This is a genomic window from Roseateles toxinivorans (genome assembly GCF_004362525.1).
GTDB classification, from domain to species: domain Bacteria; phylum Pseudomonadota; class Gammaproteobacteria; order Burkholderiales; family Burkholderiaceae_C; genus Paucibacter; species Paucibacter toxinivorans.
Window position 1 is genome coordinate 675,315 of record NZ_SNXS01000002.1, and the last position, 225,949, is coordinate 901,263.

Annotated in this window: 204 protein-coding genes, 1 pseudogene and 1 riboswitch (2 of these 206 only partly in view); of the genes and pseudogenes, 123 read left to right on the forward strand and 82 right to left on the reverse strand. The window is 66.3% G+C overall.

From position 1 onward, the window contains the following. From DES47_RS08885 to DES47_RS08915, 7 genes are all read left to right on the forward strand, one after another. Window positions 1-9: the final stretch of an ExbD/TolR family protein gene (locus tag DES47_RS08885; RefSeq protein ID WP_133700315.1), read on the forward strand. 411 nt of this gene lie to the left of the window's left edge; the window shows 9 of its 420 coding nt (coding positions 412-420); the start codon falls outside the window, past its left edge; its stop codon occupies window positions 7-9. A gap of 82 nt (window positions 10-91) precedes the next feature. Next, window positions 92-2,725, forward strand: coding sequence for a leucine--tRNA ligase (gene leuS, locus DES47_RS08890; protein WP_133700316.1), 2,634 nt, complete (start codon window positions 92-94; stop codon window positions 2,723-2,725). Next, window positions 2,725-3,225, forward strand: a complete 501-nt coding sequence (locus DES47_RS08895; RefSeq protein WP_133700317.1) for an LPS-assembly lipoprotein LptE — start codon at window positions 2,725-2,727, stop codon at window positions 3,223-3,225. The genes leuS and DES47_RS08895 overlap by 1 nt, the downstream gene beginning before the upstream one ends. A gap of 4 nt (window positions 3,226-3,229) precedes the next feature. Next, window positions 3,230-4,315, forward strand: coding sequence for a DNA polymerase III subunit delta (gene holA, locus DES47_RS08900; RefSeq protein ID WP_133700318.1), 1,086 nt, complete (start codon window positions 3,230-3,232; stop codon window positions 4,313-4,315). A 157-nt stretch (window positions 4,316-4,472) separates the two neighbouring features. Then, window positions 4,473-4,928: a group I truncated hemoglobin gene (locus DES47_RS08905; protein ID WP_166651918.1), complete on the forward strand. Its 456-nt coding sequence runs from the start codon at window positions 4,473-4,475 to the stop codon at window positions 4,926-4,928. An 11-nt stretch (window positions 4,929-4,939) separates the two neighbouring features. Beyond that, window positions 4,940-5,563 carry a methylamine utilization protein gene (locus tag DES47_RS08910; RefSeq protein WP_243748226.1) on the forward strand — a complete coding sequence of 208 codons (624 nt, stop codon included), beginning with the start codon at window positions 4,940-4,942 and terminating at the stop codon, window positions 5,561-5,563. An 8-nt stretch (window positions 5,564-5,571) separates the two neighbouring features. Continuing rightward, a complete protein-coding gene (locus DES47_RS08915; RefSeq protein ID WP_208114941.1) occupies window positions 5,572-8,037 on the forward strand; it encodes a bifunctional diguanylate cyclase/phosphodiesterase in 2,466 nt (821 codons plus the stop codon). Between the two features lie 76 nt (window positions 8,038-8,113). Here the strand turns inward: DES47_RS08915 and DES47_RS08920 are convergent, their stop codons facing one another. Genes DES47_RS08920 through thiL form a run of 4 tightly spaced genes read right to left on the reverse strand, consistent with a single transcriptional unit; the run spans window position 8,114 to window position 11,047 of the window. Next, on the reverse strand, window positions 8,114-9,067 hold the full coding sequence (locus tag DES47_RS08920) for a 2-hydroxyacid dehydrogenase (protein WP_166651919.1): 954 nt from the start codon (window positions 9,065-9,067) through the stop codon (window positions 8,114-8,116). Further along, window positions 9,064-9,552: a CinA family protein gene (locus DES47_RS08925; protein WP_133700320.1), complete on the reverse strand. Its 489-nt coding sequence runs from the start codon at window positions 9,550-9,552 to the stop codon at window positions 9,064-9,066. The genes DES47_RS08920 and DES47_RS08925 overlap by 4 nt, the downstream gene beginning before the upstream one ends. Continuing rightward, window positions 9,552-10,100, reverse strand: a complete 549-nt coding sequence (locus DES47_RS08930) for a phosphatidylglycerophosphatase A family protein (RefSeq protein ID WP_133700321.1) — start codon at window positions 10,098-10,100, stop codon at window positions 9,552-9,554. The genes DES47_RS08925 and DES47_RS08930 overlap by 1 nt, the downstream gene beginning before the upstream one ends. Then, window positions 10,097-11,047, reverse strand: a complete 951-nt coding sequence (thiL, locus tag DES47_RS08935) for a thiamine-phosphate kinase (protein WP_133700322.1) — start codon at window positions 11,045-11,047, stop codon at window positions 10,097-10,099. The genes DES47_RS08930 and thiL overlap by 4 nt, the downstream gene beginning before the upstream one ends. Before the next feature lie 129 nt (window positions 11,048-11,176). Between thiL and katG the strand changes: the two genes are divergently transcribed. Continuing rightward, window positions 11,177-13,378: a catalase/peroxidase HPI gene (katG, locus tag DES47_RS08940; protein ID WP_133700323.1), complete on the forward strand. Its 2,202-nt coding sequence runs from the start codon at window positions 11,177-11,179 to the stop codon at window positions 13,376-13,378. Window positions 13,379-13,487: 109 nt separating this feature from the next. After that, window positions 13,488-15,038, forward strand: coding sequence for a methyl-accepting chemotaxis protein (locus DES47_RS08945; RefSeq protein WP_133700324.1), 1,551 nt, complete (start codon window positions 13,488-13,490; stop codon window positions 15,036-15,038). A gap of 6 nt (window positions 15,039-15,044) precedes the next feature. On the opposite strand, the gene DES47_RS08950 is transcribed toward DES47_RS08945, so the two are convergent. Further along, window positions 15,045-15,788 (reverse strand): transporter substrate-binding domain-containing protein, encoded by a 744-nt coding sequence (locus tag DES47_RS08950; protein ID WP_133700799.1) that lies wholly within the window; start codon window positions 15,786-15,788, stop codon window positions 15,045-15,047. A gap of 190 nt (window positions 15,789-15,978) precedes the next feature. Here DES47_RS08950 and DES47_RS08955 point away from each other — a divergent pair, with 190 nt between their 5' ends. Together DES47_RS08955 and DES47_RS08960 are read left to right on the forward strand one after the other, a co-directional pair. Then, window positions 15,979-16,278 carry a hypothetical protein gene (locus DES47_RS08955; protein WP_133700325.1) on the forward strand — a complete coding sequence of 100 codons (300 nt, stop codon included), beginning with the start codon at window positions 15,979-15,981 and terminating at the stop codon, window positions 16,276-16,278. A gap of 64 nt (window positions 16,279-16,342) precedes the next feature. Continuing rightward, entirely contained in the window at window positions 16,343-17,623 is a 1,281-nt protein-coding gene (locus DES47_RS08960; protein ID WP_243748227.1) for a M16 family metallopeptidase, read from the forward strand. 6 nt (window positions 17,624-17,629) lie between these two features. Here DES47_RS08960 and DES47_RS08965 read toward each other — a convergent pair whose 3' ends face one another. Together DES47_RS08965 and DES47_RS08970 are read right to left on the reverse strand one after the other, a co-directional pair. Then, a complete protein-coding gene (locus DES47_RS08965) occupies window positions 17,630-18,289 on the reverse strand; it encodes a response regulator transcription factor (RefSeq protein WP_243748228.1) in 660 nt (219 codons plus the stop codon). Beyond that, complete coding sequence (locus tag DES47_RS08970) at window positions 18,286-20,370, reverse strand: ATP-binding protein (RefSeq protein ID WP_133700326.1); 2,085 nt, start codon at window positions 20,368-20,370, stop codon at window positions 18,286-18,288. Before DES47_RS08970 ends, DES47_RS08965 begins: the two co-directional genes overlap by 4 nt. A 130-nt stretch (window positions 20,371-20,500) precedes the next feature. On the opposite strand from DES47_RS08970, the gene DES47_RS08975 reads away from it, so the two are divergent. The 3 genes from DES47_RS08975 to DES47_RS08985 all read left to right on the forward strand — a co-directional run bounded on the left by DES47_RS08975 (window position 20,501) and on the right by DES47_RS08985 (window position 23,927). Further along, on the forward strand, window positions 20,501-22,819 hold the full coding sequence (locus tag DES47_RS08975; RefSeq protein WP_133700327.1) for an NADP-dependent malic enzyme: 2,319 nt from the start codon (window positions 20,501-20,503) through the stop codon (window positions 22,817-22,819). 337 nt (window positions 22,820-23,156) lie between these two features. After that, window positions 23,157-23,474 carry a guanyl-specific ribonuclease gene (locus DES47_RS08980; protein WP_243748262.1) on the forward strand — a complete coding sequence of 106 codons (318 nt, stop codon included), beginning with the start codon at window positions 23,157-23,159 and terminating at the stop codon, window positions 23,472-23,474. A 57-nt stretch (window positions 23,475-23,531) separates the two neighbouring features. Continuing rightward, complete coding sequence (locus tag DES47_RS08985) at window positions 23,532-23,927, forward strand: barstar family protein (RefSeq protein WP_133700328.1); 396 nt, start codon at window positions 23,532-23,534, stop codon at window positions 23,925-23,927. 7 nt (window positions 23,928-23,934) lie between these two features. Here DES47_RS08985 and DES47_RS08990 read toward each other — a convergent pair whose 3' ends face one another. Genes DES47_RS08990 through DES47_RS09005 form a run of 4 tightly spaced genes read right to left on the reverse strand, consistent with a single transcriptional unit; the run spans window position 23,935 to window position 28,646 of the window. Further along, window positions 23,935-24,117 (reverse strand): hypothetical protein, encoded by a 183-nt coding sequence (locus DES47_RS08990; protein ID WP_133700329.1) that lies wholly within the window; start codon window positions 24,115-24,117, stop codon window positions 23,935-23,937. Window positions 24,118-24,168: 51 nt separating this feature from the next. After that, on the reverse strand, window positions 24,169-24,930 hold the full coding sequence (gene rsmA / locus DES47_RS08995; RefSeq protein ID WP_133700330.1) for a 16S rRNA (adenine(1518)-N(6)/adenine(1519)-N(6))-dimethyltransferase RsmA: 762 nt from the start codon (window positions 24,928-24,930) through the stop codon (window positions 24,169-24,171). Between the two features lie 7 nt (window positions 24,931-24,937). Beyond that, the gene (locus DES47_RS09000; protein WP_133700331.1) at window positions 24,938-26,269 is read right to left on the reverse strand and encodes a peptidylprolyl isomerase; all 1,332 of its coding nucleotides are present in this window, start codon (window positions 26,267-26,269) and stop codon (window positions 24,938-24,940) included. After that, entirely contained in the window at window positions 26,262-28,646 is a 2,385-nt protein-coding gene (locus DES47_RS09005; RefSeq protein WP_243748229.1) for an LPS-assembly protein LptD, read from the reverse strand. The genes DES47_RS09000 and DES47_RS09005 overlap by 8 nt, the downstream gene beginning before the upstream one ends. 202 nt (window positions 28,647-28,848) lie before the next feature. Here DES47_RS09005 and DES47_RS09010 point away from each other — a divergent pair, with 202 nt between their 5' ends. Then, entirely contained in the window at window positions 28,849-29,883 is a 1,035-nt protein-coding gene (locus DES47_RS09010) for an aminoglycoside phosphotransferase family protein (RefSeq protein ID WP_133700332.1), read from the forward strand. On the opposite strand, the gene DES47_RS09015 is transcribed toward DES47_RS09010, so the two are convergent. The 3 genes from DES47_RS09015 to DES47_RS09025 all read right to left on the reverse strand — a co-directional run bounded on the left by DES47_RS09015 (window position 29,880) and on the right by DES47_RS09025 (window position 33,354). After that, complete coding sequence (locus DES47_RS09015; protein ID WP_133700333.1) at window positions 29,880-30,896, reverse strand: LysR family transcriptional regulator; 1,017 nt, start codon at window positions 30,894-30,896, stop codon at window positions 29,880-29,882. The genes DES47_RS09010 and DES47_RS09015 overlap by 4 nt on opposite strands. 7 nt (window positions 30,897-30,903) lie before the next feature. Beyond that, window positions 30,904-32,379, reverse strand: a complete 1,476-nt coding sequence (locus DES47_RS09020; RefSeq protein WP_133700334.1) for a M20 family metallopeptidase — start codon at window positions 32,377-32,379, stop codon at window positions 30,904-30,906. 114 nt (window positions 32,380-32,493) lie between these two features. After that, the gene (locus tag DES47_RS09025; RefSeq protein WP_243748230.1) at window positions 32,494-33,354 is read right to left on the reverse strand and encodes an alpha/beta hydrolase; all 861 of its coding nucleotides are present in this window, start codon (window positions 33,352-33,354) and stop codon (window positions 32,494-32,496) included. A gap of 148 nt (window positions 33,355-33,502) precedes the next feature. Here DES47_RS09025 and DES47_RS09030 point away from each other — a divergent pair, with 148 nt between their 5' ends. The 3 genes from DES47_RS09030 (at window position 33,503) to DES47_RS09040 (ending at window position 36,279) form a co-directional block, all read left to right on the forward strand. Then, complete coding sequence (locus DES47_RS09030) at window positions 33,503-34,333, forward strand: enoyl-CoA hydratase-related protein (RefSeq protein WP_133700336.1); 831 nt, start codon at window positions 33,503-33,505, stop codon at window positions 34,331-34,333. A gap of 121 nt (window positions 34,334-34,454) precedes the next feature. Beyond that, window positions 34,455-35,336 carry an N-formylglutamate amidohydrolase gene (locus DES47_RS09035; RefSeq protein WP_133700337.1) on the forward strand — a complete coding sequence of 294 codons (882 nt, stop codon included), beginning with the start codon at window positions 34,455-34,457 and terminating at the stop codon, window positions 35,334-35,336. Next, a complete protein-coding gene (locus DES47_RS09040) occupies window positions 35,329-36,279 on the forward strand; it encodes a M14 family metallopeptidase (RefSeq protein ID WP_133700338.1) in 951 nt (316 codons plus the stop codon). The genes DES47_RS09035 and DES47_RS09040 overlap by 8 nt, the downstream gene beginning before the upstream one ends. Window position 36,280: 1 nt before the next feature. On the opposite strand, the gene DES47_RS09045 is transcribed toward DES47_RS09040, so the two are convergent. The 5 genes from DES47_RS09045 to DES47_RS09065 all read right to left on the reverse strand — a co-directional run bounded on the left by DES47_RS09045 (window position 36,281) and on the right by DES47_RS09065 (window position 39,244). Continuing rightward, window positions 36,281-36,649, reverse strand: coding sequence for a VOC family protein (locus DES47_RS09045; protein ID WP_133700339.1), 369 nt, complete (start codon window positions 36,647-36,649; stop codon window positions 36,281-36,283). A 26-nt stretch (window positions 36,650-36,675) separates the two neighbouring features. Continuing rightward, on the reverse strand, window positions 36,676-36,918 hold the full coding sequence (locus tag DES47_RS09050) for a hypothetical protein (RefSeq protein WP_133700340.1): 243 nt from the start codon (window positions 36,916-36,918) through the stop codon (window positions 36,676-36,678). 56 nt (window positions 36,919-36,974) lie between these two features. Then, window positions 36,975-37,559: a methionine biosynthesis protein MetW gene (metW, locus tag DES47_RS09055; RefSeq protein WP_133700341.1), complete on the reverse strand. Its 585-nt coding sequence runs from the start codon at window positions 37,557-37,559 to the stop codon at window positions 36,975-36,977. After that, window positions 37,556-38,686, reverse strand: coding sequence for a homoserine O-succinyltransferase MetX (gene metX / locus DES47_RS09060; RefSeq protein ID WP_133700342.1), 1,131 nt, complete (start codon window positions 38,684-38,686; stop codon window positions 37,556-37,558). The genes metW and metX overlap by 4 nt, the downstream gene beginning before the upstream one ends. A gap of 54 nt (window positions 38,687-38,740) precedes the next feature. After that, window positions 38,741-38,816, reverse strand: a riboswitch (SAM riboswitch). Between the two features lie 8 nt (window positions 38,817-38,824). After that, window positions 38,825-39,244, reverse strand: coding sequence for a hypothetical protein (locus DES47_RS09065; protein ID WP_133700343.1), 420 nt, complete (start codon window positions 39,242-39,244; stop codon window positions 38,825-38,827). Between the two features lie 72 nt (window positions 39,245-39,316). On the opposite strand from DES47_RS09065, the gene DES47_RS09070 reads away from it, so the two are divergent. Genes DES47_RS09070 through DES47_RS09085 form a run of 4 tightly spaced genes read left to right on the forward strand, consistent with a single transcriptional unit; the run spans window position 39,317 to window position 42,987 of the window. After that, complete coding sequence (locus DES47_RS09070) at window positions 39,317-39,979, forward strand: TetR/AcrR family transcriptional regulator (protein WP_166651921.1); 663 nt, start codon at window positions 39,317-39,319, stop codon at window positions 39,977-39,979. After that, a complete protein-coding gene (locus tag DES47_RS09075; RefSeq protein ID WP_133700345.1) occupies window positions 39,972-40,922 on the forward strand; it encodes an HlyD family secretion protein in 951 nt (316 codons plus the stop codon). The genes DES47_RS09070 and DES47_RS09075 overlap by 8 nt, the downstream gene beginning before the upstream one ends. Further along, on the forward strand, window positions 40,919-41,854 hold the full coding sequence (locus DES47_RS09080; RefSeq protein ID WP_133700346.1) for an ABC transporter ATP-binding protein: 936 nt from the start codon (window positions 40,919-40,921) through the stop codon (window positions 41,852-41,854). Before DES47_RS09075 ends, DES47_RS09080 begins: the two co-directional genes overlap by 4 nt. Beyond that, entirely contained in the window at window positions 41,851-42,987 is a 1,137-nt protein-coding gene (locus DES47_RS09085) for an ABC transporter permease (RefSeq protein WP_133700347.1), read from the forward strand. Before DES47_RS09080 ends, DES47_RS09085 begins: the two co-directional genes overlap by 4 nt. 61 nt (window positions 42,988-43,048) lie before the next feature. Here the strand turns inward: DES47_RS09085 and speD are convergent, their stop codons facing one another. Next, the gene (speD, locus tag DES47_RS09090) at window positions 43,049-43,423 is read right to left on the reverse strand and encodes an adenosylmethionine decarboxylase (protein WP_133700348.1); all 375 of its coding nucleotides are present in this window, start codon (window positions 43,421-43,423) and stop codon (window positions 43,049-43,051) included. A 93-nt stretch (window positions 43,424-43,516) separates the two neighbouring features. On the opposite strand from speD, the gene DES47_RS09095 reads away from it, so the two are divergent. Further along, window positions 43,517-44,497: a potassium channel beta subunit family protein gene (locus tag DES47_RS09095; RefSeq protein WP_133700349.1), complete on the forward strand. Its 981-nt coding sequence runs from the start codon at window positions 43,517-43,519 to the stop codon at window positions 44,495-44,497. Here the strand turns inward: DES47_RS09095 and DES47_RS09100 are convergent. Both DES47_RS09100 and murU read right to left on the reverse strand, forming a co-directional pair. Continuing rightward, window positions 44,494-45,291, reverse strand: a complete 798-nt coding sequence (locus DES47_RS09100; protein ID WP_133700350.1) for a nitroreductase family protein — start codon at window positions 45,289-45,291, stop codon at window positions 44,494-44,496. The two genes, DES47_RS09095 and DES47_RS09100, sit on opposite strands and share 4 nt — an antisense overlap. Before the next feature lie 15 nt (window positions 45,292-45,306). After that, on the reverse strand, window positions 45,307-45,996 hold the full coding sequence (murU, locus tag DES47_RS09105) for an N-acetylmuramate alpha-1-phosphate uridylyltransferase MurU (RefSeq protein ID WP_133700351.1): 690 nt from the start codon (window positions 45,994-45,996) through the stop codon (window positions 45,307-45,309). 107 nt (window positions 45,997-46,103) lie between these two features. Between murU and tkt the strand changes: the two genes are divergently transcribed. From tkt to DES47_RS09135, 6 genes are all read left to right on the forward strand, one after another. Further along, window positions 46,104-48,134: a transketolase gene (gene tkt / locus DES47_RS09110; protein ID WP_133700352.1), complete on the forward strand. Its 2,031-nt coding sequence runs from the start codon at window positions 46,104-46,106 to the stop codon at window positions 48,132-48,134. A gap of 66 nt (window positions 48,135-48,200) precedes the next feature. Further along, window positions 48,201-49,199: a type I glyceraldehyde-3-phosphate dehydrogenase gene (gap, locus tag DES47_RS09115; RefSeq protein ID WP_133700353.1), complete on the forward strand. Its 999-nt coding sequence runs from the start codon at window positions 48,201-48,203 to the stop codon at window positions 49,197-49,199. Between the two features lie 107 nt (window positions 49,200-49,306). Continuing rightward, window positions 49,307-49,750, forward strand: coding sequence for a YeeE/YedE family protein (locus tag DES47_RS09120; protein ID WP_133700354.1), 444 nt, complete (start codon window positions 49,307-49,309; stop codon window positions 49,748-49,750). 9 nt (window positions 49,751-49,759) lie between these two features. Beyond that, complete coding sequence (locus tag DES47_RS09125) at window positions 49,760-50,173, forward strand: YeeE/YedE family protein (protein ID WP_133700355.1); 414 nt, start codon at window positions 49,760-49,762, stop codon at window positions 50,171-50,173. A 14-nt stretch (window positions 50,174-50,187) separates the two neighbouring features. Beyond that, the gene (locus DES47_RS09130; RefSeq protein WP_133700804.1) at window positions 50,188-51,285 is read left to right on the forward strand and encodes an MBL fold metallo-hydrolase; all 1,098 of its coding nucleotides are present in this window, start codon (window positions 50,188-50,190) and stop codon (window positions 51,283-51,285) included. Window positions 51,286-51,460: 175 nt separating this feature from the next. Next, entirely contained in the window at window positions 51,461-53,488 is a 2,028-nt protein-coding gene (locus DES47_RS09135; protein WP_133700356.1) for a S8 family peptidase, read from the forward strand. 66 nt (window positions 53,489-53,554) lie between these two features. Here the strand turns inward: DES47_RS09135 and DES47_RS09140 are convergent, their stop codons facing one another. From DES47_RS09140 to DES47_RS09150, 3 genes are read right to left on the reverse strand one after another with little or no spacing between them, the layout of a single operon-like run. Beyond that, entirely contained in the window at window positions 53,555-54,235 is a 681-nt protein-coding gene (locus DES47_RS09140; protein ID WP_133700357.1) for a hypothetical protein, read from the reverse strand. Further along, window positions 54,232-55,107: a biotin--[acetyl-CoA-carboxylase] ligase gene (locus tag DES47_RS09145; protein WP_133700358.1), complete on the reverse strand. Its 876-nt coding sequence runs from the start codon at window positions 55,105-55,107 to the stop codon at window positions 54,232-54,234. The genes DES47_RS09140 and DES47_RS09145 overlap by 4 nt, the downstream gene beginning before the upstream one ends. Window positions 55,108-55,126: 19 nt before the next feature. Beyond that, window positions 55,127-55,633: an SET domain-containing protein gene (locus tag DES47_RS09150; RefSeq protein WP_133700359.1), complete on the reverse strand. Its 507-nt coding sequence runs from the start codon at window positions 55,631-55,633 to the stop codon at window positions 55,127-55,129. Window positions 55,634-55,748: 115 nt separating this feature from the next. On the opposite strand from DES47_RS09150, the gene DES47_RS09155 reads away from it, so the two are divergent. Then, window positions 55,749-58,496, forward strand: a complete 2,748-nt coding sequence (locus tag DES47_RS09155) for a DNA topoisomerase III (RefSeq protein WP_133700360.1) — start codon at window positions 55,749-55,751, stop codon at window positions 58,494-58,496. Here DES47_RS09155 and DES47_RS09160 read toward each other — a convergent pair. Continuing rightward, a complete protein-coding gene (locus DES47_RS09160) occupies window positions 58,483-59,442 on the reverse strand; it encodes a LysR family transcriptional regulator (protein WP_133700361.1) in 960 nt (319 codons plus the stop codon). The two genes, DES47_RS09155 and DES47_RS09160, sit on opposite strands and share 14 nt — an antisense overlap. Before the next feature lie 105 nt (window positions 59,443-59,547). On the opposite strand from DES47_RS09160, the gene DES47_RS09165 reads away from it, so the two are divergent. The 3 genes from DES47_RS09165 (at window position 59,548) to argG (ending at window position 62,578) form a co-directional block, all read left to right on the forward strand. Continuing rightward, a complete protein-coding gene (locus DES47_RS09165) occupies window positions 59,548-60,159 on the forward strand; it encodes a glutathione S-transferase family protein (protein WP_133700362.1) in 612 nt (203 codons plus the stop codon). After that, window positions 60,156-61,130: a pyridoxamine 5'-phosphate oxidase family protein gene (locus DES47_RS09170; RefSeq protein WP_133700363.1), complete on the forward strand. Its 975-nt coding sequence runs from the start codon at window positions 60,156-60,158 to the stop codon at window positions 61,128-61,130. The genes DES47_RS09165 and DES47_RS09170 overlap by 4 nt, the downstream gene beginning before the upstream one ends. Window positions 61,131-61,249: 119 nt before the next feature. Continuing rightward, window positions 61,250-62,578 carry an argininosuccinate synthase gene (gene argG, locus DES47_RS09175; protein ID WP_133700364.1) on the forward strand — a complete coding sequence of 443 codons (1,329 nt, stop codon included), beginning with the start codon at window positions 61,250-61,252 and terminating at the stop codon, window positions 62,576-62,578. Between the two features lie 89 nt (window positions 62,579-62,667). Here the strand turns inward: argG and DES47_RS09180 are convergent, their stop codons facing one another. Both DES47_RS09180 and DES47_RS09185 read right to left on the reverse strand, forming a co-directional pair. Then, a complete protein-coding gene (locus DES47_RS09180; RefSeq protein ID WP_133700365.1) occupies window positions 62,668-63,159 on the reverse strand; it encodes a PEP-CTERM sorting domain-containing protein in 492 nt (163 codons plus the stop codon). 43 nt (window positions 63,160-63,202) lie between these two features. Further along, on the reverse strand, window positions 63,203-66,268 hold the full coding sequence (locus DES47_RS09185; RefSeq protein WP_133700366.1) for an ExeM/NucH family extracellular endonuclease: 3,066 nt from the start codon (window positions 66,266-66,268) through the stop codon (window positions 63,203-63,205). Between the two features lie 866 nt (window positions 66,269-67,134). Between DES47_RS09185 and DES47_RS29710 the strand changes: the two are divergent. Continuing rightward, window positions 67,135-67,380: pseudogene (locus DES47_RS29710) on the forward strand (ATP-binding protein); the annotation flags it as partial. A 96-nt stretch (window positions 67,381-67,476) separates the two neighbouring features. On the opposite strand, the gene DES47_RS09195 reads toward DES47_RS29710, so the two are convergent. Then, window positions 67,477-68,700 (reverse strand): FAD-dependent monooxygenase, encoded by a 1,224-nt coding sequence (locus DES47_RS09195; protein ID WP_133700367.1) that lies wholly within the window; start codon window positions 68,698-68,700, stop codon window positions 67,477-67,479. Window positions 68,701-68,775: 75 nt separating this feature from the next. Between DES47_RS09195 and DES47_RS09200 the strand changes: the two genes are divergently transcribed. Genes DES47_RS09200 through DES47_RS09220 form a run of 5 tightly spaced genes read left to right on the forward strand, consistent with a single transcriptional unit; the run spans window position 68,776 to window position 74,804 of the window. Then, window positions 68,776-69,804: an SPFH domain-containing protein gene (locus DES47_RS09200; RefSeq protein WP_133700368.1), complete on the forward strand. Its 1,029-nt coding sequence runs from the start codon at window positions 68,776-68,778 to the stop codon at window positions 69,802-69,804. A 10-nt stretch (window positions 69,805-69,814) separates the two neighbouring features. Further along, window positions 69,815-71,407, forward strand: a complete 1,593-nt coding sequence (locus DES47_RS09205) for a DUF4178 domain-containing protein (RefSeq protein WP_133700369.1) — start codon at window positions 69,815-69,817, stop codon at window positions 71,405-71,407. 34 nt (window positions 71,408-71,441) lie between these two features. Further along, entirely contained in the window at window positions 71,442-71,666 is a 225-nt protein-coding gene (locus DES47_RS09210) for a DUF350 domain-containing protein (RefSeq protein ID WP_133700370.1), read from the forward strand. Next, the gene (locus tag DES47_RS09215) at window positions 71,659-73,248 is read left to right on the forward strand and encodes a polyamine aminopropyltransferase (protein ID WP_133700371.1); all 1,590 of its coding nucleotides are present in this window, start codon (window positions 71,659-71,661) and stop codon (window positions 73,246-73,248) included. Before DES47_RS09210 ends, DES47_RS09215 begins: the two co-directional genes overlap by 8 nt. Then, window positions 73,245-74,804 carry an FAD-dependent oxidoreductase gene (locus tag DES47_RS09220; RefSeq protein ID WP_243748231.1) on the forward strand — a complete coding sequence of 520 codons (1,560 nt, stop codon included), beginning with the start codon at window positions 73,245-73,247 and terminating at the stop codon, window positions 74,802-74,804. Before DES47_RS09215 ends, DES47_RS09220 begins: the two co-directional genes overlap by 4 nt. Here the strand turns inward: DES47_RS09220 and DES47_RS09225 are convergent. The 10 genes from DES47_RS09225 to DES47_RS09265 all read right to left on the reverse strand — a co-directional run bounded on the left by DES47_RS09225 (window position 74,801) and on the right by DES47_RS09265 (window position 86,936). After that, the gene (locus DES47_RS09225; RefSeq protein WP_133700373.1) at window positions 74,801-76,855 is read right to left on the reverse strand and encodes a GGDEF domain-containing protein; all 2,055 of its coding nucleotides are present in this window, start codon (window positions 76,853-76,855) and stop codon (window positions 74,801-74,803) included. The two genes, DES47_RS09220 and DES47_RS09225, sit on opposite strands and share 4 nt — an antisense overlap. Further along, window positions 76,852-78,897, reverse strand: a complete 2,046-nt coding sequence (locus DES47_RS09230; RefSeq protein ID WP_166651922.1) for a diguanylate cyclase — start codon at window positions 78,895-78,897, stop codon at window positions 76,852-76,854. Before DES47_RS09230 ends, DES47_RS09225 begins: the two co-directional genes overlap by 4 nt. Window positions 78,898-79,042: 145 nt before the next feature. Continuing rightward, a complete protein-coding gene (locus tag DES47_RS09235; RefSeq protein ID WP_133700375.1) occupies window positions 79,043-79,939 on the reverse strand; it encodes an alpha/beta fold hydrolase in 897 nt (298 codons plus the stop codon). Between the two features lie 2 nt (window positions 79,940-79,941). Next, on the reverse strand, window positions 79,942-80,067 hold the full coding sequence (locus DES47_RS29555; RefSeq protein WP_279537326.1) for a hypothetical protein: 126 nt from the start codon (window positions 80,065-80,067) through the stop codon (window positions 79,942-79,944). Between the two features lie 146 nt (window positions 80,068-80,213). Next, window positions 80,214-80,816: a TetR/AcrR family transcriptional regulator gene (locus tag DES47_RS09240; RefSeq protein ID WP_133700376.1), complete on the reverse strand. Its 603-nt coding sequence runs from the start codon at window positions 80,814-80,816 to the stop codon at window positions 80,214-80,216. Between the two features lie 90 nt (window positions 80,817-80,906). After that, entirely contained in the window at window positions 80,907-82,466 is a 1,560-nt protein-coding gene (locus tag DES47_RS09245) for a methyl-accepting chemotaxis protein (protein ID WP_166651923.1), read from the reverse strand. Window positions 82,467-82,479: 13 nt separating this feature from the next. Next, complete coding sequence (locus tag DES47_RS09250; RefSeq protein ID WP_133700378.1) at window positions 82,480-82,944, reverse strand: cache domain-containing protein; 465 nt, start codon at window positions 82,942-82,944, stop codon at window positions 82,480-82,482. A 183-nt stretch (window positions 82,945-83,127) separates the two neighbouring features. Then, window positions 83,128-84,870, reverse strand: coding sequence for an ABC transporter ATP-binding protein (locus DES47_RS09255; RefSeq protein ID WP_133700379.1), 1,743 nt, complete (start codon window positions 84,868-84,870; stop codon window positions 83,128-83,130). A 72-nt stretch (window positions 84,871-84,942) separates the two neighbouring features. Further along, a complete protein-coding gene (locus DES47_RS09260) occupies window positions 84,943-86,001 on the reverse strand; it encodes an ABC transporter permease (protein ID WP_133700380.1) in 1,059 nt (352 codons plus the stop codon). Then, entirely contained in the window at window positions 85,998-86,936 is a 939-nt protein-coding gene (locus DES47_RS09265) for an ABC transporter permease (RefSeq protein ID WP_133700381.1), read from the reverse strand. Before DES47_RS09265 ends, DES47_RS09260 begins: the two co-directional genes overlap by 4 nt. 336 nt (window positions 86,937-87,272) lie before the next feature. On the opposite strand from DES47_RS09265, the gene DES47_RS09270 reads away from it, so the two are divergent. From DES47_RS09270 to DES47_RS09285, 4 genes are read left to right on the forward strand one after another with little or no spacing between them, the layout of a single operon-like run. Beyond that, on the forward strand, window positions 87,273-89,102 hold the full coding sequence (locus tag DES47_RS09270) for an ABC transporter substrate-binding protein (RefSeq protein ID WP_133700382.1): 1,830 nt from the start codon (window positions 87,273-87,275) through the stop codon (window positions 89,100-89,102). 21 nt (window positions 89,103-89,123) lie between these two features. Further along, window positions 89,124-90,938: an ABC transporter substrate-binding protein gene (locus DES47_RS09275; RefSeq protein WP_243748232.1), complete on the forward strand. Its 1,815-nt coding sequence runs from the start codon at window positions 89,124-89,126 to the stop codon at window positions 90,936-90,938. 30 nt (window positions 90,939-90,968) lie between these two features. Then, window positions 90,969-92,786, forward strand: coding sequence for an ABC transporter substrate-binding protein (locus DES47_RS09280; protein WP_133700383.1), 1,818 nt, complete (start codon window positions 90,969-90,971; stop codon window positions 92,784-92,786). A 7-nt stretch (window positions 92,787-92,793) separates the two neighbouring features. Further along, on the forward strand, window positions 92,794-94,575 hold the full coding sequence (locus DES47_RS09285; RefSeq protein ID WP_133700384.1) for an ABC transporter substrate-binding protein: 1,782 nt from the start codon (window positions 92,794-92,796) through the stop codon (window positions 94,573-94,575). On the opposite strand, the gene DES47_RS09290 is transcribed toward DES47_RS09285, so the two are convergent. Beyond that, window positions 94,557-95,393, reverse strand: coding sequence for a PEP-CTERM sorting domain-containing protein (locus DES47_RS09290; RefSeq protein WP_133700385.1), 837 nt, complete (start codon window positions 95,391-95,393; stop codon window positions 94,557-94,559). The genes DES47_RS09285 and DES47_RS09290 overlap by 19 nt on opposite strands. 172 nt (window positions 95,394-95,565) lie before the next feature. Between DES47_RS09290 and DES47_RS09295 the strand changes: the two genes are divergently transcribed. The 7 genes from DES47_RS09295 (at window position 95,566) to DES47_RS09315 (ending at window position 101,643) form a co-directional block, all read left to right on the forward strand. Continuing rightward, a complete protein-coding gene (locus tag DES47_RS09295; protein ID WP_133700386.1) occupies window positions 95,566-97,614 on the forward strand; it encodes an acetoacetate--CoA ligase in 2,049 nt (682 codons plus the stop codon). 100 nt (window positions 97,615-97,714) lie between these two features. Next, window positions 97,715-98,788, forward strand: coding sequence for a PEP-CTERM sorting domain-containing protein (locus DES47_RS09300; protein ID WP_133700387.1), 1,074 nt, complete (start codon window positions 97,715-97,717; stop codon window positions 98,786-98,788). 43 nt (window positions 98,789-98,831) lie between these two features. Then, a complete protein-coding gene (locus tag DES47_RS09305) occupies window positions 98,832-99,479 on the forward strand; it encodes a response regulator transcription factor (RefSeq protein WP_133700388.1) in 648 nt (215 codons plus the stop codon). Beyond that, window positions 99,469-100,761 (forward strand): sensor histidine kinase, encoded by a 1,293-nt coding sequence (locus DES47_RS09310; RefSeq protein WP_166651924.1) that lies wholly within the window; start codon window positions 99,469-99,471, stop codon window positions 100,759-100,761. Before DES47_RS09305 ends, DES47_RS09310 begins: the two co-directional genes overlap by 11 nt. 88 nt (window positions 100,762-100,849) lie before the next feature. Then, a complete protein-coding gene (locus DES47_RS28680) occupies window positions 100,850-101,011 on the forward strand; it encodes a hypothetical protein (protein WP_166651925.1) in 162 nt (53 codons plus the stop codon). A gap of 96 nt (window positions 101,012-101,107) precedes the next feature. Beyond that, window positions 101,108-101,266, forward strand: coding sequence for a hypothetical protein (locus tag DES47_RS28685; protein ID WP_166651926.1), 159 nt, complete (start codon window positions 101,108-101,110; stop codon window positions 101,264-101,266). A gap of 164 nt (window positions 101,267-101,430) precedes the next feature. Next, the gene (locus DES47_RS09315) at window positions 101,431-101,643 is read left to right on the forward strand and encodes a hypothetical protein (protein ID WP_133700390.1); all 213 of its coding nucleotides are present in this window, start codon (window positions 101,431-101,433) and stop codon (window positions 101,641-101,643) included. A gap of 56 nt (window positions 101,644-101,699) precedes the next feature. Here DES47_RS09315 and DES47_RS09320 read toward each other — a convergent pair whose 3' ends face one another. The 5 genes from DES47_RS09320 to DES47_RS09340 all read right to left on the reverse strand — a co-directional run bounded on the left by DES47_RS09320 (window position 101,700) and on the right by DES47_RS09340 (window position 105,909). Beyond that, window positions 101,700-102,053 carry a cytochrome c peroxidase gene (locus DES47_RS09320; protein WP_133700391.1) on the reverse strand — a complete coding sequence of 118 codons (354 nt, stop codon included), beginning with the start codon at window positions 102,051-102,053 and terminating at the stop codon, window positions 101,700-101,702. Window positions 102,054-102,381: 328 nt separating this feature from the next. Then, window positions 102,382-102,738, reverse strand: coding sequence for a DUF3703 domain-containing protein (locus DES47_RS09325; RefSeq protein WP_133700392.1), 357 nt, complete (start codon window positions 102,736-102,738; stop codon window positions 102,382-102,384). A 102-nt stretch (window positions 102,739-102,840) separates the two neighbouring features. Continuing rightward, window positions 102,841-103,824, reverse strand: coding sequence for a GlxA family transcriptional regulator (locus DES47_RS09330; protein ID WP_133700393.1), 984 nt, complete (start codon window positions 103,822-103,824; stop codon window positions 102,841-102,843). A gap of 10 nt (window positions 103,825-103,834) precedes the next feature. Beyond that, the gene (locus DES47_RS09335; protein WP_133700394.1) at window positions 103,835-104,800 is read right to left on the reverse strand and encodes a tripartite tricarboxylate transporter substrate binding protein; all 966 of its coding nucleotides are present in this window, start codon (window positions 104,798-104,800) and stop codon (window positions 103,835-103,837) included. Window positions 104,801-104,832: 32 nt separating this feature from the next. Next, on the reverse strand, window positions 104,833-105,909 hold the full coding sequence (locus DES47_RS09340; RefSeq protein WP_243748233.1) for a pyridoxal-phosphate dependent enzyme: 1,077 nt from the start codon (window positions 105,907-105,909) through the stop codon (window positions 104,833-104,835). A gap of 193 nt (window positions 105,910-106,102) precedes the next feature. Between DES47_RS09340 and DES47_RS09345 the strand changes: the two genes are divergently transcribed. Further along, a complete protein-coding gene (locus DES47_RS09345; RefSeq protein ID WP_243748234.1) occupies window positions 106,103-107,023 on the forward strand; it encodes a LysR family transcriptional regulator in 921 nt (306 codons plus the stop codon). On the opposite strand, the gene mdeB is transcribed toward DES47_RS09345, so the two are convergent. Further along, entirely contained in the window at window positions 107,020-109,653 is a 2,634-nt protein-coding gene (gene mdeB, locus DES47_RS09350) for an alpha-ketoglutarate dehydrogenase (protein WP_133700396.1), read from the reverse strand. The two genes, DES47_RS09345 and mdeB, sit on opposite strands and share 4 nt — an antisense overlap. An 896-nt stretch (window positions 109,654-110,549) precedes the next feature. On the opposite strand from mdeB, the gene DES47_RS09355 reads away from it, so the two are divergent. Then, a complete protein-coding gene (locus tag DES47_RS09355; protein ID WP_133700397.1) occupies window positions 110,550-110,786 on the forward strand; it encodes a hypothetical protein in 237 nt (78 codons plus the stop codon). A 784-nt stretch (window positions 110,787-111,570) separates the two neighbouring features. Here the strand turns inward: DES47_RS09355 and DES47_RS09360 are convergent. Together DES47_RS09360 and DES47_RS28690 are read right to left on the reverse strand one after the other, a co-directional pair. Next, the gene (locus tag DES47_RS09360) at window positions 111,571-114,087 is read right to left on the reverse strand and encodes a lipase family alpha/beta hydrolase (protein WP_166651928.1); all 2,517 of its coding nucleotides are present in this window, start codon (window positions 114,085-114,087) and stop codon (window positions 111,571-111,573) included. Between the two features lie 1,147 nt (window positions 114,088-115,234). Further along, window positions 115,235-115,483, reverse strand: a complete 249-nt coding sequence (locus tag DES47_RS28690; RefSeq protein ID WP_166651929.1) for a hypothetical protein — start codon at window positions 115,481-115,483, stop codon at window positions 115,235-115,237. A 511-nt stretch (window positions 115,484-115,994) separates the two neighbouring features. Here DES47_RS28690 and DES47_RS09365 point away from each other — a divergent pair. The 6 genes from DES47_RS09365 (at window position 115,995) to DES47_RS09390 (ending at window position 121,837) form a co-directional block, all read left to right on the forward strand. Then, entirely contained in the window at window positions 115,995-116,243 is a 249-nt protein-coding gene (locus DES47_RS09365) for a DNA-binding protein (RefSeq protein WP_133700399.1), read from the forward strand. Window positions 116,244-116,386: 143 nt separating this feature from the next. Then, entirely contained in the window at window positions 116,387-117,064 is a 678-nt protein-coding gene (locus tag DES47_RS09370) for a TnsA endonuclease N-terminal domain-containing protein (RefSeq protein ID WP_133700400.1), read from the forward strand. Further along, on the forward strand, window positions 117,000-119,015 hold the full coding sequence (locus tag DES47_RS09375) for an integrase catalytic domain-containing protein (protein WP_133700401.1): 2,016 nt from the start codon (window positions 117,000-117,002) through the stop codon (window positions 119,013-119,015). Before DES47_RS09370 ends, DES47_RS09375 begins: the two co-directional genes overlap by 65 nt. After that, window positions 119,008-119,952 carry an AAA family ATPase gene (locus DES47_RS09380; RefSeq protein ID WP_166651930.1) on the forward strand — a complete coding sequence of 315 codons (945 nt, stop codon included), beginning with the start codon at window positions 119,008-119,010 and terminating at the stop codon, window positions 119,950-119,952. Before DES47_RS09375 ends, DES47_RS09380 begins: the two co-directional genes overlap by 8 nt. 15 nt (window positions 119,953-119,967) lie before the next feature. Next, window positions 119,968-120,915, forward strand: coding sequence for a TniQ family protein (locus tag DES47_RS09385; RefSeq protein WP_279537330.1), 948 nt, complete (start codon window positions 119,968-119,970; stop codon window positions 120,913-120,915). A gap of 85 nt (window positions 120,916-121,000) precedes the next feature. Continuing rightward, the gene (locus DES47_RS09390) at window positions 121,001-121,837 is read left to right on the forward strand and encodes a TniQ family protein (protein WP_208114942.1); all 837 of its coding nucleotides are present in this window, start codon (window positions 121,001-121,003) and stop codon (window positions 121,835-121,837) included. A 311-nt stretch (window positions 121,838-122,148) separates the two neighbouring features. On the opposite strand, the gene DES47_RS09395 is transcribed toward DES47_RS09390, so the two are convergent. Continuing rightward, complete coding sequence (locus tag DES47_RS09395) at window positions 122,149-122,679, reverse strand: 3'-5' exonuclease family protein (protein WP_133700405.1); 531 nt, start codon at window positions 122,677-122,679, stop codon at window positions 122,149-122,151. Between the two features lie 119 nt (window positions 122,680-122,798). Between DES47_RS09395 and DES47_RS09400 the strand changes: the two genes are divergently transcribed. The 3 genes from DES47_RS09400 to DES47_RS09410 all read left to right on the forward strand — a co-directional run bounded on the left by DES47_RS09400 (window position 122,799) and on the right by DES47_RS09410 (window position 126,484). After that, entirely contained in the window at window positions 122,799-124,472 is a 1,674-nt protein-coding gene (locus DES47_RS09400) for an anti-phage dCTP deaminase (RefSeq protein ID WP_133700406.1), read from the forward strand. A 549-nt stretch (window positions 124,473-125,021) separates the two neighbouring features. Continuing rightward, complete coding sequence (locus tag DES47_RS09405) at window positions 125,022-125,447, forward strand: hypothetical protein (protein WP_208114943.1); 426 nt, start codon at window positions 125,022-125,024, stop codon at window positions 125,445-125,447. Window positions 125,448-125,452: 5 nt separating this feature from the next. Beyond that, window positions 125,453-126,484: a serine/threonine-protein kinase gene (locus tag DES47_RS09410; protein ID WP_133700408.1), complete on the forward strand. Its 1,032-nt coding sequence runs from the start codon at window positions 125,453-125,455 to the stop codon at window positions 126,482-126,484. Window positions 126,485-126,894: 410 nt separating this feature from the next. Here DES47_RS09410 and DES47_RS09415 read toward each other — a convergent pair whose 3' ends face one another. Further along, window positions 126,895-127,533, reverse strand: coding sequence for an ImmA/IrrE family metallo-endopeptidase (locus DES47_RS09415; protein WP_133700409.1), 639 nt, complete (start codon window positions 127,531-127,533; stop codon window positions 126,895-126,897). Then, the gene (locus DES47_RS09420) at window positions 127,530-127,892 is read right to left on the reverse strand and encodes a helix-turn-helix domain-containing protein (RefSeq protein WP_166651932.1); all 363 of its coding nucleotides are present in this window, start codon (window positions 127,890-127,892) and stop codon (window positions 127,530-127,532) included. The genes DES47_RS09415 and DES47_RS09420 overlap by 4 nt, the downstream gene beginning before the upstream one ends. Before the next feature lie 460 nt (window positions 127,893-128,352). Between DES47_RS09420 and DES47_RS09425 the strand changes: the two genes are divergently transcribed. The 7 genes from DES47_RS09425 (at window position 128,353) to DES47_RS09455 (ending at window position 134,527) form a co-directional block, all read left to right on the forward strand. Further along, entirely contained in the window at window positions 128,353-129,060 is a 708-nt protein-coding gene (locus DES47_RS09425; RefSeq protein ID WP_133700411.1) for a hypothetical protein, read from the forward strand. Continuing rightward, on the forward strand, window positions 129,057-129,539 hold the full coding sequence (locus tag DES47_RS09430) for a hypothetical protein (protein ID WP_133700412.1): 483 nt from the start codon (window positions 129,057-129,059) through the stop codon (window positions 129,537-129,539). Before DES47_RS09425 ends, DES47_RS09430 begins: the two co-directional genes overlap by 4 nt. After that, a complete protein-coding gene (locus tag DES47_RS09435) occupies window positions 129,536-130,015 on the forward strand; it encodes a hypothetical protein (RefSeq protein WP_133700413.1) in 480 nt (159 codons plus the stop codon). The genes DES47_RS09430 and DES47_RS09435 overlap by 4 nt, the downstream gene beginning before the upstream one ends. Further along, entirely contained in the window at window positions 130,012-131,469 is a 1,458-nt protein-coding gene (locus DES47_RS09440) for a ubiquitin-activating E1 family protein (RefSeq protein WP_133700414.1), read from the forward strand. The genes DES47_RS09435 and DES47_RS09440 overlap by 4 nt, the downstream gene beginning before the upstream one ends. A gap of 306 nt (window positions 131,470-131,775) precedes the next feature. Next, window positions 131,776-132,177, forward strand: coding sequence for a GntR family transcriptional regulator (locus DES47_RS09445; RefSeq protein ID WP_208114944.1), 402 nt, complete (start codon window positions 131,776-131,778; stop codon window positions 132,175-132,177). After that, complete coding sequence (locus DES47_RS09450) at window positions 132,174-133,082, forward strand: ABC transporter ATP-binding protein (RefSeq protein ID WP_133700415.1); 909 nt, start codon at window positions 132,174-132,176, stop codon at window positions 133,080-133,082. The genes DES47_RS09445 and DES47_RS09450 overlap by 4 nt, the downstream gene beginning before the upstream one ends. Next, window positions 133,082-134,527 carry a hypothetical protein gene (locus DES47_RS09455; RefSeq protein ID WP_133700416.1) on the forward strand — a complete coding sequence of 482 codons (1,446 nt, stop codon included), beginning with the start codon at window positions 133,082-133,084 and terminating at the stop codon, window positions 134,525-134,527. The genes DES47_RS09450 and DES47_RS09455 overlap by 1 nt, the downstream gene beginning before the upstream one ends. A gap of 8 nt (window positions 134,528-134,535) precedes the next feature. Here the strand turns inward: DES47_RS09455 and trxC are convergent, their stop codons facing one another. Both trxC and DES47_RS09465 read right to left on the reverse strand, forming a co-directional pair. Next, window positions 134,536-134,952, reverse strand: coding sequence for a thioredoxin TrxC (trxC, locus tag DES47_RS09460; protein WP_133700417.1), 417 nt, complete (start codon window positions 134,950-134,952; stop codon window positions 134,536-134,538). A 49-nt stretch (window positions 134,953-135,001) separates the two neighbouring features. Then, window positions 135,002-135,916, reverse strand: a complete 915-nt coding sequence (locus DES47_RS09465) for a LysR family transcriptional regulator (RefSeq protein ID WP_166651933.1) — start codon at window positions 135,914-135,916, stop codon at window positions 135,002-135,004. A 98-nt stretch (window positions 135,917-136,014) separates the two neighbouring features. Between DES47_RS09465 and DES47_RS29560 the strand changes: the two genes are divergently transcribed. The 5 genes from DES47_RS29560 (at window position 136,015) to DES47_RS09485 (ending at window position 141,529) form a co-directional block, all read left to right on the forward strand. After that, window positions 136,015-136,140, forward strand: a complete 126-nt coding sequence (locus tag DES47_RS29560; RefSeq protein ID WP_279537327.1) for a hypothetical protein — start codon at window positions 136,015-136,017, stop codon at window positions 136,138-136,140. A 27-nt stretch (window positions 136,141-136,167) separates the two neighbouring features. Then, complete coding sequence (locus tag DES47_RS09470; protein WP_133700419.1) at window positions 136,168-136,587, forward strand: tautomerase family protein; 420 nt, start codon at window positions 136,168-136,170, stop codon at window positions 136,585-136,587. Window positions 136,588-136,705: 118 nt separating this feature from the next. After that, on the forward strand, window positions 136,706-137,680 hold the full coding sequence (locus DES47_RS09475) for an ABC transporter substrate binding protein (protein WP_133700420.1): 975 nt from the start codon (window positions 136,706-136,708) through the stop codon (window positions 137,678-137,680). Further along, complete coding sequence (locus DES47_RS09480) at window positions 137,677-139,401, forward strand: sensor histidine kinase (protein WP_133700421.1); 1,725 nt, start codon at window positions 137,677-137,679, stop codon at window positions 139,399-139,401. The genes DES47_RS09475 and DES47_RS09480 overlap by 4 nt, the downstream gene beginning before the upstream one ends. 43 nt (window positions 139,402-139,444) lie before the next feature. After that, the gene (locus DES47_RS09485; protein WP_166651935.1) at window positions 139,445-141,529 is read left to right on the forward strand and encodes a TonB-dependent receptor plug domain-containing protein; all 2,085 of its coding nucleotides are present in this window, start codon (window positions 139,445-139,447) and stop codon (window positions 141,527-141,529) included. Here the strand turns inward: DES47_RS09485 and DES47_RS09490 are convergent, their stop codons facing one another. After that, window positions 141,530-142,057, reverse strand: a complete 528-nt coding sequence (locus DES47_RS09490; protein ID WP_133700808.1) for a flavin reductase family protein — start codon at window positions 142,055-142,057, stop codon at window positions 141,530-141,532. It abuts the gene before it with no gap. A 61-nt stretch (window positions 142,058-142,118) separates the two neighbouring features. On the opposite strand from DES47_RS09490, the gene DES47_RS09495 reads away from it, so the two are divergent. Further along, entirely contained in the window at window positions 142,119-143,717 is a 1,599-nt protein-coding gene (locus DES47_RS09495; RefSeq protein ID WP_133700423.1) for an AmpG family muropeptide MFS transporter, read from the forward strand. 52 nt (window positions 143,718-143,769) lie between these two features. Continuing rightward, window positions 143,770-144,678, forward strand: coding sequence for a M48 family metallopeptidase (locus tag DES47_RS09500; RefSeq protein ID WP_133700424.1), 909 nt, complete (start codon window positions 143,770-143,772; stop codon window positions 144,676-144,678). 80 nt (window positions 144,679-144,758) lie between these two features. Here the strand turns inward: DES47_RS09500 and DES47_RS09505 are convergent, their stop codons facing one another. The 3 genes from DES47_RS09505 to DES47_RS09515 form a co-directional block, all read right to left on the reverse strand. Next, window positions 144,759-145,460, reverse strand: a complete 702-nt coding sequence (locus DES47_RS09505) for a helix-turn-helix transcriptional regulator (RefSeq protein WP_133700425.1) — start codon at window positions 145,458-145,460, stop codon at window positions 144,759-144,761. Between the two features lie 142 nt (window positions 145,461-145,602). After that, complete coding sequence (locus DES47_RS09510) at window positions 145,603-146,244, reverse strand: MBL fold metallo-hydrolase (RefSeq protein WP_133700426.1); 642 nt, start codon at window positions 146,242-146,244, stop codon at window positions 145,603-145,605. Continuing rightward, window positions 146,241-147,197 carry a LysR family transcriptional regulator gene (locus DES47_RS09515; RefSeq protein ID WP_133700427.1) on the reverse strand — a complete coding sequence of 319 codons (957 nt, stop codon included), beginning with the start codon at window positions 147,195-147,197 and terminating at the stop codon, window positions 146,241-146,243. The genes DES47_RS09510 and DES47_RS09515 overlap by 4 nt, the downstream gene beginning before the upstream one ends. 146 nt (window positions 147,198-147,343) lie before the next feature. On the opposite strand from DES47_RS09515, the gene DES47_RS29660 reads away from it, so the two are divergent. From DES47_RS29660 to DES47_RS09525, 3 genes are read left to right on the forward strand one after another with little or no spacing between them, the layout of a single operon-like run. Then, on the forward strand, window positions 147,344-147,649 hold the full coding sequence (locus DES47_RS29660) for an MFS transporter (protein WP_341800591.1): 306 nt from the start codon (window positions 147,344-147,346) through the stop codon (window positions 147,647-147,649). 3 nt (window positions 147,650-147,652) lie between these two features. Next, window positions 147,653-148,231, forward strand: coding sequence for an MFS transporter (locus tag DES47_RS09520; protein ID WP_341800592.1), 579 nt, complete (start codon window positions 147,653-147,655; stop codon window positions 148,229-148,231). 38 nt (window positions 148,232-148,269) lie between these two features. Next, on the forward strand, window positions 148,270-149,670 hold the full coding sequence (locus DES47_RS09525) for an NAD(P)-binding protein (protein ID WP_133700428.1): 1,401 nt from the start codon (window positions 148,270-148,272) through the stop codon (window positions 149,668-149,670). 2 nt (window positions 149,671-149,672) lie between these two features. Here the strand turns inward: DES47_RS09525 and DES47_RS09530 are convergent, their stop codons facing one another. The 7 genes from DES47_RS09530 to DES47_RS09560 are packed head-to-tail and all read right to left on the reverse strand — an operon-like array spanning window position 149,673 to window position 157,202. Then, window positions 149,673-150,797 carry a DUF2855 family protein gene (locus DES47_RS09530; protein WP_133700429.1) on the reverse strand — a complete coding sequence of 375 codons (1,125 nt, stop codon included), beginning with the start codon at window positions 150,795-150,797 and terminating at the stop codon, window positions 149,673-149,675. Between the two features lie 9 nt (window positions 150,798-150,806). Continuing rightward, window positions 150,807-151,418, reverse strand: a complete 612-nt coding sequence (locus tag DES47_RS09535) for an NADPH-dependent FMN reductase (protein WP_133700430.1) — start codon at window positions 151,416-151,418, stop codon at window positions 150,807-150,809. 26 nt (window positions 151,419-151,444) lie between these two features. Continuing rightward, window positions 151,445-152,185, reverse strand: coding sequence for a proteasome-type protease (locus DES47_RS09540; RefSeq protein WP_133700431.1), 741 nt, complete (start codon window positions 152,183-152,185; stop codon window positions 151,445-151,447). A gap of 49 nt (window positions 152,186-152,234) precedes the next feature. Continuing rightward, complete coding sequence (locus DES47_RS09545) at window positions 152,235-154,457, reverse strand: heavy metal translocating P-type ATPase (protein WP_133700432.1); 2,223 nt, start codon at window positions 154,455-154,457, stop codon at window positions 152,235-152,237. Window positions 154,458-154,499: 42 nt separating this feature from the next. Then, entirely contained in the window at window positions 154,500-155,636 is a 1,137-nt protein-coding gene (locus DES47_RS09550) for an NAD(P)/FAD-dependent oxidoreductase (protein ID WP_133700433.1), read from the reverse strand. A gap of 25 nt (window positions 155,637-155,661) precedes the next feature. After that, entirely contained in the window at window positions 155,662-156,630 is a 969-nt protein-coding gene (locus DES47_RS09555) for a FecR family protein (protein ID WP_133700434.1), read from the reverse strand. Further along, complete coding sequence (locus DES47_RS09560) at window positions 156,627-157,202, reverse strand: RNA polymerase sigma factor (protein WP_243748235.1); 576 nt, start codon at window positions 157,200-157,202, stop codon at window positions 156,627-156,629. Before DES47_RS09560 ends, DES47_RS09555 begins: the two co-directional genes overlap by 4 nt. Before the next feature lie 232 nt (window positions 157,203-157,434). Here DES47_RS09560 and DES47_RS09565 point away from each other — a divergent pair, with 232 nt between their 5' ends. From DES47_RS09565 to DES47_RS09605, 11 genes are all read left to right on the forward strand, one after another. Further along, window positions 157,435-159,096: a serine hydrolase domain-containing protein gene (locus DES47_RS09565; RefSeq protein WP_133700435.1), complete on the forward strand. Its 1,662-nt coding sequence runs from the start codon at window positions 157,435-157,437 to the stop codon at window positions 159,094-159,096. A 115-nt stretch (window positions 159,097-159,211) separates the two neighbouring features. Beyond that, entirely contained in the window at window positions 159,212-160,579 is a 1,368-nt protein-coding gene (locus tag DES47_RS09570) for an MFS transporter (RefSeq protein ID WP_166651936.1), read from the forward strand. Continuing rightward, window positions 160,579-162,234 carry a serine hydrolase domain-containing protein gene (locus tag DES47_RS09575; RefSeq protein ID WP_133700437.1) on the forward strand — a complete coding sequence of 552 codons (1,656 nt, stop codon included), beginning with the start codon at window positions 160,579-160,581 and terminating at the stop codon, window positions 162,232-162,234. The genes DES47_RS09570 and DES47_RS09575 overlap by 1 nt, the downstream gene beginning before the upstream one ends. Before the next feature lie 12 nt (window positions 162,235-162,246). Beyond that, the gene (locus DES47_RS09580) at window positions 162,247-163,734 is read left to right on the forward strand and encodes a M81 family metallopeptidase (RefSeq protein WP_133700438.1); all 1,488 of its coding nucleotides are present in this window, start codon (window positions 162,247-162,249) and stop codon (window positions 163,732-163,734) included. Beyond that, window positions 163,731-164,717 (forward strand): N-acetyl-D-Glu racemase DgcA, encoded by a 987-nt coding sequence (gene dgcA / locus DES47_RS09585; protein ID WP_133700439.1) that lies wholly within the window; start codon window positions 163,731-163,733, stop codon window positions 164,715-164,717. The genes DES47_RS09580 and dgcA overlap by 4 nt, the downstream gene beginning before the upstream one ends. A 97-nt stretch (window positions 164,718-164,814) precedes the next feature. After that, complete coding sequence (locus DES47_RS09590) at window positions 164,815-167,292, forward strand: TonB-dependent receptor (RefSeq protein ID WP_243748236.1); 2,478 nt, start codon at window positions 164,815-164,817, stop codon at window positions 167,290-167,292. A 76-nt stretch (window positions 167,293-167,368) separates the two neighbouring features. Further along, window positions 167,369-167,881: a serine hydrolase gene (locus tag DES47_RS09595; protein ID WP_133700440.1), complete on the forward strand. Its 513-nt coding sequence runs from the start codon at window positions 167,369-167,371 to the stop codon at window positions 167,879-167,881. Window positions 167,882-167,911: 30 nt separating this feature from the next. Continuing rightward, on the forward strand, window positions 167,912-168,073 hold the full coding sequence (locus tag DES47_RS28695) for a M81 family metallopeptidase (RefSeq protein ID WP_166651937.1): 162 nt from the start codon (window positions 167,912-167,914) through the stop codon (window positions 168,071-168,073). After that, entirely contained in the window at window positions 168,070-168,192 is a 123-nt protein-coding gene (locus DES47_RS29220) for a M81 family metallopeptidase (RefSeq protein WP_243748237.1), read from the forward strand. The genes DES47_RS28695 and DES47_RS29220 overlap by 4 nt, the downstream gene beginning before the upstream one ends. 80 nt (window positions 168,193-168,272) lie before the next feature. Then, a complete protein-coding gene (locus tag DES47_RS29225; protein ID WP_243748238.1) occupies window positions 168,273-168,458 on the forward strand; it encodes an MlrC C-terminal domain-containing protein in 186 nt (61 codons plus the stop codon). A 76-nt stretch (window positions 168,459-168,534) separates the two neighbouring features. Next, on the forward strand, window positions 168,535-170,424 hold the full coding sequence (locus DES47_RS09605; protein ID WP_133700441.1) for a cyclic nucleotide-binding and patatin-like phospholipase domain-containing protein: 1,890 nt from the start codon (window positions 168,535-168,537) through the stop codon (window positions 170,422-170,424). A 150-nt stretch (window positions 170,425-170,574) separates the two neighbouring features. Here the strand turns inward: DES47_RS09605 and DES47_RS09610 are convergent, their stop codons facing one another. From DES47_RS09610 to DES47_RS09620, 3 genes are read right to left on the reverse strand one after another with little or no spacing between them, the layout of a single operon-like run. Continuing rightward, the gene (locus DES47_RS09610; RefSeq protein ID WP_133700442.1) at window positions 170,575-171,402 is read right to left on the reverse strand and encodes an ABC transporter permease; all 828 of its coding nucleotides are present in this window, start codon (window positions 171,400-171,402) and stop codon (window positions 170,575-170,577) included. Window positions 171,403-171,413: 11 nt separating this feature from the next. Continuing rightward, on the reverse strand, window positions 171,414-172,217 hold the full coding sequence (locus tag DES47_RS09615; protein WP_133700443.1) for an ABC transporter ATP-binding protein: 804 nt from the start codon (window positions 172,215-172,217) through the stop codon (window positions 171,414-171,416). 4 nt (window positions 172,218-172,221) lie between these two features. Further along, window positions 172,222-173,247, reverse strand: a complete 1,026-nt coding sequence (locus DES47_RS09620; protein WP_133700444.1) for an ABC transporter substrate-binding protein — start codon at window positions 173,245-173,247, stop codon at window positions 172,222-172,224. Window positions 173,248-173,364: 117 nt separating this feature from the next. On the opposite strand from DES47_RS09620, the gene cadR reads away from it, so the two are divergent. Continuing rightward, the gene (gene cadR, locus DES47_RS09625) at window positions 173,365-173,808 is read left to right on the forward strand and encodes a Cd(II)/Pb(II)-responsive transcriptional regulator (RefSeq protein ID WP_133700445.1); all 444 of its coding nucleotides are present in this window, start codon (window positions 173,365-173,367) and stop codon (window positions 173,806-173,808) included. On the opposite strand, the gene DES47_RS09630 is transcribed toward cadR, so the two are convergent. Next, window positions 173,805-174,503 (reverse strand): hypothetical protein, encoded by a 699-nt coding sequence (locus DES47_RS09630; protein ID WP_133700446.1) that lies wholly within the window; start codon window positions 174,501-174,503, stop codon window positions 173,805-173,807. The genes cadR and DES47_RS09630 overlap by 4 nt on opposite strands. A 53-nt stretch (window positions 174,504-174,556) precedes the next feature. On the opposite strand from DES47_RS09630, the gene DES47_RS09635 reads away from it, so the two are divergent. Further along, on the forward strand, window positions 174,557-174,772 hold the full coding sequence (locus DES47_RS09635) for a hypothetical protein (protein ID WP_166651869.1): 216 nt from the start codon (window positions 174,557-174,559) through the stop codon (window positions 174,770-174,772). Between the two features lie 286 nt (window positions 174,773-175,058). Here the strand turns inward: DES47_RS09635 and DES47_RS09640 are convergent, their stop codons facing one another. Further along, window positions 175,059-175,880: a hypothetical protein gene (locus DES47_RS09640; protein ID WP_133700447.1), complete on the reverse strand. Its 822-nt coding sequence runs from the start codon at window positions 175,878-175,880 to the stop codon at window positions 175,059-175,061. 100 nt (window positions 175,881-175,980) lie between these two features. Between DES47_RS09640 and DES47_RS09645 the strand changes: the two genes are divergently transcribed. Together DES47_RS09645 and DES47_RS09650 are read left to right on the forward strand one after the other, a co-directional pair. Then, complete coding sequence (locus DES47_RS09645) at window positions 175,981-176,646, forward strand: TetR/AcrR family transcriptional regulator (RefSeq protein WP_133700448.1); 666 nt, start codon at window positions 175,981-175,983, stop codon at window positions 176,644-176,646. 39 nt (window positions 176,647-176,685) lie between these two features. Beyond that, window positions 176,686-178,254, forward strand: a complete 1,569-nt coding sequence (locus tag DES47_RS09650; RefSeq protein WP_133700449.1) for a hypothetical protein — start codon at window positions 176,686-176,688, stop codon at window positions 178,252-178,254. Between the two features lie 15 nt (window positions 178,255-178,269). On the opposite strand, the gene DES47_RS09655 is transcribed toward DES47_RS09650, so the two are convergent. The 4 genes from DES47_RS09655 to DES47_RS09670 all read right to left on the reverse strand — a co-directional run bounded on the left by DES47_RS09655 (window position 178,270) and on the right by DES47_RS09670 (window position 183,063). Next, window positions 178,270-180,249 (reverse strand): alkyl/aryl-sulfatase, encoded by a 1,980-nt coding sequence (locus DES47_RS09655; RefSeq protein ID WP_133700450.1) that lies wholly within the window; start codon window positions 180,247-180,249, stop codon window positions 178,270-178,272. A gap of 72 nt (window positions 180,250-180,321) precedes the next feature. Continuing rightward, window positions 180,322-181,122 (reverse strand): LytR/AlgR family response regulator transcription factor, encoded by an 801-nt coding sequence (locus DES47_RS09660; RefSeq protein WP_133700451.1) that lies wholly within the window; start codon window positions 181,120-181,122, stop codon window positions 180,322-180,324. After that, entirely contained in the window at window positions 181,119-182,207 is a 1,089-nt protein-coding gene (locus DES47_RS09665) for a sensor histidine kinase (RefSeq protein WP_133700452.1), read from the reverse strand. The genes DES47_RS09660 and DES47_RS09665 overlap by 4 nt, the downstream gene beginning before the upstream one ends. A 19-nt stretch (window positions 182,208-182,226) precedes the next feature. Beyond that, window positions 182,227-183,063, reverse strand: coding sequence for a DUF2306 domain-containing protein (locus DES47_RS09670; RefSeq protein ID WP_133700453.1), 837 nt, complete (start codon window positions 183,061-183,063; stop codon window positions 182,227-182,229). A 191-nt stretch (window positions 183,064-183,254) separates the two neighbouring features. On the opposite strand from DES47_RS09670, the gene DES47_RS09675 reads away from it, so the two are divergent. Further along, window positions 183,255-184,778 carry a hypothetical protein gene (locus DES47_RS09675; protein WP_133700454.1) on the forward strand — a complete coding sequence of 508 codons (1,524 nt, stop codon included), beginning with the start codon at window positions 183,255-183,257 and terminating at the stop codon, window positions 184,776-184,778. Window positions 184,779-184,821: 43 nt separating this feature from the next. Here DES47_RS09675 and DES47_RS09680 read toward each other — a convergent pair whose 3' ends face one another. Then, window positions 184,822-186,687, reverse strand: a complete 1,866-nt coding sequence (locus tag DES47_RS09680) for a methyl-accepting chemotaxis protein (protein ID WP_341800593.1) — start codon at window positions 186,685-186,687, stop codon at window positions 184,822-184,824. A gap of 87 nt (window positions 186,688-186,774) precedes the next feature. Then, window positions 186,775-187,584, reverse strand: coding sequence for an exodeoxyribonuclease III (locus DES47_RS09685; RefSeq protein WP_279537331.1), 810 nt, complete (start codon window positions 187,582-187,584; stop codon window positions 186,775-186,777). 337 nt (window positions 187,585-187,921) lie between these two features. On the opposite strand from DES47_RS09685, the gene DES47_RS09690 reads away from it, so the two are divergent. From DES47_RS09690 to DES47_RS09700, 3 genes are all read left to right on the forward strand, one after another. Further along, complete coding sequence (locus tag DES47_RS09690) at window positions 187,922-190,249, forward strand: TonB-dependent receptor (RefSeq protein ID WP_133700456.1); 2,328 nt, start codon at window positions 187,922-187,924, stop codon at window positions 190,247-190,249. 120 nt (window positions 190,250-190,369) lie between these two features. Then, a complete protein-coding gene (pyrE, locus tag DES47_RS09695) occupies window positions 190,370-191,038 on the forward strand; it encodes an orotate phosphoribosyltransferase (RefSeq protein ID WP_133700457.1) in 669 nt (222 codons plus the stop codon). Between the two features lie 23 nt (window positions 191,039-191,061). After that, window positions 191,062-191,715 (forward strand): hypothetical protein, encoded by a 654-nt coding sequence (locus DES47_RS09700; RefSeq protein ID WP_243748240.1) that lies wholly within the window; start codon window positions 191,062-191,064, stop codon window positions 191,713-191,715. Window positions 191,716-191,769: 54 nt separating this feature from the next. Here DES47_RS09700 and gatB read toward each other — a convergent pair whose 3' ends face one another. Genes gatB through gatC form a run of 3 tightly spaced genes read right to left on the reverse strand, consistent with a single transcriptional unit; the run spans window position 191,770 to window position 195,010 of the window. Continuing rightward, complete coding sequence (gene gatB, locus DES47_RS09705; RefSeq protein WP_133700459.1) at window positions 191,770-193,221, reverse strand: Asp-tRNA(Asn)/Glu-tRNA(Gln) amidotransferase subunit GatB; 1,452 nt, start codon at window positions 193,219-193,221, stop codon at window positions 191,770-191,772. 2 nt (window positions 193,222-193,223) lie between these two features. After that, the gene (gatA, locus tag DES47_RS09710; protein WP_133700460.1) at window positions 193,224-194,714 is read right to left on the reverse strand and encodes an Asp-tRNA(Asn)/Glu-tRNA(Gln) amidotransferase subunit GatA; all 1,491 of its coding nucleotides are present in this window, start codon (window positions 194,712-194,714) and stop codon (window positions 193,224-193,226) included. Beyond that, a complete protein-coding gene (gene gatC / locus DES47_RS09715; RefSeq protein WP_133700812.1) occupies window positions 194,711-195,010 on the reverse strand; it encodes an Asp-tRNA(Asn)/Glu-tRNA(Gln) amidotransferase subunit GatC in 300 nt (99 codons plus the stop codon). Before gatC ends, gatA begins: the two co-directional genes overlap by 4 nt. Window positions 195,011-195,251: 241 nt before the next feature. On the opposite strand from gatC, the gene DES47_RS09720 reads away from it, so the two are divergent. The 6 genes from DES47_RS09720 (at window position 195,252) to DES47_RS09745 (ending at window position 201,996) form a co-directional block, all read left to right on the forward strand. After that, window positions 195,252-196,295, forward strand: coding sequence for a rod shape-determining protein (locus DES47_RS09720; protein WP_133700461.1), 1,044 nt, complete (start codon window positions 195,252-195,254; stop codon window positions 196,293-196,295). A gap of 100 nt (window positions 196,296-196,395) precedes the next feature. After that, window positions 196,396-197,322, forward strand: a complete 927-nt coding sequence (gene mreC, locus DES47_RS09725) for a rod shape-determining protein MreC (RefSeq protein ID WP_133700462.1) — start codon at window positions 196,396-196,398, stop codon at window positions 197,320-197,322. Window positions 197,323-197,324: 2 nt separating this feature from the next. Next, window positions 197,325-197,840: a rod shape-determining protein MreD gene (gene mreD, locus DES47_RS09730; RefSeq protein ID WP_425057420.1), complete on the forward strand. Its 516-nt coding sequence runs from the start codon at window positions 197,325-197,327 to the stop codon at window positions 197,838-197,840. Between the two features lie 40 nt (window positions 197,841-197,880). Then, a complete protein-coding gene (gene mrdA, locus DES47_RS09735; RefSeq protein ID WP_133700463.1) occupies window positions 197,881-199,914 on the forward strand; it encodes a penicillin-binding protein 2 in 2,034 nt (677 codons plus the stop codon). Between the two features lie 61 nt (window positions 199,915-199,975). After that, entirely contained in the window at window positions 199,976-201,130 is a 1,155-nt protein-coding gene (rodA, locus tag DES47_RS09740; RefSeq protein ID WP_133700464.1) for a rod shape-determining protein RodA, read from the forward strand. Further along, the gene (locus DES47_RS09745) at window positions 201,127-201,996 is read left to right on the forward strand and encodes an NAD(P)-dependent oxidoreductase (RefSeq protein WP_133700465.1); all 870 of its coding nucleotides are present in this window, start codon (window positions 201,127-201,129) and stop codon (window positions 201,994-201,996) included. Before rodA ends, DES47_RS09745 begins: the two co-directional genes overlap by 4 nt. On the opposite strand, the gene DES47_RS09750 is transcribed toward DES47_RS09745, so the two are convergent. Together DES47_RS09750 and DES47_RS09755 are read right to left on the reverse strand one after the other, a co-directional pair. Beyond that, window positions 201,993-203,498, reverse strand: coding sequence for a sensor histidine kinase (locus tag DES47_RS09750; protein ID WP_133700466.1), 1,506 nt, complete (start codon window positions 203,496-203,498; stop codon window positions 201,993-201,995). The two genes, DES47_RS09745 and DES47_RS09750, sit on opposite strands and share 4 nt — an antisense overlap. An 18-nt stretch (window positions 203,499-203,516) precedes the next feature. Next, on the reverse strand, window positions 203,517-204,188 hold the full coding sequence (locus DES47_RS09755) for a response regulator (protein ID WP_133700467.1): 672 nt from the start codon (window positions 204,186-204,188) through the stop codon (window positions 203,517-203,519). A gap of 139 nt (window positions 204,189-204,327) precedes the next feature. On the opposite strand from DES47_RS09755, the gene recA reads away from it, so the two are divergent. The 13 genes from recA to DES47_RS09820 all read left to right on the forward strand — a co-directional run bounded on the left by recA (window position 204,328) and on the right by DES47_RS09820 (window position 217,903). Then, window positions 204,328-205,362, forward strand: coding sequence for a recombinase RecA (recA, locus tag DES47_RS09760; RefSeq protein ID WP_133700468.1), 1,035 nt, complete (start codon window positions 204,328-204,330; stop codon window positions 205,360-205,362). Between the two features lie 27 nt (window positions 205,363-205,389). Continuing rightward, window positions 205,390-205,917, forward strand: a complete 528-nt coding sequence (locus DES47_RS09765; RefSeq protein ID WP_166651938.1) for a regulatory protein RecX — start codon at window positions 205,390-205,392, stop codon at window positions 205,915-205,917. A 187-nt stretch (window positions 205,918-206,104) separates the two neighbouring features. After that, a complete protein-coding gene (locus DES47_RS09770) occupies window positions 206,105-206,668 on the forward strand; it encodes a DUF2889 domain-containing protein (RefSeq protein ID WP_243748241.1) in 564 nt (187 codons plus the stop codon). 22 nt (window positions 206,669-206,690) lie between these two features. Then, window positions 206,691-207,851: an ADP-forming succinate--CoA ligase subunit beta gene (gene sucC, locus DES47_RS09775; RefSeq protein ID WP_133700470.1), complete on the forward strand. Its 1,161-nt coding sequence runs from the start codon at window positions 206,691-206,693 to the stop codon at window positions 207,849-207,851. Window positions 207,852-207,921: 70 nt separating this feature from the next. Beyond that, window positions 207,922-208,815, forward strand: a complete 894-nt coding sequence (sucD, locus tag DES47_RS09780) for a succinate--CoA ligase subunit alpha (protein WP_133700471.1) — start codon at window positions 207,922-207,924, stop codon at window positions 208,813-208,815. A gap of 161 nt (window positions 208,816-208,976) precedes the next feature. Continuing rightward, entirely contained in the window at window positions 208,977-209,705 is a 729-nt protein-coding gene (locus tag DES47_RS09785) for a TerC family protein (protein ID WP_133700472.1), read from the forward strand. An 18-nt stretch (window positions 209,706-209,723) separates the two neighbouring features. Next, the gene (locus DES47_RS09790) at window positions 209,724-210,821 is read left to right on the forward strand and encodes a serine/threonine-protein kinase (RefSeq protein ID WP_133700473.1); all 1,098 of its coding nucleotides are present in this window, start codon (window positions 209,724-209,726) and stop codon (window positions 210,819-210,821) included. A 31-nt stretch (window positions 210,822-210,852) separates the two neighbouring features. Next, window positions 210,853-211,641, forward strand: coding sequence for a Stp1/IreP family PP2C-type Ser/Thr phosphatase (locus DES47_RS09795; protein ID WP_133700474.1), 789 nt, complete (start codon window positions 210,853-210,855; stop codon window positions 211,639-211,641). Between the two features lie 129 nt (window positions 211,642-211,770). Further along, entirely contained in the window at window positions 211,771-212,439 is a 669-nt protein-coding gene (locus tag DES47_RS09800) for an FHA domain-containing protein (RefSeq protein ID WP_133700475.1), read from the forward strand. 252 nt (window positions 212,440-212,691) lie between these two features. Continuing rightward, window positions 212,692-213,528 carry an MBL fold metallo-hydrolase gene (locus DES47_RS09805; protein ID WP_133700476.1) on the forward strand — a complete coding sequence of 279 codons (837 nt, stop codon included), beginning with the start codon at window positions 212,692-212,694 and terminating at the stop codon, window positions 213,526-213,528. 191 nt (window positions 213,529-213,719) lie between these two features. Further along, a complete protein-coding gene (locus DES47_RS29565; protein WP_208114946.1) occupies window positions 213,720-214,154 on the forward strand; it encodes a pilin in 435 nt (144 codons plus the stop codon). A 154-nt stretch (window positions 214,155-214,308) separates the two neighbouring features. Further along, a complete protein-coding gene (locus tag DES47_RS09815; protein WP_133700477.1) occupies window positions 214,309-216,096 on the forward strand; it encodes a PglL family O-oligosaccharyltransferase in 1,788 nt (595 codons plus the stop codon). A gap of 67 nt (window positions 216,097-216,163) precedes the next feature. Next, window positions 216,164-217,903: a PglL family O-oligosaccharyltransferase gene (locus DES47_RS09820; protein ID WP_133700478.1), complete on the forward strand. Its 1,740-nt coding sequence runs from the start codon at window positions 216,164-216,166 to the stop codon at window positions 217,901-217,903. Between the two features lie 81 nt (window positions 217,904-217,984). On the opposite strand, the gene moaC is transcribed toward DES47_RS09820, so the two are convergent. Continuing rightward, a complete protein-coding gene (gene moaC, locus DES47_RS09825; RefSeq protein WP_133700479.1) occupies window positions 217,985-218,485 on the reverse strand; it encodes a cyclic pyranopterin monophosphate synthase MoaC in 501 nt (166 codons plus the stop codon). A gap of 110 nt (window positions 218,486-218,595) precedes the next feature. Between moaC and DES47_RS09830 the strand changes: the two genes are divergently transcribed. Next, window positions 218,596-220,221, forward strand: coding sequence for a M48 family metalloprotease (locus DES47_RS09830; RefSeq protein WP_243748242.1), 1,626 nt, complete (start codon window positions 218,596-218,598; stop codon window positions 220,219-220,221). 20 nt (window positions 220,222-220,241) lie between these two features. Here the strand turns inward: DES47_RS09830 and DES47_RS09835 are convergent, their stop codons facing one another. Next, on the reverse strand, window positions 220,242-220,598 hold the full coding sequence (locus DES47_RS09835) for a phage holin family protein (protein ID WP_133700480.1): 357 nt from the start codon (window positions 220,596-220,598) through the stop codon (window positions 220,242-220,244). Between the two features lie 222 nt (window positions 220,599-220,820). Here DES47_RS09835 and DES47_RS28700 point away from each other — a divergent pair, with 222 nt between their 5' ends. The 6 genes from DES47_RS28700 to DES47_RS09870 form a co-directional block, all read left to right on the forward strand. After that, on the forward strand, window positions 220,821-221,549 hold the full coding sequence (locus DES47_RS28700) for an energy transducer TonB (RefSeq protein WP_166651939.1): 729 nt from the start codon (window positions 220,821-220,823) through the stop codon (window positions 221,547-221,549). A 31-nt stretch (window positions 221,550-221,580) separates the two neighbouring features. Beyond that, window positions 221,581-222,339 carry a MotA/TolQ/ExbB proton channel family protein gene (locus DES47_RS09850; protein WP_243748243.1) on the forward strand — a complete coding sequence of 253 codons (759 nt, stop codon included), beginning with the start codon at window positions 221,581-221,583 and terminating at the stop codon, window positions 222,337-222,339. A gap of 13 nt (window positions 222,340-222,352) precedes the next feature. Beyond that, window positions 222,353-222,772 carry an ExbD/TolR family protein gene (locus tag DES47_RS09855; protein WP_133700483.1) on the forward strand — a complete coding sequence of 140 codons (420 nt, stop codon included), beginning with the start codon at window positions 222,353-222,355 and terminating at the stop codon, window positions 222,770-222,772. Between the two features lie 102 nt (window positions 222,773-222,874). Then, window positions 222,875-225,136: a TonB-dependent receptor gene (locus DES47_RS09860; protein WP_243748244.1), complete on the forward strand. Its 2,262-nt coding sequence runs from the start codon at window positions 222,875-222,877 to the stop codon at window positions 225,134-225,136. 23 nt (window positions 225,137-225,159) lie between these two features. After that, window positions 225,160-225,843 carry a Fe2+-dependent dioxygenase gene (locus tag DES47_RS09865; RefSeq protein WP_133700484.1) on the forward strand — a complete coding sequence of 228 codons (684 nt, stop codon included), beginning with the start codon at window positions 225,160-225,162 and terminating at the stop codon, window positions 225,841-225,843. After that, a protein-coding gene (locus DES47_RS09870) for an alpha-hydroxy acid oxidase (protein ID WP_133700485.1) crosses the window boundary here: on the forward strand, window positions 225,840-225,949 show its 5' end (the start). Its footprint extends 985 nt past the window's final position; the window shows 110 of its 1,095 coding nt (coding positions 1-110); its start codon is at window positions 225,840-225,842; the stop codon falls past the right edge of the window. The genes DES47_RS09865 and DES47_RS09870 overlap by 4 nt, the downstream gene beginning before the upstream one ends.

Below are 225,949 nucleotides of genomic sequence, written 5' to 3' on the forward strand. Positions count from 1 at the left end.
GAGCGCTGAAGCCCGGCATCGGGTGGCCTGCAAACGCCTCCTACAATCGGAGGCACAGATTGCCGCAAGTCCTTGCGGCCGGCAGCCCACCATGAACGACAAGTACAGCCCCTCCGAGATCGAATCCGCCGCCCGCGCCCATTGGCAGCAGCTGGACGCCTACCGCGTCAGCGAAGACCAGAGCAAGCCCAAGTACTACGCCTGCTCGATGCTGCCCTACCCCAGCGGCAAGCTGCATATGGGCCATGTGCGCAACTACACGATCAACGACATGCTGGCGCGCCAGCTGCGCATGAAGGGCTACAACGTCTTGATGCCCATGGGCTGGGACGCCTTCGGCCTGCCGGCCGAGAACGCGGCGATCAAGAACAAGGTGCCGCCCGCGAAGTGGACCTACGACAACATCGCCCATATGAAGGGCCAGATGCAGGCCATGGGCCTGGCGATCGACTGGTCGCGCGAGGTCGCCACCTGCCAGCCCAGCTACTACAAATGGAACCAGTGGCTGTTCCTGAGGATGCTGGAGGCCGGCGTGGCCGAGCGCCGCACCCAGGTCGTCAACTGGGACCCTATCGACCAGACCGTGCTGGCTAATGAGCAGGTCATCGACGGCCGCGGCTGGCGCTCGGGCGCCCTGGTCGAGAAGCGCGAGATCCCCGGCTATTACCTGAACATCACGAAGTACGCCGACGAGCTGCTGTCGGCCGTGGCCAATCCGGAAGACCCGAACTACCTCAGCGGCTGGCCCGAGCGCGTGCGCCTGATGCAGGAGAACTGGATAGGCAAGAGCGAGGGCGTGCGCTTCGCCTTCCCGCACCAGATCACGCAGGCCGACGGCAAGCTGATACAGGACGGCAAGCTCTACGTGTTCACGACCCGTGCCGACACCATCATGGGGGTCACGTTTTGCGCCGTGGCGCCCGAGCATCCGCTGGCCACCCATGCGGCCGCCGGCAATGCGCAGCTGGCTGCCTTCATCGAGGAATGCAAAACCGGTGGCAACACCGAAGCCGAACTGGCCACGCAGGAAAAGAAGGGCATGGCCACCGGCCTGTTCGTGACCCACCCGCTGACCGGTGCGCAGGTCGAGGTCTGGGTCGGCAACTATGTGTTGATCAGCTATGGCGACGGCGCCGTGATGGGCGTGCCGGCGCACGACGAGCGCGACTTCGAGTTCGCCAAGAAATACGGTCTGAAGATCCAGCAGGTGGTGGCCGTCGAAGGTCAGAGCTACAGCCTGGAGGCCTGGGCCGAGTGGTATGGCGACAAACAGCGCGGCGTCTGCGTCGAGTCCGGCGTCTTGAACGGCCTGGCCTACAAGCCGGCCGTGGACAAGGTCGCCGAGCTGCTCGGCGCCCAGGGCCTGGGCGAGAAGAAGACCACCTGGCGCCTGCGCGACTGGGGTGTCAGCCGCCAGCGTTACTGGGGCACGCCGATCCCCATCATCCACTGCGATGCCTGTGGCGCCGTGCCGGTGCCCGAGAAGGATCTGCCGGTCGTGCTGCCCGAGGACGTGGTTCCCGATGGCAGCGGCAATCCGCTGAACAAGCATGCCGCCTTCCTGAACGTGGCCTGCCCCAGCTGCGGCAAGCCAGCCCAGCGCGAAACCGACACGATGGACACCTTTGTGGACTCGTCCTGGTACTTCATGCGCTATTGCGATGCCGGCAACGAGCAGGCGATGGTCGGCGCGGGCACGAAGTACTGGATGCCGATGGACCAGTACATCGGCGGTATCGAGCACGCCATCCTGCACCTGCTCTACGCCCGCTTCTGGACCAAGGTGATGCGCGACCTGAAGCTGGTCGACATCCACGAGCCGTTCACCAAGCTGCTGACCCAGGGCATGGTGCTCAAGGGCGCCTTCTCGCACAAGCCCGAAGGCGGCGGCAAGCACTACTACTGGGAGCATGAGGTCGAGGTCCAGACCAACGAGCATGGCCAGATCGTGGGCGGCAAGCTCAAGTCCGACGGCACGCCGCTGGACTATGAGATGACGACCATGTCCAAGTCCAAGAACAATGGCGTGGACCCGCAGCAGCTGATCGATCAGTACGGCGCCGACACGGCCCGGCTGTTCGTGATGTTCGCCTCGCCGCCCGAGCAGACGCTGGAGTGGAACGATGCCGGTGTCGAGGGCGCGCACCGCTTCCTGAAGCGGGTCTGGGGCTATGGCGCCAAGCAGGCCGAGGCGATACAGGCCGCCGGCCGTGACTTCGCCGCGCTGAACGACGAGGGCAAGGCCCTGCGCCGCGAGGTCCATCTGGTGCTCAAGCAGGTCAGCTACGACTACGAGCGCCTGCAGTACAACACCGTCGTCTCCGGCACGATGAAGCTGCTGAATGCGCTGGAGGGCTTCAAGGCCCAGGGCCAGGGCGCCGCCGTCCGTGAAGGCTATTCGGTGCTGCTGCGCGTGCTCTACCCCGCCTGCCCGCACCTGACCCATGCCTTGTGGCAGCAGCTGGGCTATGCCAACGAGCTGGGCGATCTGCTCGACGCTCCCTGGCCGCAGGTCGATGAGGCTGCCCTGGTGCAGGACGAGATCGAGCTGATGCTGCAGGTCAATGGCAAGCTGCGCGGTGCCGTCAAGGTCGCGGCCGCAGCGGACAAGGCAACGATCGAGGCGGCCGCGCTGGCGCATCCGGAGTTCATCCGCTTCGGCGAGGGCAAGCCTGCCAAGAAGGTCATCATCGTGCCGGGCCGGCTGGTCAACGTCGTCGTCTGATGGCCATCACTTCGCGCCGCACCGTCATCGCCACGCTGGGCGCGGGCCTGCTCGCGGCCTGCGGCTTCGAGCTGAAGCGCCCGCCGGTGCTGCCCTTCGACCGGCTGGCGCTGCTGGGCTTCCGCGCCGACTCGCCGCTGGGCCTGGAGCTGCGTCGCCAGCTGGCCCTGAGCGCCAACACCCGCGTGGTGGACAGTCCGGCCCAGGCCGAGGCGATATTCGAGGCGCACCGTGACCTGCGCGAGAAGGTGGTGGCTGCGTCCACCGCCGCCGGCCAGGTGCGCGAGTTGCAGCTGCGCGTGCGGCTGGAGTTCAGCCTGCGCAGTGCCGCCGGCAAGGAACTGATTCCGCGCACCGAGCTGCTGCTCAAGCGCGACATGAATTACAACGAGCGCGATGCGCTGGCCAAGGAGCAGGAAGAGGCGCTGCTGTTCCGCGCCATGCAGGCCGACGTGGTGTCGCAGGTGATGAGCCGTCTCGCGGCAGCGCGCCCATCCTGACACCATGCAACTGAGAGCCGACCAGCTTGCCGCCAGCCTCTCCAAGGGCCTGCGCAAGATCTACACCATCCATGGCGACGAGGCCCTGCTGGCCCAGGAGGCCGGCGACACGGTGCGCGCCGCCGCCCGCGCCGATGGCTATAGCGAGCGCAAGGTCTTCACCGTGGCCGGCGCCTATTTCGACTGGGGGCCGGTGCTGGCCGCAGCGCAGGCGATGAGCCTGTTCTCCGAGCGCCAGCTGATCGAGATCCGCATCCCCTCGGGCAAGCCCGGCAAGGACGGTTCCGAGGCCTTGCAGCGCTACTGCGAGCACCTGCCCGACGATGTGGTGACCCTGATCACCCTGCCCAAGCTGGACCGCCAGCAGCAAAGCAGCGCCTGGTTCACCGCGCTGGACGGTGCCGGCGTGGTGCTGCGCGTCGATGCCGTCGACCGCCAGGCCCTGCCGCAATGGATTGCCCAGCGCCTGGCCCGGCAGGAGCAGCGCGTGCCCGCCGGCGAGGCCGGCCAGCGCTGCCTGGCCTTCTTCGCCGACTGCGTCGAGGGCAATCTGCTGGCCGCCCACCAGGAGCTGCAGAAGCTGGCCCTGCTCTACCCCAAGGGCGAGCTGACATTCGAGCAGATCGAGGCGGCGGTGATGAACGTCGCCCGCTACGACGTGTTCAAGCTCAGCGAGGCCGTGCTCGCGGGCCAGGTGCCCCGCGTGATGCGCATGCTCGACGGCCTGCAGGCCGAGGGCGAGGCCGCCGTGCTGGTGCACTGGACGCTGGCCGAGGACATACGCGCCTTGAAGCGGGTGAGAGACGCGATCGACCAGGGCAAGCCCATGCCCATGGCGTTGCGCGAGGCCCGGGTCTGGGGCGTCAAGGAGCGCTTGTTCGAGCGCGCCGTGCCGCTGCTCAGCCCGCTGAGCCTGGCCCCGCTGGTCGAGGCGGCGCAGATCTGCGATGGCATCGTCAAGGGTTTGAAGCATCCCGAGTGGCCCCATGATCCCTGGGCCGCGCTGCAGCGCCTGGCGCTGATGCTGGTGCGCTGCACCCAGCACCCGAACAAGCAGGCGGGGGCGCCGCGCCAAGTCGGAGCGCACTAGAAGACATTGCGCTTCATCGCGACAGAAAGCCGCGGCTTTCGCCCACAACTCAACGGAAACCGCCGCGATCCCGACAGCCGCGGTTCAAGACGGGCATAAGATGGGCCGATACCGAGCGGTAGGCCCGGTCTTGCGCCCCGTCAGCCTGCTCCCTGCGATGAACGTTCTGTCCACCTTGCCCCGTCGTCTGACCCCCGTTTTTCTGGTGCTTGGCCTCAGCGGCCTGCTGCTGGCCTGCGCCTCGAACGAAGCGCCCAGCCTGTATGCCCGGCTCGGCGGCGAGAAGGGGCTGACGACCCTGGTCGATCGCAGCATAGCCCGCGCGGTGCAAGACCCGCGCACCCGGCGCGGCCTGGCCGGCGTCACCCTGCCGCCGTTCAAGCAGCATCTGCGCGTCCAGCTGTGCTCGCTGGCAGGTGGCGGCTGCAACGCCCAGGACCAGACGCTTAGCGGCACGCTCAAGGGACTGTCGTTCACGGCCTCGGAGTTTGATGCGCTGGTGGACATCCTGCGGGAGGAGCTGGATCAGGCCGGGGCCGGCGCCGCGGCAAAGAGCCAGCTGCTCAGAATGCTGGCACCGATGAAGCACGATTTCGCCACGCCAAACGCCTGAAAGTGAAGACCATGCGAGCTCCTGCCCATCACCCGGTACACTGGGTCGCGCTGTTCGTCAGTGCCGCAGGGCTGGCGATGGCCGGCACACCGCTGCTTGCTGCCCCGCTGACCGTGCAGGTGCGCAACAGCCAGGGTCAGCCGCTGGCCGATGCGGTGGTGGCCGTCGAGGTCCGGGGCGCGCGCCGCACCGCTGCCGCCAGCACGGTTGCACAGATGTCGCAAAAAGACCGGGAGTTCCAGCCCATGCTGTTGGTGATACAAACCGGCAGTGCGGTGAACTTCCCAAATTTCGATACCGTGCGCCATCATGTCTACTCGTTCTCGCCCATCAAGACCTTCGAGATCAAGCTCTATGCCGGCACGCCGACCGCGCCGGTGGTGTTTGACAAGCCCGGCGTGGCGGCCCTGGGCTGCAATATCCATGACCGCATGAGCGCCTACATCGTCGTCGTCGATACGCCGCTGTTCGGCCGCAGCGATGCCAAGGGCCAGGTGCAGCTCGATGTACCGGCAGGCGAGCATCAGCTCAAGGCCTGGCATGGCGGCATGGGCCCCGACGCGGCGATGCTCAGCCAGACCGTCACGGTGGCGGCCGCAGGCGGCCAGGCGACCGTGAGCCTGCCCGTCAAGTGATCCCTGCGATGCGCTGGCCGGGCTTTCTGAATCTGCGACGCCTCGAGGGGCGCATCGTCGCCTTGTTCCTGTCGCTGCTGCTGGTCGTGCAGCTGCTCAGTTTCGGCCTGATACGCAACAGCATCGAGGGCAATGCCCAGGCCTCGATCGCGGCCGAGTTGCGCAACGGAGAGAAGCTGTTGCACCGGCTGCTGGCGCAGCAGGCCGAGACGCGCACCGATGCCGCGCGCCTGCTGGCCGCGGACTATGGTTTTCTGACCACCATCGCCACCCGCTCTTCGGCGCAGGACATCGAGACCATCAAGGATGCGCTGCTCAACTACGGCGAACGCATAGGCGTGTCGGTGGCGGCCTATACCGATCCGCAGTTCCAGTTGATCGCGGCCACCCACGACAACGCCGGCCCCTTCATCCAGGAGGCGCAGCGCATCATTGCCGCCGAGAAGGCGCTGAAGGCCAAGCCGGCCGCCGGCGCCTCCGCCCCGACCGCGCAGCCTGGCCCGGACCGGGCTCAACTGGTGCTGATCGCTGGCGAGCCCTACCAGGTGGTGGCCGTGCCGGTCAGGGCGCCGCAGCTGGTGGGCTGGGTGCTGATGGGCTTTCGCCTCGGCGCCGAGCCGCTGCAGGATCTGGCCGAGCTGTCATCGCTGCACAGTCTGGTGCTGACCCGAGCGGGCAGGGGCGACTGGCGCGTCGCCCTGCGCGCGCTGGTGCAGACCGATGCCGACCCCGACCTGAGCCGCATCAGCACCACCGAGCCGAGCTTCTCCATGATGCTGGGCGGCGAGAAGCAGCGCGCCCGCTATGTGCCGCTGATGCAGCCCCGAGACGGGCAAGACATGGCCCTCGGTGCCGTGCTGCTGCGGTCCTTCGACGAGGCCGTGGCGCCCTACCGTCAGCTGCAGCTGACCCTGCTGGCGCTGACGGCCATAGGCGTGGCCGTGTTCGCGCTGGGCAGCGTGCTGTTTGCGCGGCGCATCACCGGGCCGATCACGGCGCTGTCACGCTCGGCCGAGCGCCTGGGCCAGGGCGACTACGCCACGCCTGTACGCATCGAAGCCAGGGACGAGGTCGGTGACCTGGCCCAGGCCTTCGAGACCATGCGCCAGGGCATACGCCACCGCGAAGAGCAGGTCGAGCGCCTGGCCTACTGGGACACGCTGACCGGCCTGCCCAACCGCGAGCAGTTCGCCCAGAGGCTGCAGCGCAGCCTGGACAGTGAACGCGACACCGGCCGCGCCTGTGCCGTGTTGATGCTGGACCTGGACCGTTTCAAGCATGTCAACGATGTGCTGGGCCATCATTTCGGCGACCGCCTGCTGTGCGGCGTGGCCTCCCGGCTGCAGCGTCCGGCGGTCTGCAAGGAGGGGTTCATCGCCCGTCTGGGCGGCGACGAATTTGCCGTGCTGCTCGATGGTGCCGACCTGGAGCAGGCGGTCGAGGTGGCCCAGCGCATCCTCACCGCCTTCGAGGAGCCGCTGACGATTGACGACAACACGGTGGATCTGGGCGCCGGCATCGGCGTCGTCGGCTGCCCACAGCATGGCCACGAGGTGCAACTGCTGCTGAGCCGCGCCGAGCTGGCGATGTACACCGCCAAGCAAAAGCAGAGCGGCACCATGGTCTACCACCCGGGGCTGGATGCGCACAGCCAGGAGTCGCTGTCCCTGCTCAGCGAGCTGCGCCGTGCGGTCGAGCACAACGAGCTGCGCCTGTATCTGCAGCCCAAGGTCGATCTGCACACCGGCCGCATTCTCGGCGCCGAGTCGCTGGTGCGCTGGCAGCATCCGCAGCGCGGCCTGGTGCCGCCGATGCTGTTCATCCCGTTTGCCGAACAGACCGGCTTCATCCGCACCCTGACGACCTGGATCATCGAGCAGTCGGCCCGGGCCTGGCGCGAGATGTACGCGCATGGCCTTGACCTGCGGCTGAGCATCAATCTCTCGACCCGCGATCTGCTGGACCAAGACCTGCCGGCCAAGCTGGAGCAGCTGATCAAGACCCATGACATGAACGCCCAGGTGCTGTGCCTGGAGATCACCGAGAGCGCCATCATGGACGACCCGCAGCGTGCCCAGCAGACGCTGGAGCGCCTGCACGAGCTGGGCTTCAAGCTGTCGATCGACGACTTCGGCACCGGCTACTCGTCGCTGGCCTACCTGAAGCGCCTGCCGGTGCACGAGCTGAAGATAGACAAGAGTTTCGTGATGGCCATGGAGCGCGATCTGGACGACGCCAAGATCGTGCGCTCCACCGTCGACCTGGCCCACAACCTGGGCCTGCGCGTGGTGGCCGAGGGCATAGAAACGGCCAAGGCCTGGAAGCTGCTCGACGCGCTGCACTGCGACGAGGGCCAGGGCTATTTCATTGCCAAGCCCATGCCCGAGCAGGAGTTCGTCGCCTGGGTGCAGGCCTGGCAGGCGCCGGTGCTGGACGACGAAACGCTGGAGAGTGCGTTCGCGAAGCTGGCTTGAGCTTGGGGTCCCAGATTCCATCCGGGCTACCTGACGTTCGTAGCCCGTATGCAGGCCGCAGGCCGGAATGCGGGGTTCAGTAGCCCTTGCTGCGCGCCACCAGATGAGCCAAGGGCCTGCCCTCGCGCAGTGCCGCCAGATTGGCCTTCACGACCTCGGCCGCACTGCGCGGATCGGTCTGTGCCGCGGTGTGCGGGAGCACCGTGATCTTCGGGTGAGCCCAGAACGGGTGCGCCGCCGGCAGCGGCTCGACGCTGAACACATCGAGCACCGCGCGGCTCAGCTGGCCGCTGTCCAGCGCAACCAGCAGATCGGCCTCGATCACATGGGCACCGCGCGCCAGATTGACCAGCGTGCTGCCCCGCTTCATTGCAGCAAAGCGGGCGGCAGCGAAGAAGCCGCGGGTCTGATCGGTCAACGGCAGCAGATTGATCACCGTGTCGGCCTCGGCCAGTAGCTGTGCCAGTTCAGCCTCACCGCTGCCCGTGCGGACGCCGGCTATCGTTGCCGGGCGCGTGCTCCAGCCACAGACGTCATAGCCCAAGTGCGCCAAGGTGCCGGCCACGCGGCCGCCCAGCTCGCCCAGGCCCAGCACCAGCACCCGCCACTCGTGGGCACGGCATTGCGCCGGCGCCTGCCACAGCGCCTGCTGCTGCTGGTGCTGCACGTCGTAAAAGCCGCGGTGCAATGCCAGCACCGCCCAGAGTGCCGTCTGCACCATGGCCTCATTCATGGCAGGGTCCACCATGCGGGCCAGCGGCACCTCGGCCGGCAGGCTGGTATCGGTCAGGAGCCTGTCCACCCCGGCCCACAGCGACTGGATCAGCCGCAGCCCGGGCAGGTCCTGCAGACTGCCCTGCGGCGGGTTGGCGACCACGGCCACCTCGATCTGCGCCTCCTGCCCGGGGGTGACCTGCTCGACCCAGTCTTCGCCGGGCATGGCCAACTGCAGGACCTGCAGCCATTGAGTGCGTTCGGCCTCGTCCTTGGCATTGCCGCGCTGCCAGCCGCCGATGAACAGGATACTCATGGGCGCAGCTCTGCCTGGGCCTGATCGAGCAGCGCCTGCAGCGCGCTGATCACCGTGGCCTCGCGCACCTGGGTGCGGTCGCCGCCAAACTGCTCGCGCCAGGCGCGCAGCACGCCGCTCCTGCCGGCCAGCGCCAGCCAGACGGTGCCGACCGGCTTGTCGGCCGAGCCGCCATCGGGCCCTGCAATGCCGGTGACGGCGACGGTGAAATTAACCGGAGCTCGCGCAAGCAGGCCGCTGGCCATCGCCAGTGCAACCGGCTCGCTGACCGCGCCATGGGCCTTGATCAGGTCCGTAGGCACGCCCAGCAGCTCGATCTTGGCCTCATTGCTGTAGCTGACCACGCCGCGCTCGAACCACAGGCTGGAGCCGGCCAAGGAGGTGCAGGCTGTGGCAATCATGCCGCCGGTGCAGGACTCGGCCGTGGCCATGGTCTTGCCCCCGGCGCGCAGGGTGGTGGCCAGGGCAGACAACAGATCATTCATCAGATGGCTCTCCACAGCGCGATCACCAGCAGCGTGCACAGCGCCGCCACCAGGTCGTCAAAAATGATGCCGAAGCCCTGGGACCAGCCGGGCGGCACACCGGGCCGGCCCTTGAACAGCCGGTCGGCCCAGCCCACCGGGCCAGGCTTGGCTGCGTCGAAGAAGCGGAACAGGCTGAAGGCAACGGCCTGGCCCCAGAAGCCCATGGGCATGGCCAGCCAGAGTATCAGCCAGAAGGCCAGCACCTCGTCCCAGACAATGGAGCCGGGGTCCGGTGTGCGCAGATTCCGTGCCGTCACCGTGCAGGCCCACCAGCCGATCAGCGTGCCGATGGCCAGCACCCAGGCCCATTGCACATCGTCCAGCCAGCGGTTGAGCACCAGGAAGGACACCCAGGCCCACAGCGTGCCCACGGTGCCCGGCGCCTTCGGCGACAGGCCGCTGCCGAAGCCCAGCGCGATCCAGTGCGCCGGGTGGCCCAGCATGAAGCGGCCGGTGGCGCGGCGCGGCGCGCCGGTGAGAACAGCGTCTTCGACCGGGCTGATCATGACTTGAAGTGGTCGAAGGAGCCGTAGCGGGCAGGCAAGACCTGGCCCTGCGCGTCCGTCAGCCGCAGGCCCGGCTCGGCATCGATACGGCCGACGCGGGTCACCGCCACACCGACTCCGGCTGCCGCGGCCTCGACGGCGGCACGTGTTGACTCAGGCGCGGTGAACACCAGCTCGTAGTCGTCGCCGCCAGCCAGGCCGAACTGGCGCTGCAGCTCGATGGGCAGGGTCTGCAGCAGGGCGCTGCGCGGCAGGCTGTCGGCCTGCACGGTTGCACCCACCCCAGAGCGCTGCAGGATGTGGCCCAGGTCGCCCAGCATGCCGTCCGACACATCGACGGCGCTGCTGGCCAGCCCGCGCAGCGCCTGGCCCAGCGCGACGCGCGGCTGCGGCAACTCCATCGCCCGGCGAACGCTGTCGAATCCGTCGCCGAGCAGGCTCAGCGTGCCACGAAACACCTCGAGCGCCAGTCGCGCATCGCCCAGAGTGCCGCTGACAAAAACGTCGTCACCGGTCTGCGCGCCACTGCGCAGCAGGGCCTGGCCGGGCGGCACCTCGCCGAACACGGTGATGCAGATGTTCAAGGGCCCGGCCGTCGTGTCGCCACCGACCAGCTCGATGCCATGGGCATCGGCCAGCGCGAACAGGCCGCGGGCAAAGCCGTCCAGAAAGGCCTCGTCGATGCGCGGCAGGGCCAGCGCCAAGGTGAAGGCGCGGGGCGTGGCGCCGCAGGCCGCGAGGTCGCTGAGGTTGACCGCCAGCGCCTTGTGGCCCAGGCGCTCCGGCGCCACCGTGCTGAGGAAGTGCCGGCCCTCGACCAGCATGTCGCTGGAGACGGCCCACTGCATGCCGGCTGTCGGCGCCAACAGCGCGCAATCGTCGCCGACGCCCAGCACCTGGGTGCTGGGTCGCGTGAAGAAGCGCTTGATCAGATCGAATTCACCCATGGGGGGATTGTCTCAGCCTGCGGCGGGGGCGTGGGCTATGGCGACCATAGAGAAATTTCGCCCATGACGCGGCGCCCGAACTCTAGACTGGAGCGGTCAGCCCATCGCCAATTCTTAATGGAGTTTTTCATGTCAGCGGAATCCAAATGCCCGTTCGCGAGCGACGCCCGTCCCCACACGATCGCGGGAGCCCGGTCCAACGCGAACTGGTGGCCCAATCAGCTCAAGCTGAACATCCTGCATCAGCACTCATCGCTGTCCGACCCCATGGGCGAGGCGTTCGATTACGCCGCCGAGTTCAAGAGCCTTGACCTCGACGCCGTGATCAAGGACCTCCATGCGCTGATGACCGATTCGCAGGACTGGTGGCCCGCCGACTATGGCCATTACGGGCCCTTCTTCATCCGCATGGCCTGGCACAGCGCGGGCACCTACCGGGTCGCCGATGGCCGTGGCGGCGCGGGTTCCGGTGCGCAGCGATTTGCGCCGCTGAACAGCTGGCCGGACAACGCGAGCCTGGACAAGGCGCGGCGCCTGCTCTGGCCGGTCAAGCAGAAGTACGGTCGCAAGATCTCCTGGGCCGACCTGATCGTGCTCGCCGGCAATGTGGCGCTGGACTCTATGGGCTTCAAGACCTTTGGTTTCGCCGGCGGGCGTCCGGACATCTGGGAGCCGGAGGAGGACATCTATTGGGGCAGCGAGGGCCAGTGGCTGGGGGACCAGCGCTACAGCGGCGACCGCGAGCTTGAGAACCCGCTCGCCGCTGTTCAGATGGGCCTGATCTATGTGAATCCGGAAGGGCCCAACGGCAAGCCGGACCCGATCGCCTCGGCGCGTGACATCCGCGAGACCTTCGCCCGCATGGCCATGGATGACGAGGAGACCGTGGCACTGGTTGCCGGCGGCCATACGTTTGGCAAGTGCCATGGCGCCGCCGACCCGGGCCAGTATGTCGGGCCCGAGCCGGAGGGGGCCGGTATCGAGGAACAGGGCCTGGGCTGGAACAACCGATTTGGTACCGGCAAGGGTGTGCACACCATCACCAGCGGCATCGAGGGGGCCTGGACCACCAACCCGATCAGGTGGGACAACGACTACCTTGAAATCCTGTTCAAGTACGAGTGGGTGCTGACCAGGAGCCCGGCCGGGGCCCATCAGTGGACGCCCAAGGAGGCCGCGGCCGCGGGCACGGTGCCCGATGCCCATGACCCGGCCCGGCGCCATGTGCCGATGATGACCACGGCGGACCTCGCGCTTCGCATGGACCCGGCCTACGAGAAGATCTCGCGGCACTTCATGCAGAACCCGCAGGCCTTTGCCGATGCCTTTGCCCGCGCCTGGTTCAAGCTGACGCACCGTGACATGGGCCCGCGCGCCCGCTACCTCGGGCCGCTGGTGCCGGCAGAGGTCTTGATCTGGCAGGATCCGATCCCCGCCGTCGACCATGTCTTGATCGACGCGGACGATGTGGCCGCCCTGAAGGCCCGTATCCTTGCCTCGGGCCTGTCCATTTCGCAGCTGGTGGCGACGGCCTGGGCCTCGGCCTCAACCTTCCGCGGCAGCGACAAGCGCGGCGGCGCGAATGGCGCGCGCATCCGCCTGGCCCCGCAGAAGGACTGGGAGGTCAACCAGCCGGCCGAGCTGACACGGGCGCTGCAGGTGCTGCAGGCGATCCAGCAGGACTTCAACGGCGCCCAGACGGGGGGCAAGAAGGTGTCGCTGGCCGATCTGATCGTGCTGGGCGGTGCCGCTGCCGTCGAGGCCGCGGCGAAGCGGGCCGGTACCGAGGTGCAGGTCCCCTTCTCGCCGGGGCGCATGGATGCCTCTCAGGAGCAGACCGACGTGGAATCCTTCGCCGTGCTGGAGCCCATCGCTGACGGCTTCCGCAGCTACGCCCGCAAGGGGGCCGAGGGCGCGGCAGCCGAACTGCTGGTGGACCGGGCACAGCTGCTGCGCCTGACCGCTCCCGAGATGACGGTGCTCATCGGCGGCCTGCGTGCGCTGAATGCGAACGTCGGTCAGTCCAGCCATGGCGTGTTCACCGAACGGCCCGAGACCTTGAGCAATGACTTCTTCGTGAATCTGCTCGACATGCGAACGAAGTGGCAGAAGTCCACCACCGCAGGCGTGCTGGAAGGGCACGACCGGGCAACGGGCGCGCTCAAGTGGACGGGCACCGTCGTGGACCTGGTCTTCGGCTCCAACGCCCAGCTCCGCGCCCTCGCCGAGGTCTATGCCTGCAGCGATGCGCAGCCGGCATTCGTGCGTGACTTCGTGGCGGCCTGGAGCAAGGTGATGGACCTGGACCGCTTCGACCTGGCCGGGCGGTGACCGGGCTTTGCGTGACCGCCCCGACCGGGGCGGTTGCGCAAATCGAAGAAATTAATCAAAGTCGCCTTATCGAGCACGATCTGTGACCGTTTCGACAAGGACCTCGCCCATGAAGTCGCTACAGAACATCAAGCTCGGCCCGCGCCTGGCCCTGGCATTCGGCATGGTGCTGCTGCTGATGCTGGTGATCGCGGTGGTGGGCCTGCGAGGCATAGGCTCGGTCAGCGACGCGCTGCGCAATGTCTACATCGACCGCACCATTCCGCTGCAGCAGCTCGGCGACGTGAACCGCATCATCAACCGCAACCGGGTGCTGGTGATGGACATCATGGCCAGGCCGACGAAGGAGAATATCGAGCGCCGGAGCGCGGAGCTGAGCAGCAATGTCCAGGCGGCCAACGAGCTTTGGAAGGCCTATATGGCCTCCGCGATGACGCCGGAAGAGGCGAGCCTGGCCGCGGAGTTTGCCAAGGCCCGTGAAGCCTATGTCAAGCAGGGCCTGCTTGCCGTGCGCGATGCCATCGTGGCGGGCCAGGATGAAGAGGCCGTGAAGATCTACACCGAGTCGGTGTCCAAGCTCGGTCCGCCGGCCGAGAAGGCTATCAATGAGCTGGTCAAGCTGCAGGTCGCGCAGGCGGCCAAGGAGTACGAGGCCGCTCAAAGCACCCGCGCCACGGCCACCGCCGTCGCCATCGGCGTTGCGCTGATCGCGCTGTTCAGCGGCGCCTTCCTGGCCTGGGTCATCGTCAAGTCCATCACCCGGCCGATTGGCGAGGCCGTGGCCCTGGCCAAGGCGATCTCGGCCGGCGACCTCACCTCGCAGGTGCATGCGCAGGGCAGGGACGAGGTGGCCGAACTGCTGCGCGAACTGGCCGAGATGAACGCCAGTCTGGTGCGCATCGTCGGTCAGGTGCGCAACAGCTCGGACTCGATTGCCACCGGTTCGGCCCAGATTGCCTCCGGCAATGCCGACCTCAGCCAGCGCACCGAAGAGCAGGCCAGCAATCTGCAGCAGACGGCGGCCTCGATGGAGCAGCTCACCGCCACCGTCAAGCAGAACGCCGACACCGCACGCCAGGCCACCCAGCTGGCTGGCGGCGCCTCCAGCGCGGCCAGCCAGGGCGGCCGGGTGGTCGAACAGGTGGTCGTGACCATGGGCGAGATCACCGAAAGCAGCCGCAGGATTGCCGACATCATCGGCACCATTGACGGCATTGCCTTCCAGACCAATATCCTGGCACTGAACGCGGCGGTGGAGGCCGCCCGTGCCGGCGAGCAGGGCCGGGGCTTTGCCGTGGTGGCCTCCGAGGTGCGCAGCCTGGCCCAGCGCTCGGCCCAGGCGGCAAAGGAGATCAAGACCCTGATTGGCGCCAGCGTCGAGAAGGTGGAGAACGGTTCGCGCCTGGTCCACGAGGCCGGCCAGTCGATGGGCGAGATCGTGTCACAGGTCAGGCGGGTCAATGACCTGATCAACGAGATCAGCGCCGCCAGCGTCGAGCAGAGTTCAGGCATCAGCCAGGTCGGTGATGCGGTCAACCAGCTTGATCAGGTGACCCAGCAGAATGCTGCCCTGGTTGAGGAAAGCGCTGCCGCGGCCGAGAGTCTCAAGCACCAGGCGGCCAATCTGGCCAAGATCGTGGCGGTGTTCAAGCTGTCCTAGTTTGTATCAGCGGGAGGCCGGTGCGACGATGGCCCCACTGATGCTGTGCCGCGCCAGCGACTGCGCGACAAAACCGCTGGCCTTGGCTTCCTCGACGAAGCTGGCCAGCATCGCCCTGGCCGCGGCGCCACGGCTCAGGGGCAGCCCCATCGCCTGCTCGATGACCATGAAGCGGCCGGGCAGCAGGCGCAGCCCGCCCAGGCGCGCGGCATCGGCCTCCAGCTGCTGCCGAACGCCGGCGGCGACGTCCGCGTTCTCCGCCAGAAAGCGCTCGACGACGGTGGGCGAGGTCGGCGTGCGCATCAGCTGCGCGGTTTTCAGCTCCCGCGACAGATAGAGGTCGTAGGCGCTGCCGCGCCCGACCATGATGCGTGTGCCGGCGCGATCGACCTGGGCATTGTCGGTGAGGTCCGAACCCTGCCGGACCAGATAGGCGCCTTCGATCAACACATAGGGTGCGGTGAAGCCGATGCCGTCGCTGCGCCGCGGGTCGATCGCGAAGAAGCCGATGTCGGCCTGGTCGGCCTTCACCGTGTCCACCGACTTCAGTGCCGCCTCGACCACCACCAGCTCCAGCGGTACCGCCAGGCGTTCGGCCAGCAGGGTCGCCAGGTCCACCGACACCCCGCTGACGACGCCCGCACCGCTGCGATTGGCCAGAATCGGATTGCCGAGGTTGATGCAGGCGCGCAGCCGGCCGCTGGGCGCCAATGCCGCCCGGGCTCCGGCGGGCAGCGAGGCCGTGCTCATGCAGGCCGTCAGACCGGCGATGGGCGCCAGGCCGGCGGACAGGACCAGGCGACGACGCGACAGCAACTGGGGCATGGCGGAATCCTCGGATCGTTGGGGCGCTCCCAGTATGGCGCCGCCGGCCGCGCCGCGCCTGCGGGCACGGGGCGGATAATCCCGCATTCGCACAGCCATCCGCAGGCCCCCGACCATGGACTACCTGAGCTTCGACCTCAGCGAAGACACCGAAGGCGTCACCACGCTGGAAGCGCTGGCCTCCACCTCAAAGGAGCAGCACGGGGCGGTGATGGCCGAGGTGCAGCAGGTGCTGGACTGGGCCTGGCGCAGCTTCCCGCACACCCATGGGCCGGTCGATGAGGGCATGGACTGGGACCATGACCTGCAGGTCAGCGTGGAGCCAGGCGGCTGGCATGCCGTCACCCTGACGCTGACCGGATCGCAGCGCTTTGTCGAGGAGTTCTTCGCCCGGTTTGGTGGCCCGCAAGACTGACAAAAGCCCGGGCATTCGATAGCGGCGACACTAGCCGGTCCGTTTTCCCCCGCAATCGCCCACCTTGAATTCCACCGCCCCCCGCCTCGCCACCCTTTCCAACGGCCTGCGCGCCGTCGCCATTGAGATGCCCTGGCGCGCCACCGTGTCGCTGAGCGTGTTCATCCGCACCGGCAGCCTGCACGAGAGCGCGCGGCTGAATGGCATCAGCCATGTGGTCGAGCACATGGCCTTCAAGGGCACGGCCACGCGGGACTGCCAGCGCATCAATCTCGATGCCGAGCGGCTGGGCGCCGAGGTCAATGCGCACACCGACAAGGACCACACGGCCTTCCACCTCGAGGGCCTGCCGGGCGACCTGGACGCCTTCGTTGCGATGCTGGCCGACATTGTGTTGAACAGCAGCTTTCCGGCCGATGAGCTGGAGCGCGAGCGCCGCGTCATTGCCCAGGAGTTCAGCGAGTTCGACGACGACCCGACCACGGTCGCCTTCCAGCTGTTCGATCGTGCCTGCTACGGGGCTTCGCATCCGGCCGGGCGGCCCATCATCGGCACGCAGGCGAACATCCTGCGTTTCAGCCGCAAGGACCTGCTGGACTATGCAAAGACCCAGTACACCGCCAGCAATGTGGTGGTCGCGGTCGCCGGCCCGGTGAAGTTCGAGCCCTTTGTGCGTGCCGTTGAGGCCGCGTTTGGCGCGATGCCGGCCGGCATACCGAACGAGGTGGCGGCGCCGGCCTGGCTGGGCGGCCTGAAGACGCGCCGCATGGCCGGCAGCGGCCAATGCCAGGCAGTGCTGGGCTTCGAGGCGCCCGCGCTGGACGATGGCGACCAGCATGTGCCCTTTGTGCTGGCCGCCGCCCTGCTGGGTGAGGGCATGAGCTCGCCCTTGCTGGACGAGATCCGCGAGCGCCGCGGCCTGGCCTATCACGCGGCCTGCACGGCCGACATCGGCCCGCTGGCCGGGCAGTTCGTGATCGAGGGCTCGACGGCGCCGGCCCATGCCGAAGAGTTTCTGACCGCCGTGGCCGGTCTGCTGCGCCAGCATGCCGACGGCAATATCGATGCGGTGGGCCTGGAGCGGGCCCGCAAGCAGCTGACGGTGCGGGCACTGCGTGCGCTGGAGCAGCCGTCGCGCCAGCTGGAGACGGCCGCGCAAGACCTGTTCACCTTCGGCCGCCTGCGCGACCCGCAGCGATGGCTGGCGCATCTGCAGGCCGTGACGGCGCAGGATGTGCATGCGGTGTTCGTCCGCCTGCTGGATCCGCAGCGCCCGGTGGCGATTGCGCTGACCGGCAGCGTGCCGGCGCGGGCGCGCGAGCGGGCTGAGGCACTGTTTGCCTGAGGGCGGTCAGGCTTCCCTCAGCAGATTCGACAGCTCGACCGCCGACTTCACATCCATCTTCTCGAACACCCGGGCCCGGTGCACCTCGACCGTGCGCACGCTGATGTTCAGGTTGTCGGCGATCAGCTTGTTGGGCAGGCCCTGGACGACCAGGGCCATCACCTCCCGCTCGCGCTCGGTCAGCTCGGCCATGCGCTGGCTCATCGCGCGCATCGCCTGGCGCCGCGCGATCGCCTGGCCGCTGGCGGCCAGCGCCTGCTCGACGCGGTCCACCAGCGCGTTGTCGGAGAACGGCTTCTCGACAAAATCGAAGGCGCCGCTCTTCACCGCCGCCACCGCGGTCGGCACATCGCCATGGCCGGTCAGGAAGATCACCGGCAGCACCGGCGTCAGGCCGCGCTCGACCAGGCGCTCGAACAGCACCAGGCCGCTGATGCCCGGCATGCGCATGTCCAGCACCAGGCAGGACGGGGCCTGGGGCCAGTCGCCGCCGGCGCGGGTGTCGGGGCGGCCGTCCAGCATCGCCTCGAAGGCCTCGCCGCTGGCAAAGCCCTCTGACAGCAGGCGGCGCGAGCGCAGCAGCCAGGCCAAGGCATCGCGCACCACGTCCTCGTCGTCGACCAGGTAGACCATGGGCAGGCCCATGGCAGGGTGGCTGGTGCTCATGCTTCGCTCCTCATTGTCTCTGTCTCGGCGGCAACGGTCGGCGCATCCGTCGGCATATCTGCCGGCAGGGTGAAATGGAACTCGGTGCCGGTGGGTCTGTGCTCGGTGGCGACGGTGCGGCTTTCGAAGTCCAGCGCGCCGCCATGCTGCTCGACCACCGTGCGGCACAGGCTCAGGCCCAGGCCCATGCCCTCGCTGCGGGTGGTGAAGAACGGCGTGAACAGGCGCTTGGCCACATCGGGGGCGATGCCGGGGCCGCGGTCGGTGACGAAGAAGCTGACCCAGCGCCCCTGCTGACGCACGCGCAGCGTCAGCACGCGTTCGGCCAGCGGCGTGGCCTCGCCATCCATCGCCTGGATGCCGTTGCGCGTGAGGTTCAAGAGCACCTGCTCCAGCATCGTGCGGTCGCAGCGCATGCGCGGCACCGGCGTGGGCAGGTCCAGCTCGACCCGGGCGCCACTCTTGCGCGCCTGCAGGCGCACCAGCGGCATCACTGCCTCGACCAGCTGGTCGGCCCCCACCGGCTCGCGGGCCTGCTCGCGTCGGCGCACGAAGTCGTGCACGCTCTTGATGATGCGGCCCGCCCGCTCGGCCTGCTCGGCAATGCGGCCCAGCGCCTGGTGCAGCATCTGCGGGGTCTGCGCATCGTGGGCCTCGCGCTCGATCAGGTTCAGCGAGCCGGTGGCATAGCTGGCAATCGCCGCCAGCGGCTGGTTCAGCTCGTGGCTCAGCAGCGAGGCCATCTCACCCATCGTGGCCAGGCGGGCCGTGGCCTGCAGCCGCTCCTGCTGCTGGCGCGAGATCTCCTCGACGCGGCGCTGCGCGCTGACGTCGAGCACCGCGCTCATCCAGCCGCGATGCCGGCCCTGGGGGTCGAGCAGCGGGGCCTCGAACAGCAGCACCGGAAAGCGCTCCTGGTTCTTGCGCATGAACACGGTCTCGAAGCCGGCGCGCGGATCCTGCTGGGCTTCCAGGCGCCGGGCCAGGCTCTTGTAGCGCTCCTGGTAGGACTCGCGGAACTCGGGTGGCCAGTAGGGTGGCACTGTGCTGCCCAGCATCTCCTCGGCGCTGAAGCCGACCATGGTGCAGAAGGCCGGGTTGACGTAGGTGATGTTGCCGTCCAGATCGCGGGCGCGCAGGCCGGTGATCAGCGAATCCTCCATCGCCTTTCGGAAGGCCAGCGCCTCGGCCAGTGCGGCCTCGACCTGGGCTCGGCGGCGCACATCGCGGGCCAGCAGCAGCACCACGGCGAACAGCGCCAGCGACAGGCCCATGACCAGCGCCGTGGCCAGATTCGGGATCAGCCTCGGCGCGCCGGCGCCGCTGTCCACGCGCAGCTGCAGGGTCAGACCGGGCAGATCGACCAGGCGCTCCATCAGATAGACGCCGGCGCCGCGGGTCAGGCCGGCGCGTGCCAGCCGCGTGCCGTCGCCCTCGACAAAGCTGAACTCGTGGCCCCGCGCATGGTCGGTGGCGACCGACTCCTCCAGCAGCATGCGCAGGCTGATCGTCGCCACCAGATAGCCGGCGATCTGGCCGGCGCGCATCTGCGGCAGGCACAGGTCCACCACCTCCAGCCCCTCGCCGCCGGCCATGGGCACGAAATAGCTGCGCGAATACAGCTGGGTGCCCTGGCGGCGCGCCGCCACGCAGGCAAGCTCCGGCTCCAGGCCTATGGCCTCGCGCGGCAACAGGGTGAACAGTGGCTGAGCGAAGGGGCTGTCCACCGCCTCGTCCACGCCCAGATTGAGGTTGCGCTGCTCGATGCGCAGCAGCGGCCGGTGCTCGCGCAGCAGCTCGGCCGCATGGCTGCGCCACAGCACCGGGCCCGGCTCGCGCAGCCACATCAGCGCCTGCAGGCCCTGCAGATAGCGCGAGGCGCTCTGCTTGACCCGCCCGGCCACCTCACCGGCCACCTGCTCGACCTGCTCCTGCGAGCGCGTGGCCTCATAGCTGAGCGTCAAGGCCACCAGCAGCGACTGCGCAATCAGCAGCAGGCCCACCAGCGCTGCCCACAGCAGCGGCCGGCGCCAACGCCGGGCGCGGCCAAGCAGGGGTTCGGAAGGGCGGGGGCTGGGCATGCGCTTGAATGTAGGCGTAAGCAGTCAGTATCGGCGGACGCGCGCGGTGCGGCATGCGCAGTTCCGCGTACCCGCGCGCGTCTTGACACTCCTACAATCCAGCTCCCTGCTGTCAAGCGAGCCACGCCCCATGATCAACTCAGAAGAAAAGAGCGCCCAACTTCGTCAAGCGGCGCTGGAGTATCACGAGTTCCCGACGCCGGGCAAGATCGCCATCGCCGCGACCAAGCAGCTGGTCAACCAGCGTGACCTGGCCCTGGCCTATTCGCCGGGCGTGGCCTATGCCTGCGAGGAGATCGTCGCCGACCCGGCCAATGCCTTCCGCTACACCTCGCGCGGTAATCTGGTCGCCGTGGTCACCAACGGCACGGCCGTGCTCGGTCTGGGGAACATCGGCCCGCTGGCGTCCAAGCCGGTGATGGAGGGCAAGGGCGTGCTGTTCAAGAAGTTCGCCGGCATCGATGTGTTCGACCTGGAAATCCAGGAGAACGACCTCGACAAGCTGGTGGACGTGATCGCAGCACTTGAGCCGACGTTTGGCGGCATCAACCTTGAGGACATCAAGGCGCCGGACTGTTTCTACGTCGAGCGCAAGCTGCGCGAGCGCATGAAGATCCCCGTCTTCCACGATGACCAGCATGGCACGGCCATCGTCGTCGGCGCGGCGCTGCTGAACGGCCTGAAGGTGCTGAACAAGGACATCACCCAGGTCAAGCTGGTGACCTCGGGCGCCGGCGCCGCGGCGCTGGCCTGCCTGGGCCTGCTGATGAAGCTGGGGCTGCCGCGCGAGAACATCTGGGTCACCGACCTGGCCGGCGTGGTCTACGAGGGCCGGGTCGAGCTGATGGACCCGGACAAGGAGCAGTTCGCCCAGAAGACCGATCAGCGCAGCCTGCGCGATGTGATCAAGGGTGCGGACGTGTTCCTCGGCCTGTCGGCCGGCGGCGTGCTGAAGGCCGACATGGTGGCGACGATGGCCGAGCGGCCGATGATCTTCGCCCTGGCCAATCCGAACCCCGAGATCCTGCCGGAAGACGTGCACGCCGTGCGCAGCGACGCCATCATGGCCACCGGGCGTACCGACTATCCGAACCAGGTCAACAACGTCCTGTGCTTCCCCTACATCTTCCGCGGCGCGCTCGATTCGGGTGCGACGACGATCAATGACGAGATGGAAATTGCCGCCGTGCGCGCCATCGCCGAGCTGGCCCAGGCCGAGCAGAGCGAGGTCGTCGCCGCCGCCTATGCCGGTGCCAATCTGAGCTTCGGCCCCGAGTACCTGATTCCCAAGCCCTTCGACCCGCGGCTGATGATGAAGATCGCTCCGGCCGTGGCCCAGGCCGCCATGGACTCCGGTGTGGCCGCGCGTCCGATCACCGATATGGAGGCCTACCGCGAGAAGCTGCAGAGCTTTGTCTATGCCTCAGGCACGACGATGAAGCCCATCTTCACTGAGGCCAAACGCGCCAAGAACAAGCGCGTGGCCTACGCCGAAGGCGAAGAGGAACGCGTGTTGCGTGCGGTGCAGGTGGTGGTGGACGAGAATCTGGCTCGCCCTACCTTGATCGGCCGCCCGGCCGTCATCGCCGAGCGCTGCGAGCGTTTCGGCCTGCGGCTCAAACAGGGCCAGGACTACGATGTGGTCAATGTCGAGCACGACCATCGCTACCGCGACTTCTGGCAGACCTACCACCGCATGACCGAGCGCAAGGGTGTGACGATACAGGTGGCCAAGATCGAGATGCGCCGCCGCCTCACCCTGATCGGCGCCATGATGCTGCACAAGGGTGAAGTCGACGGCATGCTGTGCGGTACCTGGGGCACCACGGCCAGCCATCTGCACTACATTGATCAGGTCATAGGTAAGCGCGCCGGTGGTTGCCCGCAGACGCCGCAGGATGTGCCGATCTATGCCTGCATGAACGGCCTGATGTTGCCCGGCCGCCAGGTGTTCCTGGTGGATACGCATGTCAACTACGACCCGACCGCCGAGCAGTTGGCCGAGATTACCGCCATGGCCGCCGAAGAGCTGATGCGCTTCGGCCTGCATCCCAAGGCCGCTCTGCTGTCGCACTCGAACTTTGGGACGAGCGAGCACCCCAGCGCGCAGAAGATGCGCCAGACCCTGGCCCTGCTGCGCGAGCAGGCCCCCTGGCTGGAGGTGGACGGCGAGATGCACGGCGACACCGCGCTGGACGCCAAGTACCGCGCCGAGCTGATGCCCCGCAGCACCCTGACGGGCGAGGCCAATCTGCTGGTGCTGCCGAATATCGACGCGGCCAACATCAGCTACAACCTGCTGAAGACTGCTGCAGGCGGCGGCATCGCGATCGGCCCGGTGCTGCTCGGCGCAGCCAAACCGGTCCATGTGCTGACCCCGTCGGCGACCGTGCGACGCATCGTCAACATGACGGCGCTGACCGTGGCGGACGCCAACGCTGCCCGCTGAACCACTGAAGTGGCGCGAGACAACGCCCCAATCTGGGGCGTTTTTTCATTGATGGGCGCTTTGAGCAAAATTTGTTTGCGAACGCTTACCCGAAGGTGACGGCTCCATGAAGTGATTGAAGTCACTCGCTTTCAGGAACTGTGTGCGCCTACTCACAAGCGCCGTATTTCCGGGTTTGGCGCAGGACAGCCTTGAGCTTTTCGCCCTCATTCTGTACCATGTTGCTTTCAGGATTCAGGGTAAACCCGTGTCTTTGCTCCACAGACCCACGCCGTGGTCGGCCTTTCGCAAGCTCAGCGTTGCCACCGCCTTGGTGCTCGCCAGCAGCTTAGGCGGCTTGGCCCAGGCCAAGGGACTGGCAGCAGACGAGACGGTGGCCCTGGCAGCACTTCCGGTCGAGGCGCAAGCCACTCACCGTCTGGTTTTGGCCGGGGGACCCTTCCCCTACAGCAAGGACGGCACGACCTTCGGCAATCGTGAACGTCTGCTGCCCACCAAAGTCAGAGGGTACTACCGCGAATATACCGTGCCGACGAAAGGCGCCCGTAACCGGGGCGCTCGTCGTCTGGTGTGCGGCGGCCAGCCACCCACGAAACCTGAGGCGTGTTTTTACACCGACGACCACTACGCAAGCTTCAAGCGCGTGCGGCCGTGAGTCGGCGGGGTGTCGAGTTCGTGAACAAGTTTTCGTGACTAAAGGAGGATCGTGACCATGCTGTTGCAGACCGTCCGTCCAAACATCGTGCAGTCCATACGGGCTTATCGAGTGGAGGATTTGATGCAGGCGGCCCAGGAGGCCGGCCAACATTTCCTCTATGCCAATCTGACTTCAGCGCAGTCAAAACAGGACGTACTGGAGGGCATAGCCCAGGCCTTTTTGTTCCCGGCGCACTTTGGCAAGAATCTGGATGCCTTGTACGACTGCATGACCGACCTGGTCCACAAATCGGGCGCCCAGCCCGGCTTTGTGGTGGTGCTGGAGCAGATTCCCGACAGCGTCAAGTTTGACCGCGAGGCCAGGGAACAACTGCTGGATGTGTTCCGAGACGCCGCCGACTACTGGGCGGATCGAAAGATTCAGTTCAGGTGTTTCTATTCTTTTCAGTAGCCCGCTCTCAAGAAAATGGGTCATGGGAGCGGGCTACTGAGGTGGCCCCCAGCGTCAGCGACAAGCCGGCGCCGAAAAACACGTCAAAGGCAGCAGCAAATGCCATGTTCGGCATGAATATGCCGATGATGAGCAGCGCGTTCGACACCGCAATGTGGTTGAACGCGGCCTGACCTTCCGTCAGAGCCAAAAAAAAGCGACCTCCGGGTCGCTTTTTTGTTGGCCAGGCCGGGCGGCAGTATCAGGAAACGGCCAGCGCCAGGGCCAGATACTCGGCCACCGGCACCTCCTCGGCGCGCCGCTGCAGATCGAACTGCCCGCCAAAACCGCGCTGCTCCAGCCAGGCGCCGAGGGTGTTTCGCAGAATCTTGCGGCGCTGCGAGAAGGCCACGGCGACCAGTTCGCCAAGCAGCTTCTGATCGACGGCCGCCGGCACGGGCAGAGGGAGCATGCGCACGATGGCCGAGTCCACCCGCGGCGGTGGGTCGAAGGCGCTGGGCAACACGTCCAGCACCGACTCGATCTGGTAGCGCCACTGCAGCATCACCGTCAGCCGGCCATAGTCCTTGCAGCAGGGCTCGGCGGCCATGCGGTCAACGACCTCTTTTTGCAGCATGAAGTGCTGGTCCTGCACCTGGTCGACGAAGTCCAGCAGGTGAAACAGGATCGGCGAGGAGATGTTGTAGGGCAGGTTGCCGACCACGCGCAGCTTCTTGCCGTGTTCTGCGGCCAGCGCCGCAAAGTCCACCTTCAGCACGTCGGACTCGATCACCTTCAGGCCGGGCCGCTGACGCAGCCGCTCGGCCAGGTCGCGGTCCAGCTCGATCACGGTCAGCGGATTGACATAGGCCAGCAGCGGCATCGTCATCGCACCCAGGCCCGGGCCGATCTCGACCATGGCGTCGCCGGCCTGCGGTTTGATCGCCTGGACGATGTCCTCTATGACGATGCGGTCGGTCAGGAAGTGCTGACCGAAGCGCTTGCGCGCGACATGGTGCGTCACAGGGTACTCACTGCGAAGCGTCGCCGCGCATTTCGATGAAGGCGCGCCCGCGCAGATCCTTCACCCAATCGGTGAAGGCCGCCGCGTACTTCTGCTCGCGCAGGGCCGCCTGGGCCTGGGCCCGCACCTGCTTGGGGTCAGGAATGGTGCTGCGGCGCTCCAGCACCTGTATCAGATGCACACCGAAACGCGAGACCACCGGCGCCGAGATGCCGCCGAGATTCAGCGCGTTCATCGCCTCCTCGAACTCGGGCACAAAGCCCCCCGGCGATGACCAGCCCAGATCGCCGCCGTTCGGTGCGCTGCCGTCTTCGGAGTTCTCTCGGGCCACGGCCTCGAAGGTGGTCTTGCCGGTCTCGATGCTGCGCTTGAACTCGGCCAGGCGGCGGGCGGCCAGTTCGGCCGTCAGCTGCGGGGACACGCGCAGCAGCACGTGGCGGGCGCGGGTCTGCACCACCGAACCGTCGGAGCCGTCCTGCTTCTCGATCAGCTTCAGTACGTGGAAGCCGGCGCCGGAGCGCATCAACTCGGGAGCCACCTCGCCCGACTTCAGGTCCTTGACATGTGCCAGAAAGGCGTCCGGCAGCTTGGCGGCGGGGCGCAGGCCCAGCTCGCCGCCCTTGTCCTTGTAGGCATCCTCGGAGATCTGCTTGGCGACCACGTCGAAGGCCTCGCCGGCCTTGATGCGGGCCAGCGCGGCCTCGGCCCTGGCGCGCTTCTCGGCCAGCACGGCGGCGTTGGCGCCCTCGGGCACGATCACCAGCACCTGCGCAATGTTGTACTGGGCATTGGCCTTGCCGGCCTCGCGCTTCTTGGCCAGAAACTCCTCGACATCAGCTTCGCTGACGCGGATGCGGCCCTGCACTTCGCGCTCGCGCACCCGCTCGACCATCATCTGGTCGCGCAGGTTCTCGCGGAAGCGCCGGTACTCAATGCCCTCGGCCTTCAGGCGGTCACGCAGCTCGGGCAGGCTGAGGCTGTTCTGCGCGGCCACATTGGCGACCACCCGGTCCAGCTCGACCTCGTCGATCTTGGCGCCGGCCTCGCGGGCATAGGTCAGCACGACCCGCTCGTCGATCAGGCTGTCCAGCGCCGTCTTGCGCAGCTCGGTCGCGGACAGCGCGCTTTCGCCGCGCTGCTTGGCCTCCTCGCGGACTCTTTCGGCACGCTGGCGGACCTCGATCTCGGTCACCAGGTCCTGGTTGACGATGGCGGCGATCGAGTCGGCCGGGCGAGTGGCTGCCCTGGCGGACTGCGCCTGGGCCAGCGGCGCCAGCAGCAGGGCGGCCAGGGTGGCGGCAAGAAGAGCAGGCTTGAGTGAGGTCGGCAGGTCAGTCATAGGAGGCATCTGTGAGCGCCGCGCGATCCTCGCGCAGCAAGCGGTAACCAGGGATATTGTCCCTCAAGACATTCAGGGGGTTGTTCCCTAGCCGGCCCAGGCCCACCAGCTCGAGCTGGAACATCCAGCGCGTGTTGGCTTCGGCCCGTCCGGTGGAGCGGCGCTCTACCACCACGCGGCCTATCCAGCAGCCGGCATCGTATTCGAAGCCGACCAGAGAATCGGTGATGCGGCGGTCCTGCATGCTGTAGAGCACGCGGCCGACGCTGTACCAGCTGCCCGAGCAGGAACTGCCGCCGGTCGCCTTGCGCACCGCGCTCTCGGCGTTGTTGCCCGCGGCCGGGCCCGACAGCGGCCATTGCCAACCCAGCTCGGCCTGCTCGCTCTGGCCGCGGGCCAGCCGGTAGGTGGCATTGATGGTGCGGAAGGGCCCGGGCGAGTAGCGCAGGCTCATCACCGAGCGCACGGTGCGGTTCAGATCCGAGTTGTACTGGATCGCGCCATCGGCCCACCACTGCGGGCTCAGGTGCGCCGAGCCGAGCAGCAGCAGATCCGACAGCTTCTGCGTATTGGGCGTGCCCTCGGGCGTGATGCGCTGGTCGCGGAACAGCACGCGCTGCACCACCCCCAGGCGCAGCAGCTCGCTGCCGTCGCGCAGCGAGGTCAGGCGCGAGCTGACGCCCAGCGTCAGCTGGTGCGCGTCCGAGACCCGATCAACGCCAGAGAAGGAGTTGTCGGTGTAGATCGAATCAAAATTGAAGTCCTTGGCCGCCGCGTCGAAGTTGGGCAGGCCCAGCTGATCACGGAAGGGCGTGCGCACATAGAACAGGCGCGGCTCCAGCGTCTGCAGCAGCGCGCGGCCGAAGTACTCGGTCTTGCGCTCAAACAGCCAGCCCTGGTCGATGCTGAAGGTCGGCACGACCCGCGACGCGGAACGGCGGCCATCGGCCATCGACTGATCCAACTGGTAGCTGGCCGCGTTGAAGGACATGCGGGGCTTCAGCCACCAGCCGGTGTCACCCAGGGTCCAGCCCAGGTGGCCCAGTGCGTGCACCCGCGTGCCCGTGGGCAGGGGCAGTGGTGCGGCATTGCGCGGCAGATCGAAGCGGTTGTACTCCAGGCTCAGCCCGGCATCGAAGCCGCGCGGCAGCCGCTCGGCACTCCAGCGGGCGCCCAGCTGGGGCGAGCGCTGGTAGGGGGTGTCGATGCGCGCGGCCGGGTCCAGGTCCTGCAGCACCTGCCACTGCTGGAGGCGGCCATACAGGCGCAGCTCGCCGACGGCCGGCGTCCAGGTGCGCGAGGCGCCCAGGTCGGTGGCCAGCAGGCGCGGCGTCAGGCTGGTGATGCCGTGCGGAAAGTCTTTCCAGTAGATGTCGTCCGACACCCGCTCGGCATTGATCTGATAGCGCCAGTCCATCGCCGCCGTGCCGCTCTGGCTCAGCCCCCAGGCCCAGCGCGTGTGTCCGGTGATGCGGTCATTGGGCAGCACATCCAGCGACACCTGGCCCTGGTAGCCGGGCTCCAGGTAGCGGAACTCGCTGTCCAGGCCCAGGCCGCGGCGGGTGATGATCTTGGGCGTCAAGGTGGCATCGCGTTGCGGCGCGATATTCCAGTAATAGGGCACACCGAACTCGACGCCACTGCGGCTGTCCAGATTGAACTTGGGCGGCAGCCAACCGGACTTGCGGCCGTCGCCCAGCGGAAAGCTCAGCCGTGGCGCGGCCAGTATCGGCACGCCGTAGAAACGCACCACGGCGCCGTCGGCCACGCCCTCATTGGTCTCGAAGTCGAGCCGTATGCTGCGCGTGCTCAGCTCCCAGGCCGGGGCGCGGTCCGGGTCATCGGCGCGGCAGCTGCTGTAGGTGCCGGCCAGGGCGCTGCTGCGGTACTCGTCGATGAAGTCGACCTGCTGGGCCTTGCCGCCGGCGCCATTGCTGGCAAAGAAGTAGCTGGGATTGAGGAACTGGCCCTCGAAGCGCTGGACGAAGAGGCGCAGCTCGGGGCCAGTGAAGCGGTTGCCATCGCGCTCGATGCTGACCGCCCCCTTGGCCGTGGCCAGGTCGGTGGCCTGGTGGTAGCTCAGGCTGTCGGCCTTCAGGGTCAGGTCTCCACGGCGCAATACCGCACCGCCCTCGGCGCGGGTCTCCTGATCCAGTCGGCTGCTCAGGCTGGCGGCGTCGAGCAGCACCGGCTGATTCCTGTCGGCCTCGGTGCGCGACAGGGTCTTGGCGGCCGGCCGCGCGATCTGCCGCACCTCGGTGCCCACCTGTGACTGGCCCTGCGCCCAGGCGCTGCCCGGCCCGGCCAGCGCCAGGCAGGCGGCCAGGGCCAGCGGCGTCAGTCCAGGCGGTGGCGATGAGTTTGTATGGGTCTTCAACAAGAGGCGCAGCACTTCAGCAGCAGCGTCGGTCCGGTTTCGGCGCCACGAGCGGGTCGGCCGGGTCAAGGGGATGGTTCGCCGGGCCGTCAGGCCTTTGGGCAAACCGGAGGTTTGTAGAATTGATTATCCATGAGGCCTGCGGTTTTGTTCGCAGGCCTCGTCTGTACCTTCACGGTATCCCTCTGAGCCACTCCCCTTCATGACCGCAATTGCCTGGCCCGATGACACCCGCCGCCAAGACTTCGAGGCCTGGCTGGCACCGCTGGCGCAAGCCCGCGGCCTGCTGCCGCAAAGTCTGCGCCCGGCCTCGGCCGATGCCAGCTTCCGCCGCTATTTGCGCATAGATGCCGGCGACGGCCGGTCCTACATCATCATGGATGCCCCGCCCGCGCTGGAGGACTCGCGCCCATTCGTTGACGTGGCGGCCCTGATCACCGATGCCGGCCTGCACGCCCCGGCGGTGCTGGCCCAGGACCTGGAGCGCGGCTTTCTGCTGCTGGCCGATCTCGGCGAGCGCCTGTATCTGCAGGAGCTGCAGCAGGCCACGCCGGGCCAGGCCCACAGGCTGATGTGTGATGCCATCGACGCGCTGGTGCAGTGGCAGACGCAACTGGACGGCAGCAGCCTGCCCGCCTTCGACGAGGCGCTGTTGATGCGCGAGCTGGCCCTGTTCCCCGACTGGTGCGTGGCCCATGAGTTCGGCGTCACCTGGGACGCCGCCCAGCGCGAGCAATGGGACAAGATCTGCCGCCTGCTGATCGACAGCGCCCTCGCCCAGCCCCAGGTGCCGGTGCACCGCGACTACATGCCGCGCAATCTGATGGTGACCGAGCCGAACCCCGGCATCCTGGACTTCCAGGACGCGGTGCGCGGCCCCATCAGCTACGACATCGCCTGCCTGCTGCGCGACGCCTTCCTGTCCTGGGACGAGGAGCGCGAGCTCGACTGGGCGATCCGCTACTGGGAGCAGGCGCGCAGGGCCGGTCTGCCGATCGATGCCGACTTCGGCGAGTTCTGGCGCGCGCTGGAGTGGATGGGCCTGCAGCGCCATCTGAAGGTGATGGGCATCTTCTGCCGCCTCAAGCACCGCGACGGCAAGCCGCGTTACAGCACCGATCTGCCCCGCTTCTTCGCCTATGCCACCAAGGTGGCCCTGCGCTACCAGCCGCTGAAACCACTGCTGGCGCTGATCGAACCGTTGTCGGGCGATGCGCTGGAGACGGCTTACTTCTAGGCGGCCTGCTCGGCGGTGACCATCGCCTGGGCCCTGGCCATCGCCGTCGGGCAGCCCGCCGCAATCAGCCAGGGGTCCTGGGCCAGGCCGCCAAAGGTCTCGACCAGGAAGTCGAGGAAGGCGCGGGTGCGCTGCGGCAGGTAGCGTCGCGACGGCAGCGCCGCATAGACGCTGTAGGTGACCAGGCTCCACTCGTGCAGCACCCGCACCAGCTTGCCGGTACGCACCGCGTCCTCGATGACGAAGCTGGGCAGGGCGACGATGCCCAGGCCGGCGATGGCCGAGGCCATCAGCGTGTCCGGGTGGCTGGAGGTCAGCACCGCCTGCATCATCGGCACCTCCTGCATATCGCCATCGTCCAGATGGGCGGCGCCTATGGCGTGGCTGGCGCAGTTGCGGCGCAGCTTCCATTGCTTGGGCACATCGGGCAGGTCCACCACCAGGCCGTCGTGGTCGCCCAGATCCTCGGCCACCTGCGGCGCGCCGCGGCGCTTCAGATAGCTGGGGGAGGCACACAGCACCACTTCGGACTGGGCCAGCAGCCGCGCGACAAAATCGCCCGACAGCGGGCGAAAGCCCTCCAGCAGAATCGTCAGGTCATGGTCCTCGTCGGGCACATCGGGGTTGCGTACGGCCGTGATGTCCAGCGTGACCTGCGGATAGCGCTCGCGAAAGCGCGGCAGGTGCTTGGCCAGCTGGTTGACGACAAAGGAGGGCGAAACGGCGATGTGCAGCCGGCCGGCCGGCGTGCTGGTGGCGTCGCCCGCCACCTGCTCGGCCTCCTCGATGCGCTCCAGCACATCCTGCACACGCACCAGATAGAGCTCGCCGGTCTGTGTCAGTGCCAGGCGGCGCGTGGTGCGATTCAGCAGCCGCGCGCCCAGGTGCTCCTCCAGATCGGCGACCAGGCGGGTGACCACGGCCGGCGACAGGTCCAGCGCCCGTGCCGCGCCGGAGAAACTGCGCAGCTCCGCCACCTTGGCGAAAACGCGCATCGACTGCAGGCGGTCCATGGCTCGCTTACGGGTGGGCGGCCATCACCTGGGCCACCGCGGCGGTCAGGCGCTTGCCATAGGGCACATGGAGGAACTCGTTGGGGCCATGGGCATTGCTCTTGGGGCCCAGGACGCCGCAGACCATCATCTGCGCCTTCGGGAAGCCCTTTTGCAGCATGCTCATCAGCGGAATCGTGCCACCCTGGCCGATATAGCCCAGGGGCGCACCGAAGTGGGCATTCGAGGCCTCGTTCAGCGCCTGGTCCAGCCAGGGCGACAGCTCGGGCGTGTTCCATCCGGTGGCGCCCAGGGCGCCGGCGCGGCCGTCGGGCACGAAGGTGACCTTGGCGTTATAGGGGGCGTTGTCTTCCAGCAGGGTCTTGAGCTTCAGCGAGGCCTCGTTGCCGTCGATCAGCGGTGGCAGGCGCAGCGAGAGCTTGAAGGCGGTGTAGGGCCGCAGCACATTGCCGGCATTGCCCAGGTCGGGGAAGCCCTCGACGCCGGTGACGCTGAGCGTTGGCCGCCAGGTGCGGTTCAACAGGCCCTCGACTGGATCGGTGGTCGTCGGCAGGGTGAAGGCCCCGTCGGCACCGCAGGACCAGGGGTAGCGCTTCCAGACCTCGTCCTGCAGGATGGCGGCGGTGGCACGGGCCTGGGCCACGCGCGCGGCCGGCACCTCGCAGTGGAAGCTGTCGGGCAGCAGGCGGCCGGTCTTGCTGTCTTCCAGCCGGTCCAGCACCTGGCGCAGGATGCGGAAGCTCGACGGCACCAGGCCCGAGGCATCGCCGGAGTGGATGCCCTCGGTCAGCACCTCGACCTTGAGCACGCCGCTGACCATGCCGCGCAGCGAGGTGGTCAGCCACAGCTGGTCGTAGTTGCCGGCGCCGCTGTCCAGGCAGACGACCAGGCTGACATTGCCCAGACGCTCGCGCAGCATGTCGATATAGATCGGCAGGTCGCTGGAGCCGCTTTCCTCGCAGCTTTCGATGATGCCCACGCATCGCGGGCGGGGGATGCCCTGCTTGTCCAGCGCCAGAATGGCGGTGATGGCGGCATAGACGGCATAGCCGTCATCGGCGCCGCCGCGGCCGTAGAGCAGGCCGTTCTCATACTTGGGCGTCCAGGGGCCCAGATCGCTGCGCCAGCCGCTGAACTCGGGTTGCTTGTCGAGGTGGCCGTAGAGGCAGATGGTGTCGGTGCTGCCTGATTTGGTGGCCGGCACCTCGAAGAAGATCACCGGGGTGCGGCCCTCGACGCGAATCACCTCCAGCTTCAGGCCGGCCACCTTCTTGCTCTCGACCCAGGCCGCAGCATCGCGGGTCACCCGGTCGATATAGCCGTGCTTGGCCCAGTCGGCATCGAACATCGGGCTCTTGGCCGGAATGGCGATGTAGTCGGTCAGTGCGGGAACGATTTCTTCATCCCAGGCACTGGCGGCAAAGTCGGCCAGGCCGCTCAGTTCATCGGCTTGCAGGGGCAGGGAAGGGTCACGGGCATTCATGGGGGCGTCTCCGTCGATCAACGGTCATGGAGCGCGAAGTTTATGCCTCCCGGCAAAGCCTTGCACCTCAGGAGCCTGTCGGCCTTGAGGTCGGGCCCCAAGGCCGACAGGCTTCTAGGGCCAGCGGGCCCCCAGCCATTCGCCCAAAAGCGCCATCACCTGGGCCTGTTCGGGCTCATTGAATATCTCGTGGTACAGCCCGTCGAAGCAGCGCGCCTGCAGCAGCGTCTGCGGCAGGGCGGCGGCAAAGGCGGCACTGCCACGCGGCGCCACGCAGCGGTCGGCGCCGGCCCACATCAGCAGCGTCGGCACGCGCCAGGTCGGGCACAGCTCCAGCACCTCCTCGCCTTGGTCGGCGATCATGCGCACCAGGATCGGCGTGACGCGGTCGTGCACCAGCGGGTCGGCCTGGTAGGCGGCGACGACGGCCGGATCCCGCGAGATCCATGCCGGCTTCAGGCCATTGCCCACGGCCAGGTGCGGGGCAATGGGCCCCAGCAGCGCCAGCGCCAGCTTTTGCAGCGGGTTCATGCCGGGGTCCAGTGCCGGCGAGCTGAGCACCAGGCCATCGACGGCCTGGAACCAGGCGGGCATCGTCTGTCCGACATTGGCGCCCACGCCCTCGGCCACATAGCGGGCCGCGACCAGGCCGCCCATGCTGTGGCCCAGCAGCACCAGCGGCCGCGCGGCCAGCTGCGCATCGCTGCGCACCAGCTGTATCACTCGGCCCAGGTCCTCGACCAGCTGCAGGCCATGCGGCACATCGCCACGGGCACCCCCCGAGGCCCCATGGCCGCGCTGGTCATAGGCCAGCACCAGCCAGCCCTGTTGGTTCAGGAACCGCGCCACATGGTCGTAACGCCCGACGTGCTCTCCCAGGCCATGCACCAACAGCACGCAACCCTTGGTTGCCGAGACAGGCGCCCATTGGCGCAGATGCAATTGAAGCCCGTCCTCGGTGCTCAATGTTTTCATGCGCTGCAGTGTAGGCAGGGCCGTCGTCATCATCCCCCGGTGCTTGCCCGGGGTTGTGGTGTTCAGCCGATGTCGCCTACATGATTGACATGCGTATTGACACAGAGAAAGATGGGTCATCTCAATGAATTAGGGATGGACAAGCAGCATGAATGACTTCTTCAGTCTCGATCAAGCGGAGTCGGGTCTTGCCCACCTGCAACTGAATCGCCCGGAGCGCATGAACACCATGAGCCCGGCCTTCTTTCCGGCGCTGCGCGACGTGGTGCGTGCCCTGCATGACCAGGGCAGCACCCGGGCGCTGGTGATCTCCAGCACCGGCAAGCACTTCTCCGCCGGCATGGCGCTGGACACCTTTGCCGGTGACGACGCGATGCTGGCCACCGACAGCGCACGGGCCCGCTTGAGCTTCCAGGATTCGTTGCGCCGGCTGATGGATTGCTTCACCGCCATCGACGAAGCCCGCTTCCCGGTGTTGTGTGCCATTCAGGGTGGCTGCATCGGCGGCGCACTTGATCTTGCGGCCGCGTGCGATTTGCGTTATGCATCGGCCGATGCGTTCTTTTGTGTGCAGGAGATCAATATCGGCATGGCCGCCGACCTCGGCGTGCTGCAGCGCCTGCCCAGGCTGATACCGCCCGGTGTGGCCCGCGAGCTGGCCTACACCGGCGAGCGACTGGGCGCCGAGCGGGCGCTGAGTCTGGGCCTGGTCAATGCCCTGCTGCCCGATGCCGACGCACTGCTGGCCCATGTGCTTGGCGTGGCGCGCAAGATCGCTGCCAAATCGCCGCTGGCCATCGCCGGCTCCAAGCTGGCGATGAACCATGCCCGCGACCATGGCACGGCGGCCAGCCTGCACCATATGAGCGTGCTGCAAAGCGCGATCTTCGACACCGCCGAGATGGCGCTGGCGATAGCGGCCTGGCAGCGCAAGCAGGCCGCGGAGTTTGCGCCGTTGGCCGAGGTGGGCCACCCCTGACACCATGGGGCGGCCTCCGCCCCACCCGCACAGTCCCCTATGGGCGCGGGCCGAACACCTTCCTATACTGGTCCGAGAGGCCGGCGCACTGACCCGGCACATTCGTCGTTTTGGGCTCCAGATGAACAACTCCGCCGTCTATTCCCTCCTCGGCCCCGCCGAGCCCGCCGTGCCCGTGGTGCTTGACTCTCCGCACTCGGGCCACCATTTTCCGGCCGACTTCGGCGCCCAGGTCGGCGAGTACGATCTGCGCGAGAGCGAAGACACCTATGTCGACGAGCTCTATTTGCCGGCCACCACCCAGGGCGTGGCTCTGCTGACGGCCAACTTCCCGCGCACCTTCATCGACGTCAACCGCCACGAGGGCGATATCGACCTGGCCCTGCTCGACGGCACCTGGCCCCATGAGCTGCGGCCCAGCGGCAAGGCCGAGATCGGCAAGGCGCTGATCTGGCGCACGCTGTCAGACGGCCGCGACATCTATGCCGCGCGGTTGCGGCCCGAGCAGGTGCTGCAGCGCATCGCGCAGTACCACCGGCCCTACCACGAGGCCTTGCAGCGGCTGCTCAATGCCAGCATGGCGCGCCATGGCCAGGTCTTCCACATCAACTGCCACTCGATGGCCTCCAGCGCCGGGGTGATGGGCGTAGGCCAGGTCGGCGAGCCCCGAGCCGACTTTGTGCTCGGTGACCGCGACGGCAGCAGCTGCGGCGCCGCATTCACCGAGCTGGTCTATTCGCAGCTGCGCGCCAAGGGCTATGACGTGGCCATCAACAAGCCCTACAAGGGCGTGGAGCTGGTGCGGGCCTACTCGAACCCGGCGCAGCGCCGCCACAGCCTGCAGATCGAGGTCAACAAGCGCCTGTACATGGACGAGACGACGCGCGCCAAGACGGCCGGCTTCGCCCAGGTGCAGAAGGATTTGATGGAGATGATCCAGGTGCTGATCGCCTTCACCGGCCAGGGCAGGCAGCCTCGGCTCAAGGAATTGCAGCATGGCTGAGTACAAGGTCGAACTGACGCCGCCCGACATCAGCCCCTATCGTGCCGGCAACACCGGTGTGGACTGGGTGCACTGCCTGGACTCCGGCAAGCCGGGACCGACGGTGATGATCCAGGCCCTGACCCATGGCAACGAGCTCTGCGGCGCGATCGCACTGGACTGGCTGTTCAAGCAGAACATCACCCCGCTGCAGGGCAGGCTGGTGCTGGCCTTCGCCAATGTCGAGGCCTATGCCCGCTTCGATGCCGGCAAGCCCTCGGCCTCGCGCTTCTGCGATGAAGATCTGAACCGCGTCTGGGCCGACGATGTGCTGAACGGCCGCGGCGATTCGATCGAGTTGCGGCGTGCCCGCGCGCTGGCGCCCTTTGTCGATGCCGCCGACTACCTGCTGGACATCCACTCGATGCAGGAGGCCTGCCGCCCGCTGATGGTCTGCGGCATGCAGGACAAGGGCGCGGCCTTCGCCAAGCGGCTGGGCATGCCCGGCGACCTGCTGATAGACACCGGTCACCCCTCGGGCCTGCGCATGCGCGACCGCGGTGGCTTCGGCGACCCGCTGAGCCCGCGCAACGCGCTGCTGATCGAATGCGGCCAGCACTGGGAGCAGAGCGCGGCCGATGTGGCCCTGGACAGCGTGGTGCGCTTCCTGGCGCTGACGGGCATGGTCGAGCAGAGCTGGGCCGATGCGCACCAGCGCCTGCCCTTGCCGGCCAGGCAGCATGTGATTCGCGTCACCGAGCCAGTTGTGGCCCGCACGGCCTTCTTCCGCTTCCTGAGTGCCTTCCAGGGCCTGGAGGTGATACCGAAGGCCGGCACGCCGTTCGCCCAGGATGGCGAACAGGTCTGGGTCACGCCCTATGACAACACGGTGATGGTGATGCCCTCGCTGAACAATGCCAAGCCCGGCACAACCCGGGTGAGGCTCGGCCGGTTCGAAAGCTGAGTCAGCCTACACAGAAAGCATTCAGCTTGTTGCCATCGAGATCGCGGAAGTAGGCGGCGTAGAAACCCTCGCCGCGCGGACCCGGTGCGCCCTCGTCCTTGCCCCCCAGGGCCAGGGCCTTGGCGTGCAGCGCCTTGACCTTGTCCTGGCTGTCCACCGCCAGGGCCACCATCACGCCGTTGCCCACGGTGGCCGCCTGGCCGTCGAACGGAATCATCACGCCAAAGCCGGGCTTGTCCATGCCCGCACCCCAGGCGTAGCCGCGGCCGAAATCCATCATCCGCTTGATGCCGATGACGGCAAACAGCTCGTCGTAAAAGGCCGCAGCGCGCGGCAGATCATTGGTTCCGAGAGTTGTGTAGCCGATCATCAGAGTCTCCTGTGAAACGATGTGCTTCAAACCGGCAGCGTGTAGACCTGGGCCTCGCGGCACTCGGCCTCGCTATGGCCCTTCAGTGCCGAGCCCCAGAGTTCGGGGTCTGCGCCAGGCGCCGGCCTGAGTCCGGCCAACATGCCAGGTATCTCTTCGGTGGCCGAATCCAGATCGGCCACATGGCGGCGTTGCGCGTCGAACAGCCGTGCCTGCATGGCACCGGCTGCCTCGATCAGGATCAGGTACTTGACGGGTGGGCTGTGCATGATGCGCCGCCTTCTGAAGTTGCTGTCAGCATAGCATCGGTGCCGGCCGGCGAGCCTCAGCCCCGCTCGAACTTGAAGACTGCCATGCTGGACAGCAGATTGGGCATGCGGCGCACGCTGCGGCCATTCTGGATGCCAAAGCTGTCGAGTATGCGCAGGCGGTTCTTGTGGGCCAGGATCTCGAAGTCGGCATAGGTGCCGACGCGGATATTGGGCGTGTCGTACCACTCATAGGGCAGCACACGGGTCACCGGCATGCGGCCCAGCATCACCTGCAGGCGATTCGGCCAGTGGGCGAAGTTCGGGAAGCTGACGATGCCCAGCCGCCCGACCCGCGCCGTCTCGCGCAGCATTGCCTCGGTATTGCGCAGATGCTGTAATGTCTCCAATTGCAGCACGACGTCGAAGCTCTGATCCTCGAAGATGGACAGGCCATCCTCCAGGTTCAGCTGGATGACGTTGACGCCCCGCTGCACACAGGCCAGCAGATTGGCGTCATCCAGCTCCACGCCATAGCCGCTGCAGCCGCGGTGCCTTTGCAAATGGGCCAGCAGCTCGCCGGTGCCGCAGCCCAGGTCGAGCACGCGCGAGCCCTCGGGCACCAGGGCGGCTATCGTCTCCATCACCTGCAGATCACTCATGTCAGCTCCCCCGCGATGCGTTTGAAATAGGCGCGCAGCACGCCGTGGTAGCGCGGGTCTTCGAGCAGGAAGGCGTCGTGCCCATGAGGCGCGTCGATCTCGGCATAGGACACATCGAGCTTGTTGTCGAGCAGGGCCTTGACGATCTCGCGCGAGCGTGCCGGGGCAAAGCGCCAGTCCGTCGTGAAGCTGGCCAGCAGGTATTTGCAGCGCGCGCTGGCAAAGGTGCGGCTGAGGTCGCCGCCATGCTCCAGCGCCGGGTCGAAGTAGTCAAGCGCGCGGGTGATCAAGAGATAGGTGTTGGCATCGAAGTAGTCGCTGAACTTGTCGCCCTGGTAACGCAGATAACTCTCGATCTGGAACTCGATGTCCTGGGTGCTGTAACCCAGCTCGGTGGCGCGCAGCTCGCGGCCGAATTTCTGCTCCATCACGTCGTCCGACAGATAGGTGATGTGGCCTATCATCCGCGCCACGCGCAGGCCGCGCTTGGGCACCACGCCATGCTCGTAGAAGTGCCCGCCATGGAAATCTGGGTCGGTGATGATGGCGCGGCGCGCCACCTCGTTGAAGGCGATGTTCTGCGCCGACAGATTCGGCGCCGTGGCAATCGCGATGCAGTGGCGCAGCCGATCGGCATAGCGCAACGACCAGTCCAGCGCCTGCATGCCGCCCAATGAGCCGCCCAGCACGGCCGCCAGCTGACCGATGCCGAGATGGTCGAGCAGGCGGGCCTGGGCATCGACCCAGTCCTGCACGGTGACGACCGGGAAATCTGCGCCGTAGATGCGGCCCGTCACGGGATTGCTGTGCATGGGCCCGGTCGAGCCGAAGCACGAGCCCAGGTTGTTGACGCCAATGACGAAGAACTTGTCGGTGTCCAGCGGTTTGCCCGGGCCGATCAGGTTGTCCCACCAGCCCTCGCTCTTGTCCTGACCCTCGTAGGTGCCGGCCAGATGATGGCTGGCATTCAGCGCGTGGCAGACCAGCACGGCGTTGGACTTGTCGGCATTCAGCCGGCCGTAGGTCTCATAGACCAATTCATAGCTTGGCAGCTGCGCACCGCTCTTCAGCGGCAGCGGCTGTTCGAAGCGCAGCGACTGCGGCTTCACATGACCCAGGCTTTCCATGGGATGCCTCCAGAAAAACAAAACCGGCTCCGCTGCTGAGGTGCGGACGCCGGTGTGAAGTCTTGGCATCCCTCTTTAGCGGCATTTTTAAAGCGCCCGCAATTCGGAACAAATCGGCGCTGTGGGAGCGAAGTATAGCTAAGGGCCGTATTGATACAGCAGGCTCAGCGCCAACAGCAGCACATACGGAAACGCCACCGTCGGTCTGGCGGCGTTGCTCAGGTACTCGCGAATCAGGCCCACCGTGCCGGGCCGGGTTGCCAGCCAATCGCTGTGCAACTGGAACGCCCGCGCAGTCGCCGTCGTGCCCTGCGCCAGCGCCTGCTCCACGCGCAGCAGCCGCGCGCTCAGCCGCGACTGGAAGGCCCGGTAGATGCCCTCCTGCAGCCACAGCATCAGCAGCACCGGCGCCAGCCACAGCGCATCGAAGCCCAGGGCCATGCAGGCCAGGCACAGCACAACGGCCAGCAGCTTGATCAGCAGGCCGCTGCGTTCGTACTGCTCGTGGTCGTGTTGCAGTTGGGCCCATTCCTGGCCCAGCGCTTGATGCAGATCCATGCCGCTCCTCGAATTTTGACTACCGCGCGATCTTGCCTTGCAATTACTGGTCAAGTGACCAATAATCGCGCCATGGCACGCCCTTCACAAGCCCAGGACCAGGCTCTGCTCCAAAGCGGTCGCGAGCTGTTTGCCGACGCCGGCTGTGCCGGCCTGTCGGTGCGCAAGCTGGCCGAACACGCGGGCGTCAACCCTGCAATGTTCCATTACCACTTCAAGAGCAAGGAGCTGTTCCTGCGCACCCTGCTGCAGCAGATCTACGAGCAGATGTTCGAGTCGCTGCAACTTGAGGCCACGCATGACGGCTCTGCCCTGCAGCGGCTGGAACAAAGTCTGCTGGCCATCGGCCGCTTTCTGGGCGCGAACCGGCCTGTGATCGCCCGCGTCTGGGCCGATGCCCAGGGCGGCGAGGCGGTGGCGCTGGACTTCATGCGTGCCAACGCACCGCGCCATCTGTTCCTGCTGATGGGCCTGCTGGACGAGGCAGAGCGCGACGGCGCGATCGCCGCCATGCCTGGCCTGCAGCGTTTCGTGTTCCTGATGAGTTCGGTGCTGGCGCCGATCCTGATCGCTGGCGGGGTGGCGAATCTGGGCGTGGCGCCCGTCGCCGTGGCCGGAATGCTGGAGCCGCAAGTGCTCTCCGACGACGCACTGCGGGCCCGCATCGCCCTGGCCCTGAAGGCGCTGGCGCCCGCCGGACCCGGACCCCGTTCCAAAGGCAAATCCCATGCGTAGATTGATTCTCCTGAGCGCCCTGATTGCGCTGACCGGCTGCGGCGAGCCCGCGGCGCCCGCCTGGTCCGGCTATGCCGAGGGCGAGTACGTCTATCTGTCATCGCCGGTAGCCGGCAGCCTGCAGGCGCTGAATGTGCAGCGCGGCCAGCAGGTGGCCCAGGGCGCGGCGCTGTTCACCTTGGATGCCGAGCTTGAGCGCGGCGCCAGCGCCGAGGCCAAGGCCAGGCTGGATGCCGCCCAGGCCCAGGCCGCCAACACGGCCAAGGGCCGGCGCAGCGACGAGATCCAGGTCGTGCAGGCGCAGCTGGCCCAGGCGCGCACGCAGGCCGGCCTGGCCCAGCGCGAGCTGGAGCGCCAGCAGCAGCTGGTGGCCCAGGGCTTTGTCTCGGCCGCGCGTATCGACGAGGCCAAGGCCGCGGTCACCGCCACCCAGGCCCGTGTGGCCGAGCTGAGCGCCAGCCTGCAGGTCGCGCAGCTGCCGGCCCGCGTGGACGAGCAGCGCGCCGCCCAGGCCCAGGGCGAGGCCGCCCGCCAGGGTCTGCAGCAGACGCTGTGGCGCGAGCAGCAGAAGCAGCGCAGCGCGCCGAGCAGCGGACTGATCGCCGACACCTTCTTCCGGGTCGGCGAATGGGTGCCGGCCGGCCAGCCGGTGCTGGCCCTGCTGCCGGCAGGCCACGTCAAGCTGCGCTTCTTCGTGCCCGCGGCCGAGCTGGCCGGCATCGCGCCGGGGCAGATGGTGAACGTCGGCTGCGATGGCTGCGGCGCCGCCATCAAGGCGCGTATCAGCTTCATCGCCACCCAGGCCGAGTACACGCCGCCGGTGATCTACTCCAACGCCCAGCGCAGCAAGCTGGTGTTCATGGTCGAGGCATTGCCCGAGGGCGCGGATGCCAGCAAGCTCAAGCCCGGGCTGCCGGTCGATGTACGCAGGGTCGCGCCATGAGCGATCTCGCCATCGACGTGCGCGGCCTGAGCAAGATCTACGGCGGCCGCGCCGTCGTCGACAAGGTCGATCTGCAGGTCAGGCGCGGCCGCATCTGCGGCTTTCTGGGGCCCAACGGCAGCGGCAAGACGACGACCATACGGATGCTCTGCGGCCTGCTGACGCCGGACGCTGGCGAGGGGCAATGCCTGGGCCTGGACATTCAGCGCGAGGCCGCTCAGATCAAGCGCCAGGTCGGCTATATGACGCAGAAGTTCGGCTACTACGAAGACCTGTCGATACGCGAGAACCTGGATTTCGTCGGCCGGCTGTTCGAGTTGCCGGAGCGCCGCCAGCGCGTTGACGAGGCCTTGCAGCGCCTGGGCCTGGTCGAGCGCCAGCAGCAGCTGGCCGGTTCGCTGTCCGGCGGCTGGAAGCAGCGCCTGGCCCTGGCCGCCTGCCTGCTGCACAAGCCTCAGCTGCTGCTGCTCGACGAGCCCACCGCCGGCGTCGACCCGAAGGCGCGCCGCGACTTCTGGGACGAGATCCACCGCCTGGCCGATCAGGGCATCACCGTGCTCGTTTCGACCCACTATATGGACGAGGCCGAGCGCTGCCACGAGCTGGTCTATATCGCCTACGGCAAGGTGCTGGCCCGCGGCACCGAGGCGCAGATCATCGAGCAGGCCGGCCTGCACGTCTGGTCTATCCAAGGCCCGCTCAACGGCCAGATCGACGCATTGAAGGCCGCACCCGGTGTGCTCAGCGTGGCGGCCTTCGGCAACTCGGTGCATGTGGCCGGCCAGGATGCGGCGCTGCTGGAGCGGGCGCTGGCGCCGCTGCGCCCGCAGCCCGGCCTGACCATCACTGCCACCGACGCGAACCTGGAGGACGTGTTCATCAGCCTGATCGCTCAGGCACCGGACAACTTCGCGGCGAAGGCAACGATATGAGCGCCCGCTTCTCCTGGCCACGCACGTGGGCCGTCTTCATCAAGGAGTTCCAGCAGATGATGCGCGACCGCCTGACCTTCGCGATGGCGGTCGGCGTGCCCATACTGCAGCTGGTGCTGTTCGGCTATGCGATCAACACCGACCCCAAGGGCCTGCCGACGGTGCTGGTGGCCCAGGACAACGCGCCGATGGCACGCAGCCTGGTGGCCGCCTTGCAGAACACCGGCTACTTCCAGATCACGGCCGTCAGCGGCAGCGAGCGCGAGGCCGAGCAAATGGTCGATGACGGCCAGGTGCAGTTCATGATCGTCATACCGCCGGACTTCTCGCAGCGCCTGGTGCGCGGCGAAAAGCCGGTGCTGCTGGTCTCGGTCGATGCCACCGACCCGTCCGCCTCGGGCAATGCGATCGCGGCGCTGAACCAGCTCAGTCAGCAGGCGCTGCGCCATGACTTGAAAGGACCGCTGGCGCAGTTGCAGCAGCCGCCGCCCCCGTTCGAGCTGCGCATCCACCGCCGCTACAACCCCGAGGGCCTGTCGCGCTACAACATTGTGCCCGGGCTGATTGGCACCATCCTGACGATGACCATGGTCATGCTGACCTCGCTGGCCATGACCCGCGAGCGCGAGCGTGGCACGATGGAAAATCTGCTGGCCACGCCTGTGCGCCCCGCCGAGGTGATGGTGGGCAAGATCCTGCCCTATGTCGTGGTCGGCTATGTGCAGCTGGGCGTGATTCTCGGCGCCGCCTGGCTGCTGTTCGAGGTGCCGATGGAGGGCAGCTTCGCACTGCTGATGGCGATGATTGGTGTCTTCATGCTGGCCAATCTGGCCGTGGGCTTCACCTTCTCGACGCTGGCCCGCAACCAGCTGCAGGCGATGCAGATGACGTTCTTCTTCTTCCTGCCTTCGATGCTGCTGTCGGGCTTCATGTTCCCGTTCCGCGGCATGCCGCCATGGGCCCAGTACCTCGGCGAGGCGCTGCCGCTGACGCACTTCCTGCGCATCGTGCGCGGCATCCTGCTCAAGGGCAACGAGGCGTGGCAATTGCTGCCGGAGCTGTGGCCGATGCTGCTGTTTCTGCTTGTCGCCGGTGCGGTCGCGTTGAAGCGCTATCGGCAGACGCTGGATTGACGGTGGCTCCCGGATTGCATCCGGGCTACCGAAGCCCTGTAGCCCGGATGCAATCCGGGGCTCAATCCCCCCGCAATATTTGCTTGCGCGTGACCCGCCCCGGCGCGAACGAGGCCTCCAGCCTCGCCATCAGCCGCTGCGCCTTGGTCGAGTTGTCGCCGCCGAAGTTGCAGACATAGACATCGAGCGTGACGGCCGCCCTCTCGGGCCAGGTGTGAACGGCCAGATGCGATTCGGCCAGCAGCACGACGCCGGTGATGCCGACGAGCTGGCCCTCCGCGGCGGGCTGAAAACGGTGGAACAGCTCGCCGACGGCCAGCAGGCCCGCCTCGGCGACGGCCGCCAGGCACAGCATTCGCAGCGCAGTGATATCGGTCAGCGGCGCCAGGCCGGCCGGGCAGCCGTGCAGATCGGCGGTCAGGTGCAGGCCTTGCATATGGCGTCAACCAGTTAGGGACTTGTGCGGCATGCGGCACTATAGCCTCGCGTCTTCGGTTAGGCTGCGCCCACAAATCTCCGGAGAACCACCGTGCAATACCGACGTCTGGGCCGCAGCGGCCTGCAAGTGAGCGAGCTCTCGCTGGGCTCCTGGGTCACCTATCACAATCAAGTTGATACCAAGTCCGCCACCGAGATGCTGGCCGCCGCCTTCGACGCCGGCGTCAACTTCTTCGATAACGCCGAGGTCTATGCCAAGGGTCAGAGCGAGGTGGTGATGGGCGAGGCCTTCAAGGCGCTGAAGTGGCCGCGCCTGAACTACATCGTCTCGACCAAGTTCTTCTGGGGCCTGGACCGCGACGGCCATGCCACCAACCGCCGCGACACGCTGAACCGCAAATACCTGATGCAGGCCATCGATGGCTCCCTGCAGCGCATGCAGCTGGACTTCATCGACCTGATCTACTGCCACCGCCCCGATCCGCACACGCCGATTGAGGAGACGGTGCGCGCGATGAGCGACATCATCAGCCAGGGCAAGGCGCTGTACTGGGGCACCAGCGAGTGGAGCGCCGCCGACATCCGCGCCGCCTGGGAGATCGCCGAGCGCCACCACCTGCACAAGCCGGTGATGGAGCAGCCGCAATACCACCTGTTCCACCGCACCCGCGTCGAGCAGGAGTATGCGCGGCTGTATGACGAAATCGGCCTGGGCCTGACGACCTGGAGCCCGCTGGCCTCGGGCCTCTTGACCGGCAAATACCTCAAGGGCGTGCCCGAAGGCAGCCGCGGCGCGATGGAGAGCATGAGCTTTCTGCGCGACGGCCTGACCGACCCGGCCAAGAACGCCGCCGTGGCCCGGCTGGCCGAGATCGCCACCGAGCTGGGCGGCAACGTCGCTCAGCTGGCGATTGCCTGGCTGAACAAGAATCCCCGCGTCAGCACGGTGATCCTGGGCGCCAGCAAGCTCAGCCAGCTGCAGGACAACCTCGGCGCGCTGGACCTGACGCCGAAGCTGACGCCCGAGGTGCTGGCGCGCATCGACGCGATCGCCAAGCCGCTGGCGGTCTAGCTCTTGCGATCGAAGCCCTGCTCTTGCAGCAGGGCCTGCAACTGCTCGGAGATCTTGCCCATCGCAATCGGGCTGTACTTCAACTCGCTGGTGTAGAACTGCGCCAGTGACTTGATGTCATGCTCGGCGAAGCGGGCCGCCATATCGGGGCCCATGCCCAGGTAGCGGTTCCAGCCGCTGACCTCGCGGGCCTCGTAAAGCGCATCGATCTCCGCCTCGCTGTGCGGCCGATAGATCTCGTCGTGCACATAGGCGCGCAGCGGCAGGCGGTCGCGGGCCTTGGGCGCCTCGTCGGGGTAGCCGACCACCAGGCTGGTGACCGGGAACACCGTCTCGGGCAGCTGCAGGAATTCGGCGATCGCCGAGGCCTGGTTCAGGGTCGTGCCCATATAGCAAATGCCCAGGCCGCGCGCCTCGAAGGCCAGGGCCACCGTCTGCGACAGGATGACGGCGTCGAAGGCCGCGACCATGAAGCCGTGGAAGTTGTTGAAGTTGTCGCGCGCCTCGCGCATCTTCAGCCACTGCCGCGTGCGCGCCGTGTCGGCGTTGAAGGTGATGACCAGCGGCGCCTGCAGCACCATGTCCTGCTCCAGGTGCAGCTGGAACAGGCGCCGGCGACGCTCGGCATCGCGTGTCAGCACCATGCTGAAGGTGTTCAGATTGCCCGAGCTGGAACTGCCGGCTATTGATTCGCTCAGCACCTCGTCGATCAGCGCCGGCGCGATCGGCGTGCTCTTGTACTTGCGGATCGAGCGGTGGGCGCGCAGCAGCGGTGAGAGGTCGATGGTGGTCATGGGTCAGTGCCAGGGTCAGGAGTTGAGGGCGTTCAGGCGTTCGACGGTGCCGACATCGGTCCAGGGGCCCGGGTACAGCTCGGCGGCTATGCGACCGGCCGCGATGCCGGCGTCCAGCAGCGGTCGCAGCGCCATGCGCGTGCCAGCGGCGATGCTGCCGAACATTGCCGGACGAAACAATCCGACGCTGCCCCAGGTGTGGCGCTGTTCGCCCTGCAGTGCGGCCCGGCCGGCCGGCGAGATCGCGAAATCGCCCTGCGGGTGGTGCGGGGCATTGGGTACCAGCCACAGATGCGCGTCGTCCTGACCGGCGGCAAAGCGCTGTGCACGGCCCGCCTCGAAGCGGAACTCGGGCAGGAACACATCACCGGAGACCACCCAGAAGGCCTCGTCGCCATCGGCCCGAAGCAGCGGCAGCGCGGTGGCAATGCCACCGGCCGTCTCCAGCGCGCCGCCGTAAGCCGCCTGCTCGTCGGAGTAGTGCAGGCGCACGCCCAGGCGGCTGCCGTCGCCCAGCCGGGCCGGGAACTGCTCGCCCAGCCAGGCGGTGTTGATGACGATGTCGCGCACGCCGCCGGCGCGCAGCGCCTCGATATGCCATTCGATCAGCGGCTTGCCGCGCACGGCCAGCAGCGGCTTGGGGGTGTGGTCGGTCAGCGGGCGCAGCCGTTCACCGCGACCGGCCGCCAAAATTAGAGCTCTCATGTGCCCAGTCTATCGGCGCCGGTCGGCCGCTTGACCCCTGACAAGCGGCCGGCGGTGCGCCCCCGGCTAAAATCAGTGGTTTTCCCCAACCCCAACACGGATCTCCCATGGGCCAAACCGCTGACAGTTCCACTTCCTTGATGGCCAACGCCATCCGCGCCTTGGCCATGGATGCCGTGCAACAGGCCAATTCCGGCCATCCCGGCGCGCCCATGGGCATGGCCGAGATCGCCGTCGCGCTTTGGCGCCGCCACCTGAAGCACAACCCGGCCAATCCGCAGTGGCATGACCGCGACCGCTTCGTGCTGTCCAACGGCCACGGCTCCATGCTGATCTATGCGCTGCTGCACCTGACCGGCTATGACCTGCCCGTCGAGGAACTGCGCAACTTCCGTGTGCTGCACAGCAAGACCCCGGGCCACCCGGAGCTGGGCATCACCCCGGGCGTGGAAACGACCACCGGCCCGCTGGGCCAGGGCATCACCAACGCGGTGGGCATGGCGCTGGCCGAGAAGCTGCTGGCCAAGGAATTCAATCGTGAAGGTCATGCCGTCGTCAACCATCACACCTACGCCTTCCTGGGCGATGGCTGCCTGATGGAGGGCATCAGCCACGAGGCCTGCGCGCTGGCCGGCGCCTGGAAGCTGAACAAGCTGATCGCGCTGTACGACGACAACGGCATCTCGATCGACGGCAAGGTCGCCCCCTGGTTCATCGACGACACGCCCAAGCGCTTCGAGGCCTATGGCTGGAACGTCATCGCCGATGTCGATGGTCATGATGTCGACGCCGTTGACGCGGCAATCGCCAAGGCCAAGGCCAGCAGCGACAAACCCACGCTGATCTGCTGCAAGACCGCCATCGGCAAGGGCTCGCCGAACCGCGCCGGCACGGCCAAGGCCCACGGCGAGGCGCTGGGCGCCGAAGAGATCAAGCTGACCCGCGAGGCGCTGGGCTGGACGCACGAGCCCTTCGTCATCCCCGAAGAGGCCTACGAGGCCTGGGACTGCCGCCACACAGGCCTGGCCGCCGAGAGCGCCTGGGTCGATGCCTTCGAAGCCTATGGCAAGGCCTACCCCGAGCTGGCGCTGGAACTGAACCGCCGCATGAATGGCGAGCTGCCGAAGAACTTCGCGCAGGTCGCTGTGGACGCGGCCGTCGCCGCCCACACCAAGGGCGAGACCGTGGCCAGCCGCAAGGCCAGCCAGATCGCGCTGGAAGCCTTCACCGGCGCCCTGCCCGAGCTGCTGGGCGGTAGCGCCGACCTGACCGGCTCCAACCTGACCAACACCAGCCACACGCCGGCGCTGCGCTTCGAGGCCGACGGCTCGTCCAACGGCGGCCGCCACATCAACTACGGCGTGCGTGAGTTCGGCATGGCCGCGATCATGAACGGCGTGGCCCTGCATGGCGGCTACATCCCTTACGGCGGCACCTTCCTGACCTTCAGCGACTACAGCCGCAATGCGATCCGCATGGCAGCACTGATGAAGCTGCGCGTCGTCCACGTGTTCACCCATGACTCCATCGGTCTTGGCGAAGACGGTCCGACGCACCAGAGCATCGAGCATGCCGCCTCGCTGCGCCTGATCCCCGGCCTGGACGTCTGGCGCCCGGCCGACACGGCCGAAACCACCGTCGCCTGGACCATGGCCATCGGCAACAGCACCCGCCCCAGCGCGCTGCTGCTGAGCCGCCAGAACCTGCCCTACGCGCCCAAGCGCGGCCTGGACGAAATCGCCAAGGGCGCCTACGTGCTGGCCGAGCCCAGCGAAGTCGGCATGAAGAAGGCCAAGGCGGTGATCATCGCTACCGGCTCCGAAGTGCAGCTGGCGATGCGCGCCCAGGAGCTGCTGGCGCTGGACGGCATCGCCGTGCGCGTGGTCTCGATGCCCAGCACCTCGGTGTTCGACCGCCAGGATGCGGCCTACAAGAAGAGCGTGCTGCCCGCCGGCCTGCCGCGCATCGCCGTCGAGGCGGGCGTGACCGACTACTGGTGGAAGTACGGCTGCGCCGCAGTCGTCGGCATCGACACCTACGGCGAATCGGCCCCGGCCCCGGCCCTGTTCAAGCATTTCGGCTTCACCGCCGAGAATGTGGCGGCCACGGTCAAGGTGGCGCTGGGCAAGAAGCGTTGATTTCGAAGGGGTGCATGGCGCCCCTTTTTTCTTAGGTTTCTATTTTTTGTTCTTCAGGAGACTCAGATGACGATCAAGATCGGTATCAACGGCTTCGGCCGCATCGGCCGCATGGTGTTCCGCGCCGCCATTGCCAACTTCAAGGAAATCGAAGTGGTCGGCATCAACGACCTGCTCGAGCCCGACTACCTGGCCTACATGCTCAAGTACGACTCGGTGCACGGCAAGTTCGACGGTGAAGTCTCGGTCGACGGCAATACGCTGGTCGTCAACGGCAAGAAGATCCGCCTGACCCAGGAGCGTGATCCCGCCAACCTGAAGTGGAACGAGGTCGGCGCCGACATCGTCATCGAAGCCACCGGCCTGTTCCTGGACAAGGCGGGCGGCGAGAAGCATCTGGCCGCCGGCGCCAAGAAGGTCGTGATGTCGGCCCCGAGCAAGGACGACACGCCGATGTTCGTGTTCGGCGTCAACGACAAGACCTATGCCGGCCAGGCCATCATCTCCAACGCCTCGTGCACGACCAACTGCCTGGCCCCGCTGGCCAAGGTGCTGAACGACAAGTGGGGCATCAAGCGCGGCCTGATGACCACGGTGCACGCCGCCACGGCGACGCAGAAGACCGTTGACGGCCCGAGCAACAAGGACTGGCGCGGCGGCCGCGGCATCCTGGAAAACATCATTCCCTCGAGCACCGGCGCTGCCAAGGCCGTGGGCGTGGTGATCCCGGAGCTGAACAAGAAGCTGACCGGCATGTCGTTCCGCGTGCCGACCTCGGACGTGTCGGTGGTCGACCTGACCGTCGAACTGCTGAAGGAAGCCAGCTACAAGGAAATCTGCGCCGAGTTCAAGGCTCAGAGCGAAGGCGCGCTGAAGGGCGTGCTGGGTTACACCGAAGACAAGGTGGTCGCCACCGACTTCCGCGGCGACGCCCGCACCTCGATCTTCGACGCCGATGCCGGCATTGCACTGGACTCGACCTTCGTCAAGCTGGTGGCCTGGTACGACAACGAGTGGGGCTACTCGAACAAGGTGCTGGAGATGGTGCGCGTGATCTCCAAGTGAACAAGCGTGCCTGCCAAGGCATCCCCGGAGGCCCCTCACGGGGCCTTTTTTTATGGAGGCGGGGCTAAGATGCCCACTTCACCCATCCCGCACGCCAACCCACGCCCATGACCATTGCCTGGAATCTCTTCACCCCGGGAGCTGCCCTCGTCGGCGGCCTGCTGATCGGACTGGCGGCGGCGCTGTATCTCCTGGGGGTCGGGCGGATCGCGGGGATTTCCGGCATCGTTGCCACGCCCTTGCGTGCGCTGCTGGGGCAGTCCAAGCTGCTTGCGCAGCGGATGGAGCTGCTGTTCCTCGCCGGCCTGCTGCTGGCGCCCTGGTTGTGGCAGCTGGCGGCGCCGTTGCCGACAGCCACGGTCGATGTTGGCCCGCTGGCGCTGGTGATTGCGGGCCTGTTCGTTGGCGTCGGGGTGCGCATGGGCCAGGGTTGCACCAGCGGCCATGGCGTGTGCGGGCTGAGCCGTTTCTCACTGCGCTCGCTGGCCAATGTGCTGGCCTTCATGGGGGCGGGCTTCGTCACCGTGTTCCTGCTGCGCCATGCGCTCTGAGGCTGAGACATGACCCGCTATCTGATTGCACTCGTCAGCGGCCTGGTCTTCGGCCTGGGCCTGATCGCCAGCGGCATGACCAACCCGGCCAAGGTGAAGGGTTTTCTGGACCTGTTAGGCGCCTGGGACCCCAGCCTGGCCCTGGTGATGGGGGGCGCCATCGCGGTGGGCGTGATTGCCTTCGCACTGGCCAGGCGCCGCAGCCGCTCGTGGACCGGTGAACCGTTCGAGATCCCGCCCGCCACCTTGATCGACCGGCGCCTGATCGCCGGCGGTCTGCTGTTCGGCGTCGGCTGGGGGATTGCCGGCTTCTGCCCGGGCCCTGCCCTGTTGGCGCTGAGCAGCGGCCTGCCGGCCGCGTGGATCTTTGTACCGACCATGCTGCTGGGCATGCTGGCTCACGATTACTTTGCCAAGCGCTGAGGAGCACCGCCATGCTGATCTTCCGCCAACTGTTCGACCCGACCTCGTCGACCTACACCTATCTGCTAGGCGACTCGGCCTCCGGCGAGGCGGTCATCATCGACCCGGTGTTCGAGCATGAGCGCCGCGACGTGGCTCTGCTGCGGGAGCTGGGACTGCGCCTGGTGGCCACGCTTGATACGCACGTCCATGCCGACCATGTGACCGGCGCCTGGCTGTTGAAACAGCGCTGCGGCAGTCAGATCCTGCTGTCCGAGGCCGCTGCGGCCGAGCATGCCGACCGCGGGCTGGTCCATGGCGATCATGTCAAGTTCGGCACCCGCCATCTGGAGGTGCGGGCCACGCCGGGCCACACCAGCGGCTGCCTGACCTATGTGCTGGACGATCAGCGCATGGCCTTCACCGGCGACAGCCTGCTGATACGCGGCTGCGGCCGCACCGACTTCCAGCAGGGCAGCCCCGGCCGGCTCTACCACTCGGTGCATGAGCAGATCCTGTCGCTGCCGGCGGCCTGTCTGCTCTATCCGGGCCATGACTACCGCGGCCTCACCGTCACCAGCGTGGCCGAGGAGCGGCGCTTCAACCCGCGCCTGGGCGGTGACGTCAACGAGGCAGACTTCACCGGCTACATGAACCACCTGGGCCTGCCCCACCCCAAGCTGATGGACATCGCCGTGCCGGCCAATCTGCGCTGCGGCCGGCCCGAGGCCGAGGGCCAGGGGGGTCAAATCGGTGAAAAGAACGCCGACTGGGCTGCGCTGACCTGCACCTTCAGCGGCATCTGGGAGATCCAGCCCACGGCGCTGGCCGAGCACATCGCCGGTGTCGGTGCCGGCGAGATCCAGGTCATCGACGTGCGCGAGCCGCAGGAGTTCACCGATGTGCTGGGCCATATCCCGCAGGCGCGGCTGCTGCCGCTGTCGGAGCTGGCTTCGCGGGTCGGCGAGCTTGATGCCCAGCGCCCCGTCGTTGCCGTCTGCCGCTCCGGCGCGCGTTCGGCCCAGGCCACGGTGCTGCTGCAGAAGTCCGGCCTGAAGCGAGTGGCCAATCTGGCCGGCGGCATGCTGCGCTGGCGGGCCGAAGCCTTGCCGGTTGAAGGCGGCGCGGAGTAGGCCAGCGCCTGCCCGGCCATGTACAAGCCTGTAGCCATTGTGTGAACAGAGGTAAAGCGACTCTTATTTGGCGCTTTTTGGCTTCCAAAGCGGCGCCGACTCGGGTCTGATGGGAGGATGATCGTGGCCTGCCTGTCGGCAGCCACCCCACCCGTCATTGGAAGGGCCCTCCGCCATGAAGCTTCTGCGCTCACTCTTGCTCGGCACCGCGGTCACCGCGATGCTGCCTCTGCCCATTGGTTCAGCCCTGGCTTTCACCCCCGTGGTCGCCAGCAGCGAGCAGAACGCGCGGCTGATCGTGCGCTTCAAGGCCACGGCCGCCAGCGTGCGCGCCAAGGCGCTGTCGGCCAATGCCAGCGCCAGCGACGCGGCCAGCACCACCCAGCGCCGGGCGCTGAGCCTGGGGCAGCGCATGGGCGTCACCCTGGCCGGGGGCCGCGCGGTGGACGAACGCACCCAGGTCGTGACCGCCAGCGGCGTTGATGCGGTCGCCCTGGTGAAGCGCCTGAGTCAGGACGCCGAGGTCGAATGGGTGGCCGTGGATCAGCGGCGCAAGCACTATGCCGTGCCCAACGACCCCCTGTTCGAGACGGTGCCGGCGGGCAATGGCGGACCAGTCAGCGGCCAGTGGTATCTGAAGGCACCGGATGCGGGCGGCGCGACGCGCGAAGGCGGAAATATTGCCTCCAGCATCAATGCCCTGGGTGCCTGGGAGCGCACCACCGGCAGCGCCAGCATCGTCGTGGCCGTGCTCGACAGCGGTGTGCGTTACGACCATCCGGACCTGGCGGGCAAGCTGCTGCCGGGCTATGACATGATCGAGCAGACCCTGGTCTCGAATGACGGCGATGGTCGCGACAGCGATGCCAATGATGCCGGCGACTGGCTCACCAGCACGGAGAAAGCCGCCAACGACTTCTACAAGGACTGCGAAGTCGAGAACAGCTCCTGGCATGGCACCCAGGTGGCCGGCCTGATCGGCGCGGCCACCAACAACAATGTGGGCATGGCTGGCGTGAGCTGGGGCTCCAAGATCCTGCCGGTGCGGGTGCTGGGCAAGTGCGGCGGCTATGACTCCGACATCGTCGCCGGCATGCAATGGGCCGCCGGCATTGCCGTGCCCGGCGTGCCAGCGAATCCGAACCCGGCCCGGGTGTTGAACATGAGCCTGGGCGGTGTCGGTACCTGCCAGGGTAGCGGCACGCCTGCGCTCTACCGGGAAGCCATCACCGCCATCACCGCCAAGGGCGCCGTGGTCGTCGTCGCCGCCGGCAACAGCACCGGCCATGCGATCAATCTGCCGGCCAACTGCCCGGGTGTGGTCGGCGTGGTGGCCCTGCGCCATATCGGCACCAAGGTCGGTTTCTCGGACATCGGGCCCGAGGTCACGATCGCCGCCCCGGGCGGCAACTGCGTCAATATCGGCCCGGGTGATGCCTGCATGTACCCGATGCTGAGCACCTTCAACGCCGGCACCACCGCGCCGGGCGCCTCGAACTACACCGACAGCTTCCGCGCCGCGGTGGGCACCAGCTTCTCGGCACCGCTGGTCAGCGGCACGATCGCGCTGATGCTGTCGCAGAAGCCCTCGCTGGCCCCGGCCGAGGTCATCAGCCTGCTGAAGAGCACGGCGCGGGCCTTCCCGAGCTCGGGCGCGGCGAACAATGCCGACGGCGAACCGATCAAGCAATGTGTGGCCCCCAACGGCATCGACCAGCTCGAGTGCTACTGCACCACCACCACCTGCGGCGCCGGCATGCTGGATGCCTCGGCGGCGGTGGCTGCCGTCACCACGGCCGCCCAGGCACGCATTACCTCGACCCCCGCGGCGCCTCAGGCCGGTGACGCGATCCAGCTCAGCGCCAGCACCAGCGCGGCCGCCACCGGCCGCACCATCGCCGGCTATGCCTGGACGCTGGTCAGCGGCGGCGGCATCGTCAGCGGCTTCAGCAGCGCCACCAATGCCAGCACCGCCGCCCTGGCCGCCGCCACCGGCGCCGGTACGGTCACCGTGCGCCTGCAGATCACCGACGACCGGGGCGCCGCCACCGCCAGCGAGGCCACCATCACGGTGGCCGCTGCGCCGGTCGTGGTGCCGCCGCCGGTCACTTCCTCGGGCGGCGGTGGCGCAATGAGCTGGGCTTGGTTGCTGGGCCTGGCGCTGGCTGTTCTGGGCTTGGCCCGTCAGCGAAGGATTTCGTAGTTGCCAGCCCCGGATTTCATCCGGGCTACGTATGCATTTGTAGCCCGGATGCAATCCGGGAAAAGTTCAGCGACTGGCCGCTGCCGAAGCAGCCGCCACCGCAGGTGCCGCCTCACAGCGAGCAAAACCTGCCCCCTGCAGCTTGGGCAACCAGGCGGGGTCGGCCTGCGCCAGGCGCAACTGATGCTGGGTCGCGGCAGGGCTCAGCTGCATCACCCGCAGGCCCTTGATCAGGCGCTGGCTCAAGGCCTCCATGGCCTTCTCCGCCGCCGCCTCCGAGTCATGTTTGCTGATCAGCAGGCTGGGATCTTCGGCCGGCAGTCCCTTCAGCGGTTCGAAGGGCACGCGCATGCGCTTCAGCGTTTCTTCCTTGCGGGTCTGGAAGTCGCGGTTGGGCATCTTGATCGTCAGCACGGCCCAGACCCCCGGGCGCTCGGTGCGCTGGTCGGCGATGGCCCCGGCGGGCACACCGGCACGCTCGAGTGCCGCGCTGGCGCTGCGCAGCGCTTCATCGCCGCTGAGCAGGGCGGTTTCCAGGCAGATGGGCTGGGCAGCCACCGGCGGCGCCGGCAGTGCCGGGGCCACCTTGATAGTGTCCGGCGCCAGCTGACGCTTGAGCCGTTCGGGTTCACGCCCGCCGTGAGCGGGCTGGCCGCTGATCTGCTCGATCCAGCCCGAGCTCCAGGCCAGGAAGCCCAGGTTCAGCACCAGCAGCAGCAGCACCAGGGCCCGGAGCATCTGGGTCACAGTGTGGTCTGGGTCAGGCGCACGCTGACCTCGCCACCGCTGAGGGCCTGCAGCCCCTGTGCGGTCTGCAGCAGCAGCTCGCCCTGGGGCGAGACGCCCCGGGCCACGCCCTCCAGCGCACCGGCGGTGATGGCACGGCCGTTCAGCGCGTCGCGGCGCTGGTAGCGCTCCAGCCAGGGCGCGAAGCCCTGGGCCTGGAAGTCGAGCAGGGCCTGCACCAGCGGCTTGGCGATCAGGGCCAGGACTTGCGGGGCGCTGGCATCCAGGTCCAGCTCCTGCATGCAGGCAAAGCCGCTGCTCAGCGCATTGAGGCTGTCGGTGTCGCGCCAGGCCGGGGCGATGTTCAGGCCCACACCGATCACAGCCATGCGGTGGCCGCCGGCAGGCACGGTCTCGATCAGCACACCGCCGAGCTTGCGGCCGTCGAGCCACAGGTCATTGGGCCACTTCAGGCTCAGGCGCGGGGCTTCATCGCCTCCCGCCTGCCAGGGCTCCAGCGCATCGGCCAGGGCCACACCTACGACCAGTGACAGGCCCGACCAGTCGCGGAGCTCCAGCGGCACGGCCAGCGAGAAGGTCAGCGAGGCGCCGCTGCTGGAATGCCAGGCCCGGCCCATGCGGCCGCGGCCGTGGGTCTGGTGCTCGGCCACCAGCAGGCAGGGCTGCAGATCATGTTGGCGGCGGCCGAAAGGCTGGGCCTCGCCGGGGTTGCGACCCTCGGCACGCACACGCTCGATCAAGGTCGAGTTGGTGGACTCGGTGCGGGCCACGACCTCGACGCTGAGGCCCGGCAACAGCGGTTCCAGCTGTTGCCAGAGGGCCTCGCCTCCCCAGTGCTGGTGCGGTGGCGGCAGATACTGGGACTCGGTCATGCTGGGCGGGCGCGTGTCGTCATGATTTGGGTGCCAACATGGTGCCACGACACTTCTTTGCTCCGCAACGGCATTCGAACTGTTTTTTCAACTTAGGGGTGTAGCGCTCGTCTATGACCAGGCCGTAGTCGTAGAACAGCTCCTCGCCCGGCTTGATCGCCCGCAGCGCCTTGATGAAGATGCGGCCATCGGCCTCGTCGGCCTCGCAATTGGGCTGGCAGGCATGGTTGATCCAGCGCGCCGCATTGCCGCCCACATTGGCGTCGATGACGCGCTCGTCATCGATGTGGAAGTAGAAGGTGTGGTTGGGCTGGCTGGGGTCGTGCGGGTGGCGGCGCAGCGCCTCGGGCCAGTCTATGACCTCGCCCTTGTACTCGATGATGACCTCGTCGCGCTGCAGCGCGGCCAGGGCGAACACGCCCTTACCATGCACGCCGGAACGCCTCACCTGGATGCGGCGCCCTCCGGTAGATGCGGCAACCGGAGATTGGAGGACCAGGCTTTTTCGTGAGGCTGCTTGCGTCATCGACTTGTTTGGGTACATTGAAATCATGGGTGCGCGCGTGCGTGTGCGTGCGCGTGAGAGCCCGGATTGTAGGCAGGTGTTGGAAAGACACCGGTTTGATCACATAGAAAGAAACATGAGCAAGTCACTCATCATTGCGGAAAAGCCCTCGGTGGCGCAGGACATCGTGCGCGCACTCACGACCACATCGGGCAAGTTCGACAAGCACGACGAGTACTTCGAGAATGATCGATACGTCGTCAGCTCGGCCGTCGGCCATCTGGTGGAGATCAAGGCGCCGGAAGAATTCGACGTCAAGCGCGGCAAGTGGAGCTTCGCCAATCTGCCGGTGATACCTCCGCGTTTCGACCTGAACCCGATCGACAAGAGCAAGGGCCGCCTGAACGCACTGGTCAAGCTGATACGCCGCAAGGACGTGACCGACCTGATCAATGCCTGCGACGCGGGGCGCGAGGGTGAGCTGATCTTCCGGCTGATCGTGCAGTACGCCGAGCCGGCCAAGGGCCCGCTGAACAAGCCGGTGCAGCGCTTGTGGTTGCAGTCGATGACGCCGGCCGCGATCCGCGACGGCTTCGACAAGCTGCGCAGCGATGCGCAGATGCTGCCGTTGGCCGATGCCGCGCGCTGCCGCTCCGAGGCCGACTGGCTGGTGGGCATCAACGGCACGCGGGCGATGACGGCCTTCAATTCGCGCGACGGCGGCTTCTTTCTGACCACCGTCGGCCGGGTGCAGACGCCGACCTTGTCCATCGTCGTCGAGCGCGAGGAGAAGATACGCAAGCACGTCTTCCGCGACTACTGGGAGGTGCGCGGCAATTTCGATGCGCAGGCCGGCCAGTACATCGGCAAGTGGTTCGATGCCAAGTGGAAGAAGAATCCGGACGATGCCGAACAGCGTGCCGACCGCGTCTGGAGCCAGCCCGAGGCCGAGGCAATAGCCGCCGCCGCGCTGGGCCAGCCCGCCACCGTCACCGAGGAAAGCAAGCCCAGCACCCAGGCCAGCCCGGGCCTCTACGACCTGACCACCCTGCAGCGCGAGGCCAACTCGCGTTTCGGCTTCTCGGCCAAGACCACCCTGAGCATCGCCCAGGCGCTGTACGAGAAGCACAAGGTGCTGACCTACCCGCGTACCGACTCGCGCTATCTGCCCGAGGACTATCTGGCCGTGGCCAAGCAGACCGCCGAGATGATTGCCAGCGAGGACCTGCCTGGCCCGCTGCGCGAGTTGGCAGTGCATGCCAAGAAGGCGCTGAAGGAAGGCTATATCAAGCCGACCAAGAAGGTGTTCGACAACGCCAAGGTCTCGGACCACTTCGCCATCATCCCGACCTTGCAGGCGCCGCGCAGCCTCAGCGAGATCGAGGCCAAGCTCTATGACCTGGTGGTCAAGCGCTTCCTGGCGGTGTTCTTCCCGGCGGCCGAGTTCCAGGTCACGACCCGGATTTCCACGGTGAAGACCGATGGCCAGGAATACAACTTCCAGACCAATGGCAAGGTGCTGGTCAAGCCGGGCTGGCTGGCCATCTACGGCAAGGAGTCGCAGACCGAAGACGCCGCCGATGGCAGCGGCGCCAACCTCGTGCCGGTGCAGCCGGGCGAGGTGGTGCGCACCGAGAGCGTGGACGTGAAGGCCTTGCAGACCAAGCCGCCGGCGCGCTACACCGAAGCGACGCTGCTGTCGGCGATGGAGGGCGCGGGCAAGCTGATCGACGACGACGAGTTCCGCGAGGCCATGGCCGAGAAGGGCCTGGGCACGCCAGCCACGCGGGCGGCCACCATCGAAGGCCTGCTGACCGAGAAGTACATGCTGCGCGAGGGCCGTGAGCTGATCCCCACCGCCAAGGCCTTCCAGCTGATGACCTTGCTGCGCGGCCTGGGCGTCGAGGACCTGACCAAGCCTGAGCTGACCGGCAACTGGGAGCACCAGCTGGCCGAGATGGAGAAGGGCAAGCTGAACCGCGCGGTCTTCATGGCCGAGATCGCGGCCATCGCCGAGCGTGTGGTGCAGAAGGCCAAGGAGTACGACCGCGACACCATTCCCGGCGACTATGCGACCCTGAAGGCCCCCTGCCCGAACTGCGGCGGCGTGGTCAAGGAGAACTACCGCCGCTTCACCTGCGTCGGCAAAACCGCTGACCTGTCAAGCGACGCTGATGGCGTCGCGGCCGAGGGCTGCGGCTTCTCGGTCGGCAAGATTCCCGGCGGGCGCAGTTTCGAACTGCACGAGATCGAGCAGTTCCTGACCAACAAGAAGATAGGCCCGCTGGAGGGCTTCCGCTCCAAGGCCGGTTGGCCCTTCACCGCCGAGCTGGCCCTGGTGTTCGACGACGAGATCAAGAACTGGAAGCTCGAGTTCGACTTCGGAGAAGACGCCCGCAAGGCCGAGGGCGACGGCGAGCCGGTGGACTTCAGCGCGCAGGAGAGCCTGGGCGCCTGCCCCAAATGCCAGGGCCGTGTGTTCGAGCACGGCAGCAACTATGTCTGCGAGCACAGCGTCGGCGCGCACGTGACCTGCGACTTCAAGACCGGCAAGGTGATTTTGACCCAGCCGATCGAGCATGCCCAGGTGCACAAGCTCTTGACCACCGGCAAGACCGATCTGCTGGAGAACTTCGTCTCCAACAAGACCCGCCGCAAGTTCAAGGCCTTCCTGGCCTATGACAAGAAGGAGGGCAAGGTCAGCTTCGAGTTCGAGCCGCGCGCGGCCAAGCCGGGTGCGAAGACCACGGCCAAACCTGCCGCCAAGGCAGCCGCTGCAGCAGAGGAGAAGGCGCCGGCCAAGGCGGCGGCGAAGAAGGCACCGGCCAAGAAGGTGGCCGCGAAAAAGGTGGCCGCCAAGAAAGTGGTGGTCAAGAAGGCCTGAGCCCGCCCTGAGGCGCCGGGCCGGACGCAGGCTCCAGCCCGCCCCCCTGCAGAATCGGCTCGCGCCGCAGCCGCTCGGCCGCAAAATCCACAAAGGCCCGTACCTTGGCCGGGGCCCGCCGCCCGGCCGGGTAGACGATGTGCACCGGCACCGGCGGCGGCTCGAACTCGGCCAGTACGATGGTCAGCGCGCCGCTGCGCAGGTACTCGGCCGCCTGGTAGGCCAGGCAGCGGGTCAGGCCCTGACCGGCCAGGGCGGCGCCGATGGCCACGTCGCTGAGGTTGCAGACCCAGTCTATGGTCGGCGTGACGGTCTGCTGCCCCCGCCCCGAGCCGAACTGCCATGGCTGGGCGACCACGCCATCGAAGGAGAAGCCTATCGCCCGGTGCTGGGTCAGGTCTTGCGGCTGCTGCGGCCGGCCATGGCGCGCCAGATAGTCCGGCGAGGCGACGACGACGCGGCGCAACGAGCCCAGCTGCAACGCGGTCAGTCCCGAGTCGGGCAGATGGGCAATGCGCAGGGCCACGTCCATGCCCTCGTCTAGCAGATTGACCAGACGGTCGGCGAACAGGGTGCGCAGCTGCACGCGGGGATGCTGGTGCAGAAAGTCCTGCGCGATGGCAGCCACATGCAGGCGGCCGAACATCTGCGGGGCGGTGATGGCCAGCATGCCGCGGGCCTCGGTCTGCACGCCTGAGGCCGCACCTTCGGCCTCGTCCAGATCGGCCAGGATGCGGCGACAGTCGTGCACAAAGCGCTCGCCGGTGTCGGTCAGGCGCACGCTGCGGGTGCTGCGCTGCAGCAGCAACACGCCCAGGCGCTGCTCCAGCGCCGCGATGGCGCGTGTCATGGCCGGGGCCGAGACGCCCAGCCGCCGCGCCGCCGCCGAAAAGCCCTGGGCCTCGGCCACGGCAACAAAGCTACGCAGGCTGTCCAGATGGTCCATTGATGCAAATCCGGTAATTCTGAATGGTTGACTATGAGGATTCCAATCAAGACATGCAATACCTAAGCTTGGCTTTGTCATGTCAACACCTTGGAGCCTCGCCTGATGAACACCCCACTGCGCCTGCACCGCCTCGCCATCTCCGGCCACTGCCATCGCGTTGAGCTGATGCTGTCGCTGCTGGGCCTGCCCTACGAGAATGTGGAGGTCGATCTGTTCAAGAAGGAGCACAAGTCCCCCCGCTTCCTGGCCCTGAACCCGCTGGGCCAGGTGCCGGTGCTGGAGGATGGGGATCTGGTGCTCAGCGACAGCAATGCCATCCTGGTCTACCTGGCCCAGCGCTATGCGCCGGATGCCGGCTGGCTGCACTGCGATCCGGCCGCAGCCGCCCGGCAGCAGCGCTGGTTCAGCCTCGCCGCCAGCCTGCTGGACGAGGGGCCGGCAACGGCACGCTTCGGTGCGCTGATCGGGCGCGAGGTCACGCCGCAAAGTCAGGCCACGGGCCACAGGCTGTTCGCCATGATGGAGGCTGAACTCACCCAGCATCCCTTCCTCGTCGGTGCGGCCCGCAGCCTGGCCGACATCTCGCTGTACAGCTATACCTCGCAGGCACCGATAGGCGGCATCTCGCTGGCCGACTATCCGCACATCCGCGCCTGGGTGGCCCGCGTCGAGGCCCTGCCGGGCTTCATCCCACTGTCGAGTGCCTTGTCATGAGCGCCTTCCATGCCGGCGAGCAGGCGCTGCAGGAGCGGGTGGGCGTGCGTGAACGCCTGGAGCGCGGCGCCGCCAGCTTCATGCGAGAGCACATGCCCGAGCAGCACCGCGAGCTGTTCAACAAACTGCCGACCCTGCTGCTGGGCGCGCTCGATGCGCAGGGCCAGCCCTGGGCGACGATGCTGGGCGGCGCGCCGGGCTTCGTCAGCACACCGGATGCCAGGCAGATGCGGATCGAGCTGGTCCGCCGCAGCGATGACCCGGTGCTGCAACAACTGCAATCCGGCGCGGCCATCGGCGTGCTCGGCCTGGAGCCGCACACGCGGCGGCGCAACCGGATGAACGGCCGGGTCGGGTTCATCGATGAAGGCGGCCTCGGCATCGAGGTACGGCAGAGCTTCGGCAACTGCCCCAAATACATCCAGGCGCGCGAGCCGCGGGCCTTTCAGGTGCCGACGGTTCAGGTGACCGCGCAGGCGCTGGGGCCAGGTCTTGATGACAAGGCCCTGGCGCTGATTCTCCGCGGCGACACGCTGTTCATTGCCAGCGCATCGGCGCCACGACCTGGCAACGAAGGCGGCGAGGGCGTCGATGTCTCGCACCGCGGCGGCGAGCCGGGTTTTGTGCAGGTCGAGCAGACGCATGGCGAGACCGTGCTGACCCTGCCCGACTACCCCGGCAACCAGTTCTTCAACACGCTGGGCAATCTGAATGCCCATCCGCTGGCCGGCCTGCTCTTCGTCGACTATGCCAGCGGCGATCTGCTGCACCTGGCGGCGCGGGCCGAGATCCTCTGGCCGCAGGATGCGCCGTTCGCCTTCCATCGCTGGCCCGGTGCGCAGCGCCTGCTGCGCCTGCGCGTGTCGGCTGGCCTGTGGCGTCCGGCGGCGCTGCCCTGGCGCTGGAGCGAAGCGCAGCCGGCGCCGCAGTTTCAGCTGCTGCGCGCCGGCCCACCTTCACCGGGGCCCTGACTGCCATGCCGCTGCGCGGATTTCGCTCGATGAGCATGCCGGATCGGTGCGAATCGCGATTTGACAGAAAATAGGGGGCAGAACCCGAACCGCCTCCCCAACTTCGTCATCTCCTGCCCATGTCAACCATTCTTCAAAACCTTCCCGCCGGCCAGAAGGTCGGTATCGCCTTCTCCGGCGGCCTGGACACCAGTGCGGCCCTGCACTGGATGCGCAACAAGGGCGCGATCCCCTACGCCTACACCGCCAATCTGGGCCAGCCCGACGAGCCGGACTACGACGAGATCCCGCGCAAGGCGATGCAGTACGGTGCCGAGAAGGCGGTGCTGGTGGATTGCCGCTCGCAGCTGGTGGCCGAGGGCATTGCCGCGCTGCAGGCGGGCGCCTTCCACATCACCACCGCCGGTGCGACCTACTTCAACACCACGCCGATCGGCCGCGCCGTCACCGGCACGATGCTGGTGCAGGCGATGAAGGAGGACGAGGTCAATATCTGGGGCGATGGCAGCACCTACAAGGGCAATGACATCGAGCGCTTCTACCGCTACGGCCTGTTGGCCAACCCGGCGCTGAAGATCTACAAGCCCTGGCTGGACCAGCTGTTCATCGACGAGCTGGGCGGCCGTGCCGAGATGTCGGCCTTCATGACGGCGGCCGGCTTCGGCTACAAGATGTCGGCCGAGAAGGCCTATTCGACCGACTCGAACATGCTGGGCGCCACCCACGAGGCCAAGGACCTGGAGCACCTGAGCAGCGGCATGAAGATCGTCAACCCCATCATGGGCGTGGCCTTCTGGCGCGAGGACGTGGCGATCAAGCATGAGGAGGTTACCGTGCGCTTCGAAGAGGGCATGCCGGTGGCGCTGAACGGCCAGACCTTCGCCAGCACGGTGGACCTGCTGATGGAAGCCAATCGCATCGGCGGCCGCCACGGCCTCGGGATGAGCGACCAGATCGAGAACCGCATCATCGAGGCCAAGAGCCGCGGCATCTACGAGGCCCCGGGCCTGGCCCTGCTGTTCATCGCCTACGAGCGCCTGGTCACCGGCATCCACAACGAAGACACGATAGAGCAGTACCGGGACAACGGCCGCAAGCTGGGGCGCCTGCTGTATCAGGGCCGCTGGTTCGACCCCCAGGCCATCATGCTGCGTGAAGCCGCCCAGCGCTGGGTGGCACGTGCCGTCACCGGCGAGGTGACGATTGAGCTGCGTCGCGGCAATGACTATTCGCTGCTCGACACCCGCTCGGCCAATCTGACCTACCACCCCGAGCGGCTGACGATGGAAAGCGGCGCGTCAAGCTTCACGCCGCAGGACCGCATCGGCCAGCTGACGATGCGCAACCTCGACATCGTCGACACGCGCGAGAAGCTGATGACCTATTCGCAGGTCGGCTTGCTGACGCCCGGCACGGCTAACTCCTTGCCGGCGCTGAAGAACGGCTGAGCTTGAGTCGCAAATGAAACGGGGGCAGCGCGTGATGCGCTGCCCCCGTTTTGCTTTCTGCCCCGGCTGCGACCGGGGCTTGCTTGCGGTCAGGCCTTCTTGCGACGGACCATGAAACCCATGGCCGCCAGACCGGCCAGCATCAGCGCATAGCTTTCTGGCTCGGGCACGGCGGTGGTCAGGGTGTAGCTGCCGAAGCCGCCACCGGCCGCTGTTGAGTAGCTGAGATAGGCATCAGAGAAGGCGCTTGGGCCAGATGCCATGCCGACCGTGTGCTGGCCGCCTGCGTAGTCAAAGCTCAAGCCGAGGAATTGGCCGTCGTAGAAGTCCGCAAAGGCCTGCTGCGCGACGGTGTCGCTCTTGGTGATGCTTAGGCCGAAGATGTTCAGCTGCAGCTGGCCCAGTTCCAGGTTCTGGAAGCCGCTGGCGGCAATCAGGGACTCGTCGTAGCTGAAGCTGCCGCTAAAGCTCTGGCCGTTCAGAGGGCCGCTTTCGGTGGCACCGGTGAAGTTGAAGCTCGCGGCCTGGGCGGCGCCCAGTGCCAGGGTTGCGGCCAGGGCCAGCAAGGTATTGCGAATCATGGTGATCTCCTAAAAAGCTAGTGAACTTGCTTGCCGGAATGCTTCAGAACTTGAAGCTGCTGGCATTGATGGCGGCGCAGCTGACACCCTTGAGGGTGACCATGGCGCGGCTCTTCAAGGCGCCGGCACTGCCGTCGGTGTCGACGCCGATGACGGCGCCCAGCGGTCCGGCGCTGCAAGTGACGAAGCCCTGGCCCAACGGGTCGGCGCTGACGATGCCCACGTTCTGCAGCAGCTTGGTCAGCACCAGCAGGTCGGTTCCCGGCTTGAAGTCGGTGATGGTGTCGCCGCCATCGACTGCACTGCTGTAGACGAACTGATTGCGGCCGCCCTTGCCGGTCAGCGTGTCAGCACCTGCGCCGCCTTCGATCACGTCGTCGCCATCGGTGCCGACGATCACGTCGCGGCCACCCGTACCCGTCACCGATTTGACCAGATTCAGCCCGAGGATGACCGGATCATGATCCGATGAGCGATAGGCGGTGGGCGTGTAGTAGTCCGGGCCGCAGGTTGCGCAGACGGGCTGCTTGAACTCCTGGTTGTAGTCGATGATGGTCGGCTCGTCGGCATTGATGTGCCAGTTGTTGGCGCCGACGATCTTCGGTGTGATCGACGGTGTGGCCAGCGCATGGTCCAGACGCCCGGCCATGCCGTCGAAGACATAGGAGTAGGCGTTGGGGTTGAAGCGGCCGAGCTGGTCGATGACGAAGCCGTCTTGCGTCAGCGTGTGGATCGGGTCTTCCTGGGCCAGTGCGTTGAAGTCGCCGAGCAGTATCACGTCCGGGGTGCCTGCGGCGGCCTGCACCTGGCCGACGAAGTTGCGCAACTGCTGGGCCTGTTCGACGCGGGTGGCGTTGAAGCAGCCCTGCAGGTCGCCCTGGTCGGCGTCCGGGTCGCCGGCGCCGGGGCAGCTGCCCTTGGACTTCAGGTGGTTGACGACCACGGCGAAGCGCTCGCCGTTCGGCGCCACGAAGCCCTGCGCAAAGGTCGGGCGGTTGTTGACCGGATGCGGGTCGGACAGCGTCGAGCCGCTGATCAGGCCCAGTGTGGCGGGCTTGTAGATCAGGGACACGCGGATCGCGTCGGTGCCGGTGTCGGCCGGCAGCGGGGCGGCCGCATAGACGGTGGCGCCGACGGCCGTGTTCAGTGCCTCGACCAGGGTCTGGGTGGCGGCGTTGCCGTTGTTCTGGATCTCCATCAGGCCGATCACGTCGGCATTGAGTGCGCGCAGATTGGCCACGATCTTGTCGCGCTGGCGCACGTACTCGGCGAGGTTGTTGGCGCCGCGGCAGTTGCTGGCCGAGTTGCTGGCACCCAGCGTGCAGCCCTGGCCGCTCTGGCCCAACACGTTCTGGCCGTTGGTGAAGGTGGTGAAGTAGTTCAGCACATTGGCGCCGGCCACGCGCACATTGCCGCCGGATGATGCCGGTGCTGCGGTGCGCGGATTGCTGCGGGCAAACACCGGCGTGGCGACCGGCTGGATTCGGTACATCGTGGCACCCGCATTGCTGGACGTTGCCAAGCCATAGTCCACCACGCCGACGATGGCGTCGGTGGTGTCACCGGCGCGCACCGTGTTGTCGGCGCCGATGTAGGGCGTCGGGTTGACGTTCTGCGCCGAGCTGCCGTCGTCAAGAATCACCGTGCGGCGCAGGTTCTGCGTCAGCAGGGCCTGGGCGTCCACGCCGGGGCGCAGCACATTGGTGGGCGACATCAGGCGCTCGCCGCCCGAGACGGTCAACTGGCCGTAGCGGCCCAGGAAGAAGTTCTGCTGCACCATCAAGGGGCCGGTCAGCTTGACCAGCATGCCCTCGTAGGGCTCCAGGCCATCGGCGCCGAGCTGGGTCAGGTCGACCTCAACCGGGGTGATTGCGTTGCCCGAGCTTTGCACCGAGATGCCGCTGACCGTGGTCAGCTGGGTGACCGGATTGGCGGCGGATTGCGCGCTGGCCCCGGTGTTGAACTCCGCGACCTTGGCGGTGAGCGCGATCTTCTGGCCGACCGCCACGGTGGGCGCCGTGCTGGTGAAAACGAAGATGCCGTCCGAGGTGGCCGGATCGCCGTCGCCATCGCTGTCCTGCATGTAAAAGCCATTGCCCATCAGCTTGGTTACCACGCCGCCGGTGCTGACGGTCTGGTCCTTCAGCGGGCTCTGGCTGCCGCTGCCCTGAATCGTGTAGATGGGGGTTGCGCCGCTCACCGCGACCTTGATGCTGCACGTGGCGTTCTGCGCCTCGTTGTTGGACCACAGCAGGTCCATCGTGTAGCTTCCAATCGCGACATCGCCAGCGACCGAGATCTTGGCCGTGGCCGAGCCGCCGTCGGCGGCAGCCGGGGTGACCTCGTCCAGGCTGAAACCAGTGGGCCAGGTGCCGACCTTGGTGGCGCCGGTGACGATGCTGTCGGCATCCTTGGCCGTGACGGTCACCAGGCCGGGCTTGCCGGCGGCCGCAGAGCCGTCCGGGCACTCGGGAACGATGGGCGCATCGACGACAACACCGCCGCAAACGTTTGCCGGTGCTGAAGAATTGCGCGGCGTGGGGGCGGCAATGGCGAAGTCGGTGCTGTTGACATCAGTGTCGGTGCAGCCGGCGGCTTTGCGGATGGCGGCCGTGGTGTTGCTGATGGCCGCGGTGGGTGCGGTTTCGAAGCCGGTGGCGCTGGGGCCGGCGCCGACCAGATCAACAAGTGCGCCACCGCTGGGGTTGGCACCGCTCAGGGCCGTGGTGTTCGAGACCAGGGCCACCTTGCCTCCGGTGCCGCCCATCGCGGTCGTGCCGGTCGCATCGGGTGTGGGCAGATCGGTCGTGCCGCCCGCCCCGGCAGCCTGCTGCACCAGCAGATAGCGGCCGGGTTGCACGGTAACGGCGGGCAGGTTCGTGACTTGCCAGGTGGTACCGCCAGCGCCCGCATATTGCACAGACCAGCCGGCGACGCTGACAGGCGCAGACCCGCCATTGAAGACCTCGATGAAGTCGTTCCTGTAGGTGGCGCCGCTGTTGCCGCCGCCGCCATAGACCTGGCTGATGACCAGGCCATTGGCCGAGGCCAAGGCCGCGGGCGCTGCGAAAGCTGCCGCGAGTAGTGAGACAAGGGGTTTGAGTTTCATGGACCTGACCGGTTGTTGAGTGGCTTGGGGAGACCAGTGCGGCAAGCGCTGGTCGGCGGATGGCTTCGGGTGCTGGGACAGCTTGCGAATCGTGCGTATCGTTTGTGCAAAATGGCACGAATCTGGTCGTTATAGCGGTTCGCGCCTCCGCGCTTTACCGAGTAAACCATGAGGTCCGTGACGCGCCTGTGACGAACGGCGTATAGGGTAAACGCCAGGTTTTTGCGCTTTTAAGGGTCTGCGGCGCGGTCCTTGCCCTCGGGCAAATGAGGGAAATTGAAAAAAAATGACAGAAATAGGGTGGGGTTTAAACTGCTTTGATGGTTTTTTGGCGCGCGGCTTGCGAGGCGCGCATCTGCCGGCAAGGGCCTCAGGCATGGGTGGGCAGGCCCCTGTGTCGGCGCACCCGATTCGGGGGGGGGCTGGCTTGGCTCGGTCCTGAATCCGCAACCAGAACAAAGGCATGAACGAAGCAGTTGAGATGTTTGTGCCCGACGATGTTGTGGTCACCCTTTCGGCGGCCCTGACGAGCCTGGGCGGACGCGAACGCATCAGCGGCATGGTCTGTCTGGCCTGGTGCGCGCCGAGTCGGCCTGGCTGGGCGCGCGGCTGGATCAGGCTCGCGATCTGGCCTGGGCGGCCCAGCAGGGCTTTGCCGCGGCACAGGAGTCGGCCGGTTGTGCCGACGCCTGCGGGTCTTTGTCTGTGCCGACGCTGGTGATGTGCGCAGCCGTGACGGCCTGCTGCAGACCTGCCGGGACGTGGCCAAGTCACTGGCCAGCCGGATCCGGCAGGACGGGCACAGCCTGACCGTGGACATCCCACCCGATCTGGAGCTGGACAGCTACCCCGGCCCCTTGTGCCAGGTGCTGAACAATCTGATCGACAACAGCCTGCTGCATGGCTTTGCCGAAGACGTGCCCGGCCAGATGCGACTGACGGCCCAGGCCCATGTGCCCGGCCGTGTGCGCCTGTGCTTTGCCGACGACGGCCGCGGCATTGCCGCCGAGCATCTGAAGCGGGTGTTCGAGCCCTTCTTGACCACCCGGCTGGGCCAGGGCGGCAGCGGCCTGGGCCTGAGCATCGGCTACAACATCGTCAACTCGCTGCTGCAGGGGCAGATCAGCGTGGAGAGTGGCCCGGGCGCGGTGCTTGTGCTGGATCTGCCTTTGAGTGTGGGGTCCCCGGATGAAATCCGGGACCACCAGCTACCGCCGTCCGAACATCATCTGCCGTGCCAGCGCCGACTTGAGCCCCGGCAAGGCCTGCACTGCAGCCAGCCCCAGGCCCCGCGCCGCCGGCAGGCCCGGCCAACGCCAGGTGAAGCTGCGCGCCAGGAAATCGGTGGCCAGCAGGGTGCTCCAGCGGTCGGGGGCTCGCTGCCACTCGACGCTTCTGAGCGCGGCATCGACGTCCGAGCGGTTCAGCGCATGGACCAGCGCAAACGCATCGCGCAGGCCCAGATTCATGCCCTGACCGGCGACCGGATGCAGGGTCTGCGCCGCATTGCCTATGCGCACCGTGCGGCCCTGCACCAGGCTGCGCTCGGCGTTCAGGCCCAACGGGAATGACTTCAACGGGCCGATGCCGGTGACGCGACCGGTGCTCGCGTGCAGCAGGTGGTTCAGCACCGTGACGCGCTGGGCGTCGCTGAGGTCGGCCACATCGTCATCGCGTGCATCCACACACCAGACCAGGGCCGCGCGCGGCTGGCCGTCCAGCGGCTTCAGCGGCAGCAGGGCCAGCGGACCCTGGCGGGTGAAGCGCTCGTAGGCCACGCCCTCGGGGCTGCCGGGGGCCAGGGTGACGGTGCCGACCCAGGCGGTCTGCTGATAGTCATGGGCGATGGCCTTGCGCGCCTGTTCGGCAAACACCCCACCCTCGGCCACCACGGCCAGATCGAATGCTTCGGCGATGCCGGCATCGACCTCGACGCCGAAGCCATGGGGCTTGAGCCCCTGCACCGCTTCGCCAAAACGATTGACGAGGCGCTGCGGCTGCTGCGCCTGCAGCGCCTGCCAGGCCCGCTGAAGCGGCGCCAGCACCTGCCCATAGCTGAGCACGGCGCCCAGCTGCGGCACGGCCTGCTCCAGGGCGGTGATGCGCACCTCGGGTTCACCGAGCTCCAGCCCCAGCAGGCGGCGCGGCGTTGGCGGCGCCTGCGAAACCTGTACCTCGCGTATGGCCTGGGCCTGGGCGGCCGGCCAGGCGCCCAGGCGTTGCAGCAGCTGCACGCTGCCCAGCGACAGGGCCAGCGTGCGCGGATCGCCGGAGACGTCCTTGCTCAGCGGCCGGGCGTCGAACAGGCTGATCTGGGCCTCGGGCAATTGGGTCGCCGCATGCAGGGCCAGGGCCAGGCCCACGGGGCCGGCACCTATGACGGCAATGCGCGGCGGCCGGGGCACGGGCAGGGAATCAGGCGAGGTGTTCATGCGACATCTTGATGCATTCCGGGGCGCGTATTATTCGTCGCACCCGAATATCCGGGGCGGTTCAGGGAGTGGATCATGGGACTGATGGATTTCATCAAGAAACAGTTCATCGACATCATCGAATGGACGGAGGCTGGCGACGGTGTGCTGGCCTGGCGCTTCCCCATCGCCGACCGCGAAATCCAGTATGGCGCATCGCTGACGGTGCGCGAGTCCCAGCTGGCGGTGTTCGTCAACGAGGGCAAGGTCGCCGATGTGTTCGGCCCCGGCATGCACAAGCTGACGACGCAGACCCTGCCGGTGCTGACCTATCTGAAGAACTGGGACAAGCTGTTCGAGTCCCCGTTCAAGAGCGACGTCTATTTCGTCAGCACCCGCCAACAGATCGACCAGCGCTGGGGCACCACCCAGCCGGTGACGATACGCGACAAGGACTTCGGCGCCGTGCGCCTGCGCGCCTTTGGCAACTATGCCTACAGCGTTGTCGATGCCAAGCTGTTCCATACCCAGATCTCGGGCACCCGCGACACCTACACGGTGGCCGACCTCGAAGGCCAGCTGCGCGGCCTGATGCTGCAGCACATAAGCGATGCGGTGGCGGGAAGCGGCATCCCCTTCCTGGACCTGGCCGCCAACCAGATCGAGTTTGCCAAGCAGCTGCAGGAGGCGAACCAACCCGAGTTCGCCAAGCTGGGCCTGCGCCTGGACGCGGTGACGGTGCAGAGCGTATCGCTGCCCGAGGAGCTGCAGAAAATCCTCGACCAGAAGATAGGCATGGGCATGGTCGGCAACGACATGGGCAAGTTCATGCAGTACCAGACCGCGCAATCGCTGCCCAAGTTCGCCGAGGGCGCGGGCCAGGGCGGCGTGGTCGGCGACGCGATGGGCCTGGGGGCAGGTGTTGCCCTGGGCCAGGTGATGGCCCAGCAGCTGAATCAGGGTCTGCAGGGCGCGCCTGCCGCTGCGGCCGCGGCGCCGGCCAGCCTGCGGCCCGACGAGGTGATGGCCACGCTGGAGAAACTGGCCGATCTGAAGAGCAAGGGCATCCTGACCGAGGAAGAGTTTTCGGCCAAGAAGGCGGAGCTACTCAAGAAGCTGGTCTGAGGCCTGATCGTTGGCCTCCGAACCGTCCCCGCAACGCAGCTATCGTGCCGCCTGCCCCAATTGCGGGGCACCGGTGGACTTTCGCTCGGCCGCCTCGGCCAGCGCCGTCTGCAGCTTTTGCCGCAGCACGCTGCTGCGCGAGGGCGATGCGCTGCGCCGCATCGGCCTGAGCGCCGAGCTGTTCGACGACCACTCGCCGCTGCAGTTGGGGGCGTCGGGCCGCTACCAGGGCGCGGCGTTCATGCTGGTCGGGCGGCTGCAGTACGGCTATGCCGAGGGCACCTGGAACGAATGGCATGCGCTGTTCGACAGCGGTGGTGCGCAGAAATCGGGCTGGCTGTCCGAGGACAACGGCGCCTATGTGCTCAGCTTCGAGGCGCCGCTCAGCGGCGAGGTGCCCACTGCTGATGAGCTGAGCGCCGGCGAGCGCCGGCTCGTCGCCGGTGTTGCCTGGGATGTGGCCTCGGTCACCCGCGCCAAGTTGCTGGCGGCGCAGGGCGAGCTGCCGCATGCGCCTAACCTGAGCGGCGAGTTCGTCGTTGCGGATCTGCGCAACGAGCGCGCCGAGGTCGGCACGCTGGACTATGCCGATCCGGCGCAGCCGACTTGGAGCGTGGGCCGGGCGGTCGCGCTGTCCGAGCTGGCGATGACCGGCCTGGCCGAGGGCACCGAGAAGACGCTGAAGGGCCGCTCGGCCGAATGCCCCAGCTGCGGCACCTCCTTGCAGATCACGCTGGACAGCACCCAGTCCATCGTCTGCCAGCAATGCCATGCGGTGGTCGATCTGTCGCAGGGTATCGGCGCCGATCTGAAGCACTATGCCCAGGCCGCCAACACGCTGGAGCCACTGCTGCCGCTGGGCAGCAGCGGCGTGCTGACTTTCGGCAAGCTGGGCCCGCTGCCTTGGGCAGTCGTCGGCTATATGGAGCGCTGCGACGTCCCCGATGGCGACGACGAGCAGACCTTCTGGCGCGAGTACCTGCTCTATAACCAGCGTGCCGGCTTTGCCTTTCTGGTGGACACCGAGGACGGCTGGTCCTGGGTGCGGCCGCTGACCGGCACACCCACCGGCCGTGGCGACCGACTGCAGTTCGAGGGCGACAGCTACCAGAAGCGCTACAGCTACCCGGCCAAGGTGACCTATGTGCTGGGCGAGTTCTACTGGCGCGTCACACGCGACCAGCGCAGCCTCAACACCGACTACCAGGGCACGGGCAGCGCCGCGCGCAAGCAGCTCAACCGCGAGGAGACCGGCAACGAGGTCACCTGGTCGGCCGGCGAGAAGCTGGACGCCAGCGCAGTCGCTCGCGCCTTCAAGCTGCCCGACGATCGCCTGGCCGCGCTGCAGCGCGATGCCGCACCCACCGGCCTGGGCGATCTGATGGGCTCTGCAGGCGGCCTGCTCAAGCCGTTCCTGATCTTCGGCCTGCTGGTGATCGTCATCATCGCCGTCACCCGCTGCGGCAGCGACGACTGTGACGCCTACCGCAACACCTATGGCGTCGACAGCGCCGAATACAAGCAATGCCAGCGAGGCGGCGGCACGCGCACCAGCGGCGGCTCCTACGGCGGCTTCAGCAGCAGTGGCGGCGGCCACAAATAGTTTTCAACCCAAGCATCTTTCCAAGGAGAAGGCTATGGAAGGCTTTGAATGGCTCAAACCCGGCATCGTGCTGGGCTCCATCCTCTACGCCCTGATCGGCGTGCTGGTGTTCTGGATCAGCTTCATCATCATCGACAAGCTGACCCCCTACAAGCTGTGGGACGAGATCGTGCACCACAAGAACGTCGCCCTGGCCATAGTCGTCGGCGCGATGTGCATCTCGATCGGGCAGATCGTCGCCGCGGCGATACATGGCTGAGGAGGGACCGGTGCCACCGGTGGAGGCTGAGGCACCCGCCAACCCCGGGCGTGCCTCCCTGCCCGAGGTGCTGCTGCTCGCCAGCGTCTTCGTCATTGCCGCTTGCGGCCTGATCTACGAGCTGGCTGCCGGTGCGCTGGCCAGCTATCTGCTAGGCGATTCGGTGCTGCAGTTCTCCACCGTCATCGGCACCTATCTGTTCGCGATGGGTATCGGCTCGTGGCTGTCGCGCTTTGTCGAGCGGCAGCTGGTGGCGCAGTTCCTGCGCATCGAGCTGCTGGTGGGCGTGATCGGCGGGCTGATGCCGGCGGCGCTGTTTGCCGCGCACAGTCTCCTGCCCAGCGCAGCGACGGGCGCCTTCCGGGCGCTGCTGTACGGGCTTGTGCTGCTCGTTGGTGCGCTGGTGGGGCTGGAGATTCCGCTGGTGATGCGCATCCTGAAGCGCCATTTCCGCGAGCGCTATGCCTTGAAGCATCTGGTCTCGCAGGTGCTGACCTTCGACTATCTGGGCGCGCTGGTGGTGGCGCTGGCCTTCCCGCTGCTGCTGGTGCCGCAGCTGGGGCTGATACGCACCGGCCTGCTGTTCGGCCTGCTCAATGTGGGCGTGGCGGTGTGGGCGCTGTGGCTGTTCCGCGGTGAACTGCGGCGCTTGAGCAGCCATGTGCTGGCCTGTGCCGCATCGGCGGCGGTGCTGGGTGTGGGCCTGGTCTGGGCCGACCGGCTGACCACCTGGGCCGAGGACCGCTTCTACGGCGAGAACATCATCCTGCGCCAGAGCAGCGACTACCAGCGCATCGTCGTCACCAGCGGGCCGGCCGGGGTGCGCCTGTTCCTGAACGGCAATCTGCAGTTCCACTCGCGCGACGAGTACCGCTACCACGAGGCCCTGGTGCACCCGGCCATGGCCGCCCACGGTGCGCCGCGCCAGGTGCTGGTGCTGGGCGGCGGCGACGGTCTGGCGGTGCGCGAGATCCTCAAGTACAGGAGCGTCGAGCAGGTCACCCTGGTCGAGCTGGACCCGCGCATGACGCGGCTGTTCTCCGAGCAGCCGCTGCTGCGTACGCTGAACCAGGACGCCCTGCGCTCGCCCAAGGTCAGGATCGTCAATGACGATGCCTTCACCTGGCTGGAGCAGCACCAGAAGAGCTTTGACGTGATCGTCATCGACTTCCCCGACCCGACCAATTTCTCGCTGGGCAAGCTCTACACCACCAGCTTCTACCAGCTGATCGACCAGCACCTGTCGGCCGATGGCTATGCGGTGGTTCAGACCACCTCGCCCCTGGTCGCGCGGCGCAGTTTCTGGACCGTGGCCACGACGATAGAGACGGTGGGCCTGAGCGCCACGCCGTACCACGCCCATGTGCCCAGCTTCGGCGAATGGGGCTTCATCATGGCCAGCCACCGGCCCTGGCACCGGCCAGCGGCCCTGCCCGAGGGGCTGCGCTTTGTCACCCTGTCCGGCCTGCCGGCGCTGTTCGACTTCCCGCCCGATATGGAGCGGGTGCCGGCTGAGGCGAATCGCCTGTCCAGCCAGGTGCTGGTCCACACCTTCGAGGAAGAGTGGGGGAAGGTGCATTGAGCTTCAGTCGGCGGGGCCTGCTGCTCGGCACGGTGGCAGGTCTGCTGGGCTGCCGCCCGGACGCCGTGGCGCTGCAGGGTGAGTGGGTCGGTGCCTCGCATGCCCGTGGCCACCGGCTGCGCGAGCTGAAGTCCGGTGCGCTGCCTGCGCCGCAGGTCCGGCACCGCGCCCAGGTGCTGATACTCGGTGCCGGGGTGTCAGGTCTTGCTGCCGCGCGCGGTTTCACGCGGGCCGGCGTCGGCGATGTGCATCTGCTGGAACTGGAAGACCAGGCCGGCGGCAACTCGCGCGGCCACCAAATGGGCGGCCTGCGCTGCCCGCTGGGCGCGCACTACCTGCCCTTGCCTGGTGAGCAGGCACCCGAGGTGGTCGAGCTGCTGGAGGAGCTGGGGCTGTCCAGGGTGGAGTCCGGCCGCCGCGTCTATGACGAGCGCCATCTGTGCCACAGCCCTCAGGAGCGGCTGTTCTACCAGGGTGCCTGGGTCGAGGGTCTGCTTCCGCCGGCCGAGGGCGATGCCGCCACCCTCGATCAGTACCGGCGCTTTGCGCGCCTGGTCGAGCAGGTGCGCAGCGAGCTGAGCTTTGCCATGCCCAGCCTGCGCGCCCGCGGCTCGGCCGGGCTGGCGCGGCTGGATGCGATGACGTTTGCCCATTGGCTGCAGCGCGAAGGCCTGAGCGACGCCAAGCTGCGCTGGTACCTGGACTATTGCTGCCGCGACGACTACGGGGCGGGCCCCGAGACGGTCTCGGCCTGGGCCGGCCTGCACTACTTCGCCAGCCGCCATGGCTTCCATCCCCCGAGCGAGGAGACCGAACCCGAGCCGGTGCTGACTTGGGCCCAAGGCAATGCCTGGCTGACCGAGCGCCTGGCCATGCCGCAGCGCGAGCGCCTGCATACCGGCATGACGGTGCTGCAGGTGGAGGAGCAGCGCCATCAGGTCGAGGTGCTGGCCTGGAACGAAGGGATGCAGCGCGTCGAACAATGGACGGCGCGGACGGTGGTGTTCGCGCTGCCGCTGTTCATCGCCAAGCGCCTGCTGCGCACAACGCTGCCGGCACTCCAATCAGCCGCCGAGAAAATGCGTTATGCACCCTGGTTGGTGGCCAATCTTCGCTTGCGCGAGCCGCTGCTGCAGCGCATCGGTGCACCGCCGGCCTGGGACAATGTGGCCTATGGCGGCGGCGCCACCGCGCTGGGCTACGTCGATGCCTCGCACCAGGGCCTGCGGCCACAGGCCGGGCCGACGGTGCTGACCGCCTATCACGCGCTGCCTGCGTCGCAGCGCGGTGCGCTGCTGAGCGAGCCCTGGTCCGTCTGGGCCGAGCGGGTGCTGGGCGATCTGCTTGCTGTGCACCCGGATCTGTCGGCCAAGACCGAGCGCATCGATCTGATGCGCTATGGCCATGCGATGAGCATGCCGGTGCCGGGCCTGCATACCGATGCGGCGCTGCAATCGCTGTCTGCGCTGAAGGGCCGGCTGCGCTTTGCCCATGCCGACCTGGCCGGCTATTCGGTGTTCGAGGAAGCGTTCTGCCGGGGTATGGCGGCAGCCTAGACTGCCCAACCGGTACTGAGCGTGCTGCGCACCGGCCCGACGATCTGCTGCAGCTCGACCAGACCGTTCTGGCGCGCCTGCTCGAAGTCTGACTCGATGGCCTGCAGCTTGCCGGCCTCGTGCACATGGACGCTGCTGATGCCGATGGCGCGGTTGCGGCCCTGGCTCTTGGCGGTGTAGAGCGCCATGTCCACCAGATTGACCGCCTGTTCCCAGCGCAGCGGCACCTGGTGCGGGGGCAGCGGGAAGCGGGCGAAACCGATAGACACGGTGATATCCAGCGGCCCGGTGTCCAGCGTCGCCGGCGTGTCGCAGATCTTGAACAGCACGCGCTCGGCCAGCAGCTCCAGCTGGTCGGCGGGCACGTCCGGGGCGAAGATCAGGAATTCCTCGCCGCCCCAGCGCACCACCAGGTCCTCGGTGCGCACCGCCTCGTTGAGGCGCCTGGCCACCTCGCAGATCACCACGTCGCCGGCCGCATGGCCGTGACGGTCATTGACATGCTTGAAGTGGTCGATGTCCACCATCAGCAGTGCTCCCTCGAAGTGCGCGGCGGCCTGTTGCTCCATCACCGCCATGAAGTGACGGCGGTTGGCCAGGTCGGTGAGCGGGTCACGCTCGCTTTGCGCGCGCAGCAGTGCATGGCTGGCAGCCAGGCGGCGATTGGCCTCGCGTACGCGCTTGACCATGATCACGGCCAGCACCACCGACAGCGCCATCAGCAGGGCCACCGCCATCCAGGCCTGGCGGGCCAGCTGGTGGTTGGCCAGTGCCTCGGCCTGCAGCATACGGTCACGCTGCAGCAGGTCGAGATCGGCGGCCAGGCGCAGGCTGTCGTACTTGATGCCCAGTTCCTGCATGGCGCTCGCGCGCAGGGCTTCATGCGCCTTGGCGCTGAGGGCGCGCTCCTCGTGGTACAGCGCCAAGGCCTGCCTGTGCTGGCCCGCCCGCGCCATCGCTTCGCCCAGTTCACGCAACTCCAGCGCCTGCCTGCCCACCGCCTTGCCAGGGTCACCCAGCGAGCGCCCTTTGTTCATCTCGGTCAGGGCCGAAGCGATCTGGCCCATGGCCGTGTAGGACATGGCCATGTTCAGGCGCAAGGTGCGTTCTATGCGTTGGTCCTGGAACTCCAGCACCACCGGCAGCGCCCGCCGGGCTTCAATGAGGGCTTCCGCCGGTCGGTGCAGCTTGAGGTAGTTGTCGCTGGCGTTGACTCGTTGCATCGCCGCCAGCCGCACGGCGCCGGCCTTTTCTGCCAGGCTCACGGCCTCCAGTCGGGCGCGCAGGCTGGCCTCGATCTGTCCCTTGATGTCGCTCATCAGCGCCTGCGCCATCTTCACCAGGGCCAGCGCGTGGGGATCCTCGCCGGCCAGCGCCTGGGCGCGCACCATCAGGTTTTCGGCAGCAGCATTCTCATGCTGGCGCAGCAGAGCAACGGCCTGCGCGCCCAGCGACTGGATCAGTCGGAAGTCATCCCCGGCCCGCTCGGCCAGGGTGAGCGAGCGCCCCAGCAGCGCGTCGGACTGGGCGCGTGCGCCGGTGCTGGCACGGAAGCGTTCCGACATGCGCAGCGCGCGCCAGACCGAGCGGTAGTCGCAGGCCTCCGGCAGCGCGCCCGTGCCGCCGCAGTCGGGCTCAAGCACCGCCAGCGCCCGCTCGGACAGCCCGCCGGTGGTATCGATCTGCCCTGCGGTCTCAGCCACCATCGCGCCGACGAGATCGGCCCAGGCGGCCAGCGCCGGCAGCTTGGCTTCCGAGGACTGGGCCCGCAACCGGTCGGCCAGCGCGCGGGCCTTGGCCGCGCCGCTGCCGCGCGAGGCCTCGATCTGCGCCTGGGCGTACCAGGCCAGGCGCTGGGTGTGTGGCGTGCGTTCGAGTTCCGGGCGCAGGGCCTGCAGCTGGGCCAGCGCGGCCTCCGGCTGTTCATTGCCCTGGAGTACCAGGCGATCGAGCCTTGCCTCGAGATTCGCTTCGGCATGGGCCATCTGCAGTGGCAGCAGGCCCAGCCAAGCCGCCTGCATCAGTGCGCCTTGCCAGCCGAGGCGCATCATGTCAGCGCCTCGGTTTGCGGGCCCTGCAGCGCACGCAGGCCGACCCGGCCCTCGCGCCACGCCGCATCCATGCCCTGGGCCAGTTCATCGAGCGCCGACTCGTCCTGCACGTCGAGCTGGTCGATGCCGTAGGCGCGGTTGCGGCCATGGGCCTTGGCCATATACATCACGGTGTCCACCAGATTGATGGCTCGCTCCCAGTTGACCGCCAGGTCATGGGGCGCAATGGGAAAGCTGGCGAAGCCTATCGACGCCGTGACGGTGATCGCCTGGCCGGCGTAGCTGACCGGCGGCTTGCCAATCATGTCCAGCAGGCGCTGGGCCAGGGCCTGCACCGTCTCGGCGCTGCGTGACTCGACGACGATCAGGAACTCCTCGCCGCCCCAGCGCACCACCAGGTCGTCGGCGCGCACCGCCTCACGCAGGCGGTGCGACACGTCGACCAGCACCGCATCGCCGGCGGCATGGCCGAAGCGGTCGTTGATGCGCTTGAAGTGGTCGATGTCGATCAGGAACACGGTGCCGCGCAGTTTGCCGTCGTCGGCCAGACGCTTGATGGCGAGCTGGAAGTGCCGCCGGTTGGCCAGGCCGGTGAGCGGGTCGATCTCGCTCTGTATCTTCAGCTGCTCGTTGCTGGTAGCCAGCGCCGCATTGGTCTTGCGCACGCGCTGGTAGAGCAGGGCCAGCAGGATGCCGGAGACGACGAAACAGCCGGCCAGCAGGGCCCACAGGCGCATCTGCAGATTGCCGCGGCGCAGCTGTTCGGCGGCGATGCCGTTGTCGCGATTGAGCAGCTCGATCTCCTTGGCGCGGCGTTCGCTGTCGAAGCGCTCCTGGGCTTCCAGAATCGCCTTGCGGTCCTCCTGCTGCAGGTCCTCGTCGGAGATCTGGCGATAGGCGTGATAGGCCTCTATCGCCCCGGCGGCATCTCCGGCGCGCTCGAGGTAGATGCCCAGCTCGTTCAGGGTGTCGCCGACCGAGCTGACACCGCCGCCCTGCTTGTCCATGACCATCGCCTGCTCGACGAAGCGCTTGCCCTCGGCGATCTGGCCCAGCGAGATCTTGGCCAGGCCGATATTGGTCAGTGCCACCAGCTCGCCGGTGCGATCCTTGGCCTGGCGGGCCAGCGGCAAGGCTTCTTCCGACAGCGTCAGCGCGTGCGCAAAGTCGGCCTTGCGCAGATAGTTGTCGGCCAGATTGGCCAGGCTCAGCGCCAGATCACGGGGCGAGTTGGCCTCGCGGGCGTAGCGGATGGCGGCCTCGGCCGAACGCAGCGATTCCTCGGGCTTTTCGAGCTGCGCATAGACGATGCCGCGCTGGGTGTAGACGCGCAGCAGGGTGATCGCGTCACGGTCCTGCTCCGCCAGCCGCGTCGCCTCATCCACCATGGACAGTGCGCGGTCGGGTTGCTGGGCATGCAGATAGGCCTGGGCCAGTTCGCCGCGGCACAGCGCCTGCAGCCAGCGTTGACCGCTTTGCTCGGCCAGCGCCAGCGCCTGCAACTGCAGCGAGATCGCGTCCTCGATGCGCCCCGAGCCGTCCTTGAGGCGACCCAGCGCGCGCAGAAAGCGCATGCGCAGCGGCGGCGGGGCATTGCTCAGTTGCTGCTTGTCGATGCCATCCATCATCAACTCTGCTTCGCGCAGATTGTTGGCCGCCCAGAGTTGGCGGGCGCGCAAGAAGCTGACCGTCGCCCGGGCGGTCTCGGTCAGCTGTGGATTGGGCCAGTTCTCCAGCCGGGTGACGACGTCGGCGAGGGCCGCATCATCGCGCGCCTCGGCCAGCAGAGCGCCTTGCACACTGAGGATGTCCAGGGCGCTGAAGCTGCCCTGCGGCGCATTTTCGTACAGCGCCTTGGCCTTCTCGGCGGCGGCGGCCGGGGCGGCTGTGCCGGTACGCTCCAGCTGCTCCAGCTCGGGCGAGCCGGAGGCAAACTGGCCGGCGGCCGGGGTGTCGGGCGCCGGGCTGCAGGCCACCAGGCATGCGGAGCACAGAATGACGATGTGGCGCAGATGGCGTTGTATGCACAGCGACTCGCTCAAGCCCGAACCCTTTGTCCACCCCAAAGCACGCACCCAGACCCTTAGCATCAGTTTTTATCGACGCCCCTGCGGCGTGACTTGAGCCAGTGACGCGGATCGATTTGTGCAGATTGTCTCAGGAGCGAGCGCTTGTTCGCCTATGCGCTTACCCGAGGTAGGGGGCGACTTGCAGGTGGGTCAGCACGGCGGTGGCCACCTGCGGATCGGCCAGCAAGCGGCGGTGTCCCAGGCCCCGGGTGATTTGCAAACGGGCCTGCGGCAGGCTGCGGGCGATCAGCCTCGAGTTGGCCAGCGGCGCCGCGCGGTCCTGCTCGTCATGCAGTATCAAGGTCGGCTGACTCAGGCGCCGAGCCAGCCAGGCGGGCTCGAACTGCTGCAGAGGCACGCCCTCGCGGGCCTCGATCTTCTGCACCATATGCTGCAAGGTGGCCGGCCTCAAGCCGAAGGCCTGGGCAAACCACGTCAACACCTGGCTCGGGGCGGAAGAGGGGGCCAGCAGCACCAGGCGCTGCACCGGCCAGCCCTGGGCGGCCGCGTGCATGGCCGCTACCGCGCCCAGCGAATGTGCGACCACCCCATGCAACGGGCCCAGCCGGGACGTGGCGGCATGCAGGGCGCGGCCGAACTGCGGCAGGGTGCTGCTCCAGCCCCGGCTGCGGCCATGGGCGGGCAGGTCCAGCATCACCGGATTGAGGCCGGCGCCCCAGAGCGCGTCGGCCAGCGGGCGCATTTGTTGTGCGTCGCCGGCCCAGCCATGCACCAACAACACGGTAGGACGCCCCTCGATGGACCCGGCCTCGCGCTGCCAGGCGGTCAGCGACACGCCCTCGAACAGCCATTGGCTGGCGCGCCAGTCGGCGGGCACCGGGCGCCGCCGTGCCGCCCACTTGCTCGGCAGCGGCGTGAAGAACAGCTTCAGCGCCGCAGCGCTGGCGGCGTTGGTGCCGAGCGCCTGGCTGGCACGCAACAGGCCCGCCAGGGCCCGCGCCAACGGGTTGGCGCCATAGAACAGGGTGCTCGGATTCGCAGGGGTGGCAGGCATGGTCAATCCAGTACAAAGTCGTCGTTGCTATCGGGCACGCCGGTCATCAGACGGTTGAGGCGGCTGAGGGCCACCACCGGCAGCGCCAGCGCGGAAAAACCCAGGAAGATGAAGAACAGTGGGGCCATGGTGGTGCTCCTTGAGCGTGAGGGGGTATCCAGTCCATTCAAGAGTCGTGCCAGCTTTTGTGCAGCGCAGCAAAATGAGTATTAATTTGCGCACGATCGTGCGAAATTGCGGCGAGGCAGGGCGGCATCTGGTCATTCCTCGGGGTTCAGTCGGGGGATTTGCCGATCAGGCGGCGGTAGGCCCGCAGCGAGCGCAGCAGCGCCTGGGGATTGCGCATGAAGCGTGCCTCGCGCATCAGGGCCACGAACAGGCCATCCAGCTCATAGGCCAGCTGTTCGGCGTCGGTGTCGGCGGGCAGATGACCTTCGCCAATGGCCTGCTGCACGGTGCGCAGCAAGGCCTGGCGCCAGCGCAGCAGATTGCCCAGCAGCAGCTCGCGCAGCGGGCCCTCGACATCGTCCAGCTCGAAGGCGCCCGAGCAGTACAGGCAGGTGCCATAGGTCTCGTCATCGACGGCGCGGCGGAACAGGCGCTGCACCATCATGTCCAGCCGGGGCAGGCCGCGCGGCTGCTGCAGCGCCGGCGTCATCACATCCGCCACAAAGCGCCGGTTGAATTCGTCGAGCACCGCGCATTGCAGGGTCTCGCGCGAGCCTATGCGCGAGAACACGCCGCTCTTGGACAGATTGAGACGTTTGGCCAGCTCGCCTATGCTGAGGCTCTCCAGACCCTCGTTGCAGGCCATCACCAGCGCGGCATCGACGATGGCCTGCTGGGTGAGTTCGCTGCGCTGGGTCTTGGCTTCCATGGGGTGTAATTTAGCACGATCGTGCGAAACGGCAGGTTCTGCATGAAAAAAAGGGGCCGCAGCCCCTTTTCACAGGAGGGCCAGCGTCGCCTAGCGGGTTTGAAACCGCGTCAGCATCTGCACCAGATTGGCCGCCTGCATCTTCATCGAATCGGTGGCCGCGGCCGCCTCCTCGACCATGGCGGCGTTCTGCTGCGTCGAGCGGTCCATCTCGGCCACCGCCTCGTTGACCTGGGCAATGCCATGGGCCTGCTCTTCGGTGGCGCGGGCGATGTCGTCCACCGTCTGCGTCACGCGCGAGATCGCCTGCTCGATGCGACCCATGGTCTGGCCGGCCTGCTGAACCTTGCCGACGCCGGAGTCGATCTGCTCGACCGAGGAACTGATCAGGGTGCGTATCTCCTTGGCCGCCCCGGCGCTGCGCTGGGCCAGTGTGCGCACCTCCTGGGCCACCACGCTGAAGCCGCGGCCATGCTCACCGGCGCGGGCCGCTTCCACGGCTGCATTCAGCGCCAGGATATTGGTCTGGAAGGCGATGCCGTCGATGGTGCCTATGATCTCGCCGATCTTCTTGGCCTGGGCGTTGATCGCGCCCATGGTGGTGACGACATCGGCCACGACCGTGCCTCCTTCGGCGGCCACGCTGGACGCATCGCGCGCCAGCCGGTTGGCCTCGCGGGCGTTCTCGGCGCTCTGCTTGATCGTGGCCGACAGCTGCTCGATCGACGCCGCCGTTTCCTCCAGCGCCGAGGCGGTGCTCTCGGTGCGCGATGACAGATCGGAGTTGGCGCTGGCGATCTCGTTGGAGGCGGTGCTGATCTGGTCGGCCGTGGTGCGCACATTGGTGACGATGCCGCTCAGGCCGCTGGCCACATCCTGCAAGGCGGTGAGCACGCGGCCGGTGGCATCGGTCGAGGCATCGACTTGCTGCGGCCGCAGATCACCCTGGGCGACGCCGGCGGCGATGCGCGAAGCCTCACTCAAGGGTGCATTGATGGCCCGCGCACAGAACAGGGTCAGGCCAGCGGCCAGGACCACGGCCAGCACGAAGGAGCCGAGCATGATGGCGGTCTGGCGCGAGGCCATGGTGCTGGCCTCGTCAACCGTGGCTTCGGTGCGCTTGCGCTCGCCGGCCACGAAACTGCGCACCGCGTTCATGCAGTCCTTGTAGGCCTCATCCATCGTGGTGACGAAGCTGGCGGCGGTGGCCACACCGGCGCTCTTGATGTCCAGCGTGTCCTTGGCGGCCTTCACATAGACGGCATAGGACTTGGCGAAGCGTTTCAGGATGTCGCGCTGCGCGGCCTCCACGGCACTGTCATCGGCGCTGGCGTTGACCGACTTGGCGAAGGCGTCAAGCTCCTTCATCAGGCTGTCGTCCAGGGCCTTGATCTTGGCCGGGTTTTGACCGATGGCCTCCCACGTCAGGCTGGTCATCAGCTGGATCTGCAGGCCCTGCAACTGTTCGCTCATGGCCTGGGCGTTGAGGAGGCGTTCCACACCTTCGCCGCCCACCGCCTTCAGCTCCTGAGTCAGACTGCGGTTGCCCATATAGGACAGCAGCGCCACCAGGGCCAGGCAGACGATGGCGAACAGCGGTGCCAAGGACACCTTCACGCCCACCGGGGCGTTGCGAAACAGATTGCTCATGGCGTGCCGAGTGTCAGCGGTAGATGCCCACGCCGACGAAGCCGTCCGGGCTGGCGATCTTGCGCACATAGGACGACTTCGGCTCGATCTTCTTGCTGACCGGGTGGGCCCAGTCATAGTCGACCCAGCCGTCCTTGCCGGCGCTGGTGAGCTTGATCATCTCGACGATGATGGGCTTGCCGTTCGAGTCCTTGACCTGGCCCATGTCCTTGCCGACCAGTTTCTCGTTCGCGCCGTGAGCCAGGCACAGGCCCTTCATGTCATAGGCGAACACGTACAAGTCCTTCTTCGACCATTTGGCCTTGTCGGTGGTGAAGTCCTTCATGGCCTGCGCGCCGCCGACCTTCTTCACATGCTCAACCGCGGCATCGACCATGGCCTTTGCCTCGTCCTTGCTGCCATGCTCCTGGGCCAGGGCGGTGGTGGTCAGGCTCAGGGCGGCAATGCTCGCCAACATCCAGTGCATCAAGATCTTCATGATGTTTCGTCCGATCAAATGGAGGGTAGGTAAGGGCGCACCGGGCCAGGCCCCAGCGCGGGTCAGTTGTTATCGACGTTCAAAGTCGATTCTTGACCGGTGGGCCGATGACGAAGTGATGAATAGAACGCAAAAAAGGCGGCCAAGGCCGCCTCTTCTCGCAAAGCGTGACTTTGTGCCCGCTCAGGCCGCGGCGGCTTCCTGGTAGCCACGCGGAATCGCGCCCAGCAGCCGGCGGGTGTACTCCTGCTTCGGGTGGGCCAGGATCTCCTGCGCGCTGGCCTGCTCGACCACTTCGCCGTCCTTCATCACCAGCACCTCGTCGGCCATGAAGCGCACTACGGCCAGGTCGTGGCTGATGAAGATATAGGCCAGACCCAGCTCGTCCTGCAGGTCCTTCAGCAGGTTCAGCACCTGGGCCTGCACCGACACGTCCAGCGCCGACACCGCCTCGTCCAGCACCAGCACCTCGGGGTCCAAGGTCAGGCAGCGCGCGATGGCCACGCGCTGGCGCTGGCCGCCGGAGAACTCGTGCGGATACTTGTGCATCGCCGAGGCATCGAGCCCGACCTTGACCAGCAGCGCGCGGGCGCGCTGCTCGCGCTCGGCGTCATTTGCGCCGATGTTGTGGATCTGCATCGGCTCGATCAGGGTCTGGCCGACGGTGAAGCGGGGGTTCAGCGAGGCATAGGGGTTCTGGAACACGATCTGGATGCGCCGGCGCATCGGCAGCCAGTCGGCCTTGCTGAGCTTCATCAGGTCGTGCGAACCGTCGGCGCCGTGGAACACCACCTGCCCCCCGGCCGCGCCGCCATTGGGTTCGTGCAGGCGCAGCAGGGCCAGGCCCATCGTCGTCTTGCCCGAGCCGGACTCGCCGACCACCCCAAGCGTGTGGCCGCGCCGCAGCTGGAAGCTGACACCCCGGCCCTCGCGGCCGACGGCCTTGAATTCCTTGCGGCCGAACACGCCGCTCTTCAGCCAGAAGCTCTTGGTCAGCGCTGTGGCCTCGACCAGCACCGGCGCATTCGCATCCTTGGCCTTGCCCTGCACGGCAGCGGCCGTGGCGCCGCCCTGCTGCACGGCGATGTGGTCGTCGATGACCATCAGCCGCGCGGCCTTGTTGTCCAGGGTCGGGCGGCAGGCCAGCAGCGCGCGGGTGTAGCTGTCCTGCGGGTTGTTGAAGATGTCCCTGACCGCGCCCTGCTCGCGCACGGTGCCGCTGCGCATCACCACCACATGGTCGGCAATCTCGCCCACCACGCCCAGGTCATGGCTGATGAACAGCATGCTCATGCGGTGCTTGTCTTTCAGCTTGGCGAGCAGCTCCATGATCTGGCGCTGTATGGTCACGTCCAGCGCCGTGGTCGGCTCGTCGGCGATCAGCAGCTTGGGCTCGCAGGCCAGGGCCATGGCAATCATCACGCGCTGCTGCTGGCCGCCGGACAGCTCATGCGGATAGGCCTTCAGCCGGCGCTTGGGCTCGGGCAGGCCGACCTCGGCGAACAGGCTCTCGGCCTTGGCCAGCGCCTCGCGGCGGTTCATGCCCAGATGGCGCACCAGGGTCTCGACGATCTGGTCGCCGACGGTGAACACTGGATTCAGCGAGGTCATCGGGTCCTGGAACACGCAGGCGATCTCCTTGCCGCGCAGCGCCTGCAACTCGGCCAGCGAGGTCTTCAGCAGGTCACGACCCTGGAAGTTGATAGCCCCAAGTCGTTCGGCATTGGTCGGCAGCAGGTTCAGTATGGACATGGCGGTGACGCTCTTGCCCGAACCCGACTCGCCGACCAGCGCGACGGTGCCGTTCTCGGGGATGTCGAAGCTCACGCCCACATCACCCCGACCCACCGCCTGTGCATAGGTCTGCACGCCATCGTTCTTGCCCATGCGGAACTGCACGCGCAGGTCTTTGATACTCAACAACATAGTCGTCCCAATCGGTAGTCGTAGCCCGGATGAAATCCGGGATCCCCGGATTGCATCCGGGCTACGGAAAGATCATTCCAATCCACGCAACTTCGGATCCAGCGCATCGCGCAGCGCGTCGGTGAACAGCGAGAAGGCCGTCACGAACACCGCCATGAAGGCGGTCACGGCGACCAGCTGCCACCAGTGGCCCAGGATCAGCTCGGACTGCGCCTCGGCCAGCATCGTGCCCCAGGAGACCTGGTCCACGCCGACGCCCAGGCCCAGATAGGACAGGATCACTTCCGACTTGATGAAGCCCACCACATGCAGCGACAGCTGCACCAGGGCCACATGGGACACATTGGGCAGGATGTGCTTGAACATGCGCGACATCTGGCTGGCGCCGATGGCCTCGGCCGAGCGCACATAGTCACGCACCGAGTGCTTCAGGAACTCGGCTCGAATCAGGCGGTAGATGCCGGTCCAGCCGGCCAGGCCCAGGATCAGCGCCACCGACATCACGCCGCGGCCGAAGATCACCGCGAAGGCGAAGATCAGCAGAATGCCGGGGATGGCGGTGAAGACGTTGTAGATCCACTCCAGCAGATCGCCGATCTTGCCGCCGAAGAAGCCGCTGATGGCACCCAGCACGGTGCCGATCAAGGTCGCCAGCAGGGCGGCGAGCAGGCCCACCAGGATGGAGACCTCGGCACCCTTGACGGCCTTGGCCAGCACGTCGCGGCCCAGACGGTCAGCGCCGAAGGGCAGGGTGTCGGCCTTGACGCTGTCGGACGTCTTGAACTTCGCGGCGCGCTCGGCCCATTCCTTGTAGCGGGGGGCCAGCGGGTCAATGTCGGTCAGGTCGACATTCGGGCCCGTGGGCACGGCAATGGTGCCGGTGGCGTCCTTGGGCGTCGGGCCCATGAAGGTCGGCTGCGCATTGGGCACGGCCACTTCCTTGGTCCAGTCTGCCGCCACCAGACCGGTGCCGGCCAGCAGCATCAAGAGGATGAAGGCGCCGACGATGGCCATGCTGAACATGCCCACCTTGTCGGCGCGCAGGCGGCGCCAGGCGGCGTGCCACACGCCCTCCGAGCGTTGAGAGCCATTGCTCGGCACCGGGGTGTTGGTAGAAAGAACTGCGCTCATTTCAGCACCACCCGCGGGTCAACAAGCTTGTACATCACGTCGGTCAAGAGATTGATCACCATCGTGATCACGGCGATATAGATGGCGAAGGCCTGGATGACCGGATAGTCGCTGCGGTTCACCGCCAGCAGGATCTCGCGGCCCAGGCCCGGGATCGAGAAGAACACCTCGAGCAGGAAGCTGCCTACGAACACGCCGGGCAGGGCCACGGCGACGTTGGTGAGGATGGGGATCATCGCGTTGCGCAGCACATGGCGCAGCAGGATGGTCTTCTCGGTCAGGCCCTTGGCACGGGCGGTGCGCACATAGTCCTGGCCGATCTCGTCCAGGAAGAAGGTGCGGTACAGGCGCGTGTAGGGTGACAGCGCCACGAACACCGCCACCAGCACCGGCAGCGGCGCGTAGGTCGTCAAATTGGTCCAGAAGCTGTCGGTCCAGCCCTGCACCGGGAACCAACCCAGGCGGAAGGCAAATACATACTGGCCGACGATCACATAGACCAGCAGCGAGATTGACACGGCCACGGTGGTCAGAATCATCACCACGCGGTCGCTCAGCGAGCCGCGCACATAGGCCACGCCCAGGGCCAGCGGAATCGCCACCAGCACCTCGAGGATCAGGATCGGCATCATCACCGTCAAGGTCGCCGGCAGGCGGCTGGAGAACAGGCTGGCGACCGACTCATTGGTGGCCCAGCTCTTGCCCCAGTCGAAGGTGACGATCTGCTGGATGAAGATCCACAGCTGCTCCCAGACCGGCTTGTTCAGGCCCAGCTGCTCGCGGATCGACTGGATCTGCTCGGGCGAGGCGTTCAGGCCACCGAGGATTTCGGCAGGATCGCCGCCGAAATATTTGAAGAGAAAGAACACCAGCAGCACGACGCCGAGCAAGGTCGGGATCATTTGCCACAGGCGCCGTATGAGGTATGCCGCCATTGCTGTCGGGTCTCCAAAGGGACGTCGTGGTTTCGACAAGACTGCGAGCCCGGCGGCTTGTGGCATCCGGGCAGGCAAGATTTAAGCAGGCGCGAGTCTAGACCAGTTGCCCGCGGCAGCCACTCACGTTTGCCCGCAATGGCTACGGGTTACACCCTAGATGAGGGACGTTGGGCTCGAAATAATGCCCCTCGGCCATGGCCTAAGGGCTTGCACGGCGTAGGCGGCGGGCCGCGGGGGCACTAGACTCCGCGCCTTGGACGGTCGGCGGCCTCAACTGCCGCGATCGGATGAAAGCGCCCACAAGGCGCGGCCCAGGACAAGGATGAAGAAGTAATGCGAGCTCGTGTCAACAAAGCGCTCAGCGCCCTGATAGTCGGCCTGATGCTGGCCAGCGGCCTGCCGGCAGCGGCCCAAGGCGACGCCGCCCCGGCGACCAAGACCCTGCGCTATGCCTTTCTGATTGCCGAGACCGGTTTCGACCCGGCCCAGATCACAGATCTGTACTCGCGCACCGTGGCCTCGGGCATCTTCGAGGCGCCGCTGCAGTTCGAGTATCTGGCGCGGCCCTTCCGCATGAAGCCGGCCACCGCGGCAGAGATGCCCGAGATCTCTCCCGACTTCAAGACCTTCACCTTCAAGATCAAGCCGGGCATCTATTTCTCGGACGATCCGGCCTTCAAGGGCCGGAAGCGTGAGCTGGTGGCGGCCGACTATATCTACTCGCTGAAGCGCCACTACGACCCGCAGTGGAAGAGCGGCAATCTCTACATCCTGGAGAGCGCCAAGATCCTCGGCCTGTCCGAGCTGCGCAAGGAGCTGATGGCGGCCAAGAAGCCCTTCGACTACGACCGCGAGGTCGAGGGTCTGAAGCTGATCGACCGCTACACCTTCCAGATCAAGCTGGGTGAGCCCACGCCGCGCTTCCTCTACAACTTTGCCGACGGCTCCTTCACCGGCGCCGTGGCGCGCGAGGTGGTCGAGATGTATGGCGACAAGATCATGGCCCACCCGGTGGGCACCGGCGCCTGGCGCCTGGCGGACTGGCGCCGCAGCTCGCGCATCGTGCTCGAGAAGAACCCAAACTACCGCGACGAGTTCTACGACGAGCAGGTGCCCGATGACGCGCCGGCCGCGATCAAGGCCCAGGTCGCCCAGCTCAAGGGCCGCAAGCTGCCGATGCTGGACCGGGTGGAGATCTCCATCATCGAAGAGGCCCAGCCGCGTTGGCTGAGCTTTCTGAACAAGCAGGGCGACATGCTGGATCAGCTGCCCGCCGAGTTCGCCACCATCGCCATACCGAACAACAAGCTGGCGCCGAATCTGGCCAAGCAGGGCATACAGATGGTGCGTTACCCTCGCGCCGATGTGTCGGTGTCCTACTTCGGCATGGAGAACCCGGTGGTTGGCGGCTACACGCCCGACAAGGTGGCGCTGCGCCGCGCGATCTCGCTGGCCATCGACCTGGACAAGGAGATCCGCATCCTGCGCCGCGGCCAGGCCATACCCGGCCAGTCGGTGATCAGCCCCGGCGCCTGGGGCTACGAGTCGGGCTTCAAGTCGGAGATGAGCGACTACGACCTGGAGCGCGCCCGTGCCCTGCTCGACACCTTCGGCTATGTGGACAAGGACGGCGATGGCTGGCGCGACCTGCCCGATGGCTCGCCGCTGCTCTTGACCTATCACACCCAGCCCGATCAGGTCTCGCGCCAGTCCAACGAGCTGTGGCGCAAGAACATGGACGCGATCAAGATCAAGATCGAATTCAAGACCGCCAAATGGCCCGAGAACCTGAAGTCCTCGCGCGCCGGCAAGCTGATGATGTGGGGCGTGGGCTGGAGCGCCGGCGCGCCCGACGGCGACACCTTCCTGGCCCTGGGCTATGGCCCGAACAAGGGGCAGGCCAACCATGCCCGCTTCGACCTGCCGGCCTTCAACGGCCTGTATGAAAAGCAGCGCGCCCTGCCCGATGGCCCCGAACGTCTGCAGGCGATGACCGAGGCGAAGAAGCTGATGGTCGCCTATATGCCCTACAAGGTCCATGCCCACCGCACCTTCACCGACATGGCCCATCCCTGGGTGAAGGGCTATCAGCGCAATATCTTCATGCGCGATTTCTGGCGCTTCGTTGACATCGACACGGCGGCCCAGCCCAAGCAGCAGTAAGAAGAAGACAGGAAGTCGTCCTTGTTCGCCGTCAACTCAATCCGCCTGCGCCAGGCCCTGGCGGCCCTGTTGCTGGCCGCCACCTCGCTGGGTGGCCATGCCGCCGAACCCAAGGTGCTGCGCTATGCCTTCCCTGTGGCCGAGATCGGTTTCGATCCGACCCAGCTGTCCGACATCTACTCGCGCACCGTCACCGCCCACATTTTCGAGGCGCTGTATGCCTATGACCATCTGGCCCGGCCGATCAAGTTCAAGCCGCTGATCGCGGCCGCGCTGCCCGAGATCTCGCCCGACTTCAAGACCTTCGTCGTGCGTCTGCGGCCCGGCATCTACTTCGCCGACGACGCGGCCTTCAAGGGGAAAAGACGCGAGGTGGTGGCGCAGGATTTCGTCTACAGCTTCAAGCGTTTTGCCGATCCGGCCTTGAAGGCGCAGGGCTGGAGCACCTTTGAAGAGGCCGACTTCGTGGGCCTGACGGCGCTGCGCAAGCAGGCCATCGCCGACAAGACGCCGTTCGACTACGAGCGGGAGATCGACGGCATCAAGGCGCTGGACCGCTACACGCTGCAGTTCAAGGTCGTGAATCCGCGCCCGCGCCTGCTGCAGTCCGTACTGGCCGGCAATGACCTGCGCGGCGCCGTCGCGCGCGAGGTGGTTGAGTTCTACGGCGACAAGATCATGGGGCATCCGGTCGGCACCGGCCCGTTCCAGTTGAAGAGCTGGACGCGTTCGTCGCGCATGGTGCTGGAGCGCAACCCGGACTACCGCGAGCGCTTCTACGACGCCGAGCCAGCCGCCAATGACGCGGAGGGGCAGGCCTTGTTGGCCCGCTTCAAGGGGCGCCGCCTGCCCATGGTCGACCGGGTGGAGATTGCCATCGTCGAGGAAGTGCAGCCGCGCTGGTTGTCGTTCCTGAACGATGAGAGCGACTTCGCGGAGCGCGTGCCCAACGAGTTCATCACGCTTGCGATGCCGGGCGGCAGGCTGGCACCGAACCTGGCCAAACGCGGCATGCACAGCGTGCGCACGGTTGGGGCCGAGCAGGTGCTGACGGTCTTCAACCTCGACGATCCGGTCGTCGGCGGCTACTCGGCGGACAAGGTGGCGCTGCGCCGCGCGATCGGCCTGGGCATCGACGTCGAGCGCGAGATCCGGCTGGCGCGCCGCGGTCAGGCGATCCAGGCCCAGTCGCAGATCGTGCCGCACACGACCGGTTACTCCGAGACCTTCAAGTCCGAGATGGGCGACTTCGATACCGCACGCGCCAAGGCCTTGCTGGACATGTTCGGCTATGTCGACAAGGACGGCGACGGCTGGCGCGACCAGCCCTCCGGAGCGCCGATGCTGCTGGTGCGCAACACCCAGCCCGACAACGCGTCGCGCCAGCTCGACGAGTTGTGGCAGAAGAACCTGGCGGCGATAGGCATCAAGATCGAGTTCAAGACCGCCAAGTGGCCCGAGAATCTGAAGAGCGCACGCAGCGGCAAGTTCATGATCTGGGGCGTGGGTTCGTCGGCCGACCGGCCCGACGGCCAAAGCGCGCTGCAGCGTCTGTACGGCCCGTCGACCGGCACTCAGAACCTGGCGCGCTTCAAGCATGCCGAGTTCGATGCGCTGTACGACCGCATGCAGGGCATGCCCGATGGCCCGGAGCGCGATGCGCTGTTCCTGCAAGCCAAGCGCATCGGTGTTGCCTTCATGCCTTACAAGGTGCATCTGCACCGCATCCATACCGATATGTCGCAACGGTGGATGAGCGGTTTCCGCCGCCCGCTGTTCTGGCAGGACTGGTGGCAGTACGTGGACATCGACGCCGACCACCGGCAGTCGCACTGACATCAGCGCCACAACACCCGAGGAAGCCGCATGCGTCGCACGTCGTTGTTGAAACTGGCCGCCGGTGTGGCCTTCGGATTCATTCTTGGCCTGACGCCGTGTGCCCGCGCCGCCGAACTCAAGGTACTGCGCTATGCCTTCCCGATCGCCGAGACCGGTTTCGATCCGGCGCAGATCTCCGATCTGTACTCGGCCACCGTGGTCTCGAACATCTTCGAGTCGCCGCTGACCTACGACTATCTGAGCCGGCCGATACGGCTCAAGCCGCAGACCCTGCAGGCCATGCCGGAGGTCAGCGCCGACTTCAGGACCTTCACACTGCGCGTCAAGCCGGGCATCTACTTCTCCGACGATGCGGCCTTCAAGGGCCAGAAGCGGGAGTTGGTGGCGGCCGACTATGCCTACTCGCTGAAGCGCCACTACGACCCGCGCTGGAAGAGCCCGCGCTATGCGGCGCTGCAGGGCGAGAAGATCAGCGGCATGGACGAGTTGCGCCAGCGTGCCACCAAGTCCAACCAGCCGTTCGAGTACGACACGCCGGTCGCCGGCCTGCAGGTGCTTGACCGTTACACGCTGCGCATCCAGCTCGACCGGCCGAGCCCGCGCTTCGAGCACAACCTGGCGCACAGCGGCATCTCGGGTGCGGTGGCCCGCGAGGTGGTCGAGGCCTATGCCGACACCATCATGGCCCACCCGGTGGGCACAGGCCCCTTCTATCTGGCCAAATGGCGGCGCTCGTCGCAGATGGTGCTGGAGCGCAACCCCAACTTCCGCGAGGTCTATTACGACGAGCAGCCGGCCGCCGGTGACGCCGAGGCCCAGGCGATCGCACTCAAGCTGAAAGGCAAGCGCCTGCCGCTGCTGGACCGAGTCGAGATATCCATCATCGGTGAGTCGCAGCCGCTGTGGCTGGCCTTCCAGGCCGGCGACTTCGACCTTGTTGCCGTGCCCTACGACTATGCCAATCTGGCCGCGCCGGGGGGCAAGCTGGCGCCCAATCTGGCCAAGCGCGGCATGCGCCTGCACAAGGCACTGCGCGCCGATCTGGTGTTCACCATCTTCAATATGGAGGACCCTGTGGTTGGTGGCTACAGCCCCGAGAAGGTGGCGTTGCGCCGAGCCATCTCGCTGGCCTATGACACCGACGAGGAGATACGCCGCCTGCGCAAACAGCTGGCCGTGCCCGCCCAGGGCCTGGCGCCGCCGGAGACCTTCGGCTACGCGGCCGACTTCAAGTCCGAAATGAGCGAGTACAGCCCGGCCAAGGCCAAGGCCCTGCTCGATATGTATGGCTACGTCGACAAGGACGGCGACGGCTGGCGTGACCTGCCCGATGGCTCGCCGCTGGTGCTGCAGCAATACACCCAGCCCGACAGCAGCTCGCGCCAGTTCAGCGAGCAGTGGAAGAAGCATATGGATGCGGTGGGTCTGCGCATCCACTTCAACATCAGCCAGTGGCCCGAGCAGCTCAAGCAGGCGCGCGCCGGCCAGCTGATGATGTGGAATCTGGGCAATACCTCGACCCGGCCTGATGCCGAGGAGTCCCTGGTGATGGCCTATGGCCCGGCCAAGGGCGAGGACAATCTGGTGCGCTTCGCCCTGCCCGACTACGACCGCCTGATCGAGAGGATGCGGGCACTGCCCGACGGCTCCGAGCGTGCCGCCTTGATCAAGGAGGCCAACCGCCTGCTGGTGGCCTATATGCCGATCAAGGCACATGTGCACCGCATCGGGCTGAGCCTGACCCAGCCCTGGCTGACCGGGCTCAAGCCCCATCCCTTCATGAACGGTTTCTGGCGCTTCATCGACGTGCAGGCCCCGGCCGGCCGCGACAAGCCGCAGGGCTGATCGGGCGATGCGGCGCCGCACCCTGCTGGCCCAGGCCGGCGCCCTGAGCTTGGCCCCGAGGCTGACCGCCGCGGCCGCTGAGCCGGGCCTGAAGACCCTGCGCGTGGCCTTCAACACCGGCGAGGTCGGCTTCGATCCGCCGCTGGTGTCTGACCAGGCCTCGGTAGTCATCAACGCACACATCTTCGAGTCGCTGCTGACCTATGACTGCCTGGCCCGGCCGGCCCTGCTGCGACCGTTGACGGCGGCGGCCATGCCCGAAGTTTCGGCCGACTTCAAGCGGCTGGTGTTCACCGTGCGGCCGGGCATCTTCTTTGCCGACGATCCGGCCTTCAAGGGCAGGCCGCGTGAGCTGGTGGCGGCCGACTATGTGTACAGCATCAAGCGCTACTACGACCCCCAGGTGCGCACAGAACATCTGTACCAGTTCGAGAACGCCAAGTTGCTCGGCCTGTCCGAGCTGCGCCGACGCGCGCAGAAGAGCAAGCAGCCCTTTCCGTACGACGAGCCGGTGGCCGGCCTGCGTCTGCTCGACCGCTACCGCTTCGAGGTCAATCTGGCAGAGCCCGACCCGCGCTTCGTTCATGTGTTCGCCGCGCCGGGTTATAGCGGCGCGGTGGCACGTGAGGTGGTCGAGGCCTATGGCGATGAGTTGATGGCCCATCCGGTCGGCACCGGGCCGTTCCGGCTGAAGACATGGCGGCGCGGCTCCAGCGTGGTGCTGGAGCGCAACCCTGGCTTTCGCGAGCAGATCTTCGACAGTCTGGCGCCGCCCGGCGATGCCCAGGCCGAGGCGATGGCCGTCCACCTGCGCGGACGCCGGCTGCCGCTGGTCGATCGCGTCGAGGTCAGCATCATCATCGAGAGTCAGCCGCGCTGGCTGGCCTTTCTGGGCGGCGAACTCGACCAGCTGCTGCTGCCCTCCGAGTTCGCCACGCTGGCCATGCCTGGCGGCAAGCTGGCGCCCTATCTGGCCCAGCGCGGTGTGCAGGCGCGCAGCCAGGTGGGTGCCGAGATCAAGCACAGCTATTTCAACTTCGATGACCCGCAGGTCGGCGGCTACACGCCGGAGAAGGTGGCGCTGCGCCGTGCCATGGCCCTGGCCTACGACGCTCCGACCGAGGCGCAGCGGGTCTACCAGGGCCGGGCGGTGGCCGCGCAGTCGCTGCTGGTGCCGCACACCTATGGCTATGACCCGGTGTTGAAGACCGAGCTGAGCGGCAGCGACCGGGCCCGGGCCAATGCGCTGCTGGACCTCTACGGCTATGCCGACCAGGACGGCGACGGCTACCGCGAGAACCCCGACGGCAGCCCGTTGACGCTGCGTATGGCCGCCACCAGCAGCCAGCGCCAACGCCAGATCAACGAGCTGTGGAAGAAGAGCATGGACTCGGTGGGTCTGCGCATCCAGTTCGAGGATGGCACCTTCGGCGAGCTGATCAAGCGGGCGCTGGCCGGCAAGCTGATGATGTGGGGCTTCACCTGGACGGCCGGCACGCCCGACGGCGACTTCTTCCTGGGCATGGGTTACGGGCCCAATGCCGAGCAGTCCAACGACGCCCGCTTCCGCCTGTCCGCCTTCGACAAGCTCTACGAACGCCAGCGCCGTCTGCCCGACGGCCCCGAGCGTCTGGCCCTGATGCAGCAGGCCAACAAGCTGCTGCTGGCCTATATGCCCTATATCCCGCACCTGCACACGATCAACACCGATCTGTGCCAGCCGCGCGTGCGCGGCTTCATGCGGCACCCGTTTGCGCGGGACTACTGGCGCTACGTGGACCTGGTCTGACGCCTCCGGGCCAGCCCGCCGAGCAAAGCCAATCCGGCAACGGCGAGCAGCGCGCTCGCCGGTTCCGGCACGGCCGCCAGCGGTTCGGCGTAGAGGAAGTCGTCCATCACGACCACATCGTCGTTCGGATTGCCGAGCACACCGTTGGCGACGATGGTGTTCAGGCCCGAGGTGATGCGCACCCGGCTGATGGCGCCGCCGCTGACCGTGGCGCCGAGAAAGCTCAGACCCTGGTTGCCGGCCACCATCGCGTCACGCGAGTAGATCAGCGCATTGTTGGCGTCGAAGAACTCCAGCTTGCTCAGGCCGCCGACCTCGACGTCGACGAAGACCAGGCCGAAGGCCGTGGTGGTGGCCGCCTGCGCGGTACCGGCCACGAAGAAGTTCACATCGGTGACATTGCTGTTGACGGCGGTGAACAGCTTTTGCGCACTGAAGGCCTGGAAGTCGTTGGGGAAGCCGAACAGCACGGGCGCGGCCCCGCCGGCATTGGCGCTGACCAGGAAGCCGGTGCCCGGTGTGCTGAAGACTGCACCGCGCGGCGAGTTGACGTTGAAGAAGTTGGCCGCCAAGGGATTCGGGTCACTGCTGCCTGCGGGCACGCCGTCCCAGTTGATCTCGCGCCGCAGCCCGCCGAACGAGCCGTTGGCCCCGGCGACGGCGCCGCCGCCGACGGCGACGCGGAAGGCGTCGCGCGTGGCCGTGATGGCCGCGGCGTTGGCGCCTGCGGCTTCGAAGGTGGTGATCACCGGCACGGCCGAGGCCGTGGTGCCCAGCAGAGATCCGGCCAGCGCGGTAAGTCCAATCAGTCGCTTCATGTCATCTCCCGGCAAACAAGTGGCAAGTCCAGCGGCGGAGCGTACGACCGCAGTCGCGAAAAGGCCAGTTCGCCGGCCCCCTAGGTTCGCAGGGGGTCGGGGCTGTACGGTGAGAGCACAACCGGCATCTTTCCCGCTTGACCCGCGCGGCGGCGGGGGCGAAGCTGAGCGCATGACGCTGCCCATCCCCCACATCACCCGCTACCAGGACTGGCTGGCCCGCACGCGCGGCCTGCACTTCGATGGCTATGACGCGCTATGGCAGTGGTCCGTCACCGAGCTGGACGCCTTCTGGCTCAGTATCTGGGACTATTTCGAGCTGCAGTCGGCCACGCCCTTCGAGCGGGCCCTGTGCGAAGAGAGGATGCCCGGCGCGCGCTGGTTCGAGGGTGCGAGCCTGAACTACGCGGCCCAGGTGCTGCGCCATGCCGACGCGGCCCATGCGGCCGGCCACCCGGCCATCGTCTGGGCCAACGAGGCGATGCTGGCGCAGGGCCCGTCCTGTGCCTTGGGCGAGCTGAGCTGGCCCGAGCTGCGCCGCCAGGTCGGCACCTTGGCCGCCTCGCTGCGGCGCCTGGGCGTGCAGCGGGGCGACCGCGTCGTCGCCTTCCTGCCCAATATCCCGCAGACCGCGGTGGCCTTTCTGGCCGTGGCCAGCCTGGGTGCGATCTGGTCGGTCTGTTCGCCTGACATGGGGCCGGTGGCGGTGCTGGACCGCTTCAGCCAGATCGAGCCCAAGGCCCTGATCACCGTCGACGGCTATGTCTATGGTGGTCAGGGCTTCGACCGCATGCCGCTGCTGCGGCAGCTGCTGGCGGCCCTGCCCAGCGTGCGCGATGTCGTGCTGCTGCCCTGTCTGGACGCCCAGGCCGAGGCGCAGTTGCTGGCCGGGCCGGCGCGGGCGGCGCACGCCTTTGCCGACCTGGTGGCACCGGGCCTGCCGCAGCTGGCGCCGGAGCCCATGCCCTTCGATCACCCGCTGTGGATCGTCTACTCCAGCGGCACCACCGGCCTGCCCAAGCCCATCGTCCACGGCCACGGCGGCGTGGTGCTGGAGGCGCTGAAGATGGGCAGGCTGCACAACAATGTCGGCGCCAGCGCGCAGGACGGCGACCGCTTCCACTGGTACAGCTCGACCGGCTGGATCATGTGGAACTGCCAGATCGCCGGGCTGCTGAGTGGCACGACGATCTGCCTGTTCGACGGCAACCCGGGCGGTACGCGCGAGCATCCGGACTGGAGCACGCTGTGGCGCTTCGCCGCGCAGGCCGGCGTGACCTTCTTCGGTGCCGGCGCGGCCTTCTATGCCAACTGCCTGAAGGCCGGCGTGCGGCCGCAGCAGGGCACCGATCTGTCGCGGCTGCGTGCCGTCGGCTCGACCGGCTCGCCGCTGGCCGACGAGTGCTATGACTGGATCTGGAGCAGCCTGCCCCAGGTCGAGGGCAGGCCGATCTGGATCAGCTGCATCAGCGGCGGCACCGACTTTGCCGGCGCCTTCCTGGCGGGCGTGCCCACCCTGCCGGTGCACCGCGGCCAGATGCAATGCCGCTGCCTGGGTGCTTCCGTGCAGGCCTTCGGTGAGCCTGATGCGCAGGGCAGGGGCCAGGTCTTGATCAACGAGGTCGGTGAGCTGGTGTGCACCCGGCCGATGCCGTCGATGCCACTGATGTTCTGGAATGATCCCGGCAACGCACGCTACCTGGAGAGCTACTTCGACATGTACCGCGGCGCGCAGGGCGAGGGCATCTGGCGCCATGGCGACTGGCTGAAGATCACACCCGAGGGCGGGGCCATCATCTACGGCCGGTCGGATGCGACCATCAACCGCCATGGCATTCGCATGGGCACGGCCGAGCTGTACCGTGCCGTTGAGGCCCTGCCCGAGGTGCTGGACAGCCTGGTCGTCGATCTGGAGTATCTCGGCCGCGACAGCTATATGCCGCTGTTCGTCGTGCTGCGCGAGGGCCTGGTGCTTGACGAGACACTGACCCGCCGCCTGCGCGAGGCCATCAGGCAGGCGCTGTCGGCCCGCCATGTGCCCAACGAGATCTTCCAGGTGGCGGCGATTCCGCGCACCCTGTCGGGCAAGAAGATGGAGCTGCCGGTGAAGAAGCTGCTGCAGGGCGCCAGCGCCGACGCGGTGCTCAAGCGCGACGCGATGGCCAACGCCGAATGCGTGGACTGGTTCGTGGCGTTTGCGGCGCAGCGCGCCGGGCTTTGACCCTGATCAAACCCGGGCCACGGGCCGCCCGCCCGTTCAGCTTCGGTTCACCTCTGCTGCGCATGCTGGGCGCCCACCCTGCACCGCCATCGGAGGCCCTATGCCCAGACTCACCCCACTCGCATCGCTGACGGCGATGTCCCTGCTGCTGCCGCTGATGGCCCAGGCCTCGGTGTTCGGCACCTTGGGCAACTTCGACGTCGTCAATGACACCGGGCACACGGCCCACGGCTTCGAGATCGAGCTCGAGGGCCTGCATCTGTCCGACATCACCGACACCTTCGGCGGCGCCGGCCGCGGCTTCCCGACCACCGTGGAGCGCTACGGCTCACCCGAGGTCAGCGAGTACAGCCTCGGTGGCGTGTCCGGCGTGCACGTCACCTACAGGGCCACGTTCGCCGGCGGCGTGTGGAATGTGGGCACGCCCAGCGGCGTGTTCAACACGCCCGGCGAGAGTTGCTGGACCGGCGGCGGCATCGGTTACGGGCCCGACACGCCCTGCGACCATTTCGGTGTCGGCACCGTGGGCAATGCCAGCAAGGTCGGCTACAGCTGGCTGGTCGAGGCCGCGCCCGGCTCGGGCCTGCTGACGCCGGTGGCCGCCGCGCTGCCGGCGCCGCTGTGGGTGGTCACGCCCTCGCCGCTGCCGGCCCAGCCGCCGATCGTGGTGGCGCGCATACAGGCGCCCAAGGTCGAACCCGGCGAGCCGCAGTTCGGCCTGCCGATCTGGGTCAAGGTCTACACCACCGAGACCGAGGGCCCGGTGGGCCTCGAAGAGCTGGTCGGCAATGGCGAGAAGATCGAGATCGCCAAGAGCCATACCGAGATCGAGTGGCAGCTGCTGCAGACCGACCCCGGCAACCCCGACTCGGGCGTGCTGGAGAACGGCGGCCTGGCGCCCATCGGCGAGCATGCCGAGGCGGTGGTGCGGCGCTACGAGTTCTTCCACTACACCGGTGCGCTCAAGGCCGAGGACAACGAGGCCCTGCCGATCTTCGGCGACTCCCATCCCGACCCCAGCGAGATCGGCGACTATATGGGCGCGCAGAACGCGGCCATCAATCTCAATGGCAATATCCCCGCCGTGCCGGAGCCGGCCACGGGCCTGCTGCTGGCGCTGGGCCTGGGCAGCCTGGGACTGCTGCGGCGGCGCGGACAGGCCGAGCGCCCTTGACGCCGATGAAGCAGCCCTGCCGCCGCGGTGCGATGATCGCGGCATGCAGATCCTGCTGCTTGAGGACGATATCGATCTGGGCCAGGCGGTGGTCGAGCACCTGGAGGCGGCCGGCCATGGCGTGCACTGGTGCAAGCTGCTGGCCCAGGCGCCTGGCGCCGCCAGTCCGCCCGATCTGGCCCTGCTCGACCTGAACCTGCCCGATGGCGACGGCCTGGACCTGCTGCGCGCCTGGCGCAGCGCCGGCCTGAGCCTGCCGGTGCTGGTGCTGACCGCGCGGGACCAGATATCCGACCGGGTGCGCGGCCTGCGTGCCGGCGCCGACGACTATCTGGTCAAGCCCTTTGATCTGGACGAGATGCTGGCCCGCGTCGAGGCTCTGTGGCGCCGTGGCCGCCCCTTGCCGCTGCTGCAGCTGGGCGATCTGACCCTGGACCTGGGCCAGCATGTGGCCCGACGCGAGGGCCTGCCGGTGGAGTTGACCGCGATGGAGTGGGCCCTGCTGGCCGTGCTGGCCGCCCCGCCCGGACGCATCTGTCCGCGCGGTCAGCTGGACGAGGCGCTGGCGCCGCACCAGCTGGCCCAGTCCGGCGGCAGCTCCCTCGAAGTGATGATCAGCCGCCTGCGCAAGAAGCTGGGCGCGCGGCGCATCAGCACCCACCGTGGGCTGGGGTATCGCTTTGAGCGCTGACAGTCCCGGTGCCTGGCGTCTGGAACGCCGCCTGCGCGGCCGTCTGGCGGCCCTGCTGCTCGCGGCCTGGACCCTGGGCACCGGCCTGGCGCTGTTCAGCGTGCAGGAGGAAACCGACGAGGTACTGGACAGCGCCCTGATCGAAACGGCACAAGTCCTGCTCAGCTTGCCCGATGCCGCCTTCGACAGCGGCCCCGACGGGCGGGTGCCGGCCGGTTTCGGCCCTCACCGCGAGTACCTGGTCTACCAGGTGTTCGACGGCCAGGGCCGTATGCGCCTGCGTTCGCATCAGGCGCCGCTGCAGCCCTTGGCGCCGCTGCCGGCCACGGGTTTGAGCGAGCAGGGCGTCTGGCGGGTAGCGGCGCTGCAGGTCGGTCCGCGCCGTGTGCTGGTGGCCGAGCCGCTGGCGCACCGCCGTGAGGTCATCTGGGAGACCTGTCTGTGGCTGCTGCTGCCCTTGCTGCTGGTGTTGCCGCTGGGCGCGGTGGCCCTGCACCGGGTGCTGCGCAGTGTGTTCGGGGCCCTGCGTCCGGCCCGGCAGGCGCTGGAGCGGCGTGAGGAGCTGCCCCTGCGGGGAATGCCCGAGGAGTTGCTGCCGCTGCTTGGCGCCGTCAACGAGATGCGCCGGCGCCTGCAGGAGCAGGTCGAGACGGAACGCGCTTTCGCCGCGCAGATGGCGCATGAGCTGCGCACGCCGCTGGCCGCGGCGCGGGCCCATGCCCAGCGCCTGCTGGGCGAAACCGACGCCCGGCAGGCGCGTCAGCGTGCGCAGGTGCTGCTGCGCCAGATCGACCGCGTCACCGCGCTGGCCAGCCGGCTGCTGCAGATGGCGCGGGTCGACGCCGGTCTGGCGCTGCGCCGCGAGGCCGTCGATCTGCGGCTGCTGGCTCGAATGGTGCTCGACGAGTTTGCCGCCGACCAGCAGGCCGCGCGCTTGCGCCTGCACGCCGGCGAGCAGGACTGCGTGGTGCAGGCCGATCTCGATGCGCTGGGCATCGCCCTGCGCAATCTGGTCGACAACGCGCTGCACCATGGCGGGCCTGCGGCCCATGTCGATGTGTTCGTCGAGCCGACGGGGCTGCGGGTCTGCGACGACGGGCCAGGCATGGACGCGCAGTCGCTGCAACAGCTGAATGCGGGGCTGGCGCCGGCCCGGGGGCGCTCCGGGCTGGGCCTGCCCCTGGTGCGCAAGATTGCCCAGCAGTCCGGCGCCCGGTTGAGCCTGCGTTCGCCGCTGCAGCAGGGCGCGGGCTTCGAGGCGGCGCTGCGCTTCGACCCCTAGCCAGACGTCCTTGACCTGACTCAATACGCGACCTAGTGTGAACTTTCGAGGTTTGTCATCGTTCAATTCCCAGTTGCCGGAGGGCGGCATGAAGGCATTCACTTTCACAGAGGGTCTGCGTCTGGCCACCGCCGCGGCCGCACTGTTCACTTTGCAGGCCGGCGCCATGGCTGAAAATGGTTATGTGACCACCAAGGAAGCCAAGCTGGACACGATCTTCTGGCAGGCCGGCTTTGCCGCCGCCGACTGAACCAAGCCTACTGGCCTGGCCGGCAATCTGGCCGGCCATGAGCTGGGTCACCACCTCAGCCTTCCCCACCTTGCGCCGGACGACGCGACCTATCTGATGAACGACACCCGCTCGACCAGATCCAAGCTGAAGGCCGGCCAGATCACCGCCAGCCTCGCCGGTGCCGTGGTACGGAGCGACGGCGCGGGCAAGTTCATCACCATCCAGCCGTTTGCGGTGCTGGGCGCCGCGCCCGTTCCAGAGCCAGCCGAATAGGCCCTGCTGCTGCGGGTGCCGGCCGGGCTGACGCAGCAGGCCGGTGGCATTGATTCAAGTGCCGGCTGGCTGCTCGGCGATGCGCTGCGGATCGACTATGACCTGGGCATCCATGCCGCCCCCTGATTCCGCGCGAAGGCACCAGCGACCGAGAAGAGCGCGCCGTGGTCGTCGATGGCCGACCGGCGCGCCCGGTCAGCCGGCGGGTCGAGCGGCCGGTGCCCGCCCGCCACTTCATCGGTCTGCACCTGCCCCAGGTCGGAGACTCGGTGATGGGCCCGATCCGGTTGACGCTGCTGGCCCAGACGCCGGACCCCGCCCGGCTGGCCGAGGCCCAGGCCATGCTGCTGAGCCTGCGGCTGGCACCGCGGCATTGATATCCCGCTGCAGCTGCCGATCTCCTACGGGGCGCCTCGACCCGCCCCGGGCTCCTCTATCGGGCTTGCCATGCTGCGCAGGAAGGCAGCCATCTGGCGTGCCTCCTCGTCCGACAGGCGGATCGGCTGGCGATTGGCCACGGACGCGCCGTCGCGTGCGAGCTCGGTCCGCCCGGTCGCGGCGGCCGGCGAGCGCCGGCATCGGCCGCGAGTTTGGCCAGCATAGGGATCGGCCCGAACACCATCTCGTAGTCCGCCCGGTGGTGGGCCTGCAGCTGCTGCACCAGGCGCGCTCGGTTGCTGCCGTGCTCCAGACCGTCCTCCAGGGGCCCGAGCGCCGGTGACCAGAGGCTGTCCTTGCGGCCATCCCAGAAGAACCAGGGGCCGTGGGCGGTGGCCGGCGCGGGCATGGTCCGGCGCAGGACACCTTGCCGTCACGAGACAGGCGTGTATAGACGACCAGCTGTCGATGCGGGAGGTGACGCCATCCTGGCTCCAGCCGAAACCGAGGAGGGCGGGCAGCATCATGGCCAGGGCCAGCATTGCCAACCGGGCCGCCTGTGTCACTCGTTGCTTGATGCCTTCTCCTGCGCACGACGAAGCATGGTGATGACTCCTGTGACGGATGGATAGCGCGATAAAAGTGCGCATCACCGTGCGGCCGCCAGCGGCGGCTGCTGCGTCGAATCACCAGCCAGGCGGAGCCCGGCCATGGAAGAAATGCGATACGCGAGTCGATCAGCCGGCAGCGTCGATCAGGTGCTGCAGATCCGGAGGGATGGGCATTGGCTTGAGCGCGCTGACGTTGGCGCCGCCGGTATTGCCCCGCGGGACCGCGCCCCAAACCGTCTTGGTGGCGGCGCCGAGAATCCGCAGCAGCTGACCAAAGGCCTCCCGTCCAACGCCTTGACGAACCGCCCAGCCGAGCATCGCCATGTGCACGCGGACGTGCTCGCGGGTGCTCGCCTGGCCGAGCACGTGGGCGCGCTCGAGCCGGCCAAAGGCCGACGCGAACTCGCCGCGAGACTCGAGGGTACGAGCCGCATCGAGTTCGACTTGGACGAAGGGGCGGATGCGCTGTGAGAAGGTATTCATCGGAGGGTCCCTATGCAGTGCTTGCTGAGCGTGATTCTTCGCAAAACCCGGCTGGGCGGCTTGAACAAAGGGGCTGACCTTGCATATGGCTGCTGCCGCAACTCAGGTGCTGGTGCCGACCTGCTCGCGATAGCTGCCGGGCGTTGACCCGACTTGCCGCATGAAGGCACGATGCAGTGCGTCGGAGCTGCCGAAGCCAGCGCGCTGGGCCACTCTCGCCAGGGGCCAGGCGGCCGACTCCAGATAGGCCTTGGCGCGCTCCACACGCACGGCTTCGACAAACCGGGCCGGGGTGCAGCCGGTGGCCTTTCTGAAGCTGCGCGAGAAGGTTCGCTCAGACATGCCGACCCGGTCGGCCAGGACGGGGCCGCGCAGGTCGGCCGCCGGCTGGTCAACGATCTCGGACAGCAGCGTCAACAGGCGGGGGGCCGCGTTCGCCTGGGCCTGCAGTCCGACGCTGATTTGCGACTGGCCGCCAGGCCTTCGCATGAACAGCACCAGGTCTTTTGCGACGGCCGATGCGACGTTGCGGCCCCGGTCCTGCTCGACGAACTGAAGACACAAGTCGGTCGCCGCCGTCATGCCTGCACAGGTATAGAACGGCGGCTCCGCGATGAATATCGGGTCCGCATCGACCGTGATGGCGGGATGCCCCGTCTGAAGCAAGGGGCACAGACTCCAGTGCGAGGTCGCTCGTCTGCCGCCCAGCAACCCCGCATCGGCCAGAAGCCGGACACCGGAATTGAGGCCGGCGACGCGCCGCGACGCAGCGGCTCGTCGCTTCAACCAGGAGGCCACCCTCGTGGGCGAGGCGTCGATGCGCATCGCATCCGGGCTGCCACCCGCAATGATGAGGGTGTCGATCTCATCCGGCAGCGCTTCCATGGGCAAGGTGCTGGCCAGACGCAGGCCTGAGCGGGTCGAGATCTCGCCTCCGGCTGGCGTGACCAGGGTGAGCCTGTAGGGTCTGAGATCTGCGGTCGCGCGTGTGTTGGCCGCCGCGAAGATATCCATGGCGCCGGCCACATCCAGCGCTTGAACGCCGTCCATGGCCATGATGGCGACTTCCAGGAAGTTCTTTTGCATGGCAGTGCCCCTACTCAGGAATGACGCCAGCCTTGCGCGCGACCTCTGCCCAGTGCGCCACCTCGCTGCGCATGAAGCTGCGCAGCTCGGTGGGGCTCGAACCCTTGAGTTCGATGTTCAGCGCGTTGAGACGCTCCCGCGTGCCCGGATGGGCCAGTGCAGCCAGCACCTCCTTGTTGAGCCTCTGCACGATCTCGACCGGCGTGGTGGCGGGGGCCACCACGGCCCACCACTGATTGAACTGCATGCCCGGAATGCCAACTTCGGATGCGGTGGGAACGTCGGGCATGCCGGCAAAGCGGGACGAGCCCGTCACCACCAATGCCGACAGCTTGCCGGCGCTCAGCAGCGAGGCCCCGCTGGCCAGCGTCGAGAAATGGCCGACCACCAGGCCTGCCGCCACGTCGGTGAGGGCGGGTGCCGAGCCCCGGTACGGGATGGCGTCGATCTTGATGCGCGACGCCGCCGCGAACAACTCGCCGGACAGGTGACTGATGGAACCGTTGCCGCTGTGCGCGATCGGCCAGGGCTTCTTGCTGGCGCGTCCGTCGGCGATGAAGCCCTTGATGTCGCCGGTCTTGTACTGCGATGAGTTGACGAACAGCATCAGTGGCGAGGTGCCGATCATCGAGACAGGCGTGAAGTCGCGCAGCAGGTCATAGGGCACCTTGAGCAGCACCGCCGGCGCGATGGCGTGCGGCAACTCGATGATGTTGATGGTGTAGCCATCGGGCGGCGCCTTGGCGGCCGCCTCGGTGCCGATGCGGCCGGAGGCGCCGGAGCGGTTGTCCACCACCACCGTGGTGCCCATGGTCTCGCCCATGCGCTGGGCGATGGCCCTGGCCACGGCATCGGTGCTGCCGCCCGCCGCCCAAGGAACGATGAGGTGGATGGGCTTGTCAGGATAGGCGGCGTGCGCGCTTGCGCTCAGCAGGGCGGCGGCAAGAACAAGGGATTGGAGCGGTCGGGTCAGCATGGATTTCCCCATTGAACGGTAAAGAAGTGGATTCAACAAGCGACGTCGAATGTGTCGCGGTCGCCCTTGGCGGTGAGCAGCAGCAGGGCATGTTCCGAGGGCAAGATCTGTCCCCGGTCGCAGAGGCTGCGCAACGCCGCAAGGCAGGCTCCGGCGCACAGCTCGACCCACAATCCCTGGCCGGCCAACTGAACGGCGCCTCGGGTGGCCTCCGCGTCGCTGGTGGCGACGGCCCCGCCCCCAGACATCTCGACTGCCAGCTTTTGCTGCAGCGTGACCGTGCTGCCGGCAATCGAGAACTGCGCGGTCTGCCCCTCGAACTCCGCTTGAAGCGAGGCGCCGGCCAGCACCCGGCTGAGGCGCGGGAAGGGTTCGATGGCCCAAAGCCGCGGCATGTGCGGGATCAGGCCGGCGGCGAGCAGGTCGCGCAGGCCGCTGTACAGACCCCAGAGCAGATCGCCCCGCGAGGTCGGCACCAGGATGTGATCGGGCAGGCAGCCATCGGCCGCCAGCTCCAGCGCCACCGCGCGGTAGCCTTCCACGCCGAACACGGGGCTGCCGACGGCCGGGACGCAGTAGTTGGTGAGCGCAAAAGCGCCTTCACGCTCCACCTGCTGGCGCACATAGCTCCAGCGGTCCAGGCTGCGCTTGAAGGTGACGCGCTTGGTTCCAAAGCGATGCAGGGCACGGGCATAGGGCTCCGGCATATGGCCGTAGGTGGCGACCTCGCAACGCAGGCCGGCGACCGCGCAATAGGCAGCGGCCGAGACCGCGGCGTTGCCGCTGGAGGCCAGCACGATGGTCCGGGCGCCGATATCCAGCGCCCGGCTGATGCCCTGAGCGGACATGCGGTCCTTGTGCGAGCCGGTGGGGTTCATGCCCTCATGCTTGGCCGTCAGCTGCCGGATGCCGACCTCGGCCGCCAGCCTGGGCAGGTCCAGGCAGGGGGTGTTCCCCTCGTTCAGGGTCAGGCCGTGGGTGTAGGGCAGCCAGGCGCCAAACTTATAGCCTGAGCTGGCGGATAGGAGTGATGTCGGCAGTTCGCGAAACGTCGCCTCGACACTGGCCGGCGTGCCGATGTCCGCGCAGCGCGGGCAACCTGTCGGCATCTCCTGGACCGGGTACGCCTCGCCGCAACCTATGCAGCGCAGGCCGTGCATCGATGCATTGAGCCGTATCAGAGGCCGTGGGAGCGGGTTCGTCCCGGCCGTGGAAGAAAGTTGATTCATGAACGAATAGTAGGAAGATTGCCCCCCTTGTGGTCTCATCTGTTTGTCGATCAGAATAAGTAGAACTTATTGAATGGGCGGGCTGATGCAGGACTTGAGAGACGTCAGTGCACGACAGATAGACGTGTTTCGCATGGTCATGCGGCTCGGCACCACCAACCGCGCTGCGGCCGCGCTGCACGTCAGCCAGCCGGCGGTGACGCAGATACTTCAGCAGTTCGAGGCCCGCGCGGGGCTGAAGCTGTTCGAGCGAGCCAGGGGCAAGCTGGTGCCGACGCCGGAGGCCCATGCGCTGATGGAGGAGGTCGAGCGGGTCTATCTGGGGCTGGATGCGGTGCAGCGAAAGATCGCGGCGCTGCAGTCCCACGAAGAAACCGTCTTGAGGGTGGGCGCGCTGCATGCGCTGGCGGCCAGCGTCATGCCCTGGGCCCTGGCCGAATTCCAGCGCAGCTATGCCAGAACCCGCTGCCAGCTGCTGGTGGACAGCTCCAAGGCGCTGCGGGAGGCCCTGTTTCAGGGCGTTGTGGACCTGGCGTTTCTTGGCGATGAGGCCGACACCAGTGGCCTGAACTCCTCGGTCTTCTACGAGGTGCCGGCCGTGTGCGCGATGCCGGCGGCCCATCCGCTGGCGCGCAAGACAGCGTTGCAGATCCATGATCTGCGGGAGGTGCCACTGATCGGCCTGTCGTCGCGTGACCCGGCGCAGCAGCGCCTGGAGTCAGCGTTTGCGCAGGCCGGCATCGCCCCCCGCTTTGCCATTGAAACGCCCTACAGTGCCACCCAGTGCGCGCTGGTGCTGGCCGGCGCCGGCCTGGCGGTGACCAACCCGCTGGTGGCGCGCGAGTACATCGCGCTGGGCCTGCGTTGCGTACCGCTGACGTTCGACCTGACGTTTCGCGCCCTGCTGGCCTTCAATCCCCGCCAGGCTCAATCACGCGCGGCCCAGGAATTTGTAAGCCTGTGCCGCCGCCATATCGCGCGCAATCTGCCTTAGGCCAGCTGTGCAAGTGCCGCCTTGACGATGCTGGCCGCATCCACGCCGAAGAAGGCGCGCAGCGCGGCGCGCGTGTCGCTGCGGCCGAAGCCGTCCGTGCCCAGGGTGAGGTAGTCACGCTCCGCGGGTATGAAGGCGCGCACGCTCTCGGGCACGGCACGCACATAGTCCGTGGCCGCGATGATGGGCCCGCCGCTTTCGAGCAGCAGGCGGGAGATGAAGGGCAGGGGCTGCGAGCAGGCCTGCCCTTCGCGAGCGAGTTCGCTCCAGCTGGTGACGCTGAACACCGTGGCCGAGATGCCCTGTCGGGCCAGCTGCTGCGCGGCCTTGATGACTTCAAGAAGGATCGCCCCGGAACCCATCAAGGTCACTTCACCGGATGCTTGCGCGCCACCTGCCTCATCCGCGGTGCCCACGTAGCTCGCAAACCTGTAGCCCCCTCGAATCACGTCCTGTGCCACGCCGACGGGCAGGCTGGGCTGGGCATAGTTCTCGTTCATCAGGGTGACGTAGTAGAAAACGTCCTGCTGCTCGACCAGCATCTCGCGCATGCCATGGTCGATGATCACGGCCAGCTCGCCGGCAAAGGCCGGGTCATAGGCCTTGCAGTTCGGAATCGTCGCGGCCACCAGATGGCTGCTGCCGTCCTGGTGCTGCAGCCCCTCGCCGCCGAGCGTGGTGCGACCCGAGGTGGCGCCGAGCAGAAAGCCGCGCGCCCGCTGATCGGCGGCCGCCCAGATCTGGTCACCGACGCGCTGAAAGCCGAACATCGAGTAGTAGATGTAGAAGGGCAGCATCGCCAGCCCGTGCACGCTGTAGCTGGTGGCCGCCGCCGTCCAGCTGGCCAGGGCGCCCGCCTCGGAGATGCCCTCCTCGAGAATCTGCCCGTCCATCGCCTCGCGGTAGCTCAGCACCGAGCCGATGTCTTCGGGCGCATAACGCTGGCCCACGCTGGAGTAGATGCCGACCTGCTTGAACAGATTGGCCATGCCGAAGGTGCGGGCCTCGTCGGCCACGATGGGCACCACACGCGGGCCCAGCGCCGGGTCCTTGAGCAGATTGCCCAGCATGCGCACAAAGCCCATCGTCGTGCTCATCTCCTTGCCCTCGGCCTGCAGGGCAAACTGGGCGTAGCTGGCAAGGTCCGGCACCGGTACCTGGGCGCAGTCGGTGTAGCGCCTGGGCAGGTAGCCGCCCAGCTTGTGCCGCTGCGCCTGCAGGTACTGCATTTCCGGGCTGTCGGCCGCCGGCCGGTAGAAGCTCAGTGAGGTGACCTGCTCATCGCTCAGCGGCAGCTGGAAGCGGTTGCGGAACGCGATCAGATCGGTTTCGTCGAACTTCTTCTGGCTGTGCGTCGTCATCTTGCCCTGGCCGGCGCTGCCCATGCCGTAGCCCTTCTTGGTGTGCGCCAGTATCACGGTGGGCTGGCCCCGGTGCTGCGCCGCGGCGGCATAGGCGGCGTGGATCTTCACCATGTCGTGGCCGCCCCGCTTCAGACCGTCGATCTGCTCGTCGGTCATGCCGCGGACCAGGGCCGCCAGCGCCTCGTTCTGGCCGAAGAAGGTCTCGCGGTTGTAGCGCCCGTCCTTGGCGGCAAAGGTCTGCATCTGGCCATCGACGGTGTTGGCAAAGGCCTTGGCCAGTGCGCCGGTCAGGTCCCGCGCAAAGAGGCCGTCCCAGTCGCTGCCCCAGACCAGCTTGATGACATGCCAGCCGGCGCCGGCGAAGAGCTGCTCCAGCTCGTCGATGATGCGGCCATTGCCGCGCACCGGCCCGTCGAGCCGCTGCAGATTGCAGTTGACGACCCACACCAGGTTGTCCAGCTTCTCTCGGGCGGCCAAGGTCAGCGCACTCATGCTCTCGGGCTCGTCCATCTCGCCGTCGCCGAACACGCCCCAGACCTTTCGCGCCGAGCAGTCCAGCAGCTGGCGATGGCTGAGGTAGCGCATGAAGCGTGCGTGGTAGATGGCACTGATCGGGCCTATGCCCATCGAGCCGGTCGGGAACTGCCAGAAGTCCGGCATCAGATAGGGGTGCGGATAGCTGCACAAGCCTCGCGGGCCCTGGGCGCCGTTGGCTGCCGGCGCGGTCAGCTCCTGCCGGTAGTAGCCCAGGTCTTCGGCGCTCAGCCGGCCCTCGAGATAGGCCCGCGCATAGACCCCCGGCGCGCTGTGCGGCTGGAAGAACACCAGGTCGCCCAGCTGCCGGCGCCCGGGTTCGTCGCAGCGGGCATGGAAGAAGTGGTTGTAGCCGGTCTCGAACAGATCGGCCGCGCTGGCATAGCTGGCAATATGGCCCCCCAGTTCGCCATAGGCCTGGTTGGCCCGCACCACCATGGCCAGTGCGTTCCAGCGTATCAGCGACGCCAGGCGTTCTTCCATGTCCAGATCGCCGGGGAAGACCGGCTGCTGATGTTCGGCAATGGTGTTGACGTAGGGTGTGCCGCGGGCGGGCTGCCAGGCGATCTTCGGGTCGCGCCCCATTGCTGCAAGCATGTCGAGCAGCTGGCGTGCACGCTCCGGCCCGGATGCCTGCAGCACCGACGCGAGTGCATCGCGCCATTCGGCGCTTTCCAAGGGGTCTGGATCGGCGGACTCCACCGGGCAGTGGGGGGCAGCTTGCTGATGCATGGGGGTTCGTTGCGAAGGAGTGAAGGGCTCCGCCAATCTAGGGCCAAGTCGGCGGACGTGCTGGCGTGAATGGCCGCAGTTTCAGCCATTCGGCGGCGAAACAGGGATTGGAGCCAAATCCGGGCCGACTGTCGAAATTCATTGAAGTCTGAACCGCGCTCTTGAGCGAATCAACGACTTGCGCGTTTCGTGCGCATTGAAGTCTGTCGCCTCCATTCATTCAAGTCTGAACTTTTCAGGTTCTTTGTCACTTAAGTCTGAACTTCTCCAGAATTGGGGGCCAGGTTTGGCCCTTGATTCTGTGGACGCTAGGCCACCCTCTATGGGCCGTCCCGCTCAAGAACTTGCACCACCTCCTGGGACATCACATCTTGCCCATCGAGCGCACGCAGCGGCAGATGTCATTCGATTGAGCAACCTTATCGGCCCCGGCCAGTCTGATCCCGATGTTCGCTGGGCTGCGGCTCCGCAGCGGTTGCAGTCAGTGGCCATTGCTGTGCGGACTTGCGCTAACTGGTACCAAGCGGTCGTTCGGCTCGGCGATAGACGCCGGCTTGAATGCCGCCACTGCGAGGTATTGCAGTCGTAGGGCGCTCAAATGTCGAATTGCGCCTCGCCTGAGACCGTTTCTCTACTACCGCTGCCTGCTGTCGGTCGGGAGTTCGGCGGCATGGGGTGCTCGATCCCGCAGGTTGTCAGGCCATCGGAACAGCTCGCGGGTGTCTTGCTGACGTTAAAGTCCTAGAGCAGCTGCCGCTTCAGTTCAAGATGTCCATCTGACATCGGCGTTGAATGGAACCACGGTTGAGCCCAGCTAGTTGCGCGCAAAAAGGCACTCCTGCATGCCTACGCCGGGCCTGAGAATGCAACTACCCCAACGACCTCAGGAGCAAGTCGTGAACCGCACACCCAATCAGATGCTGGAGACAGTTGACTCTGCGCGAGCGGTCGCGGAACAACTTCTGATGCGACTATCGACGGAGCGCGGTGTCATGGACGTGGGCGACCTCGCGCACATTCAAACCACAGTCAGGAAGATCGAAGAGCTTCTCGGAGTTGCGGCGGAGTACGAGGAAATTCTTCGCAACCGACTGGAGCGGACCGAGGCCAGGATCGGCAAGGCACCGGTTTAGATGTCGCAGTTACTCCGCACTGTCAGCTTGGCCTGCTCAAAGGCAAGCTCAAAGTGTCTGCAGACTTTGATGCGCCCGTGCCCGACGATATTCTGAACGATTTCGAAGGGCGCCGTCCTGTGAGTTAAAGGCGCTGGCAAAGCAGGTCTGGCTGGCCTGGGATACTGGCAATCGGCAATTACCGCTGCATTGCTGCTCACTGCCAACGGGATGTAGGTTCTAGGCTGGCCGCCGTCCTACGCAGCATGAATCTGAACGGCAACTCCGTGCCGATTCTGTTGAAGAACTCGATTCAGAAGGCCACTCGCCGGAACTCCTTTTCCATGTCACAAGCCGGGCGCGCCTCGCTGGTCCCTACCGAGGCCACGGAAAGGATCAATGCCGCGTTTTCTATCGCAGCACGCCCGGCGGGACGACAGGTGAAGCGGCAACGCCTCTAAAGCCCGATTTGCTCGGGCAACGCAGGCAAATCCGAGTTTTTCAACAGAATATGCCTATAGCCGTCGTCCGGTTTACTGGCCGCATGGCTAGCGGGGACGATCGCCGGGCTGTTGCTTTTGATTTGCTTGGTCGCAGCACGCACACGAGTTCACCTCAGCCGCGTCACTTCCCATTGACCGCTCCAATGCGGCAAGCGGCCGTTCGAAGGCGATACACGCACAGGTCCAGCGGCGTCACGGCCAAACGGCAGCATCTGCGGGTGCTGACCAGACGCTACCGACCCTGAGCCGATATCCCGCGCCCTGATCTCACGGCACGCGAACTGCCGGTCGAGTCCGTAGCTTCAATCTGGGTCACTCCAAGTTGAAAAGCTGGACATGCTAAAAATCTTCTCAGGTGAATTTAGGTTGACAGCATCAATCTCAACAATACCTTCCAGAAGACTGGACCAAGCGAAATCATGGGTCGACAACCACATTTTGCTAGCCTGTCTGACTAACGCAGCGGCGATCGGTCCGATCTTCAAGCTGAATTCGCCCCACCCTTCAACCGACGAGATCCTTGCGATTCGACCGGGCGGCGTGGCCAGTATCACGGGGTGCTGGTCGGAAAGAAAGGTCGGCTGTGCGACACTGAGCCAAATATCGTAATACCCTGCCTTTTGAGCTTTGGTCAAACTATCCCAAGCATCGAGCATATCCTCGTCATCGTAGAACATTGCCGTTTGCCCTTCAACGCTCGCCGCAGAACACCCGTCTATTAAGATCGCGGTCGCGAGCAGTCCATATTTTGGTAGGTCCTTATTCGCTGCATCGTAGATTCGCTGCAACGCGATGGTGTTTGGTATCCCTGTCGGCTCGCGATCTCCCCCAGCCTGGAGGCCCGACGCCAACTCACCTGCATCACTGGGATATTCGATCTTTACGCCTTGAAAGCTTTCGATGTCGAAGCTGCCTCCCATCAACTCATCAACTTCTTCCTTGAAATTTCCCGTGATTATGTAGGGATGGCCATCTGCGCCGAGGGCACTATGTCCTACGTAGTACAGTGCAATAGCATCCAATCCTAGGCTTCTGGCTTCCTCCTTTGCTTCCCGAACGAGTTGGAGCACCTCCTTCTCACTCCAAGTTCGTAGAGCCCGTTTCTGAGATTGCAGCCTTTTTGCGCCGAGTGCTTCAAACACGCCGACCACTGTCTCGATGCTGGCTCGGGCAGCCGGCAGATCACCTAGGTTGGTGCTGCGAAATGATTCAGTACCAAACGCCATAAACCCAACCTTCAGACCAGTTGCGGGTATCAGTCCGTCTGTCTGCACCGAGTCAGGTGCATCCATTGGTTGAAGTTGCACCTCAGTGGGCAGCCCCGGACCAAGGCTTTCGGTTATGTATTTGACAGTCGAAGTTTCATAGGCAACTATCAATCTCTCTTTAGATGTTATTACCAAAGTGCCATCCGGCAACTGCTTTGCACCTCTTGCCTTGGCTTGAGCTAAGAATTCGCTCATTTCCGGCGGCGGCGCCTGGAGGGAAATTATTAGAGAAGCTTCCAGCGCCCGCGTCACAACCTCAGTAGCGATGCCGTTTTTTCTCTGCCGCAGGACGGTCTCATCCTTGAGAAGCAGTGAACGCAGATTCTCCAACCCCTGAGGCACCTCTAGCACGATTGGACTGGTAAGCCTTATCGTGCCCTGTGTTCGGCCTGTTGGCCTTGTTGTGAACTGTGAAGCGCCGAAAACTGCCCAATCTAGATCAGGAAGGTCGAGCACAACTTCGACCGGGGTCGCGCCAGTCGCTGTTTGGGCGCTTGGTCTTATGGTGTCGAATGTGCCGTCGGGTCTGCGGACTAGAAGCGTTCCCGGCAGCCGACCTGCCGCTGGAGGCAAGTTCAAATTAATTCTTTGTGGGGTCGTTTGCAGAATGCGGGATAGCACTTCTTTTGCGTTGGAAGTTCCTGCAGGGGAACGCTGAAGTAATGGGCGAAACTTGGTTTCATAGAAATCGACCACCAGAGAATGAGAAGGGTGCGCTGAGCGATCGGGCTTAACTATGCTGAAGTGATCGGTATCCGGCACGATGCGAAAAGCGCCAAAGTAAGAGGCCGTATCCTCCGCCTTAACGAGGCGTTCACTGTCTAAGAAGCCAAAGAAGCCTTTAATGATGAATTTATTCTCGAATGCGTCGACGCCTGCCATCAACGGAATAGTCTTGTCGTCCACGAGTTTTGAAAAACGGCGGTCCAGATCCATAACCAATTCGCCGTCGCGCGCAAGATTCCCGGCCATGCGATTGCCAAACACTGAGCGAATCGCTTCGAGCCGGTTGCTCCACGCTGACCCCCTGGATGGCGACGCCATCAGAACCAGACCGACCCGCTTGGTTTTGAACTGCTCTCGATGCTTTTCTATCATGTACCGCACCACAAGCCCGCCGGTGCTGTGCGCGATAAAGACGATGTTGGACTTGCGTAGCACTGCCTCTTCGCCCTTAGGGCCTGTCGAGCGGAGAGATTGAAGCAGATCGTCCGCTGCTTGAGGGACGTCATAGATGCTGCTTGAGGGGGCCGTGTAGTAGCCGCCGAGATATATGGCGGGGGCAACACCGTTTTCGTGGAATCTCGTGTCCGATCCGAGAAGTTGCGGCCAAAAGGTTCCATTCTCTGCCGTGAATGCCTCGGTTGAGTTCGAAAATAATCCATGCACAAAAACGAAAGCCGTATTGCCACTCGTTTCCTTGAACCATCGTGTATTTTCGGTGCGCTGAGCGCTTGCACTGCCGATAGCAAATGCAAATGCACCCAAACCGAACACGATTTGGAAGGATAGGCGAGCAAACCCTCGCCGAATTTTGTTTGTAAGACTCATGGCTGACCGTGCTCGCGTGTGAGTAATCTTTGTCGCCCTCGGCCCCGCGGACAGGGCCAAGATTGCTGGCGGTCGGCGCTCGGGCTGCTTCCCGTCAACTTCAGATAGTGCAATGCCACGTGGCTGCTGTGAAGTGGCATGAACGAGCATTTGGCCGAACGAAGGATGCGGCGCTCCGCTGAAGGCGTCCTTTCTATACATCAGGCGCCGTTGGACCAAGTTGGCTCCAAGACGGCGGCCCGCCGCTGAGAGTCAGCGCATCTGATCGGAAACGAAGTGCCGTAGAAGGGCCCTTAAGAACGCCGCCTGTGCAGGTTACATGGGGCGCGCGCTGCGTTGCGGTGGTCGAAGTTGGGGGCGGGTGATCGGCCTGCGAACACGTCGGTGTCGCAGCAAGCTGCCGGTTTCCAAGGGCTGCTCATGATCGAAGCAGCCGCTGAGGCCGCCAGACTCGAATTACCCTGATCAGCCTGTTGCTGTCGCGGAACTGCAGCAATAGTTGCGGGCGCACCTCTGCGCCGACGCTAGCAGCGACACCACGCGCATATTCGGGCATCCGCCGGGTCAGTCGGGCAATAGCCGGTGAAGCCCGACTCCAGCGGACACTAGTGTGGTGATGGTTCTGACACAGACCTGGTCGCAAACACGAAGCACCTCGTCCGCCTTGAACGCGTCGTTATGAATTAGCTGGAGACTCCGGCAGTACTTTGAGCCGGTGTCGAGTGCGAAAATCAGGTCAGGGTGTGCCTGTGCTCATTTAGAGCACGACGACGCCGCGGCCGTCGTGTTTCTCTTGTCCGTAGAGACCAAGCAGTTGGTTGACCATCGGCTGGATGCCGCGCTGCTGTTTGGTATTCATGGGAGCGCCTCGAAGTCGCCCAGCAATTCGTCCAACTTTGCCTTGTGGGCCTTCGCCGCAGCGTGGTCCGGGATTCGCCAATCCGGGAAGCAGCAGCTGAACCCGTGGAGGTCGCCGGCCTTGGCCATGCACGCGGTCGCGCATTGCGTCCCGGGCGCAGCGTGTGAAGCCTCAAGTGAGACTACGACGGCAATGACGGCTCGTCCTCGGCGCTGACCTATTCGTCGTTGAAGCCGCCTGCGAATGCCGGATACAGGAGATTGTTCCGGGTCAGACTGCGCGGCAAGATCAGAGCCGCTTCCTCGGCTGTACAGGCATGTCTTCAGAAATGCTGACCCCGCGTAGGAATCGCCCCTTCAGCTCGGGATCGAAAACGCCAACACCGTTGCGGCGGTCTTTGTCCATCAGGCGCTCAAAGTCTGGGCTACCAAACTCGCGCCCGACAGGACGCATGTTGTCCCAAAGCCAGTCTTCGTCTGCGCCGCTCGCGATCCTTCCAAGCAGTGATCGGCAGAGGGCAATCTTTCGCTTTCGCATGGAAGTCATTCAGTGCCTCACTGGATCATGGCGTCTTCTCGCCGAAGCCCTGCCCGTCAACGCAACCCAGTGCTTCGCCTTCGGCTGCTGTCGAAGCTGACCCCCCGTCGCGAACTTCACGGCGGACTTTGGCGCAGCAACGACCACACTGAATTCACCTTCGCGCCTACGTGATTTCTGAAGACTCCAATTGTTCCCTGAGCCCGAGTTGGCGCTGGCGCTCCGAAATACTGAAGTATTGGGCATCAACAGCTATTGCTGACTAATTTTAGTCACATTCGAATCGCAAGTGACCTTCATGGCGTTCGCCATTGGCAAAATTGCGTGATTTCACATCATTCGGGCATATGCCGGATTAGTCGGGCATGAAGTATCGATGCCCGAATATCAGCGCGCACTTTCTTATAGTACTAATTTGCGCCATTCGGGGATCGAGACTAATATCGCGGCCAGTCAATCCCGGCTGCGTGAGCTATTCGTCACATCTCTGTACATGGTGGTATGAATTGGTATGGCTAAGTTCAATAGCAGTGATTTGACACGTGTTCGCGACGAGTTCTACATGCGTGGTCTGTCGGTCGCCGCATGGGCTCGGGATCACAGCTTTGATCCGAACTTGGTCTATCAAGTGCTTAGCGGGCGCTGCCATGCACAGCGAGGCGTCTCACACGAAATCGCGCTTGCCTTGGGGCTCAAGACCCAATGCAAGCAGGGCAATTTAAGTAAGGAAGTACCAACATCTAAGGAGATGGAGATGTAGAAAAGAAAACGCCGACCGATCTTTCGAAGGGTCGGCGTGGGGTCGTAGAACGACCGTAGGCAACGTAAGTTTCTACCTCCCCGTGCCCCCCGTCAAGTCCCCGGCAATCGCCGGGGTGGATATTTTTTTGCCTGTTCGGGGATATGAAGCCAGCTCGCCAAATCATTACGACGTCACCGCATCGGTCGGTAGGGGCCGTGCATGCATCTTGGCTTCAGGATGACCCTATCCATCACGAGTCATTTCTGGAGAAGGGCGGCATTGAGATACTGCTGTTGATGCCGATGGCGGCGCACATTAAATCTCAGCCAATTAAGTTGATCTATGTGTCGGAAGGTAAGGAGCGCACCCACTACCCAGACTTCCAGGTGCGACTCAAGGACGGGCGTCACATCATCGTGGAGGTCAAGCCCTCGGTTTTTGTGGACGAACACCGGCACAAGTTCAACAGTTGTTCCGCGCAGTTGGCCCGCGCTGGGATTGAGTACTACGTCTGTACCGAAAAGTCCTTAGACGCAGAGCGTGTGGGTCGCGCGGAAAACCTGCGAGACCAAGCTAGGCGCGCCGCACCATCGGATGAGTTGGCCGAACTGCTGCATGCGGTGCGCTTGGGCGGGCATCTCTTGATTGCTGACGCACTCGCGCAGGGGTTCAACCCTCAAGTGATTGGTCACGCAGTTGGACGTCGGCTATTGACGGTTGGCCCCAGCCTAGAGCTCTCCCCAACGAACAGGCTCAGACTCATGGAGAACGAGGATGGGCACTTACGTTGTAGCGATTGGATTGGTAGTCCGCCATGGGGAGCGCACGTGGCGATTTGAGCGAGAGGTCAACGACGCGGCAAAGACGCTTGTCTTCGTCGATCAGGTCACGGGCGCACCGCGAACGATGACCTTGGCTACGTTGCAGCGCGACGTGCTCGCCAAGCGCTTGGTCGTTGTCACTGGTGAAAGCCCAACGCTGGCCAGCCCGACGGCTCGGCCGGTCAGCTTGGTCACGACCCTGGAAGATATCGCCCCGAAGCATCGAGCGGAGATCTCCCGCCGCCGCGCCTACATCACGTATCTGCACCGCCAAGGGCTGACTCGCGGCCAACGTCGCCAAATCGCTGCGGCAATTCGCAAGCTTCAGGGCAAAGTTCCCATGCAGGCCGATGTCCAGGATGGCAAGCCGGACAACTCAGTGCCATCGACGTCAACGGTGATGGAATGGATGCGTCGATGGGACCTGAGTGGTGGAAGTGTCGCCGCGCTCATGAACCGTGCCGCGAATCGGCGATCAAGCCGGCGGGTTCATCCGTCAGTGCTGTCGACGGGTCGTGAGTTCATCCGCACTCACTACTGTCAGCAGACACGCCCCCCGCTGGCGGAAACCAAGCTGTTCGTTGATCGAAAGCTCGAGGCGCTGGCTGCGGCGCAGCAGATCCCGCAGGCGGCCGCCCAAATCAGCATGTCGACACTACAACGGCTCGCGAAGGAGATTGATCCCTTCGCGCTTGATCTCGCCCGGTACGGACCCAGCTACGCAAACAACGAGTGGCGCTATTCACTTGAGGGCATCAATGCAGCCCGAGTGATGCAACGCTACGAAATCGATCACACCATTGTCGATGTGGTGGTCATCAGCGATGCTAACGGCATGCCGCTCGGGCGTCCGACGATTACTGTTGTCGTTGACTCGCACAGCGGCTATGTCTGCGGGTTCTTCATCAGTTTCTGGGGGACAGGACTTGCATCGACGCTCTCTGCCCTCAAGGTTGCAATCTCCCCTAAGGGCGATCTGACGGAGGGTCAGGGACTGTCAAACCCGTGGTTGGCCTACGGCATTCCGATGATGTTCGTGGTTGACAACGGGTTGGAGTTCCACTCGCCGCAGTTCCATTCGGTGGCCATGCACCTCAACGCCGACTTGCTGTTCTGCGCAGTTCGCCGGCCATGGTTGAAGCCATTTGTGGAGCGAACCCTTGGCTCCTATTTGCGGTACTTGCCGGCGGCCGGCCGCGTCGAGAAGCCCAAGACCAATTACCTGCCGCTGAAGCCGGACAAGACTGCTGTTGTTACCTTCGGCGCCCTGTGCACCGGCTTGCTCAAAGCCTTTGTCGACATCCTCCCGATCGAGATCAATCAACGTAGTCTTTCCCTGCCCTTCGACAAGTTTGGTGATGGGATGGCAAAGCTGCTCCCCCCCGCGCTGCCGACAAGCACAGAAGAACTGGACATCATCGTTGCTGCCAGCAAGTCGTTGACCGTCACCGGCGAGGGGGTCGTGTCTGACTATCTCCGCTACAACTCGCTGGAACTCAAGGATCTGTGGCGGGCGACGCGCAGTACGTTCAAGACAGTCGTCAAGTTCAACCCCGAGGATCTCAGCTACGTGCATGTGCAGGACCCTCGGACCAAGGGATGGCTGCGAGTTCCCAGCTGCCTGCCTGAGTACACCGACGACCTTTCCCTGGTGCAGCACAGGGCGATCAGGGAGCGGATTAAAGGCGAGCTGGACAGACGAAAGATTCCGGAATTGCTGGTCGCATCCAAGTTGGAGCTGCTTGACATGTGGAGCGCGCAGGCCGTGAGCGGCAAGCGCTTGAAACAGGCGCAGCTGCGCGCTCTAGGAGGCCTGACCTCGGCACATGTCTACCGGCCACCGGGGCGGGAAACGCCTTCAGCAACACCGCCCAAGACACGGATGATTTCCGTCAGTGAGATGGAAGTGCCCGCATTTCAGATTCCGGCGTTCGATACCCTTTCCTTCAATGGGGGGCGCCATGTTTGAGCTTGACGCCGACATTGACACCGACGAGTTTGAGCGCAAAGTCGCAGAGCGTCGCCAGAAGACCTATAGCCCCGACGCGATCCGGCGCGGCTCGGAAATCGACGTGGCCATCGTCCTTCATGGATCGTTCCAGGCGGCTCTGGGGGCCGCAGATCGCGTATTTCAACTTGGCACTGCACTCAGCGTTCCAGCCGGCCTGCGCCTCATCGGGCCGCCCGGGTCTGGGAAGACAACCCTTCTCCGCTACTACGCTGATTCGGTCCCACGCAGCGCACTGTTTGATCGAGGTTTGGGCGCGATCAGAATCCGACTGCGCAAGCGGCCGTCGCTCGGCCATACAGTCGAATCCGTGCTGAGAGCGTTGCGGCATCCCTTCCCGAAAGTCAGTAGTCAGACGGTCGGGATGAAGCGAGACATCTCGATTGATGCGCTCAAGCAGAGGCGTACGCACCTCCTGCTCGTCGACGAGGCGCACAACCTATGCAGTCGTGCGGGCGGGTGGCGGGCAGGCAGTGATGAGGGCAACGAAACCACTGAATATCTGCGAGAAATCATGGATGCGCAGATCGGTTTGATTCTGGCGGGTGGCACCGGACTGGAGCAGCTGCAGGAGCGTGACAAGTATCTCCACAGCCGCTGCGCCGCCAAAGCCACGCTCGGCGACTTTGCCCTCGATAACGCCTGGGCCGGCATCGTGCATGGCTTGGCGGGGCACAACCAACATCATTGCTTGAAGTTCCTCACCGACTCGCGGCAGATTGTGTTGCTTCATCGAGCAACTCGGGGCAACTTGCGCACGCTGAAGATGCTCGTGGTTGAAGCCATCTTGATCGCGGCCGACTCAAGCCGAAGCGACTTGTGTGCCGCCGACTTGCGAAGTGGCTTTGGCCTTGCATTGAACGGGCTCGTTGACATTGCCAATCCGTGGGGTGCATAGATGCTGCCCCTCCCGATGACAAAGCCGCCGGAACGGGCCGAATCGGCCTCCGGATACATGCTTCGCTTGCTGAGCTTGAACGGTGTCGGCGTCAGGGAGGCGCTAGCGCTGTGCCGGGCTACGCGCCGTAGGGTTCCGCAAGCTGCTGATACAGATCTGCTCTCCGGCCTCGCTGGCATATCTGCGGAGTGGTTCGACCATCGGACGCCAAGACCCTATGTCCGAGATCAGTGGAATGAGGTTGCCTTGTTCGGGTTCACCTGGAGAGACGCGTGGCTGTTGCGCGGTTTCCGCCAACAGGTGTGTCCACTGTGTATTCGTGAGCAAGGCATTGCTCGGCTGGAGTGGGACTTGGTCGCCTATCCGGTGTGTCACATCCACGGAATTGTTCTGCAAGACGCTTGCCGAATCTGCGGAAAAGGCCTCAGTCCCAATCGCCCCGCGCTGGACGTTTGCGGTTGTGGTGGCTACTTCGCCGCTCGTGATAACGAGACAAGCGCTGCTACCCCATCCGTGAAGGCATGGACGGTATGGCTCTCGCAGCAATTGCTGGCGGACGCCGGCATCGCCCAACAGAGCGGCTTGCTGCCATTCGCCCCCCAGCTCCATGGCGCGAGCCCGGACGGCGCCTACCGGCTGATTTGTGCCTACGCGGGCGGGGCAAAGGCCTTTCGTGGAGAACTGATCCTCGCGGGCAGGCCGTGGCTCAGTAGCCATCAAGTCAGTCGTTTGATCGCTCAAGGGTTAGATGCCCTACATGCGGCGGCAGGAGGCGCCCAGACTTCGATAGGTCTGGGGAGCGGCACGCCGTATGCGCTTGCTGAACAGGCGGTTGCGGGCATCACTGCATGGGATCGCGCTGTTGCCTCCCGCGAAATGCTCCGCTTGAGGCTCGGGCGACGCTGGCGCAATGCGCTGCCTCGATGCCCGAGTCAGCAAGAGCTGTTTGCGGACGTATCGTGAGCATGCCAAACATGGTGAGACACGATAAGAGGCCGGACAGCAATGGTATGAAACGCGGGCTCTGTCCGTTGCTTGGAGATTCACTGTGTTGTTGACCAAGGTCCGTCAATTGGCTTATGTGCCGACAGCGGCGCAAGGCGAGTCGCCCAGTTCCTGGATCACTCGCGCCGCGCTTTCGCAGGGCGTCCGTATCCGTGCATTCACGAACTTCCTGGGATGGAAATTCGCGTATGACTGGGACCAGGACATCCTTTTCACCCGGGCATTTGGTCATGAGGTAGCGACGATGCCTGAGCTCGTCGGATTGAGTGAGGCGACCAACTTGATCAGCGCGCTCCTTGTGGCGAGGGCGTTTCGAGGATCGCACCTGCTCTATAGAAGCAGCGGCGCGGGTCGATCAGCCCCTTTCTCACGATACTGCGTGGAATGCTTGGAGGAGGCCGTGTCGCCGTTCTTCAGGGTGCAATGGCGCTTTCAGAACTGGAGATACTGCCCTAAGCATGAGTGCCTGCTGGAAGACGCTTGCCCCAGTTGTGGCATTCCTCCTTGCCTTCCAATCAGCATGATGTGTGCGAAGCGGCAAGGCGGCATCCTCAGAAGCCTCAAGCATTGCGGAAAGTGCGGGCTGTTGCTTACCAAGCTAGCACCCGTCACGCTGCAGCAAGCAAGGCTCGCAGGCATCTCCGATGCGGATCTAGCCACCATGCAAAGAGTCCAAGCTCATATCGAAGAAATCTCCCATTCCGGATCTTCCGACGCGGACTTGCCTCATCGCATGTCGGCGCGGAAGCCGGAAGTCTTCGTCGAGTCTTTTTCCATGCCAAGCACGATCATCGACGCCACACAAGCGCGACGCAGGCTTGGCCTGCTGCCGCCAGTCGCGATGCCTGCGGTTTATCCATACCCGGTTGCAGACAGATAGAGATTCCGTGCCCGGGCCATTCGCCCGAATCGACATGTTGAACAGCAACGAAATGCTTCAAGCGCATGTGCGAAAGCGGAGACCGGTCCATGCTGGCGCAGGCCCACCGGGGACTGCAGAAGGTAGACCGACCCGGCAAATGCCCGAATGGCGACGTATCGAACAAGGGAACGCTGGTCAACGGGCAATCGTTGGCTGACCACAGCGCCTGCGCAGCGGTATTAGTATCCCGCGGCGATGTCCATCGCTATCCGGCCAACCCGGCATTTGCCCGAATAGATGCCGGCTCTGCGCCGTTGCTCGTTGCTTCGTCAAATGCACTCGTTACCTTTTGCCGATTGCTGCCAAGCGAAGCAGAGCGCCTTGGCGTCGTGCAGCGCATGGTGATCGCGGCGACCGTTAAGCCGCCAATACTCTTCAATGTCGCGCGGATCGATGCTCGATCTGATCGACTGGCCCCTTATCCAGTCGGGCACCTTCAAGGTGTCCTCGTCGCGGGCCAGATAGGTGAATAGCTCCCAATCAGTTGGATGGTCGACGCTGACAAGCACCTGGCCGGCATGTTCGAACTTCGCCAACCACGCTTTGAGCCGGGTAGAAAGCTCGGCCTCGGTGCAAATTGCTGCCTGCTCGGAGCCAAGCAGGGGCAACACGGCCACGCGGCAGAAATCACTGCACTGCGCGAGATCGGCGTCGCTCCGCTCAGCGTAGAACTCCTGGCCATCTTCGGTCACGATGCCGATAGACAGCAACTCGCAATGCAGCAAGTCGGTGAATTCGGTATCGAGAAACAAATGCATGGGCGCAGTATCGTATTTGAAATAAGTGGCGATGACCTGCATAGGGTTCGACCCCAGGGCACATTTGATGGACAAACGCAAATAATCCTCCGACACAAGCGCCGCGGCAAGTAGCCCAATCCTCTAGTGGCTAATCTTCGACGCGCAGCTCAGGAGGATTCATGTCTGCACTGGCCGCTGAGGCGCCTCCGGCGCCAAGCAAGCAATCGATGTCGGTCGATGCTACTGAGGAAGCTATTGAAAGCCTTACTCCTGAGTTGGTAATTGCGCTCTGCGGTCCGATCGGATCGCCACTCCACGAGACAGCGACTCAGATTGAAAACACCTTGCGTGAATTCAACTACAAGACCGAGACTGTTCGCCTGAGCAATCTGATTCGGCTGAATGCCAAGAAGGTAAGCAAGGCCATTGATACCTCTTCAAAATTTCGGGAGATCAAGGCGCTCATTGAGATTGGCGACCAGCTCCGTGACCAGTACGGCAGCGACGTGCTGGCAAAGCTTGCGATCGCCAAGATCGGCGCAGACCGAAAGAAGAGCTATGGCGCGTTCGAGGATGTGGCAGCCGAGGGCGCCAAGCCGAACGACCAGAAAATTCGCAACCAACGCATTTGCCACGTCATTGACTCGATAAAAAACAAGGCCGAGCTAGATCTGCTGCGGTTGATTTATGGAGACGCACTATTCGCAGTAGGAGTCTTTTCCCCTCTTGAGCTTCGCAAGATCAACTTGGAGCGTCCGGGTAAGCTCTCAAAAGATGAAATCGGCCTGTTGATTGATACCGATTCAGGAGAGGAATTTGCTCATGGCCAGTCCGTTCGGGATACCTTCCCGCGATGCGACTTCTTCCTCAGAGTTGACCATGCAGTGGTTGGCCCTTCAGAGCCAAAAGCGGTTGGGCAGCTAAACGAGCGAATTCGCCGTTTTTTCGATCTGATTTTTAGAACCGCAGTTGTCACTCCCTCCGCTGAAGAGAGTGCTATGTACGCTGCAGCCTCTGCCGCAAGAAATTCAGCTTGCATGTCTCGCCAGGTGGGTGCCGCGGTGACAAGCTCGACTGGCGAGTTGCTAGCCGTTGGATGGAATGATGTACCGCAAAGCGGCGGCGGCCTGTATGGCATGAAGCCGATCGCTGCAAGAATCGTTCAGCAAGCTCAAGCGGAAGACCAACGCTGCTTCGCGCAGACCGGAAGGAAGTGTCGAAATGATGAGGAAAAGAGTGCCATAGCTGATAAGGTCGTCGAGAGCTTGATACAGGGGGGCGTCCTGTCTGCCGAGTCCAAGGAGGCGGCGATCGATGCCATTCTTGGTGACACTCGGGTCAAGGATCTGATTGAGTTTTCCCGCGCCGTGCATGCTGAGATGCATGCGATCCTGGGCGCAAGCAGAGTTGCGGGCGACCGAGTGGTAGGGGGCAGTATCTACGTGACCACCTATCCGTGCCATTCCTGCGCCAGGCATTTGGTCGCAGCAGGCATTGCCGAAGTTCACTACATCGAGCCATACCGCAAGAGTCTTGCGACACGACTCCACGAGGACGCTCTCACCGAATCCACTGATGCCCAGGGCAAAGTCCAGGTACGGCAGTTCGACGGTATCGCGCCACGTCGCTTCATCGAGATGTTCGAAGGAGGCTCTCGGAAGAAGGCGGGAGTGTTAGCATTGAAAAGTCGGATCCAGGCGATCCCCCTGACCCAGGTCAGCCTTAAGGCTATTCCTCGGCTCGAAGAGGTGGTAGTCGCAGAAATCGAGACCAAGGACCTTCAGCTCCACAGTCTTCTTCCGAGTGAGATTAACGATGGCAAAGCCCCAGGACAAGACAACACAGCAGCTTGAGTTGCGGCTGCTCGTGGATATCAATGGCCGGACTGGCACTATCGGTGCCGTCGCAGCAACCGATGTCGTAGAGGGACGCTCTGAGGTAGCTCTGGACCAAGCTGCATCCGATAGAGACATGGATGTCTACAAGCAGATGTCCGGGAATTACTTCAGCAGCCTTCAGAAGGTGTGAGTGCTCGCATTCATGTAAAAAACGCCGGCAATGCTGGCGTTTTTCGTTTCAGCTCGTTCCCGGTACAGCGTCGAATCCCAGATCTACCGGCCTCGCCGGTAGAGTTCGAACGACGCCATTCCCCAAAGACAATTCTGGGGCGATTCATCCATCGAAACCTACTCGATCGAACGCTACAGGATACGTGAGGTAGAGCCCGCATGCCGCTGAGCTGGAGCGAGATACGAACAAGAGCTTTTGTGACGCCTTCTTCCATGCCTCCTAACCCGCAAGGGGTGCTAAAAGACTGATTTTGAGCCAGAAGCCATAACAAATAAAGGGAGTGGATTGACATGACTAAGCATAGAGCTGGGGTTGTAGTCGTTGGTGATACCGTGACCGTTGTGCTCGCAGAATTGCCAACCGACACCAGCTCGCCAGTCAGCATCATTTCGGACAGCAACTGGGTCCTTCAGAAGGGCGATCGCGGTCCCGCGCTAGCCGTACTGCATCAACGATGCGCCGACTTCTTCCGCCAGAATGCGGTCGATTCAGTCGTTGTCAAGGCGAGCGCTGTCCCCCAGGGCTCTGTGAAGCTTGCAGTGCTGGAGAGCGCGGAAGTCAGGGGTGTGATCATCGCCGCGGCGTCGTCGGCGACGAAGGTTTCTTGCTTGTCAAAGGCTGTCATCAGCCGAACGTACGGCAACCGAAAGGTTGACGAGTACCTGAAGGATGACGGGTTCTGGGGAGAACAGACGATCGGAGAGAAGCTGAAGAAGTCCAGCCGTGAGGCCGCGATGCTTATCCTTGCGACGAGGTGAATCGGATGGCCACGGTGATCCCTCAACTTAGGCTCGGCGCGAAGCTCGGCAGCGGCCATTTTGGAGAAGTCTTCCTTGGCCATGACAGCGTCCACGGCGAGGTGGCAGTCAAGGTAATTGCGCGCAATGTCGGAGAGAGCGACGGCGCCTGGTTGGCTCGCAGGGCCGGGCTGCTTGCAGAGGCTCGGAATCTCTCGAAGGCCAGCCATGACAACGTAGTTCAGGTTTACAGCATCCACGAGTTACCTGACGGCAGCAGCGTCCGCTTCTGCATGGCCTACTGCCCGGGGGGATCACTTCAGAGCGCGTTCGATGCTGGCCCGACAGCTCTACTGCGCGTGCGCAAAGTCGCAACAGAGGTCGCCATCGGCCTCGAAGCGCTGCACGCGCGGGACATGCTCCACCGCGATATCAAGCCGGGAAATATATTGCTTAACCGATCGGGCGTCGCTCAACTTGGTGACTTTGGGCTCGTGACCGACGACCTGATCTTGGGGTATGGGTCACAGGCCGGCTACTCGGATCACATCGCGTACGAAGTCTGGCATGGGCGCGGGACGAGTCGCAAGACCGACATCTGGGCGCTTGGCATGACGCTCTACCGGCTATTGCATGGCAAGACCTGGTACGAACTTGCTCCATCTCCTGTGGACTTGGTCAAACATGGCGGATTTAGCGACTCGCTCCGCTGGCTTCCCCACGTTCCGAAATCCTGGCGTCGGGTGATCCGGAAGATGCTCAATGATGATTCGGACCTTAGATACCAGTCTGCTTCGCAGGTTCTGAACGCGCTTTCCGGTCTTCCTACGCCAGCCTGGGCGACCCAGGTCACTCCCGGGCGTGTCAGTTGGGAACAAACGATGGGTGACAGGCGCAGGATCGTAGAGTGGACTGAGCACTCAGCCAGGAAGCATGAGTGGAAAGCTTGGAGCGAACCGGTCGGAAAGCTCGGCCGAAAGATGTCGCTCGCTGGTTCGACAGGCGTAGTTTCGAAGAGTCAGTTGCTCCGCGAACTAGACGCCTTCTTCGAGGGGTAACAGCTCAAAAGGCGCGAAGCGCGCGGGGCAAGATGTAAGGTCCACTCATATCTGCAGGCGTTAGCGGTTTGAGACCAAGCGACGCTGCGGCAATGGCGCGGCGAGAGTCCGCGCAGCTAGAGCAATAGGAAGAACTGGCAACGATACCGTCTTCCGGCGTCCAGTAGCGCTTGCAGAAGCGGCACTGAGGACGCACTAGGCTGAGGCTCCCGGACCTTTTGCGCATAGCGTTCTCCCGCGGCATTTCGTTGCAGTTCCTCGAATCGAGGACCATGGTATCTGTTTATTTATACAGTATAAGCCTTGGGCCGCGCCTGTGCAATGCCCTAAATGTCGGCACATAAGTTCGCTAGAGCGGACATCTGAGATATGCCGAATTGAAGCAGGGACCGGTCAACCGGCCCTAGAGGTCAAACGGCCATGGGATGCTGACTAGGCGGCGTCGGCGTGTCAGCAGCCTGCGCTTGGAGTCCGATATCCACCGTCATAAGCTGCAGCTGCTGCAGGCGAATAGACATCGCCTGCTCACTTACCTCAAAATTCCGAGCAAGCGATGCTACTGAGATCTCGTCAAAAAGATCTCGCTCAAGGGCGGCACGAATGACGTGGTGAGTTGGCATCAGTAGGCATGCCGCAAATGCATTTGCTTCACGCTCTTGCTGAACAGTCGTTTGCGAGCCTTCTTGCTGGTAGACGGCAGAACTCGCCTCGCCTACTCGTTGATAGACCCGAATTTGGCGATCGATATACATGCGTTGACCGGACGCATCGCCGTTCGTTTCATCATCGTGAAGCACTAGATGCCCCAGCTCGTGAGCGATCGTGAATCGCCGTCGATTGTGAGGATGATCCTTGTTCACAAGGACATGGCGCTCTTCGCCTTTGACGATGAGTACGCCTGCCGTTTCAGCGTCCATTTCTTCATCATGAAGACGAACGTTTAGGTTTTGAAGGACCTTGTCGAGGTCTACAGGGATCGTCAGCGCACCTGCGTTACGCAACACCTGTTGGGCCTTGCGCTCGACTACTTCGGCGTTGATTCGACTCATCGCTGTTCTTTCATTTCAAGGATGGCAGCAATTTTCTGCAGAGTCTTCTGTGGGGCGACGTAGGTCTTACCCCCAAACTCCAGTGCGGTCATCTCTGGCAGGGCCTTCTCTTGCACAACCTCCGCAGGCCTAGGCAAGATGTCAAGCACATTGGCATCAAAAACCTCGCAGATTTTATAAAGCACGTGAAGGCTGACCTTCTGCGCACCCTTCTCGATATTAGTGATGGAAGTTCGCTCCAAGTCCACCATCGCAGCTAGTCCGGCCTGAGTCATTCGACCCTCAGGAGTCTCAAACCCCTCGCGAAGCTTGCGTATGCGTTCGCCAAGGAGTTGGTAGAGGCGCGCCTCATTGATCACTTTGATTCTTCCCGCGGTTCCTGTGCTCGGATTTTAGATCGACAACGTGAAAATGTCAATATCTTTGACATTGAAGAGAACCTCTAAAGTCAAATGTCATTGAAAATCACATGCATGGCCGCATATGCCAACACAGTTGGCGATTTATTGCTGGCATGTGGTAGCATTGCTGTGCTGATGAATAGCAAACGGCGCTCGGGACGTGTGAACTGACCGGGTGGAGACGAAAAAAAGCGCCTTGAGGGCGCTGAGGAGGTGCGATGAAGCAGTTGGAATGAAACAAGGGGTCTTACCTGGACGGCAAGACCCCCTGAGTGGACTCGTTGAACAACACTCGTCCGGTTTGGCGACCATGAGTGTCAGCGAATCCAGTTCAGGCGTCAACCGCCCAAGTAAAGGCCGTAGGTCAGTCGGAGTGAATTCCGACCGCATGGATCCTTTCTTAAATACGGAGATTCCGTTGAACACTTCGCACATTCATATCGCTGGCAAAAAGCTGGCAACTTCCCCTGGCGCCAAGCGCGGCCAGGATCTCATCAACATGGGCAAGCTGGTACCTCCCGAGCAACTGGTGCTCGAGGTGGACGGCGACGTTGACATCGCGATCAGCCCGGACGACGTCATCGTCATCCGTGGCGGTGAGCGATTCAGCGTTGGCGATGGCAGCCCCCAACTCCCCGACAACCCGGTGATGCGCAAGCCGATCGCAGCGACGCTGAACGAGCAGCCGTTGTCGAACTTCGGTGGCGGCCGGCACGGCAAGGCGTCTGTCGCGGAGTTGGTGATCTGGGCCGGTGGTGGCAGTCAAGACATCTGGATTGACCTCGATGGCCTGGCCGACGAACTGCTACAGCCGACCGATCGTGTCGTGGTCCAACCCGCGGACCACTACATCTCGGTGCCGCGTGAAGAAGAAGACCGGCTGTACGAGGTCACGGTCATCCTCGACGGCGAGGACAAGGCCCGGCGCTTCCCAGCCGCCATGACCGTGCTGCAGGCCATCCGCCGCAGTCTGCCGCCTCGTGACCGGCCGAACGCCTCTGACTTCGACATGGTGGATGGCAATCTCGGCACCTCTGCGCTCGACGTCAATCTCACGTTGAAGGCGGCGGGCGTGCGCGATGGCCATGTCCTGTCCATCACCAAAAAGAACGGCGGCGGCGGGTGAGCGCGGCGGTCATCGTCAACCCGAAACTGGCCGCGGCCAGTTTCGGGAAGGCGATCCAGCCGCTGCTCACCGGACGGGAACGATACGCAATGCTCGGGGTTCGCCTCGTAGCGTACGCGTTCCCGTTCCTCGACGTGGAGCTGGACTGGTCCGCCCATGGGCGGACCATCCGACTCCGCGTTGACGGTACGGACTATCCGTACCGACCGGTGGGCGGCTGGTGGATCGATGCATCCGGCGAGCGCCTGATGCCGGGTCAACAGGCGGTACCGGCGAGCAACGGCTTTCACCTGAACAAACAGGACGGCACCACGCCGGCGCCCTGGTTCTGCTTCATGGGTTGGAGGGAATACCACGACCATCAGGGCCATCAGGAGGTGTCCTGGGCCTCGATTCGCAACGTGCCGCGGTACTCCGTCCTACAACTGATCGTGCAGCTCCAGCGAGAGCTGAACAAGACGGGGGTCACACTGGGATGAAGATCAAACAATGGAAGATTGGCAGCGACGTGCTGGTTCAGACTGAGGCGGCATTTCGCGCCGGGGCACATGAAGTGTTCGCCATCTGGTCCGCCGAGCATGTCAAGGCTGAGGTCCTCGAGGAGCTGCAAGTTGACGGCTGCATTGTGCCCACACAGACGCCGGGGGTGACCGCGGAAGGGGTCTGGGTGCATATCGAAGGCCGCGAGCTTCAGCGCATTCAACTGGACAACTTCAAGGCCGGGCGCCGCAGCGTAATCCAGCTTCATACGCATCCAAGCGCAAACGTGCGGATGTCGCAGCTGGACCGCGCTTGGGAGGTCGTGCGCCATGTCGGCGCACTCAGCATCATCGTGCCGCACTACTGCCGGTTCGGCTTGCAGCTTGGGGCCGATGCAAATGTCTACGAGCGCGAGGAGAACGATTGGCGACTGTGGTCGCCAGCGGAAGCGCGGGAAAGGCTGGTGATCGTATGAGCGCCGCTGAAAAAAATCGCCAGGCGTTGCTGGCGCTCTTTGGTGACGACGCGCTCGTGTTGAAGCTGTCCAGCACGCGCATCGCCTTGGCGCTTCCGTCGGCCAACACCCCACCCAGTGCAGTGCTGCTGGCCACAGTGCTGGCCGATGTCCTAGGCCGCCTTTGGCCGAACATCGACTTCTTCGGTGAGATCGCTGAAGTCGCGCTCGCCGTCAGCCACGATGCCGCCAGCTCAGGTGGTGCGCCTGTCGACGGCATGAAGGTGGGCTGGGCGCCGCCGTACGATATGGTGATCAGCGTCGGCGCAGCTGCGCCCGACGCGACATCGCCTTGCATCCGGGTGGGCGCTGATGGATGGCAGGTGCAGTTCGGCGACGAAGCCACTTGCGGTGACAGCATGAACCCAGTAGGACCTGCGTTTGCCGCCGGCCTGGCGGCTGCGCAGTTGTTCTCGGTCTGCTTTTCTGCCGCATTGGAAGGCTCAGGCCTCCGACCCATCGGCGATTGGGGCACCGACGTGAGGGGGCTATTTGAAGCACCGGGGCTCGAATTTCGCGCCTTCGACATTCAGGAAACGCACGTCTTTGGAGTTGGCGCAGTCACCCACGCGTTGGTATGGCTGATTGAGAACTGGCCGGAGCCCGTTTCAGGCGAACTGCACCTGGTGGACGGCGACGCCTATGGTGAAGGCAACGGTCAGCGGTACGCATTTATGAAGCCGGGCAGCATCGGTACGTCCAAGGTGGAGGCGGTCGCGACGCGCTTGAAATCAATGCACCTGGCGGCAGAACCGCATAGCAAGGGCATGAATGACTACTGCGAGGAACGTGGGCACGACCGGCCCTTGCTGCGCGTCATTGCGGGATTGGACTCAGAAGAGTCTAGGCGCCAGGCGGGGCTGAAAGACCCCGAGCGCGCCATCAACATGTGGACGAGCGGAAGCTATATCGGTGCGGGTCAATATGTTCCAGGGCATGGGCGCGGCTGCCTAGTCTGCGCCTATCCTGAGTCAATTGAGGCGCCGCTGGACGAGGTGGCAAAGTTTCACAAGCAGACGGGTCTGTTGCCGGATGTGGTTCGTGAACTGTTGGATTCCGCCCGCGGGCTGACCGCGGAAGAAGCTCATAAGGTCGCGCAGGCGAAAGGCGTCCCGGCCGAACGAATCGTCGGCGAACCATTGCGCTCCGTCATCCCTGTGCTCTGCGCGACCGGCAAGGTGCCATTGAGCGAAGCCAAGGAGGCGGTCGACGTGCCCTTCGCCTTTTCCTCGCTACTTGCTGGGGTGGCCGGCTTCGTCATGCTGCTTCGCGACGTGCAGATTCGCGGCGAAACAAGCGTGTGCTGGACCCAGCATGTCTTTAAGCGACCTTCGCCTTCGATGTTGAAGGTCGAGGGAAGGCATGCGCGGTGCGTCAGGTGCGATGCCGCTGAACTGGTGGACGAGCCCGCGTGATGTGAGAGGTGAGATCCGCCGGCCTCCGGCTCCAGTGGGTCCGACCTGGTGATGCCGTGCACACACCGAGTACGCTGGCCTTGCATTAAGCAAGGCCAGCGGCTCACCCCTCGGCACATGACATTTCGGGCGCGTCGCGCGCGCCGTCAGGATCGCCTCCAAAAGTTCAGACTTGAGTGAACAAAGTTCAGAGTTGAATGGTTTTCGACACCGACCGAAAAGAGCCCCCCCGCGACTGCGCACCTGTTGACAGGTGGCACCTAGGTGTACTACTGTATTGGTACACCAACGTAACCCCCGTCACCCGTGCCTGCCCTGGACCTCTTCCACATCAACACCGGCTCCACCGAACCGATCTACCGCCAGTTGGTGGAGCTGGTGCGGCGGCTGGTGGCCAGCGGGCAGCTTAAGGCCGGCGACGAGATTCCTTCGGTGCGCGAGCTGGCCCAGGGCCTGGTCGTGCACCCGATGACGATTTCCAAGGCCTATGGCCTGCTGGAGGCCGAGGGCCTGCTGGAGCGCCGTCGCGGCCTGGCCATGCGTGTGGCCGCCCAGCATCGGCGGGCCCAGGCGCCGCTGGACCGGGCCGAGCTGCTGCGGCCCAGCCTTGAGCGCGCCGCCCAGGAAGCACGCCAGCTGGAGCTGTCCACGGCGCAGGCCCTGGCCCTGTTCAAAGAGATTCTTCAGGCGGAGGAGCCGCAGTCATGAACACAAGCTTGTCAATCGCCGCCGACGGTGGCCTGGCCCTGCAAGCCGGCGCACCGGCGGCCTCGGTGCAGCTCAGAGGCCTTTGTCTGAGCTATGGCGGCCAGTCCGTGCTCCAGGGCCTGGACTGGGCCCTGCAGCCGGGCCAGGTGATAGGCCTGCTGGGCCGCAACGGGGCCGGCAAGACCAGCTTGCTGGAGAGCCTGCTGGGCCTACGCGAGCCCGATGCCGGCGAGGTCAAGCTGTTCGGTCAATCGGTCGCCGGGCTGGACGATGGCCTGCGGTCCCGCATCGGCTATGTGCCACAGCAGTCAGATCTGTTCGAGGGCTTCACCGCCGGCCAGTTGCTGGCCTACTTTCGCAGCTTCTATCCGCGCTGGAACGAGGCCAAGGTGGAGGGCCTGATGTCGCGCTGGGAGGTGCCGCGCGACCGGCTCATCGCCAAGCTCTCGGGCGGCCAGCAGCAGCGCCTGTCCATCATCCGCGCGCTGGCCCATGAGCCCGATCTGCTGGTGCTGGACGAGCCGGTGGCAAGCCTCGACCCCGCGGGACGGCGCGACTTCCTGCGCGAGCTGGTCGAGCGCGTGCTCGACCGCGGCACGACGGTGGTGTTCTCCACCCACATCCTGTCCGATCTGGAGCGGGTGGCCTTCAATGTCGCCTTCCTGAAGGAGGGTCGCATCGCCTGCCAGGCGCCGCTGGAGGAGCTGCTGGACCAGGTTCGCATCGCTGTGGGCAGTCCGGTCGAACTGCAGTCACTGCAGGCGGTTCATGGTGCGCAGCTGCTGCGTCGAGGAGCCTTGGCCCCGGGGCAGGAGCAATGGCTGCTGCGCTTCACGCAGGGCGCGCCGGCCGATGCGCGGCTGCGGGCGCTGAACCTGGAAGACCTGTTCATGGAGCTCAGCTGATGCGCGCGCTGGCGGCGCTGCCCCAGGCGCAGATCCTGCTGGGCCCCTGGTGGTCGGCCGGCACCTCCTGGCGCCGCGTCTGGTCGCTGCTGTTGGCCGCCGGCTGGCTGGTGCCGGTGGCCCTGCTGGCCTATTTCAAGGGCAGTCATGTCGCCACTCAGCTGGGGCTGCTGATCGCGGTGGTCTATCTGCAGCTGCTGGGCCTGGCGCTGCTGATCAATCTGGTGCGGCAGAACCATCCCCATGCGGCGCGTCTGGTGCCCGGCCATCTGCAGCATCTGCGTGCCTGTGCTGCGGTGCTGATGCTGGTGCTGGCACCGGCCTGCGGCTTGCTGGCCGCTGCGGCGCTGGGCGAGCCGCTGGCCTGGGCGCTGGGGGCCGGGGTCTGCCTGCTGCTGATCGGCGTCAGCGTGCGCTGGCCCGAGATCTGGTGGTGGCTGTGGATCGTGCCGTCCACGGCATGGTGGTGGTCTGACGGCATGGTCTGGGGTCTGCTTGGCGGTGCCATGCGCCGCTGGTATGTCGAGCAGCCGCTGAGTCTCGCCGCCTGCGCACTGCTGTTTCTGCCCTGGCTGCTGAGCCGTGTCGTGCTGTCCGGCGGCACCGCGCATCGGCGTGCCCAGGCCCGTGCGGCCGAGTGGCGCCGCAAGATCGGCTCGACCCGCTGGAGCGTCGCCGAAACACCGGGCGCGGGCGGGGTGGGCGGTGCCTTCAACTGGCTGTACGGTCTGTGGCGTGGCTTCCTGCTGGCCCGTGCCCGCCCGCAGCCGCGCAGCGTGCTCGCGCGCGCGGAGCTGGCGCTGTACGGCAGTTCGCACTGGAGCGCCCACCTCGGCGGCGTGCTGCTGGTGATGGCGCTGGTGGTTCTGCTGCTGGTCGGGGTGCTGATCTGGACGCCGGTGACCTGGGAACATGTCGTACGCCGGGGCGGCGTCGGCCTGACTATCGGTGTGATGAGTGCCTGCTTCAGCCCGCTGATCGGTCTGCCGGCCGCGCTCTACCAGTCGCGTCGCGAGCAGGCTCTGCTGATGTTGCTGCCGGGCATGCCGCGCGGCTCGGCACTGAACCGGGCGCTGGCGCGGCGCCAGATGTGGCATGCCGTTGGCGCGCTGGCGGTGGTGCTGGGCCTGCTGCAGCTGCTGCTCGGCACTGCGGCGCTGGAGAATGGGGCGCTGATGGTGGCCGTGGGTCTGCTGCTGTCGGTCTCCTTGTGGGCGGACTGGTCGCGGCGCGGCCTGCCGCGCGAGCTCTGGTACGTGGCGTTGGTCGGCGGCGGCATGGCGCTGGCCATCAGCCTGGCGGTGGTGCTGGACGCGCTGGCCTGGGGCCGCTGGCTGGCTCTGCCGCTGGCGCTGCCGGTCTGGCTGGGCCTGTTGCGCTGGCGCTGGCTGCGTCTGCAGACCTGGCCTCAGGCCTTGCCGGCCGGGCGCAACATCGGCCGCTGATCAAGGCATCAAGCGCGAGCCAGCCCCACGATCTGCGCCGCCGGCAGCACGCCCGAGACGCGCTGCACCTCCAGACCCTGGCGTATCTTCACCAGGGTCGGGATGCTGCGAATGGCAAAACGCTGCGCCAGGCGCGGGTTCTCGTCGCTGTTGACCTTGACCAGCAAGGCCTGACCCTTGAGCTGGGCGGCGGCCTGCTCGAACTGTGGCGCCATCTGCCGGCAGGGGCCGCACCAGGGGGCCCAGAAGTCCACCAGCACCGGCAGCTCGCTGCCCTTGACGACGGCGTCGAAGCTGGCGTCGCTCAGCGTGATTGGCTTGCCGTCCAGCAGTTCGAGACCGCAGCGCCCGCAGACCGGATCCTGCTGCGTGCGCTCGTCGGGCACGCGGTTCTTGGCTTGGCAGTGGGGGCAGGTGATCAGCATCGGGGTTCCTTGGTGCTCAGTCTCGCATCTTGGGCGGCTGGCGCGCTTTTCAAGGCGCGGCCTTGAGCCGCTGCTCCAGCGCCGCGCCCACCTCCTGCATGAAGGCGCGCACCCGGCCGGTGTGGCGCAGGTCCGGGTGTGTGAGCAGCCAGACCGGCGTGCTGACATCGGGCAGCACCTCGGACACCGCCACCAGCTCGGGTTCGCTGGCCTCTATCACCGTGGGCAGCAGGGCCAGGGCCAGACCCGTGCGGGCCATGGCCACGGCCGGGTGCAGCAGGTCCAGCCGCATCACCACCTGCTCGGGTGGCACATGGTCCAGCATCCAGCGGTCGAAGAAGCGGGTGCGGCGCTCGCTGTCGAAGCCTATCCAGGGATGGCCGCCGCAGAGCTCGGACAGCGGCGTGAGGCGCTGCGGCAGGGTGGCCGAACCGCGCCGGGCATAGACACGCATGCGCAGCTCGCCGAGGTTGCGCCCGACCAGATGCTCGGGCACCAGGCGGCTCATGCGCAGGGCGACATCGGCGTCGCGGCGCGACATATCGACCAGGGCCGAGTTCTCGCTGACCTCGACCATGATGCCGGGGTGGCTGCGCCGGAAGGCGGCCAGCGCCTCGGGCAGCAGGTGCAGGGTGGCGACGAAGGCGGTGGTCAGGCGCAGCACGCCCTGCAGCTCCAGGTCGCGACCGATGATGCGGCGCTGCATTTCGCCAATCGCGTGCTGCATCTCGCGCGCCTGCTGCGCCAGCAGCGCGCCGGCCTCGGTCGGCTGATAGCCCTGGCGCAGGCGCTCGAACAGACGCGTGCCGAGGTCCTGCTCCAGCGCGTTCAGGCGCCGCAGCACCGTGGTGTGGCGCACGCCCAGGGCCTGGGCCGCGGCATTCAAGGAGCCCTGCTCGGCGATGGCCAGGGCGTAACGCAAGTCGTCCCAGTCGGGCAGGCCTGAGGTGGTGATCGCTGTCATTGTGCAAATTTGCAAACTCAGAGTGCAGTTTGCGCAGTTGTTGGTGCGAATTTGCAAACATACCATGGTCGCACCGAATCACCTCACCGGAGTGCGCCATGAAACTGCCCCCTGTCCCCACCCCCATCTGGCTCGGTCCCTTGCTGGACCGCTGGTTCAGCGCCTGGATCGCCCGCAGCGAGGCGCGCTGGCGGACGGTTGAACTGCGCCAGCGCTACTACTGAATTGACCTGATCTGAACGGAGAGCCTCATGCCCCATCTGCACCTCAGCCTCAGCCCCGCCCCCGGGCGGGAGCCCGATCACACCCTCCTGGCCCATGCGTTGACCGAGTTGACGGCCCGGCATCTGGCCAAGGACCCGGACCTCACCGCCGTGCGCCTTGCCCGCGTGCCGGCGCCGGATTGGTTCGTTGCCCGGCGCTCGCTGGCCGAGCAGGCGCTGGCCAGCTATCACCTCGAGGTGCAGGTCACGGCCGACACCAATACCGAGGCGCAGATCGCGGCTTGGCTGCAGGCCGTGCATCTGCTGCTGGGCGATCAGCTCGGCGCGCTGCATCCGGCCAGTTACGCGGTGGTTCAGCAGTTGCCGGCCGCGGCCTGGGGCTATGGCGGGCGTTCTCAGCTGGCCCGACGCCTGCAGGCCGCGGCCGAGGCGGTAGCCGCCGCCTGAGTTTGATGCTGCGAGTGTCCGCCGGCCCCGTTAGACTTGCCCTCTGGCCGCGCTACCGGCGCCGCCGGTCACCCGGTGCGGAGCCGGGGCTCATGGAAGGCTTGTGGACACAGCAGCATTGCAAGGATCAGCGACGGGCGAGGGCCGGCGTGCCTGCCTGCAGCGCCTGGCAGTGGCGCTGTGTGCGGGCGGCGGCCCCTGGCTTGGCGCGCGGGCGCAGGGCGTGCGCGCCGAATCGCTGGCCGTGCTGTACCCCGAGATCGGCGAGCCCTTCCGCGCCATCTTCGCCAAGATTCTCGAAGGCATAGACGATCGCTTGCAGGCCCGCGTCCTTAGGGTCGCGGTGCCGGCCGAGGCCGATATGGCGGGCCTGGCGGCGGACATGCAGCGGCGCGAACCCAAGCTGGTGATCGCCCTGGGCCGCGCCGGACTGCGCCTGGCAAGTGTGCTGGACCGCCGCATCGAGGTCGTTGCCGGCGGCGTGATCAGCCCCAGCGAGGCCGAGGCGCGCGACGCCACCGTGCACAGCCTGGCGCCCGATCCGCTGCTGCTGATGCAGCGTCTGAAGGGCCTGCTCCCAGGCGTCAAACGGGTCAGCGTGGCCTATTCGGCGCGCCACAGCGCCTGGCTGATGCGCTTCGCCCAGGACGCCGCGCGCCAGCTGGGCCTCGAACTGCAGGCCCAGGAGGTTGGCGACCTGAAGGCCGCGCTGCGCCACTACCAGGAGTTCTTTGCCCAGGCCTCGCCGCAGCATGCGCTGTGGCTGCCGCAAGACCCCCTGTCGGTCGATGAGTCGACGGTGTTGCCGCTGGTGCTGCAGGAATCCTGGAACCACGGCGTGCCGCTGTTTTCCAGCAACCTTGGCCATGTGCGGCGGGGCGCGCTATTCGCGCTCTACCCCAACAATCTCGAGCTGGGCCGCAGCCTGGGTGGTTCGGCACTGGCACGCCTGGCGGGCAATGCCGGGCCACGCAGCGCCCTGCCGCTGCGTGACGTGCATGCGGCGCTGAACACCCGTACCGCCAGCCATCTGGGCCTGGACCTGAGCCCTCGATTGCAGCAGGCCTTCGAGCTGCTGCTGCCCGAACGATGAGTCGATTGCTGGCGCGCTGGAGCGCCCGCCTGCGAGGCGCAACCTTTCGACGCCAGCTGACCCTGGCGGTGGCCGGCGGCGTGCTCGGGGTGGCCGCGGTGTCGGCGGTGCTGTCATCCTGGCAGGGCAGCCTGCAGGTCCGCGAGACCCTGGTGCGTCAGGGCCTGAACCTGGCCACCAGCCTGGCCCAGCAAAGCCAGCTCGCCCTGCTGACGGAGGGGGCCGACAATGCCCGCGAGCCGATTGAGCGGGCACTGTCCTTCCCCGATGTGCTGCGGGTGGAGCTGCTGCGCGCCGACGGCCGGGCCCTGCTGGCACGTGGCGCAGCGGCACCGGCGGCGGCCATGCCGCCGATGGCGGGCGCGCTGGAGCCCTACCTGGAGGCAGAGACCGGTGCGGCCTGGACCTTTGTTGCGCCGGTGCGCATGCAGCCCGGCGAGGCCTCGCCGTTCGAGGCACCGGCGGCGCAGGCCGAGCTGCTGGGCTTTGTCCGCGTGACCCAGGGCAAGGCCGCGCTGGTGCAACTGGTCGGCCGGCTGGTGGCGATCAACTTCGGCGTCGGCCTGGCGCTCTCGGCCCTGCTGCTGTGGGCCTTGCGGCAGCTCGCGCGCCGCCTGACCCGGCCGCTGGGCGAGCTGGCCGCGGTGATGGCCCATGCCGGCGAGGGGCGGCTGGGGCTGCGTGCCCAGGTCGAGGGGCCGCGCGACATCGCCAATATGGCCCAGGTCTTCAACGGCATGATGCACGGCCTGGAGCTGCGCGAGCAGGAGCTGCAGCAGAAGAACGCGGAGCTGGCCCGCCATGCGCTGACCCTGGAGGAGCGGGTCGAGGAGCGCACCCGCTCGCTGAGCAGCGCCAACCGCGAGTTGCAGCAGGCGCTGGACACCCTGCGTGACACCCAGCGGCAGTTGATCGAGGCCGAAAAGCTGGCCTCGCTGGGCAGGCTGGTGGCCGGCGTGGCCCATGAGCTGAACACGCCGCTGGGCAATGCGTTGATGGCGGCCTCGACGATGCAGGCCGAGCAGACCCAGCTGTCCGAGGCCATGCATGCCGGGCAGCTGCGCAAGTCCGAGTTCGACCGCATGCTGAGCAAGACCATCGAAGGCAACACCCTGGTGATGAGCAATGTGCGGCGTGCCGCCGAGATCATCCGCGACTTCAAGCAGTTGGCGCTGGACCAGACCACCGATATGCGACGCGGCTTTCTGGCGCACGAGGTCATTGGCGAGTTGCTGGCCACGCTGCAGCCGATGTTCCGTCATTCACCCTACGAGCTGGCGGTCGAGTTGGAGCCCGGCCTGCGGATGGACAGCTATCCCGGCCCGCTGGGCCAGGTCATCAGCAATGTGGTGCAGAACGCCCTGCTGCATGGCTTCGCCGGCCGCGACCAGGGGCGGGTGACGGTGCAGTGCCACGCGCTGGGCGATGACCGTGTGCAGGTCATCTGCAGCGATGACGGCGAGGGTATGACGGAGTCGGTGCGCCTGCGTGTGTTCGAGGCCTTCTTCACCACCAAGCTGGGCCAGGGTGGATCGGGCCTGGGCATGCAGATCGTGCACAGCCTGGTGACCGGGCTGCTGGGGGGGCGGGTGCAGGTGGAGAGCGAGCCGGGGGCGGGCACGCGCGTGCTGATCAGCCTGCCGCGGCAGGCGCCGCAGGCACCGCAGACGGGGCCGTACGCCGCGAACGCTACGGCGCTGGACAGTCCTCCCGGTGCGTAGCAAGATGAGCCCCGGGCAGCGACCGTTGCGGAGGAAGCAGGCCATGCAAGGTCTGAGATGTATCGCCGTGGTGGGCCTGGCGTGGCGTGCCGTCGCGGCGGCACAGGGCAGCGAAGAGCAGGAGCTGGCCGAGGTCTATGGCGACCAGGCCACGCTGAGCATTGCCAGCGGCACCGCGCAGACCCTGCTGCGTGCCCCGGCGGTGGCGACAGTGATTACCGCGCAGGACATCCTGGCCATGGGTGCCCACGACCTCGACGAGGTGCTGGAGCGCGTGCCCGGCCTGCATGTCGGCCGCAGCAGCGGCAGCTACCCGACGCTGTATCTGGTGCGCGGCATCTACAGCGCCTACAACCCGCAGACCCTGGTGCTGCAGAACGGCGTGCCGATGACGACCCTGTTCGTCGGCAACCGCGGCAATGGCTGGGGTGGACTGCCGGTGCAGCACATCGCCCGCATCGAGGTCATGCTGAGCCCGGGCTCGGCCCTGTACGGTGCCGACGCCTATGCGGGCGTGGTCAACATCATCACCAAGAACGCGCAAGACATTGCCGGCACCGAGGCCGGCCTGCGCCTGGGCTCGTTTGGCAGCCGCGAGGCCTGGGTCCAGCATGGAGGCAGCTGGGGCCCGGTGCAGCTGGCGGCCTTCCTGCGCCGCTACAGCAGCGACGGCCCGGGCTCGCGCATCGAATCTGACGCCCAGAGCTTCAACGACCGCACCTTCGGCACGGCCGCCAGCCTGGCCCCCGGCCGCATGAATCAGGCCAATGAAAGCGTTGACGCGAATCTGGATCTGGCGCTGGCCAGCTGGCGCCTGCGCTTCAACTACAAGCAGCGCGAGCTGGGCGCGGCGGCAGGGGTGTCACAGGCGCTGGACCCGACCGGCCTGTACCGTACCGCGCGCCTGGTCAGCGACCTGTCGTGGAGCGAGGCCCAGCTGGCGCCAGAGCTTGGTGCGGGCTTCACGCTCAGCGCGATGCACTATGCGGTGACCTTTCCTCGTCCGCTGCAGATCTATCCAGCCGGCGTGCGCTTCCCGACCGGGGTGTTCCCGAACGGCATGTTCGGCGCCCCGGAGACCTGGGAACGGCAATGGCGCTGGCATGGCCATCTAAGCTACACCGGCTTGAAGGGCCACCAGCTGCGCATCGGCCTGGGGCTGGAGGACCTGGATCTCTACCGCACCCGCGAGCTTAAGAACTTCGGCTTTGCGCCGAATGGCCTGCCGGTTCCAGAGCCCGAGATCACCGACCACACCGGCACCGACCCCTTCATGCGGCCGCAGCGCCGCCGCGTCGCCTATGCCTATGTGCAGGACGACTGGCAGATCTCGCCCGACTGGGCGCTGACCCTGGGCCTGCGCGCCGACCGCTTCTCGGACTTCGGCAGCACCGTCAACCCGCGCGTCGCCCTGGTCTGGGAGGCGGCTTACAACCTCAGCCTCAAGTTCCTGCATGGCCGGGCCTTCCGCGCGCCGACCTTCAACGAGCAATACAGCATCAACAACCCGGTGTCGCGCGGCAACCCCGACATCCGGCCCGAGACCCAGCGCACCACCGAGGCGGTGCTGATCTGGCAGCCCAACCGAGCGGCGCAGCTGGCGCTGTCGGTGTTCGGCTACAAGATGGATGACATCATCCGCGCCACGCCGAATGCCCTGGCCGGCACTGGCACCACCTACAACAACACCGGCGATCAGCGCGGCAAGGGCTTCGAGCTCAGCGGCAGCTGGGAGCCGGTCAATGCGCTGCGTCTGCAGGCCAGCTACAGCTACCAGCGCTCCCGCGACGAGGCCACCGGCGTCGATGCCGGCTATGCGCCGCACCACCATGGCTATCTGCTGGCCGACTGGCGCCTGAGCAGCGCCTGGCGGCTCGGTGCCCAGGTCAATCATGTTGCCGGCCGCGCCCGGCCTGCCGGCGATGCCCGCCCGCCGGTGGCCGACTACACGGCCCTGGACCTCAGCCTGCGTCTGGCCCTGCCCGGCACTGGCTGGACCCTGGCCGCCCAGGTTCACAATGCACTGGACACCGACATCCGCGAGCCCAGCCTCGCGCCGGGGCGCATTCCGAATGATCTGCCGATGGCGCCGCGCACGTTCAGCGTCGAGGCGAGCTACCGGTTCTAGCTAGAGCGGCAGTTCCGTGTAGTAGCGCCCGCCGTGAAAGATCAGCGGCAAGGCATTGGCGGCCCAGCTGCAGCGCTCGACCTCGCCGACAAAGATCACATGGTCGCCTTCCTGGTACTGGCTGCGGTTGGCGCATTCGAACACCGCCGCCGCGCCCTCCAGTACCGGCGCGCCACCGGCACCCTCGCGCCAGGCCACGCCTGCGAAGCGGTCGATGTCGCGCATCGCAAAGCGCTGGGCCAGGTCCTTCTGGTCGGCGGCCAGGATGTTGATCGCATAGTGCGAGCCGCGGCTGAACACCGGCATCGAACCGGCACGCTGGGCCAGGCTCCACAGCACCAGCGGGGGCGTCAGCGAGACCGAGTTGAAGGAGTTGGCGGTCAGGCCGACCAGGCTGCCGTCGGCCCCGCGCGCGGTGACGATGGTCACGCCGGTGGCGAACATGCCCAGGGCGGCGCGGAAGTCGCCGGTGCTGAAGGCGGCCGCGGCGTCGTTGGGGAGGGGAGGGGCTGATCCGGGCGCAGTCATGCCGGCATTGTCGGTGTTTTGGTCAAGCCCTGTTTTCACGGGGTACTCCTAGAATCGCGCCATGCTCCAGCCCCCTGTGTCTGCCCCTGTGCCCCTGTCCCTCACCCAGCGTCTGGCCGCGCTGCACCGGCTGGCCGTCGTCATCGTGCTGGGTTTTGCCTCCGGCCTGCCGCTGGCGCTGACGGGGCAGGCGATGCAGGCCTGGCTCAGCGTCGAGGGCATTGATGTGGCGACGATAGGCTTTCTGAGCCTGGTCGGCCTGCCCTATACCTTCAAGTTCCTGTGGGCACCGTTGATGGACCGCTTCGACCTGCCCTGGCTGGGCCGGCGGCGAGGCTGGCTGGTGCTGACCCAGCTCCTGATGGCCGGTGCGCTGCTGCTGCTGGCCGCCACCTCGCCCTCGCAGGCGACCCGGGCCTTTGCGCTGCTGGCGGTGCTGGTGGCCTTCATCTCGGCCTCGCAGGATGTCGTCATCGACGCCTATCGCACCGACCTGCTGGCCCCGCAGGAGCGGGGCATTGGTTCGTCGCTGAATGTGCTCGGCTACCGGCTGGCGATGATCGTTTCCGGTGGCGTGGCCTTCATCTGGGTCGACCCGACCCAGGGCGGTGGCTGGACCTGGCCCGAGGTCTATCGCCTGATGGCCGCGCTGATGGCTGGCGCGGCCGTGGTCTCGGCGCTGTGCCTGCCCAGGCTCAGGACCGTACCCGCGCCCAGCAGCGTGGCGCGCAACGACATCCTCGGTTTTATGGCCGTATTGGCGGCCGTGGTGGTGGGCTACAAGCTCAGTGACCTGTTCGGTCTGAGCATTGCCCAGGCGCTGCTGGGCCCGCTGCTGCAGCAGAGCAGCCTGCCGGCCGCTCTGCAGGGCCGCTGGGTGGAGCTGCTGGCGCTGATGCTGGGCATAGGCTTGACCCTGCCGCTGGCCGCCTGGGCGGCGCGCCGGGCACGCTTCGAGACGCTGCTGGGCGGGCTGCGCAGCTATTTCTCCATGCCAGGCGCGGGCGCGTTCCTGGCGCTGATCGTGCTGTACAAGCTTGGCGACGCCTTTGCCGGCTCGCTGATGACGCCGTTCCTGATCAAGTCCATGGCCTATGGCACGGCCGAGATCGGTGTCGTCAACAAGGTCATCGGCCTGTGGCTGACGATAGGTGGTGCACTGCTGGGTGGCCTGCTGATGATGCGCCTGGGGTTGTGGCGCTCGCTGCTGCTGTTCGGCCTGCTGCAGATGCTCAGCAATCTCGGCTTCTGGTGGCTGGCCGTGCATGGCCAGGGGGCGATGGGGGGCTTGACCGTGCCGGCCTTCGACTGGGGCTTCGTCAAGCTGGCGCAGACCACACCGGTCGATGGTGGCCTGCTGATGGTGATTGCGGCCGAGAACATCTCGGGCGGCATGGGCACGGCGGCCTTTGTGGCCCTGCTGATGAGCCTGTGCAACCAGCGCTTCACCGCCACCCAGTACGCGCTGCTGTCGGCCTTCGCCTCGGTGGGCCGGGTCTGGGTCGGGCCGCTGGCCGGGGTGCTGGCCGAGTCGATAGGCTGGCCCAGCTTCTTCATCACCTCCACCGTCGTCGCCCTGCCCGCCCTGGTGATGCTGTGGCTGCTGCGTGACAGCGTGCGCGCGCTGGAGGTGCCTCTAGGCGCCGCGCTTGATGATTGATAGGCTGGCCCAAAATAGGGAACCGGCCGCCCTCACTTTGCTCTGACGCCCCATGCACCCGACACCCGACTTCAATCCTCACGGCAATCTTGAATTGCCCCATGTGCCCAGTTGCAGCTGCGCCCTGCATTCGCGCCGGCTGTTCACCGGCCTGCTGCTGGCCGGCGGGGCTACTGCCGCCATGCCGGCACTGGCCCGGGAGGGCGTCGAGGTCGGCGGCACCTCCAAGTTCGCCAAGCTGGTGCCGGCCGAGCAGGTGGAGCAGGCCGCGGCGCAGCAGTACCGGCAGATGATGCAGCAGGCGGCCCAGCAGCGCGGCCTGGCGCCGGACAAGCATCCGCAGCTGGTGCGCCTGCGCGAGATCGCCAAGCGCATCATCCCGGTCGCCATGCCCTGGAACGAGCGGGCCAAGCAATGGCGCTGGGAGGTCAATCTGCTCGGCGACAAGCAGCTCAATGCCTTCTGCATGCCTGGCGGCAAGATCGCCTTCTACTACGGCATCCTGGCCCAGCTGAAGCTCAGCGACGACGAGGTGGCGATGATCATGGGCCACGAGGTGGCTCACGCGCTACGCGAGCACGCGCGCGAGCGCATGGGCAAGACGGCGGCCACGCGCATCGGCGCCAATGTGCTGTCCAGCCTGCTGGGCCTGGGCAATACCGGCGATGCGCTGCTGAATATGGGCGGTCAGTTGCTGACCCTGACCTTCAGCCGCGAGGATGAGTCCGAGGCCGATCTGGTCGGCATGGAGCTGGCCGCCCGCGCCGGCTACGACCCCGGCGCCGGCGTGACCCTGTGGCAGAAGATGGGCGCCCAGTCCAAGGGCGCGCCGCCGCAATGGCTGTCCACCCATCCGGCCGGCCCGACCCGCATCCGCGACATCGAGGCCAATCTGGCCAAGGTGCAGCCGCTGTTCGAGCGGGCGGCCAAGCCGGCGCAGCGGTTTGAGGTGGCAGCCTAGGGGCCTTGCGGGTCAGACCTTGGGACCTGCGCGCAGCGCAGCCCCACGCTCTGACCCCAACCGGCTGGAAAGCGCGCGCCTCAGTGCATTGCCACCCGAAGCGCGCTGACCAGCGGTGGCAGCGAGGCCACCTTCTGCACCAGATCGCGGATATTCAATGCGCCGGTCTTGGCGCGGATGCTGCTGATCTGGGAGCGCACCGTGGACAGGGCCACGCTGTGCTCCTGCGCCACCTCGCCGGGTAGCCGTCCGCGACACAGGCCCTGCAGCACCTGGGTCTCGGTGGGGGTCAGGCCATGCTGGCGGGCGAACCAGTGGGTGGACAGTTCCTGGCAGACGCGCTGCTTGCCGAACACCATCAGTATCGTCACCGCATCCCCGCCCGGAGCGGCCAGTGGCACCACCGCCACGCTGAGGCCGTGCGAGGCCGGTCCCAGGGTCAGCAGGCGGCGCAGCTTGCGCTCGGCGGCACCCTGCATGGCCTCGCGCAGCGGAGCCACGTCTGAACTGTGGCGGGCGCGCAGCTCGGTGCCCTGCAGCTGCAGCGGGTGGTGAGCGTCCATCTCGGCGCGGGCCGTGTGGTTGGCATGCAGCAGGTGGCCGTCGGGGCTGAGCACCAGCATGCCGTAGTCGATCTCGTCCAGCATCAGGGTCAGCCAAGGCTCGTTGCGCAGACCGTTGGCGGCACGGCGCTCGGGGCCGCGGTAGGAACGCCCTTCGGTCTCGGTCTCGGCCGAGACTGACTGCCGGGCGGTCTGGGGCTTTTCCAGCGTGTCGAACATGGTGCTGCTCCTGTGAAGTGCCGAGCGCGGGAATGTTCGCGCTACAAGAGCAAGACTAGGAGTCCGGGTCCGCGCGAGGCGGTGAATATGCGCCGCGCCGTTTGTGCGAAATTCACCTTTCCAGGCAAGCGGCCGAGGCGCCTCAGGTGCCGCCGACGAAGGGATTGCTGCGCCGCTCGGCACCGAACGTGCTCTCCGGGCCGTGGCCGGGGATGAAGACGGTGTCGTCGCCCATCGGCCACAGCCGTCGGGTGATGCTGGCGATCAGGGTGTCGAAGTCGCCCTGCGGGAAATCGGTGCGGCCGATGCCGCCGGCAAACAGCACATCGCCGACGAAGCAGCGCTTGGCCTCGACGGCGTGGAAGACCACATGGCCCGGCGTGTGACCGGGGCAGTGGCGCACCTGCAGCGTGCAATGGCCCACGCTCACGCTGTCGCCGTCGTGCAGCCAGCGCGTCGGCGTGAAGGTCTCGGCCGGCGGAAAGCCGAACATCTGGCTCTGCTGCGGCAGGCCGGTGATCCAGAACTGATCGGCCTCCTGCGGACCGATGATGGGCAGGCCCAGCTCGCGCGCCAAGGTGCTGGTGCCGCCGGCATGATCGATATGCGCATGGGTGAGCAGGATCTGCTTGAGCGTCAGGCCTCGTTCCTTGACGGCCTGCAGGATGCGCGGCAGGTCGCCGCCGGGGTCGATCACCGCCGCCTCCAGCGTCTCATCGCACCAGACGACGGAACAGTTTTGCTGGAAGGCGGTGACGGGGACGGTGTGGTAGCGCAGGCTCATGGCTTGGGGGCAGGGTTGGGGGCGGGAGGCGGCATGTCGAACTGGCCGCCAATGTAACGAACTTCCTCGGCGCAGGCCTCGCGAACGCAAGCTCGCAGCCAGCGATGCGCCGCATCGCCATCCATGCGCGGATGCCAGAGCAAGGCTACCGTGATCGGCGCCAGGGGCAGCGGCAGGGCGAAGCTGTGCAGGCCGGCGCGCAGATCGCCGGTATGTCGCTCCGGCACGCTGGCGACCAGATCGGAGGCACGGGCCAGCGCCAGCGCGGCCGAGAAGCCGCCCACGGTGACGGCAATCCGTCGTGGCAGCCCGAGCGCTGCCAGCGCCTCGTCGACAGGGCCCCTGTCCAGGCCTCGCCGCGACACCTGGATGTGCTGCGCTGCGGCATAGCGGGTGGGGATGATGTCGCCCTCGGTCAGGGGATGGCCTGCTCTGACGACGCCCACCAGGCGGTCGCGGAACAGCGCCTGTGCACGCAGCTCCGGGCCGGCCGTCTTGCCCACCACACCGGTTTCCAGATCGACTCCGCCATCGCGCAGTGGCGTCATGTCCTTGTCGGGCTTGGGCAGGAAGCGCAGACGCACGCCCGGCGCCTCGGCAGCAACACGGGCCAGCAGCCGGGCGCCGAAGTTCTCGACGAAGCCTTCGCTGGTGCGCAGCGTGAAGGTCCTCTCCAACTGCCCCAGCTTGAGCGCCGTGGCCGGGCGCAGCGCGGCTTGCGCCTCGTGAACGAGCTGGCTGACCCCTTCGCGCAGCTCCAGCGCCCTCGGTGAGGGCACCAGGCCGCGCCCGGCCCGCACGAGCAGCGGATCGCCGGTCGCCTCGCGCAGCCGTGCCAAGGCCCGGCTCATCGCCGAGGGGCTGAGCCGCAGCCGGCGGGCGGCGCCCGCCACGCTGCCTTCGGCGAGCAGCGCGTCCAGCGTGAACAGCAGATTGAGGTCGGGTCGGCTCATGGGGTTCGCCCTTTCTACCTTCGATGGTATGGCGTTTGATGCACTGATGGAATGCAAATGCTGCGTCTTTCGCTATATCAGACGGCGGCCTATCGTCTGGTGCAGCTGGTCCCGTTCGGGCCCATGGTCAGAACAGAGGTGACGCGATGAATGCAGCGAGCAAGGATGTGCCGGCGGATGTGGTGAAGGAAAAGGGCGGGCCGGCCTTGGTCTGGGTGCTGCCCGGCCTGGCCCTGTTCACCCTGGCCTCGGGTCTGTGCGGTCTCGCGCCGAGCCTGGGCTGGCTGGTCGCCGCCCGCGGGCTGCAGGGGCTGGGCGCGGCGCTGATGCTGGCCTTGACGATGGCTTTTGTCGGCGAGGCGGTGCCCAAGGCCCGTGCCGGCAGCGCGATGGGCCTGCTGGGCTCGATGTCGGCGGTGCCCAAGAGCGCGCCGCGGCCGCGGCCCGACTGACCGTTGTTGCGCGATCGGCGGCTGACGGCCGGCCTGGCGATGAGTGTGCTGGTCTCCACGGTGTTGATGGCGACGCTGGTGGTTGGTCCCTTCTATCTGGCCCGCGGCCTGGGCCTGGGCATGGCCAAGGTGGGTCTCGTGATGTCGGCGGGGCCGCTGGTGGCCGCCTTCGCCGGTGTTCCCGCCGGCCGCCTGGTCGATCGCTTCGGCGCGCCCGGCATGGTGGTCGTCGCCCTGGCCGGCATGCTGCTGGGCTGCGTCGCGCTCGGCGTGATGCCGGCCGCCGCTGGTCTGGCCGGATTCATGTTGCACATCGTCATCATCACCGCCCACTACGCGCTGTTCCAGGCGGCCAACAACACCGCGGTGATGACCGATGTGTCGCCGGACCGGCGGGGCGTCATCTCCGGCCTGCTCAATCTGGCGCGCAATCTGGGCCTGATCGGCGGCGCCTCGGTGATGGGCGCGGTGTTCGCCTTCGCCTCGGGTGCCGGTGAGCCCGCGGCCATCGCCCTGGGCCTGCGGGTCACGGTTGCGGTGGCGGCGGCGCTGCTGCTGGCTCGAGGCCGCCAGACAGCCTAGCCGCCGTACACTCGGCGCAAGGCAGGAGGCAGGCGGCGATGGAGACTGACTATCTGATCATCGGCAGCGGCGCGGTCGGCATGGCCTTTGCCGACACCCTGCTCGACGAGAGCGACGCACACATCACGCTGGTGGACCGCCGCGCGGCGCCCGGCGGGCACTGGAACGATGCCTATGCCTTCGTCGGCCTGCACCAGCCCTCGGCCTATTACGGCGTCAACTCGACCGAGCTGGGCAGCCGCCGCAAGGACGACCACGGCCCCAACGCTGGCATGTACGAGCTGGCCAGCGGCCCCGAGGTCAGCGCCTATTTCGACCAGGTGATGCGGCGGCGCTTCCTGCCCAGCGGCCGGGTCAGTTTTCATCCGATGAGCGAATACCTGGGGGATGGGCGCATCGTCAACCTGCTGTCCGGGGCGCAGACCGAAGTGACCGTGCGCAGGAAGACGGTCGATGCCACCTTCATGTCGCCCGCCATTCCCGCCACGCACAGGCCGAACTTCAGCATCGCCGACGGCGTGCGCCTGGTGCCGCCGAACGCCCTGCCCCAGCTCTGGCGGCAGCGATCGGCCACGTCAACGCCGCAGCAGTTCTGCATTCTCGGCGCCGGCAAGACCGCCATGGACGCCGCCGTCTGGCTGCTGCGCAACGGGGCCCGGCCCGAGGCCATCCAATGGGTCGTGCCGCGTGACGCCTGGGTGCAGAACCGTCTGCATACGCAGCCCGGCCTGGAGTTCTTCGGTGACAGCATTGGCGGAGAGGCCGACAAACTGGCGGCCTTCGCCGAGGCAACGACTATCGACGAGGTCTTTCTTCGGCTTGAGGCCCAGGGTCAGATGTTGCGCATCGATCCGACGCAGATGCCGACGATGTTTCACTATGCCACCCTGTCCACCGGCGAAGTGGAACTGCTGCGCAGCATCACGCGGGTGATTCGCCAGGGTCGCGTGCTGGCGCTCGAGCGCGAGGCTATGGTGCTGGAGCGGGGTCGGGTGGCGGTTGCCCCGGACACGCTGTTCGTCGATTGCACGGCTTCGGCCATCCAGCAGCGCCCCAACGAGCCGGTGTTCCAGGGCGAGCGCATCGTGGTCCAGCTGCTGCGCGCCCCGTTGGTGGTGCTGAGCGCGGCGCTGACCGCCCATGTCGAGGTGCACGGGGCGGATGACGCCAGCAAGAACCTGATGTGCACGCCGGTGCCGTTCCCGAAGAACCTGGCGGGCTATGCGCGCGCCATGCAGGTCAGCATGATGAACCAGTACCACTGGTCGCAGGACAAGGCCCTGCGCCAATGGATGCGCGCTTCCCGGCTCGACGCCTTTGCCGCGATGGTGGCCGAGGTCGCAAGGGCCGATGCGGAGGCCGACAAGCAGGCGACTCTGGCCCGGCTGCGCAACAGCATCATGCCGGCCATGGGCAATATGCCCAGGTTGATGAACTAGGGTCAGAGCGAGAGGATGTGCCCGATGCGCGGGTCGCCCTGGCCGGCCAGGACGTCCCGATAGGCCGCCGCCACGGCCGCCTCGCCCTGGTGCCGCTGCACCTGCAGCCAGGGCCGCTGCTTGTCGCCGACAGTGGCCAGGAATTGCTGCCAGGCCTCCACCAGCCGTTGACCCAGCACCTGCGGGCCCCACTCGCCGCTGCGCTTCTTGATTTGCGCCGGTGCGAAGAACAGCACCGGCTTCGGGCCGGCCAGGTCGCGGCCGCCGCCCAGCTCGGCGACATGTGTGCCACCGATAGAGCTGCTGTAGGCCAGGGCCGTGCAGTGGGCGTGCACCGCCTTGCGCAGGGCCGCGTTGCCGGCGAAGTCCACATAGATGGCCGGCGCGTCGGCGGCAATCTCGCCGAGCTGCTCATAGCTCAGCACCCGGCTGTAGCAGCCCAGGCTCTCGCAGAAGGCGATATTGCGTGACGAGGTCAGGCCGACGACCTCGATGCCGCCGCGCCGGGCCATCTGGAAGGCCGTGCCATAGGCCGTCTTGCTCGACGCGCTGGACAGCAGCATCAGCGGAGGGCGGGCTGGATCACCGGCGGCGCCGAAGTAGTCGTTGTCGGCCAGGAAGTCGTCGATCAGCCAGGAGGTGGTGAACAGCGGCCGCAGCAGCGACTGCAGGTCCTCCGACTCGGCGGTGTAGAAGGGGTCGGCGCCGCAGCGGGTGTACTGGTTGTAGACCGGATGCAGCTCCGCGCGGTGCGGCGCGCTGTCGCTGAAGGACAGCGGCGAGACACGGGCGGGGGTCAGGTCAACACTGGAGCCCATCGGGAAGTAGCCGTAGAGCCGCTCGCCGACGGCAATGTCAGGATGGCGCGATTCGGTCACCGTGCCGAAGCCCCACACCGGGATGCAGCCCCAGGCGGCGTCAGCGGCGCCATCGGCACCGATGACCGGAAAGAAGCGCCAGTAGTTCATCGCCTCGCCGAAGGCGGCGTAGGTGATGTTGTTGGAGGTCAGCGCGAAGCTGTCAATGTGCACACGCACCTGGCCTTCTGACAGCGGCGCGGCGGGCAGGGAGCGCAGTTCGGCGGACTGAAGCCGGTCTTTGCGGACGACGAAGGTCTGGGTACTCATGGGCTTGTCCTAGTGTTGTTCGGCCTGCCGGGCCGCCCGCAGGGCACCCGCCAGCGCAGCAACCGCCGTCAGCACCGTCTTCACCGACTGCACCGAGCGGGCATCCTTCAGTTCGCCCGCCTCGTCGAAGGCCTCGTGGGCGCGGCCCAGCGCGAACTGCTGCGGCACCACAATCATCTGGAAGGCCATCTGCAGATACTGGCGCAGGAAGTTCATCGAGCGCAGCGCGCCGCCCGGCCCGGGCGAGGCCGACATCAGGGCCACCGGCTTGTTGGCCGTGGTCGACAGGCCCGGCGCCTGCGACTCGGTGGCGGTGATGCGGGACAGCCAGTCGAAGGCATTGATGACCAGCGGCGTCGGAAAGCCGTTGTACTCGGGCGTGACGACGAGCACCGCATCGCAGCCGGCAATCGCCTGCTGCAGCTGCAGGGCCTCCTTGGGCACGCCGGTCGAGGCCTCGAGATCGCCGTCATAGATCGGCAGCCTGAGCCGCCGCAGGTCCATCAGCGTGGTCTTCAGACCGAGCACATGGGCCTGGCGGGAGGCAAAGGCGGCCAGGGTCGCATTGAGCGAGTCGCTGCGCAGGCTGCCGGGAATGATGAGGATGTGGATGTCGTCCATCGTGGGCTCCTGGTGTCTGGGGGCGGCTAGCTCTGCTCCTGCTCGAACCACTTGGCCTCGGGCAGCCTGGCGAACACCTTGCGCAGGCCCTCGCCCCAGCCGCGGCGCAGCTTGTTGAAATAGGGGTCGTCGCCGGTGATGCGCTGCGGCCGGGCAGCGGCGAAGCTGCCGGCGCGGTAGAGCAGGATGTCGATCGGCAGGCCCACCGACAGATTGCTGCGTATCGTCGAATCAAACGAGATCAGCGTGCACTTGGCGGCCTCGGCCAGCGAGGTGTCGTGCTGGACGACGCGGTCGATGATGGGCTTGCCGTACTTGGACTCGCCGATCTGGAAATAGGGCGTGTCCTTCGAGGCCTCGATGAAGTTGCCCTCGGCATAGACGTGGAACAGGCGGCAATGCTCGCCCTGGATCTGGCCGCCAACGAGGAAGTGGCCACCGAAATCGACGCCCTGGTCCAGGGTCGGTTCGGCGTCGCGGGCCAGCACCTCCTTGATCGTGCGGCCCACCAGCTCGGCTGCGTCATACAGCGTCGGCACATTCATCAGATGCGTGCCCTCGCCATGCAGGCGCTGGCGCAGCAGGCTGATGACGCTCTGTGTGGTGGCCAGATTGCCCGAGTTCAGAAGCACGATCAGCCGCTCGCCGGGCAGCTCGAACACCGTCATCTTGCGGAAGGTGGCGATATGGTCCACCCCCGCATTGGTGCGCGAATCGGAGGCAAACAGCAGGCCTTCATCAAGCCGCATGGCAACGCAGTAGGTCATGGGAGGTCGCAGGCAATGTCAGCCGGCTAGGGTAACCGATGGTCCGCGCTCAGGTGCGTCCCTGGCGCAACAGCCGCAGGCCATTCAGCACCACCAGCACGCTGGCGCCGGCATCGGCGAACACCGCCATCCACAGCGTCGCCATGCCCAGCAGGCTCAAAACGAACACCACCGCCTTCAGGCCCAGGGCGAGCACCAGGTTCTGCCGCAGCACCGCCGCGGTGCGGCGTGACAGCGCAATGAACTCGGGCAGCTTGCGCAGATCGTCCTGCATCAGCGCCACATCTGCCGTCTCCAGCGCGGTGGCGCTGCCGGCCGCGCCCATGGCGATGCCGATGTCGGCGCGGGCCAGGGCCGGCGCATCATTGACCCCGTCACCGACCATGGCCACCACGCCTTGTGCGGAGAATCCGGCGATGGCCTGCAGCTTGTCATCGGGCAGCAGCTGGCCACGGGCGTCGTCCAGGCCCAGCTGGGCGGCGACGGCGTCGACCGTGCGCTGGTTGTCGCCGCTGAGCATCACGGTCTTGATGCCGAGGGCGTGCAGCGCGACGATGGCCTCGCGGCTGTGCGGACGCAGCGTGTCGGCCACTGCCAGCAGGCCCAGCACCTGTTGTTCGCGGCTCAAGATCATGACGGTCTTGCCCTGGGCCTCCAGGCCGTGCAGCTGCTGCTCGATGGCCGGCGTGCACAGGCCCAGTTCCTCCAGCAGGCGGTGATTGCCCAGCTGCAGCAGCTCGCCATCGATGCGGCCGCGCACGCCGCGGCCGGGCAGGGCTTCGAAGTCAATGCCGGCTGCCAACGCCCGCTGCGGCGCGCGCTCGTTCTGCGCGCCGACGATCGCAGCAGCCACCGGATGGCTGGACAGCGCATCGAGGCTGGCAGCCAGGTGCAGCACATCCACGTCGCTCAGTCGCAGCAGATCGGTCAGCCGCGGCTTGCCCTCGGTCAAGGTGCCGGTCTTGTCCAGGGCCAGAGTCTTGATCTGCCGGCCCTGTTCGAGATACAGTCCGCCCTTGATCAGCATGCCGCGCCTGGCGGCGGCGGCCAGCCCGCTGACGACGGTGACCGGGGTCGAGATCACCAGCGCGCAGGGGCAGGCAATGACCAGCATCACCAGCGAGCGATACACCCATTCGGCGAACGGCTGGCCCAGCAGCAGCGGCGGCACCACGGCCAGCAGCAGGGCAAACACCACCACCACCGGCGTGTAGATGGCGGCGAAGCGATCGACAAAGCGCTGACTCGGCGCGCGCTGGCCCTGGGCCTGCTGCACCGACTGGGCGATGCGGGCCAAGAGGCTGTTCTGCTGTGTGGCCGTGACTTCCACTTCCAGCAGACCCTGCTCATTGACCGTGCCGGCCAGCACGGCGTCGCCCACCGCCTTGGGCACCGGCAGGCTCTCGCCGGTGATGCTGGCCTCGTTGACGCTGGAGGCGCCCGCGACGACCCGGCCATCCAGCGCGACCGCCTCGCCGGGGCGCACGCGCAGCCGGGCGCCGATGTCCAGCTGGGCCACGGCCTGCTCCGCCCACTGGCCGTCAGCCTGCAAAACCATCGCCTGGGCCGGGGCCAGCGCGACCAGGCTGCGGATCGCGTTGCGCGCGCGGTCCAGGCTCAGCGCCTCCAGCATCTCGGCTACGGCGAACAGCCAGATCACCATCGCCGCCTCGGGCCACTGGCCCAGGGCCAGCGCGCCCAGCACGGCCAGGCTCATCAGCAGATGGATGTTCAGCGCCAGACTGCGCAGTGCAATCCAACCCTTGCGCAGGGTCGGCAGACCGGCCAGGGCCACCGCACCGAGGGCCAGCAGGGCCACCGGCAGACTGGTCTCATTGCCGCTGATGTAAGCGATGGCTTCGCTGGAGACGGCCAGCAGGCCAGCGGCTGCGATGCGCCAGCGCAGCGCGACCGGCACGCTGGGGCCGGTGTCCATCGCGGGCACGGGGGTGCCGGGCTGCAGCACCTCGGCCTGCATGCCGACGCGGGCCACCGCATCGAGCAGCGGTGTCGTGTCGGCCAGATCGTGGGCGACGCGCAGGGTGCGCGCCATCAGGTCGAAGTCCAGCGCGAGCACGCCGGACATGGGCGTCAGGGTCTTGCGCAGCAGGGCCTCTTCGGTCGGGCAGTCCATCGCGGCGATGCGCAGCAGGCTGAACTGAGTACCTTCGGGCAGGGCTGCCGCTGGCGTGACCGGGGCCGGCGGGGGAACGGGCGCGCCATGGCAGCAGTGGTCATGCGCGTGATCGTGATCGTGTGAAGCGTGGGGCATCGTTGGGTGCAACCTTTCTGGCACCCATTGGAATCCCTGTAGTCACTCCAGAGTCAAGCCCGGTCTCCCGGGTGACAGGGCTGCCGTCGTCACGCCCAGGGCCGCCACGTCGGCCGGCAGCTCGCGGCCCAGGGCCAGCGCGGCCGTCACGCGGCCCAGGGCCGGCGCGGTCTGTATGCCATAGCCGCCGGGACCGGCCAGCCAGAAGAAGCCGTCGACCTTGGGATCGAAGCCGATCACCGGTGTGCGGTCGGCGGCAAACACGCGCAGGCCCGCCCAGCGGTGCTTGACGCGCCGCACGCTGCGGCCGCTGGCCTGCTCGAAGCGGTCCACCGCCTCGGCCACGTCCAGTTCCTCGGGCTGGGCGTCGCAGGGCGGGCTGTCATGCTCGTCGGCCGGCGACAGCAGCAGCAGGCCGGCGTCGGGCTTGAAGTAGAACTGCTCATCGATGTCGACAGAGGCCGGCCAGGCGTGCGCGTCCATCCCCTCGGGCACCTCGATCAGCAGGGCGGTGCGGCGCTTCGGCTTCAGGCCCACCGGCCGTGCGCCGGCCAGCAGGGCGATCTGATCGGCCCAGGCACCCGCGGCATTCACGACCACCGGTGCGCTGAACTCGCCGGCAGGCGTTGTGACCACCCAGCGGCCGTCGCGTCGCGCCATGGCCTGCACGCCGGCCTTCAGCTGCACCGCCCCGCCGCGGGCTCGCAGCTGGCGCAAAAAGCCCTGGTGCAGGCCGTGCACATCGATGTCGGCCGAGCCGCGCTCGATCGCCGCGGCGGCGAGATAGCCGGGTGCGAACACCGGTGCCAGTGCCTGGGCCTGCTCGGCCGTCAGCAGCTCGGTGGCGGCGGCCACGTCGGGGCTGTCGCGGAAGCGGTGCAGGGCCGCGATCTGGTCGGCGCGGGCAAAGTACATCGTGGGCCGCGGCGAGACCAGCGGCGCCTCGGCAAAGCCGGCCGGCGGCTCGAACAGGAAGGCGCGGCTGGCCCGGGTCAGGCCGCGAATCGTGTCATTGCCATACATCTCGGAGAACAGCGCCGCCGAGCGGCCGGTGGTGTGATAGCCGGGTTGGTCTTCGGCTTCGAGCAGTATCACCGTGCCTTCAAGGGCCAGATGGGCCGCGGCCGAAGCGCCGGCCATGCCGGCGCCGATGACGAGAAAGTCGCTTTCAACTGTCATGGAGGTTTTCTGGGGAAAGGAGTTTTCAGGAGGCAGGGCTGGAGATTCTGATCTCGTCGCCCTGCTGCTGCACCTCCAGGCCGAAGCCCACATGCAGCAGCCGGGCGAAGGCTTCGACATTGCCGGCGTCGAAGCTGCCGCCGATGCGGATCTGCGCGGCGGCCGGGTCGGCGATGACCAGCTGCCGGTGGCTGTAGCGGTTGAACTGCTGGGCGGCCTCGGCCAGGCTGATCTGGTCGAAGATCAGCTTGCCCTGCAGCCAGCTCAGCGAGGCCTGCAGTTGCTGCGGCGTCTTCTTGGTCACCAGCAGATTGCGGGCGTCGGCCACCGCCGCATCGTCACGGGTCAATACAGCGGCCTCGGCGCTGTCGGACTGCACCTTGACACGGCCCTCCAGCACCGCCACCTGCAGCCGCTCGCCGTCGCGGCGCAGCGAGAACTTGGTGCCCAGCACGGTGACGCGCTGCGTGCCGACGATGACGACAAAGGGCCGCGAGGCATCGTGCGCGATGTCGAAGAAGGCCTCGCCCTGGTCAAGCCAGACCTTTCGCTCCTGCGTCGTCACCGCCGTGCGCACCTGGGTGGCGGTGTTCAGGGTCAGCCGCGAGCCGTCGGCCAGGGCGACCGCCTCGCGCTTGCCCACGGCGGTGGCATGGCGCTCGGTGTCGGGCTTGGCCAGATTGAAGTCACCGACCAGCACCCAGGCCATCAGGGCCAGCGCCAGGCCGCCGAGCGAGCGGCGCATCCAGGGGCGGGCGAGCAGGGCGGCGGGTACCCTGGGCACCACAGGCTGCGGGCGCTCGGCCGCCTGCAGCGCGCGCAGACGGTCGGCGCGCTGCCAGGCGCTGTCCAGGCGTAGATAGGCGACGCGGTGCAGGGTCGAGGCGGCCAGCCAGTCGTCCAGCGCCTGCTGTTGCTCGGGCGTCCAGCGGTCACCGTCCCTGCGCGCCAGCCAGTCGGCCGCCTGGCTCTCGATCACATCATTGGCTGTCATGACAGCGCCCTCCCGGCCCGATGTGGTGTGGACTCGGACTTTTTCTCTTGCGATCCGGCCCCGGTCTGCAGCAGTGCCAGCGCCAGGGCGCGCACCCCCTTGGAGACCTGGCGCTCGACCGTGTCTTCGGTGATGCCCATGCGCGTGGCCACCTCGCGCTGCGAAAGGCCCTCGATCTTGCGCAGCTCGATGACCTCGCGGCAGCGCAGCGGCAGCAGGTTCAGCGCCGCCTGCAGCAGCCGCAGCTCGCTGCGCGCGGCGCTGTGGCGTTCGGGGCTCAGGTGGTCCACCGTAGGGGTGAGGGCATCCATGTCGGCATAGGTTTCGATCGAGACGATTTGCGCCCGGCGCGCGCGGTCGATCAGCAGATTGCGGGCGGTTGACAGCACGAAGGCCTGGGCGGAGTCCGGCCGACTGTGGGCGCAGCCATCGAACACGCGGGCATAGACCTCCTGGCGCAGGTCGGCAATCTCATCCACATCGCGCCAGTTGCGACGCAAAAAGCGCTCGAGCACCGGCTCGAGGGGCAGGACCTCGTCCACAAACCAGGCGCTCAACTCATCTTGCGTCAAAGCGGTTCCTTCGTTCTTGACATGCCCGCGGCGGTGTTTCGCCAACTCTATAGACGAATGGCCGCCGGAAATCCGGTATCCGTGTTCGACGAGTGCTTTTGCAAATCGCTGCGGCCTCGGGACTTACCCGCAGATCGTGGCCTGACCGTACCGGAAGCGGGCGGTGATTTCGTCTTTGCTGAGCAGGAAGTACCCGGCGCTCCCGCCTATTTCAATCGAAGAGATGTCCATCATGAGTGAATCGAAAGCGGTCGAGTTCAAGACCGGCGTGGCGGCACTCGACGAGCTGTTCCAGCCGGTCAACCGCAGCGACGCACCGGGCCTGGTGGTCGGGGTGGCCCAACATGGCAAAACCGTCTACCGCCGCGGCTTCGGCTTGGCCAGCATCGAGCATGGCGTGGCCAACACGCCGGCCACTCGCATGGCGATGGGCTCGTCCAGCAAGCACTTCACCAGCCTGGCCCTGCTGCTGCTGGCCGAAGAGGGCCGGGTCGATGTGGATGCCAGCGTCCGACGCTACCTTCCGGAGCTGCCGGTGTTGAGCGGTGAGCCCAGCTTGCGCCAGCTGATGTCGCACACCGGGGGCCACCGCTGCTATGCGGATATCGGCTTTCTGTCCGACGGCATGGCCATCAAGCCCGAGGGCGCCGCGTTGGCCGCGCAGGTGCGACAGACCGGCGTGAATTTCGCACCGGGCGAAAAGATGATCTACAGCAATGGCGGCTACCACCTGCTGTCGCTGGTGATTGCGCGGGTCAGCGGCCAGAGCTTCGAGGCGTTTCTGAAGGAGCGCATATTCACCCCGATCGGCATGCCGGACACGGAGTCGATGCGCAGCGACTTCGAGATCCACCGCGGCATGGCCACGCTGCATGTGCCGCAGGCCGACGGCCGCTGGCGGCGTGGCATCTTCCCCAGCGAGGAGACCAGCGGCGACGGCGCGACCATCACCACTGTCGATGACGTGCTGCGCTGGCTGGCCCATCTGCGCGCGCCGCAGAAGGTGGTCGGCAGCGCGGCCAGCTGGGCCCAGATGCTGAGCCCGGCCAGACTCAACAGCGGCCTGGTCGACACCTACGGACTGGGCTTGTTGCGGCACGACTACCGCGGCGTCGAGGTGGTGCACCACGGCGGTGGTGTGATCGGTGGCCGCTGCCAGATGCTCACCGTGCCCAGTCAGGCGCTGGACATCATCATCATGAGCAATGGTGCGCCGGTGGATCCGATCGCGCTCGCCTACCAGGTCATCGACCAGATGTTGGGCGACGATGTGCTGGGGCCGCCCCGCGAGAAGGCTTCCGCCGCGCGCTTCAAGCCGATGCTGGGAACACGCTATCACGCGCCGGCTTCCGGCCTGGTATTCGGCTTTGCCGAAGCGGCCGAGGGAAAGCTGGGCCTGAGCTTCATGAACCAACCACCGATGCCGTTGTGGGACATGGGCCTGGTCCTGCGCCTGGGCTTCGAGGACATGACCATCGGCCCGCTGGAGCTGCGGGCCGAGGCGCTGGCCGGCGAGGGCCAGCCGGCGCCGGCCCTGCTGGTGATGAGCGAGTCGGGGCACGCCGTGCGCTGCGAGCGCTTGCCCGACGTGCCGCCGCCGCTGGCCGTTGCAGGGGCCGCGCTGCTGGGCCGCTACCGGGCAGCGGACCTGGACGCCGAGGCCGTGGTGAGCTTCGCCGGCGAGCGGCTGCAGCTACGGGTCCAAGGCGCCTACGGCAGCACGCTGATGGACCTGGAGGCCTTCTCGTCCGAGGTATTCGGCTGGCAGATGCCAGATGTCAATCTGCCGCTACGCGGCGTGCTCAGCCTGCAGCGTCAGGACGGCCGCGTCACCGGCTTCCATGTCGACACCCCGCGCACGCGGCAGATGGCTTTCGAGCGCCTGTCGGCCTGAGCCGTTGGCGCCTGGTGAATACCCTCGCCTGGCGCGGATTTCCTGCCCAGCTTCGTCCTTGCTGGAGAGTGGCCGTGTCGGTCGCCTCCCCTTCCCGTCCACCAAAGGCCCTGCCATGGATACTCACGCCTTGCCTCGCGCAGCCCCAGCGCGCCGCAGCGCTTTCGCCGCCAGCAGCCTGCTGGCCGGTTACGGCCTGCTGGTGCTGATCATGGCCTCTGTCTTCAGCGCGCTGAACCGACAGATCTTCGTGCTGCTGGCCGAGCCGATGCGCCTGAGCCTCGATCTGTCTGACACCAAGCTGGGACTGCTGCAGGGCGCGGGCATCACCCTGTTTGCCGGCGTGGCGGCCGTGCCGCTGGGCTGGCTGGCCGACCGCTACGGCCGGCGCAGCCTGCTGGCCGCCTGCGTGCTGGTGTGGGCCGCTGCCACCGCGGCCTGCGGCCTGGCCCAGGACTTTCCGGCCCTGTTCCTCGCGGCGGCCTGTCTGGGCATCGGTGAAGCGGGCCTTGCGCCCATCGTCTATGGCCTGATTCCGGAGATCGTTTCCGCCCGCCGCCGCCTGCTGGCCAACGGCATTTTCGCATTGGCGGCGATCCTGGGCGCGGGTCTCGGCATCGCGTTGAGCGGGTGGCTGGTGGCGGCCCTCGATGGGCTGCGCCCGCTGCTGCCGCCGGCGTTGCAGGCCATGGAATCCTGGCGCCTGGCCTTTCTGGCCGTGGCGCTGCCGGGCCCGCTGGTGGCGCTGGCCGTGCTGCTGATTCGCCTGCATCCGCAGCGCAGTGATATCGATGCGCCACCGACGATGGTCAAGCCGGCCCTGCTGCCCTATGCCCGCGCGCACCGGCGCACGATGATCTGCGTGTTCGGCGGCTCGGGCCTGGCGGGCCTGGGCGTGGCGGCCAGCGGCAGCTGGGTGCCTGTCGTCGCGACGCGCATCTTCGGTGCGCCGCCGGCCGAGGTGGGCCAAGGCATAGGCGTGGCCTATCTGCTGGGCACGGCCTTGGGCGCCCTGATGGGTGCTGCCAGCGTGAAGCCGCTGGGCAGGCGCGTGGGGCTGGCGCTGCCGATACGCGTCGTTACCATCGGCGCGATGCTGTCCGCGCTGGCCTCGCTGCTGATGCTGTTCACGCATAGCGCTGCCGCTCTCTACCTGCTGTTCGGCCTGCAGATAGCGCCCCTGATCGCCGGCAGCGTGCTGGCGCCAACGATGTTGCAAGACATGGCCCCCGCCGCGCTTCGCTCGCGGGTGATCGCCATCGGCAGCGCGGTGGCTATAGGCATGAGTGCGCTGAGCCCGGTGCTGGTCGGCGTGCTGTCCGATCTGCTGCAGACCGATCCTCGCGGCCTGCTGGTCGCGACCGCCGGCGTCTGCGCCGCCTCCTTTGCGCTGGCCGCCGTGGCCATGCGCGCGGCCGAGAAGCCCTTCGCGAGCACCGTGCGGGAAGTCCACCCCGAATTGATAGCCACGGGAAAACTCTGATGTCCGAATCAACCTCCACAGCCGCGCTGGACGAGCTGTTCCAGCCCCTCAACCGCAGCGATGCTCCCGGCCTGGTGGTCGGCGTGGCCCGACACGGCAAGCTGCTGTATCGCCGCGGCTTCGGCCTGGCCAGCATCGAGCACGGCAGGGCCAACACACCGACCACGCGCATGCGCATCGGTTCCACCAGCAAGCATTTCACCTGCCTGGCCGCGTTGCTGCTGGCCGAGGATGGCAAGCTGAACATTGACGGCGGCGTGCGTACGTATCTGCCCGAGTTGCCCCTGCTGAAGGGTGAGCCGACGCTGCGCCAGTTCATGAACCACACCAGCGGTTACCGCTGCTATTTGGACGTCAACTCAATGGCCAGCAGCATGGCCGTTCCGCCCCGGGGCGCGGCCTTGGCCACGCTGGTGGGCCAGACCGAAGTGAACTTCGCGCCGGGCGAGAAGATGATGTACAACAACGGCGGCTATCACCTGCTCTCGCTGGTGATACAGAAGGTCAGCGGCCAGCCCTTCGAGCAATTCCTGAAGGAGCGCATCTTCACGCCGCTGGGCATGGTGGACACCGTCTCGATGCCTAGCGACATGGCGATACTCCCCGGTGTGGCGACCCTGCATGTGCCGCAGCCGCCCGAGCTCGGCGGCGGCTGGCGGCGTGGCCTCTTCCCCAGCGAGGAGGTGCGCGGCGAGGGGGCAATGGTCTCCACCGTGGATGACATGCTGGTCTGGCTGGCCCATCTGCGCTCGCCGCGCAAGATCGTGGGCAGCGTGGCCAGCTGGGAGCAGATGGTCACCTTGACGAGGCTTGACAACGGCGTCGTCAGCCCCTACGCGCTGGGCCTGATGCGCCACCCCTACCGCGGCGTCGAGGTGATTCACCACGCCGGCGGCGTGGTCGGCGGCACCTGCCAGATGCTGACCGTGCCCAGTCACGGGCTGGACATCATCATGATGATCAATGGCGCGCCGGCCGACCCGAGGGAGTTGGCCAACAAGATCGTCGACCGGGTGCTGGGCGACAGCGTGCTCGGCGCCGTGGTGAAAAAGCCCGCCGCAGCGCGCTTCAAAGCCATGCTGGGCAGCCGCTACCACGCGCCCGGCTCGGGCCTGGTGTTCGGCTTTGCCGAGGCGGCCGAGGGGCGGCTGGGCCTGAGCTTTCTGAACAGCCCACCGGTGCCGCTGCGCGAGGAGGGCGACACGCTGCGCCTCGGCTTCGAGGACGTGGCCCTTGGCCCGCTGGAGCTGAAGACCGCTCAACTCGCCACCGAGGGCGAGGCACCTGCGGCCCTGGACTTCAGCGAAGCCGGCCACGGCGAACGCTTCGAGCGCCTGCCTGCCACGCCCCCGGCATTGGCCGAGGTCGCTGCGCCCCTGCTGGGCCGCTACAAGGCCCGCGATCTCGATGCCGACGCCACGCTGTGCTTTGTCGGTGAGCAGCTGCAGCTGCAGATCCGTGGCCCCTACGGCCCGAATCCGATCGCGCTGGAGGCCTTCTCGGCCGAAGTCTTCGGCTGGAAGGATCTGGATCCGGCCCAGCAGAACGGCGGCATGGGCGCGCTCAGCGTGGAGCGCCGGGAAGGCCGAGTTATGGGGTTTCGTCTTAACACTTCACGCACGCGCCATATGTGGTTCGAGCGCCAAGCCGACTGAGGAATGCAAACCATGAAATTCTTTGTTGCCCAGCTGGAAACCGAAACCAATACCTTTGCCGCGGCGCCCACCGGCTGGGGCGGCTTCGAGGCGTGCGGCATCTATCGAGGTGATGCCAGCGTGCGTGCACCGGACACGACCGGCGCCTTCATGCAGGCCATCCGCAGCATCCTCGAAGCCGATGGCCATTGTGTGGTCGAGGGCCTGTGTGCCTCGGCCGAGCCGTTCGGGCGCACGGTGCGCGAGGTCTATGAGTCGCTGCGCGAGCAGATGCTGGCCGATCTGCGCATGGCGATGCCCGTCGACGCAGTGCAGCTGCTGCTGCATGGCGCGATGGTGGCCGATGGCTATGACGATTGCGAAGGCGACCTGATGGCGCGGGTGCGCGAGATCATCGGGCCGGACGTACCCTTCGGCGTCGAGCTCGATCTGCACTGCCACTTCACCGAGCGGATGCGCGCCTCGGCCGACGTCATCATCGCGTTCAAGGAGTACCCGCACACCGATGGCGTGGACCGCGCCCGCGAGCTCTACCGCATCCTGCTCGACATGCAGGCCGGCCGGTTGCGGCCGACCACCGCTGTGTTCGACTGCAAGATGGTCGGCATGTGGCACACGACGCGCGAGCCCATGGCCGGCTTCGTCAAGCGCCTGCAGTCGTTCGAGGGGCATGACGGCGTGCTGTCGGTCTCGCTGGGCCACGGCTTCCCGTGGGGCGATGTGCCGGAGTCCGGCGCCAAGCTGTGGGTGGTGACCGATAACGACACCGCCAAGGCGCAGCGCCTGGCCGAGCAACTGGGTCGTGAGTTCTGGGAGCTGCGCGCACTGACTGGCGGCAATGCCCTGGCGCTGGACGATGCACTGGACCAGGCTTTGCAAATCGACGGCGGCCCCGTCGTGCTGGCCGATGTGGCCGACAACCCCGGTGGCGGCGCGACCAGCGACTCGACCTTCATCTTGCGGCGCTTGATTGAACGCGGCATCGGCAATGCGGTGATCGGCGCCTTCTGGGATCTGGGCGCGATTCAGATCTGCAAGGACGCCGGCGTGGGCGCCGTCATCGATCTGCGCGTCGGTGGCAAATGCGGGCCTGCCTCGGGCGCGCCGGTCGACTTGCGCGTGACCGTGCGTGCCGTCGTCGAGGCGCATTCGCAAAGTGCGGTGGCGATGGGCGTGCGGGCGCCCATGGGCACGGCGGTGTGGGTGGAAAGCGCGGCCGTGCCGGGCGGCCTGCACCTGCTGCTGGCCTCGGTGCGCGGCCAGGTGTTCGGCACCGATGCCTTTACCGGCCTGGGCCTGAGCCTGGCGGACAAAGGCCTGGTGGTGGTCAAGTCCAGCCAGCACTTCCATGCCGAGTTCGCACCGATCGCCAAGGCGGTGCTCTATGCCGCCACGCCCGGCGCCATCAACCCCGATTTCGCGCGCATCCCCTATGTGTTGCGCGACCTGGACTACTGGCCGCGGGTCGAAACCATTACCCATCAGAAAGCCATCTCATGACCTTGGAACTCCAGATCGCCACCGAATGCCTGCCGCTGAGCGAGCCGTTGGAGATTGCGTGCGGCGTGTTGGCCAGCATCGACGTCATTGTTGTGACCTTGCGTGACGCGCGGGGCCACAGCGGTCGCGGCGAGGCCGCCGGCGTGGACTATGCCGGCGAGTCGCTGGTCTCGATGACCGCGCAGCTTGCAGCGATCGCGCCCAAGCTGCATGCCGAAACCAGCGCGGCCGAGCTGATGCAGTGGCTGCCGGCCGGCGGTGCGCGCAATGCGCTGGACTGCGCGCTGTGGGACCTGCGCGCCAAGCAAAGCGGGCAGCGGGCCTGGACGTTGGCCGGGTTTCGCACCGTGCTGCCGGTGACCACGGCCTACACCATAGGCCTGGGCAAGGAGGCTGATGTGCGGCGCAAGGCCCGCGCCGCACGCCATATGCCGCTGATCAAGATCAAGGCCGATGCGATCCGCCATCTGGACATGGTTCGCTTTGTCAAGGAAGAGCATCCGGGCGCGCGCCTGGTGATCGATGCCAACCAGGCCTGGGATCGCGACCTGCTTGAGCAACTGCTGCCCGAGCTGTACGCGCTGGGTGTGGAACTGATCGAACAGCCGGTGCGGATGGGCGAGGACGCCCAGCTTGATGGCCTGCGCTCGCCGATTCCGCTGGCGGCCGACGAGAGCTGCACCGACCGCAGCTCCCTGCCCGACCTGCTGGGGCGCTACCAGTACATCAATATCAAGCTCGATAAATGCGGCGGCCTCAGCGAAGGCCTGGCCCTGGTCAAGGCGGCCCAGGAGCTGGGTTTCGGGCTGATGGTGGGCTGTATGGGCGGCAGCTCGCTGGCCATGGCGCCGGCCTTTCTGGTGGCACAGGACTGCAGCTATGTCGATCTGGACGGTCCGCTGCTGCTGGCCGCGGACCGGCCAGAAGCAATGGCTTATGCGTCAGCCCAGCTGAGCCCACCCGAGGTGGCGCTGTGGGGTTGATGTCCCCTCGGTGAATACCCGCAATACCCGCGGATTATTCACCGGCCTTCGTCTTAGTTGGACAGAGGGCAATCACGCCATACTGACGAGGACGCAGATGAAGACACCCGCTCCCAAGACCCGCCTGACCCAGCTTGCACGCCTGACCGCGGGCGCCCTGTGCGCACTCGCCTTCAGCGCCAGTCTCCAGGCGCAGGTGCGCAGCTTCGATATCGCCGCCGGCGACATGAAGGCCGCGCTCGATGCCTATGCCGCCCAATCCGGCACCCAGCTGATCTACAAGCTCGAGGATGTGCGCGGCCGCACGAGCAAGGGCTTGAGCCGCAGCGCTTCGCCGGAAGAGGCGCTGCAATTGCTGCTGGAGGGCAGCTCGCTGTCGGTGCGCCGCGATGTGTCCGGCGCGGTGGTGATCTTTGTTGACACGCCGCCCAAGCCGGAGAAGCCGGAAAGACGCGCCGAGGACGATCTCAGTAATCTGGGGACGGTGGTCGTCTCGGCGAGCCGGCGCCGCGAGCCGCTGCGCGAGGTGCCGATGCAGGTCAACATCCTGTCCACCGACAAGCTCAACCGTGCCGGCGCCAAGACCTTGCAGGACTATCTGGGCAACGAGGCGGGGGTGGACGTCAAGAGCCTGGGAGGCGCCGGCGTGGGTTCGCTGAGCATCCGCGGCGTGAGCACCGGTTTTTCGCCCAGCTCGACTGTCGGCGTCTACATCGACGAAGTGTCCTTCGGCTCCAGCACGGTGGCGGGCAATGGCGCACAGATGGCGCTGGACATGGCCTTGCTCGACTTGCACCACATCGAGCTGCTGCGCGGTCCGCAGGGCACGCTGTATGGGGCGAGCGCGATGGGCGGGCTGCTGAAGTACGTGACCAATGAGCCGGATACCTACGAGTTTTCAGGCAAGGCCTCGTTGGCGGGATCGGTCACGCGGGGCGGTGGCAGCAGCCACACGCTCAGCGCGGTGGTCAATGCGCCGCTGAAGGAAGACGTGGCCGGCCTGCGTGTCTCGGCCTTCAGCGACCATGCCGGCGGCAGCACCGACGCCGTCGGCATCATCAGCCGCAACAACAACGACCGCGGCACAACCCGTGGGGCGCGGGCTTCGTTGCTGCTCACACCGATGAGCAAGCTGAAACTGCGCCTGACCGGCACGACGCAGACCATACGGCGCGATGGCATCGATTATGTCGACTACTCCCCTGCCACCGCCCAGCCGATCGAAGGCCCCCGGGCGCGCCGCCTGTTTGCCGCCGAACCCTATGATGTGAAGACCGATCTGCTCAGCGCCGACGTCGAGTACGACTTCGGCTGGGCGCGCCTGAACTCGATCACCGCGCGGCAGCGGGTGCGTTCCGACACGGTGGTGGACTTGACCTCCGGCTACATCCCGCTGCTGGTCGGCACCGGCCTGGACCTGGCCAGCACGCCGGGCTTGTTTACGGTTGGCCTGGACAAGCGTTCGCAGGAGCTGCGCCTGACCTCCAAGTCGGACAAGCGCCTCGAGTGGCTGGCGGGTTTTTATTACAACCATGAGGAGTCCACCAACACGCAGCGCGTCGCTACCTTCCTTCCCGACGGCACGCCCGGCCCGGACCTGGCGACCTTCGAGCTGCCGGCCGAGTACCGCGAGCTGGCCTTCTACGGCGACCTGACGTGGAAGACGGCCAACGGCCTGTCGGTGACCGGTGGGCTGCGCCTGGCGCGCAACAAGCAGCACTTTGTGCAGGTCAGCGATGGCATGCTGGCCGGCGGCTCGCAGTCGATTGATTCGCGCTCCAACGACAGCAGCAAGACCTGGCTGCTGACCGGACGCTACGCACTGAGCCCGGGCAGCGACGTCTATCTGCGTGCTGCCACCGGCTACCGCCCGGGCGGCCCGAATGCGGTGCTTTACGACCGGCAGACCGGCGAGCCTCTGGGCCCGCCTTCGTTCGGGCCCGACACGCTGCGCAGCCTGGAGGCCGGCTACAAGGCCGATCTGCTGGACAAGACGCTGTCGCTGGAGGCTGCGGTGTTCGACATCCGCTGGAAGGACCTGCAGCAGCTCTACTCGGTCAACGGTGTCGCGGTGATCGTCAACGCCGGCGCGGCTCAGGTGCGGGGGGCAGAGTTGTCGGCCAGCTACCGGCCCAATCAGCGCTGGACCTTCAGCGGCAATGCCGCACTGCTCGATGCCAAGCTCACCGAGGACGCGGCCGGCCTGGGGGGCAAGGCCGGCGCCCGGCTGCCGGGCAGCGCGAAGTTCTCGGCCAGCTTCAATGTCAACTACGCCTTCGATCTGGCCGGCCATGCCAGCTACGTGGGCCTTAGCCAGCGCTACGTCGGCCAGCGCAATTCCGGATTTGCGGACAGTAGCTCGAGCCCGCTGTTCTCACTGCCGGCCTATGGCCTTACCGATCTGCAGGCCGGCATCGACTTCAAGCGCGTCAGCGTGGCGCTGTTCGTGCGCAATCTGTTCGACAAGCGCGCCTTGCTGGCCCATGAGGGCACGGTGCAGGCAATAGGCGGGCCGGCCTGGGTGTCGCCGTCCAAGCCGCGCACCTTGGGTGCCACCGTGACGTTGCCGTTCTAGGCCGTAAGCCCATTCATCCCGAGGTTCTCAGAAGCCCTTCCGGAACGAGACAACTGCGACCCAGAAGAAGGCCGACATGGCGACGCTTGACGCGTTGTTCGAGACAGTCAACCGCAGCGATGCGCCCGGCCTGGTGGTCGGCGTATCGCAGCTGGGCAAGACCGTCTACCGCCGCGGCTTCGGCCTGGCCAGCGTCGAGCTGGGTGTGGCCAACACGCCGTGGACGCGCATGCGCATGCGCATGCGCATAGCCTCCACCAGCAAGCACTTCGCCTGCCTGGCCGCGCTGCTGCTGGGCGAGGCCGGCACACCGCTGGTCGGCCGCTACCGCGCCGCCGACCTGGATGCCGATGCGCAGATCGCCTTCGTCGGCGACAAGCTGCAGCTTCAGGTCTTCGGTGCGTTCGCCACCAACTTGATGGAGCTGGCGGCCTTCTCGGGTGAGGTCTTCGGCTGGACCATCTTGGACGCCGGCAATCTGCCGCTGCGCGGCGTGCTCAGCGTCGAGCGTGCGAATGGCGTGGTCAAGGGCTTCCGCATCAACACGCCGCGCATCCGTCATATGCTGTTCGAGCGTGTCACCGCCTGAGCCTCAACCGCCCCAAAGAATCAGAACCAAATGATCTTCGTCAGCCAGCTGTCCACCGAAACCAATACCTTTGCCTATGCACCCACCGGCCGCGGCGGCTTCGAGGGGTACAGCATCTATTTCGGCGATGCCAGTACCCGGGTGTTCGACTGCAAGATGGTCGGCGGTGGCACACCACGCGCGAGCCGATGATCAGCTTCGTCAAGCGGATGCAGGCCGTCGAGGGGCGTGACGGCCTGCTGTTGGTGTCGCTGGGCCATGGCTTCCCCTGGGGCGATGTGCCCGAGTCCGGTGCCAAGCTCTGGTGGTGACCGACAACGACCCAGCCCAGGCGCAGGCGGTAGTGCGCCGGGCGACAGCACCTTCATCCTGAATCGCCCGCTCGAACGCGGTGTCGGCCAAGCGGCTGATCGTCGTCAAGTCGACACAGCACTTCCACGCCGAGTTCGCACCGATCGCCACGGCGGTGATCTATGTGGCCACGCTCGGCGCAATCACTCCGGACTTTGCCAGTATCCGGTACAAAGCGCGAGGCCTGAATTACTGGCCGCGGGTGGGGAATCCGCACGCCGATTGAGTCGTCGCGCGCGGGGTGCTCGGTTACAGTAGTCCGAGATGCGGCGCGGCCGCGATTGTGACTACTCACCGGGCTCATGGAACAGGTCTCAGACAGCCGTCCTCAGTACCTCGACGCCCTGCTGCAGCAGCATCTGCGCACCTTTCTGGGCGAGTTGGAGCCCGGCGCGATGGCGCTGCTGCTGGAGCATCTGCAATGGGTGGAGCTGGCCGGCGGCGAGACCCTGATGCGCCAGGGCGAGCCCGGCGATGCGATGTACATCACCGTCAGCGGCCGGCTGCGCACCTATATCGCCGATGAAGACGGCCGCCAGCGCATGGTGCGCGAGGTGACGCGGGGCCAGGTCGTCGGCGAGATGAGCCTGTACACCGACGAGCCCCGGTCGGCCACCCTGGTGGCGATACGCGACTCCGTGCTGGTGCGGCTGTCCAAGGCCGAGTTCAAGCGCCTGCTCGCGATCAGCGCCCAGGTCTCGATCGCGCTCACAAGGCAGATCATCCGCCGTCTGCAGACCGAGAGTGGGCCGACGACCAACGACCGGCCGGTCACGATCGGGTTGCTACCGATCACCGAGGGCGTCGAACTCGCCGCCTTGGCCGAAGCGCTGGCCACCCAGCTGCGGAAGCAGGGCCGCGTGGCCGTGCTCGACCGTGCGCGGCTTGATGCCCAGCTGGGCGAGCCCGGCATCACCGAACGGCCGCGCACCGATGCCGACGCCAACCGACGCATTGCGATGCAGCTCGATGCCATCGAGGCCGCGCACGACTTTGTGCTGCTGCTCGGTGACACCACGCCCACGCCCTGGACCTCGCGCTGCAGCCGCCATTGCGACGAGCTGCTGCTGCTGGCCAATGCCGATCAGTCGGTGCGCCTGCATGCGATCGAGAAGGAGTGCCTGGTGCGTCACGCACCGTATGGCCAGGCGAGCGAGGCCTCGCAGATGCTGGTGCTGCTGCACCCGGCCCAGCTGCATATGCCCGCCGGCACCAAGGCCTGGTTGAAGCACCGCCCGCTGGCCGAGCCTGTCCATATCCGGCCGGCGCTGGAGCGCGACCTGGCCCGGCTGGCGCGGCTGATCAGCCGCACCGCCGTCGGCCTGGTATTTGCCGGCGGCGGCGCGCGTGGGCTCGCGCACATGGGCGTGTATCGCGCGCTCCAGGAGCGCGGCATCGAGATCGATGTCGTCGGCGGCACCAGCATAGGCTCGGTGATGGCCACCCTGGTGGCACTGGACCAGCCGATCGCGACCCTCACCGCCACCGTGCGCAAGGCGTTTGCCCGCAGCCCGACCGGCGACTTCAATCTGATCCCGATGCTGTCCTTGATCAAGGGCCGGCGCCTGCGCCGCATCGTCAGCCAGGCGTTGGCGGAGCTTGGCGGCGCCGGCACCCAGATCGAAGACCTGTGGAAGGGCTATTACTGCGTGGCCACCAACTATTCGCAGGCCAGCGAGCAGGTGCTCAAGCGCGGCCCGCTGCTCGACGCGATGCTGGCCAGCATCGCCATCCCCGGCGCGCTGCCGCCGCTGATCCATGAGGGCGATCTGCTCTGCGACGGCGGCACCTTCAACAACTTCCCGGTCGACGTGATGCGCGGCCTGCGCGGCGTCGGCAAGGTCATCGGCGTGGACCTGAGCTTCAAGCGCCTGCGCCGCATGGACCATGCCGACATGCCCGGCACCTGGGCCCTGCTGCGCGACCGCCTGCGCCCGCGCGCCAAGCGCCGCTACCGCCTGCCCTCGCTGGCCACCTATCTGATGAACGTCACGATTCTGTACAGCACCTCACGCCAGCGCCAGGCGCGCAAGCTGACCGATATCTATATGAACCCGCCACTGGACCGCGTCGGCATGCTGCAGTGGAAACGCTTCGACGAGATCGAGCAGCAGGGCTATGAGCATGCCTGCCTGGTGCTGGATGGCAGCCTGCAGGTGGCGCAGGAGTCGGTGTTGCAGCCCTGGGTCTAGCAGGGTGTTGCAAAGCTACTGCGGCGGCCATCTGCGTCGTTGCGCGGTGCTCGGAGTCCTCACGTACAGGAAGTACGTTCCGGCTCCTGTGCGCCGCACGCCTAGCATCTGGCCGTCCTCGCTACGCTTTTCAACACCCTGCGAGCTGCCTCAAAGCTTTTCAGTTTCGCCCGACTTCGGCTGCCACTTCATCAGGCGTTTCTCCAGCTTGCCGACGCCGGCGTCCAGCGCCAGGGCGAACACCGTCAACACCAGGATGCCGGCCATCACCGTGTTGATGTCGAAGGACCCTTCAGCCTGCAGTATCAGATAGCCGACGCCGCGCGACGAGCCCAGGTACTCGCCGACCACCGCGCCGACGAAGGCCAGGCCGACGCTGGTGTGCAGCGAGCTGAACACCCAGCTGGTGGCGCTGGGCAGATAGACATGGCGCAGCAGCTGCTTCTGCGAGGCGCCGAGCATCCGCGCATTGGCCAGCACCACCGGGCTCACTTCCTTGACGCCCTGATAGACATTGAAGAAGACGATGAAGAACACCAGGGTCACGCCCAGCGCCACCTTGCTGGCGATGCCGAGGCCGAACCAGACAGCGAAGATCGGCGCCAGTATCACGCGTGGCATGCTGTTGAGCGCCTTGATATAGGGGTCGCAGATCGCGGCGGCCATCGGGCTCAGTGCCAGCCACAGGCCGCAACCCAGGCCCAGGCCGGTGCCGATGCCGAAGGCCAGCACCGTCTCCAGCAGCGTGACCCAGAGGTGCTGGTAGATGTCGGCATTGGTGACGAACCAGGCCCAGACGCGGCCGAAGATCTTCAGCGGCTCGCCGAAGAAGAAAGCGGCCTGCTGGTCGTTCTCGAACACGATGGGCGGGATCAGTCCCGGCTTGGTGGCCACATGCCAGAACACGAAGATCGCCACCAGCAGGCCGACCTGCCAGGCCAGCAGATTGCTCTGGCGGGGCTTCAGATATTTCCACATATGCGTGCGTCCTAAGCGGCCAGCTGCTGCTGGTAGCCCTTCAAGACCTCGTCGCGCAGCACCGCCCAGATCGCCTGGTGCAGCTCGACGAAGCGCGGCATGACGCGCACCTCGGCCACGTCGCGCGGGCGCGGCAGGTCGATGGCGAACTCGCCGATCGGCCGCGCGCCGGGGCCGGCACTGAGGCAGACGACGCGGTCGCTCATGGCAATCGCTTCATCCAGATCGTGGGTGATGAACAGCACGGCCTTCTTCTTGGCACTCCACAGCGCCAGCACCTCGTTCTCCATCAGCTGGCGGGTCTGGATGTCGAGTGCCGAGAACGGTTCGTCCATCAGGATGATGTCGGGGTCCAGCACCAGTGTCTGGGCCAGGCTGACGCGCTTGCGCATGCCGCCCGACAGCTGGTGCGGGTAGCGGTTGCCGAAGCCCCCGAGGCCCACGCGCTTGAGCCACTCTTCGGCCTGCTCGCGGGCATCGGCCACGCCACGGAACTCCAGCCCGGCCATCACGTTCTGCAGCGCCGTGCGCCAGGGCATCAGGCTCTCGCTCTGGAACATATAGCCGGCGCGGGCATTGATGCCCACCAAGGGCTCGCCGAACACCTTGACGCTGCCGGTGCTGGGCTGCAGCAGGCCGGCGGCGACGTTGAGCAGCGTGCTCTTGCCGCAGCCGGTCGGGCCGACCACGGAGACGAACTCGCCGGCGCCGACCGTCAGCGCCACCTCGCGCACGGCGGTGTAGCGCTGGCTGGGGTCGTCCTTGGAGACGAAGGTGCAGGCGACGTTGTCGAGCTGCAGCGCGGGAGCGGTCATTGCTTCAGCCCTTTGGATACTTGGCGTTCGCACGCTTGACAAAGTCATTGGTGTAGATCGCCGCCAGGTCTATCTTGGCCTCGGCGATCTCCTTGTCGATGCTGGCCAGGGCGCGGCGCGCGGTCTCCGGGCCGGCCTCGGGGAACATGCCGTCCACCGACAACGCGCCCTTGGCGGCCAGGAAGGCATCGATATAGACGGCGCGGTCGCCGAGCAGAAAGCTCTCGGGCACCGCCTTGATGATGTCGCCCGCGCCGGCCTGCTGAATCCACTTGTCGGCGCGCACGATGGCGTTGGCGATCGCCTGGGCGGTGCCCGGGTTCTTGTCCAGAAAGCTCTGCGGCGCGTACATGCAGCCGGCCGGCATGGGCCCGCCGAAGATCTTGTCGGCATCGGCAACGACCCGGGTGTCGGAGACGATCTTCAGGTCGCCCGAGCGCAACAGCAGCGTGATCACCGGGTCGAGGTTGCTGATCGCGTCGATCTGGCCGGAGCGCATCGCCGCCACCGCACCGCTGCCGGCACCGACGCCGACGATGGACACATCGCTCGGCTTCAGTCCGGCCTTGGCCAGCACGAAGTTGGCCAGCACATTGGTCGAGGAGCCCGGCGCGGTGACGCCCAGCTTCTTGCCCTTCAGATCGGCGACCGTCTTGAAGTTGGGCATGGTCTTGGGGTTGACGCCCAGCACGATCTGCGGCGCCCGGCCCTGCAGCGCAAAGGCGCGCAGGCGCTGGCCCTTGACCTGCATATTGATGGTGTGCTCGAAGGCACCCGACACCACGTCGGCGCTGCCGCCGATCACCGCCTGCAGCGCGCGCGAGCCGCCGGCAAAGTCGGCGATCGTCACGTCCAGGCCCTCGGCCTTGAAGTAGCCCAGCGTCTCGGCAATCGTCAGCGGCAGGTAGTACAGCAGGTTCTTGCCGCCCACCGCGATCGTCACCTTGGGCTTTTCAACCGTCTGGGCAGTGGCAAAGCCGGGCAGCGCGATCAGGGCGCTGCCGGCCACGACAAAATTGCGGCGTTGCATGGTGGCGGTCTCCGTTGGAATGATGGGCAGACTCTAACCCGGCCGGCGGCCTGGCAACAGCCGGGCGAACGCTGCATCGCACAGTGCTAGTCTGCAGACCAACCCAAGGAGGCTTCCATGCGCATAGGCGCCCTCAGCCAGGCCACCGGCGTGGACATCGAGACGATACGTTTCTATGAGAAGCAGGGCCTGCTGCCAGGCCCGGCGCGCAGCGACAACGGCTACCGCGATTACAACCACGCCCATCTGGAGCGGCTGGCCTTCATCCGCCATTGCCGGGCGCTGGACATGTCGCTGGCCGACATCGCCCAGCTGCTGGCCTGCGTCGATCAGCCCGGCGCCAATCCGGACGGGGTTGACCGGCTGATCGAGCAGCAGCTGCAGCGCGTGCAGGCCCGGCTGAAAAGCATGCAGGCGCTGGAGCAGCAGTTGGTGGCGCTGCGTGCCCAGTGCGATGCCAACCATGCCCAGCATGCCTGCGGCATTCTGCACGAGCTGGTGTCGGCGGCCCATGGCGAGGCCTGCGCCTGCCACGAGCCACCCGCCGCCGCATCCGCTTAGCGCGCGGCCTTCGTCACCGCAATCAGCTCCTGGGTTGTCGTCACCGCGCCGGTGGGTGCCGGCAGCGTCGTCACCGTCACGCTCTTGGGCAGCATGAACGGCACGGCATTGGTGGTCCACAGGCTGACATTGGTCGGCACGACGAAGCTGGACTGCAGCAGCGGCAGCGTCATGGCCAGCAGCGGGCTCGAGGCCGCCGGGCCCTGCACCTGGAAGTCCTTCAGCTGGAACTCGACGCGGAACTTGCACGAGTTGGCAAAGCTGCCGGCGGCGGTGGTGACGGTCTCGTTAGGGTCGCGGTTGATGGCGAACTCGTACTTGATCACGATGGCGGTGGCACCACCCAGCGCGGCAAAGCCATCGGTGACGCTCTTGCCGGTGATGGTGGCTGTGACGGCGATCTTGCCGCTGCCGCCGTTGACGATGCCGGCATTGGTCAGGCGCTGCTGCCAGTCGGCGGGTTCGTAGGTGGTGACGGTGTCATTGGCGCCGCCAGCCACCGCATCCTGACCCAGCGCCGCGCCGGTGACCGGATCCAGATAGAAAGTGGACAGGCCGACCGAGGCGGCGGTGACGCCGGTCACGGTGACCGTGCCGACGGTGGCCGCCGCGCCCTTGTAGGTGCCCGAGCTGAAGTCGTACTTGACGGTGTAGGGCGCCGAGCCGCTGATCGAGCTCGTCTGCCGGTAAGTCACCGAGTCACCGGCCTTGGCGACCAGCGGGGCACATTCGTTGCCCGAGGGTGCGGGTGACGGAGCAGGTGTCGGGGCTGGCGCAGGGGCGGGTGTTGGCGCGGGAGCTGGAGCTGGAGCAGGGGTCGGCGCGGGTGCCGGTGTCGGCGCAGGCGCAGGCGCGGGGGCTGGAGCAGGTGTTGGAGCCGGGGCAGGTGTGGGTGCCGGCGCAGGTGCGGGCGTTGGCGCTGGGGCCGGTGCGGGAGAAGGTGCCGGTGCCGGTGCCGGAGTAGGTGCTGGAGTAGGTGCTGGAGTAGGTGCAGGCGCAGGTGCAGGTGCTGGAGTAGGTGCCGGGGCAGGTGCCGGTACGGGGTCCGGATCACCGCCGCCGCAGGCCACCAGGGCCACGCTGGCCATCAGGGCGGCCAGATGTTGCAGATTGCGCTTGGCAGGGACGAAGGGCTTGTTGCTGGACATGAAACTCTCCTGAGGTTGGCTGGACGCGTGAGGCCGTCTTGCACGACCCGTATCTGCTTACGCCAGACCGCAGGCGCAGAAGGCTCATCGACAGCGCAGGCCTCAGCGCGGCCCGCTCAGCCCCCAGGCCACCAGCGCGGCGAAGAGCATGGCGTAGGCCAAGGTCGAGGCCCAGACGATGGCACCGGCTTTGCGCGGCTTCGGGCCGACCGCTGCCAGGCCGATCAGCGGCAGCACCTGCCCGGCATGGATGCCGACAAAGTGCGCCGGGCGCAGGTCGCCGCCGCCCAGCGCCCAGCCAAGCAGTGGCACGGTCGCGCCGCCGTCTGGCGGCTGGCGATCGCCGAGCAGCATGCCGACGCCGGCACCGAACACAAAGGTCAGCGCCAGGCCCAGCAGCACGGCCAGGCGGTAGGCGGCCGGCCGGTGGCTGTCGGAGTGGCGATAGAGCTGCCAGGCCAGTAGCGGCTGGGTGGCCGTCAGCACCATCGCCCCAATCCCCATCAAGGTGTACATCGCGCCATGCCAGGCGTCGGCCACGTTGTAGTGCGAGGCCTGGCCTAGCGCAGCCTGCAGTGTGATGTAGGCCAGCTCGAAGCTGCCCGTGCCTATCAGCAGCCAGACGATCCAGTCCACGGCCCGACCTCGTCGCCGCGCCGCCGGCAGATGGCCGACGAACCAGGCCGTGGTCAGCGCCAGCACGGCGATGGACAGGGTGAACTTGATCGGCTTGATCCAGACATTGGCGCCGCGCAGCAGGCGCTCGTCCAGGCCCCAGGCCAGGCCAAAAGGCAACAGCAGCGCAAGCAGCAGGCCGCCATAGAGGGCCAGGCGGCGTTCTCGGGCCAGCAACTCGGTCAGCCAGGGGCTGGGTAGCAGCGAGACGGTGGTGCGCAAGGGCTGGGCGGGGTTCAGCGTAGGCATGGGTCGTGGCTCCGGCGGGTTATCTAAACACTGTTCAGATAAAACGATAAAGTATGATCTGAACGCTGTCAAGTTCAACCTCGACGAGAGGCTTCCCCCCATGCCCAAACCCAGCTCAAGCCCTGCCGCGGCGACGCATCGCGACGGCTATCACCACGGCGCCTTGCGCGAGTCGCTGATCGAGGCTGCCGAGGCGGTGCTGGCCGAGCGTGGGGTCGAGGGCTTCTCGCTGCGCGAGGTGGCGCGCCGCTCGGGGGTATCGCCGGCGGCCCCGGCCCATCACTTCGGCGATGCCGCCGGCCTGCTGGAGGCCGTGGCCACCCAGGCCTTCGATGGCCTGACCGCAGCGCTGCAGGCCGGCAATGCGCGTGGCGGTGACGACCCCCTTGCACGGCTGGTCGAGCAGGGTCTGGGCTATGTCGGCTTCGCGCTGGCGCACCCGGGGCGCTTCGGCCTGATGTTCCGCTGCGGCGCGCAGCGGGGCGAGGCGCTGCAGCTGAGCGGGCGGGCCGCCTTCCTGACTTTGGAACAGGGCATACGCGAGCTTTGCGGCGTGCCCGCGCCCGAGCCGCTGGCGCCGGCGCAGATGCAGGCGCTGCTGTCGGTCTGGTCGGTGGTGCACGGCTTTGCCCACCTCGCCCTGGCCGGGCAGTTCGACGGCCAGCTGCCACCGGGCGGCCGCGACGGCCTGCTGCGCGAGACCCTGGCGCCGATGCTGCGGGCGCAGCTTGCGGGCCTGCAATTGATCTCGCTTGCGCGGCGCTGATCGGGCAATATCGCGGAACTCTCAGAAAGAGGCCGTGCCATGGCAGACACCTCCAGCAAGACGATGGACAAGAAGAACGTGGTCTGGCCGCCCGGCGGCCACGCCAAGCTGGCGATGTGGGCAGGCATCAAGGGTCAGCTGGACAAGATCCTGCTGCCCTTTGTCGATGGCGATCTCGGCAGCATCAAGACACGCGATGCCGATGAGCTGATCAAGGAAGCGATCGCCAAGAAGGATGCCGTCAAGGACACCTACTTCAAGATCGGCCTGATCGGCAGCGACCTGGTGCTGCGCGTCAAGGCCAAGGAAAAAGGCATTGCCCAGATCCTTGGCTATGACCAGCAGGACGCGCTGCTGCTGAAGAAGTGCGAGCTGAAGAAGGCCGGGGCGGCCGAGCCGGCGAAGGTGACCGAGACGATCAAGTTCCCGACGTATATCGCGCTGTCCAGCGATGACTGCAAGCCGCTGCTCAACGAGTACCTTGACGTCGGCGATGGCTTCAAGATCACCCTGGAGATCAAGGTCGAGGGCGTGGCCGAGAACTCCGGCCTGAAGGGCCGCGTCACCGAAGAGCACAAGCGCCTGTGCGAGCGCTATCAGAAAGAGGCCAAGGCAATTGCCGACGAGGCCGCCACCACCCTGTCCAAGCTGACGGTGCGCAGCGGCCGCACCTTGCAGGAGGTCGCCGACGACGCCAACACCAAGCTGAAGAAGCTGTTCGATCAGGCGACCGTGGCCAAGGCCTTCGAGGTCGCCGTGCTGGCGATGGCGCAGAAGGACTCCAACCTCAAGCAGCATGTGAAGGAGTGGAAGATCAAGGCCGCCTGCACGGCCGTGATCACCACCATCAAGCTGGCCACCGCCTTTGCCCGCCTGGCCGCCAGCCATGGCGCCGACGTCACCGCCTACGGCAGCATCGTCACCTGCGGCTTTTCCATTTACACCCTGATCAAGGACTTCGCCAAGACCGAGGAGGCGGCGGCCGCCGAGCTGGACAAGTCCATCGATCTGTACAAGCGCAGCGCCAATGACCTGCTGGCCGAGGTCGAGGCCGCCTTCAAGGACAACAAGCTGAAGTCAGGCACGGTGCTGGGCACCCTGGGCACGCTGGGCGACGCCGCTTCCCTGGCGCAGGACAGGATCACCGCCAAGATCAAGAAGCTCACCGGCAAGGACGTGGCCCAGGAGCCCGAGTCGGTGCGGCTGCGTTACCTGGTCGAGCTGGGCAAGCTGCTGAACGCGCTGGACAAGCATTTCGAGACCATGAACAAGGCGATGGAGACCTTCCGCGCCTCGTCGATCAACGAGGCCGTCAAGGCCTGGCCCAAGCTGCAGGAGCTGAAGACGGCCTGCAAGGAGGCGATCGACTACTTTCGCACTCGCGAGACCTATGCCGAGAACGCCAAGGCCGAGATCCAGGCGCTGAATATCGCCGTCGACGACTCGACCACCCTGGACAAGCTCAAGAGCTTTGTGGCCGGCGTGCGCGGTCTGGACTCGAGCAAGGTGATGGCCGGTGCCGGTGGCGTGCTGACGGTGGCCAACACCACGCGCACGGCCTACTCGGCGGTGTCCGGGCTGGTGACGGCGGTTAAGGCCTTTGTCTGAGCCAGCCGGCGAAGCTCATCGCGTGACGATGGCAAAGGTGCCCGGCGCCTTGTCGATCAGGCTGAAGAAGCGCAGCAGATCGATCTTGCTGCCGGCGGTCTTCAGATCGTCGGACAGCAGCGTGTCCTTCACCCCGGCGGTGCCGGCCATCATCTTGATGAAGATGGGCTTGGTCAGCGTCAGCGTCGCGTTGGCCTGCGCAGCCGGCTCGCCACGCTTGTGATGCAGCACCGCGTTCTCTATCCACAGCACATAGTTCTCCTTGCTGTCGCTGAGCACCAGGTTGATCGTCAGATTGATGCCCTCGGCCTTGGGGCCGTTGAGGCCGGCCGCCATCGCCTCGAGAAAGCGCTCGGTCGGCGTCTGGGCCAGCATCTCGATGAAGCTGGCGCGGTTGACGCCCTTGTCCGGCGCGCCCCTGCGCAGCTCCATCGCGGCGGTCAGGTAGCTGTTGCGCCAGGTCGAGGCCTCGCTCTGGTAGCCCAGCTGCTCGTAGGTGCGGGCCAGCAGCTCCTTGGCGCCCTGGTGCTCGGGCGCGCCGAACACGGCCTGGTTCAGCAGCTCGGCGGCCCAGCGGAACTCGCCCTTGTCGAAGGCCTCCTGCGCGGCGGCCACCGCCTTGTCGGCGCCGCCGATCAGGGCCAGATAGCGCTTGGCCGACTCCTGTGGCGGCAGCGGATTCAGGTTGGCCGGGTTGCCGTCATAGGCGCCCAGATAGTGCTGATAGACCGCCTTGACGTTGTGGCGCAGGTCGCCGTAGTAGCCGCGGGCGCCGAAGTGGCTCTGCAGCGACGGGGGCAGCTTGAGCTCGTCGGCAATCTCGCGCGGGGTCCGGCCGGCGTTGATCAGCCTCACCGTCTGGTCGTGCGTGTACTTGTAGACATCGCGGTGCTTGGTGATGAAGTCGGTGATGCGCTCGCGGCCCCAGATCGGCCAGTTGTGCTGGCCGAAATAGACCTCGGCGGCCGAGGCCTCGACCTGCTCCAGCGCCTGCTGCATGTACTTTGACCAGCGCAGCGCATCGCGCACCTTGGCGCCGCGCACCGGCAGCAGGTTGTGCATGGTCTGGGCCAGGTTCTCGGCCCCGCCATAGGCCTTCAGGTCCGGCAGGTGAAAGCTCAGCTCGGCCGGGGCTTCGGCGCCGGGCACGTTGTGGAAGACGAAGCGCACTCCGTCCAGGGTCAGCTCTTGCCTGTCCTGCGTGATCAGCTGGTTGGGCGGCAGGATGCCGAAGCAGCCATAGGCCACGTTCTTGCCCAGGCCGGTGTCGACCAGGCCCTTGGCCGAGCGCTCCAGGTCCTTGCCGAACTGGTAGCTGGAGCGTCGGCCCATCGCCGTGCCGACCATCACGTTCTCGCTGGTCGCCTCTTCCATGAAGCCGGCCGGGGCGACGACCGGGATCTTGCGCGCCGCGACCTCCTCGGCCGTGGCCACGCCCAGCACGCCACCGAAATGGTCGATATGGCTGTGCGTAAACACGATCGCCGAGACCGGCTTGTTGCCCAGGTGCTGGCGGGCGAAGGCCAGGGCGGCGGCGGCGCTTTCGCGTGCGGTCAGCGTGTCGACGACGATCCAGCCGGTCTTGCCCTCGATCAGGGTCATATTGCCGATGTCGAAGCCGCGCAGCTGGTAGATGCCGTCCACCACCTTGAACAGGCCGATCTGCGCATTCAGCACGGCATGACGCCACAGACTGGGGTTGACGGTGTCCGGCGCCTTGCCATCGATGAACTTGAAGGCGTCGAAGTCGATCAGTACTGCGCCATCCGGCCCCAGCACCTGGCCGCCGGGCCGCGCGATGAAGCCGCGCCGGGCGTCCTCGAAGTCCTGCTGATCGGCCAGCGGCAGGTCCTTGGCCATCTGCGCGTTGGCGGCCAGCGTGCTCGGTGCGGCGTCACCGCCGCCGCCCACGCCGGGAGTCTTGCCGCAGGCGACAAGGCCGCAGAGAAGGAGGCTCGGCAGGGTCAGCCGCAGGCGGGCGCCGGGATGATGCATGGGGTGTCTCCGCGATGTTGTGTTTGTCGGAGACGGAGACTGCCACACACGCCAGCGTCTTGCACTCCAGGGCTACATCTCTTTGAACAGATGCAGATAGCTGCGGCTCACCGGCAGACGCTCGGGCCGGCCCTTGAGCGCGATCTCGGCGGTTTCGTTATCGCCGCGGGTGACGCGCTGGACGGCGCCCAGATTCACCACCACCGCGCGGTGCACCTGGGCAAACTGGCTCGGGTCCAGCTGGGCCAGAAGCTCCTTCAGTGACAGGCGTATCACCGCCTCGACGGCCGCGCCATCGTCGTCGTTCCAGGCCACCAGCGTGTATTTGGTGTCCGCGCGCAGATAGGCAATCGCCTGCACCGGAATCATGCGCAGCGCCCCGCCCACGGTGGCGCGAACCCAGCGCAGCGGCTCCACCCCCGGCGCCGCCACGCCCGCGGCCCGCGCCAGCTGCACGGCCAGCTGCTGCAGCAGCGCGTCCGAGTGCACCACCGGCTGGGCCGTGGCCATGCGCTCCTGCAGGCGCAGCACCGTCTCGGCCAGCCGGCCGGGCGTGACCGGCTTGACCAGGTAGTCGAGCACACCATGCTCGAAGGCCTGCAGCGCGTACTGCTCGAAGGCGGTGACGAAGACCAGATGGGCGCGCCTGCCGATGCGCCGCGCCGCCTCGACGCCCGACACGCCGGGCATGTGCACGTCGAGAAAGCAGATATCCGGCTGCAAGGCTTCGAGTTGCTCGACCGCCTCGCGGCCATTGCGCGCCTCGGCCACGATCTGCAGCGCCGGCCAGGCCTCGGCCAGGCGGCGGCGCAGCACCTCGCGCAGCAGCGGCTCGTCATCGGCGATCAGGGCGGTGGGCTTGCGTTCGGTCATGTGGCCATCTCTTGTGCGGGCAGGTCCAGTTCGGCACACACGCCATGGGGCACAACCTCACGCAGCGTCAGCGTGGCGTCACCGTCGAACACGAGGGCCAGCCGCTCGCGCAGGCCGGCCAGGCCGGTGCCCAGGCCGCTGCCGCTGGCGCGCAGGCCCACGCCGGTGTCACGCACCTGCAGCCGGCAGCGGCCACCTTCGCGGCGCACCGACACATCGATGCGGCCGCCTTCCTCGCTCGGGTCAATGCCATGGCGCACGGCATTTTCCACCAGGGTCAGCAGCGTCATTGCCGGGCAGCGCAGGCGCTCGGTGCCGGGCTCGACGGTGATGCCGAAGGCCAGCCGGTCGGGCAGGCGCATCTGCATCAGGCCCAGGTAGGCGCGCACCAGATCCAGCTCCTGGCTCAGCGGGCTGTGGGTCTCGTCCAGTCGCGGCACGGCGGCGCGCAGGTACTCAATCAGCTGCTCCAGCACCGGCGCGGCGCGCGGCGAGCCGGTTTCCACCAGCGCATGGACATTGGCCAGGGTGTTGAACAGAAAGTGCGGCTGCACCTGGGCGCTGAGCAGGCGCATGCGCGCGTCCAAGGCCTGGCGGGCCAGCTCGCTGCGCTCCAGCTCGAAGGCCAGCGCCTGCTCGCGGGCCCAGGCCTCGCGCTGGCGCACCAGGGCCGACAGCGCGACCCAGGGAGCGATCAGCAGGGCCGGCAGCGTCAGGATGCCGAAGCCGGCGAGCCGGCCCTGCACCTTCCAGAACGGCGGCGCATCGGGCGCGGTGCTGAGCACATAGATGATCACGGTGGTCAGCGGAATCGCCACCGCCACGGCCAGCACCTGCAGGGCCCAGCGTGCCAGCCAGGGCGGCAGCCGGCGCGGCCATTGCTCGAACAGGCCAAAGGCCAGCATCGCGCAAAAACCCACCGCGAAGGCGCGCAGAAAGAAGGTCCAGGCCGGGTCCTGCCAGGTCAGGCTCAGCGGCAGGGCCAAGAGCAGCGTGGCGATGCCGCTGACCCGCAGCCGGCGCGTATTCAAGAGCAGGGCCAGGCCTTGCGGCTTGCCTGTTGAGGGAGGGCGGGAAGGGTTCATGCCGCAACCATAGCCGGTCTCACTGTATGCGCGGCAACCACATCAGCATGCCGGCCGCGGCAATGCCCACGGCGGTGGCCAGGGTCAGCAGGGCCAGTCCGGTCGCGGTGGCCGCCTGCAGCGCCGGCCGGCCGCTGGCCTGGGCGCGCAGCACCGCCTCCAGCACCGCCAGCGGCAGCAGGGTCTGGGCAAAGCTCAGAAAGATCAGGAAGGGCCCTTCGAAGGTCTCTGGGTCGAAGCCCACCGGGCCCTGGTTGACGATCAACCACAACATCAGGCCGATGCGGAAGAACCAGACCCCGGCCACCACCAGGAACAGGCGCAGCATCCAGCGGCGGTGTGCGTCGAAGCGACGCAAGCGCGCGGCCCGCCAGCCCAGCCAGGCGAAGGCCAGTATCAGCACCGCGTTCAGGCTGATGCCCAGGCGCTGGCCGGTGCCGCCCAGGCCCACGCCCTCGCGCGTCCACACCATCACCAGGCCGCCGACGCTCAGTATCAGTGCCGAGACCAGATAGAGCCGCCCGTTCCAGCGGTGCAGGGCGGCGACGCGGCGGCGCAGCAGCGGCCACAGCTGCAGCGCGCCGCCCAGCAGTATCACGACTGTGAACAGCAGATGCCCGGCCAGCACCGTATTGCCCAGCACATCGCCGGCCACCCAGCCATGGGGCAGCACCTTGTTCCACAGCTCGGGCCGGCCCTGCAGCGCATGGCGGCCGTAGAAGCCCAGCACGTAGATGACGAAGAACAGCTGCCCCAGCAGGGCCACGCCCAGCCAGGCGGCCATGGTGCGGGACAGGGCCCTGGCGGCGGTCTGCCTCGGCAGGGTGGGGAGGGCGGGCGTCAGGATGGCGCTCATCGGGAAAGCCTCGGTGGTGGATCAGGAGCCCGAGTCTGCGCAAGCTGCCGCGTCGGTTGTGCGGCGGCGCGACCGGCGGCGACAGGCCGCCACCGAGGCACGATGAGTGCCGACGAACTGCAGCCGCCTGTCAAGTCGCTTGGCGGGGCACGATACGATCCGCCGGCCATCAAGACCACCCGGCCCTACGCATGCTTTGCACCCAGTCAAGACGAGCCATCATCCCGAGCGCCCGCCTGGCGCTCTGTTTCGCGGCCAGCAGCGCGCTTGCGCATACTTCGGAACCGAGCAGCCTGCGCGCCAACGAGGCTTTGCTGACACTGGAGTACCAGACCATCAAGGTGCCCGGTGACCGGCCCATCGACCTGATGGGTTTTCACCTTTATCACAAGGTGTTCGACGGGGCTTACCTCGGCGCCGGCTTCTATGCGCCGCTGTTCAAGGGCGAGTACGGCGGCTTTGTGGCCGCAGACCTTGGCGCCCATGTCCGGCGACGCCTGGCGGGGCCTGTGTGGGGCATTGCGGGCCTTTCCGCCGGTGGCGGCGGCGGTGGCCGCAGTGTCGAGCACAGCAAACTGCTCTCGGGCAGCGGCGGATTCGCCAAGGGCTATGTCGGGCTGGGCTACGATTTCGGCAGCTTTACGTTGGGCGCCACGGTCTCGAAGCTGAAATTCCGCAAGGCCATCATCGACAGCACCCAGGCCAATCTCCTTATCGAGGTTCCCTACAGCTACCTCACCGGGCCGTTCTCCGATCATGGCCGGCCGCTGCCGCCCGCGGACGATAGCCGCGCCGGCCAGCAGATGGGCGAGAACATGCTGACCTTGGCGCTGGACAACTACCTCCAACTCGACCCCAGGGGCACGAACAAGGACACGATAAGGATTGCCGATCTGCAGTACGCGCACTTCTTTGCCCCGGACACCTACTGGTTCGCCGCGCTGGGCATGGGCGTTCACGGCATGCCCCTGTACAACCAGCTGCTGGGCGGGCTGGGGCGGCGCCTGCGGCTCACCCCCGACATCACCTTGTACGGGCAGCTGGGCCTGGGCTCCGGCGGCTACTCACCCGAGCAGATCGACACCAGCTCCGGGCTGTTGGTGTATCCGAAGCTGTCCGCCGAGTACGCGCTGACCCGTGACCTCGGGCTGGCCTTCTCGCTCGGCTATATGGCGGCACCCAAGGGCAGCTCGCGTAACCAGACCTATGGCCTGAGCCTGACCCATCACCTGCGCTCCGGCCAGACCGCCGACGCTGCCGGCCCGCCCAGCTACCGGGGTTTGCGGTTTTCGGTGTTCCAGCAAACGGGCTATCACCTGCGCTACCGGGACATAGACCGGTCGTCGCTGCAGATGGTGGGCCTGCAGCTTGATCTGCCGATTGGGCAGCGCTGGTACCTGCCGTTGCAGGCTTCGGGGGCCTATACGGCGTATCTCGGCTACCCGGGATACGCCGAGATACTGGGCGGCATCGGCCTGCAGTCGGGTGTGCTGCCAGGTGAGCGCTTGCAAGCCTATGGTCAGCTGATGGGCGGTGCGAACGTGCATGGCAAGGCCGTCAAGGCCAGTGCAGGCCTACGTTACATTCTCAACGAGCGCATGGCCTTTAATCTGAGCGTCGGTCACATCGTGGCCCGCAGTGCCTCGGGCGGGCGCTTCAGCGCCGACAACCTGGCCTTGGGCCTCGACTATCGTTTCTCGATACCAACGCGCTGAGGGTTGGCCGATCCGGCGTCAGCCCGACGCAGGGCCTGAACCGCTACCGTCCGGCGTCGCGTTGCTCAAGCCGGAAGATGCGGACCACCTCGGCCAGGCGGGTGGCCTGCTGCTTCAGGCTCTCGGCCGCCGCCGCGCTCTGTTCAACCAGTGCGGCATTCTGTTGTGTACTGCGGTCCAGCTCGGAGACTGAGCCGCTGACCCTGCCGATGCCGTCGGTCTGCTCCTGAGTCGAAGCGCCGATCTCGTTGATCAGGTCTGACACATTCTTCACCTGGCTGACGATGTCGTCCATGGTGGCGCCGGCATCGCTGACGAGCAGGGTGCCCGCCTCGACCTTGACGACGCTGTCGCCGATCAGCGACTTGATTTCCTTAGCCGCCTCGGCGCTGCGCTGAGCCAGACTGCGGACCTCGGAAGCCACAACGGCAAAGCCTCGACCCTGCTCGCCCGCCCGGGCGGCCTCGACGGCGGCGTTGAGCGCCAGGATATTGGTCTGGAAGGCGATGCCGTCGATGACGCCGATGATGTCGGCGATCTTCTTCGAGCTGGCGCTGATGTCTTCCATGGTCGCCACCACTTGCCCCACCACCTGGCCGCCCTTGGCGGCCGCGGCGCTGGCCGATGCTGCGAGTTGCGTGGCCTGACGCGCGGTGTCAGCGTTGAGCTTGACCGCCGCGTTCATCTCGCTCATCGAAGAGGCCGTCTGCTGCAGGTTCGATGCCTGCTGTTCGGTGCGGTTGGACAGATCCGCGTTGCCGGTGGCGATCTCTGCCGATCCGGTGGCAATCGAATCCGAGGCTTGCCGCACCTGGGCAACGATGCCTGCCAGGCTCGCACGCATCCCGCTCAATGAGGCGAGTACGCTGTCAGCTGGTGCGTGAGAGGCGCCAGGCACCGGGTTGAGATCACCTTCCGCCACGCGCCGGGCGGCGTCGCCCAGGGCCTGGGGCTCGGCACCCAGCTGGCGAAGGATGCTGCGCGACAGCGCCCAGGCGAGCGCCGCGCCGCAGAGCAGCGACAAGGTCAAGGCAGACAGCATCACGGTCAGGAAACCGTCCGCCTGGGCCAGCGCGATCTTGCTCTCGACCTGGATACGGTTTTCCTCGTAGTCGATCAGCTTGTTGATCGCCGCCAGCCACTGCACATACTGAGGCTTGGCCTGCGACCAGAGCAGGGACTGTGCACCGGTGGCGTCGCCCGCCTCCACCATCTTCACGACGGACTGGGTGGTCGCGACGGCCTGCGCCTCGATTTCCTTGATGGCGCCATACAGCTTGTCCAGTTCCGGCTTGTCCTCGGCCTTCGCAAGCAGTGCCTCCAGCGGCTTGGCAGACTCGGCATAGAACCGGGCCAGCGCGTCGATGGTGGCGAGTTCCTTTTGCCGGTCGGCAGGGCTGGTGCTCAGCACCACATCGCGCACGGCGATCGCTCGGTCATGCGCCGAGCCACGGAAATTGATCGCAAAACGTTGGATCGAGGCGTGGACATCGCTGTTGGCGTGCAAGGCGGCATTGATCGCATTCACCTTGACCACGGCCACTGTGGTGACGACCACGAGTATCAACAGCACGAGCCCAAACCCGAGGTTGAGGCGTTTTCCCACAGACATCTGGTCAATCTTCATCGAAGTAGTCGCTTCCGGTTTGAATTCGTACAGGGATGCCGCGATAGGGCGGCGAGTCCCACAGCCGGCGGCAAAGAGACTCAATGCTTGTCCGCTGTTTGTCCAGGACAAATGATACATAGCATCCCGGTGAAAACCCCAGCTGTCGCGACCCGACGGCGGGCATTGGTGCAGTTTTTGCACTTTTGCGGTAGAAAGTCTTGACAGCACTTGGCCTACGGGCAGGCGAGCGCCGCCAGCTGGCTTGAGTTGAATCAAGTCGTGACGTGCGGGGGCATGCATGCTGCGCCCGGCCGCGCGGCAGCAAGCGGTATGGGAGAGGTGGGGGCTTGGGGCGAGCTCGTGCCGCCGGCAAGCAGGCTGCAGCGGCTACAGCTTGAAGTCGTAGTCGATCGTCAGTGGCGCGTGGTCGCTGAACTTCTGGGCCTTGTAGATGGACTCGCTCTTGGCCAGGGCCGCCAGGCCCGGCGTGGCCAGGTGGTAGTCCAGTCGCCAGCCCACGTTCTTGGCATAGGCCTCGCCGCGGTTGCTCCACCATGTGTAGCAGGCGTCGGTGGTGTCGGGCTGCAGCACGCGATAGACGTCCACCAGGCCGCCCTGTGCGGTATCGGTCAGCTGCGTCATCCAGGCGCGTTCCTCGGGCAGGAAGCCGCTGTTCTTCAGATTGCCCTTCCAGTTCTTCAGGTCGGCTTCCTTGTGGGCGATGTTGACATCGGCCACCAGAATGAATTCGCGTTCGGCCTTCAGTGCCATCAGGTGCGGAAACATCGCGGCGAGAAAGCGGAACTTGGCCTCCTGGCGCTCGGGACCGCTGGAGCCGCTGGGGAAGTAGCAGCTGATCAGGCTGAGCTTGCGGCCGGGCTTGTCGAAGCGCTTCTCGACCCAGCGGCCCTCGTTGTCGAACTCTTCGACACCAAAGCCAAGGATCAGGTCACTGGGTTCTAGCCTTGTGTACAGGCCGACGCCCGAGTAGCCCTTCTTCTGGGCGTAGTGGAAATGGCCCTTGAGCTTGTCCGGGCTGCAGAACACGCCGTCCACGTGCTCGTCCTGCGCCTTGACCTCCTGCACGCCGACGGCGTCTGCCTGCTGCTGTGGCAACCAATCGAAAAAGCCCTTGTTGGCGGCGGAGCGGATCCCGTTCAAGTTGGCAGTGATGAAGCGCACGGCGAGTGTCCCGATGGTGTTGGCGAAAGTGGTCAGTATCGCAGCGCCCCGGCTTCTTCTGGTCTGCAGTGTTTTGGCAACAGTCCAATGTTGCACCGCACAGCGAGGTGACATTTTTTTGAATGAATTGATAAAGTTCAAACTTCCAATAATCGCAAACGTTTGCGCGCCATTTTGCATGCTGTTTGCAGAGGGTTTGGACGTGCGAACCGAGCAGCGCCGAGGGGCTCTTGACCCGGCGGGCAGGACCTGGGATGCAGGTGTCGGCGCTTGGCGCGACGGCCTCAGGCAAGGCCTGTGCTCGGTGACAACGGAATTGGCTCAGCAACCACCCAACGGAAGGGCGACAGTGATGAACTACCACCGCGTTAAACCTACAGTGATCGCGCTCGCGCTCATTGCCGCGTTCCCTGTGTCTTCGGCCCTGGCGCAGAGCGCCGAGCCCGCAGCACCCGAGGCCAAGAAATCCGGCGCCACGCAGCTGGAAGCCGTCATCGTGACCGCTACCCGCCGCGCGGAAAACGTCAAGGAAGTGCCGCAGTCGATCTCGACCATCAACACCGAGGCCTTGGACAACCTGACCGCCAGCGGCCAGGACATCCGCGCGCTGTCGGCCCGGGTGCCCAGCCTGAACATCGAGTCCGACTTCGGCCGCACCTTCCCGCGCTTCTATATCCGCGGCCTGGGCAATACCGATTTCGACCTGAACGCCTCGCAGCCGGTGGGTCTGGTCTATGACGACGTCGTGCAGGAAAGCCCGATGTTGAAGGGTTTCCCGATCTTCGACGTCGAGCAGGTCGAAGTGCTGCGCGGCCCGCAGGGCACGCTGTTCGGCCGCAACTCGCCGGCCGGCGTGATGAAGTTCGACTCGGCCAAGCCGGGCAAGAAGCGCGAGGGCTATGCGCAGATCGGCTTCGGACGCTACAGCACGGTCAATCTGGAGGCCATGGTCAATGCGCCGCTGAGCGAGGACTGGTCCCTTCGTGCCTCGGTGCTGATGCAGCGCGCCAGCGACCGCGTCTTTAACCCGCTGCCGGACGCCGAAAAAGAACTCGAGGGCTATAACGACAAGGCCGCTCGTGTGCAAGCCGCCTACAAGAACGGCGGCTTCTACGGCCTGTTCAACGTTCATGGCCGCGACTACAAGGGCAGCGCCACGACCTTCCGCGCCAACATCATGAAGCGCGGCACCAATGATCTGGTCGATGGCTTCGATGCCAGCTACTACCCGACCGACGGCCTGAATGTGCAGACGCTGAAGTCCAGCGGCGCCAGCGCCCGCCTGCGCTGGGATCTGGACGGCATCACCGTGCACTCGATCACCGCCTACGACACCGCCAAGTTCTACAGCCGCGCCGACGTGGACGGTGGCTTCGGCAGCCGCTTTGCCGGCATCAAGGACGGCCCCGACTATCCTGGCCAGGCCGCCCTGGTGCCCTTCGATGCGCAGACCGCCGACGGCCTGCCCGAGCTGAAGCAGATCACCCAGGAGATCCGCGTCCAGTCCAGCACCAAGGATGCCTTGCAGTGGATCGGCGGCCTGTACTACTTCCATGAGAAGCTGCAGGTGGACAGCTTCAACTACGACTCGTTCGCCCCCGGCGATCCGCAGAACGGTTACGCCGTGCAGCACCAGACCTCCAAGTCCTGGGCCGCCTTCGGCAGCCTGAACTATCAGGTCACGCCGGACTTCAAGCTGCGGGGCGGTCTGCGCTACACCGATGACAAGAAGGACTTCGACGCCTCGCGCACGCAGCACCCCTTCCTGCCGAACATCGCAACGGTGACGACCAATCCCAAGTCCACCAATTGGAGCTGGGACCTGGGTGCGAACTACACGCTGAACAAGGATGTGTCGCTGTTCACCCGCGTGGCCACCGGCTACCGGGCACCGAGCATCCAGGGCCGCGTGCTGTTCTTTGACGCGTCGGTCGTGCCGGCCGGCACCTCGCCGATTTCGGTGGCCAAGGCCGAGAAGGCGCTGTCCTTCGAGGCCGGCTTCAAGGCCGATGTGCTGGACAAGAGCGCCCGCATTAGCGGCACCGTGTTCAGCTACCGCGTCAATGATCTGCAGCTCACCGCCGGCAGCGGCAGCGTCAACCAGAATCGTCTGGTCAACGCCAATAAGGCCACCGGCCAAGGCTTCGAGCTCGATGCGCAGGCCATCATCGCCCGCGACTGGAAGACCACCCTGGGCCTGAGCTACAACGACACCAAGATCAAGGACGACGCACTGTTCGTCACGCCTTGCGGCAATGCCACCTTCCAGTTCCTGCAGCCCAATACCGGCTGCACGGTCCTGAACAAGCCGGGCCCGGTGGCCGGCACGGTGCTGATCGGTGGCAACCCGCTGCCGCGCGCGCCGAAGTGGGTGGCCAACTGGACGCTGAAGTACAGCACCGAGTTCGCCAACGGCGACCTCTATGTGCTGACCGACTGGGCCTACAAGGACCAGTACAACATGTTCCTGTACGAGGCCGTCGAGTACCGCGCCAAGTCCATGCTCGAAGGCGGCCTGCGCGTCGGCTACGGCTGGGGAAATGGCAAGTATGAGGTGGCCGGCTATGTGCGCAACATCACCAACCGCCAGCAGGTGATTGCCGCCATCGACTTCAACAACCTGACCGGCATCATCAATGAGCCGCGCAGCTATGGGGTGCAATTCAAAGCCAGCTTCTGATCCGACTGGCTGAGTCATTTCCACGCTTCGAGGCCCGGGTTCCCCCCAGAACCCGGGCCTTTTTCATTCTGTTACCTCGCCCCTACAATCCCCCGAGCCCCCTCACGCGTTAATACCCACATGACCACCTCCCCCGCCGTCGCCCAGGAATTCGTAGCCTTCGCAGTCGAGGCCGGCGTGCTGCGCTTTGGTGAGTTCAAGACCAAGGCCGGGCGGCTGAGCCCCTACTTCTTCAATGCCGGCCTGTTCGACGATGGCGCCAAGCTGGGGCGCCTGGCGCAGTTCTATGCCCAGACCCTGATCGCGTCAGGCCTGCAGTTCGACATGATCTTCGGCCCGGCCTACAAGGGCATCACCCTCGCCGCGGCGGTGGCGATGGAGCTGGCGCGCATGGGCCGCAACGTGCCCTACGCCTACAACCGCAAGGAGGCCAAGGACCATGGCGAAGGAGGCACCCTGGTTGGTGCTCCGGTCAAGGGTCGGGTCTTGATCATCGACGACGTGATCTCGGCCGGCACCTCGGTGCGCGAGTCGATTGCGATGATCCAGGCCGCCGGCGCCACGCCCTGCGGCGTGACGATCGCGCTGGACCGCCAGGAGAAGGCGGCCGAGGGCGGGGTGGACAAACCCTGGTCGGCTGTGCAGTACGTCACCCGGGAGCTGGGCCTGCCGGTGGTTCCCATTGCGACCTTGACCGACTTGCTCCAGTATCTGCGCTCCGGCAGCAATTCGGCGCTGGGAGAGCATGTGGAGCGCGTTGACGCCTACCGTCAGCGCTACGGAATCTGATGCAGGTTTTGTTCAGGAGCAGGGTGATTGGCGCATGGGTCGGACCGGGCCTGGTCCTGCTGTGCTGCGCCGTACTTGCTCCAGCAGCCCAGGCCGCCATCACCGGCATCTACACCTGCACCACCCCCGACGGCCGCAAGCTGACCTCGGATCGCATCATTCCCGAGTGCGCCGCGCGCGAGCAGCGGGTGCTCAACAGCGATGGTTCGCTGAAGGCGGTGGTGCCGCCGCTGATGTCGCCCGAGGAGCGGGCCGAACAGGAAATTCTGGATCGCAAGCGCAATGCCGAGCGCCTGGCCCTGGCCGATGCCCAGCGCCGCGACCGCAATCTGATGCTGCGCTACCCCAACGAGGCCGCCCACCGCAAGGTGCGCGACGCCGCGCTGGACGATATCAACAAGGCGATGCGCATCTCGCAGAACCGCCTCAAGGAACTGGCCCAGGAGCGGGTACCGCTGACCAATGAGCAGGAGTTCTACAAGGGCAAACCCCTGCCTCCCAAGCTCAAGCAGCAGCTCGATGCCAATGACGCCGCCGCCGAGGCGCAGCGCGAGCTGATCGAAAACCAGAAGGTCGAGCTGGTGCGCATCACCGCGCTGTACGACGTGGAGCTGGCGCGGCTGAAGCAGTTGTGGGGCGGCGCGGCGCCAGGCAGTCTTCCTCCAGCCAAGAAGTAGCCCGGATGGAATCCGGGGGTCTTGTGGCCGTCATGGCCCCGGATTGCATCCGGGCTACGCGCCGAGCTTCTTCTTCAGCACTTCATTGACGGCCGACGGATTGGCCTTGCCCTTGGTCGCCTTCATCGCCTGGCCGACCAGCGCGTTGAAGGCCTTCTCCTTGCCGGCGCGGAACTCCTCGACCGACTTCGGGTTGGCGGCCAGCACCTCGTCGAGGATGCGTTCGAGTTCGCCGGTGTCGCTCATCTGCTTCAGGCCCAGCGAGTCGATCAGCGAGTCAACCTCGCCGGAGCCGCTCCACAGGGCCTCGAACACCTGCTTGGCGCCGTTGTTCGAGATCGTGCCATCGCTGATGCGGCTTATCAGGGCAGCCAGCGTGGCGGCATCGACAGGGCTGTCGGCGATGGTCTTCTCTTCAGCATTCAGTCGCCGCGACACCTCGCCCATCAGCCAGTTGGCCACCAGCTTCGGCTGGCCGCAGGCCTTGGCGGCGGTCTCGAAGAAGCCGCTCAGCGCCACGCTCTGTGTCATCATCGCCGCGTCATAGGCGGGCAGGCCGTAGTCGCGCTGGAAGCGCTCCGCCATCAGCGCCGGCAGTTCCGGCATCTCGCCGCGCACCCGCTCCACCCACTCGGGGGCGATCACCAGCGGCGGCAGATCGGGGTCGGGGAAATAGCGGTAGTCGGCCGCGTCTTCCTTGCTGCGCATCGCCCGCGTCTCGCCGGTGTCGGGGTTGAACAGGATGGTGGCCTGCTGCACCTGGCGGCCGTCCTCGATTTCGTCGATCTGCCAGTTCACCTCGTAGTCCACCGCCTGCAGGATGTAGCGGAAGCTGTTCAGGTTCTTGATCTCGCGGCGCGTGCCATAGGGCGCGCCGGGCTTGCGCACCGAGACATTGACGTCGCAGCGGAACGAGCCTTCCTGCATATTGCCGTCGCAGATGCCCAGCCACATCACCAGCGCGTGCAGGGTTTTGGCGTACTCGGCGGCCTCGGCGCCGGAGCGCATATCGGGCTCGGACACGATCTCCAAGAGCGGCGTGCCTGCGCGGTTCAGGTCGATGCCGGTGAGGCCGTGATAGTCCTCGTGCAGGCTCTTGCCCGCGTCTTCCTCGAGGTGGGCACGGGTCAGGTTGACGGTGTGCTTCTTGTCGCCGACGAAGAACTCCAGCTTGCCGCCCTGCACGACCGGGATCTCGTACTGGCTGATCTGGTAGCCCTTGGGCAGGTCGGGGTAGAAGTAGTTCTTGCGCGCAAAGATCGACAGCGGCGCGATCTTCGCGCCGACCGACAGGCCGAAGCGTATCGCCCGCTCGACCGCACCGCGGTTCAGCACCGGCAGGGTGCCGGGCAGGGCCAGGTCCACCGGCGAGGCCTGGGTGTTGGGCTCGGCGCCGAAGGCGGTGGAAGAGCCGCTGAAGATCTTCGACTGGGTGGACAGCTGGACATGGTTCTCCAGGCCTATCACCACCTCGTAACCGCGTATCAGTTTGCTGTTTGTGCTCATGTTCAGAACCCTGCCGGCGCGCGCTGGTGCCAGTCGGTCGCCTGCTGGAAGGCGTGGGCCGCGTGCAGCAGGCCGCCTTCGTTGAAATAGTTGGCTATCAGCTGCAGGCCCACCGGCATGCCACCTTCGCCGAAACCGGCGGGGATGCTCATGCCGGGCAGGCCGGCCAGCGAGCCGGGCAGGGTGAAGATGTCGGCCAGATAGGCTTTGACCGGGTCGTCGCCCTGCTCGCTCAAGCGCCAGGCGACGGTGGGCGCCACCGGGCCGGCGATCAGATCGCACTGCTGGAAGCACTGCTGGAAGTCGTCGGCGATCATGCGGCGCAGCTTCTGCGCCTGCAGATAGTAGGCGTCGTAATAGCCATGGCTCAGCACATAGGCGCCAATCATGATGCGGCGCTTCACCTCGGCGCCGAATCCCTCGCTGCGCGACTTCTTGTACATGTCCAGCAGATCGCCGTACTGCTCGGCGCGGTGGCCGTAGCGCACGCCGTCGAAGCGGCTCAGGTTCGAGCTGGCCTCGGCCGGGGCGATGATGTAGTAGACCGGAATCGACAGCTCGGTGCGGGGCAGGCTCACATCGACCAGCGTGGCGCCCAGCTTCTCCAGCTCGGCCAGTGCCGAGCGCACGGCACCGTTCACATCGACGGCCAGGGCGGCCGGGAAGAACTCCCTGGGCAGGCCGATGCGCAGGCCCTTGAGCGGCTGCGCGGCGGTGGCGCCTTCCCGCGGCTGCAGCATCTGTGCATGGAAGTCCTGCGGCGGGCGCTCGGCGCTGGTTGAGTCGCGCTCGTCAAAACCGCTCATTGCCGACAGCAGCAGCGCGCAGTCTTCGGCCGAGCGGGCCATCGGGCCGGCCTGGTCCAGGCTGGAGGCGAAGGCGATCATGCCGTAGCGGGAGCACACGCCGTAGGTCGGCTTGATGCCGGTGATGCCGGTGAAGCTGGCCGGCTGGCGGATCGAGCCGCCGGTGTCGGTGCCGGTGGCGGCGGGCAGCAATCTGGCGGCCACGGCCGCGGCCGAGCCGCCCGACGAGCCGCCCGGCACGCGGGTGCGGTCCCAGGGGTTGAGCACCGGGCCATAGGCCGAGTTCTCGTTGGCCGAGCCCATCGCGAACTCGTCGCAGTTCAGCTTGCCCAGGGTCACGGTGCCGGCCGCGGCCAGGCGCGACACGACGGTGGCGTCGAAGGGGCTCCTGTAGTCGGTCAGCATCTTCGAGCCGGCCGTGGTCGGCAGGTCCCGGGTGACGAAGATGTCCTTGTGCGCCAAAGGCACGCCCAAGAGCGCGCCGCGCTCGCCGGCAGCCCGCCGCGCATCGGCGGCCCGTGCCTGGGCCAAGGCGAGCTCCGGGTTGCCGGCCAACAGCGTACCGAGGCCGGCATGGCTGGAAAATTGTGTCAGCAGATGTTGCGTGATCTCGACGCTGGACAGCGTTCTGGCGGCCAATGCCTGGCCGATCTCGGCCACGCCCAGGTGGTGCAGCGGCTTGCTCATTCGATCACCTTGGGCACGAGGAACAGGCCGTCTTCGACGGCCGGGGCGCTGCGCTGATTCAGTTCGCGCTGGTTGCTCTCCGTGACGGCGTCGTCGCGCAGGCGCAGATGCACGGCCTGCACGGCGGACAGCGGGGTGTACAGCGGCTCGACGCCGCTGGTGTCAACCGCGCTCATTTGCTCGACGATGGAGAAAAAACCGTTCAGTTGCGTCAGCATCGCGGCGGCCTCGGCGTCCTGAAGTTCCAGGCGGGCCAGATGGGCGATGCGGCTGACGTCTTGCGGGGTCAAGGCCATGGAGATGCAGTCGGAGAAGTTCAAAAAACAAAGCGCTCCTGCTTACGATACTTAGAGCGCCTGATCGGTCGAAATAGCGGGGTGATCGGGTATTATCTACGGTTATCCACATACTCAAGCGGCGCCGTGCACCTCGGGCGCCACCCACCCTCCGATTCACGCTGAAAAGCACGCTGCAAAGGCTGTACGGCGACTCTCTCTCAAGACGCTTTGCCGAGGCCTTTGCGCCAACCCACACACCATGTTCGCATCTCTGCGCCGCTACTTTTCCACCGATCTGGCCATCGACCTGGGCACCGCCAACACGCTGATCTACGTCCGCGGCAAGGGCATCGTGCTTGACGAGCCCTCGGTGGTTGCCATCCGCCACGAAGGTGGCCCGAATGGCAAGAAAACCATCCAGGCCGTCGGCCGCGAGGCCAAGGCCATGCTGGGCAAGGTGCCCGGCAATATCGAGGCGATACGCCCGATGAAGGACGGCGTGATCGCCGACTTCACCGTCACCGAGCAGATGCTCAAGCAGTTCATCAAGATGGTGCATGACTCGAAGATGCTCAAGCCGAGCCCGAGAATCATCATCTGCGTGCCCTGCGGCTCGACCCAGGTCGAGCGCCGTGCGATCCGCGAGTCGGCTCTTGGCGCCGGCGCCAGCGAGGTCTACCTGATCGAGGAGCCGATGGCCGCGGCGATCGGCGCCGGGCTGCCGGTGTCGGAAGCGTCCGGCTCCATGGTCGTCGACATAGGCGGCGGCACCACCGAGGTCGGCGTGATCTCGCTGGGCGGCATGGTCTACAAGGGCTCGGTCCGCGTCGGCGGCGACAAGTTCGACGAGGCCATCATCAATTACATCCGCCGCAACTACGGCATGCTGATCGGCGAGCCGACGGCGGAATCGATCAAGAAGCACATCGGCTCGGCCTTCCCGGGCTCCGAGGTGAAGGAAATGGAAGTCAAGGGCCGCAACCTCAGCGAGGGCGTGCCGCGCAGCTTCACCATCTCCAGCAACGAGATCCTCGAGGCGCTGACTGACCCGCTGAACCAGATCGTGTCGGCGGTGAAGAACGCGCTGGAGCAGACGCCGCCCGAGCTGGGCGCCGACATCGCCGAGCGCGGCATGATGCTGACCGGCGGCGGCGCGCTCTTGCGCGACCTGGACCGCCTGCTGGCCGAGGAAACCGGCCTGCCGGTGCTGGTGGCCGAAGATCCGCTGACCTGCGTAGTGCGCGGTTGCGGCATGGCGCTGGAGCGGATGGAGCGCCTCGGGTCCATTTTCACTTCCGAGTAAGGTCGGTCCCAGGTGCAGTCCCAGGCCGGCACGTTGCTCACGTCGCCGGCCTTTTCGTTCCCAGCAGGCCCTGCTCTTTCCGTGATCTGACTGTTCCGCCATGTCGCTCGGTTCCTTTGATCGCACCCCCCCGCCGTTCTTCCGGCAGGGCATGTCTGCGCTGACCAAGCTGCTGGTATTTGCCGCGCTGGCGGTGTTCCTGATGGTGGCCGACACCCGCTTCAAGATCACCTATCCGCTGCGCGCCGCCCTGGCCACTGCCCTGCACCCGGTGCAGCGCCTGCTGTTGGCGCCGGTGGAGAGCTGGGAATCGATGGTCGACTACTGGCACAGCATGCAGGCCGCGACCAAGGCCGACGACCAGTCGCGCCGGCTGCTGGCCGCGCAATCGGCCCAGGTCCTGCGCGTCGCCCAGCTGCAGGAGGAGAACACGCGGCTGCGTGCGCTGCTGGAGCTGCGCCCCAGCCTGCAGGTCAAGGTGGCGGCGGCCGAGGTGCTGTACGACACACCCGACCCGTTCTCGCGCAAGGTCGTCATCGACCGCGGCGCGGCCCAGGGCGTGAAGGCCGGTTCGCCGGTGATCAACGAGGTCGGCGTGCTGGGCCAGGTGACGCGGGTCTATCCGCTGTCGTCCGAGGTCACCCTGCTGACCGACAAGGACGCCGCCGTGCCGGTGCTCAACAATCGCACCCAGCACCGCAGTGCCGCCTTCGGCAATGGCGACAGCAGCGGCATGGAGCTGCGCTATATGGCCGGCAATGCCGATGTGCAAAAGGACGATCTGCTGACGACCTCGGGCGTCGATGGCGTCTATCCGGCCGGTCTGCCCGTTGCCAGGGTGGTGGCGGTGGAGCGCCGCGCCGAATCCGGCTTCGCTCAGATCAGCCTGGCGCCGGTGGCCGCCAGCGACAGCGTGCGCCATGTGCTGGTGCTCGACCCGGTGGGCCTGCAGCTGCCGGCCCGGCCCGCTGCCACCGCCGCCTCCGAGCCGGCGCGCGGTGCCGTCAGGAAGGGAGGCCACAAGTGATCATGCCGCGCGCCCATGGCCAGCTGTTGCTGCCGGCCAACCCGCTGTTCATTGCCTTCAGCCTCCTGATCGCGCTGGGGTTCAATCTGATCCCGATGGGGCGCCAGCCGGCGATGCCCGATCTGCTGGCCCTGGTGCTGGTGTTCTGGAATGTGCACCAGTCGCGCCGGGTCGGCGTCGGCCTGGCCTTCTTCTTCGGCCTGGCGATGGATGTGCACCATGGTGCGCTGCTGGGCCAGCATGCGCTGTCCTACACGCTGCTGAGCTTTGGTGCGGTGGCCCTGCACCGGCGGCTGCTGTGGTTTCCGCTGCTGCCGCAGGCGCTGCATGTGCTGCCGCTGTTCGTGGCCGCCCATGCGGTGTCGCTGATCGTGCGCATGATCGTCGGTGGCATGTGGCCGGGCTGGAGCCTGTTGCTCGCGCCGGTGTTCGAGGCCTTGCTGTGGCCATTTGTGTCGGCCCTGCTGCTGGCACCTCAGCGCCGGCCGCCGGATCCGGACAAGCACCGGCCGCTGTGAGCGCTGACCCCGTGCTGAATCACGTGCTGACGGCGGCGACATGACCGAACTGAAGAACCTTGGCCAGGAGCTGAGCCGCTTTCGCCTGCGCATCTTCGCCGCGGCGGGTTTCGTGCTGTTCTGCTTCTCGCTGCTGGCCGCCCGCCTGGTGTTTCTGCAGGTGTTCAAGCATGAGGAGCTGTCGACACGCGCCGAGGCGAACCGCATCGCCGTCGTGCCCATCGTGCCCAACCGCGGCCTGATCGTTGATCGCAACGGCGTTGTGCTGGCCAGCAACTACTCGGCCTTCACCCTGGAGATCACGCCTTCCAAGGTGCCGGACCTGGAGCAGACCATCAACGCGCTGGCCGAACTGGTGGAGGTGCAGCCGCGTGACCGCAAGCGCTTCAAGCGCCTGATGGATGAGGGCAAGAGCTTCGAGTCGCTGCCGATACGCACCAAGCTGAGCGACGAGGAGGTGGCGCGCTTCACCGCCCAGCGTTTCCGCTTCCCCGGCGTCGAGATCAAGGCGCGGCTGTTCCGCAGCTATCCGCTGGGCGCGGTCGGCAGCCATCTGATCGGCTATATCGGTCGCATCAACCAGGCCGAGAAGAAGCTGATGGAGGACTGGCCCGACGAGGATCTGGCGAACTACCGCGGCACCGACTACATCGGCAAGCTGGGCCTGGAGCAGGCCTACGAGAAGGAACTGCACGGCCAGACGGGTTTCGAGGAAGTCGAGACCAGTGCCGGTGGCCGAGCCGTGCGCCGCCTGCGCAGCAACCCGCCGACGCCAGGCAACAAGCTGGTGCTGTCGATCGACATCCGGCTGCAGGCCCTGGTCGAGGAGCTGTTCGCCGACCGTCGTGGCGCCCTGGTCGCGATGGATCCGCGCACCGGCGAGGTGCTGGCCTTCGTCAGCAAGCCGACCTTCGACCCGAATCTGTTCGTCGATGGCATCGACGCCGACAGCTGGCGCGAGCTGAACGAGGATGCCGACAAACCGCTGCTGAACCGTGCCCTGCGCGGCACCTACCCGCCGGGCTCGACGTTCAAGCCCTTCATGTCGATCGCCGCGCTGAACTCGGGCAAGCGTGCCGCCAGCACGGTGATCATGGACAACCTGACCTTCAGCTTCGGGGGCCGCACCTTCGGCAGCCCGGAGAGCGACCGGCCCGGCCCCAAGGACATGCGCCTGGCCATCGTGCAGTCCAGCAACGTCTATTTCTACAGCCTGGCCAACGAGATGGGCGTGGACCTGATCCATGACCAGCTGGAGCCCTTCGGCTTCGGCCGCAAGACCGAGATCGACATGCAGGGCGAAGTCACGGGCCTGCTGCCCAGCACCGCCTGGAAGAAGCGGGCCTACAAGAAGCCCGAGCAGCAGAAGTGGTATGCCGGCGAGACCATCTCGCTGGGCATAGGCCAGGGCTATAACCACTTCACCATGCTGCAGATGGCCACCGCAACGTCCACGCTGATCACCGGCGGCCAGCGCTACCGGCCACGCCTGGTGCGCGAGATCGAGGATGTGGTCGATCATCGCAAGCGCCGGGTCGCCAGCGATGCCCTCGAACCCCTGCCGCTGCTGCCCGAGCATGTGCAGGTCATCACCCAGGCCATGCATGGCGTGACCGTCGAGGGCACATCGCGTGCGGCCTTTGCCGGTGCGGCCTACCAGAGCGGCGGCAAGACCGGCACCGCCCAGGCCATCGGCCTGCGCGCAGGCGAAAAGTACAGCAATATCAAGGCCGATGAATACAAGCGCGATCACTCGCTGTATGTGGCCTTTGCTCCGGTCGAGGCGCCTAGCATTGCCGTGGCGGTGATCGTCGAGAACGCCGGCTTCGGTTCGACCTCGGCCGCGCCGATCGCCCGGCGGGTGTTCGACTTCCTGCTGCAGGGCCAATATCCCAGCGAGCAGGACATCGCGCTGACGCAAAAAGGGCAGACCACCGCCCCGGTGGGCGCGACCCGGCCCATCGCCAGCGTGCCCTTGCCAGGTTCGGCCGAGGCGGTGGCCGCGGCGGCGTCGGCTGCCGCATCGGCCGCCAGCAATCCAGCCAAAGCCGCATCGGCAGGAGCCAAACCATGAGCCCCCGCGCGGCCGTTCCGAAGGGGACTCGCACCGGAGTGCGAAGCACGGAGGTGACCCAATGAGCGTGGTGTTTGACCGGCCCTCCCTGTGGCGCCGCCTTCGGCCGCTGCTGTCGGGCTTCGACGGCCTGCTGCTGGTGGCCATTCTTTGGCTGGTCGGCCTGGGCCTGATGACCATGTATTCGGCCGGCTTCGATCACGGCACGCGCTTTGTCGATCACGGCCGCAATATGCTGCTGGCCGCGGGCATCCTGTTCCTGGTCGCACAGGTGCCGCCGCAGCGCTTGATGGCTCTGGCCGTGCCGCTCTATGTCGTCGGCGTGGCGTTGCTGATCGCCACCGCCTTGTTCGGCATCTCCAAGAAGGGTGCAACCCGCTGGCTCAATGTGGGCATCGTGATCCAGCCCTCCGAGATCCTGAAGATCGCCATGCCGCTGATGCTGGCCTGGTGGTTCCAGAAGCGCGAGGGCCAGCTGCGCCTGCTCGACTTTGGCGTGGCCTTTGTGCTGCTGGCCATACCGGTGGGGCTGGTGGCCAAGCAGCCCGACCTGGGCACCTCCATCCTGATCCTGTCGGCCGGCCTGTATGTGATCTTCTTCGCCGGCCTGCCCTGGAAGCTGATCGTGCCCGCCGTGCTGGCCGCCGGTATCGGCATCACCGCGCTGGTGCTCAGTGAAGACACGATCTGTCAACCCGGCGTGCAGTGGCATGTGCTGAAGGATTACCAGAAGAACCGCGTCTGCACGCTGCTGGACCCGACCAAGGATCCGCTGGGCAAGGGCTTTCACATCATCCAGGGCGAGATCGCGATCGGCTCCGGCGGTATCGGTGGCAAGGGCTTCATGAAGGGCACGCAGACCCATCTGGAGTTCATCCCGGAGCGCACCACCGACTTCATCTTTGCAGCCTATGGCGAGGAGTTCGGCCTGGTCGGCGTGGCCGGGCTGATGCTGGGGTTTCTGTTCCTGATCCTGCGCGGGTTGATCATTGCCGGCGACGCGCCGTCGCAGTTCTCGCGGCTGCTGGCCGGGGCCATCACGCTGAGCTTCTTCACCTATGCCTTTGTCAATATGGGCATGGTCAGCGGCATCCTGCCGGTGGTGGGCGTGCCGCTGCCCTTCATCAGCTATGGTGGCACGGCAATGGTGACCTTGGGCCTGGGTCTGGGCATTCTGATGTCCATCGCCAAGAGCCGCAGGTTGATCCAGTCATGACCAGGACGGTTGGCCTGATCGGTGCCGGCAATATGGGCTTTGCAATGATGCAGCGCCTGCTGGATCAGGGCTGGGCCGTGGCGGTGTGCGACACAGCCCCGGCCGTGCAGCAGCGTGCGTTGGCCGAGGGCGCGACCCTGGCCGACAGCCCGGCCGAGCTGGCGGTGCATTGCGAATCGCTGATCGTGGCCGTTGTCGATGCCGCGCAAGCGGAGCAGGTGCTGTTCGGTGACCAGGGTGCTGCCGAGCAGTTGCCGAAAGGCGGCACCGTGCTGCTGTGCCCGACCCTGGGCCCGGATCAGGTGGAGGCCATTGCCGCCCGCCTGGTGGCGCTGGGCCTTCACTGCATCGACAGCCCGATGTCCGGTGGCCCGGCCCGAGCCCGTGCGGGCGAGATGAGCCTGATGCTGGCCGCCCCGGCGGCGGTGCTGGCGCAGCACGAGGCGCTGCTGGGCGTGCTGTCCAGCAAGCGCTTCGTGATCAGCGAGCGACCGGGCGACGCGGCGCGCACCAAGCTCGTCAACAACCTGCTGGCCGCCATCAATCTGGCCGGCGCGGCCGAGGTGCTGGCGCTGGCCGAGCGGCTGGGCCTGGACGGCGGGCAGACGCTGGACGTGATTGAGCAGAGCAGCGGCCAGAGCTGGATAGGCAGCGACCGCATGCGCCGCGCGTTGGCCGGCGATCTGGTGCCCCGTGCCCATACCAGCTTGCTGCGCAAGGACTCGGCGCTGGCGCTGCGCGCCGCGCAGCTGCAGGGTTTCGATGTGCCGCTGGGCGCCCAGGCCGCCGCGTTGTTTGAGCGTGCCTGCCAGGAGGGCCTGGCCGGGCTGGATGACGGCTGCCTGCTCGGTCTGCTGCGGCGTTAGGCATCCCCCGGCTCGATCGCCTTGGCATAGGCATGGAAGCGCACGGTGAAACGTGCGCCCGGCCCCTGGCCCTCGGCATCGGTGTTGAGGCCGGGCTTGCGTGGCCGGGTGTCGTCCACGCTCAGCTCGGCCTCATGCTGGAGGGCAATCTCGCGCACGATGGCCAGGCCCAGGCCCGAGCCATCGACATTGGTACCCAGTGAGCGGTAGAAGGGCTGAAACACCTGCTCGCGCTCGGTCGGGGCAATACCCGGCCCCGAGTCCTCGACCTGCAGCACGGTGACCTGGCCGAACGGGTCTTCCATGATGCGCACCGTCACCGTGCCGCCGGTGGGTGTGTAGAGCAGGGCGTTGTCCACCAGATTGCGTATCAGCTCGCGTATCAGCACCGGATGGCCCAGCAGGCGCAGGCTGCTGGTGCTGGTCTCGGGGCCCTCGTAGCCGAGGTCGATGCGCTTGTCCATCGCCCGCGGAACGAAGTCGCGCACCGTTTCCATTGCCAGCTCGACCAGATTGACCTCGACCCGTCGCGCCGAATGCTCGTTGTCCTCGGCCCGAGCCATTGCCAGCAGCTGATTGACCATGTGCGCGGCGCGCTGGCTGGACAGCGAGATCTGCTGCAGCGACAGCTTCAGCTCCGAGGGGCTGCTGCGGCCCAGGTCGATTTCGCGCTGCGCCAACTCGGCTTGCATGCGCAGACCGGCCAGCGGCGTCTTCAGCTGGTGGGCGGCATCGGCCAGGAAGTGCTTCTGGCCGCTGATCGACTGGTCGAGCCGGCCCAGCAGGTCGTTGATTGCGCGCACCAGCGGCGCCACCTCGTCGGGGATGCGGCGCTCGTCGATCGGGCTCAGGTCCGAGCTGTCGCGCGAACGGATGCGTCGCTGCAGCTCATTGAGCGGCGCAATGCCGCGTGCCAGCGCCAGCCAGACAAGCAGCACGGCCAGCGGCAGTATCACGAACTGCGGCAGTATCACGCCCTTGATGATTTCGTTGGTCAGCCGCGAGCGCTTGCCCAGCGTTTCGGCCACCTGCACCAGCATCATCTTGCCGCCGGCCTGACCCTCGGGCCAGACCCAGAGATAGGCGACGCGCACGCTGTCGCCCGGCAGCTCCTCGTCGCGGTAGCGCAGCTCCCAGGCGGCCACCGGCTCGTCCTCGCCGGGCAGGGGCAGGGCGCGGTCACCGCTGAGGAACTCGCCCTGGGTGCCCAGCACCTGGTAGTAGACGGTGTCGGTCTCGTCGGCGCGCAGCAGGGCCGCAGCCTCGGGCGACAGCGCATAGCGCGCCTTGCCGCTGCCGCTGCCCCTGGCCGCCTCGACCGAGACCTGCAAGCCCAGCGTGCGTGCCATCTCACCCAGCTCGCGGTCATAGGGCTTGTTGGCAATGCCCTGGGCGACCAGCCAGGTCAGGAACACGCTCATCGGCCAGATCAACAGCAGCGGCGCGAGCATCCAGTCAAGGATCTCGCCGAACAGGGAGCGCTGGTCGGATTCGGCGCGCATCGTGGGCAGCCAGTGCGGCTAGCTTGCGATTTTCTCCAGGCAATATCCAAGCCCGCGGACGGTGGCGATGCGTATCGGCCCCTGCTCGATCTTCTTGCGCAACCGGTGGATATAGACCTCGATCGCGTTGTTGCTGACCTCTTCACCCCATTCGCACAGGTGCTCGACCAACTGGTCCTTGCTGACCAGACGGCCGGCGCGCTGCAGCAGCACTTCCAGCAGGCTCAGCTCGCGGGCCGACAGTTCGATCATCTGCTCGTTGATATAGGCCACGCGACCGGTGGCGTCGAAGCTCAGCGGCCCGTGCTTGATGACGCTCGATGCGGTGCCCAGGCCGCGGCGGGTCAGCGCACGCACGCGGGCTTCCAGCTCCTGTAGCGAGAAGGGCTTGGCCATGTAGTCGTCGGCGCCCAGGTCCAGCCCCTTGACGCGCTGCTCGACGCTGTCGGCCGCTGTCAAGATCAGCACCGGCACCGAGGAGCCGCGCCCGCGCAGCTTGCGCAGCACGTCCAGCCCATGCATGCGCGGCAAACCCAGGTCCAGTATCAGCAGATCGAACTCATGCGAGGCCAGTGCCGCGTCGGCCTCGGAGCCGCTGCTCACCTGATCCACCGCATAGCCGGCATTGCGCAAGGAGCGCAGCAAGCCATCGGCCAGCACCTGGTCGTCTTCAGCAATCAATATGCGCATGCGCTCTCCAATTCAGCCCGAGGGACAAGACCGCCCCCAATTCTAGGGACGCTCACAGACAGCTCAGCTTGACCGCACAAAACTACTGTACGAATATACAGATTGAGTCATAATTCGGCACCGAACCCGGAGACACACCATGGACGCCCCAGTGAAATCAGTCAACCCCGAAAAAGCCAAGGCCCTGGCCGCCGCACTTGCCCAGATCGAAAAGCAGTTCGGCAAGGGCTCCATCATGCGGCTGGGCGAAGGCGAAGTCATCGAAGACATCCAGGTGGTGTCCACCGGCTCGCTGGGCCTGGACATCGCGCTGGGCGTCGGTGGCCTGCCGCGCGGCCGCGTGGTCGAGATCTACGGCCCTGAATCCTCGGGCAAGACGACCCTGACCCTGCAGGTGATTGCCGAGATGCAAAAGCAGTCAGGCGTCTGCGCCTTCATCGATGCCGAGCATGCCCTCGATGCGCAATACGCACAGAAGCTGGGCGTCAATCTGCAAGAGTTGCTGATCAGCCAGCCGGATACCGGCGAACAGGCGCTGGAAATTGTCGATGCGCTGGTGCGCTCCGGCTCGGTGGACCTGATCGTTGTCGACTCGGTTGCGGCACTGACGCCCAAGGCCGAGCTGGAGGGCGAAATGGGCGACTCCCTGCCCGGCCTGCAGGCCCGCCTGATGAGCCAGGCGCTGCGCAAGCTGACCGCCACGATCAAAAAGACCAACTGCATGGTCATCTTCATCAACCAGATCCGCATGAAGATCGGTGTGATGTTTGGCAGCCCCGAAACCACGACCGGCGGCAATGCGCTGAAGTTCTATGCCTCGGTGCGCCTGGATATCCGCCGCATCGGCAATATCAAGAAGGGCGAGGAGATCATCGGCAGCGAAACCAAGGTCAAGGTCGTCAAGAACAAGGTGGCGCCACCGTTCAAGACCGCCGAGTTCGACATCCTCTATGGCGAGGGCATCAGCCGCGAGGGTGAGGTGATCGACATGGGCGTCGAGGCCAAGATCCTCGACAAGTCCGGCTCCTGGTACGCCTACAACGGCGAGAAGATCGGCCAGGGCAAGGACAATGCCCGCGAGTTCCTGCGCGAGAACCGCGACATCGCGCTGGAAATCGAGAACAAGGTGCGTGAAGCGATGGGCGTGCCGCTGCAGGCCGCCGAGGCGCAGTAAACCCATCCGGCCTTCAGTCGCAGCCTCGTGAAGCCGCTGTCGCTGAAGGCTCGCGCCATTGCGCTGCTGGCCCAGCGTGAGCACAGCCGCAGCGAGCTGCAACGCAAGCTGCTGCGCATTGCACGCCAGCAGGATGAGAAGGCACATCAGGCCCGCCGGGAGGCGGAGGGCGATGTGCTTGAGTTCGAGTCAGATGCCGAATCCGGCGAGGTCAGCGCCGCGAGCGAAGTCGATGCCTTGCTCGACTGGCTGCAGGCCAACCGCTACTTGAGCGAAGCCCGTTTCGTCGAGTCACGCATCAACGCCCGGGCCCAGCGCTACGGGAATCTGCGCATCAGGCAGGAGTTGTCCCAGCATGGCCTGGCAGCCGACGCAGCCAGCCAGCAGGCGCTGAAGGACAGCGAGTTCGAGCGCGCGCGCCAGGTCTGGCAGCGCAAATTCGGCGAAATCGCCGCCGATCCCGCCGCCCGTGCCAAGCAGATGCGCTTTCTGGCCGGCCGCGGCTTCTCGCCCGAGGTGATACGCAAGGTGGTGCAGGGCACCGAAGCCGACTGAGTCGGCAGGCGGGTGATCTGGATCAAGCGCTTGAAAGCTTGGTGAAAGCCTTGGTGCGGCGCAGCATGCTACATTGCCGCCTGTTGCCCGGCGCCCCCACGCCGGGGTGTTTTCACGTCCCTCCCCGACGGCCCTCCCGCGCGTTGACCTGATGTCCCTGCCTCCTGCCTCGTCCGAGCGCAAGCTCATGCACCGACGCAGCATAGACGTGCACGTCTATGCCCGCGACGACGGGCTGTGGGAGGTCGATGCCCATCTGAGCGACACCAAGACCCACGATGTCACCTTGGCCCAGGGCGTACGCCTTGCCGGCGAGCCAGTGCATGACATGCTGTTGCGCCTGGTGGTCGATACGCAGCTGACGATACGCGAGGCCGGAGCCGAAACCCGGCGCATGCCTTACCCTGGCCGCTGCGACGACCATGGCGATGCCTATGCCCGCCTGGTCGGCCTGAACCTGCTCAAAGGGTTCCGGCATGCGGTCAAGGAGCGGCTGGGCGGTGTGCAGGGCTGCACCCATCTGACCGAGATGAGTCAGGTTCTGCCCACTGCGGTGATGCAGGCCTTTGCCGGCGTGGTGCTGGACACCCGCGAGGGGCCCGGCGGTGACGTGCCGCCCTTCCAGCTTGATCGCTGCCACGCGTTGAGGCGCGATGGCGAGGCTGTCAAGACCTACTACCCCCGCTGGTACCGGGCACCGTCGAGCACGCTCGCGGCCGCCACGGCCGACGGGACGTCAAACCTTTCCTGAACTTTTCCCAAGCGAGACCCCCATGAAGATTCACGAATACCAGGGCAAGGAAATCCTGCGCCAGTTCGGCGTGCCCGTGCCCCGAGGCCATGCCGCTTTCACCGTGCAGGAAGCACTGGAAGCCGCACAGAAGCTGGGTGGCCCGGTCTGGGTCGTGAAGGCGCAGATCCACGCCGGTGGCCGTGGCAAGGGTGGCGGGGTCAAGCTGGCGCGCTCGATTGATGACGTGAAGGCCCTGTCGGAGCAAATCCTGGGCATGCAGCTGGTCACGCACCAGACCGGCCCCGCCGGCCAGAAGGTGCGTCGCCTCTACATCGAGGAGGGTGCCGACATCCAGAAGGAGTACTACGTTTCGCTGGTGACCGATCGGGCCTCGCAGAAGGTGGCCTTCATCGCCTCCAGCGAAGGCGGCATGGACATCGAGGAAGTGGCCCACTCCACGCCCGAGAAGATCATCACCGAGGTGATCGACCCGCAGACTGGCATGACGGCTGAGCAGGCCACCCGGATCGCGAACGCGATCGGCCTGCCCGCCGACTCCACCGCGCAGGCAATCGACCTGTTCCAGAAGCTCTACAAGTGCTACATGGACACCGACGCTTCGCTGGTCGAAATCAACCCGCTGAACCGCGACAGCAAGGGCAATCTGATCGCCCTGGACGCCAAGTTCAATTTCGATGCCAATGCGCTGTTCCGTCACCCCGAGATCGTTGCCTACCGCGATCTGGATGAAGAGGATCCCGCCGAAGTCGAGGCCAGCAAGTTCGATCTGGCCTATATCAGCCTGGACGGCAATATCGGCTGCCTGGTCAATGGCGCCGGTCTGGCCATGGCGACGATGGACACGATCAAGCTGTTCGGCGGCGAGCCGGCCAACTTCCTGGACGTGGGCGGTGGCGCCACCGCCGAGAAGGTCACCGAAGCCTTCAAGATCATGCTCAAGAACCCCGAGGTCAAGGGCATTCTGGTCAATATCTTCGGCGGCATCATGAAGTGCGACACCATCGCCGAGGGCGTGATCACGGCCTGCAAGGCGGTGAACCTGTCGGTGCCGCTGGTCGTGCGCATGAAGGGCACGAACGAAGACCTGGGCAAGAAGATGCTGGCCGAGTCCGGCCTGCCCATCATTGCCGCCGACACGATGGCCGAAGCGGCCACCAAGATCGTTGCTGCCGTAGCCTAAAGAAATTGCGGGACAGACCGACCGAGCGAAGCGAGTAGCTCTGTCCCCAACTGACTAGAAAGATATCGCCATGAGCATCTACATCAACAAAGACACCAAGGTCATCACCCAGGGCATCACCGGCAAGACGGGCCAGTTCCACACCCGCATGTGCCGCGACTACGCCAACGGCAAGAACTGCTTCGTGGCCGGCGTGAACCCGAAGAAGGCCGGTGAAGACTTCGAAGGCATTCCGATCTACGCCAATGTGAGCGAGGCGGCCAAGGCTACCGGCGCGACCGTCAGCGTGATCTATGTGCCGCCGGCAGGCGCGGCCGCCGCGATCTGGGAGGCCGTCGAGGCCGATCTGGACCTGGCGATCTGCATCACCGAGGGCATCCCGGTCCGCGACATGCTGGAAGTGCGCAACCGCATGCGCGCCAAGGTCGCTGCCGGTGGCAAGAACACGCTGCTGCTGGGCCCCAACTGCCCGGGCCTGATCACGCCGGAAGAAATCAAGATCGGCATCATGCCCGGTCACATCCACCGCAAGGGCCGGATCGGCGTGGTCTCGCGCTCGGGCACCCTGACCTATGAAGCGGTGGCGCAGCTGACCGAAATCGGCCTGGGCCAGTCCAGCGCCGTCGGCATCGGTGGCGACCCGATCAATGGCCTGAAGCACATCGACGTGATGAAGGCCTTCAATGACGATCCCGACACCGATGCGGTGATCATGATCGGCGAGATCGGCGGTCCGGACGAGGCCGAAGCTGCCCGCTGGTGCAAAGACAATATGAAGAAGCCCATCGTCGGCTTCATCGCCGGCGTCACGGCTCCGGCCGGCAAGCGCATGGGCCACGCCGGAGCGCTGATCAGCGGCGGCGCCGACACCGCAGACGCCAAGCTGGAAGTGATGGAGGCCTGCGGTTTCACGGTCACGCGCAATCCGTCGGAAATGGCCAAGCTGCTCAAGGCCCTGCTCTGAGCATCGCCAATCCGAAGTCTGCGAGGCCGCCTTCGGGCGGCCTTTCCGTTTGGGATGCGTAGAACCCCGCACCGCCGCAAACCCTGCTGCGGCGACACTTACGGCCACACGCGCATTGCCGTCCCATCCACGCCCGCCGGGCCACGCCTTAAGATCGCATCATGGAACAGTTTATGACCCCCGAGTTCTGGCTCGCCGTTGCCCAGATCATCATGATCGACATCCTGCTGGGTGGCGACAACGCGGTGGTGATCGCGCTGGCCTGCCGCAAGCTGCCGCCGGCACAGCGACGCCTGGGCATCATGTGGGGTACCTTCGGCGCCATCATCCTGCGCGTGATCCTGATCTTCTTTGCCCTGACCCTGCTGCAGGTGCCCTATCTGAAGATCGTCGGCGCGGTGCTGCTGCTGTGGATAGGCGTCAAGCTGCTGTTGCCCGAGGACGGTGACGAGCACAGCAATATCCAGTCCAGCGACAAGCTCTGGGCCGCCGTCAAGACCGTCATCGTGGCCGACTTCGTGATGAGTCTGGACAACGTCATTGCCATTGCCGGCGCGGCCGAGTCCGCCGGTGGTGGCCACGAGATGATTCTGGTGATCTTCGGCCTGGTGGTGTCCATTCCCATCATCGTCTGGGGCAGCCAGTTGGTCATCAAGCTGATGGACCGCTTCCCCATCGTCATCACGCTGGGCGCGATGCTGCTGGGCTGGATCGCCGGCACCATGGTCGTCGGCGACCCGGCGCTGGAGAAGTGGGTGCCGATGGAGGCTGGCAAGGGCGATGCGATGCAGGTGAGCAGCATGTTCAACTATGCGGCCGGCGTGATCGGTGCGCTGCTGGTGCTGGCGGTCGGCAAGCTTCTGGTTCGCCGCCAGGCGGTCGAAACCTGAGCCTTGCCCCGCGCCGCCATGAGTGACTCCCCAGGCTTTTGGCGGCGCTTGCTGGGCAAGACGCAGGCGCCTGCTGCGGCGCCAAATCTGCAGCCGCCGCCCGCTGCTGCCGCAACCGTCGCCGAGCCGCAGTCGTCAGACGCGGCGCCTGCCAGCGGCCTGACGCGCTATCGGCGTGATGGCGAGTTGGGGCGCGGGTCCATGGGCGCGGTCTATCTGGCCACCGATCTGCAAACCGGCCGCCAGGTCGCGCTCAAGCTGCTGTCGCTGCAACGCGAGTTCTCGCCCGAGGACCTGGCCGAGGTGCGCCAGCGCTTTCTGCGGGAGTCGCGTGCGGCGAGCAGCCTGCACCATCCCGATATCCTGGAGGTGCTGGAGTCTGGTGAGGCCGGATCGGATGCCTGGATTGTCATGGAGCTCGTGCAGGGCCAGGACTTGAGTGCCTACACGCGCAGTGGTCAGCTGCTGCCGGTGAGCCAGGTGCTGAAGATCACCGCCCGCGTGGCCCGAGCGCTGGCCTATGCCCACCGCCAGGGCGTGGTGCACCGCGACATCAAGCCGGCCAATGTGCTGGTCGACCCGGTGCACGACAGCGTCAAGCTCAGTGATTTCGGCATTGCCCGCATCGCCGACGGCAGCCGCACGCGCACAGGCCTGGTGTTGGGCACTCCCTCCTTCATGTCGCCCGAACAACTCGCCGGTCTGAGAGTGGACGGCCGCAGCGACCTCTACTCGCTGGGTGTGCTGTTGTTCCAGCTGCTGACCGGGCAGTTGCCGCACCAGGCCGAGTCGATGGCGCGTTTGATGAATGCCATTGCCAACGAGCCCGCCGCCGATGTGCGCCGCCTGCGGCCGCAACTGCCCGAATCGCTGGCGATGGTCGTGGCCCTGGCGCTGGAGAAGCGCCCCGAGCTGCGCTACGCCAATGGTGATCAGTTTGCCGATGATCTCGATGCGGTAGCGCGGCAGTGGGTCGAGGCCATGCCGGAGCTGGATCTTGATCTGGCAGCTCAACAGCCGCCAGGTGCGCAAACTCTTCACGCCCCGGCACAAAACGTCGACGCCTTTGCGCAAACCCAGGCCTTGGACGCTCGCGATCCAAGGCACAATCCGTAGCCGCCAAACGCATTCTTCATACCGTTCAGACATGACATTCGAGTTCTTCAGCGCCACCGACGTAGGCCGTGCGCGCGACAACAACGAAGACTCGGTCGCGCTGGACGAGACTGTGGCCCTGGCGGTGCTGGCCGACGGTATGGGTGGCTACAACGCCGGCGAGGTTGCCAGCGGCATGGCCACCTCCTTCATCAAGTCTGAGCTGGGGCGCTGGCTGGAAGAGGCGGCCGGCACCGTCAGCGACAGCGACGTCAAGCGTGCGATGGACATCTGCGTCGACAACGCCAACCGCGCCATCTTCAACGCCGCCAACAGCAACCCCAAGTACGCCGGCATGGGCACGACCCTGGTGGTGGGCGTGTTCCGCGGCGAGCGCCTGTTGCTCGGCCATGTGGGCGACTCGCGTGCCTACCGCTTCCGCGACGACCGCCTGATACAGCTGACCCGTGACCACTCGCTGCTGCAGGAGCAGCTCGACGCCGGCATCATCACGCCCGAAGAGGCGGCCTATTCGTCGAACAAGAATCTGGTCACGCGGGCCGTGGGCGTGGAAGACACGGTCATGCTGGAGACTCATCTGCACGAGGCATTGCCGGGCGATGTCTATCTGATGTGCTCGGATGGGCTCTCTGACATGCTCGATGACGACAATATCGCCCAGGTGCTGCGTAGCAACAACACTCTGCCCGAGACGGCCGCCGCTTTGATTGCCGCCGCCAATGACATGGGCGGAAAGGATAATATCGCTGTCATCCTGGCCCGCATGGAGGGCCGCACAAGCGCTGGAGGGCGCTCCTGGTGGCCTTTCGGGCGGCGCTGAGGTCGGACACAATGCCCCGGAGGGGCAGTGCCGGTGATGGCCAAGGACGAACCATGGCCTTAAGCTGAGCCCTCAGGCCCTGGCTGCAGGCAATAATCGCAACACAAGACGACGGATTCGAGGTCAAGCATGGGCAAGCTGGTGGTGTCGCTCGACGGAGTGGTAATCAAGGACGTCCAGATCACCAAGGACAAGACCACGCTCGGGCGTCGTCCCTATAACGACATCGTGATCGACAATCTGGCGGTCAGTGGCGAGCATGCCGTGCTGCAGATGGTGGGTGCCGACGTCTTCATCGAAGACCTGAACAGCACCAACGGCACCTACATCAATGGCAAGGCCATCAAGAAGCAGCTGCTCGCCCATAACGACACGGTCGAGATCGGCAAGTACAAGATCAAGTACCTGGTCGAGGAAAGCCACGACTACGAAAAGACCATGATCCTGCAGCCCGGCACGCCGATGAGCGCCGGCTTCGCGCGGCCGTTTGCCCCGAGCACCTCGGCCGCCAGCCTGGGCGCCATGAGCAGCAACACCCTGCCGGCCTCGATCAAGGTGCTCAATGGCGCTGCGGCGGGGCGCGAAGTCATGCTCAGCAAGGTCGTCACCACGGTCGGCAAGCCGGGCGTGCAGGTGGCCTCCATCACCAAGCGCCCCAGCGGCTATGTGTTTGCCCATGTCGAAGGTGCTGTTCGCCCCAGCGTCAATGGTGCGGCCCTGACCGGTGAATCGATCCCGCTCAAAGACGGCGATGTGATCGAACTGGCCGGCACGCAGATGCAGTTCATTCAGGCCTGAGTGGCCGACTGAACTGCGGACTGAACTGCGGCCCGCTGATGCCGCGCTGATACCGCCGTGAAGCAATTCACGCGCTGGCGCGATGTGCGCTCAGGCATCCCAAGATCTGACTAGAAATGCGGATTTCCGCCTTGTGCAGGGCGGGGTCGGGGACGACCATAGGGGTTGAGACTTTCAAGCCCCGTGAGCACCCGCCTGCGGAACAGCCAATTCACCTCAGCGGCCGTTGCCCGCTGCATTGATGGACGGTTCATGAAAATTCGCGTCCTCGGCTGCTCAGGCGCCATTGCCGCCGGTTACAAGACCACTGCATTCCTGCTGGACGACGATGTGCTGATCGACGCCGGCACCGGCGTGGGCGATCTGCCTCTGGAGGCGCTGGCCGCCATCGACCACATCCTGATCAGCCACTCACATCTGGACCATGTGCTGTCGATCGCCCTGCTGGCCGATGCGGTGATGCGCCTGCGCCAGCAGCGCGGCCGTCCGCCGATCCAGGTGCATGGCCTTGCGCAAACGCTGGACGCGCTGCGCCAGCATGTCTTCAATGGCATCATCTGGCCCGATTTCACCCGTCTTCCCAGCCCCGAGGCGCCCGCGCTGCAACTGATGCCTTTCGAGACCGGCGAGGTGCTGCGTCTGCCGGGAGCCCAAGGCGAGCGGTGCATCGAGGTGCTCAGTGCCCTGCACACCGTGCCGGCGGTCGGCTTCGCCGTGCAATTGCCCGACGGCGGCTTCGGCGACGCCGCCGCCTTCTGGGTCTATACCGGCGACACCGGCCCTAATCCGGCGCTGTGGGAACGCTTGCGCTCCATGCAGGTGGCCCATCTGGTCATAGAAACGGCGTTCGGTGACGACGAGTGCCAGCTCGCCCGCATCAGTCGCCACCTATGCCCGCGCATGCTGGGCGAGGAGCTGACCCATCTGCCCGGACGCATCCAGGTGCACATCACCCATATCAAGCCCGGTGAGGTCGACGCGGTGATGACCGAGGTCGCCGCGCTCAGCACCAGCCACGAACTGCGTGCGCTGCAGGCCGGCTACAGCTTTGAACTGGCCGGCCACATTCCGGGCCGAGGCGGCGACTGACAAAAATGGTCACTCCGCCGCCGAGGCGACCAAAACCGGCAGCCCGCCTGACAAAAACTGTCACCCGATTCCCGAAAGTGCCGTTCAAAGCGTGCGAAACCGCACGGTTCAGAAGATTCGCAGCCTGGCACGACCCCTGCATTCATGGGGGGTGTTCCCTCCCCACCCCACTCTCTGACGGAGATTTGCACATGAGCATGAAGCGCGTACAACAAGGTTTCACCCTGATCGAACTGATGATCGTCGTGGCCATCATCGGCATCTTGGCGGCTGTGGCCATTCCGGCCTATCAGGACTACACGGTCAAGGCCAAGGTCTCGGAAGGCCCCAGCCTATCGGCACCTGCTCGCACGGCGTTGGGCTTGGCCTGTAGCGAGGGCTCGATTTCTGCGGCCAGTACCACTAACACTGACTTGGGCTTGCCGTCTTACAGCGGTACTTACACCAAATCGGTTGTTGTCAGCGCGACCGATGCAAGCAACGTCAAAGTCACGATTACGATGAAGGCCATTGGTACCTCCGTGGTCGACGATGCGACGGTCGTGTACAACGGTCTTTGCACCTCTAGCGGGCTGGCGTGGACCATCGGCGGGTCCGTGCCTACCAAGTATCTTCCCAAGGTCTAACGCGGCCGCTAAGCCCGAGTGAAGTTGAACTCACCGCGAAGCACTGATTGAATCTGCGTTGAGTTCCCAGGCGCCCACTTCGGTGGGCGTTTTCAATTTACGGCGAGCGTCAAGTGGCGCGCTAGCGGGGCCTCAACCAAGGCTGATCAATACGATGGATACTGTATTCAGTTCGACAGCCGGAGGCCCGGCCAATCAAGGTCGATCAGTTAAGTGTGCCAGCCTTGCGGCGTTTCAGTGGGTTGTGTTGATCTTGGCGACAGTTGTGCCGCCGATGATTGTCCCTAGCCTGTTGCCGGCTCCGGCCTTCCTGAACGAGTTGGCTGCGATGGCGGCTTGGGCGGCGGCGACACTGCTGATTGGCATTTCGATGCGCCGCCGAGTGCTCATGCTTACTGGGCTCGAGCCTGCGTTGGCGGGGCTCGCCTTGTTGCTGCTGGGGATACTTTCCTCTTGGGCGTTCGCGCGTTACACCTTGCCAAGCCTGATAGCCGGCATAGGGGCGGTGGTGGCAGCCGGCGTGATGATGCTGTTAGGCGCTGCTGTGCGCCAGGGTGGGGGCGCGCGCTCGACGCTCGCGGCCCTCGCCACCGGATGGGTGGTGCTAGGGATTTTCTCAGTCGCCGTGGCCGCCATGCAGGTGTTTTTCCCGGAGTCGGTTGGTGGCTACTGGCTTGCAAACTCTTCGGAGATCGGGCGCGCTCAGGGCAACATTCGCCAACCGAATCACCTGGCCACCTTCATGATCTGGTCCTGCATTTCCGTGGTCTGGCTCGGAGAGGTGGGGTTTGTGCGACGAGGTTTGGTGTTGGCCCTGCTCTTCGGGTTTGTCTTTACGGTGGTGCTTTCTGCCTCACGCATGGGCTTGCTGGCTGTCTTGCTGCTGTGCGCCTGGGGTTTGTTTGATCGCAAGCTCTCCAGCGGCTCACGTGTTTCGTTGCTGGCCACTGGCTTGATGTTGGCGCTCAGTTGGTGGTTGATGAGTGTCTGGGCGGCCAGTGGGGAGCATGTGTTCGGCGCGGCCAACCGGGTGGAGTCGGGTGCGCTCAACAGCGTTCGCTTCACGCTGTGGCCCCATGCCATCGAGTTGATCAAGCAGCATCCGCTGAGTGGGGTGGGGTGGCACGCGTTCAACCTTGAATGGACGTTCGGGGCGTTCACAGGCCGGACCAATGCATATTTTTCCCATGTACATAATCTTCCACTGCAGCTGGTGGTTGAGCTAGGCGTACCAATTGGCCTGGGGATCACCGCTTTGCTGGGTTGGGCACTTCTACGGGCGTTCGGTTCGGCTCCCGATGAACCGCGCGGGCTTGCTGTCGATCGGCGCAGCGCATTCATGATGGTCGGCATGGTGGTCTTGCACAGCATGCTTGAGTTCCCTCTTTGGTATCTCTTTTTTTTGTTGCCCTCAGCCTTCTATCTTGGTTTCTGCCTGAGCATGGCCTCAGCTCGGCGCTTCGTAACGCAACTGGCGATGCCTGGCCGCGCGGCGGTTCTGGCAGGGGGCAGTCTGTGCGCACTGGGTGTTGCAATGTACGCAGATTACATGCGGGTAGCCGTGATTTACAGGCCGGATGAGTTCGATCTGCCGTTGATCGAGCGGATCGAGAGAGCCCAGTCGGCGTGGGTATTCGGCCCAAGGGCTGACTATGCACTGGCCACCAATTTCCCGCCGGGACAAGTCGCACTGAATGCCGCCAAGCGCGCGGCCCGTCACTACATCGATCCACAGCTGATGATTGTTTGGGCAACCTCTCTGCATGCGACCGGCGATCACGAGCGAGCAGCCTATATAGTCAAGAAACTGAGCGAGTTCCCCAATCCGATGGCCCAGAAATGGCTCGAACCCTGTAAATCGCCTCCGCTGCCGGGGCAGGAGATGCCGTTTCAGTGCGCGGCCGGGACCAAGGATTTCACGATTGACGAAATGTTGCGTTGAAGCCGTTGCAAGGGCGTGATCCTGCGGCAAGGTTAGATTACCGGCTTCGCCATTTGGGTTGAGCCACTTGTCCACCAGTCCTGAACGTCAATCGCCTGAGCTCCTGCTGGCCGCGCTGGTCGCCTGCAGCCTTGCCAGCCTGATCGCCTACAACCAGCCGCCCTCGGCCACCTTGTTCAATCAGGTGGCGGCGCTGCTTGCCTGGGGGGGCTTTGCGATGCTGCTCCTGATCGACAGGCCTGCGCTGCGGGTAGAGCTGAAGCCGGCGTCGGCCGCGCTTGCTGCGCTGCTGCTGCTGATGCTGGCGGCCGGTGCTTCCGTGCTTTGGGCGGGTTTGCCGACGTCGCTGGCCCTGCATGCCGTGGCCCTGCTGGCAGCGGCGATGGTGATGCTGCTGGTCGGCCGTGCCGTGCATCAGGCCGGTCAGGTGCAGTACCTGCTCACCCTGCTGTGTCTGGGCTGGGTGCTGGTCGGCGTGCTGAGCGCCGCCGTGGGTGGGGTGCAGGTGTTCGCGCCGCAGTGGGCCGATGGCGACTGGATTGCGCGTTCCACCGTGGCCGGGCGAGCCATCAGCAATATGCGCCAGCCCAATCATCTGGCCAGCCTGTTGATGTGGTCCTGCGTGGCCGTGATCTGGCTGGGCGAGTCACAACGCCTGCGGCGCGAGGGCGTCTGGGCGCTGCTGGGCCTGTTCGTGTTCACCGTGATGCTCAGCGCCTCGCGCACCGGCATGGTGGGTGTGGCCATCCTGGCGCTGTGGGGCCTGCTGGACAGCAAGCTCACGCGGGCTTCGCGCCTGGCCTTGCTAGGCACGCCGTTGATGCTGGGGCTGAGCTGGTGGCTGCTGGGCTTCTGGGCGGACAGTGGCCATGCCTTTGGGGCCGCCACCCGGCTCAGTGCGGAAGGGGCGGGCTCGCCGTCGCGGCTGGCCATTCTTGCCAATGCCTGGGAGCTGGTGAAGCAGAACCCGCTGACCGGTGTTGGCTGGGGCGAGTTCAATCTGGCCTGGACGATGACGCCTTTTCCCGGGCGACCGGTGGCCTTCTTCGACCACACCCATAACCTGCCGATGCAGCTGATGGTCGAACTGGGCCTGCCGCTGGCCCTGCTGGTGCTGGGCCTGCTGGGCTGGGCGCTGTACCGGGCCTTTGCTGCCGGCCAGAGGGCCGTGGGCAGCGAGGCGGTGGCGCTGCGCTGCGCCTTCATGATGGTGCTGATGATAGGTCTGCACAGCCTGCTGGAGTATCCGCTCTGGTATGCCTACTTCCTGCTGCCCACGGCGCTGTTTCTGGGCCTGTGTCTGGGCCCTGCCGGTGATGCGGCCGAGGCTTCTGCGGGCTGGAGCTTGCGCGCTGGTGTCTTGGTGCTGGGCGGCGGCTTGATGGTGCTGGGCAGCCTGCTGACCCTGGTCGACTACCGCAGCGTCGTGGTCATCTACGCCCCGCCGGCAGGCGCGGCATCGCTGGAGACGCGCATTCACCGTGGTCAGCAAAGCCCGCTGTTCGCCGCCCAGGCCGATTACGCGGCGGCCACCACGCTGCCCCCAGGCCCCGAGGCTCTAGAGGCGACCCGGCGCACGGCCCACAACCTGATCGATGTGCGATTGATGATGGCCTGGGCGCAGTCGCTGCATGCCATCGGTGACGATGAGCGCGCGCGCTATGTGGTCGAGCGTCTGCGCGAGTTCCACAGCCCGCAGGCCGAGGAGTGGCTGGCGGTCTGCGGCGAGCCGCGTGCGGAAGGTGAGCTACGGCCCTTTCAGTGCGAGCCGGTGACGCGGGTGTTCGAGTTCCGGGAGATGCGGTGAGCTGCATTGGGTAGCCCGGATGCAATCCGGAGTTCTTGGTGCGGATCAGCGCTGGCCCCGGATTGCATCCGGGCTACGAAGCTACTCGGCGACCCAATTGCCCGACTTGCCGCCCTGCTTTTCCAGCAGCCGGATCTGGCTCATCACCATGCCGCGGTCGACCGCCTTGCACATGTCATAGACCGTCAGCAGGCCAATTTGTACTGCGGTCAGCGCCTCCATCTCGACACCTGTCTGCCCCAGTGTCTCTGCCTGCACCGTGCAGTGCACGCGGTTCAACTTGTCATCGATGGCGAACTCGGCCGCCACGCGCGTCAGCGGCAGCGGGTGGCACAGCGGTATCAGGTCGGCGGTGCGCTTGGCGGCCTGGATCGCGGCGATGCGGGCAATGCCGATCACATCGCCTTTCTTGGCGCTGCCGCTGCTGATCAGGGCCAGCGTCGCGGGCTGCATCTCGATGTAGCCGGTGGCGCGTGCGATGCGGTGTGTCACCGCCTTGGCCGCCACGTCCACCATATGGGCCTGGCCCTGGGCATCAAAGTGCGTCAGAGGGGAGGGGTAGGGAGTGGGCGGGGAGCTCATCGCAGCAACAATCGCGAAACCTTGGGGCTGTCATGATACGAGAGTGCCCGCGAACAAGCGGGCCGTCCGGGCGCTATGCTGCGGGCGTTTGCTGAAGAAGAGAGTTCTTGATGTCCCTGATGACCTTGCCTCGCCGTCGCCCCAGCTTCGTCGTGTTGGTGCGCAAGCGGGCGCTTGCCAGCGCCGCCGCCCTGCTGCTGTGCCCCGCGGCAGGCATCTACGCTCCACCGGCCCTGGCCCAGATCAATCTGCCCAGCCTCGGTGACTCGGTCTCGGAGGGCTTGGGTGTGGGCACCGAGCGGCGCATCGGCGACCAGATCATGCGCGAGATCCGCGTGGATCCCGACTATCTGGACGACCCGCTGCTGCTGGAGTACATCCAGCAGTTGTGGGCCCCCCTGATGGCGGCGGCGCGCCAGAACGGCCATATCGTGCCCGAGACCAACGAGCGTTTCGCCTGGGAGATATTCCTTGTGCGTGACCGCAATGTGAACGCCTTTGCGCTGCCCGGTGGCTTCGTCGGCGTGCACCTGGGGCTGATCGCGATGACCACCAGCCGCGACGAACTGGCCTCGGTGATGGCGCATGAGCTGTCCCACGTCACTCAACGCCACGTCGCGCGGCGCATTGCCAGCGATTCGCGCCAGTCGATGATGGCTCTTGCCGGCATGCTGGTGGGCCTGCTGGCGGCCGCGCGCAGCAGCAGTCCGGACGCGGCCAACGCGGTGCTGGTCGGCTCGCAGGCGGTGGCGGCACAGGGGCAGCTGAATTTCTCGCGCGATATGGAGCGCGAGGCCGATCGAGTCGGCTATGGCCTGCTGACGGGGGCAGGTTTTGCCACCTCGGGCATGGCCAGCATGTTCGAGAAGCTCGATCAGGCCTACCACCTCAATGACAGCGGCGGCTACCCCTATCTGCGCACCCACCCGATGACCAGCGAGCGCATCGGCGACGCACGCGAGCGCCTGGCCACCGGCCCGTCGGTGCCGCCGCAGAGCTCGCTGGAGCATGCGCTGATGCAGGCACGCGCCAAGGTCTTGATGGACGCCCGCGCCGAGGCCTGGCAGCAGCTGCAGGCGCTGGACGCCGGCGTGCGTCAGCCGGGCGTTGGCGAGCGCTTGTCGGCACTCTACGCCAGCGCGTTCGCGTCAATGAAGATGCGCAACTGGCCGCGGGCCGAGACCGCTCTGAACAGCGCCCAGGCGGTGGCCGATCTGATCAGCGGCGAGCCGCGCGTGCACCGGGCGCTGAGCCTGCTGCGAGCCGAGCTGGCGCTGGCGCGAGCGCAGCCTCTACAGGGTCAGCAGGCACTGTTGCCGCTGGCTGGGGACCGTTCGCGACCAGTGGTGCTGCAGCGGGTGCAGCTGGCGCTGGCCGGCGATGACAGGGCCCAGTTGCAGCAAAGCGCCGATACGCTGCAGACCTGGGTGACGCTGGACCGTCACGATGCCCTGGCCTGGGGTTTGCTCGCCCAGCTGTGGGAGCGGCTCGATCACCCGCTGCGTTCGGTGCGGGCGCAGGCTGAGACCCGCGTGGCGCTGGGGGATATCGTCGGCGCCATTGACCGGCTGCGTTCGGGCATCCGCCTGTCGCGCAGTCGCGAGGCCGATCAGGTCGAGGCGGCGGTGCTGGAGTCGCGGCTGCGTGCCTTGCTGGCCGCGCGGCGGCAGGAATTGCAGGACCTGAATCCGCGCCGCGAAATACCGGCCGGTGTGGATGAGCCGGTCACCCGCTGACGGGGCAGGGCCTCGGCCGTTCAGACGTCGGACGGGAAGATTCGCTCGACCACCACATCGATGGCCATGCCGCACAGGCTGTAGATCAGCGAGCCGATCAGGGCCGCACTGAAGCCGGCGACGGCAAAGCCGTCCAGCAGATTGGCGGCGGCCCAGAACATCAGCGCATTGATCACGAACAGGAACAGGCCCAGCGTGATCACCGTCACCGGCAGAGTCAGCAGCACCAGCACCGGCCGTAGCAGCGTGTTCAGCAGGCCCAGCACCAGGGCGGCAATCATCGCCGCGCCGAAGCTGGTGACATGCACGCCCGAGTACAGATGGGCCACCAGCAACAGGGCGGCGGCCAGCAACAACCAGCGAACGATGATTTTCATGGGCGCCAGCATACAGGCGTGGGCCGGGCGCCGCCTATAGATCGAAATCAACGATTACCCGCAGGATTGGATCTTCCGGCCGCCGGTTGCGGCACAATTCAAAAAGCTAATGAGAATGGTTCGCATTGGTGTTAAGATTTGCAAAACAAGTCTTCCAAGCGCCTTCGACGCGCAGCCGTTGTGAACTCAGCCATCTCTTTCCCCGTCGAGCCCAGAGCCCCGTTGCAGCCAGCCCCTGCGGCGCAGGCGGCTCCCCTGCGCGCCGGTGTGGGGGCGGTGCGGCTGCAGCTGGCGGACGAAATGTCGCCATCGGTGCGGCGCTGCCTGACGGGTGGCGTGCTGGCCGCACACCTGTTGGGAGGCTGGGCGCTGCTGCAGGTCGACGCGGTGCGCCAGGCGGTGATCGAGGTCGCGCCGATGATGGTCAGCCTGATCGCCCCGCCCGATGTGCCCAAGCCGGTGCCGCCGCCCCCACCGCCGCCGCAGCAGATCCAGAAAGCGCGCCCCGCGCCTGCGCCCTTGATTGCCGCCGCGCCCACGCCCGCGCCCGCCGCGCCCAGCTTTGTGGTGCCCGAGCCCGCACCAGCGCCACCCGCGCCGGTGGCCACGGCGCCGGCGCCGCCCGCCCCTCCGGCGCCGCCCGTGGTGGCAGCGCCTCCGGCGCCCAAGGTGATACCGGCCAATGCCGTGCGCTACCTGGCCGAGCCACGGATGACGGTGCCGGTGCTGTCTCGCCGGCTTGGTGAGCAGGGCATCGTCTATCTGCGCATCGTCGTGGACACCCGCGGCGTGCTCAAAGAGGCCAGCGTGAAGAAGTCATCAGGCTTCGCCCGCCTCGATCAGCAGGCCCTGCAAGACATACGCAGCGCTCGCTTTGCCCCGCAAACCGAGAACGGCCAGCCGATTGAGTGGGAAACCACCGCGCCGCTGTCTTATGAACTCGATCAGTAATTCGACTCCGACCCCAATTTAAGAGATCAACATGGACGTCACCGCAACCAATGCCATGGGCTTTGCCCACTTCATCACCCAATCCGACTTGGTCGGCAAGTTTCTGCTCGCCGTGCTGGTCATCATGTCGGCCGCCTCTTGGGGGCTGATCGCCAGCAAGGGGTTGACGCAGTACCTGCGCAGCAAGCGCAGCGCCGCTTTTCTGGACTTCTTCTGGAATGCGCGTTCGCTGGACGCGGTGCAGGCCGAGCTCAGCACCCATGGCGCGCGGGATCCGTTCTCGCACCTCAGCGCCCATGCGCTGCATGCCCAGGCCCACCATGCGCGCCATGGCGCGGCACGGCTGGCCGAGGCCGGCACGGCCAATGACTTCATCACCCGCACGATCAAGAAGGTGCTGGATGAAGAGACCACCCGCCTGGACACCGGCCTGACGACCATGGCCACGATAGGCGCCACCGCCCCCTTCGTCGGCCTGTTCGGCACTGTCTGGGGCGTCTATCACGCGCTGCTGGCCATAGGCATGAGCGGCTCCGGCACCCTGGACAAGGTGGCCGGTCCGGTCGGCGAGGCGCTGATCATGACCGGCATCGGCCTGGCCGTCGCCATCCCCGCCGTGATGGCCTACAACGCCTTCACGCGCAGCAACCGCGTGCTGGCCGCCCGTCTGGATGCCTTTGCCTACGAACTGCACAGCTTCCTGACCCTGGGCGAGGCGCCGGGTGCGGCCGCGCTGCAGGTGGGCGCCAATGTGCGGCCGCTGAAGCCTGCCGCTGCAGTGACTGCCTGAACGGAGACTAGAGATGGCCTTCGCCTCCTTTGACAGCAAGCGCGGCAGCGCCCCGATGGCCGACATCAATATGGTGCCGCTGATCGACGTGATGCTGGTGCTGCTGGTGATCTTCATCGTCACCGCGCCGCTGCTGACCCACGCCGTAAAGCTCGACCTGCCCAAGGTCAGCTCCAATGTCAACGAGCTCAAGCCCGACAAGATCGCCTTTGCGATCGATGCTCAGGGCCAGCGCTTTTGGAACGGCGAGCCGGTCAGCCGCGCCGAGGCCGCGCAGCGCTTCGTCGCCGAGGGCGCCAAGCCGGTGCAGCCCGAGGTGCATTTGCGGGCCGACCAGAACGTCGCCTACCGTGCCGTCGCCGAGACCCTGGGCGATGCCTCCAAGGCTGGCCTGAGCAAGGTCGGTTTCGTCAGCGAGCCAGAGCGCCCCTAGGCCACCAGCCACCCCAGCACGACCCCTGTTTCTACAGGTGGCCCGAGGCCACCTCGGGCAGCGCTTTGCCCGAACACATTGCATATCAAAGGAGAAGAATTCATGTCCAGCAAAAAAGATCGTATGGCACCCGGCCTGCTGCTGCCCCTGGGCGCCCTGGCCGCCGGCTTCGGCCTGGCCTCGTCGGCTGCCCTTGCTCAGGCTCAGCCTGCCGAAGAAGCGAAGAAGCCGGTGGTCGAGAATGCGCTGCCGGTGGTGCGCGCCAAGGCCAGCGCCGAGCGCGCAGGCAAGGACGACTACCAGGCCATCGAAACCCGCATCGGCAAGGGCAGGCAGGAACTGCGCGATGTGCCGCAGTCGATCACCGTGGTGACCGAGCGGCTGATCGACGACCGCAACCTCGACACGATGAAAGAGGTCTTGAAGAACACCGCCGGCATCACCTTCATGGCCGCCGAGGGTGGCGAGGAGGACATTCGCCTGCGCGGCTTCTCGCTGCAGGCCACCGGCGACATCTTCATGGACGGCATGCGGGACCCGGCCTTCTATGAGCGCGACACCTTCTTTGTCGACCGAGTCGAACTGATGCGCGGCTCGGCCTCGATGCTGTTCGGCCGCGGCTCGACCGGCGGTGCGGTGAATATGGTCACCAAGGTGCCGCGCCTGATCAACGAGAACCAGATCGACGTCGAGCTCAGCAGCCACAGCGGCCTGCGCACCGTCGGTGACTTCAACGTCAAGATGGGCGACAGCGCGGCCCTGCGCGTCGGCGCGATGCTGACCCGCGCCGACAACGACGGCACCGGTGCCTCGCAAGACAAGGCCGGCATCGCCGGCACCTACCGCTTCGGCATCGGCGAGGTCGATGAGTTCTCGGTGGGGCTTTACCACCTCGAGAATCACAACGGCATGAACTACGGCATGCCCTGGGTCCGCCCGACAGCGACCTCGCCGGTCGGCGACACCACGCTGTTGCCGCTGGACCCGACCGCTTACTACGGCATGGCCAGCGATCGCAACGACGGCCATGTCAGCCAGCTCACCGCCACGCACACCCATCGCTTCAGCGCCACCGACGAGCTGCAGACCCGCGTGCGCGTCGCCGACTACGGCCGCGACCAGCGCGCCGGCACGGTGCGCTTCGGTGGCGCCACCACCCAGCCCGACCGCACCGCCGTCACCCTGGCGACCTTCGGCCCGAACACGGTGATCACCCGCGGCACGCAGAACAAGATCCAGGACATGCAGACGCTGAGCGTGCAAAGCGACTACACCGGCAAGTTCAAGGCCTGGGGCCTGCGCCATGCCGTGCAGGCCGGCGCCGACTTCTCGCAGGAGGAGAAGCAGGTCTTCGCCGCCCGCAGCGCGGCCCAGGGCGGCGTCAATCTGACCAAGCCGAACACCAGCATCGGCCGGCCCAATGACGGGGCCTGGATCGATGAGAACTCCCGCGTGCTGCGCACCGCCAGCGAGTACACCTCCCGCGGCTTCGGTCTCTATGCGCAGGACCTGATCGAGTTCGCGCCGCAATGGAAACTGCTGCTCGGCCTGCGCTACGACAAGCTCAAGGGCGACTACGACACCCTGACCATTCCTGGGACCGCGGCCGGCCCGGAGACCAAGACCAGCTACCGCATGAAGGTGTCGGAGATCAGCAAGCGCCTGGGCCTGATGTTCCAGCCGAACGAGCGCATGTCCTTCCATGCCTCGGCCGCGACCTCGTTCAACACCTCGGGCGACGCCTACTCGCTGGGCGCCGACAACCAGAACATCCCGCCCGAGCAGTCCATCAATATGGAGCTGGGCGCCAAGATCGACTCGAACGACGGCAAGCTGAGCACGCGCTTTGCGTTGTTCCGCTCTACCAAGCTGCATGAGCGCAACACCGACCCGCTGGTGAACCTGATCACCCTGTCGGGCAAGCGCCATGTGGCCGGTTTCGAGATGGATGTGATGGGCCGGCCGGCGCCGGGCTGGGAGCTGTACGCCTCCTACACCTTCATTCCTGTGGCCAATATCGACATCGGCGTGGCCGGCTCCGAGGGCCAGGGCACGCGTCCGTCGCTGACGCCACGCCATTCCGGCACCGCCTGGGCCACCTATCAGCTCACGCCGAAGTTGCGCGTCGGCGGCGGACTGAACGCACGCAGCGGCCAGTCACCGAACCGCAACCCGGGCTGGTATGCGCCCAAGTTCATCACCGCCGATCTGATGGCCGAGTACGCGGTGATCGCGGAGCGCCTGACCTTCCGCGCCAACCTCAGCAATGTGGCGAACAAGCTGTATGCTGATTCGCTCTACTCCGGGCACTACATTCCCGGTGCAGGTCGGATCTTTGCGCTGACCGGCACATACAAGTTTTAACCGTTGACCGCAGAGCCGCCGCCATGCTGATCCGCATCCCCGCCGTCCTGAGTGCCGATGCTTTGCGCCAGGCCCAGGCCTGGCTCGCCGAGGCGAAGTGGGAGAGCGGGTCCGCCAGCGCCGGCACCCAGGCCGCCCAGGTCAAGAACAATGAGCAGCTGCCGCCCACCAGCGAAGTGGCGCGGCGCCTGCAGGACTTGATCCTGGGCGTGCTGGAGCGGCACCCGCTGTTCTTCTCGGCCGCGCTGCCGAAGAAGGTGCTGCCGCCGATGTTCAACCGTTACGGCGGCGCCACCAACACCTATGGCGCCCACGTCGATGGCGCGGTGCGCTACGCGCCCGGCACCGGTGTGCGTGTGCGCACCGACATCAGCGCCACCCTGTTCCTGGCCGATCCGGCCAGCTATGACGGCGGCGAGCTGGTGATTGCGGACACCTACGGGGAGCAGCGCGTCAAGCTGGCCGCCGGGGACATGGTGCTGTATCCCGGCACCAGCGTGCATCGCGTCGAGCCGGTCACGCGCGGCCAACGCCTGGCCAGCTTCTTCTGGATCGAGAGCATGGTGCGCAGCGACGAGCAACGCCGCCTGCTCTATGACATGGACATGAGCCTGATGAAGCTGCGCCAGCAGCATGGCGAGACCGAGGCCGCCGTGCAGCTGACCGGCACGTATCACAACCTGCTGCGCATGTGGGCCGACACATGAGGCTGGAGACGCTGCCGGACGGCCTCATCAATCTGGCCGATTTCGAGGGGCCGGCCCGCGAGCGCATGAGCGCTCAGGCCTGGGCCTATATGAGCGGCGGCGCTGC

Excerpts from the sequence above, each read along its gene's own strand:
- leuS (WP_133700316.1), top strand. The coding sequence starts at position 92 with ATGAACGACAAGTACAGCCCCTCCGAGATCGAATCCGCCGCCCGCGCC.
- DES47_RS08895 (WP_133700317.1), top strand. The coding sequence starts at position 2,725 with ATGGCCATCACTTCGCGCCGCACCGTCATCGCCACGCTGGGCGCGGGC.
- holA (WP_133700318.1), top strand. The coding sequence starts at position 3,230 with ATGCAACTGAGAGCCGACCAGCTTGCCGCCAGCCTCTCCAAGGGCCTG.
- DES47_RS08905 (WP_166651918.1), top strand. The coding sequence starts at position 4,473 with ATGAACGTTCTGTCCACCTTGCCCCGTCGTCTGACCCCCGTTTTTCTG.
- DES47_RS08910 (WP_243748226.1), top strand. The coding sequence starts at position 4,940 with ATGCGAGCTCCTGCCCATCACCCGGTACACTGGGTCGCGCTGTTCGTC.
- DES47_RS08915 (WP_208114941.1), top strand. The coding sequence starts at position 5,572 with ATGCGCTGGCCGGGCTTTCTGAATCTGCGACGCCTCGAGGGGCGCATC.
- DES47_RS08920 (WP_166651919.1), bottom strand. The coding sequence starts at position 9,067 with ATGAGTATCCTGTTCATCGGCGGCTGGCAGCGCGGCAATGCCAAGGAC.
- DES47_RS08925 (WP_133700320.1), bottom strand. The coding sequence starts at position 9,552 with ATGAATGATCTGTTGTCTGCCCTGGCCACCACCCTGCGCGCCGGGGGC.
- DES47_RS08930 (WP_133700321.1), bottom strand. The coding sequence starts at position 10,100 with ATGATCAGCCCGGTCGAAGACGCTGTTCTCACCGGCGCGCCGCGCCGC.
- thiL (WP_133700322.1), bottom strand. The coding sequence starts at position 11,047 with ATGGGTGAATTCGATCTGATCAAGCGCTTCTTCACGCGACCCAGCACC.
- katG (WP_133700323.1), top strand. The coding sequence starts at position 11,177 with ATGTCAGCGGAATCCAAATGCCCGTTCGCGAGCGACGCCCGTCCCCAC.
- DES47_RS08945 (WP_133700324.1), top strand. The coding sequence starts at position 13,488 with ATGAAGTCGCTACAGAACATCAAGCTCGGCCCGCGCCTGGCCCTGGCA.
- DES47_RS08950 (WP_133700799.1), bottom strand. The coding sequence starts at position 15,788 with ATGAGCACGGCCTCGCTGCCCGCCGGAGCCCGGGCGGCATTGGCGCCC.
- DES47_RS08955 (WP_133700325.1), top strand. The coding sequence starts at position 15,979 with ATGGACTACCTGAGCTTCGACCTCAGCGAAGACACCGAAGGCGTCACC.
- DES47_RS08965 (WP_243748228.1), bottom strand. The coding sequence starts at position 18,289 with ATGAGCACCAGCCACCCTGCCATGGGCCTGCCCATGGTCTACCTGGTC.
- DES47_RS08970 (WP_133700326.1), bottom strand. The coding sequence starts at position 20,370 with ATGCCCAGCCCCCGCCCTTCCGAACCCCTGCTTGGCCGCGCCCGGCGT.
- DES47_RS08975 (WP_133700327.1), top strand. The coding sequence starts at position 20,501 with ATGATCAACTCAGAAGAAAAGAGCGCCCAACTTCGTCAAGCGGCGCTG.
- DES47_RS08985 (WP_133700328.1), top strand. The coding sequence starts at position 23,532 with ATGCTGTTGCAGACCGTCCGTCCAAACATCGTGCAGTCCATACGGGCT.
- DES47_RS09000 (WP_133700331.1), bottom strand. The coding sequence starts at position 26,269 with ATGACTGACCTGCCGACCTCACTCAAGCCTGCTCTTCTTGCCGCCACC.
- DES47_RS09010 (WP_133700332.1), top strand. The coding sequence starts at position 28,849 with ATGACCGCAATTGCCTGGCCCGATGACACCCGCCGCCAAGACTTCGAG.
- DES47_RS09015 (WP_133700333.1), bottom strand. The coding sequence starts at position 30,896 with ATGGACCGCCTGCAGTCGATGCGCGTTTTCGCCAAGGTGGCGGAGCTG.
- DES47_RS09020 (WP_133700334.1), bottom strand. The coding sequence starts at position 32,379 with ATGAATGCCCGTGACCCTTCCCTGCCCCTGCAAGCCGATGAACTGAGC.
- DES47_RS09025 (WP_243748230.1), bottom strand. The coding sequence starts at position 33,354 with ATGAAAACATTGAGCACCGAGGACGGGCTTCAATTGCATCTGCGCCAA.
- DES47_RS09030 (WP_133700336.1), top strand. The coding sequence starts at position 33,503 with ATGAATGACTTCTTCAGTCTCGATCAAGCGGAGTCGGGTCTTGCCCAC.
- DES47_RS09035 (WP_133700337.1), top strand. The coding sequence starts at position 34,455 with ATGAACAACTCCGCCGTCTATTCCCTCCTCGGCCCCGCCGAGCCCGCC.
- DES47_RS09040 (WP_133700338.1), top strand. The coding sequence starts at position 35,329 with ATGGCTGAGTACAAGGTCGAACTGACGCCGCCCGACATCAGCCCCTAT.
- DES47_RS09045 (WP_133700339.1), bottom strand. The coding sequence starts at position 36,649 with ATGATCGGCTACACAACTCTCGGAACCAATGATCTGCCGCGCGCTGCG.
- DES47_RS09050 (WP_133700340.1), bottom strand. The coding sequence starts at position 36,918 with ATGCACAGCCCACCCGTCAAGTACCTGATCCTGATCGAGGCAGCCGGT.
- metW (WP_133700341.1), bottom strand. The coding sequence starts at position 37,559 with ATGAGTGATCTGCAGGTGATGGAGACGATAGCCGCCCTGGTGCCCGAG.
- metX (WP_133700342.1), bottom strand. The coding sequence starts at position 38,686 with ATGGAAAGCCTGGGTCATGTGAAGCCGCAGTCGCTGCGCTTCGAACAG.
- DES47_RS09065 (WP_133700343.1), bottom strand. The coding sequence starts at position 39,244 with ATGGATCTGCATCAAGCGCTGGGCCAGGAATGGGCCCAACTGCAACAC.
- DES47_RS09070 (WP_166651921.1), top strand. The coding sequence starts at position 39,317 with ATGGCACGCCCTTCACAAGCCCAGGACCAGGCTCTGCTCCAAAGCGGT.
- DES47_RS09075 (WP_133700345.1), top strand. The coding sequence starts at position 39,972 with ATGCGTAGATTGATTCTCCTGAGCGCCCTGATTGCGCTGACCGGCTGC.
- DES47_RS09080 (WP_133700346.1), top strand. The coding sequence starts at position 40,919 with ATGAGCGATCTCGCCATCGACGTGCGCGGCCTGAGCAAGATCTACGGC.
- DES47_RS09085 (WP_133700347.1), top strand. The coding sequence starts at position 41,851 with ATGAGCGCCCGCTTCTCCTGGCCACGCACGTGGGCCGTCTTCATCAAG.
- speD (WP_133700348.1), bottom strand. The coding sequence starts at position 43,423 with ATGCAAGGCCTGCACCTGACCGCCGATCTGCACGGCTGCCCGGCCGGC.
- DES47_RS09100 (WP_133700350.1), bottom strand. The coding sequence starts at position 45,291 with ATGACCACCATCGACCTCTCACCGCTGCTGCGCGCCCACCGCTCGATC.
- murU (WP_133700351.1), bottom strand. The coding sequence starts at position 45,996 with ATGAGAGCTCTAATTTTGGCGGCCGGTCGCGGTGAACGGCTGCGCCCG.
- tkt (WP_133700352.1), top strand. The coding sequence starts at position 46,104 with ATGGGCCAAACCGCTGACAGTTCCACTTCCTTGATGGCCAACGCCATC.
- gap (WP_133700353.1), top strand. The coding sequence starts at position 48,201 with ATGACGATCAAGATCGGTATCAACGGCTTCGGCCGCATCGGCCGCATG.
- DES47_RS09120 (WP_133700354.1), top strand. The coding sequence starts at position 49,307 with ATGACCATTGCCTGGAATCTCTTCACCCCGGGAGCTGCCCTCGTCGGC.
- DES47_RS09125 (WP_133700355.1), top strand. The coding sequence starts at position 49,760 with ATGACCCGCTATCTGATTGCACTCGTCAGCGGCCTGGTCTTCGGCCTG.
- DES47_RS09135 (WP_133700356.1), top strand. The coding sequence starts at position 51,461 with ATGAAGCTTCTGCGCTCACTCTTGCTCGGCACCGCGGTCACCGCGATG.
- DES47_RS09145 (WP_133700358.1), bottom strand. The coding sequence starts at position 55,107 with ATGACCGAGTCCCAGTATCTGCCGCCACCGCACCAGCACTGGGGAGGC.
- DES47_RS09150 (WP_133700359.1), bottom strand. The coding sequence starts at position 55,633 with ATGACGCAAGCAGCCTCACGAAAAAGCCTGGTCCTCCAATCTCCGGTT.
- DES47_RS09155 (WP_133700360.1), top strand. The coding sequence starts at position 55,749 with ATGAGCAAGTCACTCATCATTGCGGAAAAGCCCTCGGTGGCGCAGGAC.
- DES47_RS09160 (WP_133700361.1), bottom strand. The coding sequence starts at position 59,442 with ATGGACCATCTGGACAGCCTGCGTAGCTTTGTTGCCGTGGCCGAGGCC.
- DES47_RS09165 (WP_133700362.1), top strand. The coding sequence starts at position 59,548 with ATGAACACCCCACTGCGCCTGCACCGCCTCGCCATCTCCGGCCACTGC.
- DES47_RS09170 (WP_133700363.1), top strand. The coding sequence starts at position 60,156 with ATGAGCGCCTTCCATGCCGGCGAGCAGGCGCTGCAGGAGCGGGTGGGC.
- argG (WP_133700364.1), top strand. The coding sequence starts at position 61,250 with ATGTCAACCATTCTTCAAAACCTTCCCGCCGGCCAGAAGGTCGGTATC.
- DES47_RS09180 (WP_133700365.1), bottom strand. The coding sequence starts at position 63,159 with ATGATTCGCAATACCTTGCTGGCCCTGGCCGCAACCCTGGCACTGGGC.
- DES47_RS09185 (WP_133700366.1), bottom strand. The coding sequence starts at position 66,268 with ATGAAACTCAAACCCCTTGTCTCACTACTCGCGGCAGCTTTCGCAGCG.
- DES47_RS09195 (WP_133700367.1), bottom strand. The coding sequence starts at position 68,700 with ATGAACACCTCGCCTGATTCCCTGCCCGTGCCCCGGCCGCCGCGCATT.
- DES47_RS09200 (WP_133700368.1), top strand. The coding sequence starts at position 68,776 with ATGGGACTGATGGATTTCATCAAGAAACAGTTCATCGACATCATCGAA.
- DES47_RS09210 (WP_133700370.1), top strand. The coding sequence starts at position 71,442 with ATGGAAGGCTTTGAATGGCTCAAACCCGGCATCGTGCTGGGCTCCATC.
- DES47_RS09215 (WP_133700371.1), top strand. The coding sequence starts at position 71,659 with ATGGCTGAGGAGGGACCGGTGCCACCGGTGGAGGCTGAGGCACCCGCC.
- DES47_RS09225 (WP_133700373.1), bottom strand. The coding sequence starts at position 76,855 with ATGATGCGCCTCGGCTGGCAAGGCGCACTGATGCAGGCGGCTTGGCTG.
- DES47_RS09235 (WP_133700375.1), bottom strand. The coding sequence starts at position 79,939 with ATGCCTGCCACCCCTGCGAATCCGAGCACCCTGTTCTATGGCGCCAAC.
- DES47_RS29555 (WP_279537326.1), bottom strand. The coding sequence starts at position 80,067 with ATGGCCCCACTGTTCTTCATCTTCCTGGGTTTTTCCGCGCTGGCGCTG.
- DES47_RS09240 (WP_133700376.1), bottom strand. The coding sequence starts at position 80,816 with ATGGAAGCCAAGACCCAGCGCAGCGAACTCACCCAGCAGGCCATCGTC.
- DES47_RS09245 (WP_166651923.1), bottom strand. The coding sequence starts at position 82,466 with ATGAGCAATCTGTTTCGCAACGCCCCGGTGGGCGTGAAGGTGTCCTTG.
- DES47_RS09250 (WP_133700378.1), bottom strand. The coding sequence starts at position 82,944 with ATGAAGATCTTGATGCACTGGATGTTGGCGAGCATTGCCGCCCTGAGC.
- DES47_RS09255 (WP_133700379.1), bottom strand. The coding sequence starts at position 84,870 with ATGTTGTTGAGTATCAAAGACCTGCGCGTGCAGTTCCGCATGGGCAAG.
- DES47_RS09260 (WP_133700380.1), bottom strand. The coding sequence starts at position 86,001 with ATGAGCGCAGTTCTTTCTACCAACACCCCGGTGCCGAGCAATGGCTCT.
- DES47_RS09265 (WP_133700381.1), bottom strand. The coding sequence starts at position 86,936 with ATGGCGGCATACCTCATACGGCGCCTGTGGCAAATGATCCCGACCTTG.
- DES47_RS09270 (WP_133700382.1), top strand. The coding sequence starts at position 87,273 with ATGCGAGCTCGTGTCAACAAAGCGCTCAGCGCCCTGATAGTCGGCCTG.
- DES47_RS09280 (WP_133700383.1), top strand. The coding sequence starts at position 90,969 with ATGCGTCGCACGTCGTTGTTGAAACTGGCCGCCGGTGTGGCCTTCGGA.
- DES47_RS09285 (WP_133700384.1), top strand. The coding sequence starts at position 92,794 with ATGCGGCGCCGCACCCTGCTGGCCCAGGCCGGCGCCCTGAGCTTGGCC.
- DES47_RS09290 (WP_133700385.1), bottom strand. The coding sequence starts at position 95,393 with ATGAAGCGACTGATTGGACTTACCGCGCTGGCCGGATCTCTGCTGGGC.
- DES47_RS09295 (WP_133700386.1), top strand. The coding sequence starts at position 95,566 with ATGACGCTGCCCATCCCCCACATCACCCGCTACCAGGACTGGCTGGCC.
- DES47_RS09300 (WP_133700387.1), top strand. The coding sequence starts at position 97,715 with ATGCCCAGACTCACCCCACTCGCATCGCTGACGGCGATGTCCCTGCTG.
- DES47_RS09305 (WP_133700388.1), top strand. The coding sequence starts at position 98,832 with ATGCAGATCCTGCTGCTTGAGGACGATATCGATCTGGGCCAGGCGGTG.
- DES47_RS28680 (WP_166651925.1), top strand. The coding sequence starts at position 100,850 with ATGAAGGCATTCACTTTCACAGAGGGTCTGCGTCTGGCCACCGCCGCG.
- DES47_RS28685 (WP_166651926.1), top strand. The coding sequence starts at position 101,108 with ATGAACGACACCCGCTCGACCAGATCCAAGCTGAAGGCCGGCCAGATC.
- DES47_RS09320 (WP_133700391.1), bottom strand. The coding sequence starts at position 102,053 with ATGCCCGCGCCGGCCACCGCCCACGGCCCCTGGTTCTTCTGGGATGGC.
- DES47_RS09325 (WP_133700392.1), bottom strand. The coding sequence starts at position 102,738 with ATGAATACCTTCTCACAGCGCATCCGCCCCTTCGTCCAAGTCGAACTC.
- DES47_RS09330 (WP_133700393.1), bottom strand. The coding sequence starts at position 103,824 with ATGCAAAAGAACTTCCTGGAAGTCGCCATCATGGCCATGGACGGCGTT.
- DES47_RS09335 (WP_133700394.1), bottom strand. The coding sequence starts at position 104,800 with ATGCTGACCCGACCGCTCCAATCCCTTGTTCTTGCCGCCGCCCTGCTG.
- DES47_RS09340 (WP_243748233.1), bottom strand. The coding sequence starts at position 105,909 with ATGCCGACAGGTTGCCCGCGCTGCGCGGACATCGGCACGCCGGCCAGT.
- DES47_RS09345 (WP_243748234.1), top strand. The coding sequence starts at position 106,103 with ATGGGCGGGCTGATGCAGGACTTGAGAGACGTCAGTGCACGACAGATA.
- mdeB (WP_133700396.1), bottom strand. The coding sequence starts at position 109,653 with ATGCATCAGCAAGCTGCCCCCCACTGCCCGGTGGAGTCCGCCGATCCA.
- DES47_RS09360 (WP_166651928.1), bottom strand. The coding sequence starts at position 114,087 with ATGAGTCTTACAAACAAAATTCGGCGAGGGTTTGCTCGCCTATCCTTC.
- DES47_RS28690 (WP_166651929.1), bottom strand. The coding sequence starts at position 115,483 with ATGCGAAAGCGAAAGATTGCCCTCTGCCGATCACTGCTTGGAAGGATC.
- DES47_RS09365 (WP_133700399.1), top strand. The coding sequence starts at position 115,995 with ATGGCTAAGTTCAATAGCAGTGATTTGACACGTGTTCGCGACGAGTTC.
- DES47_RS09370 (WP_133700400.1), top strand. The coding sequence starts at position 116,387 with ATGAAGCCAGCTCGCCAAATCATTACGACGTCACCGCATCGGTCGGTA.
- DES47_RS09375 (WP_133700401.1), top strand. The coding sequence starts at position 117,000 with ATGGGCACTTACGTTGTAGCGATTGGATTGGTAGTCCGCCATGGGGAG.
- DES47_RS09380 (WP_166651930.1), top strand. The coding sequence starts at position 119,008 with ATGTTTGAGCTTGACGCCGACATTGACACCGACGAGTTTGAGCGCAAA.
- DES47_RS09385 (WP_279537330.1), top strand. The coding sequence starts at position 119,968 with ATGACAAAGCCGCCGGAACGGGCCGAATCGGCCTCCGGATACATGCTT.
- DES47_RS09395 (WP_133700405.1), bottom strand. The coding sequence starts at position 122,679 with ATGCAGGTCATCGCCACTTATTTCAAATACGATACTGCGCCCATGCAT.
- DES47_RS09400 (WP_133700406.1), top strand. The coding sequence starts at position 122,799 with ATGTCTGCACTGGCCGCTGAGGCGCCTCCGGCGCCAAGCAAGCAATCG.
- DES47_RS09410 (WP_133700408.1), top strand. The coding sequence starts at position 125,453 with ATGGCCACGGTGATCCCTCAACTTAGGCTCGGCGCGAAGCTCGGCAGC.
- DES47_RS09415 (WP_133700409.1), bottom strand. The coding sequence starts at position 127,533 with ATGAGTCGAATCAACGCCGAAGTAGTCGAGCGCAAGGCCCAACAGGTG.
- DES47_RS09435 (WP_133700413.1), top strand. The coding sequence starts at position 129,536 with ATGAAGATCAAACAATGGAAGATTGGCAGCGACGTGCTGGTTCAGACT.
- DES47_RS09440 (WP_133700414.1), top strand. The coding sequence starts at position 130,012 with ATGAGCGCCGCTGAAAAAAATCGCCAGGCGTTGCTGGCGCTCTTTGGT.
- DES47_RS09450 (WP_133700415.1), top strand. The coding sequence starts at position 132,174 with ATGAACACAAGCTTGTCAATCGCCGCCGACGGTGGCCTGGCCCTGCAA.
- DES47_RS09455 (WP_133700416.1), top strand. The coding sequence starts at position 133,082 with ATGCGCGCGCTGGCGGCGCTGCCCCAGGCGCAGATCCTGCTGGGCCCC.
- trxC (WP_133700417.1), bottom strand. The coding sequence starts at position 134,952 with ATGCTGATCACCTGCCCCCACTGCCAAGCCAAGAACCGCGTGCCCGAC.
- DES47_RS09465 (WP_166651933.1), bottom strand. The coding sequence starts at position 135,916 with ATGACAGCGATCACCACCTCAGGCCTGCCCGACTGGGACGACTTGCGT.
- DES47_RS29560 (WP_279537327.1), top strand. The coding sequence starts at position 136,015 with ATGAAACTGCCCCCTGTCCCCACCCCCATCTGGCTCGGTCCCTTGCTG.
- DES47_RS09470 (WP_133700419.1), top strand. The coding sequence starts at position 136,168 with ATGCCCCATCTGCACCTCAGCCTCAGCCCCGCCCCCGGGCGGGAGCCC.
- DES47_RS09480 (WP_133700421.1), top strand. The coding sequence starts at position 137,677 with ATGAGTCGATTGCTGGCGCGCTGGAGCGCCCGCCTGCGAGGCGCAACC.
- DES47_RS09485 (WP_166651935.1), top strand. The coding sequence starts at position 139,445 with ATGCAAGGTCTGAGATGTATCGCCGTGGTGGGCCTGGCGTGGCGTGCC.
- DES47_RS09490 (WP_133700808.1), bottom strand. The coding sequence starts at position 142,057 with ATGACTGCGCCCGGATCAGCCCCTCCCCTCCCCAACGACGCCGCGGCC.
- DES47_RS09495 (WP_133700423.1), top strand. The coding sequence starts at position 142,119 with ATGCTCCAGCCCCCTGTGTCTGCCCCTGTGCCCCTGTCCCTCACCCAG.
- DES47_RS09500 (WP_133700424.1), top strand. The coding sequence starts at position 143,770 with ATGCACCCGACACCCGACTTCAATCCTCACGGCAATCTTGAATTGCCC.
- DES47_RS09505 (WP_133700425.1), bottom strand. The coding sequence starts at position 145,460 with ATGTTCGACACGCTGGAAAAGCCCCAGACCGCCCGGCAGTCAGTCTCG.
- DES47_RS09510 (WP_133700426.1), bottom strand. The coding sequence starts at position 146,244 with ATGAGCCTGCGCTACCACACCGTCCCCGTCACCGCCTTCCAGCAAAAC.
- DES47_RS09515 (WP_133700427.1), bottom strand. The coding sequence starts at position 147,197 with ATGAGCCGACCCGACCTCAATCTGCTGTTCACGCTGGACGCGCTGCTC.
- DES47_RS29660 (WP_341800591.1), top strand. The coding sequence starts at position 147,344 with ATGAATGCAGCGAGCAAGGATGTGCCGGCGGATGTGGTGAAGGAAAAG.
- DES47_RS09525 (WP_133700428.1), top strand. The coding sequence starts at position 148,270 with ATGGAGACTGACTATCTGATCATCGGCAGCGGCGCGGTCGGCATGGCC.
- DES47_RS09530 (WP_133700429.1), bottom strand. The coding sequence starts at position 150,797 with ATGAGTACCCAGACCTTCGTCGTCCGCAAAGACCGGCTTCAGTCCGCC.
- DES47_RS09535 (WP_133700430.1), bottom strand. The coding sequence starts at position 151,418 with ATGGACGACATCCACATCCTCATCATTCCCGGCAGCCTGCGCAGCGAC.
- DES47_RS09540 (WP_133700431.1), bottom strand. The coding sequence starts at position 152,185 with ATGACCTACTGCGTTGCCATGCGGCTTGATGAAGGCCTGCTGTTTGCC.
- DES47_RS09545 (WP_133700432.1), bottom strand. The coding sequence starts at position 154,457 with ATGCCCCACGCTTCACACGATCACGATCACGCGCATGACCACTGCTGC.
- DES47_RS09550 (WP_133700433.1), bottom strand. The coding sequence starts at position 155,636 with ATGACAGTTGAAAGCGACTTTCTCGTCATCGGCGCCGGCATGGCCGGC.
- DES47_RS09555 (WP_133700434.1), bottom strand. The coding sequence starts at position 156,630 with ATGACAGCCAATGATGTGATCGAGAGCCAGGCGGCCGACTGGCTGGCG.
- DES47_RS09565 (WP_133700435.1), top strand. The coding sequence starts at position 157,435 with ATGAGTGAATCGAAAGCGGTCGAGTTCAAGACCGGCGTGGCGGCACTC.
- DES47_RS09570 (WP_166651936.1), top strand. The coding sequence starts at position 159,212 with ATGGATACTCACGCCTTGCCTCGCGCAGCCCCAGCGCGCCGCAGCGCT.
- DES47_RS09575 (WP_133700437.1), top strand. The coding sequence starts at position 160,579 with ATGTCCGAATCAACCTCCACAGCCGCGCTGGACGAGCTGTTCCAGCCC.
- DES47_RS09580 (WP_133700438.1), top strand. The coding sequence starts at position 162,247 with ATGAAATTCTTTGTTGCCCAGCTGGAAACCGAAACCAATACCTTTGCC.
- dgcA (WP_133700439.1), top strand. The coding sequence starts at position 163,731 with ATGACCTTGGAACTCCAGATCGCCACCGAATGCCTGCCGCTGAGCGAG.
- DES47_RS09590 (WP_243748236.1), top strand. The coding sequence starts at position 164,815 with ATGAAGACACCCGCTCCCAAGACCCGCCTGACCCAGCTTGCACGCCTG.
- DES47_RS09595 (WP_133700440.1), top strand. The coding sequence starts at position 167,369 with ATGGCGACGCTTGACGCGTTGTTCGAGACAGTCAACCGCAGCGATGCG.
- DES47_RS28695 (WP_166651937.1), top strand. The coding sequence starts at position 167,912 with ATGATCTTCGTCAGCCAGCTGTCCACCGAAACCAATACCTTTGCCTAT.
- DES47_RS29220 (WP_243748237.1), top strand. The coding sequence starts at position 168,070 with ATGATCAGCTTCGTCAAGCGGATGCAGGCCGTCGAGGGGCGTGACGGC.
- DES47_RS09605 (WP_133700441.1), top strand. The coding sequence starts at position 168,535 with ATGGAACAGGTCTCAGACAGCCGTCCTCAGTACCTCGACGCCCTGCTG.
- DES47_RS09610 (WP_133700442.1), bottom strand. The coding sequence starts at position 171,402 with ATGTGGAAATATCTGAAGCCCCGCCAGAGCAATCTGCTGGCCTGGCAG.
- DES47_RS09615 (WP_133700443.1), bottom strand. The coding sequence starts at position 172,217 with ATGACCGCTCCCGCGCTGCAGCTCGACAACGTCGCCTGCACCTTCGTC.
- DES47_RS09620 (WP_133700444.1), bottom strand. The coding sequence starts at position 173,247 with ATGCAACGCCGCAATTTTGTCGTGGCCGGCAGCGCCCTGATCGCGCTG.
- cadR (WP_133700445.1), top strand. The coding sequence starts at position 173,365 with ATGCGCATAGGCGCCCTCAGCCAGGCCACCGGCGTGGACATCGAGACG.
- DES47_RS09640 (WP_133700447.1), bottom strand. The coding sequence starts at position 175,880 with ATGCCTACGCTGAACCCCGCCCAGCCCTTGCGCACCACCGTCTCGCTG.
- DES47_RS09645 (WP_133700448.1), top strand. The coding sequence starts at position 175,981 with ATGCCCAAACCCAGCTCAAGCCCTGCCGCGGCGACGCATCGCGACGGC.
- DES47_RS09650 (WP_133700449.1), top strand. The coding sequence starts at position 176,686 with ATGGCAGACACCTCCAGCAAGACGATGGACAAGAAGAACGTGGTCTGG.
- DES47_RS09655 (WP_133700450.1), bottom strand. The coding sequence starts at position 180,249 with ATGCATCATCCCGGCGCCCGCCTGCGGCTGACCCTGCCGAGCCTCCTT.
- DES47_RS09660 (WP_133700451.1), bottom strand. The coding sequence starts at position 181,122 with ATGACCGAACGCAAGCCCACCGCCCTGATCGCCGATGACGAGCCGCTG.
- DES47_RS09665 (WP_133700452.1), bottom strand. The coding sequence starts at position 182,207 with ATGAACCCTTCCCGCCCTCCCTCAACAGGCAAGCCGCAAGGCCTGGCC.
- DES47_RS09670 (WP_133700453.1), bottom strand. The coding sequence starts at position 183,063 with ATGAGCGCCATCCTGACGCCCGCCCTCCCCACCCTGCCGAGGCAGACC.
- DES47_RS09675 (WP_133700454.1), top strand. The coding sequence starts at position 183,255 with ATGCTTTGCACCCAGTCAAGACGAGCCATCATCCCGAGCGCCCGCCTG.
- DES47_RS09680 (WP_341800593.1), bottom strand. The coding sequence starts at position 186,687 with ATGCATGCCCCCGCACGTCACGACTTGATTCAACTCAAGCCAGCTGGC.
- DES47_RS09690 (WP_133700456.1), top strand. The coding sequence starts at position 187,922 with ATGAACTACCACCGCGTTAAACCTACAGTGATCGCGCTCGCGCTCATT.
- pyrE (WP_133700457.1), top strand. The coding sequence starts at position 190,370 with ATGACCACCTCCCCCGCCGTCGCCCAGGAATTCGTAGCCTTCGCAGTC.
- gatB (WP_133700459.1), bottom strand. The coding sequence starts at position 193,221 with ATGAGCACAAACAGCAAACTGATACGCGGTTACGAGGTGGTGATAGGC.
- gatA (WP_133700460.1), bottom strand. The coding sequence starts at position 194,714 with ATGAGCAAGCCGCTGCACCACCTGGGCGTGGCCGAGATCGGCCAGGCA.
- gatC (WP_133700812.1), bottom strand. The coding sequence starts at position 195,010 with ATGGCCTTGACCCCGCAAGACGTCAGCCGCATCGCCCATCTGGCCCGC.
- DES47_RS09720 (WP_133700461.1), top strand. The coding sequence starts at position 195,252 with ATGTTCGCATCTCTGCGCCGCTACTTTTCCACCGATCTGGCCATCGAC.
- mreC (WP_133700462.1), top strand. The coding sequence starts at position 196,396 with ATGTCGCTCGGTTCCTTTGATCGCACCCCCCCGCCGTTCTTCCGGCAG.
- mreD (WP_425057420.1), top strand. The coding sequence starts at position 197,325 with ATGCCGCGCGCCCATGGCCAGCTGTTGCTGCCGGCCAACCCGCTGTTC.
- mrdA (WP_133700463.1), top strand. The coding sequence starts at position 197,881 with ATGACCGAACTGAAGAACCTTGGCCAGGAGCTGAGCCGCTTTCGCCTG.
- rodA (WP_133700464.1), top strand. The coding sequence starts at position 199,976 with ATGAGCGTGGTGTTTGACCGGCCCTCCCTGTGGCGCCGCCTTCGGCCG.
- DES47_RS09745 (WP_133700465.1), top strand. The coding sequence starts at position 201,127 with ATGACCAGGACGGTTGGCCTGATCGGTGCCGGCAATATGGGCTTTGCA.
- DES47_RS09750 (WP_133700466.1), bottom strand. The coding sequence starts at position 203,498 with ATGCGCGCCGAATCCGACCAGCGCTCCCTGTTCGGCGAGATCCTTGAC.
- DES47_RS09755 (WP_133700467.1), bottom strand. The coding sequence starts at position 204,188 with ATGCGCATATTGATTGCTGAAGACGACCAGGTGCTGGCCGATGGCTTG.
- recA (WP_133700468.1), top strand. The coding sequence starts at position 204,328 with ATGGACGCCCCAGTGAAATCAGTCAACCCCGAAAAAGCCAAGGCCCTG.
- DES47_RS09770 (WP_243748241.1), top strand. The coding sequence starts at position 206,105 with ATGCACCGACGCAGCATAGACGTGCACGTCTATGCCCGCGACGACGGG.
- sucC (WP_133700470.1), top strand. The coding sequence starts at position 206,691 with ATGAAGATTCACGAATACCAGGGCAAGGAAATCCTGCGCCAGTTCGGC.
- sucD (WP_133700471.1), top strand. The coding sequence starts at position 207,922 with ATGAGCATCTACATCAACAAAGACACCAAGGTCATCACCCAGGGCATC.
- DES47_RS09785 (WP_133700472.1), top strand. The coding sequence starts at position 208,977 with ATGGAACAGTTTATGACCCCCGAGTTCTGGCTCGCCGTTGCCCAGATC.
- DES47_RS09790 (WP_133700473.1), top strand. The coding sequence starts at position 209,724 with ATGAGTGACTCCCCAGGCTTTTGGCGGCGCTTGCTGGGCAAGACGCAG.
- DES47_RS09795 (WP_133700474.1), top strand. The coding sequence starts at position 210,853 with ATGACATTCGAGTTCTTCAGCGCCACCGACGTAGGCCGTGCGCGCGAC.
- DES47_RS09800 (WP_133700475.1), top strand. The coding sequence starts at position 211,771 with ATGGGCAAGCTGGTGGTGTCGCTCGACGGAGTGGTAATCAAGGACGTC.
- DES47_RS09805 (WP_133700476.1), top strand. The coding sequence starts at position 212,692 with ATGAAAATTCGCGTCCTCGGCTGCTCAGGCGCCATTGCCGCCGGTTAC.
- DES47_RS29565 (WP_208114946.1), top strand. The coding sequence starts at position 213,720 with ATGAGCATGAAGCGCGTACAACAAGGTTTCACCCTGATCGAACTGATG.
- DES47_RS09815 (WP_133700477.1), top strand. The coding sequence starts at position 214,309 with ATGGATACTGTATTCAGTTCGACAGCCGGAGGCCCGGCCAATCAAGGT.
- moaC (WP_133700479.1), bottom strand. The coding sequence starts at position 218,485 with ATGAGCTCCCCGCCCACTCCCTACCCCTCCCCTCTGACGCACTTTGAT.
- DES47_RS09830 (WP_243748242.1), top strand. The coding sequence starts at position 218,596 with ATGTCCCTGATGACCTTGCCTCGCCGTCGCCCCAGCTTCGTCGTGTTG.
- DES47_RS09835 (WP_133700480.1), bottom strand. The coding sequence starts at position 220,598 with ATGAAAATCATCGTTCGCTGGTTGTTGCTGGCCGCCGCCCTGTTGCTG.
- DES47_RS09850 (WP_243748243.1), top strand. The coding sequence starts at position 221,581 with ATGGACGTCACCGCAACCAATGCCATGGGCTTTGCCCACTTCATCACC.
- DES47_RS09855 (WP_133700483.1), top strand. The coding sequence starts at position 222,353 with ATGGCCTTCGCCTCCTTTGACAGCAAGCGCGGCAGCGCCCCGATGGCC.
- DES47_RS09860 (WP_243748244.1), top strand. The coding sequence starts at position 222,875 with ATGTCCAGCAAAAAAGATCGTATGGCACCCGGCCTGCTGCTGCCCCTG.
- DES47_RS09865 (WP_133700484.1), top strand. The coding sequence starts at position 225,160 with ATGCTGATCCGCATCCCCGCCGTCCTGAGTGCCGATGCTTTGCGCCAG.